Consider the following 230686-nt stretch of genomic DNA (forward strand, 5'->3'; position numbering starts at 1 on the left):
ACACCTTTGGCATCGATGTGAAGGCGCGGTATTTCACCCAGGCACATGATGACCAGGAGGTGCGCCTGGCGCTGGCCCAGGCGCAGCAAGGCGGCGTGCCGGTGCTGGTGATTGGCGGTGGCAGCAACTTGCTGCTCACCCGCGATATCGATGCGCTGGTGCTGCATATGGCCAGCCGTGGTCGGCGCGTGCTCGGCGACGATGGCGAACGTATCGTGGTCGAGGCCGAGGCCGGTGAGCCGTGGCACCCGTTCGTGCAGTGGACACTGGCGCAGGGCTATTGCGGGCTGGAGAACCTCAGCCTGATCCCCGGCACCGTGGGCGCCGCGCCGATGCAGAACGTGGGCGCCTATGGCGTGGAGATCAAGGACGTATTTGTCGGCTTGACCGCCCTGGACCGCGAGACCGGCGAGTTGCGTGACTTCGGCCTGGCTGAATGTGCCTTCGGGTATCGCGACAGCCTGTTCAAGCGCAACCCTGGGCGTTGGTTGATCCTGCGTGTGCGCTTTGCCTTGAGCCGTACGCTACAGGCTCACCTGGACTACGGCCCGGTGCGCCAGCGCCTGGCGGAGCAGGGCGTGACCGAACCGACCGCGCAGGCGATCAGCGAGGCGATCTGCAGCATTCGTCGCGAGAAGCTCCCAGACCCGGCAGAGCTGGGTAATGCCGGGAGCTTCTTCAAGAACCCGGTGGTCTCGGCGGAACTGGTCGAGCGTATTCGTGCGCAGTACCCGGGGGTAGTGGCTTATCCCCAAGCCGATGGCCAGGTGAAGCTGGCGGCAGGCTGGTTGATTGAGCAGGCAGGCTGGAAGGGCCACCGCGAGGGGGATGCCGGGGTGCATCGTTTGCAGTCGCTGGTGCTGGTCAACTACGGCCAGGCGAGCGGGGCGCAGATGCATGCACTGGCGCGCCGGATCCAGGCCGATATCCTCGAGCGGTTCGGGGTCGAGCTGGAGATGGAGCCTAACCTCTACTGATTCAGTGCCTGGGCTGGCCCTTTCGCGGCTGAAGCCGCTCCCACAGGGACGTCATAGGGCCTGAGGGTGGTGGGGGCCTGTGGGAGCGGGTTTACCCGCGAAGAGGCCGGTACAGGAAAAACGCCCAGCCAAGAAAAAGCCCCGCCAGTTCGCACTGGCGGGGCTTTTTCATTCAGCCTTGGCTATCAACCGTGATGAGGCTTTTGCTCATCGCTGGCTTCCAGGGCTGGCTCCTCGGCAGCAGCAGCTTCCTGCGCGGCCTTGGCTGCAGCCTCGGCCTCACGCTTGCGGCGACGCACTTCACGCGGGTCGTTCGGCGCACGGCCGTTGGCCAGCATGACAGTGGCAGGTTCCACCACCGCAGGGGCTTCGACCGGTGCAGGCTCGACGGCCACTGGTGCAGGCTCGGCCACCACTTCTGGCTGGGCTTCGACAACCGGGGCAGGTTGCTCGGCGACCGGAGCGGCTTCGACCACGGTCGGGGCCTGCTCGATTTCACCGGCTTCGACGGCAGGCGCTTCGACCGGTGCTTCGGCAACCACTACCGGTTCGGCAGCAGGTGCTTCGTCGACCACTGGCTGCGGAGCGACTTCGACCACTGGCTCGGCAGTTGCCTCGACCACGGCCACAGGCTCGCTGACCGGCTGCTCGACCACAGGAGCCACAGCCACTTGTTCAGCCTCGGCAGCAGCTTCTACCTGCTCGAACTTCTCAGCCTGCTCGACCGGCTGGGCGACTTCGGCGGTGGCAAGCTCGGCCTGCTGGTTGGCCTGGGCTTCGGCGTCGGCACTGATGTTGCTGCTGGCGACAGCGGCAGTCACGGCCAGGCCGGCGGCCAGTTCGGCACCCAGCTCGGTGGCCTGGTGCTGTTGTGGCTGCTCTTCGCTGCCTTCTTCCTCGCTGCCATCGATCAGCTCGCCGTTGGCGTTGCGCTGACGCTCACGACGGTTGCTGCGACGACGCTGGCCACGGGAACGGCGGCGCGGGCGCTCGCCATCGGTGCCTTCCTGTTCGTCCTGCAGCAGTTCTTCGTTCGGCAGTTGCTCTTCGGCCAGCTCGGCAGCCTGCTCGGCGGCTTCTTCGGCTACGCGTGGCTGACGCTCTTCGCGTGGTGGGCGAGGGGCACGTTCTTCGCGTGGAGCACGTTCTTCACGAGGTGCACGCTCTTCACGAGGAGCACGTTCTTCGCGAGGTGCGCGTTCTTCACGTGGAGCACGTTCTTCGCGAGGTGCGCGTTCTTCACGTGGAGCACGTTCTTCACGAGGTGCGCGTTCCTCGCGAGGTGCACGCTCTTCACGTGGGGCACGTTCTTCACGGGCTACACGTTCCTCGCGCGGCTGACGTTCTTCACGCTCGGCAGGGGTGGCGTCCAGTGGCTCACGCAGTTCGCGCACACGCTCTTCGCCACGATTGCCACGGCGGTCTTCGCGTGGCTGGCGTGGGGCACGTTCTTCACGCGGTGCACGTTCTTCACGCGGTGCACGCTCTTCGCGTGGGGCGCGTTCTTCACGTGGTGCACGCTCTTCGCGCGGGGCACGTTCTTCACGAGGTGCGCGCTCGGCACGCTCTTCACGCGGCTTGCGCTCTTCGTCGCGACGGCCGTTGCGGTTGCGGCTCTGCTGACGGCCGTTGCGGCGTTCTTCGTTGCGTGGGCTGCGCTCGGCGGCCGGCTTCTCGGCGGCAGTGACAACCGGCGCTGCGGCAGGCTCTTCCTTGCCGGCGAACAGGCTTACCAGCGACTTCACCAGGCCCTTGAACAGGCTTGGCTCCGGAGCGACCTGGGCAGGGGCGACCGTTGCGGCAGGCTGCGGTTCTTCGACAGTGGCCGGTACCGGCGCGTTGGCGCGGGCCGGGGCGGTCTTGACTGCGGCTTCCTGGCGAACCAGGGTGCGGGTGGCGGTCGGCTGCGGCGCTTCTTCGGCTTCGGCGGCGGCGATCTCGTAGCTGGACTGGTTGCTCAGCACTTCCGGATTGTCGTCGCGCAGGCGCTGGACTTCGAAGTGAGGGGTTTCCAGGTGATCGTTCGGCAGGATGATGATGCGCGCACGGGTGCGCAGTTCGATCTTGGTGATCGAGTTGCGCTTCTCGTTGAGCAGGAAGGCAGCCACCGGGATCGGCACCTGGGCGCGAACTTCGGCGGTGCGGTCCTTCAGGGCTTCTTCTTCGATCAGGCGCAGGATGGCCAGCGACAGCGATTCGACGTCACGGATGATGCCGGTGCCGGAGCAGCGTGGGCAGACGATGCCGCTGCTTTCGCCCAGCGAAGGGCGCAGGCGCTGACGGGACATTTCCAGCAGGCCGAAGCGCGAGATGCGGCCGACCTGGACGCGGGCGCGGTCGGCTTCCAGGCACTCGCGAACACGTTCTTCGACGGCGCGCTGGTTTTTCGCCGGGGTCATGTCGATGAAGTCGATGACGATCAGGCCACCGATGTCACGCAGGCGCAGCTGGCGGGCGATTTCCTCGGCCGCTTCCAGGTTGGTCTGCAGGGCGGTTTCTTCGATGTCGCTGCCTTTGGTGGCGCGCGCCGAGTTGATGTCGATCGACACCAGGGCTTCGGTCGGGTCGATCACGATCGAACCGCCGGACGGCAGGTCGACCACGCGCTGGAAGGCGGTCTCGATCTGGCTTTCGATCTGGAAGCGGTTGAACAGCGGCACGCTGTCTTCGTACAGCTTGACCTTGCTGGCGTACTGCGGCATGACCTGGCGGATGAAGGTCAGGGCTTCTTCCTGGGCATCGATGCTGTCGATCAGCACTTCGCCGATGTCCTGGCGCAGGTAGTCGCGGATGGCGCGGATGATGACGTTGCTTTCCTGGTAGATCAGGAATGGCGCGGCGCGGTCCTGGGACGCTTCCTTGATGGCGGTCCACAGTTGCAGCAGGTAGTCGAGGTCCCACTGCATTTCTTCGCTGCTGCGGCCAAGGCCGGCAGTGCGCACGATCAGGCCCATGTCGCCCGGCACGGTCAGGCCGTTCAGGGCTTCACGCAGTTCGTTGCGCTCTTCGCCTTCGATGCGGCGGGAAATGCCACCGGCACGCGGGTTGTTCGGCATCAGCACCAGGTAGCGGCCGGCCAGGCTGATGAAGGTGGTGAGGGCGGCGCCTTTGTTGCCACGCTCTTCCTTCTCGACCTGGACGATGACTTCCTGGCCTTCGCTCAGCACTTCCTTGATGTTGACCCGCCCTTCGGGGGCTTTCTTGAAGTATTCGCGGGAGATTTCTTTCAGCGGCAGGAAGCCGTGACGTTCGGAGCCGAAGTCGACGAAGGCGGCTTCGAGGCTGGGTTCGATGCGGGTGATCTTGCCTTTGTAGATGTTGGCCTTTTTCTGCTCGCGCGCGCCGGACTCGATGTCCAGGTCGTAGAGACGTTGGCCGTCCACCAGGGCTACACGCAACTCTTCGGGTTGAGTCGCGTTAATCAGCATTCTTTTCATGTTGTACCGTCGGTTTCCGGGCTGCCGGAAACGGCGTTCGGCACACACGACGTCTCATGGTCGGTGCCAAGGTGCGCAAAGGGTGGCCGGGCCACCCCCGTGTCGAGCGACGTTCGGCACCAGCCGGTTGCCCAGCCTGCCGTTGTCGCGACGACGCGTCCTGTTTGCTGCGGTGCCAACAAGGCCCCGGTGGCTTCGAATTGGAATCCGAATCAACCAAGCGGGCCTTGTGCACTCAGTCAGGAGGAGGAATCAACCGTCAGCCGTGGACGCCCGGGGGCATCTGTTCAGGACCTTATCCGCTCGCCAGCCGCTCAGTGGGCTGGTGGCCGGACGCGGTGCTACACGGTCCGAGGGCTGTGCATCTCCACCCTGCACGTATCCCTGATAATTCGGGTGCTGCCGCGCGCTGAATCCGCAACGGGTTGCATTTTTCGCCAGCGCAGGTACTGCGCTGGCGCCATTCATGTCCAAGGCAGGTATTTCCGAAGCATTCGCCGGGCGTTGCGTGGAAGCGACGGGGCGGGCAGAGGTGCAGCGAAAAGAATCGGGTAAGCAGGTGAAACACCGCACTTGTCGTTTTTTTTCGGTCTTCTCTACACAGCGCTGGTGGCGATTCCAGGCAATTCGGTAAACTGGCGAAAACCCCGTAGGACGGCCTCGCGTCCTGGAGAATTGCGTTGGTCAGGGACCGGCTCGGAGCCTGGTGCCGCTGGCCTGCCGCTTTTGGCGGCGTTCGCGACTATAGCAGCAATGATTAAGTGCTTCAATTCCATAAAAAATTGTTATGATCCCGCCATGACGACCAATACCCCTCCGACTTCCGGCGTTCAGCTGATCGAAGTCGCGCCGGAGCTTGCCGGCCAACGCATCGACAATTTCCTCATCACGGCCCTCAAGGGCGTGCCCAAGACCTTGGTGTACCGCATCCTGCGCAAGGGTGAGGTACGGGTCAACAAGGGGCGCGTCAAGCCGGAGTACAAGATCCAGGCCGGGGACATCGTGCGGGTACCGCCCGTCCGCCTGCCGGAACGTGACGAGCCCGCGCCGGTGGCCCAGGGCCTGTTGCAGCGCCTGGAAGCGGCCATTGTCTACGAAGACAAGGCGCTGATCGTGATGAACAAGCCGGCCGGCATCGCCGTGCATGGCGGTAGCGGCCTGAGCTTCGGCGTGATCGAGGCGCTGCGCCAGTTGCGCCCGGACGCCAAGGAGCTGGAGCTGGTGCACCGCCTGGACCGCGACACCTCCGGACTGTTGATGATCGCCAAGAAGCGCAGCATGCTGCGGCACCTGCACGCCGCATTGCGTGGCGACGGTGTCGACAAGCGCTACATGGCGCTGGTGCGCGGCCACTGGCCGACCTCGAAGAAGCAGGTCAGCGCGCCGTTGCTCAAGAGCAACCTGCGCTCCGGCGAGCGCATGGTCGAGGTGAACGACGAGGGCAAGGAGGCGCTGACCCTGTTCCGCGTGCTGCGCCGCTTCGGCGAGTTCGCCACCATTGTCGAGGCGCGCCCGATCACTGGCCGTACCCACCAGATCCGTGTGCACACCCTGCATGCCGGGCATATGATCGCTGGCGACAGCAAGTACGGTGACGAAGACTTCAGTCGTGAAATTCGCGACTTGGGCGGCAAGCGCCTGTTCCTGCATGCCTATGCGCTGACCGTGCCGCTGCCGGACGGTGGCGAGCTGAAGCTCGAGGCGCCGGTGGATGAAGTCTGGGCGAAAACCGTTGAACGTCTGAGTGCGTCCTGACCTATGAAAAAAGGCTATGAGCTACTGATCTTCGACTGGGATGGCACCCTGGCCGACTCGATCGGGCGTATCGTCGAGGCCATGAACGCCGCCGCCGAGCGTGCCGGTGAGGCGCAAAGCAGCGAGGACGCGGTCAAGGGCATCATCGGCCTGGCCCTGGGCGAGGCGATCCACACCCTGTACCCGCACCTGGCGCCTGCTCAGGTCGAAAGCTTTCGTCAGCACTATGCCGATATCTACATGGCCCTGGACCAGCAGCCCTCGCCGCTGTTCGAGGGTGTGGTCGAGTCGCTGGATGCCTTCCGTGCCGAGGGTTACCGCCTGGCGGTGGCCACCGGCAAGGCGCGTCGCGGGCTGGATCGGGTACTCAAGGCCAATGGCTGGGAGCAGTTCTTCGACATCACTCGCGCCGCCGACGAGACCCGCGGCAAGCCGCACCCGCTGATGCTCGAGGAAATTCTCCGGCATTGCGGTGTCGAAGCAGGGCGTGCGCTGATGGTTGGCGATTCGGCATTCGATCTGCAGATGGCCAGCAATGCCGGCATGCATTCGGTGGCCGTGGGCTATGGTGCCATGTCGCTGCAGGCACTGGCCGAGTTTGGTCCGCAGGTGTGCATCGATCATTTTTCCCAGTTGCGTGAGTGGCTGGGTGGTTCCGCAATTCCATTTCCAAGGTAGGTAAGCATGGCAGACGAATGGAAAGCCCCTGAGGCCGAACCCGACGAGGGGCGCGAAGAGCGCAAGAGCTGGAAGCTGCTGGAAAAGACCCTGCTGGCGGGCGTTCAGGAGCAGCGCCGGGCGCGACGCTGGGGGATCTTCTTCAAGTTGCTGACCTTCGTCTACCTGTTCGGCATCCTGATCCTGTTCACGCCGTTGATGGACATGGACAAGGCAGCGTCGCGCAGTGCCAGCCATACCGCGCTGGTCGAGGTGCGCGGGGTGATTGCCGACCAGGAGCCAGCCAGCGCCGACAATATCGTCAAGAGCCTGCGCGAGGCGTTCAAGGACAGCAAGACCAAGGCTGTGGTGATGCGCATCAACAGCCCGGGAGGCAGCCCGGTGCAGTCGGGTTACGTGTATGACGAAATTCGCCGTCTGCGGGCTGAATATCCGGCCATCAAGCTGTATGCGGTCATCGCCGACCTTGGCGCTTCCGGTGCCTACTACATCGCCAGTGCGGCGGACGAGATCTATGCCGACAAGGCCAGCCTGGTGGGCTCGATTGGTGTGACGGCGGCCGGTTACGGCTTTGTCGGCACCATGGAGAAGCTGGGTGTGGAGCGGCGTACCTACACTGCAGGCGAGCACAAGGCCTTCCTCGATCCGTTCTCGCCGCAGAAGCCGGAAGAGACCGAGTTCTGGCAGGGCGTACTGAATACCACGCACCAGCAGTTCATTGCCATGGTCAAGCAGGGGCGGGGTGAGCGCCTGAAGGACAAGGAGCATCCGGAGCTCTTCAGTGGCCTGGTCTGGTCGGGCGAGCAGGCCAAGGAGCTGGGCCTGGTGGATGGGTTGGGCAGTGCCAGCTATGTGGCGCGCGAGATCGTGGGTGAAAAGGAGTTGGTGGACTTCACCGTGCAGGAATCGGCGCTCGATCGCTTCTCCAAGCGCGTTGGCGCCAGCGTGGCTGAACGCTTGGCGATGTGGATGGGCTTCCAGGGGCCGCAGTTGCGCTGATCCGGGATTGTCGGGGGCGCTTTGCGCCCTTTCACGGGCGTGCCCGCGAAGGGGTGCGGCGCGGCCCCAAAACCTCAGGGAATCACCACCCCTTCCTTGGTCAACATATCCACCAGTCTAATCAACGGCAGTCCGATCAGGCTGGTCGCATCGCACCCGTGCGTGCTCTGGAACAGGCTCACTCCCAGGCCCTCGGCCTTGAAGCTGCCGGCGCAGTCCAGCGGCTGTTCCGCCGCCACATAGCGCTCCACTCGCTCCCGGTCCAGTTCGCGCAGGGTCACGGTAAACGGCACGCAGTCCACCTGGCAGTGCCCGGTGGCGCTGTTCAGCAGCGCCAGCCCGGTCAGGAAGCTCACCTGCTGCCCGCTGCACTCCAGCAGTTGCTCGCAAGCCCGCTCGAAGGTGTGCGGCTTGCCCAGTACCTGCTCGCCCAGCACCGCAACCTGGTCCGAACCAATGATCAGCTGCCCGGGGTGGCTGCCTGCCAGGGCCTCGGCTTTTTGCCTGGCCAGCCGCTGCACCAGCTCCACCGCCGGTTCGTCATCCAGGCGTCGCTCGTCTATATCGGGGCTTGCCCAGGTGAAGGGCAGGCGCAGGCGTGCAAGCAGTTCGCGGCGGTAGGCAGAGCTGGAAGCCAGTAACAGAGGAAGCATGGTAGACTCCTGAATCGGTTGAACAAATTCTATCACGCACGATGCCGCCGAATTTCCTTTGACAGGGGCGGGGGGCATCCCTAGAATGCTGCGCCTATGTTGAATGACCCGATTCCACCTCACGTTGACCCGCGCAAATTAGCCGATCGTGGCGTAACCCTTAACGGTTCGCTGCAGCTCGCTGATTTGGAAAGACTCTGCGACCCGCTTTCCGACAATGTCGGTACGGTGCAGGCGAAGTTCGATTTTGAACGAGATGAACAGCACGTGGTGGTTATCCACAGCGAGCTGGACGTCGAGGTCAAGATGGTTTGCCAGCGTTGTCTTGAGCTGGTCACCCTGCCGATCCACAGCGAATGTACATACGCCGTGGTGAAGGAGGGTGCGAATACCCAGTCGTTGCCGAAAGGCTATGACGTGCTGGAACTGGGCGAAGATCCTTTGGATCTGCAGGCATTGATCGAGGAGGAGCTTCTGCTCGCCTTGCCAATCGTGCCTGCTCATCATCCGGAAGAATGCCAGCAGCCGGCGGGCGCAGACGAGCCCGAATCGAGCAAGGACGAGGTATCGCGGTCCAACCCGTTCAGTGTTTTGGCGCAGTTAAAGCGTGACCCAAACGTTTAGGAGTTAATCAATTATGGCTGTTCAGCAGAACAAAAAATCCCGCTCTGCCCGTGACATGCGCCGTTCGCACGACGCCCTGTCGGAAAACGCGCTGTCGGTAGAGAAAACCACCGGTGAAGTACACCTGCGTCACCACGTTTCGCCAGAAGGCGTATACCGTGGTCGCAAAGTGGTCGACAAGGGCGCTGACGAGTAATCCTTGTCCGCTCAGATCATCGCGATCGACGCAATGGGCGGGGACTTCGGTCCCCGCAGCATTGTCCAGGCTAGCATTGCCTGCCTTTCGGCTACCCCCTCGCTGCACCTGACCCTCGTCGGTCAACCCTCCCTCCTCGAAGATCTTGTCAGCGGCCTTGCGGCTGCGGATCGCGCGCGCCTGCAAATCGTGGCCGCCAGCGAGGTGGTCGGCATGGACGAGCGGCCATCCCAGGCGCTGCGCGGCAAGCCGGACTCGTCGATGCGCATCGCCCTCGAACTGGTGCGCGACGGCAAGGCTCAGGCCTGCGTCAGCGCCGGCAATACCGGGGCGCTGATGGCGCTCTCGCGTTTCGTGCTCAAGACACTGCCAGGTATCGATCGGCCGGCCATGGTGGCGGCGATCCCGACCCAGACCGGTTACTGCCAGTTGCTCGACCTTGGCGCCAACGTCGACTGCAGCGCCGAGAACCTCTACCAGTTCGCCGTGATGGGCTCGGTGGCCGCCCAGGCGCTGGGTGTGCAGCGGCCGCGCGTGGCGCTGCTTAACATCGGTACCGAGGACATCAAGGGCAACCAGCAGGTCAAGCTGGCGGCCAGCCTGTTGCAGAACGCCCGCGGGCTCAACTACATAGGCTTCGTCGAGGGTGACGGGTTGTATCGCGGCGAAGCCGATGTGGTGGTGTGCGACGGGTTCGTCGGCAACATCCTGCTCAAGTCGAGCGAGGGGCTGGCGACGATGATCGGTGCGCGCATAGAGCAGTTGTTTAAGGGTGGCGTATTGTCGCGGGCAGCCGGGGCCGTGGCCATGCCGCTGCTCAAACGCCTGCAGGCCGACCTGGCACCGGCGCGGCACAATGGTGCGAGTTTCCTGGGGTTGCAGGGCATCGTCATCAAGAGCCATGGCTCGGCGGGGGTGCAGGGCTTCCAGAGTGCCATCCAGCGGGCGTTGATCGAGATTCAGGAAAACCTGCCGCAGCGCTTGCATGGGCGGCTGGAAGATTTGCTGTTGTAGCCTGTGCCGGCCTCTTCGCGGGTAAACCCGCTCCCACAGGTGCCCCATAACCTTTAGGTCTGTGGTAACCCTGTGGGAGCGGGTTTACCCGCGAAGAGGCCGGTGCTGAAGGAATAAAGACCTTAGGCATATCGCCGCTGAAGTGCTTAAATGTGACCGCTTGGTCCGCGTCTCCATCCAAGTTTTCAGATTCCGCGTCTGGCTAATGTCCGGCGCACCCTATCCGACGACAAGATCATAAGGGCTTGTTCAATGTCTGCATCTCTCGCATTCGTCTTTCCCGGTCAAGGTTCCCAGTCGCTGGGCATGCTCGCCGAGCTCGGCGCCGAGAAGCCAGTGATCATCGAAACCTTCAAGGAAGCGTCCGAGGCACTCGGTTACGACCTGTGGAAGCTGGTCCAGGAAGGCCCGGAAGAGCAACTCAACCAGACCGACAAGACCCAGCCGGCCATCCTCACCGCGTCCATCGCACTGTGGCGCCTGTGGCTGGAAGAGGGCGGTGCCAGGCCGGCCTTCGTCTCCGGTCACAGCCTGGGTGAATACAGCGCCCTGGTTGCCGCCGGCAGCCTGAGCCTGAAAGATGCCGTGCGCCTGGTCGAGCGCCGGGGCCAGCTGATGCAGGAAGCCGTGCCGGCCGGTCATGGCGCCATGGCCGCCATTCTTGGCCTGGACGACGCCGTGGTCGTGGAAGTCTGCGCCGAAGCGGCCGAAGACCAGGTGGTCAGCGCGGTCAACTTCAACTCGCCAGGCCAGGTGGTTATCGCTGGCAACAAGGCCGCCGTCGATCGCGCCATCGAGCTGTGCAAGGCCAAGGGTGCCAAGCGCGCCCTGCCGCTGGCGGTCAGCGTGCCGTCGCACTGCGCGCTGATGAAGCCGGCTGCCGAGCGCTTTGCCGAGTCGGTCAACGCCATCGAGTGGCACGCCCCGCAAATTCCCGTGGTGCAGAACGTCACCGCTGCCGTTGCCGCTGACCTTAATGCCCTCAAGCACGACCTGCTGGCGCAGCTGTACCAGCCAGTGCGCTGGGTCGAATGCGTGCAGACCCTGGCCGCTAACGGTGCGGTCAACCTGGTCGAGTGCGGCCCGGGCAAGGTCCTGGCCGGCCTGAACAAGCGTTGCGCCGATGGCGTGACCACCTACAACCTCAATACCCCTGACGCCGTCGCCGCCACCCGCGCGGCACTGGCCTGATTTGGAGAAGCTTGCATGAGCCTGCAAGGTAAAGTTGCACTGGTCACCGGCGCCAGCCGTGGCATTGGCCAGGCCATCGCCCTCGAGCTGGGCCGCCAGGGCGCGACCGTGATCGGCACCGCCACGTCGGCCTCCGGCGCCGAGCGCATTGCTGCCACGCTGAAAGAACACGGCATCACCGGTACCGGCATGGAACTGAACGTGACAAGCGCCGAATCGGTTGAAGCTGTGCTGGCCGCCATCGGCGAGCAATTCGGCGCACCGGCCATCCTCGTCAACAACGCCGGTATCACCCGTGACAACCTCATGCTGCGCATGAAGGACGACGAGTGGTTCGACGTGATCGATACCAACCTGAACAGCCTCTACCGTCTGTCCAAGGGCGTGCTGCGTGGCATGACCAAGGCACGTTGGGGCCGTATCATCAGCATCGGCTCGGTCGTCGGTGCCATGGGTAACGCCGGCCAGGCCAACTACGCGGCCGCCAAGGCCGGCCTGGAAGGCTTCAGCCGCGCCCTGGCGCGTGAAGTGGGCTCGCGTGGCATCACCGTCAACTCGGTGACCCCGGGCTTCATCGACACCGACATGACCCGCGAGCTGCCAGAAGCGCAGCGTGAAGCGCTGCAGACCCAGATCCCGCTGGGCCGCCTGGGCCAGGCCGACGAAATTGCCAAGGTTGTTTCGTTCCTGGCATCTGACGGCGCAGCCTACGTAACCGGCGCTACCGTGCCGGTCAACGGCGGGATGTACATGTAACACTGCAACTCAATGTGACGGATTTCGTAAAAAAAGAGTCATACTGCGAGCCTAAAATCCGTTATAAAGCTGCAACCAGATTCCAGGCAGCGGGTGTGGGGGTTGGTGTGAAGGCGTGTTTAGCTTGAAAAGCGAACGTCTTTCTATAAAATTAGCCACCGGCCAGCTGCCTGACATATGTCCATTAGGAGTGAAAACTAGGTATGAGCACCATCGAAGAACGCGTCAAGAAAATCGTCGCCGAGCAACTGGGCGTCAAGGAAGAGGAAGTGACTCTCGAGAAGTCCTTCGTCGATGACCTGGGTGCCGATTCGCTTGACACCGTTGAGCTGGTGATGGCTCTGGAAGAGGAATTCGAGACCGAAATCCCTGACGAAGAAGCCGAGAAGATCACTACCGTTCAAGCTGCCGTAGACTACGTCAAAGCCCACCAGGCCTAAGACGCTGTAGTCGACGCTTCTTGTCGGGAAAAACCGCACTGCCTTTGCCGGCGTGCGGTTTTTTCTTTGCGAGCACCCTGCGTTTTGCAAGTCGGTCTCGTTCACCGGGTATCAAGAGCTTGTTGCCATTTCATTCCATCGCTTGAATGCAATGGCAAGAAACTCTGTCATTAGAAAAGGAGAGTACTGTGTCGCGTAGACGCGTCGTGGTCACCGGTATGGGTATGCTGTCGCCACTGGGTACTGATGTACCGAGCACCTGGCAGGGCATTCTGGCTGGCCGCAGTGGCATCGGTCCGATCGAACACACGGATCTGTCTGCCTACTCCACCCGTTTTGGCGGCTCGGTGAAAGGCTTCGAGGTCGAGCAATACCTGTCGGCCAAAGAGGCCCGCAAGCTCGACCTGTTCATCCAGTACGGCTTGGCGGCCGGGTTCCAGGCAGTGCGTAATGCCGGTCTGGAAGTCACCGACGCCAACCGCCAGCGTATTGGCGTGGCCATGGGCTCGGGTATCGGCGGCCTGACCAATATCGAAGAAACCAGCCGCACCCTGCACGACTCGGGGCCGCGTCGTATTTCGCCTTTCTTCGTGCCAGGCTCGATCATCAACATGATCTCCGGCTTCCTGTCGATCCACCTGGGGCTGCAAGGGCCGAACTACGCCATCGCCACCGCGTGCACCACTGGTACCCACTGCATCGGTATGGCCGCGCGCAACATCGCCTACGGTGAAGCCGACGTGATGATCGCCGGCGGCGCCGAAATGGCTGCCTGCGGCCTGGGCATGGGCGGCTTCGGCGCCTCCCGCGCACTGTCCACTCGCAACGACGAGCCGACCCGGGCCAGCCGCCCGTGGGACAAGGGCCGTGACGGCTTCGTGCTGTCCGACGGTGCTGGTGCCCTGGTGCTCGAAGAACTGGAACATGCCAAGGCCCGCGGCGCGACCATCTATGCCGAACTGGTCGGGTTCGGCATGAGCGGTGACGCTTACCACATGACTTCGCCACCCGACACCGGTGAAGGCGCTGCCCGTTGCATGGCCAACGCCTTGCGCGATGCCGGCATCCAGCCGGAAGAGGTCAGCTACATCAACGCCCATGGCACCTCGACCCCTGCTGGCGACGTGGCCGAAGTGGCGGCGATCAAGCGCGTGTTCGGTGAGCATGCCTACAAGCTGGCGGTCAGCTCGACCAAGTCGATGACCGGCCACCTGCTGGGCGCCGCCGGTGCCGTAGAAGCGATCTTCAGCGTACTGGCAATCAACAGCCAGATGGCTCCGCCCACCATCAACCTGGACGAGCCGGACGAAGGCTGCGACCTCGACTTCGTGCCGCACCAGGCGCGCAGCATGCCGATCGATGTGGTGCTGTCCAACTCGTTCGGCTTTGGCGGTACCAACGGTTCGCTGGTATTCCGCCGGTTCGCCGGTTGATGCAAAGCTGGATCGATGGCCAGCCGGCGGCTGCAGTCAACCTGCAGAACCGCGGCCTGGCCTACGGCGATGGGCTATTCGAGACCATCGCCGTGCGCGACGGCCGGCCCAGCTTGCTGGACGGCCACCTCGCACGCCTGGCGCTGGGTTGCCAGCGCCTGGCGATCAGTACCGACCTGGCGCTGGTACGCGACGAACTCCTGCGCTATGCCAGCCAGCTCGGTGATGGCGTAGCCAAACTCATCCTTACTCGTGGTGACAGCCAGCGCGGTTACGCACCGGTTGCCGGTGCCGCGCCGCGGCGTATTCTGCAGGGCAGCCCGTTGCCCAGCTATCCTGTCGACAATGCCGAGCAGGGCGTGCAACTGTTTCCGTGCCAGACCCGGCTTGGGGAACAACCGCTGCTGGCCGGCCTCAAACACCTCAACCGCCTGGAGCAGGTGCTGGCCCGTGCCGAATGGCAGGACAGCGAACATGCCGAAGGCCTGATGCGTGATGGGCAGGGCAGGGTGATCGAAGGTGTGTACAGCAATCTGTTCCTGGTGCGCGATGGCGTGCTGTTCACGGCTGACCTCAGCCGCTGTGGCGTCGCTGGCGTGATGCGGGGCGCGTTGCTGGAACAGGCAGCGCTGCAGGGCATCCCGGTGCAGGTCTGCGACCTGCCGTTCGACGCTCTGGAGCAGGCAGATGAAGTATTTGTCTGCAACAGCGTCTACGGTGTCTGGCCCGTGCGAGGCGTTGCCGAGCTAAACTGGTCGCCGGGCCCGCTCACCCGTAAACTGCAGGCCGTTGCCCGTACGTTACTGGAAACCTGAATTCGTGAGACGTAAATTCCTGCTGCTGCTGGAAATGGGCTTGATCCTCGCCGGCCTTGCCGTGGGCTGGTCCGCCTGGAAAGTCAACTCGGTCCTGGAGCAGCCTCTGCACGTGACGCAGGAGCGCCTGCTGGACGTGCCCAATGGCACCACCCCCAACCGCATGTTCTATCGCATGCAGAACGAAGGGTTGCTCGACGACGCCGTCTGGTTGCGCCTGTACTGGCGTTTCAACATGGCCGGCACCCCTCTGCACACCGGTGAGTATCGCCTGACCCCCGGCATGACCGTGGAGCAGCTGTTCGATGCCTGGCGTCGAGCCGACGTGGTGCAGTACAACCTCACCCTGGTCGAAGGCTGGACCTTCCGCCAGGTGCGCGCGGCCGTGGCCAAGCATGAAAAGATCAAGCACACCCTGGACGGGCTGTCCGATTCGGAAGTGATGGACAAGCTCGGCCATACCGGGGTGTTCCCTGAAGGGCGCTTCTTCCCGGACACCTATCGCTTCGTGCGCGGCATGACCGACGTCGAGTTGCTGCAGCAGGCCTATATGCGCCTGGACGAAGTGTTGGCCAAGGAGTGGGCCGAGCGCACCACCGACCTGCCATACCGCGACCCGTACCAGGCGCTGATCATGGCTTCACTGGTGGAGAAGGAAACCGGCATTCCTCAGGAGCGCGGGCAGATCGCCGGCGTTTTCGTGCGGCGCCTGCGCCTGGGCATGATGCTGCAGACCGACCCTACGGTGATCTACGGCATGGGTGAGCGCTACAACGGCAAGATCACCCGCGCCGACCTGCGCGAGCCGACGCCCTACAACACCTACACCATCACCGGCCTGCCGCCGACCCCGATCGCCATGGTCGGTCGCGAAGCGATTCACGCGGCGCTCAACCCGTCCGATGGCACCAGCCTGTACTTCGTCGCCCGTGGCGATGGCAGCCATGTGTTTTCCGACGACCTCGACGACCACAACTCGGCGGTGCGCGAGTTCCAGCTCAAGCGCCGTGCGGACTACCGCTCCAGCCCCGCGCCGCAATCGCAGCCAGAGCAACAGACGCAACCAGGTGCCGACGAGGCCGAACAACCCGAAGCCCCTGCCGACGAGTCTACCGTGCAGCCAGCGCCCGACCAGCCGCCTGTGCAGGACGCCCCAGCCGGCGGCGCGCAAGCGGCCGAACGGCCGATGTCTGACGAACAACATTAAGGACTGCCTGTGAGCGGCTTGTTTATTACTTTGGAAGGCCCCGAAGGCGCGGGCAAGAGCACCAACCGCGACTACCTGGCTGCGCGCCTGTGCGAGCAGGGCCTGGACGTAGTGCTGACCCGTGAGCCCGGCGGCACGCCGCTGGCCGAAAAGGTGCGTGAGCTGCTGCTGGCGCCCAGCGATGAAAGCATGGCGGCCGACACCGAACTGTTGCTGGTGTTCGCTGCGCGTGCCCAGCACCTGGCGCAGGTGATCCGGCCGGCGCTGGCCCGCGGGGCCGTAGTCTTGTGTGACAGGTTTACCGATGCGACATACGCCTACCAGGGCGGCGGGCGTGGTTTGCCAGTCGAGCGTATCGCCATCCTGGAGCAATTCGTCCAGGGCGACCTGCGCCCGGATCTGACTCTGGTCTTCGATCTGCCAGTCGAAGTGGGCCTGGCCCGCGCCGCCGCCCGCGGCCGCCTGGACCGTTTCGAGCAGGAAGGCCAGGCGTTCTTCGAAGCAGTGCGCCAGGCCTACCTGCAGCGCGCCGGTCGCGAACCACAGCGCTATACCCTGCTTGATGCCGCCCAGTCTCTGGAGGCGGTGCAGCGCTCCATCGATGCGTTGCTACCAGGCATCGTGGAGCGTTGCCGTGGCTGAGGCCTATCCTTGGCAGCAGGCCCTCTGGCAGCAACTGGCCGGCCGCAGCCAGCACGCTCACGCCTACCTGCTGCATGGGCCGCAGGGTATCGGCAAGCGGGCCTTGGCCGAGCGCCTGATGGCCCGCCTGCTGTGCCAGCAGCCCCAGGGCCTGGAGGCCTGTGGCGCGTGCAAGTCCTGTCTGCTGCTCAAGGCCGGCAGCCACCCGGACAACTTCGTACTCGAGCCCGAAGAAGCTGACAAGCCTATCAAGGTAGATCAGGTACGCGAGCTGGTGGCCTTCGTGGTGCAGACCGCGCAGCTGGGTGGGCGCAAGGTGGTACTGATCGAGCCAGTGGAGGCGATGAACGTCAACGCCTCCAACGCCCTGCTCAAGAGCCTCGAAGAGCCCTCCGGTGATACCGTGTTGCTGCTGGTCACCCACCAGCCCAGCCGTCTGTTGCCGACCATCAAGAGCCGTTGCCAGCAGGTCGCCTGCCCGCAGCCCAGCCTGGCCCAGAGCCAAGCCTGGCTGGCCGGCGCGCTGCCCGACAGTGATGAGACCGAGCGCGACGAGTTGCTGACCCTGGCTGCCGGTTCGCCGCTGATGGCGGTCAGCTTGCAGGCGCAAGGCGTGCGAGAGCAGCGTGCGCTGGTCACCGACGGGGTGAAGAAGCTGCTCAAGCAGCAGCAATCGCCTAGCCAGCTGGCCGATGCCTGGAACGGTGTACCGCTGCTGCTGCTGTTCGACTGGTTCTGCGATTGGGCGCACCTGATCCTGCGCTACCAATTGACCCAGGACGAGGAAGGGCTAGGCTTGGCCGATATGCGCAAGGTGGTGCAGTACCTGGCGCAGAAGAGCCGCCAGGCCAAGGTGCTGGAGGTGCAGGCATGGATCCTGGAACAGCGCCAGAAGGTGCTGGGCAAGGCCAACCTCAACCGCGCCCTGCTGCTTGAATCGCTGCTGGCCCATTGGCTGCAGTTGCCGGGCGCCCGCTGATTTTCATTTTTTCATGTGTGTCGTTATCCCATGCTCGTAGATTCCCATTGCCACCTCGACCGTCTGGACCTGAGCGCCCACCAGGGCTCCCTCGATGCTGCCCTGCAGGCGGCGCGTGAGCGCGGGGTCGGGCATTTCCTGTGTATTGGCGTCAGTGCCGAGAATGCTGGTGCGGTGAAGGCGCTGAGCGAGCGTTACGCCGATGTCGATTGCTCGGTGGGCGTGCACCCGCTGGACCTGGCGCCGGGCGAAACGCCGGCGCTGGAATGGCTGCTGCGCGAACTGGCTCACCCACATGTGGTGGCGATTGGAGAAACCGGGCTGGATTACCACTACGAGCCGGAAGCAGCCGAGTTGCAGCAAGCCTCGTTCCGCCTGCACCTGGAGGCCTCGCGGCAGACCGGCAAACCGGTGATCGTGCATACCCGTGCGGCGCGTGCCGATACCCTGGCACTGCTGCGCGAGGCCAATCTGCCGCAGGCCGGCGTGCTGCACTGCTTCACCGAAGACTGGGACATGGCCAAGGCGGCGCTGGACCTGGGGTATTACATTTCGTTGTCTGGCATCGTTACCTTCCGCAATGCCGATGCCCTGCGTGAAGTGGCGCGGCAGGTGCCGGTCGATCGTTTGCTGGTGGAAACGGATTCGCCGTACCTGGCGCCGATTCCGTATCGCGGCAAGCCGAATTTGCCGCAGTATGTGCGTGAGGTGGCGGAGTACGTGGCTTCGTTGCGCGGGGCCAGTTATGAGCAGTTGGCCGAACAGACCACTGCCAACTTCAAGCGTTTGTTCCCGTTGGCGCGGGTGGCCTGACTCGAAGGGTTGCGGGTGAGGGCACCTAGCAGCCCACACGTAATCCCAAAAATGCCCCCAACGCCCCCCCTCGAAACACCCAAAAAAAACCCGGGTTCTGGGGGGGGAATCCGGGTTAAGACCATTAGGAGTAAAACAAAGGTACGCGGTCCCTGAGCACCTTTATCGGCGCGCCACTTGGGGGGGATGCGCCGCGCCAACACTTCAAGTATTAGTCAGCTTTGGCGCAGTGCCAGTGCATATTGATCGATTTTTAAACAAATTTGGAATACGCCCACGTTTCATTCCTCCCGCAGCGCATGGCCATAAGCATCGTGAAACACAGACATGCTTGGATGATCCGTGCAATTTCTTGCAAGTTAGGCATAATAAACCGCTTCGATTGTCATCCAGTCCTTCCTATGCAGAAAGAACCTCGTAAGGTCCGTGAGTTTCGCCGTCGCGAACAGGAAATCCTCGACACCGCGCTCAAGCTTTTTCTCGAACAGGGAGAAGACAGCGTCACCGTCGAGATGATCGCCGACGCCGTGGGCATCGGCAAAGGCACGATCTACAAGCACTTCAAGTCCAAGGCGGAGATCTACCTGCGCCTGATGCTCGACTACGAGCGCGACCTGAACGCGCTGTTGCATTCGGCCGACGTCGATCGCGACAAGGAAGCCCTGTCGCGAGCCTACTTCGAGTTCCGCATGCGCGATCCGCAGCGTTACCGGCTGTTCGACCGCCTGGAAGAAAAGGTGGTCAAGGGCAACCAGGTACCGGAAATGGTCGAACAGCTGCACAGCATCCGTGCCTCCAACTTCGACCGCCTGACCCAGCTGATCAAGGGCCGTATCAGCGAAGGCAAGCTCGAAGACGTGCCGCCGTATTTCCACTATTGCGCCGCCTGGGCGCTGGTGCACGGCGCCGTGGCGCTTTACCACTCGCCGTTCTGGAGCAATGTGCTGGAGGACCAGGAAGGCTTCTTCCAGTTCCTGATGGACATTGGCGTGCGCATGGGCAACAAGCGCAAGCGCGACCCGGAACCTTCGAACTGAAGCATCCGCGTTCAGGCAATACGCAGTACCTGTAGGAGCAGCCTTGTGCTGCGAAAGGGCCGGTACAGCCAGCACACATCTGCATGGCTGTACTGGCCCTTTCGCAGCACAAGGCTGCTCTTACCTATTTCGGCGATGTGCAGGGCTTGCAAAAACCTGATTTATGAGTCAGGTTTTGCCAGCCCCCATCATCCATGCCGGAGTCATTCATGATCGTCGATCGTCAAGGCAGGCGTTTTCGCAACCTGCGCGTCAGCCTGACGGCTGCCTGTAACTATGCCTGCACCTACTGCGTGCCAGACGGCAAGCGCCTGGTGGCAGCACAGGACGAACTGTCGGCGGAGGCCCTGGCTCGTGGCGTGGCCTACCTGATCGAAGCCGCCGGCATCGAACGCTTGCGCATCACCGGCGGTGAGCCATTGGTCAGTCCGCGCCTGGATGCTTTCCTGGCCGCCGTGGCCAAGCTCGACCTTGACGATATCTCGATGACTACCAATGGCCAGTTGCTGGCGCGCAAGTTGCCCCAGTTGCAGGCGGCAGGTATCCGCCGATTGAACGTTTCCCTCGACACCCTCGACCCTCAGGCGTTCCGCCGTATTGCCCGGGGCGGCGACTTGGCCAGCGTGCTGGCGGGCATGGAGCGGGCCAGCGCCATGGGCATGCAGATCAAGGTGAACATGGTGCCGATGCGCGGGCACAACCTCGATCAGGTGCTGCCGCTGCTGGATTATTGCCTTGAGCGCGGCTTCGAACTGCGCTTCATCGAGCTCATGCGCATGGGCCACCTGGCCCGTGACCAAAACGTCTTCCTGCAGCAGTTCGTCGGCCTCGACCAACTGCTCGCACTGATTGCTGGCAAGCATGCCTACGTTCAGGTCGATGCGCCGCTGGACGCCACTGCCTTGCGTTATCAGGTGCCCGGCAGAGGCCACTTCGGCATGATCGCCAACGAAAGCGTACCATTCTGCCGCACCTGCTCGCGGCTGCGCCTGTCCTCCACGGGCTGGCTGCATGGCTGCCTGTCGTCGGGCAATCGCCATTTCGTCGGCGACCTTCTGGAAAAACCGCGCCATCAGGCGCTGCCGGCGCTGCAGCGCTTGCTGGTAAAGGCCTTGGCAGACAAACAGGACCTGGCGTTTTCCGGCGATGTGATGGTGATGAAGGTGATTGGCGGCTGAAGCTGGCGCAAAAGCTGCATCCGCCAGCTATTCGCCGGTTTTTCGTCGCCGGCCACTGGAGGAAAGATGCGTAGCCTGGTTTTGCTGCTGGCGCTGATGGCGTTGGGCGGTTGCATGAATGTCAGCGATATGGGCGAGGGCGTCCGTTACCACATGAGCGATGCCGGTCTGCTGGACCACAGCGATACCCGTCGCACCCTGTCGATCCGCCTGCAGCCCGATTCGTTCATCTTCATCGGCCAGGGCGCGTTCGTGCCTCCGGGCAAGGGACCGGTGCCGCGGCAGAACGCGGTGGCCGAGCAGGCCTACAAGAGCTTCGTCGAATATTTCCCGCTGGTACGGCGTGCCCAAGGGCCATTGGGCCTGGAAGAGGCCATCGCCCAGGCCCGTTCGGTGGGTGCCGACTACGTGCTGTACACCCGCTTCGCGCGCACCGACGACCGCATCGGCAATGGCGACGAGTGGTATGACGAACAAGCGGTCGACCGCCTGGGCTGGGACACCGGCGTGGTGCAGATGATGCTCATCGAAACCAGTACCCGCTACCTGATCGACACTGCACGTATCAAGAGCCGTGGCGGTTTGTTGACGTTCCACGATAAAACCCCGGAGGATTTGCTTGGCGCGCCGATGCGCGAGTACGCTCGTAGCCTTCTGGGTGTGAGTAAATGAGGCAAGCGTGATGAGCGATTCCGGCAAGGCCAATGATCTTCTGGCGCAGATTCCCAAGGCCAAGGGCCTGCCGCCGGTACATCTGTGGAACCCGGACTTCTGCGGTGACATCGACATGCGCATCGCCCGTGATGGCACCTGGTATTACCTGGGTACGCCGATCGGTCGCAAGCCGATGGTGCGGCTGTTTTCCACCATCATCCGCCGCGATGGCGATGACTACTTCCTGATTACCCCGGTAGAGAAGGTGGGCATCCGCGTCGACGATGCGCCGTTCGTGGCCGTGGCGCTTGACGTGGAAGGTGAGGGTGAGCAGCAGGTGCTGCACTTCACCAGCAATGTCGAGGACCAGGTCGAAGCCGGGCCGGCCAACCCGCTGCGCGTGGTGATCGACGCTGTCACGCAGGAGCCATCGCCGTATGTGCTGATACGCAGCAACCTCGAGGCGCTGATTAATCGCAATGTGTTCTACCAGTTGGTAGAGCTGGCGGTGCCGCGCGAGATCGACGGGGAAGAGTGGCTTGGGGTCTGGAGCCACGGTGAGTTTTATCCGATCGGACGTAGCAGCTGAGATATCTGGTGCCTGCACCGGCTTCCTCGCGGGCTTGCCCGCGAAGAGGTCGGCACAGGCAATGATCGGCCTCTTGGTTTTTCCCCGAATTGGTCATTTGTCTCTCTGCCCCACAGGCCTAACCTGCAGGCAATTGCCATCCAGGAGAAGCCCCCATGAAACCGTTTAGCATCATCCTTTTCGCCCTGCTCGCCGCTCAAACCCCTGCCTGGGCGCACGGCGATGCTGCCGACCAGGTCAAGGTGCTGCAGCAGCAACAACCCTCGAACGCCCCCGGCAAGAGCGCCGTGATGCTCACCGTCAGCTACGCCCCCGGCCAGGCATCACCTGCGCATCAGCACCCGGGCGCAGTGATGGCCTACGTGCTGGAAGGGGCAGTGGTATCGAAGCTCGATAACGAGCCGGAGAAAACCTACAAGGCCGGTGAATACTGGTACGAAGCCCCGGGTACCGTGCACAGCGTGTCACGCAACGCCAGTCAGAAGCAGTCAGCCAGGTTGCTGGTCTGGAGCCTGGTGGATGAAGGCAGTGCGGTCACATTGCCCTATCCGGCAGCAGGCTCGGAGCGCTGAGCCTGCCCCAGCCGGGTTGTAACTTCCTGCATCAGGTTCGGGTCCAGTACCTGGCAAGGCGCAACCTGCACGTTGCTCGTGTAGAACGGCGGCAGATTTTGCGCCAGTCGAGCAACATCCTTGGCAGTGCAGCCTGTTGGCAGCAATACATATTGCAGGCTTGAGGGGAAGGACGGCGCGGTGTGCCGTTCCATGGTGGAGCCATACGCGCCAAGGGTCATGACCGCCTCGCTGTCGGCCGGGTCCGGAAAACGGAGCAGGACGAATGTGCAGAAACGGGGGTGGGTGAGATGCTGGTGTGCTTCGTGGCGGACCTGTGGGTCGTCATGGTTCATCAGGTTCCAGCGCAACGCGGCGTAGCTGCGAGTGGTCTCCATGAATGCAGTGCGAATGGGGGAGCGCGTTTCGTCACCGCTCAGGCAGGCCAGCAGATTGCCGAATGGGTCCAGCAAGGCTACGGCATTGCACGTATCTGCCGCGAGCGCTGTGTCGACCAATGGCTCGGCCAGTTCGATGCCGGGCAGCCGAGGGTCTGCACTTTTGCTGCGCAGGCTCCATGGGCTCAAGCCCGCCAGGGCCTGGCGTACCAGGCTCCGGCTGGGTAGGGTGATCGGGTCCTTCAGGGCAGATGGCGGGAGGCCGGCGTTGCTGCTTTCGTCGTGCACATGGTTCACGCTGGCCTCGAACAACGAACGGGTAAGGCACATCGTTGCGGCGTCGATGCGTTCGCCAGCGTAGACCGGCCCTTGCGGCGGCCCGACATAGTCGCGATCAAAAGGGCTGCCGACAGCATAGTAGCCCCACGTGGCTTGCGCGCGCAGACGAAGTGCGGCCGGCAGGCCGGGGAATTCGAAACGGCCGTCATGATTGACGCCGGCAAAGGTGTCGAGCGCACTTACGGCAACATTGAAGCCGGCAGTCAGCAAGGCGCCTGCGCACATGGCGCAGGGGTCGAGCGTGGTGATGACGGTCAGTTCATGCGTGGGGGGGAGGGCAAGGCGCTGCTGGTTGTCGAAATACCAGTCGACCAGCCGGCGCTCACCATGCCCCGTTGGGTCGCGGAGCCTGAATGCGGGTTGCGCCTGGCTGGCAGAGGGCTCCAGCACGCGGTTGTGCAGGGCGATCAGTACCTTTCCAGTGGCATTTTCGATGATGCAGCCACCCACGGCGAACGTTGCTTGTCGGCTTGCCAGGAGGGCCTGGTTGGCGGCGATTGCTACCGCTTGCTGAGCGTTCTGGGTGAAATCGTTGGCTTTCATGCTTGCCTGTGCTCGTCGAGGGATCTCGGACGATACAGCAGCCGTGCGCTGGCATGAGGGGATAAGTGCAACAAAAAACCTCCAGTGCTTGCGCATCTGGAGGTTTTCAATGTTTGGCTCCGCGACCTGGACTCGAACCAGGGACCCAATGATTAACAGTCATTTGCTCTACCGACTGAGCTATCGCGGATTCTGTGCGTATCTTACTGATTGCCCAGGGGAAGTCAAGCCACCCCTAGGCAAAACAATGAGTTACAGTACCTGCACGATAGCTTTGGTCACTACGTGGATGTTGCTCTTGTTCAGCGCGGCCACGGCGATGCGGCCGGTGTCCAGCGCATAGATGCCGAACTCGTTCTTCAGGCGGGCGACCTGTTCGACGGTCAGGCCCGAGTACGAGAACATGCCAACCTGGCGGCTAACGAAGCTGAAGTCGCGGTTGGCGCCATATTCGGCCAGCAGCGAAACCATCTGCTTGCGCATGCCGTGGATGCGCTCGCGCATTTCGGCCAGCTCGGTTTCCCACATCTGGCGCAGTTCGGCGCTGTTCAGCACGGTGGCAACGATGGTTGCACCGTGGGTCGGCGGGTTGGAGTAGGTGGTGCGGATCACGCGCTTGACCTGCGACAGCACGCGGGTGCTCTCGTCCTTGGAGGCGGTGACGATCGACAGCGCACCGACGCGCTCGCCGTACAGCGAGAACGACTTGGAGAACGAGCTGGACACGAAGAACTCCAGGCCCGACTCGGCGAACAGGCGCACGGCGAAGGCGTCTTCGGCGATGCCGTCACCGAAGCCCTGGTAGGCCATGTCGAGGAACGGCACGTGGCCCTTGGCCTTGACCACTTCCAGGACGTTCTTCCAGTCGTCCAGGCTCAGGTCGACGCCAGTCGGGTTGTGGCAGCAGGCGTGCAGCACCACGATCGAGCCGGACGGCAGGTTGTTCAGGTCTTCGAGCATGCCGGCGCGGTTGACGTCGTTGGTCGGCGCGTCGTAGTAGCGGTAGTTCTGCACCGGGAAGCCGGCCGATTCGAACAGCGCACGGTGGTTTTCCCAGCTCGGGTCGCTGATGGCAACCACGGCGTTCGGCGACACACGCTTGAGGAAGTCGGCGCCAATCTTCAGTGCGCCGGTACCGCCGACGGCCTGCACGGTAACCACGCGGCCGGCGGCCAGCAGTGGCGACTCGGCGCCGAACAGCAGCTTTTGTACAGCCTGGTCGTAGGTGGCGATACCGTCGATCGGCAGGTAGCCGCGCGAGGCGTGCTGGGCGGCACGCTGGGTCTCGGCTTCGATCACGGCGCGCAGCAGCGGAATGCGGCCTTCCTCATTGCAGTACACGCCCACGCCCAGGTTGACCTTGTCGGTACGTGGGTCGGCGTTGAATGCTTCGTTGAGGCCCAGAATAGGGTCGCGGGGTGCCAGCTCGACAGCGGAAAACAGGCTCATTGTTACCTTGGCTCTGATTGGAGTGTGATAGGACGTACACGCTCCAGCCCGAATGCACTGAAGCGGTGCACAAACGGGGAGTCAGTATAGTGATACCGACCGGTCACCGCGACAGTCCGGCATCGCTTTTCAGGTCATTTGCGCAAATATTTTTCGACCATTGGTCTAATTGCCGGGTCCACTGCAACAAGCGCTCACAGCTGTGCCTTGAAAGCGCCCCCCTGCGGGCGCATTTGGGTATAGACTACTGGCTAAATTTACAGTTGCTGCAACACCGCGAGGTCTGTCATGTCCGAGTTCCAGCTCGTCACCCGTTTCCAGCCGGCCGGCGACCAGCCCGAGGCCATCCGCCAGATGGTCGAAGGTATCGAGGCGGGGCTGTCGCACCAGACGCTGCTCGGGGTGACTGGCTCGGGCAAGACCTTCAGCATCGCCAACGTCATTCAGCAGGTGCAGCGGCCTACCCTGGTGCTTGCGCCGAACAAGACCCTGGCCGCGCAGCTTTATGGCGAATTCAAGGCATTCTTCCCCAACAATGCGGTGGAGTACTTCGTTTCCTACTACGACTACTACCAGCCTGAAGCCTACGTACCGTCGTCCGACACCTTCATCGAGAAGGACGCTTCGATCAACGACCACATCGAGCAGATGCGCCTGTCGGCGACCAAGGCGCTGCTGGAGCGGCGTGACGCGATCATCGTCACCACCGTGTCGTGCATCTACGGCCTGGGCAGCCCCGAGACCTACCTGAAAATGGTCCTGCACGTGGACCGTGGCGACAAGCTCGACCAGCGCGCGTTGCTGCGCCGCCTGGCCGACCTGCAATACACCCGCAACGAGATGGACTTCGCCCGCGCCACCTTCCGCGTGCGCGGCGATGTGATCGACATCTTCCCGGCCGAATCGGACCTCGAGGCCATCCGCATCGAACTGTTCGATGACGAGGTGGAGAACATCGCCGCCTTCGACCCGCTGACCGGCGAGGTCTTCCGCAAGCTGCCGCGTTTCACCTTCTACCCCAAGAGCCACTACGTCACCCCGCGGGAAACCCTGCTGGAGGCGGTGGAGGGCATCAAGGAAGAGCTCAAGGACCGCCTGGAATACCTGCAGAAGGCCAACAAGCTGGTCGAGGCCCAGCGCCTGGAGCAACGCACCCGCTTCGATCTGGAGATGATCCTGGAGCTGGGCTACTGCAACGGCATCGAGAACTACTCGCGCTACCTGTCCGGGCGCCCGGCCGGGGCGCCGCCGCCCACCCTGTACGACTACCTGCCGCCCGATGCGCTGCTGGTGATCGACGAATCCCACGTCAGCGTTCCGCAGGTCGGCGCCATGTACAAGGGCGACCGCTCGCGCAAGGAAACCCTGGTCGAGTACGGCTTCCGCCTGCCTTCGGCGCTGGACAACCGGCCGATGCGTTTCGACGAGTGGGAGGACGTCAGCCCGCAGACCATCTTCGTATCCGCCACCCCGGGCCCCTATGAGGCCGAGCACGCCGGGCGCGTGGTAGAGCAGGTGGTGCGCCCCACCGGCCTGGTCGACCCTCAGGTGGAAGTACGCCCGGCGCTTACCCAGGTGGATGACCTGCTGTCGGAAATCCGCAAGCGCGTGGCACAGGGCGAGCGGGTGCTGGCCACCACGCTGACCAAGCGCATGGCCGAAGACCTCACCGACTACCTGGCCGACCACGACGTGCGGGTGCGTTACCTGCACTCGGACATCGACACCGTCGAGCGGGTGGAGATCATCCGCGACCTGCGCCTGGGTACCTTCGACGTGCTGGTGGGCATCAACCTGCTGCGTGAGGGCCTGGACATGCCCGAGGTGTCGCTGGTGGCGATCCTCGATGCCGACAAGGAAGGTTTCCTGCGCTCCGAGCGCTCACTGATCCAGACCATCGGCCGTGCTGCGCGTAACCTCAATGGCCGGGCCATCCTGTATGCCGACAACATCACCGGTTCCATGCAGCGCGCCATCGACGAAACCGAGCGTCGTCGCGAGAAGCAGATCGCATTCAACCAGGCCAATGGCATCGTGCCCAAAGGCGTGGTCAAGGACATCACCGATATCATGGAAGGCGCGACCGTGCCCGGCGCGCGCAGCAAGAAGCGCAAGGGCATGGCCAAGGCTGCGGAGGAGAGCGCCCGTTACGAGGCCGAGCTGCGCACGCCGGGCGAGATCACCAAACGCATCAAGCAACTGGAAGAGAAGATGATGCAGTTCGCCCGCGATCTGGAGTTCGAGGCCGCGGCGCAATTGCGCGACGAGATTGCACAGCTGCGCGAGCGGTTGATTACCAGCTGAAGCCTGGCGCGGGCCTTGTGGGAGCGGGCGTGCCCGCGAAGAATTCAACGCGGTGGCTGGCACCGGCTGCGCCGGTGTTCGCGGGCACGCCCGCTCCCACAGGGACCGCATACAGTTTGAAATAGCCTCAATGTGCTTCTCCCGCTTTCAGCCCCTCCGGCAACTTGCGGGTCAACAACACCGCCACCATGCTCACCGCTAACCCAATCCCCACAAAGTGGAACGCATCGTTATAGGCCATGATCAACGCCTGCTGGTGAGTGATCTCGCTCAACTTGCCCAGCGCCGCATTGTCATTGCCCAGCCGCTCTGCCAGTTGCGCCAACCGTTCCGCCACCTGCGGGTTGCTCGGCACCACCGCCTCCCTCAGGTAATCGAAATACACCTTGGTCCGTGCATCCAGCAGGGTGGCCAGCAGCGCAATGCCGATCGCACCGCCCAGGTTACGCAGGATATTGAACAGGCTCGACGCCGAACCCGCATCCTGCGGCTGTATATACGCCGTGGCGATCAGCGAAATGGTCACCATGATCATTGGCTGGCCGATGGCACGGATGATCTGGATATGGTTGAACTGCGGCCCTGCAAAATCCGGATTGAGCACCCCCGAGCCGAAACTGGCGGCGCCGAACAGGCAGAACCCCAGGGCACACAACACCTTGGGCGACACCACTTTCATCAGTTGCGGCACCAACGGGATCAGGAACAGCTGCGGGATACCCATCCACATGATCACCTCGCCGATCTGCAAGGCGTTGTAGCCCTGCACCTGCGCCAGGTACAGCGGCAGCAGGTAGATCGACCCGTACAAGCCCACCCCCATGCCAAGGCTGGCGATGCTCGACAGGCCAAAGTTGCGGTTGCCGAGGATGCGCAGGTTGATCAGCGGGTGTGGCTTGGAAAACTGCAGGATGACGAAGGTGATCAGGCTGACCAGGGCGGTGCTGCCCAGGCCTACGATCAGCTGCGATTCCAGCCAGTCCTTGCGGTGGCCTTCCTCCAGGAACACCTGCAGGCAGCCAAGCCCCAGGCCCAGGGTGACGATGCCGGCGTAATCGGTGCTTTTCAGCAGCTCCCAGTGCGCGTCCTTCTTTTCCAGCCCGTACAGCAGGCCGGCGATCATCACCAGGCCCGGTGGGATATTGATGTAGAAAATGTACTCCCAGCCCCAGTTCTCGGTCAGCCAGCCGCCCAAGGTGGGGCCGATGGAGGGGGCGAAGGTGGCGGTCATGGCGAACATGGCCATGCCCTTGGCGCGGTGGTGTTCGGGCAGCTTGATCAGGGTCAGGGTGAAGGCCAGCGGGATCAGCGCACCGCCGGTAAAACCCTGCAGGGCGCGGAACAGGATCATGCTCTCCAGGTTCCAGGCCATCGAACATAACAGCGACGACAACAGGAAACCGCTGGACACCCACACGGCCAGGCGCCGCGCCGACAGCAGCTGCACCAGCCAGGCGGTGAGCGGGATCATGATGATTTCCGCGACCAGGTAAGAGGTGGAAATCCACGAGCCTTCCTCCAGCGTCGCCGACAGTGCGCCCTGGATGTCCTTGAGCGACGAGTTGGTGATCTGGATGTCCAGCACCGCCATGAAGGCGCCGAGCATCACGCTCATCACCGCGATCCAGTCCCGCCGTGTCGGCTCCGCGGTTGGCCTGAGCAGCTGGTCACCGGCCATTGTGGCCTTCGTCTTCGCTGCGCAGGTCGACGGTGGCGGTCACCGACATGCCAGGGCGGATGCGTCCGTGCAGCGGGTTGTCAGCGCGGAAGGTCAGCTTGACCGGAATACGCTGCACCACCTTGGTGAAGTTGCCGGTGGCGTTGTCGGGCGGTAGCAGGCTGAACTGCGCGCCGGAGGCGGCGAAAAGGCTGTCGACCCGGCCTTCTATCGGTGTGTCGGGGTAGCTGTCGAACAGCAGCTCGGCACGCTGGCCGGGCTGCATGCGGCCGATCTGGGTTTCCTTGAAGTTGGCCTGCACCCAGATGTCTTCGTCCGGCACGATCGACAGCAGGTAGGCACCGGCCTGTACCACCTGGCCATTGCGCGCGTTGCGCTGGCCGATGCTGCCGCTGATTGGTGCACGGATTTCACAGCGGGTCAGGTTCAGTTCGGCTTGTGCCAGGTCGGCGCGGGCGTTGGCGATCTGCGCGTCGAGGCGCTTGAGTTCGGCGGTCAGTGCGTTGACTTGCTGGCGCTGGCTTTGCAGGTCGGCACGGGCCTTGTCGACCTGCGAGCCGGCGACATGGCTGTCCGCGGACAGGGTGGTGACCCGTTCTTCCGATACGAAACCTGGTTTGCGCAGCTTCTCGGCACGGCTCAGGTCCAGGCGCGAGCGGTCGAAAGTGGCCTGGTTGGCCGCCACCTGGGCCTGGCCGGCGGCGATCAGGCTGGCTTGCTGGGTCAGGCGGCTTTGCGCCTGCACCTGCTCGGCTTCGCGGGTGGCCAGGGTGGCGCGGGCGCGTTGCACGGCCAGTTCGAAGTCGGCGGCCTCCAGGCGCACCAGCAGGTCGCCTTTCCTGACGTGCTGGTTGTCCTCGACCCGCACCTCGTCGATGCGTGCGCCCAACTGGCTGGAAATGCGGGTGATCTCGCCCTGTACGTAGGCGTTGTCGGTGCTTTCGTAGAAGCGGCCCTTGAAGTACCAGTGGCCCAGGAAGGTGAGGGCGATGACGGCCACCAAGGTGAAGAAGACCAGCAGGCGGCGTTTGAGTTGAGCAGGCATGAGGACTATCGTTCCAGAAATGTAAATAAATTTAACAGCGGCACATGGCCGGTCGACAAGTGACGTTCGCGCCATTGCTGGAGCCCGGTGCCTGCCTCCTGCTAACATCCCGCCTTTGTTTCATCTTTCGTTCGAGACTCTCCATGACCACCGTACGCACGCGTATCGCGCCATCGCCTACCGGCGACCCCCATGTCGGCACTGCCTACATCGCCCTGTTCAACTACTGCTTTGCCAAGCAGCACGGCGGTGAGTTCATCCTGCGCATCGAAGACACCGACCAGCTGCGCTCCACGCGCGAGTCGGAGCAGCAGATCTTCGATGCCCTGCGCTGGCTCGGCATCGAATGGAACGAAGGTCCGGACGTCGGCGGCCCGCACGGCCCTTACCGGCAGAGCGAGCGTGGCGAAATCTACGCCAGGTACGCCAAGGAGCTGGTTGACGCCGGCCATGCCTTCTACTGCTTCTGCACCGCCGAAGAGCTGGAGCAGATGCGCGCAGAGCAGCAAGCCCGTGGCGAAACCCCGCGCTACGACGGCCGCGCGCTGCTGCTGAGCGCCGAGGAAGTGCAGCGCCGCCTGGACGCTGGCGAGCCGCACGTGATCCGCATGAAAGTGCCGAGCGAAGGCGTGTGCGTGGTACCGGACATGCTGCGTGGCGATGTCGAGATCCCGTGGGACCGCATGGACATGCAGGTGCTGATGAAGAACGACGGCCTGCCGACGTACTTCCTGGCCAACGTGGTCGACGACCATCTGATGGGCATCACCCACGTGCTGCGCGGCGAAGAGTGGCTGCCATCGGCACCCAAGCTGATCAAACTGTACGAATACTTCGGCTGGGAGCAGCCCAAGCTGTGCTACATGCCGCTGCTGCGTAACCCGGACAAGTCCAAGCTGTCCAAGCGCAAGAACCCGACCTCGGTGACTTTCTACGAGCGAATGGGCTTCATGCCCGAGGCGATGCTCAACTACCTGGGCCGCATGGGCTGGTCGATGCCGGACGAGCGCGAGAAGTTCTCGCTGGCCGAGATGGTCGAGCACTTCGACCTGTCGCGTATCTCGCTGGGCGGCCCGATCTTCGACATCGAGAAGCTGTCCTGGCTGAACGGCCAGTGGCTGCGCGAACTGTCGGTCGAGGAGTTCGCCGCGCGCCTGCAGAAGTGGGCGTTCAACAGCGACTACATGATGAAGATCGCCCCGCACGTGCAAGGCCGGGTGGAAACCTTCAGCCAGGTTGCCCCGCTGGGCGGGTTCTTCTTCGAAGGCGCGCTGAAGCTGGACGCCAAGCTGTTCGAAAGCAAGAAGCTGTCGGCCGACCAGGTACGCCAGGTGATCCAGCTTATCCTGTGGAAGCTCGAAAGCCTGCGTCAGTGGGAAAAAGAGCGCATCACCGGTTGCATCCAGGCGGTGGTCGAGGCGCTGGAGCTGAAGCTGCGTGATGCCATGCCGCTGATGTTTGCCGCCATTACCGGCCAGGCCAGCTCGGTTTCGGTGCTGGACGCGATGGAAATCCTTGGCCCGGACCTGACCCGCTACCGCCTGCGCCAGGCCCTGGACCTGCTGGGTGGTGTGTCGAAGAAAGAAAACAAAGAGTGGGAAAAGCTGCTGGCCTCTATCGCCTGACAGTGGTCCCGAGGCCATAAGCCGAACTTGTGGGAGCGGGTAAACCCGCTCCCACGGGGCTCAGTGTTCAGTTTTGGCAAGGGGAGGGCGGTAAGTGATTGTTATCTGTGAAAAATTTTTTGAATATTTTGAAAAATTCGTTTGACAGTCCTGCAATCCGATCTTAATATGCGCCCCGTCCACAGCGATGAACGAAAACGAAACGCCAGGCACCCAGCCAGCGCTTCGGTTCAAAGCGACATTGTGGGGCTATAGCTCAGCTGGGAGAGCGCCTGCATGGCATGCAGGAGGTCAGCGGTTCGATCCCGCTTAGCTCCACCAAATTCCGTCTGGCAGCCAAGGCTGTCGGGCAAGACCGGGTCCAGCAACCGGGTCTTGAAGGTAAGAAGGTTCGTCCCCTTCGTCTAGTGGCCTAGGACACCGCCCTTTCACGGCGGTAACAGGGGTTCGAGTCCCCTAGGGGACGCCAGTTTTGCACAAGCGATGTTTCAGGATGTCGCTGGGCCGAGAGGCTAGAAATCCGGGGCTATAGCTCAGCTGGGAGAGCGCCTGCATGGCATGCAGGAGGTCAGCGGTTCGATCCCGCTTAGCTCCACCAATTTGCCGCGGTTCGCGAAAGCGGATCGGCACGAAGGTTACGTCCCCTTCGTCTAGTGGCCTAGGACACCGCCCTTTCACGGCGGTAACAGGGGTTCGAGTCCCCTAGGGGACGCCACTTTTCCTGCGTTTTGCAGGGCTTTAAAGGCTCGTCGATTACTGATGAGCCTTTTGTTTCGGGGCTATAGCTCAGCTGGGAGAGCGCCTGCATGGCATGCAGGAGGTCAGCGGTTCGATCCCGCTTAGCTCCACCATTTCTGCCGCGGTTCGCGTAAGCGGATCGGCACGAAGGTTACGTCCCCTTCGTCTAGTGGCCTAGGACACCGCCCTTTCACGGCGGTAACAGGGGTTCGAGTCCCCTAGGGGACGCCACGTTTACCCGCGTTTTGCGGGACTTTGAAGGCTCATTCGATTATTGAATGGGCCTTTTGTTTTTCTCCCCTAATCAAAATTTCGCGACCGACAGGCGGCTGCAGATTCTGCTTGCCAAAAAATATTATGCGAATAATATTTCGATCATCATATTTTTGTTGGCGAGTGGCCTGATGAGCGACAAGAAGAGCAGAACCCGCGAGCGCATTCTCGAGGCGGCGCGAAGTGCGCTGATCCAGCACGGCCCGGCCGAGCCCAGCGTCAGCCAGGTCATGGGTGCGGCAGGCCTGACCGTCGGTGGTTTCTACGCCCACTTCGACAGCAAGGACGAGTTGATGCTCGAAGCGTTCCGCCAGTTGCTGGGCGAGCGCCGCGCCTTGCTCGCGCAGATCGACCCCAGCCTCGATGGCGCCGGGCGGCGGGCGCTGGCCAGTGCGTTCTATCTGTCGCGCAAGCACCGTGATGCCGAAGTGCATGCCTGCCCGCTGCCCAATTCGCTGGGCGAGATGCAGCGCCTGCCAGAGGCCTTCCGCGAGGTTCTGGCCGAGCACATCGAGTTGATGGCTGCCGCCATGGTCGACCGCCCCGAGGACGCCGACAAGGCATTGGCCGACCTGGCCCTGATGGTTGGTGGCCTGGCGCTTGCCCGTGCCCTGGGCACCAGCGAACTGTCCGATCGTATTCTGCGCGCCGCCAAATCGGCGGTGCTTTGAGCCTGGAGCATGGCGATGACTACCCTGAGCTGGATTCGTGGTGTCAATGGCACCTTGGGCCGCCTGGCCCCCGAGCATGTCGCGGGCAAGATGCGCCGTGCCTTCATGACTCCTCGCAACCTGCCGCCACGGGATTGGGAGTTGCCCGTGCTGGCCAGCGCCGAGCGCATCACTTTGCGCTTCGGCTTGTCGGCCTTGCGCTGGGGCAAGGGGCCGACCGTGCTGATGATGCACGGCTGGGAGGGGCGCCCGACCCAGTTTGCCGCGTTGATCGAAACCTTGGTCCAGGCGGGGCACACGGTGGTGTCGCTGGAGGGGCCGGGGCATGGCCGTTCGCCTGGCGAACAGGCAAATGTGGTGTTGTTTGCCCGAGCGCTGCTGGAAGCTGCCGCCGAGCTGCCGCCGCTGCGCGCGGTTATTGGCCATTCCATGGGCGGCGCCAGTGTATTGCTGGCCTTGCAGATGGGGCTGCGTACCGAGGCAGCGGTAAGCATCGCTGCCCCGGCGCGGCTATTGGGCGTACTGCGTGGCTTTGCCCATCGTCTGGGTCTGCCGGCGCGGGCGCGGGCTGCATTCATTCGCCAGGTGGAGCGGGATGTGGGCATGCAGATTGCGCGGCTGGATGTGACGGGTTACCAGTTGGAGTTACCCGGGCTGGTGGTGCATGCCGCCGATGACGCCTTGGTCGCAGCCGATGAGGCCCGGGTTATCCACAAGGCCTGGTTCGATAGCCGCCTGATGCTGCTGGAGGCGGGTGGCCACCAGCGCGTGCTGTCCGATCCGCGCCTGAGTGAAGCGGTGCTGGAGCTGCTGGCCCGGGCTGGCGCGGTGCCTGTAGGAGCGGCCTTGTGTCGCGATGGGCTGCGCAGCAGCCCCGGCAATCTGTGTCGGGACTGAGATTTTGGGGCCGCTGCGCGCCCCATCGCGACACAAGGCCGCTCCTACAGGGACCGCGTAGCCCCGCAGGCAAGTGCAGAAGGGCTGGACTTTCCCTCGGCGGTCCCTGCTAAATCCACTTTTGCTCCAAGGAAGCGAACATGAGCTGGGACTTGGCAACACCCTTCGTCATCGACCTGCGCGTCGGTAGCGAGGATATCGACGGCCTCGGCCACGCCAACAACGCGGTCTACGTCACCTGGCTGGAGCGCTGCGCCTGGCGCCATTCCCAGCGCCTGGGCCTGGACCTGGCCGAATATCGCCGGCTGGACCGGGCCATGGCGGTGGTGCGCCACGAAATCGACTACCTGGCTGCTGCCTACGAGGATGACGAGTTGCAACTGGCCACCTGGATCATCGACTGGGACCAGCGCCTGCGCATGACCCGGCGCTTCCAGCTCAAGCGCCCGCGCGACGGCGTGACTTTGCTGCGCGCCCAGACCACCTTTGCCTGCATCGAGCTGTCCAGCGGCAAGCCCAAGCGCATGCCGGCGGAGTTCCTCGACGGTTACGGCCCGGCGCTGATCGGCGCCTGAAACACCGGCAATTTTTGTTAAACTGCCGGCTTTTTCCGCCGAGACCCCGACATGCAAATTGCCCTGGCCCCCATGGAGGGGCTGGTCGACAACATCCTGCGCGACGTGCTGACCCGCGTGGGCGGTATCGACTGGTGCGTCACCGAGTTCATTCGCGTGTGCGACCGCCTGCTGCCGCCTTCCTCGTTCGACAAGCTGGCGCCCGAGTTGCGCAATGGCGCACGGACCGCTGCAGGGGTACCAATGCGCGTGCAGTTGTTGGGGTCGGACCCTGTGTGCCTGGCGGAAAACGCCGCGCTGGCCTGCCAGTTGGGCGCGCCGGTGATAGACCTGAACTTCGGTTGCCCGGCCAAGACCGTGAACAAGTCGCGCGGTGGAGCGGTGCTGCTCAAGGAGCCGGAGCTGCTGCACGCCATTGTGCGTGAAGTGCGCCATGCCGTGCCGGCACATATCCCGGTCACCTCGAAGATGCGCCTGGGTTTCGACAGCCCCGATGGCGCGCTGGAGTGTGCCATGGCGCTGGCCGAAGGCGGTTCGGCGCACCTGGTGGTACATGCGCGGACGAAGGTCGAGGGCTACAAGCCCCCGGCCCACTGGGAGTGGGTGGCGCGGGTGCAGGATGTGGTCAAGGTGCCAGTGTTCGCCAACGGCGAGATCTGGACCGTGGATGACTGGCGGCGCTGTCGTGAGGTCAGTGGCGCCGAAGATATCATGCTGGGCCGTGGGCTGGTTTCGCGCCCCGATCTTGGGCTGCAGATTGCCGCGGCGCGTGACGGGCGGGAGTACCAGCCGATGAGCTGGGACGACCTGCTGCCGTTGCTTCGCGAGTTCTGGCGTCAGGCCCAGGCCAAGTTGTCGCCGCGCTATGCACCGGGGCGGATGAAGCAGTGGCTGGCGATGCTGACCCGCAGTTATCCCGAAGCGGTTGTGCTGTTTGCCGAATTGCGGCGGGAAGATGACTGTGCGCGGATCAGCCGGTTGCTGGGGGTTGAGGCGGTTACCTTGGAGGCTTGTGTTGCCTGATCCGGCCCTTTCGCGGGCGTGCCCGCGAAGAGGCCATCAAATCCAGTGCAGGAATCCAGATTTTTTCTGCTCCCCCCTTGAAAGCATTTCCCCCGGCCATATCTCTTGAGTACGCGATGCCGAAGTCGGGTCGCGTAATGACTTACTTGCTGAATCTCAGGAGTTCATGACCATGACTACCGCTTTCTCTCTCGCTCCACTGTTCCGCCATTCCGTTGGTTTCGACCGTTTCAACGACCTGTTCGAATCCGCGGCACGTAACGAGGCCGGTAGCAGCTACCCGCCCTACAATGTGGAAAAGCATGGCGATGACCACTACCGTATCGTGGTTGCTGCAGCCGGTTTCCAGGAAGAGGACCTCGACCTGCAGGTTGAAAAAGGTGTCCTGACCGTGACCGGTGGCAAGCGCGACAATGGCCCTGCTGAAGTGACCTACCTGCATCAGGGTATCGCGCAGCGCGCCTTCAAGCTGTCGTTCCGCCTGGCCGACCATATTGAAGTCAAGGCCGCCGGCCTGGCCAATGGCCTGCTCAGCATCGACCTGCTGCGCATCGTGCCTGAAGAGGCCAAGGCCAAGCGCATTCCGATCAACGGCGACAAGCCAGCGCTGAACTGATCGTGTAGATGTGAAAAAGGGCACCCCTAGGGGTGCCCTTTTTTGTGGCGGCTGTCTTGCACAACATCCAGAAGCTGGCGCGATCACTGTGGGAGCGGTTTCAGTAATCCGCCGGCGCCTCCAGCAACATCTGCCGGAACTCCGGCAACGGCAGCGGCCGGCTGTGCAAGTACCCCTGGTACAGGTGGCACCCCAGCCGTTCCAGAAACTCCAGTTGTTCGGTCAGTTCCACCCCTTCGGCAATCACCGTCAACTCCAGGCTGCGAGCCATGGCGACGATAGCGCGGACGATTTCGGCGTCGTTGGGGTCTTCCGGCGCATCGCGCACGAAGGTCTGGTCGATCTTCAGCGCGTCCACTGGCAGGCGTTTCAGGTAGGTCAGCGAGGAATAACCGGTGCCGAAGTCATCCATGGCAAAGCTCACCCCGTAGCGCTTCAGCTCGCGCATCTTACTGATGGTGTCCTCCAGGTTCTGGATGACGATGCCTTCGGTAATTTCCAGCGTCAGCATTTGCCGTGGCAGGCGGTAATCGTCCAGGCTGCGCAGCACCCGCCCGACAAAGTCGTTCTGGCGGAACTGCCGTGGGCTGATGTTCACGCACAAGCTGAAATCATCGGCGTCGATCAGCCCGTCGCCGAGCATGCGTGCGCAGGCATCGCACGCTTCGTCGAGTATCCAGCTGCCAACCTCCAGGATCAGGCCGCTTTCTTCCAGCACCTGAATGAATTGCGCCGGTGGCTGCTGACCCAGTTGCGGATGATGCCAGCGCAGCAGCACCTCGGCACCGACGATGCGGTTGTCGCGCGCATCCACCTGTGGCTGGAAGTGCAGCGCCAACTCGCCGCGGGCCAGGGCCAGGCGCAGGTCGTTTTCCATGCGCAGGCGCTCGCTGGCAGCCTTCTGCATGGTGGTATGGAACAGCTGGGTGGTGTTGCGCCCGGAATCCTTGGCACGGTACAGGGCGATATCGGCACGCTTGAGCAGGTCGGCCGGGGTGGCGCCGTGGTCAGGGATCAGCGCCACGCCTATGCTGGGTGTTACCTGCAGGCGCTGGCCATCCAGCGACATCGGCTCGGCCAGCAGTTCGCGCAGGGTATCGGCCAGCCCGCGGACTTTCTCTTCGACCAGCTCGCGGCTGCCTTCCAGGCCGCTGAGCAATACCACGAACTCATCGCCACCCAGGCGCGCCACGGTGTCTTCCAGGCGCACACTGGCTTCCAGCCGCGCTGTGATGATCTTCAGCACCGTGTCGCCCACCGGGTGGCCCAGCGAGTCGTTGATGTGCTTGAAGTGGTCGAGGTCGAGGAACAGCAGGGCGCCGCGAAGGTTGTGGCGCCTGAGCAGGGCGATCTGCTGGCTCAGGCGGTCCATCAGCAGGGCGCGGTTGGGCAGGTTGGTCAGCGGGTCGTGGTAGGCCAGGTGGCGAATCTGTGCCTGGGCGTTTTTCAGCTGGCTGACATCGCGGGCGGTTACCAGCAGGCAGTCCACCTCATTGAGGGTGATCGGCTCCACCGACACTTCCACGGTGAGGATGTCGCCGCGCTTGTTGCGCCCTAGCATCTCGCGATGATGCACCCGGCCACGCTCGCGCAACTCGGCCAGCAGGGCGCTGCGCTGCTTGTCGTCGGCCCAGATGCCGATCTCGTACACCGTGCGGCCGACCACGTCGGCGGCGTTGTAGCCGGTCAGGCGGCAGAAACCGTCGTTGATTTCCAGGTAGCGACCGCTGTAGCGTTCGGTGATGGTGATGGCGTCAGGGCTGGAGTGGAAGGCCTTGGCAAACTTCTCCTCGCTGGACTTCAGCGCCGCCTCGGCGCGCTGCTGCTGGGTGATGTCGCGCAGGGTGGTAACACTGCAAGGCTGGTCATCGACGGTGATCAGGCGGCTGGAAATCACGCAGGTCAGCGGTGCCCCATTGCGGTGGTTGACCACTACGGCGACGTTGCTCAGGGCCTGCTCGCGGATTACCCGCTCGATGCGTTGCGCGCGCTCGATGGACTCCGCCCACAGGCCGATTTCCTCGGCGGTGCGGCCGATCACCTGCTCGGTGCTCCAGCCGAAGGTCTGGGTGAACGCCGGATTGATCTCGATGAACTGCCCGGTGTCCTGGCGGGTGACACAGATTGGGTCGGGGCTTACCTGGAACAGGCTGGCGAACTTCTCTTCCGAAGCGCTCAGGCGCTGTTCGCGCTCCACCTGGTCGGTGATGTCGAGCAAAGTGCCAGCCATGCGCAGCGGGTTGCCCTGCTCGTCGCGGTACAGCCGGGCGCGGCTTTCGATGTAGCGCGAGATGCCGTTTTCCAGCTGTACCCGGTAGGTGATCTGGTAGTTGCCGGCAGGTCCTTCGCGCAGGCTGCGGTAGGCCTGGCGCATCGAATTGCGCTCTTGCTCCGGGACCCCTTCGAAAAACGCGTCGAACGATTCGTGAAACGGGATGGGCGGCAGGCCGTGCAGCTGCGCGGCGCGCGCCGAACCGTAGAGCATGCCGCTGGGAATATGCCAGTCCCAGGTGCCCAGCTGTGCCGAATCCAGGGCCAGGTCCAGGCGCTCCTGGCTGTCCTTCAAGGCCTGCTCGGCACGTTTGCGCTCGGTGGTGTCGATAAAGGTGCTGAGCAGGAAGGTTCCGCCCTCCAGTTCGATGCCCTGGGTACAGAGGATGCCGTCATGTACCTTGCCGCTGGTAGCGCGGAACTGGACTTCCATTATCAAAGGGCCAGTGTTGCCACGGGTCGACTCCAGCAACTGGTGGCGCTGTTCGGGGTTTGCCCACAGGCCAAGCTCCAGGCTGGTCTTGCCGATCACCTGGCTACCGGGCCAGCCGAACATGTCTTCGAAGTGCTGGTTGACCTCGAAGATCATGCCGTCGTGGCGTCGGGTGAGCAAAATGGCATTGGGGCTGAGGTGGAACAGGGTGGCGAAGCGTTTTTCCGAATTGATCAACGCCGTTTCCCGCTCGCGCTGGCGGGTGATTTCACGGATCACCCCGATCATCTGCGGCCGGCCGTTCGGGTCGTGGGTCAGGCTGCCGTTGATCTCCAGCCAGTGCAGGCTGCCGTCCGGCCAGCGGATGCGGTGGCGCATGGCCTGCTCCACCGGTTCGCCGTTGAACACTGCCTGGAACACCTGGCGTGTGCGCGCACGGTCTTCCTCCGGCAGCAGGTCGAGGTAGTCGATATCTGCGGGGAGCGGGCGCTGCGGGTCGAAGCCGAACAGAGCCTGGGTGCCCCGTGACCAGCTCACCCGGCCGCTGTCGATATCCCATAGCCAGGCTCCCAGCCGTGCGCCGTTGAGTGCGGCCAGCAACTGTGGGGCGTTCTGCCAGGCCTGTTCCGACTCCTGAGGGTCGGCCGCTGGTATGCGCGGCAGGCGCAAAAAGCGATTCGCTGATTTGGGCATCGGTACCAGACCTTTGGCGTATGACGCGTCCTTGGAGGTGGCAATACCGGGCTGACGACCGGTCAGGCGGGCCCTGCGTGGCTGTCGAGCAGGGCCATGAATGCCCTGGCCGCGTTCGAAAGCGTACGCTCCGTGTGCAAAATGTAGCCTAGCTGGCGAGACAGCTGTATGCCCGGCAAGGCGATGGGTGCAACCTGTTCGTCGAGCATGGTGCGCGGCAGCACGCTCCAGGCCAGGCCGATGGACACCATCATCTTGATGGTTTCCAGATAGTTGGTACTCATGGCGATGTTCGGCGTCAGGCCCTGGCTTTCGAACAGGCGCTGAACAATGTGGTGGGTAAAAGTGTTGCCGCCCGGGAACACGGCCGGGTGGCGGGCGACGTCGGCCAGGCTGACCGTGTTGTTGTTGGCCAGCGGGTGCTCGGGAGCGGCGACGAAGTCCAGGGCGTCGTCCCATACCGGCACGGCCTTGACCAGGTGGTGCGGCTCGGGTGCCAAGGTGATAACGGCAATCTCCGCGCGGCCATGGAGGATTTCGTCGTAGGCCGCTTCCGAATCCATGAACTGAATATCCAGCGCCACTGCAGGGTATTCCCGGGTGAAGGTCCGCAGCAGCGGGGGTAGGCGGTGCAAGCCGATATGGTGGCTGGTGGCAAGGGTCAGCCGACCACTCACTTCCCCGGTCAAATTGGTCAGCGCGCGCCGGGTATCATCGAGGACGTTGAGGATCTGGTAGGCGCGGGGAAGCAGGGCGCGGCCCGCCTCGGTCAGGGTCACCTCGCGGCCCAGCCGGTCGAACAGGCGCACATCCAGTTGCTGTTCCAGTCCGGCGATGCGTTTGCTGACGGCCGGTTGAGTCAGGAACAGGCGGTCGGCCGCCCCGGAAAAACTACCGGTTTCGGCAATTGCGATGAAGGCGCTAAGGTTGGCCAGATCCATGGGGTCGCATTCCTGTTGGTTATCCAAAGCATAAAAATTATGAATTTGAGTTATTCAATCTAACCCCCTAGCATCGACCGCACAAGCCAAGGGGTCTTTGGCATAGAAAGACGCTGATGAGGAACAGTCTGATGGCTGGCAAAACGCTCTACGACAAACTCTGGGAAGCCCATGAGGTCAAGCGCCGTGATGACGGCTCGTCCTTGATCTACATCGACCGTCACATCATCCACGAAGTGACGTCGCCCCAGGCCTTCGAAGGCCTGCGCCTGGCCAACCGCAAACCTTGGCGCATCGACGCCAACATCGCCACGCCTGACCACAACGTGCCGACCACGCCAGAGCGCAAGGGCGGTATCGAGGCCATCGTCGACCAGGTGTCGCGCCTGCAGGTGCAGACCCTCGACGAGAACTGTGACGAATATGGCATCGTCGAATTCAAGATGAATGACGAGCGTCAAGGCATCGTCCACGTCATCAGCCCGGAGCAGGGTGCCACCTTGCCTGGCATGACTGTGGTCTGCGGTGACTCGCACACCTCCACCCACGGCGCCTTCGGTGCCCTGGCCCACGGCATCGGCACCTCCGAAGTGGAGCACGTGCTTGCTACCCAGTGCCTGGTCGCCAAGAAAATGAAGAACATGCTGGTGCGCGTGGAAGGCCAGTTGCCTGCCGGCGTAACCGCCAAGGACATCGTCCTGGCCGTGATCGGCAAGATCGGTACCGCCGGTGGTAACGGCCACGCCATGGAATTTGCTGGCAGCGCCATCCGCGAATTGTCGATGGAAGGCCGCATGACCATCTGCAACATGTCCATCGAAGCCGGTGCCCGCGTAGGCCTGGTGGCGGTGGACGACACCACTGTTGCCTATGTCGAAGGCCGCCCGTACGCGCCGAAGGGCGAGCAGTGGAAGCAGGCGGTCGAAGCCTGGAAAGGCCTGGTCTCCGACGCTGACGCGGTGTTCGACACCCTGGTCGAGCTCGACGCTGCGCAAATCAAGCCGCAGGTCAGCTGGGGCACTTCGCCGGAGATGGTCCTCGCTGTCGACCAGCGCGTGCCGGACCCGGCTGCCGAGCCTGACCTGATCAAACGTGGTTCGATCGAGCGTGCCCTCAAGTACATGGGCCTCGCCGCCAACCAGGCGATCACCGATATCAAGCTCGACCGCGTGTTCATCGGTTCGTGCACCAACTCGCGTATCGAAGACCTGCGCGCTGCCGCCGAAATCGCCAAGGGCCGCAAGGTCGCTGCCAACGTCAAGCAGGCGCTGGTGGTGCCGGGCTCGGGCCTGGTCAAGGCCCAGGCCGAGCGCGAAGGCCTGGACAAGATCTTCCTCGAGGCCGGTTTCGAATGGCGTGAGCCAGGCTGCTCGATGTGCCTGGCGATGAACCCGGACCGCCTGGAGAGCGGCGAGCATTGCGCGTCTACCTCCAACCGCAACTTCGAAGGCCGTCAGGGGGCCGGTGGCCGCACCCACTTGGTCAGCCCGGCCATGGCCGCCGCCGCCGCGGTGACCGGCCACTTCATCGATGTCCGCGAGTTGATCCAAGGGAGCGCAGCATGAAAGCCTTTACCCAGCACACTGGCCTCGTCGCGCCGTTGGACCGTGCCAACGTCGACACCGACCAGATCATCCCCAAGCAGTTTTTGAAGTCGATCAAGCGCACCGGCTTCGGCCCCAACCTGTTCGACGAGTGGCGTTACCTGGACGTGGGCCAGCCTTACCAGGACAACAGCAAGCGCCCGCTGAACAAGGAGTTCGTGCTCAACCACGAACGCTACCAGGGTGCCAGCGTATTGCTGGCGCGGGAGAACTTCGGTTGCGGCTCCAGCCGTGAGCACGCCCCATGGGCGCTGGACGAGTACGGCTTCCGCAGCGTGATCGCGCCGAGCTTTGCCGACATCTTCTTCAACAACAGCTTCAAGAACGGCTTGCTGCCGATCATCCTCAGCGACGAGGAAGTCGACGAGCTGTTCAAGCAGGTCGAAGCCATCCCGGGCTATCAGCTGACCATCGACCTGCAGGCGCAGGCGGTGACCCGTCCGGATGGCAAGGTGCTGCACTTCGAGATCGATGCGTTTCGCAAGCACTGCCTGCTCAACGGCCTCGACGACATCGGCCTGACCCTGCAGGACAGCGATGCGATCAAGGCCTTCGAGGGCAAGCACCGCGCCGGGCAGCCTTGGCTGTTCCGTGATGCCTGAATGATGTAGTTGGGTTTGCTGGCCTCATCGCCGGCAAGCCAGCTCCCACAGGAACTCCACAGGTCTGAAGACTGTGGGTTCTCTGTGGGAGCTGGCTTGCCGGCGATAGGGTCAGTAGAGACAACCCAAAACCAAAAGGATCGAGACATGACCAGCACCCAGCACACCGATGTGGTGCAACGCCAGTTCGGCGAACAGGCCAGCGCCTACCTCAGCAGCGCCGTGCACGCCCAAGGCAGTGAATTCGGCCTGCTGCAAGACGCGCTGGCAGGGCGGGGCCATGCCCGCGTGCTCGACCTTGGCTGCGGTGCCGGTCATGTCAGTTTCCACGTCGCCCCTCTGGTTGCCGAAGTGGTCGCCTACGACCTCTCGCAAGCCATGCTCGACGTGGTCGCCAGTGCCGCCGCCGAGCGCGGCCTGGCCAATATCACCACCGAACGCGGTGCCGCCGAACGCCTGCCGTTCGCCGACGCCTCGTTCGACTTCGTCTTCAGCCGCTACTCGGCACACCACTGGAGCGACCTGGGGCTGGCCCTGCGCGAAGTGCGCCGAGTGCTCAAGCCGGGTGGCGTGGCGGCGTTCATCGACGTCATGTCGCCGGGCAGCCCGCTGCTCGACACCTACCTGCAAACGGTCGAAGTACTGCGCGACACCAGCCACGTGCGCGATTATTCCGCTGCCGAATGGCAACGCCAGGTCAGCGAGGCTGGCCTGCATGTACGCAGCCACACCCGCCAGCCGCTGCGCCTGGAGTTTTCCAGCTGGGTCGAGCGCATGCGCACCCCCGAGCCAATGCGCGTGGCAATTCGCCAATTGCAGCAAGCGATGGGCGAAGAAGTACGGCAGTATTACCAGATCGAGGCCGATGGTTCGTTCAGCACCGATGTGCTGGTGTTGTGGGCCGAGCGTTAAGAACTTTTCGGTGGGGCCCGCTTGGCCGCGCCGCGTGAATGGATAGAGGAAAGCATGAGCAAGCAGATTCTGATTCTCCCAGGTGACGGTATCGGCCCGGAAATCATGGCCGAGGCGGTCAAGGTGCTGGAGCTGGCCAACGACAAGTTCCAGCTCGGTTTCAACCTGGAGCACGACGTGATCGGTGGCGCCGCCATCGACAAGCACGGTGTGCCGCTGGCCGACGAGACCCTGGAACGTGCGCGCAAGGCCGATGCCGTGCTGTTGGGCGCCGTGGGCGGGCCGAAGTGGGACAAGATCGAACGGGACATCCGTCCCGAGCGCGGTCTGCTGAAAATCCGTTCGCAACTGGGCCTGTTCGCCAACCTGCGCCCGGCCATCCTCTACCCGCAACTGGCCGATGCCTCGTCGCTCAAGCCAGAGATCGTTTCCGGCCTGGACATCCTCATCGTCCGTGAGCTGACCGGCGGTATCTACTTCGGTGCCCCGCGTGGCCAGCGCGAGCTGGAAGGCGGCGAGCGCCAGGCCTACGACACGCTGCCGTACAGCGAAAGCGAAGTGCGCCGCATTGCCCGTGTCGGCTTCGACATGGCCCGCGTGCGTGGCAAGAAGCTGTGCTCGGTGGACAAGGCCAACGTCCTGGCTTCCAGCCAGCTGTGGCGTGAAGTGGTCGAGGACGTGGCCAAGGACTACCCGGATGTTGAACTGAGCCACATGTACGTCGACAACGCCGCCATGCAGCTGGTGCGTGCGCCCAAGCAGTTCGATGTGATGGTGACCGACAACATGTTCGGTGACATTCTGTCGGATGAAGCTTCCATGCTGACCGGTTCCATCGGCATGCTGCCTTCGGCGTCGCTGGATGCCGACAACAAGGGCATGTACGAGCCGTGCCACGGCTCGGCGCCGGACATCGCAGGCCTTGGCATCGCCAACCCGCTGGCGACCATCCTGTCGGTGTCGATGATGCTGCGTTACAGCTTCAATCAGTCGGCTGCCGCCGAGGCGATCGAGAAGGCCGTGAGCCTGGTCCTGGACCAGGGCCTGCGCACCGGCGACATCTTCTCGGAAGGCTGCCGCAAAGTTGGTACGCAGGAAATGGGCGACGCAGTAGTCGCAGCGCTGCGGAATCTGTAATCTCTCTGGCCCGCCACCCAAAATTCCCGGTGGCGGCCCACTTTTAGCAAAGGTGTAGTTGCGATGAAACGTGTAGGTCTGATCGGTTGGCGCGGTATGGTCGGTTCCGTGCTCATGCAGCGGATGCTGGAGGAGCAGGATTTCGACCTCATCGAGCCGGTGTTCTTCACCACCTCCAATGTTGGCGGCCAAGGCCCGAACGTGGGCAAGGATACAGCACCGCTCAAGGATGCTTATTCGATCGAAGAACTCAAGACCCTCGACGTTATCCTGACCTGCCAGGGCGGCGACTACACCAACGAGGTCTTCCCCAAGCTGCGTGAAGCCGGCTGGCAGGGTTACTGGATCGACGCCGCCTCGTCCCTGCGCATGCAGGATGACGCGGTGATCATCCTCGACCCGGTCAACCGCAAGGTCATCGACCAGCAGCTGGACGCGGGTACCAAGAACTACATCGGCGGCAATTGCACCGTCAGCCTGATGCTGATGGGCCTGGGTGGCCTGTTCGAAGCCGGCCTGGTCGAGTGGATGAGCGCCATGACCTACCAGGCGGCCTCGGGTGCCGGTGCGCAGAACATGCGCGAGCTGATCAAGCAGATGGGTGCTACCCATGCTGCCGTCGCCGATGACCTGGCCAACCCGGCCAGCGCCATCCTCGACATCGACCGCAAGGTTGCCGAGACCATGCGCAGCGAAGCGTTCCCGACCGAGAACTTCGGCGTGCCACTGGCTGGCAGCCTGATCCCGTGGATCGACAAGGAACTGCCGAACGGTCAGAGCCGTGAAGAGTGGAAGGCCCAGGCCGAGACCAACAAGATCCTCGGCCGCTTCAAGAGCCCGATCCCGGTCGACGGCATCTGCGTGCGCATCGGCGCCATGCGTTGCCACAGCCAGGCGCTGACCATCAAGCTGAACAAGGACGTGCCGCTGGCCGACATCGAAGGCATGATCAGCCAGCACAACCCTTGGGTGAAGCTGGTACCTAACCAGCGTGAAATCAGCATGCAGGAGCTGAGCCCGACCAAGGTTACCGGCACCCTGAACATCCCGGTTGGCCGCCTGCGCAAGCTGAACATGGGGTCCCAGTACCTGGGCGCGTTCACCGTAGGTGACCAGCTGCTGTGGGGCGCGGCCGAGCCGCTGCGCCGCATGCTGCGGATTCTGCTGGAGCGTTGATCGCTCCGGCCTGACCGAAAACCCGCGCTGGCGACAGCGCGGGTTTTTTTATTTCCGATCCATCCCGGCCGGCCCGGCTCTTCTCTGCTTTCGCTTTCGCTTTTGCTTTTGCTTCTAGGCGCGCGATAGTTCAGGCGCCGCCGATTGCGACTTCAGGAGGCCGAGCGAAGGGATTGCGGAGGGAGGTGACGGGCATCCATGCCCGTCACCTCCCTCCGCAATCCCTTCGCTCGGCCTCCTGAAGTCGCGAAGATCAAGATCAAGATCAAGATCAAGATCAAGATCAAGATCAAGATCAAGATCAAGATCAAGATCAAGAGCAAGAGCAAGAGCAAGAGCAAGAGCAAGAGCAAGAGCAAGAGCAAGAGCAGCGCAACTCTAGGTTTGGGCCAGCACAGACAAAACTCTACAATCCGAGTAAAGTGCCGCCCCCCGCCGTTTTCAGCAAAAGGATCCCTTCCATGACACACCCTTTGGACATCGCCGTCGTCGGCGCCACCGGCAGCGTCGGTGAAGCCCTGGTGCAGATCCTCGAAGAGCTGGATTTCCCGGTCGCCACCCTGCACCTGCTAGCCAGCATGGAATCGGCGGGCAGTAGCGTGATGTTCGCCGGCAAGAAGCTGAAGGTACGTGAGGTGGACAGCTTCGACTTTGCCCAGGTCAAGCTGGCCTTTTTCGCCGCAGGCGCCGCAGTCAGCCGAAGCTTTGCCAGCAAGGCGCTGCAGGCAGGCTGCACGGTCATCGACCTGTCCGCTGGTCTGGACGACGCCCTGGCTCTGGTGCCCGAAGCCAACGCCGAACGCCTGATTGACCTGGCATTGCCCGCGCGCATCGTCAGCCCGTGCTCGGCCGCGGTTGCCCTGGCCGTTGCTCTGGCACCGCTCAAGCGCCTGCTGGATATCGAGCGGGTGCAGGTGATGGCCGCGCTGGCGGTGTCCGCACAAGGTCGGGAAGCTGTCAACGAACTCGCCCGGCAAACTGCCGAGCTGCTCAATGCCCGGCCCCTGGAGCCGCGCTTCTTCGATCGCCAGGTGGCGTTCAACATGTTGGCCCAGGTCGGTGCCGCCGATGAGCAAGGCCACACCGCCCTGGAGCGCCGCCTGGTCGGTGAGCTGCGTGTGCTGCTGGGCCTGCCTGAACTGAAGATTTCCGTGAGCTGCGTTCAAGTCCCGGTATTTTTCGGCGATAGCTTCAGTGTGGCGGTACAGAGCCGTCGCCCGGTCGACCTGGAGGCGGTCAACCAGGCCCTCGAGGCGGCTGACAGCGTCGAACTGGTGGAGCGCGACGATTATCCGACTCCGGTAGGCGACGCAGTAGGCCAGGACGTGGTCTATGTTGGTCGTGTAAGGCATGGTGTTGATGAAGACCAGCAGCTCAACCTCTGGCTGACCACCGACAACGTGCGCAAAGGCGCCGCGCTCAATGCTGTGCAAGTGGCGCAATTGTTGATTAAACACATGCTGTAAAAGATACTGGCGAGCACTATTGTCCTGCTCTGCATGCAGGTTTCAGGACGCTTCATACAAGGGAAGAGGTCATGCTTCGAATTCGCAAACTGGTTCTGGCCATGGCTGCAGCATCGGCGCTGTCGTCGGGCATGGCGAATGCCCTGGGCCTGGGGGAACTGACCCTCAAATCGGCACAGAACCAGCCCCTGGACGCCGAGATCGAACTGCTCGACGTGCGCGACCTCACCGCTGCCGAAGTGGCACCGAGCCTGGCGCCGCCGGAAGATTTCAGCAAGGCCGGGGTGGCATTCCCAACCTACCTCGAAGACCTAACCTTCACGCCGGTGATCAACCCCAACGGCAAGAGCGTGCTGCGTGTTACCTCCAGCCAGCCGCTGCCGGAACCGGTGGTAAAGTTCCTGGTCCAGGTGATGTGGCCGCAGGGCCGCCTGCTGCGTGACTACAGCGTGCTGCTCGACCAGGCCAAGGCCCAGGGCGACAAGCCTGCGGCAGGCAATGTCGCGCCAGCGGTGACCGCTGCCGGCAGCTATACCACCCAGCGCCGGGACACCCTGTGGCAGATTGCCGCGCGCAATACCCAGGGCGGCTCGATCCAGCAGACCATGATCGCGATCCAGGCCCTGAACCCGGACGCTTTCATCGGCAACAACATCAACCAGCTGAAGGTTGGCCAGGTGTTGCGCCTGCCCGACCAGCAGCAGATCCAGAACATCCCGCAGAGCGAGGCGACCGCCGAGGTGGCCGAGCAGTATGCTGCCTGGCGTGAAGGTCGTCGCCTGGGCCCGCGTGCCCGCCAGCTGGACGCCACTCGCCGCGGTACCGCCGAGGCAGCTCCGGCGCGTATCGCCCAGGGCGACAACCTGCGCCTGGTCAGCCCGGGCAACCAGGCCGGTGCCGACCAGGCCAAGGCCCTCAATGACAAGCTGGCGGTGGCCCAGGAAAGCCTGGACACCAGTCGTCGCGACAACGAAGAGCTCAAGAGCCGCATGGCCGACCTGCAGAGCCAGCTGGACAAGCTGCAGCGTCTGATCGAGTTGAAGAACAACCAGCTGGCCCGCCTTGAAGCCCAGGGGGCGGCTGCACCGGCCGAACCGGTCGCCAAGCCTGCGCCTGCCGCCGTCGATACCGCACCCAAGCCGGTGCCCGCCGCCGAGGCCGCACCTGCCGGTCAGCCTGACAGCGTGATCGACGAAATCATGGGCAACCCGCTGCTGCTCGGGCTGATTTCCGGTAGCGCCTTCCTCGTACTGCTGCTTCTGCTGCTGTTGCTGGCGCGCAAGCGCAAGGCCCAGCAGGAGGCTGAAAAGCACCTGCGCATGGCGCGGGCGCTGGAAGAAGAGCAGGGCGCAGGCTTTGACAGCGATAGCGCAAGCTTCGATGGCGTAGAAGTCTCGGCGCCGAGCGTAACCCTGTCGCCGGCCGTGGTCGCCGCTTCGGCTGCCGCCGCCACCGCCGCGGAAAAAACGGCGGCACCCGCTGTCGAAGCGCAACCTGAACCGCAAGCCGACCCCCACGCCGCTTTGCTGGCGGAAGTCGAGCAGTGCGTGGCCGAAGGCCGCCTGAACCGCGCTACCGACCTGTTGGAACCTGCCGTGGCCGCCGCGCCGCAGCGTGACGACCTGCGCCTGAAACTGATGGATGTGTACGCCCGCCAGGGTGACCAGAGCGCGTTCGTCGAGCAGGAGCGCAAGTTGCCGGCCAGTGAGCAGAACAGTGCAGCGGTTGCCGGGTTGAAAGAGCGCTACCCGGCCATGCTCGGCCTGGCTGCTGCCGGCCTGGGCGCGGCGGCCCTGGCTGCCGAGATGGATGAGCAGTACGTGCAGGAGCTGTTGCAGGATCAGCCTGATACGCCAGTGGTTGCCGATGTAGCGCCGGAGGAAGTGCCGGCGGTCGAGCCAGAGGTGGCGATTGAACCAGAGGCCGTTGCTCTGGCGGAACCTGAAGCAGCGCTCGAACCCGAAGTTGACCTGGATGCTGAGCTGGATGCCTTCGATGAAGTGCCGACCCTCGATGCGCCGGGCCTGGACGAGCAGGACCTGGACAGTGCCTTCGACCTGAGCCTGGGTGACGACCTGCCCGAGCAAGACCCGCTGGCAGCGCCGCTGCTGGACGAATCTGTGGCCCAGCAACCTGTAGTCGAAGAGCCGGTACTGGATGAACCCGTGCTGGAATCGGCTCAGCCCGAAGACGAGCCGTTTGCGGTGGACGCCGAGCTACAGGCCGACGCTGACGCCGAATTCGAGGCCATGCTGGCGCAGGCCGAGCCACAGCCCGCTGTGGACCTGTCCGACTTCGACCTCGACATCAGCGAGCCGGTTGCCCCGGCAGCCCCGGCTGCGGTCGACGAAACCCCGGTGGATGTCGCCGCCGAGTTGGCTGCCTTCGACAGCGAGCCAGCGTTCGACCCGCTTTCCGAGTTCGATCTGCCATCCGACTTCGATCTTTCGCTGTCGCTGGAAGACGATTCGCCGGCAGCCAAGAGCTTTACCTCGGAGCTGGACGACGTCAACGCTGAGCTGGACAAGCTGTCGCAGAGCCTCGAGTCGCCGTCGCTGGAGCCGCATTTCACCAGCGAGGATGCGGCTGCCCAGCCCGAGCCCGAGCCACTGGACGACCTGGACTTCGACTTCTTCTCCGGAAGCGACGAAGTGGCCACAAAGCTTGACCTGGCCCGCGCCTATATCGACATGGGCGACAACCAGGGCGCACGCGACATTCTCGATGAAGTGGTCAAGGATGGCGACGACAGCCAGCGTCAGGAGGCCGAGGACATGCTCTCCCGGCTGGTCTGAGGTTGCCTGCTCCGGCCTCTTCGCGGGTAAACCCGCTCCCACAGGTTCATCACAGGTCCGAATTCTGTGCGGGCCCTGTGGGAGCGGGTTTACCCGCGAAGAGGCCCTGAAAGGCAGTGCATATTCAACGGCAGCCCTACACGGCTGCCGTTGTCGTTATAATCCCCGCCATTCCGTACACCCCCACAGGTTTCATGCTCTTGGACATCATCGACACCGCCGCCGCCGAGTCCGCGGCCGAAGGCTACTCCCGCATCGCCCTGGGCGTGGAATACAAAGGCGCGCGCTACCGTGGCTGGCAGCGCCAGGCCAGTGGCGTGCCCAGTGTCCAGCAGGCCCTGGAGCAGGCGCTGTCCAAGGTGGCCAACGAGCCCATCTCGGTAATCTGCGCCGGGCGCACCGACGCCGGTGTGCATGGCTGCGGGCAGATCGTGCACTTCGACACCCGCGCCGTGCGCGATGAGCGCGCCTGGACCATGGGCACCAACTTCAACCTGCCCCATGACATCAGCGTGGTCTGGTCGCGGCCGATGCCGGCCGACTTCCATGCCCGCTTCAAGGCCTGCGCCCGGCGTTACCGCTACGTCATCTACAACGACCCGATCCGCCCGGCCCATCTGGCCGAGGAAGTCACCTGGAACCACCGCCCGCTGGATGTCGAACGCATGGCCGAAGCCGCGCAGTACCTGCTTGGTACCCATGACTTCAGTGCCTTCCGCGCCAGCCAGTGCCAGGCCAAGTCGCCGATCAAGCACATCTACCATCTGCGCGTCACCCGCCATGGCCAGATGATCGTGCTGGACGTGCGCGCCACGGCTTTCCTGCACCACATGGTGCGTAACATTGCCGGTGTACTGATGACCATCGGTGCCGGAGAGCGCCCGGTCACCTGGGCGCGTGAGGTGCTGGAAGGGCGCAACCGCCGCGAAGGTGGGGTCACGGCGCACCCATACGGCCTCTACCTGGTGCAGGTGGAGTACCCCGAGGAGTACGCGCTGCCCAAGCGTTACATCGGTCCACACTTTTTGACCGGTTACGAAGCATTGGCAGACTGACGGGCGAAAAGTCATTTGCTAACATCCGGCCTTTCACCGTAACAAGCAGGGTTCGCTGTCCATGAGCAATGTTCGCAGCAAGATCTGCGGGATTACCCGCATCGAAGACGCACTGGCCGCTGCCGAAGCGGGGGCCGATGCCATCGGCTTCGTCTTCTATGCCAAGAGCCCGCGCGCCGTGGACGTGCGCCAGGCGCGGGCGATCATTGCCGAGCTGCCGCCGTTCGTGACCACGGTCGGTTTGTTCGTCAATGCTTCGCGCTGCGAGCTGAACGAGATCCTCGAAGTGGTTCCGCTGGACCTGCTACAGTTCCACGGCGACGAAACCCCACAGGACTGCGAAGGCTACCACCGCCCCTGGATCAAGGCCCTGCGCGTACGCCCGGGCGACGATCTGGAGGCGGCCTGCCGGCTTTACGCTGGTGCCCGCGGCATTCTGCTGGACACCTACGTGCCGGGCGTACCCGGAGGCACCGGTGAAGCATTCGACTGGTCGCTGGTACCTGCGCGCCTGAGCAAGCCGATCATTCTGGCGGGCGGGCTGTCTGCCGACAACGTCGGCCAGGCCATCGCCCAGGTGCGGCCGTACGCGGTGGATGTCAGTGGCGGCGTGGAGCAAGCCAAGGGCATCAAGGATGCGGCGAAGATCGAGGCCTTCATGCGTGCGGTGAAACAGGCGTGATGGCAGATGTGACGGCTGGCTGCGCGCCATCGTCCATAGCTTTCGCAGCCCTGTGGGGCAGCCGCCTGCGCCTGTGGCGGCAACACAACACATTAGCGGTGGGGTGGCGCGCTGGTAGTCCCGGCGGCCGGTCCATCATCGTTTCATAAAGATTTTGAGCTCAAGGGCAGGGTAGGGCCGGCGACACCGGACCACGCCTGCCAATACTGGAGAAAGAAAGCATGAGCAACTGGTTAGTCGACAAACTGATCCCTTCGATCATGCGTTCCGAGGTGAAGAAGAGCTCGGTGCCTGAAGGCCTGTGGCACAAATGCCCGGCCTGCGAGGCCGTGCTGTATCGTCCGGAGCTGGAAAAGACCCTGGATGTCTGCCCCAAGTGCAACCACCACATGCGCATCGGCGCACGTGCGCGCATCGACATCTTCCTCGACGCCGATGGCCGTGCCGAACTGGGCGCCGACCTGGAGCCGGTCGATCGCCTGAAGTTCCGTGATGGCAAGAAGTACAAGGACCGCCTGGCTGGCGCGCAGAAGCAAACCGGCGAGAAGGACGCCCTGATCTCCATGAGCGGCACCCTGATGGGCATGCCGATCGTGGTCAGCGCCTTCGAGTTCTCGTTCATGGGCGGCTCCATGGGTGCCATCGTCGGCGAGCGCTTCGTGCGCGCGGCCAACTATGCCCTGGAGCACCGCTGCCCGATGGTCTGCTTCTCCGCCTCGGGCGGTGCACGCATGCAGGAAGCGCTGATCTCGCTGATGCAGATGGCCAAGACCTCGGCCGTGCTGGCGCGCCTGCGCGAAGAAGGCATCCCGTTCATCTCGGTACTGACCGACCCTGTGTACGGTGGTGTCTCCGCCAGCCTGGCCATGCTCGGTGACGTGATCGTCGGCGAGCCGAAGGCACTGATCGGCTTCGCCGGCCCGCGCGTGATCGAGCAGACCGTGCGCGAGAAGCTGCCGGAAGGCTTCCAGCGCAGTGAGTTCCTGCTGGAGCACGGCGCCATCGACCTGATCATCTCTCGTGGCGAGCTGCGCCCGCGTCTGGCCCGCCTGCTGGCGCAGATGACTGGCCAGGAAACCCCGGAGCAAGCGCGTGAGGCGGCTGCCGTCGCGTGATGAAACAACGATCCCTGGGCGAATGGCTCGCCTACCTCGAGCAGTTGCACCCCTCGGCCATCGACATGGGCCTGGAGCGGTCGCAGAAGGTGCTTGCCCGGCTGGCGCTAGGCAAGCTGGCGCCACGTGTGGTGACGGTGACCGGCACCAACGGCAAGGGCTCGACCTGTGCCTTCGTGGCCTCGCTGCTGCGTGCCCAGGGGTTGAAGGTTGGCGTGTACAGCTCGCCGCACCTGTTGCGTTACAACGAGCGGGTGCTGATCGATGGCCAAGAGGCCAGCGATGAGCGCCTGTGCGAAGCCTTCGCCGCCGTCGAGGCGGCGCGGGGCGAAATTTCCCTGACCTACTTCGAGATGGGCACTCTGGCCGCGTTCTGGTTGTTCTACCAGTCGCAGCTGGATGCCGTGGTACTGGAGGTGGGGCTTGGTGGCCGCCTGGACACCGTGAACGTGGTGGATGCCGACCTGGCCCTGGTGACCAGCATCGGCGTCGATCATGTCGATTACCTGGGTGATACCCGCGAGCTGGTGGCCTTCGAGAAGGCAGGCATCTTCCGTCAGGGCAAGCCGGCACTGTGCGGTGACCTGGATCCGCCTCAGCCGCTGCTGGACAAGGCCGCCGAACTGGCTGCGCCGATGTTCCTGCGTGGTCGTGACTTCGACCTGGCCATTGCCGATGGCAGCTGGAACTGGCGGGGTACTGCGGCTGATGGAGCGCCGGTAGAGCTGCTTGGCCTGCCTTTGCTCGACCTGCCCATGGAAAACGCCACGCTGGCCCTGCAGGCCTACCTGCTGATGGGGCTGCCCTGGGACGCCGGCCAGATTCGCCAGGCGCTGCTGGATACCCGAATCACGGGTCGCCTCGACCGTCGCCAGCTGAGCTGGCAGGGCAAGCCGGTGGAACTGTTGCTGGATGTCGGGCACAACCCGCACGCCGCGGAGTACCTGGCCCGGCGCCTGGCGGCCCGGCCGCTGAAGGGGCGCCGCCTGGCGGTGTTCGGCCTGCTCGCCGACAAGGACCTGGACGGTGTTGTCGCGCCGCTGCAGGGGCTGGTCGACGACTGGGCAGTGGCGCCACTGGATACCCCGCGCAGCCGCCCGGCTGCGGAGCTGGCCACGGCCTTGACGAACGTCGGCGCCGCGGTGAAGTCTTATGCCAGCGTCGATGCTGCCCTTGAAGGGCAATGCGCGCAGGCAACGGCGGATGACCAGATCTTGCTGTTCGGTTCGTTTTTCTGTGTTGCCCAGGCACTGGAATGGCTGGAGCGGCACGCCCAGGAGGGTGGAGTAGATGGCAGTGCTGGATAAAGGGATGAAACAGCGCATGGTGGGTGCGTTGGTGCTGGTGGCGCTGGCGGTGATTTTCCTGCCGATGCTGTTCACCCGCGAGGACGAGATGCGTCAGGTGCGCGTCGATGCCCCGCAGGCGCCGGCCATGCCAAGCCTGCCGGAAGTGAAGGTGGAGCCGGTCGCCGTGCCGGAGCCGCAGGCCATTGCGCAAGAGCCGCAACAGCCACCGGTGGTGGTGGACGAGTCCACCGCGCCGGCGAGCACGCCCAGCCAGCCGATTGCACCGTCACCGCAGACCCAGCCTCAAGTGCAGGTGCAGCCCCAGCCTCAGCCTGCCAAGCCGCAGGCGCCTGTGGCCAAGGTCGAGCCTCAGCCGGCAGCCAAGCCGGCCGCGCCGACGGCGCCATCGAAGATCGACGTCAATGGCCTGCCGGTCAGCTGGTCGATCCAGTTGGCCAGCCTGTCCAACCGTGCCGGGGCCGAAAAGCTGCAGCAAACCTTGCGTAGCCAGGGTTACAACGCCTATATCCGCTCGGCGGGTGGCATGAACCGCGTGTACGTGGGGCCGCTGATCGAGCGGGCCGAGGCCGAGCGCGTGCGCGACGCCATCAACCGCCAGAACAGCCTCAAGGGCTTCGTGGTGCGCTTCCAGCCTGAGCGCAGCTGAGTCTGGCTGACTCGGACCCTTGTAGGAGCGGCCTTGTGTCGCGATCGGGCCGCATGGCGGCCCCGGCGATTTTGGCTGTGTCCGAGACCCTTGGGGCCGCTGTGCGGCCCGATCGCGACACAAGGCCGCTCCTACAGAAGTGCGCATGCTAATCCACCCGACATTCCGCTTACTCCCAGCCCGCCGCTCTGTTAAAATGCGCCGCCTCAAACGTCTGCAGGCAGCACCGTGGCATTTACCTTGGTTGATTGGGCGATCATCGCGATCATCGCCGTCTCCACACTGATCAGTCTCAAGCGCGGCTTCGTCAAGGAAGCCTTGTCCTTGCTCATCTGGATCATTGCCGGTGCGGTTGCCTGGATGTTCGGCGGTTCGCTCTCGGTGTATCTTGAAAGCTACATCCAGACGCCGTCGATGCGCGTCATCGCCGGCTGCGCCATTCTTTTCGTCGCCACCTTGCTGGTGGGGGCCATGATCAACTTCCTCATCGGCGAGCTGATTCGCGTGACCGGGCTGTCCGGCACCGATCGTTTCCTGGGCATGGCCTTCGGCGCCGCGCGCGGGGCCTTGCTGGTGGTGGTGGCCATCGGGCTGATCAGCCTGGGGCCGGTTCAACAAGACACCTGGTGGCAGGAATCACGCCTGATACCACAATTTCTCTTGGTTGCCGACTGGTCGAAAAACCTGATCCTGGGTTTTACCGGCCAGTGGACACCCAGTGGGCTGATCGGCACTCCAGCTGATCTTCCGTTCAAGGAACAGTTGCTCGGGCCGGCAAAGCCCTGAGCACTATTCACTCAAGTTTCGTCAAAGTAGGGGTTGCGTCGCATGTGTGGCATCGTCGGTATCGTCGGTAAGTCGAACGTCAATCAGGCGCTGTATGACGCGCTTACGGTCCTCCAGCACCGCGGCCAGGACGCTGCCGGTATCGTGACCAGCCATGACGGCCGGTTGTTCCTGCGCAAGGATAATGGCCTGGTGCGCGACGTGTTCCAGCAGCGCCACATGCAGCGCCTGGTCGGCAGCATCGGTATCGGCCACGTGCGCTACCCGACGGCGGGCAGCTCGACCTCTGCCGAGGCGCAGCCGTTCTACGTCAACTCGCCGTATGGCATCACCCTGGCACACAACGGCAACCTGACCAACGTCGAGCAGCTGGCCAAGGAGATCTACGAGTCCGACCTGCGCCACGTCAACACCAACTCCGACTCGGAAGTACTTCTGAACGTGTTCGCCCATGAGCTGGCGGTGCGTGGCAAGCTGCAGCCGACCGAAGAAGACGTGTTCGCCGCGGTTTCCCACGTGCACAGCCGCTGCGTTGGCGGTTACGCCGTGGTGGCGATGATCACCGGCTACGGCATCGTCGGCTTCCGCGACCCCAACGGCATCCGCCCGGTGGTGTTCGGCCAGCGTCACACCGACGAAGGCGTGGAATACATGATTGCTTCGGAAAGCGTGGCCCTGGACGTCCTCGGCTTCACCCTGATCCGCGACCTGGCGCCGGGCGAAGCGGTGTACATCACCGAAGAAGGCCAGTTGTACACCAAGCAGTGCGCCGAAGCACCAAAGCTGCAGCCGTGCATCTTCGAGCATGTCTACCTGGCCCGTCCGGACTCGATCATGGATGGTGTGTCGGTGTACAAGGCCCGTCTGCGCATGGGTGAAAAACTGGCCGACAAGATCATGCGCGAACGTCCCGAGCATGACATCGACGTGGTCATCCCGATCCCGGACACCAGCCGCACCGCGGCCCTGGAGCTGGCCAACCGTCTGGGCGTGAAGTTCCGCGAAGGTTTCGTCAAGAACCGCTACATCGGCCGTACCTTCATCATGCCAGGCCAGGCCGCGCGCAAGAAATCGGTACGCCAGAAGCTCAATGCCATCGAACTGGAGTTCCGCGGCAAGAACGTGATGCTGGTGGACGACTCGATCGTGCGCGGCACCACCTGCAAGCAGATCATCCAGATGGCCCGTGAAGCCGGCGCCAAGAACGTCTACTTCTGCTCCGCAGCTCCTGCCGTGCGCTACCCCAACGTCTACGGCATCGACATGCCGAGTGTTCACGAACTGATCGCCCACAACCGTACCACCGAACAGGTGGCCGAGTTGATTGGCGCCGACTGGCTGGTCTACCAGGACCTGCCGGACCTGATCGACTCGGTCGGTGGCGGCAAGATCAAGATCGATCAGTTCGATTGTGCCGTGTTCAACGGTGAGTATGTCACTGGCGATATCGACGAAGCCTACCTCGACCGCATCGAGCAGGCTCGTAACGACCTGGCCAAGGCCAAGAACCAGGCGGTCAGTGCGATCATCGACCTCTACAACAACTGATTTCGGGAGCGACGGCATGACGGATCAATGGGATGCCGGACGACTGGACAGTGACCTCGAGGGTGTCGGTTTCGACACCCTGGCGGTGCGCGCTGGTCAAAACCGTACACCGGAGGCCGAGCACAGCGAAGCGCTGTTCCTGACCTCCAGCTATGTGTTCCGCACGGCTGCCGATGCGGCCGCACGCTTTGCCGGCGAAACGCCGGGGAACGTCTATTCGCGCTACACCAATCCGTCGGTGCGTGCCTTCGAGGAGCGCCTGGCGGCCATGGAAGGCGCGGAGCAGGCTGTGGGCACCTCCACCGGCATGGCGGCGATCCTCGCCGTGGTGATGTCGCTGTGCAGTGCCGGTGACCATGTGCTGGTGTCGCAGAGTGTGTTCGGCTCGACCATCAGCCTGTTCGAGAAGTACTTCAAGCGCTTTGGCGTGCAGGTGGACTACGTGCCGCTGGTCGACCTCGCCGGCTGGGAAAAGGCCATCAAGGCCAATACCAAGCTGCTGATCGTCGAATCGCCGTCCAACCCGCTGGCAGAGCTGGTCGATATCACCGCGCTCAGCGAAATCGCCCATGCCCACGGCGCCATGCTGGTGGTGGACAACTGCTTCAGCACCCCGGCGCTGCAGCAGCCGCTGAAGCTGGGTGCCGACATCGTGTTCCACTCGGCCACCAAGTTCATCGACGGCCAGGGCCGCTGCATGGGTGGCGTGGTTGCCGGCCGTGCCGAGCAGATGAAAGAAGTGGTGGGCTTCCTGCGTACCGCAGGCCCCACCCTCAGCCCGTTCAACGCCTGGATCTTCACCAAGGGCCTGGAAACCCTGCGCCTGCGCATGCGTGCGCACTGCGAAAGCGCCCAACTGCTGGCCGAATGGCTGGAGCAGCAGGAGGGCGTGGAGAAGGTGCATTACGCCGGCCTGCCGAGCCACCCGCAGCACGAACTGGCCAAGCGCCAGATGAGTGGCTTCGGTGCGGTGGTCAGCTTCGAGGTGAAGGGTGGCAAAGAAGGCGCCTGGCGCTTCATCGACGCTACCCGGGTGATTTCCATCACCACCAACCTGGGTGACAGCAAGACCACCATCGCCCACCCGGCCACCACCTCCCACGGTCGCCTGACGCCGCAGGAGCGTGAAGCCGCGGGTATCCGCGACAGCCTGATCCGGGTTGCCGTGGGCCTGGAAGATGTGGCCGACCTGCAGGCCGACCTGGCGCGCGGGTTGGCGGCACTGTGATTGAAATCCGCGGCGGTACGCCCGGCCATAACGGCCGGGTAGCCCTGGTGACCGGTGCCGCACGCGGCATCGGCCTGGGTATTGCCGCCTGGTTGATCTGCGAAGGCTGGCAGGTGGTGCTCAGCGACCTTGACCGCCAGCGCGGCGCAAAGGCGGCCAAGGCGCTGGGTGACAATGCCTGGTTCATCACCATGGACGTTGCCGACGAGGCCCAGGTCAGCGCCGGGGTGTCGGAGGTGCTGGGGCAGTTTGGTCGCCTGGACGCGCTGGTGTGCAATGCGGCCATCGCCAACCCGCACAACCAGACCCTGGAAAGCCTGAGCCTGGCGCAGTGGAACCGGGTGCTGGCGGTCAACCTCAACGGCCCGATGCTGCTGGCCAAGCATTGTGCGCCGTACCTGCGTGCGCACAATGGGGCGATCGTCAATCTCACGTCCACCCGGGCGCGGCAATCCGAACCCGATACCGAGGCCTACGCAGCGAGCAAGGGCGGGCTGGTGGCCTTGACCCATGCCTTGGCCATGAGCCTGGGCCCGGAGATTCGCGTCAATGCGGTGAGCCCGGGCTGGATCGATGCCCGTGATCCGTCGCAGCGCCGTGCCGAGCCGTTGACCGAGGCGGACCATGCCCAGCACCCGACGGGCAGGGTAGGGACGGTGGAAGACGTGGCGGCCATGGTTGCCTGGCTGTTGTCTCGGCAAGCGGCGTTCGTCACCGGCCAGGAGTTCGTGGTCGATGGCGGCATGACCCGCAAGATGATCTACACCTGAGCATTCTGCATATCCTGTACCGGCCTCTTCGCGGGCACGCCCGCTCCCACAGGTATTTCTCACATGTCAGCATCTGTGGAGATCCTGTGGGAGCGGGCGTGCCCGCGAAGAGGCCAGTACAGGCTATCGACAGCCGCAGACAGGTAAACCGCTTTTTGCTCCTTTCTGAAAAAAATTCAATGGGGCTATTGACTTAGCTTCGCCACCTGCGTAAATTTCGCGGCCTCAGCGAAGCAAACGCAACAAGCAACATCGCGAGGGTGATTAGCTCAGCCGGGAGAGCATCTGCCTTACAAGCAGAGGGTCGGCGGTTCGATCCCGTCATCACCCACCACTTCCTGAGATGTTCCTGGTGCTTCAGGTTTCGCAAGAAACCGATAGCCAGAGAGGAACGCACTGCGCAGCGGTAGTTCAGTCGGTTAGAATACCGGCCTGTCACGCCGGGGGTCGCGGGTTCGAGTCCCGTCCGCTGCGCCATTTTTCAGTATCAGATGGGTGCCTGGCACCGGTCTGAAGCCACAAGGTAAACGCCTTAGGCTGATCCCAGTTTCAATCGGGCGAAAGCCTGAACGATACGCAGCGGTAGTTCAGTCGGTTAGAATACCGGCCTGTCACGCCGGGGGTCGCGGGTTCGAGTCCCGTCCGCTGCGCCATCTTCGTTTCAAGGTCCTTGAACACCTTGAAGCAAACACAAAAGAAGCGATCACGTCATCGCTTTTTTTGTGCCTGTCCTGAGGCCATCACGCCGGAAGGGTAGACCCAGGTTTCAATCGGGCGCAAGCCTGAATGATACGCAGCGGTAGTTCAGTCGGTTAGAATACCGGCCTGTCACGCCGGGGGTCGCGGGTTCGAGTCCCGTCCGCTGCGCCATCTTCGCTTCGAGGCCCCTTGAACGTCTCGAAGCAACGAGAAAGCGACCTTAGGGTCGCTTTTTTCGTTTCTGCGTCTGGCAATTGCCGCCCTTGACCCAGATTTACACGAACCTGACAGACTCTTCACCGATCAGCGGTTCCTGTGCCTGCCTGCTGTGTTGCACAATAGGCACCTTCTTGACTTACCCGGAATTCGCAATGACCAGATCTTCCGTCTTTGGTGCGCTCGGGCTGGCCCTGGTGCTGGCGGGCGTGACCGGTTGTTCCTCGAAAAAAGCCGCCGTCTACGAGCACGAGAACTTCGATGACTCGGGCACCTTCTCGCGCAGCTTCCCGGTGAGCGATGCCGGCTCCTGCGAGGCCGCCCGACGCGCCTTGCTCAGCCAGGGTTACATCATCACCAGCAGCGGCGCCAACCAGGTGGTGGGCAACAAGAGCTTCCAGCAGAACAGCGAGAACCACCTGCAGATCAGTTTCAACGTCACCTGTGCGCCGGATGTAAGCGACGAGCAGCGTTCGACCATGTTCGCCAACGCCTTGCAGGACCGCTACGCGCTGAAAAAGTCCAACACCTCCGCCAGCCTGGGGGTTGGTGTACTGGGGTCGGTATCGATGCCGATCGGCTCCAGCGACGACTCGATGGTCAAGGTGGCCAGCGAGACTGTGACAGCGGCGCAGTTCTATGATCGCTATTTCGCCTTGGTTGAGAGCTACTTGCCAAAGCCCAAGGCTAGGCAGGAGAGCAAGGCCAAGGTCGAGGAGCCCGCACCGCAGGTCGACGCGCCAGCGGCTGCCTTGGGGCTGCCGGAGCCGGCCGCCGCAGCGCCGGTGGCACCGGCCCCGGTTGCTGAGCCTTTGGTTGATGCGGCGCCAGCCCCGGCCCCTGTAGCCCCGGCCAGCGAGGCGGTAGCAGCGCCGGTGCTGGATGACAGCCAGGGCTCGCAGCCAGTGGCACCGCCGGCTGAGGCTGCGCCTATTGAAGTACAACAGCAAGCACAGCCTGCCGAGGCCGCTGAGCCCGCGTCCCCCGCCCTCTGATGGCTTGCCTGTAGGGGTAAACCCGCTCCCACAGGTACTACGCAGTTCTCAACATCTGCGCAGTACCGCCATGGGGCAAAATCCTCCGTGCCCATGAACTTGGCCCTGTGCTGTGCAACTGCCCCGGTGCGAACAGCTTACGGAGGTCCCCAAGGCGCGCTGCGGCTTGGCGAAGCCTTCCCAATGCGCTTTTTTCTGGATCGACATCTACAAGGCGTACTTCTTGGCCCCGGCAACACAGATGACAGCCCCCAGCGTCACCACAAGCATCATCCAGCTGACCTGTTCGTGCAGCAGCAACGCTGCCAGCCCAAGCCCCATGAACGGCTGAAAGAGTTGCAACTGGCCCACTGCTGCAATGCCACCCTGGACCAGCCCTCGGTACCAGAACACAAAACCGATCAGCATGCTGAACAGTGAAACGTAGCCGAGGCTGAACCACGCAGGGGCGCTTACTTTGGCGAAGGCATCTGGTGTCGGAAGATTAGTGATTGTCAGTAGTAGCATCAGCGGCAACGCCACCAGCAACGCCCAACTGATCACCTGCCAACCCCCCAACGTCCGCGACAGCCGCGCCCCTTCGGCATAACCCAACCCACAGACGATGACCGCCGCCATCATCAGCAAATCGCCCAGCGCCGATGCCTCCCCACCATTCATAAGCGCATAACCAACGACGATTCCGGCACCCGTCAACGAGAACAACCAGAACAGTGGCCGAGGTCGCTCACCGCCCCGCAGCACGGCAAACCCTGCGGTACAAAGCGGCAGCAGCCCGACAAAGACAATGGAATGCGCAGAGGTTACATGCTGCAGGGCCAGTGCCGTCAGCAGCGGGAAACCGATTACCACGCCCAACGCTGTTACCGCCAATGACCACAGGTCACCGCGTTCAGGGCGAGGCTGGCGCAGCACAAGCAAGAAAAGCGCCCCCAACAGAGCGGCAATCGTTGCCCTGGCACAGGTCAGGAACGTCGGTTCGAAGGCCGTCACTGCCACACGGGTGGCCGGCAGCGAGCCGGCGAAGATGGCGACGCCTATGAAGCCGTTGATCCATCCGCTTGTTGATTTTTCCATCGCCCAGTCCTCGATAAGTCTGGGTTCAGTACATCACTGACGCGTTCACCAAGGCCATGTACAATCCAATACAGTTTGACCGAACTGTTATGCACATTAATCCAGCACAGTTGAGGGTGCGATGAAACGCAGTGGAACGCTGATTCGGACCGTCATGGGTGAGGTGCAGGCGAGGATAGCCTCCCGGACCTACACACCCGGTACGCGGATCCCTTCGGTCCGGGCAATGGCGCAGGCCATGCAGGTATCGGTTTCTACCGTACTTGAGGCCTATGAACGGTTGATGGCAGAGGGGGTGCTCAGCGCCCGCCCTGGCTCTGGCTACTACGTGGCAGGGCCCGTGGCGCCCTTGGCACTGACCGAACTCGGCCCCAGGCTCGATCGTGAGGTCGACCCGCTGTGGATCTCGCGCCAGTCTCTTGAAACCTCCAGCGATGCGCTGAAACCAGGGTGCGGGTGGCTGCCTGCCTCCTGGATGTACGAAGCCGGCATGCGTAAAGCGCTGCGAGTCGCTGCCCGTTCCGACACGGTAAAACTGGCCGAGTACGCGTCGCCGCTCGGGCATCCGCCGCTCAGGCAGTTCCTGTCGCGACGGCTGGCTGGCATCGGCATCGAAGCCCCGCTGGAACAGATCATGCTCACCGAGTCGGGCACCCACGCCATCGACCTGATTTGCCGTTTTCTGCTGGAACCGGGGGACACGGTCCTGGTCGACGACCCCTGCTATTTCAATTTTCACGCACTGCTCAAAGCCCACAGGGTGAACATTGTCGGGGTACCCTACACGCACACGGGCCCGGACATCGAGGCGTTCGGCGCAGCCCTGCTCAGGCACGCACCCAGGTTGTACATCACCAATTCCGGCATCCACAACCCAACCGGGGCCAGCCTGTCCCCGGTCACCGCGCACAGGCTGCTGAAGCTGGCCGACACCTCTAGCCTGGTGATCGTGGAGGACGACATCTTCGCGGATTTCGAGAATACGCCCGCGCCACGGCTGTCTGCCTTCGACGGCCTCTCGCGTGTGATTCAGATAGGCAGCTTTTCCAAGACCATCTCTGCTTCAATCCGATGCGGCTACATCGCCGCCCGTGGTGAATGGATCGAGAGCCTGGTCGACCTGAAGATCGCGACCACCTTCGGCGGCGGACGCTTGGCCGCGGACATCATCTATCAAGCGATTACGGATAGCGGGTACCGAAAACACATGGAAGGTGTCCGCCACCGGTTAGGCGAGGCAATGGACAGAACGGTGCCGAGGCTTCAGGCCATTGGTATCAAGCCGTGGATAATTCCCCAGGCAGGCATGTACCTCTGGTGCCAGCTCCCTCAAGGCAAGGATGCAGCAACGCTGGCCAGGACCTGCCTGAATGAAGGTGTAGTGCTGGCGCCCGGTAATGCGTTCAGCCAATCCATGACGGCGGGGGATTTCCTGCGCTTCAACGTTGCTCAATCGGGTGACGGCAAACTCTACGAAGTGTTGAAAAGGGCGCTGAGTGCGCAGTCGCCAGAGCACTTAGTGCCAGGCTGAGCTTGTCATGGGGCACACCTGCGACAGAAATGGCTACGGCATGCTCGCGCACCGCACGGGGAGCGCAGCCAGCACTGCGCACGCGTAGTTCGGCTTGGGCCTGCCGTCTAAAGCCTGCATGACCTACAAACGGCTAATATCAAGTAGCACGGGGCTAACGATTGCTGGGCACCGGATCATAAGCTTGTCATGATCCCTTCATCCTTCCTGCCTAGGGTGAGGCGACAGTTACCAGGAAAAATGAATGAAGAGGGCTTAGGGCTATGGACGAATACCAAGAAGAACTTCTCGAATTCCAGGCTTATGAACTGGACACCCCGGAACCGGCTGACGACGCTACAGAGCTCTAGCCTGCCCGCCGCTGGCTGCGGCGAAACTCTCCCGGTGTAAGGCCCGTCCAGCGCTTGAACGCGCGCTGGAAGGCCTCGGCCGACGCAAACCCCAGCAGATAGGCAATCTCGCCGAAGGCCAACTCCGTATCGCGAATATAGGTCTCGGCCAGGTCGCGCCGTGTTTCACTGAGTAGGTCGCGAAAGCGCGTGCCTTCCTCGGCCAGTTTGCGGCGCAAGGTCCAGGTCGGCAGTTGCAGGTGCAGCGCCACTTCTTCCAGGTCCGGTTCACGGCCACCATTGAGCAACGGGCCCAGCAGGTGGGTAATGCGCTCACCCAGGCTGCGCACCCGCGTACGCTGCAGCATTTCCGCCTCGCACAGCTGTAGCAGGTGCTGCCAGGTGCTCGGGCAATGCCTGGGGTTGGCCAGCTGCAGCGTGGCCCGGCTCAGGCGCAGCTGGTTACCAGCGGCCGCGAACTGCACGGGCGTGCTGCACAGCGGCTGGTAGCGCGCGGCATAAGCGGGTGCGGCGAACTCGATGTCCATATGTTCGGCCTGCACCGCCGTACCGGCCAGGTCGGCAAGCTGGGCGAGCCAGCCGGCAAGTAGCGAATCGACCACGAAACGGTTGTAGGCGTTGTAGGGGCTGATGGAGTAGAAGCGCAGCCAGGCGCCCTGGGCATCTTCCTGAAAACTGGAGTGGCCTCGGTAGTTGGCCGCATACAGCGGCTCAAAGCGCAACAGGGTACGTGCCGCCTCGCCCAGGTTCGGTGCCTGGGCAGCGGTGACCCCGGCCAGGCCGGCATGCGCCAGGCGGCTCAGGCGCCCCATGTGCAGGCCCAGTGCGGCCTCGCCGCACAGCTCGATGGCAGCGTGCCCAAGGTGCATGTAGCGCGGGATCGACAAGCGCGCACCGGCTTCGCCCAGGCGTGCCGCGTCCAGGCCATAGCGGCGCAGCAGCGGCTCGGGGTCGTGGCCCAGTTCACGCAGGGCCTCGGTCAGCGGCTGGACAAAACCAACCGACAGGTCACCCAGGCGCACGCGGGGGCGGGCCATGGGCTTACAACCACAGGTTCAACAGGCGGGCTCCAGGGCTGGGGGGGCCTGCCAGCAATTCACCCGCCTGGCGGGCAAAGCCCTGGCCGTCGCTGCCCTGTTCCCAGAACTGCCCACGCATGAACACGCTCATGCTGCTGACGCTGGTTCCGGCCGATTGGGTCAGTCGCTGCCATGCAGCCTGTTCGCTGACTTCGCCGCGCCGCAAGGGCAGCCCGGCGCTGGCATCCTGATGGCGATTGCCGCGCCAGGGCGCTTGCCAGCTGCCCTTGCCGCTGAGGAACACCGGGTTGGCGATCAGTTGTACTGCCTGTTGGGCCAGTTGTTGGTGGTTTTCCGGGTACCAGCTGTCGCTGCCCACCAGCACGCCCAGGCGCCCGGCAGGGGTTTGCAATACCTGCAGCGGGTGCTGGCGGCCATCATGTACATAGCGGCGCATTTCGCTGTCGGGGAACTGCTGGCGTTGCGGTTGGCCCAGCAGCGAGCCGTCGCCGGCGAACACCACGCTGCTGTTGAACAGCGGGCCGCTGCCGGCATGCAGCACGCCCTGTTTCACGTAGGGGGCGGGCAGTACGATAGAGCCGGCCACCAGGGTGACATTGAATTCCTTGGCCAGGCCACCGAACAGTTGCTGGTAGTCCGCAGCCATCTGCTCGGCTTTCATGCGCAGGTGCGCGTCGGCGCGCCAGTCGTCCCCGTCGGCACGGAGCATGGCCAGGCCATAGCGCAGCGGGTTGCTCAGTTCCAGCCATTGCAGAGCTTCGCGGCTTTGCGTGACTTGATAAAGCTCGTTTTTTTCGCCACGCGCCCACAGCCAGGTGCCGATGTGCTCGGGTAGCACCACCACCGTGCGCGGGCCGACCAGCCCTTGGGTGCGGGCTTGCTCCAGGTAGGCCGCGAGCTTGCGGTGCAGGCGCTGCAGGTTCTGGTAGTCGCCCGGGAACAACAGCGGTTCGACGCCAAGCAGGTTGCCGTGCTCGCCCGGCACGCCATGGTTCAGCGCCAGTTCGATGCGCAGGTCGGACAGGTAATGGCCTTCCGGGCGCTGCTGGGTCCAGAAACCGTAGCCGCAGAGGGCGGCGATCATCACCAGCGCCAGGGCGCTTGCCAGGAGTTTTCGCATGAAGCAGGACAGCGCCTTGGAAACAAGAGTTTCCTAGGGTAGTCGCGCTGTGCGCGAGGATCAATAACTTGTCAGTTTCGATCATTGAGCCCGTTCAAACGTCTGTTTAATGTCGCAGGCAGACAAACGACGGGGTCCGCCAGCCGGTGAGGCACCCGCATTCCGTGAATACGCCACCTGGGGACCTTTCCATGGCCGCCGACCGCTACCCGCACCTGCTCGCACCGCTGGACCTGGGCTTCACTACCTTGCGCAACCGCACCCTGATGGGCTCGATGCACACCGGCCTCGAAGAGCGCCCGGGCGGCTTCGAGCGCATGGCGGCGTACTTTGCCGAGCGCGCCCGCGGTGGTGTCGGCCTGATGGTTACCGGCGGCATCGCGCCCAACGATGAGGGTGGGGTGTATTCCGGGGCGGCCAAGCTCAGCACCGAGGAAGAAGCCGACAAGCACCGCATCGTCACCGAGGCGGTACACGCTGCCGGCGGCAAGATTTGCCTGCAGATCCTGCATGCCGGGCGCTACGCCTACAGCCCGCGCCAGGTGGCGCCCAGCGCGATCCAGGCGCCAATCAACCCGTTCAAGCCCAAGGAACTGGACGAGGCGGGTATCGAGAAGCAGATCGCCGACTTCGTCAATTGCGCGGTGCTGGCCCAGCGCGCCGGTTACGACGGCGTCGAGATCATGGGTTCGGAAGGCTACTTCATCAACCAGTTCCTCGCCGCCCACACCAACCACCGCACCGACCGCTGGGGTGGCAGCTATGAAAACCGCATGCGCCTGGCGGTGGAGATCGTCAACCGGGTGCGCGGCGCGGTCGGGCCGAACTTCATCATCATCTTCCGCCTGTCGATGCTCGATCTCATCGAGGGCGGCAGCACCTGGGACGAAATCGAGCTGCTGGCCAAGGCCATCGAGCAGGCCGGCGCGACCTTGATCAATACCGGTATCGGCTGGCACGAAGCGCGTATCCCGACCATTGCCACCAAGGTGCCGCGTGCGGCCTTCAGCAAGGTCACCGCCAAGTTGCGCGGCGTGGTGAACATTCCGCTGATCACCACCAACCGCATCAATACTCCGGAGGTGGCCGAGGCGGTGCTGGCCGAAGGCGATGCCGACATGGTCTCGATGGCACGTCCGTTCCTGGCCGACCCGGACTTCGTCAACAAGGCCGCTGCTGGTCGCGGCGACGAGATCAACACCTGCATCGGCTGCAACCAGGCCTGCCTGGACCATACTTTCGGCGGCAAGCTGACCAGTTGCCTGGTCAACCCGCGTGCCTGCCACGAGACCGAGCTCAACTACCTGCCTGTGCGCACCGTGAAGCGCATTGCCGTGGTCGGCGCAGGCCCGGCCGGCCTGGCGGCGGCCACGGTGGCGGCCGAGCGCGGCCACGCGGTGACCCTGTTCGATGCCGCCAGCGAGATCGGCGGGCAGTTCAATGTGGCCAAGCGGGTACCGGGAAAGGAAGAGTTCCATGAAACCCTGCGTTACTTCCGCAACAAGGTCAAAAGCACGGGCGTGGACTTGCGCCTGAACACCCGGGTCAATGTGCAGTCCCTGGTGGACGGTGGCTACGACGAGATCATCCTGGCCACCGGCATCGCCCCGCGCACACCGGCCATCCCCGGTGTCGAGCATGCCAAGGTGCTCAGCTACCTCGACGTGCTGCTCGAGCGCAAGCCGGTGGGCAAGGCTGTCGCGGTGATTGGCGCGGGTGGCATCGGTTTCGACGTTTCCGAGTATCTGGTGCATCAGGGCGTTGCCACCAGCCAGGACCGTGAGGCGTTCTGGAAGGAGTGGGGTATCGACACCCATCTGCAGGCGCGTGGTGGCGTGGCCGGGATCAAGGCCGAGCCGCATGCCCCGGCGCGGCAGGTGTACCTGTTGCAGCGCAAGAAATCCAAGGTGGGTGACGGCCTGGGCAAGACCACTGGCTGGATTCACCGCACCGGGTTGAAGAACAAGCGGGTGCAGATGCTCAACAGCGTCGAGTACCTGGGCATCGACGATGCGGGCCTGCACATTCGCGTGGCCGATGGCGAGCCGCAGGTACTGGCGGTGGACAACGTAGTGATCTGTGCCGGGCAGGAACCGCTGCGCGAGCTGCAGGACGGGCTGGTGGCGGCGGGGCAGTCGGTGCACCTGATTGGTGGGGCCGATGTGGCGGCCGAGCTGGATGCCAAGCGGGCGATCAACCAGGGTTCGAGATTGGCGGCTGAGCTCTGAGATCGCCGGGGCCGCTTTGCGGCCCATCGCCGGCAAGCCGGGCTCCCACAGGTACAGCGTGATGCTTGAGGTTGGCGCTGTACCCGTGGGAGCCCGGCTTGCCGGCGATGGGCTGCAAAGCAGCCCCCAGGCCTTCACTGGTAAACTCGCGCGATGCAATTTGACCTCCCCCAACCCCCCTTGCAGCCCCTGATCCTGCCCTGGCTCCAACAAGCCCAGGTAGAAGCCGCCATCCTGCGCCTGGACCTGATCGATCCGCTGATCAGCGGCAACAAATGGTTCAAGCTACGCCATCACCTGCAACAGGCCAGCGCCAGCAACGCCTCGGGCCTGATCAGCCTCGGCGGCAACCATTCCAATCACCTGCACGCCCTGGCCGCTGCCGGCAAGCGCTTCGGCTTCGCCACCGCCGGCCTGCTGCGTGGTCACGCCCAGGACACGCCAACCGTGCGTGACCTGCAGGCGCTGGGTATGGAACTGCACTGGCTGGGCTATGGCGGCTACCGCGCACGAAACCAAGCGGGTTTCTGGGACCCTTGGCAGGCACGCTATCCGGGTTGGCACTGCATCCCCGAAGGGGGAGGCGGGCTTGCCGGTGCACAGGGCTGCGCGCTGATCATGCAGCAGGCACGGGCGCAGATCGCGGCACTGGGCTGGTCGGGCTACGACGCCTGGTGGCTGGCTGCCGGAACGGGGACTACCCTGGCCGGTCTGGTAATGGCCGAGGCGGGCGCACATGTGGTGCATGGTGCATTGGCGGTACCCAGGGACCATGGCGTGCCGGAGGCGGTAGCAGCACTGGCCGGCGCGCATGGCTACAAGCTGCACGACGCCTGCCGTGGCGGTTTCGGCAAATTCGACGCTGATCTGCTGGCGTTCATCGCTGATTGCGAGCGGCACACCGGCGTGCCGCTCGAAGCCCTCTACACAGGCAAGGCCCTGCTGGCCCTGCGTGAGCAGGTCGAGGCCGGGCTGTTCGCGCCCGGCACCCGCCTGATCGTGGTGCACACCGGCGGCCTGCAGGGCCGGCGCGGTTACTTGTAGGGCAGCATGCGCAGCAGCGTGTTGTCGCGCTGCACATAGTGGTGATAGAGCCCGGCCAGCGCGTGCAGGCCGATCAGCCAGTAGCCCCAGCTGCCGATGCGTTCATGCCAGCCTTTGATGAACTTGGCCTGATCCGGGTTCGGGCCGATCAGGTGCGGCAGCTCCAGGCCGAAGAACGGCACTGGTTTGTCGGCGGCGCTGAGGATCAGCCAGCCGGCCAGCGGCAGGATGATCATCAGCAGGTACAACGCCAGGTGCATCAGGTGCGCGAGGCCGGTCTGCCAGGCCGCAGGCTTGGGCACGATGGGTGGGGTCGGGCGGCTCAGGCGGATGGCCAGGCGCAACCAGACCAGCACGAACACGCTGAGCCCGAGCATGAAGTGCAGGTCCTTCATCAGGTTGCGTTCGACGCTGTCCTTGGGGAACAGGCCACGCAGTTCGATTAGGGCGTAGACAGCGGCCAGCAGCACCAGCATCAGCCAGTGCAGGGCAATGGACAGGCGCGCGTAATGGGTCGCGGGGGTGGATGAAACCATGATCGGTCCTCGTCATCAGGTCGGAATGGCGCTCTTGCCGGCGCTCAGGAAGTACTGTAATGGCTGCGGGGGAACAAATCTTTGCGCCAGGTCTGTGAAAATTGTGTTGTCTGCACCGGCCTCTTCGCGGGCAAGCCCGCGAAAGGGCCGGTACAGCTGGCATCATGCCTCGGGTGTAGATGGCCAACTGTCAGCCACCAGAAACACCCGCTCGGCCTCCTGCCACGCCCCGTCAGCCTCTTGCTCCAACCTCACCAGCAACTGCGCCGGAGCCTGCCGTTCCAGCACATGCAGCCACGCCGCAAACTGCTCCACTGCCCAGCACTCATGCGCCTCGACCCGCGCCGGCGCCAGCCAGGCATGCCGTTGCAGCGGCTGCCATTGCTCACCTTCGCCCATGACCCAGTCCCGCCGCCGCAGCCAGCGCCCGCGCAAGTGCTGCGGGTTGGCGCCCTGTGGTGGCTGCGCATGCCCGGGCCACGGGTAGAACAGATAGCCACCCAGCCACACATGCGCCTGCACCTGCTCCACCCCCAGCCGGGCCAGCACCTCGCGGCTGTGCGCCCCCGCCGACATGGGCAACTGGTGCCGTGCCAGGTGCGCCAGTTTGCTTCCCAGTCGGTCATGGCAGCCTGGCCCTAGCCAGGTGTCGGGGTCGTGCCCGGGGTGTTCCGGACCCAGGTACAGCTTGATGGCCAGTTCCAGGTGGTGCACACCATCGCGGTCGCGCAGCACCACATCCAGCTCGCCCAGGGTGCGCCCGCCTTCGCGAATCGCCAGGTTGGCTGCCAGCAGTTCGATGCCCGGGGCCTGGCCCAGGGCGAATTGCCACAGCCGTTCGTAGTAGTGCCCCAGGCGCCGGCTGCCTAGCTGCGCCAGCCAGTCGCGCAGTGGGCGATCATCGTCATCCAGCGCCCGCAGCCAGTCTGCCAGGCGCTGTGGCTGGTCCGCCCACAGGCTACCCGCCAGCGGGTGGCGCTGGGGGCAGGGCGGGGCGCTGAGCAACGGGGGCGACAGCAGGGCCCAGGCCAGGTCGCGCACGTTGGGGCGGCGTAGCTGCCGGGGCAGGTCGTGGAGCAGGGCGAATGGCATCATCCTGCGAGCATAGCCGGTTTGCCGCTACCCGGTGGTTTCGCCCATAATCGCGGCATAGTCACCCGCCGCAGAGCCTCGCAGGAGCCCCATGGAGCAATTTCGCAATATCGGTATCATTGGCCGCCTTGGCAGCTCCCAGGTGCTCGACACCATTCGCCGACTGAAAAAATTTCTTATCGAGCGCCACCTGCACGTGATCCTCGAGGACACCATCGCCGAAGTGTTGCCTGGCCATGGCCTGCAAACCTCCACCCGCAAGCTGCTGGGTGAGGTCTGTGACCTGGTCATCGTGGTCGGCGGCGACGGCAGCCTGCTGGGCGCCGCCCGCGCCCTGGCCCGGCACAACATTCCGGTGCTGGGCATCAACCGTGGCAACCTGGGCTTCCTCACCGACATCCGCCCCGACGAGCTGGAAGAGAAGGTCGCCGAAGTGCTCGACGGCCACTACCTGGTGGAAAACCGCTTCCTGCTGCAGGCCGAGGTACGCCGCCACAACGAAGCCATCGGCCAGGGTGATGCGCTGAACGATGTGGTGCTGCACCCGGGCAAGTCCACGCGCATGATCGAGTTCGAGATCTACATCGATGGCCAGTTCGTCTGCAGCCAGAAGGCCGACGGCCTGATCGTCGCCACCCCCACCGGCTCAACCGCCTACGCGCTGTCGGCCGGCGGCCCGATAATGCACCCCAAGCTCGACGCCATCGTCATCGTGCCGATGTACCCGCACACCCTGTCAGGCCGGCCGATCGTGGTCGACGGCAACAGCGAACTGAAGATCGTGGTGTCCAAGGACCTGCAGATCTACCCGCAGGTATCCTGTGACGGCCAGAACCACTTCACCTGTGCCCCCGGCGACACCATCACGGTGAGCAAGAAACCGCAGAAGCTGCGCCTGATCCACCCGCTGGACCACAATTACTACGAGGTCTGCCGCACCAAGCTCGGCTGGGGCAGCCGGCTGGGAAGCAGGGACGACTGATGCTCGATCCGGCGCGTAGTTTCGACATCATCGGTGACGTGCACGGTTGTGCGCTGACCCTTGAACGCCTGCTCGACGCCCTCGGTTACAAGCGTGTGGCAGGCGTGTGGCGCCACCCGCGGCGCCAGGCGCTGTTCCTTGGCGACATCGTCGACCGCGGGCCACGCATCCGCGAGGCGCTGCACATCGTCCACGACATGGTCGAGGCCGGCCAGGCGTTCTGCATCATGGGCAACCACGAGTACAACGCCCTGGGCTGGGTCACCCCGGCACTGCCTGGCAGCGGCAAGGCCTTTGTGCGCGAGCATACGCCACGCCACGCCCGGCTGATCGACGAAACCCTGACCCAGTTCGCCCATCACCCCGCTGACTGGCACGACTTCGTCAACTGGTTCTACGCATTGCCGCTGTTCGTCGACGCCGGGCGTTTCCGCCTGGTGCATGCCTGCTGGGACCCGCGGCTGATCGAGCCGCTGCGCCAGCAGTACCCCGACGGGCGTATCGACGAGCATTTCATCCAGGCCTCGGCGGTGAACGGCAGCTTTGCCGCCACCGTGTGCAACCGCCTGCTGCGCGGTACCGACATGCGCCTGCCGGACGGCCTGACCCTCACCGGTGGCGACGGCCTGACCCGTGCCTTCTTCCGTACCAAGTTCTGGGAAGAAGACCCGCAAACCTACGGTGACATCGTGTTCCAGCCAGACGCCCTGCCCGCGGAAGTGGCCAGCACCCCGCTCAGTCACAGCCAGAAGAACGCCTTGCTGCGCTATGCCGAAGACGAGCCCATGCTGTTCGTCGGCCATTACTGGCGCAGCGGCCGCCCGGCGCCGATCCGCGCCAACCTGGCCTGCCTGGACTACAGCGCCGTGCTCTACGGCAAGCTGGCAGCCTACCGGCTGGATGATGAAACCCGCATCGACCCGCACAAGTTCGTCTGGGTCGACGTCGACCGCCCACAGGCCAACCAATGAACATTATCGAAGTGATGCGCCTGCCGCTGTCGGTCGACCTCAGCGGCTTCGTTCACCTGCTGCAGCGCCTGCAGGTGCCGCACCGGGTCAGCGAGGAGGGCGATGCCCAGGTGCTGTGGGCCCCCGACACCCTGGCAGCGGACGTCCGCGAACTCTACCAGCGCTACCCCGACGGCAACGCCGACCTCGAACTTGCACAGGACCCTGTGGGAGCGGGTTTACCCGCGAATAGCCCCACACAACCCTCCCTGGCAGAACAGGCCAAAGCCTGCAAAGTCACCACTATCACCCTGCTGCTGTGCTTCATCGTCGCCGGCCTCACCGGCCTTGGCGACAATTTCACCACCATCAGCTGGTTCACCTTCCTCGATTTCCGCGTCCAGGGCGACTACCTGTACTTCAACCCGCTGGCGCAAAGCCTGGACCAAGGCCAGTGGTGGCGCCTGGTATCGCCCATGCTGCTGCATTTCGGCGTGCTGCACCTGGCCATGAACAGCCTGTGGTACTGGGAGCTGGGCAAACGCATCGAACTGCGCCAGGGCCCGTGGGCGCTGCTGGGCCTGACCCTGCTGTTCAGCCTGGTGTCCAACCTGGCCCAGCATTACAGCAGCGGGCCGAGCCTGTTCGGCGGCCTGTCCGGCGTGCTGTACGGCCTGCTCGGGCACATCTGGCTGTACCAGTGGCTGGCACCCGACCGTTACTTCAACCTGCCCAAGGGCGTGCTGGTGATGATGCTGATCTGGCTGGTGGTGTGCCTGAGCGGCGTGATCGACACCCTGGGCCTTGGCCAGATCGCCAACGCCGCCCACGTCGGCGGGCTGCTCATCGGATGCCTGACCGGGCTCTTGGGTGGGGCGCTTGCCCGGCGTAAACTGTCGGCTTGAATCAGGAGACACTATGTCCACTTTCGCGCAAATGATCGAAAACATCACCCCGGAAATCTACGAGAGCCTGAAACTGGCCGTGGAAATCGGCAAATGGTCGGATGGCCGCAAGCTCACTGCCGAGCAGAAAGAGCTGTCGCTGCAGGCGGTAATCGCCTGGGAGATGAAAAACCTGCCCGAAGACCAGCGTACCGGCTACATGGGCCCGCAGGAATGCGCCTCGAAGTCCGCGCCGATCGCCAACATTCTGTTCAAGTCGGACTCGGTACATTGATCGAACTCGCTCGTGGCTCGTTGAGCAAGATGGCGGTAAGCCTGCAGGCGCCAGTGGTGCAGTACAGCTTTCGCCTGGATGACACGCAGGTGCCGGTCAACCCGCTGATCGGCCAGCGCCTGCGCCTTGAGTACCTTGGCGCCATTCACTGCAGCCATTGTGGCAAGCGCACCAAGACCAGCTTCAGCCAGGGTTACTGCTACCCGTGCATGACCAAACTGGCCCAGTGCGACGTGTGCATCATGGCGCCGGAAAAGTGCCACTACGACGCCGGCACCTGCCGCGAACCGTCGTGGGGCGAACAGTTCTGCATGACCGACCATGTGGTCTACCTGGCCAACTCGTCGGGGATCAAGGTCGGTATCACCCGCGCCACCCAGCTGCCCACCCGCTGGCTCGACCAGGGCGCCAGCCAGGCCCTGCCGATCGTGCGCGTGGCCACCCGCCAGCAGTCCGGCCTGGTCGAAGACTTGCTGCGCAGCCAGGTGCCGGATCGCACCAACTGGCGCGCCCTGCTCAAGGGCGATGCCGAGGAGCTCGACCTGGTGGCCATTCGTGAACAGGTCTTCGACGCCTGTGCCGATGGCTTGCGCGAGCTGCAGGGGCGTTTCGGCCTGCAGGCGGTTCAGCCGCTGGCCGATGCCGAAGTGGTGCAGATGAAGTACCCGGTCGAGGCCTACCCATCGAAGATCGTCAGCTTCAACCTCGACAAGGACCCGGTAGTGGAAGGCACGCTGCTGGGCATCAAGGGCCAGTACCTGATCTTCGACACCGGTGTGATCAATATTCGCAAGTACACGGCCTACCAGTTGGCCGTACTCCAGTAAAAAGGACCTGCACATGCGTACCGAACAACCGCAAGTGATCTACCTCAAGGATTACCAGGCGCCCGAGTACCTGATCGACGAGACGCACCTGACCTTCGAGCTGTTCGAGGACCATACCCTGGTTCACGCGCAACTGGTCATGCGCCGCAACCCGGCACGCGGTGCCGGCCTGCCGCCACTGGTACTCGATGGCCAGCAGCTTGAGCTGCTGCGCGCCTCGCTGGATGACCAGGAACTCCAGCCGGGCGACTACCAGCTCGACGCCGACAGCCTGACCGTGCAGCCCAAGGCCGAGCGCTTCACCCTCGACACCAGCGTGAAGATCCACCCCGAGAGCAACACCGCGCTGGAAGGCTTGTACAAGTCGGGCAAGATGTTCTGCACCCAGTGCGAGGCCGAAGGCTTCCGCAAGATCACCTACTACCTCGATCGTCCGGATGTGATGAGCACCTTCACCACCACGGTGATCGCCGAGCAGCATCGCTACCCGGTATTGCTGTCGAACGGCAACCCGATCGGCAGCGGGCCGGCAGACGATGGTCGCCACTGGGCGACCTGGGAAGACCCGTTCATGAAGCCGGCCTACCTGTTCGCCCTGGTGGCCGGTGACCTGTGGTGCGTCGAGGACAGCTTCACCCGCCAGTCCGGCCGTGACGTGACCCTGCGCATCTATGTCGAGCCCGAGAACATCGACAAGTGCGACCACGCCATGGTCAGCCTGAAGAAGTCCATGCGCTGGGACGAAGAAGTCTATGGCCGCGAGTACGACCTGGACATCTTCATGATCGTCGCGGTCAACGACTTCAACATGGGCGCCATGGAAAACAAGGGCCTGAACATCTTCAACTCCAGCTGTGTGCTGGCCCGTGCCGAAACCGCCACCGATGCCGCCCACCAGCGCGTCGAAGGCGTGGTTGCCCACGAGTATTTCCACAACTGGTCGGGCAACCGCGTCACCTGCCGTGACTGGTTCCAGCTGTCGCTGAAGGAAGGCTTCACGGTGTTCCGCGATGCCGAGTTCAGCGCCGACATGAACTCGCGCACGGTCAAGCGCATCGAAGACGTGGCCTACCTGCGTACTCACCAGTTCGCCGAAGACGCTGGCCCCATGGCCCACCCGGTGCGCCCGGACAGCTTCATCGAGATCTCCAACTTCTACACCCTGACCGTGTACGAGAAGGGCGCCGAAGTGGTGCGCATGGTTCGTACCCTGCTGGGCGCCGACGGCTTCCGCAAGGGCAGCGACCTGTACTTCGAACGCCACGATGGCCAGGCGGTGACCACCGACGATTTCATCAAGGCCATGGAAGACGCCAACGGCGTCGACTTCACCCAGTTCAAGCGCTGGTACAACCAGGCCGGCACCCCGCGCCTGGAAGCCAGCGAGGCCTATGACGCGGCCGCGCAAACCTACAGCCTGACCTTCCGCCAAAGCTGCCCGCAGACCCCGGACAAGGCCGAAAAGCTGCCGTTTGTGATCCCGGTGGAGCTTGGCCTGCTGGATGCTGCAGGCAACGACCTGCCGCTGCAACTGGCCGGCGAAGATACGGCGCAGGGCACCAGCCGCGTGCTGTCGGTGACCGAGGCCGAGCAGACCTTCACCTTCCAGGGTATCCAGGCCAAGCCGCTGCCGTCGCTGCTGCGTGGTTTCAGTGCACCGGTCAAGCTGAGCTTCCCCTACGACCGCGACCAGCTGATGTTCCTGATGCAGCACGACAGCGACGGCTTCAACCGCTGGGAGGCGGGGCAGCAGTTGTCGGTGCAGGTGCTGCAGGAGCTGATCGGCCAGCATCAGCGCGGCGAAGCACTGAAGCTCGACCAGCGCCTGATCACCGCCCTGGGCACCGTGCTCGGCAACGAGTCGCTGGACCCGGCCATGGTTGCCGAAATGCTCTCGCTGCCGGGTGAGGCCTACCTCACCGAAATCAGCCAGGTGGCCGATGTGGACGCCATCCACGCCGCCCGCGAGTTCGCCCGCCAGCAGATCGCCGAGAAGCTGTTCGAAGCCCTGTGGGCGCGCTACCAGGCCAACCGCGAAGTGTCGCGCAGCACCGCCTACGTGGCCTCGGCCGAGCATTTCGCTCGCCGCAGCCTGCAGAACATCGCGCTGTCGTACTTGATGCAGAGCGGCAAGCCGCAGGTGCTGCAGGCGACTTTGGAGCAGTTCGAGCACTGTGACAACATGACCGAGCGCCTTACCGCCCTGGCCGTGCTGGTCAACTCGCCGTTCGAGGCCGAGCGGGCCAAGGCGCTGGAAGCCTTTGCCGAGCACTTCAAGGACAACCCGCTGGTCATGGACCAGTGGTTCAGCGTGCAGGCGGCCAGTACGCTGCCGGGCGGGCTGGCGCGGGTCAAGGCGCTGATGCAGCACCCGGCGTTCACCCTGAAGAACCCGAACAAGGTACGTGCGTTGATCGGCGCCTTTGCCGGGCAGAACCTGGTCAACTTCCATGCGGCGGATGGCTCGGGCTACCGCTTCCTGGCGGATCTGGTGATCGAGCTGAATGCGCTGAACCCGCAGATCGCTTCGCGGCAACTGGCACCACTGACCCGCTGGCGCAAGTATGACGCTGCGCGTCAGGCCCTGATGAAGGGCGAGCTGGAGCGGATTCTGGCTTCTGGTGAGTTGTCCAGTGATGTGTATGAAGTGGTGAGCAAGAGCCTGGCTTAAGGGCGAAGGGGGCTGCTTTGCAGCCCATCGCCGGCAAGCCAGCTCCCACAGGTACTCTACTGCCGTCAAGGCATGTGCTGTCCCTGTGGGAGCTGGCTTGCCGGCGATGGGCCGCACAGCGGCCCCCGGCTTTTTACAGCCGACAACAAAACATAACACCCCGCCCGTTGTGTTCCCGCAAATATCCCCGCTACGATCCCCTCAAGCTATTGCGGGCCTCTAGATCAGGCTTTTCGCAGTACCTGCAGTGCATTGACCCACCAGACAAGAACACAACAGGGGGACAGTCATGAGGGAACAGAACAGGCGCTTTGCCTGGCCATTGGCAGCCAGCGCGGTACTGGCGCTGGGGCTCGGCGTGTGGGCTGACAACGTGCAAGCCGCTGCCGCCGACGAATATTCCACCGAATCGGCCAAGGCCAGCCAAAGCCTGCTGATCGACGCCACCCATGCCGGCAAGCGCCTGGTGGTGGTGGGCGATCGCGGTCATATCCTGTTCTCCGACGACCAGGGCAGAACCTGGACCCAGGCGCGGGTGCCCACCCGGCAACTGCTGACCGCGGTGTTCTTCCTCGACGACAAGCGCGGCTGGGCCGTCGGCCACGATGCGCTGGTGCTCGCCAGCAGCGATGGTGGTGCCACCTGGAGCAAGCAGTTCGAAGACCTGCCCCGCGAAGCACCCTTGCTCGATGTCGCCTTCCTCGACGCCCGGCACGGCTTTGCCGTAGGTGCCTACGGCGCCTTGCTGGAAACCACCGACGGCGGCCAGCACTGGCAGGACGTGGCCGAGCGCCTGGACAACCCCGACCAGCTGCACCTGAACGGTATCGCCCAGGTGCGTGACGCGGGCCTGTTCATTGTCGGCGAGCAGGGCGGCATGTTCCGCTCAGCCGACAACGGCCAGACCTGGGCCAAGGTTCAAGGCCCCTACGAGGGCTCGCTGTTCGGCGTGATCGGCACTGCACAGCCGCGCACATTGCTGGCCTACGGCCTGCGCGGCAACCTGTTCCGCTCCACCGATTTCGGTGACAGCTGGCAACCGATCGAGCTCAAGGCCGCACGTGGCACCCTCGAATTCGGCCTGGCAGGCGCTACGCTTGTCGAGGACGGTAGCCTGGTGCTGGTCGGCAATGGCGGCAGCGTGCTGCGCAGTACCGATGACGGCCAGACCTTCAGTGTCTACAACCGCGCCGACCGCATTGCCCTGGCCGGCGTCAGCGGCCTGGCCGATGGCGGCCTGCTGCTGGTAGGGCAGGGTGGCGTGCACCTGGCTGACCCGCAGGGTGCTGACCAAGAGGTGCGTCCATGACCAGCAGGGAGAGCATCACCATGCATCCGCATCACCAGGACAAGGCCACGTTGCTCGAACGCCTGATCTTCAACAATCGCCCCGTGGTCATCGCCCTGTGCGTGCTGGTCAGCATCTTCCTGTTCTGGCAGGCCACGCAGATTCGCCCGTCCACCAGCTTCGAGAAGATGATCCCGCTGCAGCACCCGTTCATCGAGCAGATGATGGAGCACCGCAACGACCTGGCCAACCTCGGCAACACCGTGCGCATCTCGGTGGAAGCGGTGAATGGCGACATCTTCGACAAGGACTACATGGAGACCCTGCGGCAGATCCATGACGAGGTGTTCTACATCCCGGGCGTCGACCGTGCCGGGTTGAAGTCGCTGTGGAGCCCCAGCGTGCGCTGGAGCGAGGTCACCGAGGAAGGCTTCTCGGGTGGCGAGGTGATTCCCAACACCTACAACGGCTCGCAGGACAGCCTCGACACCCTGCGCGACAACGTGCTCAAGTCGGGCCAGGTGGGGCGCCTGGTGGGCAACAATTTCAAGTCCAGCATCGTCGATGTGCCACTGCTGGAGAGCTACCCCGACCCGCAGGACCCGGGCAAGCAGGTGAAGCTGGACTACCAGCAGTTCTCGCACCAGCTTGAAGAAAAGATCCGTGACAAGTTCCAGGCGCAGAACCCCAACGTGAAGGTGCACATCGTCGGCTTCGCCAAGAAGGTCGGCGACCTGATCGACGGCCTGGTGATGGTGGCGATGTTCTTCGGCGTCGCCCTGGCAATCACCTGGGTGCTGCTGTACTGGTTCACCTGGTGCATCCGCAGCACCATCGCCGTGCTCATCACCACCCTGGTGGCAGTGGTCTGGCAGCTGGGCCTGATGCATGCGGTGGGCTTTGGCCTGGACCCGTACTCGATGCTGGTGCCGTTCCTGATCTTCGCCATCGGCATTTCCCACGGGGTGCAGAAGATCAACGGTATCGCCCTGCAGTCGAGTGATGCCGACAACGCCCTGACCGCTGCCCGGCGCACCTTCCGCCAGCTGTTCCTGCCTGGGATGATCGCCATTCTCGCCGACGCCGTGGGCTTCATCACCTTGCTGATCATCGACATCGGCGTGATTCGTGAACTGGCCATCGGTGCTTCCATCGGTGTGGCGGTGATCGTGTTCACCAACCTCATCCTGCTGCCGGTAGCCATCTCCTACGTCGGCATCAGCAAGAAGGCCGTCGAGCGCAGCAAGCAGGACGCCACCCGCGAGCACCCGTTCTGGCGCCTGTTGTCGAACTTCGCCAGTGCCAAGGTGGCGCCTGTATCGGTGGCCCTGGCGCTGGTCGCCTTCGCCGGTGGCCTGTGGTACAGCCAGAACCTGAAGATCGGCGACCTCGACCAGGGCGCACCGGAGCTGCGCCCCGATTCGCGCTACAACCAGGACAACAACTTCATCATCAGTAACTACTCGACCAGTTCCGATGTGCTGGTGATCATGGTCAAGACCCCGCCGGAAAGCTGCTCGATCCACTCGACCATGGCGCCGATCGACGAGCTGATGTGGACCATGCAGAACACCCCGGGCGTGCAGTCGGCAATTTCCCTCGTGACCGTGTCCAAGCAGGTGATCAAGGGCATGAACGAGGGCAGCCTGAAATGGGAAACCCTGTCGCGCAACCCGGACATCCTCAACAACTCCATCGCCCGCGCCGATGGCCTGTACAACGGCGACTGCTCGCTGGCACCGGTGCTGGTGTTCCTCAACGACCACAAGGCCGAAACCCTGGAGCGGGTCACCGCCGTGGCCAAGGCGTTTGCCGACAGCCACAACAAGGAAGGCCTGCAGTTCCTGCTGGCGGCGGGCAACGCCGGGATCGAAGCGGCGACCAACGAGGTGATCAAGTCGGCCGAGCTGACCATCCTGATCCTGGTGTACATCTGCGTGGCGGTGATGTGCCTGATTACCTTCCGCTCGTTCGCCGCCACCCTGTGTATCGTCCTGCCGCTGGTGCTGACTTCGGTGCTGGGCAACGCGCTGATGGCCTACATGGGCATCGGGGTCAAGGTGGCGACCTTGCCGGTGGTGGCGCTGGGTGTGGGCATTGGCGTGGACTATGGCATCTACATCTACAGCCGGCTGGAGAGCTTCCTGCGCGCCGGGTTGCCGTTGCAGGAGGCGTATTACGAGACCCTGCGCTCGACCGGCAAGGCAGTGCTGTTCACCGGCTTGTGCCTGGCCATCGGCGTGTGCACCTGGATCTTCTCGGCGATCAAGTTCCAGGCGGACATGGGGTTGATGCTGACCTTCATGCTGCTGTGGAACATGTTCGGTGCGCTGTGGCTGCTGCCGGCGCTGGCAAGGTTCCTGATCAAGCCTGAGAAGATGGTGGGCAAGGAGGGGGGCTCCATTTTCGCTCATTGACCGCAGGGAGCCGCTCCTGCAGGGGAACGCGTATCGGCAGGCTGATGCGATCCCTGTAGGAGCGGCCTTGTGTCGCGATGGGCTGCAAAGCAGCCCCAGGGCTATAATGCCGACTCATTTCAGATTGGTACCCCCATGTCCCCCCTCGCCACCGCCCTGCAGTCCTGCGACATGCTCCTGATCGACGGCCTGCACGCCTTCGACTTCACCTCCGATGAATCCGGCCTCACCATCGAATGCATGGACGGCCGCCAGCTCCGCCGCTGGTCCTTCACCCCCGAGCAGATCACAGCTGCCATCGCCGTGGGTGACGAGTGGCAACTCGACGATGCCGACGGCGCGCATCGACTAGTCTGTATGAGTGCCTTTCGCGCCCCGGATGATGACGAAGATGAATCGGATCTGGACGAGCCTGCTGACCGCTAGCCTGATGAGCCTGACCATCCATGCCCACGCCGCCACCTTGCTGGTGGGCAGTTACACCGATGGCGGCAGCGAGGGCATCTACCGCTACGGGTTCGACGAAAAGACCGGTCATATCGACCCGTCGCCGCAGCAGGTGGTGGAGAGTGTCAGCCCTTCATGGCTGGTGCTGTCGGCCGATCAACGCCAACTGTTCGCGGTCAACGAAACCCCGAACGGCAATGTCAGCAGTTTCGTCGTCAGTGCAAAAGGCGAGATCAAGGCACTCAACCAGGTGACCAGCCAAGGTGACGAACCGACCCACGCCAGCCTCAGCCAGGACCAGCGTTATCTGTTCGTGGCCAACTACGCGGTCAAGCCCGATCCCGGCGGCAGCCTGGTGGTAGTTCCGGTGGCCAAGGACGGCAAGCTCAAGCCGGTGGTGCAACAGGCCCGGCACAAGGCGAGCGGGGTCAACCCCGAGCGCCAGGCCGGCGCCCATGTGCATTCGCTGGTGCTGTCACCGGACGGCCGCCACCTGTATGCCAGCGACCTGGGTGCCGACAAGGTGTTCATCTACCGTTACGACGGTGCCAGCGCAGACCACCCGTTGACGCCAGCGATCCCCGCGTCGGTGGACCTGCCGCCGGGCAGCGGGCCGCGCCACCTGTTGTTCGACGCCAAGGGCCGTCACGCCTACCTGACCCTGGAAATGAGTGCCGAAGTGGTGATGTTCGACGTGCAGGAGGGCAACCTGGTCGAACGCCAGCGCCTGCCCCTGACCGAGAGCAAGGAAGCTGCGGCGAAAGCGGCAGGTGGCTTGCACCTGTCGGCAGACGGGCGCTTTCTGTATGTGAGCAACCGCGGCACGGCCAACGAGATCGTGGCGTTCAGCGTGGGCAAGCAGGATGGCCAACTGACGTTCCTGCAGCGCCGTTCGGTGGAGGGGGATCATCCCCGCGAGTTCGCCCTCGATCCGAGTGACAACTTCCTGCTGGTGGCCAACCAGAAGAGCAACCAGATCGTGGTGATACGCCGCGATCCGCGCAGCGGCAAGTTGTTGGAGACGGTGCAGAAGCTGAAGCAGGAGGCACCGTCGGACCTGAAGTTCATCGAGTGATATCGATCGGCGTGATAATCGATACTGCCGCAATGAATTTTTGCCTGCGGCTTCGGCGGCGTAAGTTTGACCCAAGGCCCAAACGGGCCAACGTCAAACCACCGCCGTCGAGGTCAGCCCAGATGAACTTCAATCTCTTCCCGGTCATTGCCGCATCCGCCATTTCCGCTTCGGTCGTATTGCCGGCGCATGCCCATGCCGACAGCAGCGGCAAGGCGTCTGCTACCCATAGCTACACCGAACAGTACCTGCGCCAGAGTGCCAACTTCCATGCGGCATTGAGTGGCAAACACAACCACTGAATCCTGTACTGGCCCTATCGCCGGCAAGCCAGCTCCCACAGGGGTTGAGCAGGCCTCAGGTCCAGCGCCGTACCTGTGGGAGCTGGCTTGCCGGCGATAGGGCCAGTACAGGAAACAGCGTTCATTTGGCCATGACTGACCTGAACAGCTCCGAAGCCAACCACCCCTCCAGCCAGCTCCGCACCCGCGGATAAGCCGCCTCGGCGAACCACTGCGGTTCGACCCCGGCAAACTGGCGCATCAGGGGCAGCAACGCGGCATCGGCAATGCTCGGGTGCGTGGCCAGCAAGTAGGGCCTGCCCGCCAGCAGGCCTTCGAGCTCCGCCAGCCAGGCCTCGGCCTGCTGGCGGTAATGCTCGCGGGTATGCTCGGGGTAGCGCTCGGCATACTTGTACAGGTTCACCTGCGCCTTGAACGTGCTGTCGTTGCGCGCAATCAGTGTTTCAGCCTGCTGCGCCGCCGCAGGGTCGGCCTGCAGCCGCCAGTCCTGCGGGTCGTTTTGCGCCAGCGCCCAGCGCATGATGTCCAGGCTTTCTTCGAGCACGCCGGCGCCGGTATCCAGTACCGGCACCGTGCCCTTGGGTGACAGGGCCAGCAGTTCTGCCGGCTTGTTCTTCATCGCTACCTCGCGAATCTCCACCTCGCACCCCGCATAGCGCAGGGCCAGGCGCGCGCGCATGGCCCAGGGGCAGCGGCGGAACGAGTAGAGGATCACCCGCACACCTCCACGTCACTCAGGCCATTGCCTTGGCGGCGCACCTGGATCTGCACCGGGATGCGTTCGTGCATTTCCTGCACGTGGGAAATCACCGCCACCTTGCGGCCCTGGGCCTGCAAGCCGTCGAGGGCGTCCATGGCCAGTTGCAGCGACTCGGGGTCGAGGCTGCCGAAGCCTTCGTCGATGAACAGCGATTCGATGCGCAGCGTGCTGGAGGCCATCGAGGCCAGGCCCAGGGCCAGGGCCAGCGACACCAGGAAGGTTTCCCCGCCAGACAGCGAGTGCACCGAACGCAGTTCGTCACCCATCTCGGTGTCCAGCACCAGCAGGCCGAGGGCGCTGCCGCCGCGCTTGAGGCGGTAACGGCGGGCCAGCTGGCGCAGCTGGGCGTTGGCGTGGTGCAGCAGCAGGTCGAGGTTGTAGCCCTGGGCGATCTTGCGGAACACATCGCCCGAGGCCGAGCCGATCAGGGCGTTCAGGCGAGCCCAGCGTTGCCACTGCTGGTGGGCCTGTTCGATTTCCGCCGCCAGCGCCTGGTGCGCCTGTTGGCGACGCTGGTCATCGGCCTGCTGTGCACGCAGTTCGGCGCATTGCTGCTCATGGCCGGCCAGGCGTTCGCGCAGTTCGGTCAGGGCCTGTTCCAGGGCGTCGGCCGAGGTGTCCACAGTCATTTGCGCGGCATGTTGCTGCAGGCGTTGTTCACGTTCTTGCAGCAGCACGCGGCCCTGTTCGATGGCCTTTTCGGCGCCTTGCAGGCGCTGGCGCAGCTCATTTACCTGCGCGTCCTCCATGCCCAGCAGGCGATCCAGGCCGGCGTCGTCCAGTTCCGGGTGTTCTGCGCGCCACTGGGCGATCTGGCCCTGCAACTGCTGGCACTCGGCGTCCAGCGCCTGCTGCTGCTGGGTGTTGGCCTTGAGTTCGCTGGCCAGTTGCACGCCTTGGGTACGCAAGTCCTGCAGGCGCTGGGCAGTGTCGGCATCGAGGGCGCGGGCCTGCTCCAGCGCGGCGTCCATATGCTGTTGCCAGGCCTCGGCGCTTGCATGCCCGCCAAGCAGTTCGCCAAGCGAAGCCTGGGCCTGTTGGCGCTGCTCGTCGAGGGCGGCAAGTTTCTGCTGCAACTGCTGCTGGGTCTGCACGCGTGCCTGTTGCTGGTCGCGCAGCTTGTCCAGCTGGGCCTGGCGGGCTTGCTGTTCTTCCTGTTCGTCCTTGCGCTGCTCCAGTTGCTGCAGGCGCAGGGCGATCTGCTGGTCCAGGGCGAGGAAGGCATTGGCCGGGTCGTCGTTCAAGGCCTTGAGGGCTTCTTCGGGCAACACGCCGGCAAGGTCCTCAAGGCCTTGCTGCAACTGCTGCTCGTCGCTGACCAGGGCCTGGTGCTGTTGCTCCAGGTGGCGCTGGGCCTGCTGTTGCGCCTGCTGGGCGGCCTGCAATTGCTGGTTGAGACGGGCTGCATCTTTTTGCAGGGCGAGCAGGGCGCTCTGGCGTTTCTCGTCCTGGCCGATTTCTTCGTCCAGGCGTCGCAGCTGGCTGTCGAGCCAGGCACTGCGGGCATTGTCGTCCTGCGGTGCCAGGGCGGGCCACAGGCTGTGCGCCTGCACCTGGGCCACCAGCGGTTGTAGCTGTTCGCCCAGTTGCTGCTGTTGCTGCTGATAATCCTTGAGCTGGGCGTTGACCACGCCCAGCTGGGTGCGCAGCTCCACCAGCTTGCTGTTGAGGGTTTCGACCTGCTTCTGCGCGGCGTCTTCTTCGGCCTGGTCATGGCGACCCAGGCTTTGCAGCAGCGCTTCAGGCTGGTGGAACGGGTGCTCGGCGCTGCCGCACACCGGGCAGGGTTCGCCGTCGCGCAACTGGCCGCGCAACTCTTCGACGCTGGTGTTACGTGCCAGGCGCTGGCGTTCCAGCAACTGGCGGGTGAGGTTGAGCGCTTGCTCGGCGGACTCCAGCTCGGCCTTGGCGGCGGTGCCTTCGGTAATCAGCTGCTGGCGCTGCTGCATGGCCTGCTGCTGACGCAGGCGCACGGCCTCCAGCTGCTGGCGCAGTTCCAGTTCACGGCCATGCAGGCGTGACAGTTCCTCCACGGCGCGCTGCTGCTTGCGGTTGTCCTGCAGCATGCCACCCAGCAGGTCGATCTGTTCTGCCAGGGCCTGGGGTTCGGCCTTGGCTTCGCGGAACAGCAGCTCGAAGGCATCGCGCTCGGCCTGCAAGTGCGCATTGGCCTGGCTGGCCTGGGCCTGTAGGCCGGGCAGCTCTTCACGGCCTTTGGCCAGGCGGCCACCGATCAGCATCACTTGCTTCAGTTGCGGCAGGTAGGCGTGCCAGGCATTGGCCAGGCCCGCCAGGTGCTGGCTGTCGGCGAGCGCGGTGTCGATCTGCGCCAGTTGCTGCAGGCTGCGCTGCTGGTTGTCTTCCAGCTGCTGCAGGTGCTGCTGGCCTTCGGCGACCTGCTGCTCGGCCTGCTGGCCTGCGCTGCGCTGTGCTGCCAGCTCCTGCTCCAGGCGGGCCAGGTTGTCCTGGGCGGCAAAGGCCTGGCGCAGGCGAGGGGCGTTCTCGCTGTGTTGGGCCAGGCTATCGGCAAGTGCCTGACGCGCGGCGTCCAGCGCCTGTTCGAGCTCGCTGGTGCGCACTTGCAGCTCGGCTTGCTGCTGCTGTTGCTCGGCGATCTTCGCTGCCAGCGGTGCCAGTTGCGCGGTCAGTGCCTGCTGGCGGTGGAACTGGTGACGCTGCGGGGCCAGACGCTCCAGGCGCACGAGGTCCAGGCGCTGGTCAGCCAGTTGTTGCCAGTCCTGTTCGGCGGCCTGCAGCGCGGTACCGGCTTCGGCGTGCTGGGCCTGCAGCTGGCGCTGCTCGTTCAGCCAGTTGCGTTGCTGTTCCAGCTGGCGCTCGCCGGCCTGGTCGGCCTTGAATTGCTGCTGCGCCTGTTCCAGGCGCTGGTCGAGCTCGGCGCGGGCTTCGGTGGCCATCGGCAGCAGGTGGCTGGCACGGTCCTTCAGGGCATTGTGGGCCTCGCCGGCTTCGCGTGCCTTGCTGAAGGCCCGCTGGCCCAGGCGGGTGTAGATGGCGGTGTTGGTGAGCTTTTCCAGCAGCTCGCTGCGTTCTTTGTCGTCGGCCTTGAGGAAGGCGCCGAATTCGCTCTGGGCCAGCATCACCGCGCGGGTGAACTGTTCGAAGTTCAGGCCCAGGCGGGCTTCGACCAGTTGTTTGTACTCGTTCTTACCGCTGCCCAGTACCTGCTCGCTGTCCAGGTCGTAGAAGCTCTGGCGGCTGTGCTGCAGCTTGCCGTTGGCCTTGTCGCGGGCGCGGTTGGCTTCCCAGCGGGCGCGGTAGCGGCGGCCATCGATGCCGACGAAATCGACTTCGGCAAAGCCGCTGCCGGTGCCGCGGCGCAGCAGGTTGCGCGGGTCGGAGGTAGGGATTTCACCGTCTGCATCCGGCACCTTGGCCTCGCGGCCAATGTCGTTCAGCCGTGGCACGGTGCCGAACAACGCCAGGCACAGGGCGTCGAGCAGGGTACTTTTGCCCGCCCCGGTAGGCCCGGTGATGGCGAACAGGCCGGCGCTGGCCAGCGGTTCGGCGGTGAAATCGATATCGACCGGGCCGGCCAGGGATGCCAGGTTCTTCAGGCGGATGGCAAGAATCTTCATGGCTGTTCCTCTTCCTGCTGCACGTCCTGCAACAGCAGGGCGAAGTCGGCCAGCGCCTGTTCGTCGGCGGGGTTGCCATAGGCCTGCTCCCAGGCGCGGCTGAACAGGTCCTGCGGGGTCATCTGGGCCAGTTCGACAAAGGCCAGGTCATCGTCTTCGGCATTGTTGCGGCCGGCGTATTCGGCGCTGATGCGGATCAGGCGCACGGCCTTGCCTTGCAGTGCGGTTTCGATCTGCTGGCGCAGGTCGGGTTGCGGCTCATCCAGTATTACCCGTACCTCCAGCCAGGGCTGGCGGTTGGGGTCTTCGAGCAGGTCGATCACTGGCAGCTCGGCCAACTGCTCCAGCAGTTCGCCCAGTGGTGCCGGGCCGACCCGTTGCAGGGCCACGGCGCGCGGTACCGGGCGCGGTTCGACGCTCACCAGGCCAGTGCCGTCCAGCTCCACTTCCAGCACCTGGTGCGGGTAGTTGATTTCGGCGAACGACAGCGGGATCGGCGAGCCGCTGTAGCGGATGCGTTCTTCGCGGTTGACCTTCTGCGGCTTGTGCAGGTGGCCCAGGGCGACGTAGCTGATGGCCTTGTCGAACAGCTTGGCCGGTAGCGCCTCGGCGTTGCCGATGATCAGGCTGCGTTCGGAGTCCTCCGACACCGCGCCACCGGCCATGTGCGCGTGGCTGATGGCGATCAGCGCCTGGTCCTTCTTGCGCTTCTTTTGCGCGGCGGCGATCAGCTGCTGGTGCACCTGGGTAATGCCTTGCAGGTAGTCGTCACCCAGTTGCGGACCGGTCACTTCGGCCGGGCGCAGGAAGGGCAGGGCCAGGCACCAGGCGGCGACCTTGCCGCGGCCGTTGGTCAGCGGAATCAGCAGGCGCTCGGCGTCCAGCTGGCCCTCGTCCAGCCAGTGCACACGGCCCAGGGCATGGGTGCGCAGGCGGCGCATCAGCGCCGCGGGCAGCTCGATGCGCGAGCCGGAGTCGTGGTTGCCGGCGATCATCACGATGTCCAGCTTCGGCTGTTGCTCGTGGGCCTGGACGATGAAGTCGTAGAGACGTTCCTGGGCTTTGACCGGCGGGTTGACCGTGTCGAAGATATCGCCGGCGATCAGCAGCGCATCCGGCTGGCGCAGGCGCAGCTGGCCGAGCAACCAGTCGAGGAAGCAGGCGTGTTCGAAGTCGCGTTCCTGGCCGTGCAGGCTTTGGCCCAGGTGCCAGTCGGAGGTATGAAACAGACGCATGGATGACCTGTTGGTGTCGAGTCGAGCAAGCGGGGGCTTGGCTTGGGTGATGGGTGTTCCGCAAGGGCGGTATGGTAACCCAAGCCTATGCGGCAAGGCAGTCGCTCCTGGCGGGTAAGTGCTTTCCTACAAGCAGGTCCGCGCACTGAACGCCTTGTTCATTGACGGCCTAACGGCGTTTTCCTAGCGTCCTTGGGTTTCAAGCCTCAAGGACGCAACAATGATCAAGGATCTGACCGAGCGCTCGCTGCTTCAGTCTTGTCGTTCATTCACGTTGCACAACTTGGCCGAACAGGAGTAACCCCTCATGTTCGAAGCGGCCAGGTTTGGCGACGAGATTTCACACACCGGCGCATTGGGCGGCTTTCTGCTGGGCGCTGCCCTGGGTATCGCACTGGTGGCCACGGTGGCCATCGCCACCTTCACCTGCGGGTTAGGCGTGGCTTTGCTGGCCGGCCTCGCAGCAGGTCTCGGGGGCAGCTTGCTGACCGCTGCCGGCGAGGCACTGGGAAGTCTGTTCTCATCCCCCTCAGGGACGATAACGACTGCCTCACCCAACGTGTTCATCAACAGCCGCAAGGCCGCCCGCGTCGAAAAAAGCATCGGCACCTGCGACAAACATCCTGGCCCGGTGCAGATCGCCGAAGGCTCGACCAATGTCTTCATCAATGGCGTCGCGGCGGCGCGCAAGGGCGACAAGCTGACCTGCGGCGCGACCATTTCCGGGGGTTCGAACAACGTCTTCATCGGCGGTGGCACTTACCGCTACCTGCCCGTGGATGACGAAGTCCCGGAGTGGCTGCGCACCACCGTGGATGTGCTGATGGCGATTGCTGGCGCAGCCAGTGGCCTCGCGAATGTGCTCAAGATGGGTACCCAGGCCGGTATGAAGGCCGCCCTACCTTGTGCCCTGAAATTCACGGCCGGCTTCATTGCCGGCGAAGTGGCCGCCCGCTACATGGTCGAACCCGTGGCACGCAGGGTTTTGGGTGGACTGGTTGGCAACCCGGTCGACCTCACCACCGGTCGCAAGCTGATCCCCGACGAGATCGACTTCAGCCTGCCCGGGCTGATGCCGATCGAGTGGTCACGTTTCTACGCCAGCGACCTTACCGTCGACAGCGTGCTCGGGCGCGGCTGAGTGCTGCCCTGGGAGCAAAGTCTGCGTCGGCGGGGCTCATTCATTTACCTCACCGACAACCAAGGCCGCAAAGTTCCGTTCGTGACCCTGCAACCGGGCGAACGGATCTACAACCCGCACGAGCAGGTGTACCTGGTCTGCACCGAGGGCGGCCACTACATCCTGCAAACGCTGGACAACCTGTTCTTCTACTTCGGCGAAGTGCCAGACACCAACACCGAAGTGCCGCTGCAACGCATCGAGAACGTTCTCGGTCACTTCCTGCATTTCACCCGCACGCCCGATGGTACGCTGACCGACATCAGCGCCACCGGCGGTACCCGCGTGCACCTGCACTACGACCACCCGCTGGGCCGCCTGACCGACATCAAGCGCGTGGTGAACGACCAGGCCGTCGAAACGCTCACCCAGTACCGCTACGATGAACACGGCCAGCTGAGCGCGGTGATCAACCGCAACGGCCACACCGTGCGCAGTTTCAGCTACGCCGAAGGCCTGATGGTGACCCACAGCAATGCGCTGGGCCTGGGCTGCCATTACCGCTGGGAAACCCTCGGCGGCCAGCCGCGGGTGGTCGAGCACTGGACCACCGATGGCGAACACTACCACTTCCGCTACGACCTCGATGCCCGTACCAGCTGGGCCACCGACGTGCTCGGCCGCGAGCTGGAAGTGCAGTACAACCCCGACCACCGGGTGATCGCCAGCCGCGACTACGGCGGCGAACGCTACGCCGCCGAGCTAGACGACAATGGCAACATGGTCGACCTGACCTTGGCGGACGGTAGCTGCCTGCAATTCAAGTACGACGAATTCTCCCGTCTGCTCGAAGAGACCGACCCGCTGGGCCGCAAGACCACCTACGAATATCACCACCTGACCACGCTGGTGACCCAGGTCAGTTACCCGGATGGCAGCACCTGGCGGGCGCGCTACGACGCCAAGGGCAACCTGCTCGCCGAATTCGATGCCCTGGGTCAAATGACCGAATACCTGAACAGCGATGACGGCCTGCCGCACACCATCATCGACGCGACCTACAAGTCCAAGTACCTGTGGTGGAACACCTTGGCCCAGGTCGAGCGTTACCAGGATTGTTCGGGCAAGAACACCTGGTACCGCTACGACGAACGCCAGCACCTCGTCGCGGTAACCGATGCGCTGAACCAGACCACCACGCTGGAGCGCAAGCCTGACGGTGAGGTGCTGCGCATCAGTCACCCCGACGGCACGGCGGAAACTTTCACCTACAACGACCTTGGTCAGGTGCTCGACCACACCGATGGCAAAGGCCAGATCACCCGCCTGCTACGCACTTCCCGTGGTTTGCCGAGTAACCGCCGGGACCCGAAAGGAGGTGTGGTTCGTTACGAGTACGACAAGGCTTGGCGCCTGACCGGGTTGGTGAACGAGAACAACGCCACGTACCGCTTTGCCTATGACGCCTCGGACCGGCTGACTGAAGAAGTGCGGGTGGATAACCTGACCCGGCGTTTCAGCTACAACCTCGGCGGCCATCTGACCCGGCTGGATGAGATTGGTTATGGCGAAAATGCCGAGCGGCCGGAGCGGCATACGCTGTTCGAGCGTGACAGCATTGGCCGGTTGGTCGCCAAGATCAACCGCGATGCGAGCCAGACCTTCGCGTACGACGACGGAGACCGGTTGCTGAGCATCGAGCGGCAGCCGACCGGGATCGGCAAGCAGCTAGGGATCACGGAAGAGAAGCTGGAGTACGCCTACGATCTGCTGGGGCGGCTGACCAAAGAAATCACCCCCGACGGCACGCTCGGCTACGAGTACGATCCGCTCGGCAACCTGACTACGCTGACCCTGCCGGATGGCCGCAAGGTCAACCACCTGTACTACGGCAGCGGGCACCTGCACCAGCTGAACCTGGATGGCCAGGTGATCAGCGACATGGAGCGTGACGACCTGCACCGGGAGGTGTACCGGACCCAAGGCAAGCTCACCAGTTGTTTCGGTTATGACGCGATGGGGCGCAAGGCGTGGCAATACGCATCGATGCTGCCGGCCGACAAGCTGTCGCAAGTGCACAACACTGGCATCAATACCTCGCTGCTGGTGGAGCATGCCTACAACCCGATTCACCGCCGTTATCAGTACGACCCGGCAGGTGAACTGGTGCGTACGCTCGACAAGCTGTGTGGCGAGATCAAGTACGAGTACGAAGCGAAGGCCAGTTGCGCAGCCGCGATACGGGCTCGCTGGTTGGCAGCGAAGAGTTTCGTTACGACCCTGCGGGCAACCGCCTGGATTTCAATGCCCGGCAATTTGCCAAGTCCAGGGACAACCGCATCACACACTGGCGGGACCAGGAGTACCGTTACGACCCGTGGGGCAACCTGATCGAAAAATGCTCGGAATATGGCAACCGGTTGCAGCGCTTCGGTTATGACGGTGAAAACCGGCTGGTGCGGGCGGAGACATGGGGCAATGGCAAGCTGGAGAGTGCCGGGCACTACCGTTATGACAGCCTGGGGCGGCGGGTGGCCAAGCTGGCTGAGATCAATGGGCAGGTCGAGCAGAAGCGCTTCCTCTGGCAAGGGCTGAGGATGCTGCGCGAGGAAACGCCCGGGCAGAGCATCCTGTACCTGTATGAGCCGGGTAGCTATGCGCCGTTGGCGCGGGTTGATCAGGCGGAAGGAGAGGAGCAGAAGCTTTATTATTTCCATACTGACCAGATTGGTACGCCGCTGGAGGTCACGGACAGTGACGGTAAGATCGTCTGGCAGGCGACGTATCGCTCGTGGGGGGCAATAGAGGGTCTGCCGATCAATGAGATCGAGCAGAATTTGCGTTTCCAAGGTCAGTACTTTGATAGCGAAACGGGACTGCACTACAACACGTTCCGCTACTATGATTCGGAGGTCGGTAAATATATATCGCATGACCCAATAGGCTTGTTAGGCGGAATAAACTTATATCAATATGCGCCGAACCCTGTTAGCTGGCTGGATCCTTTGGGATGGATTACCTATAATACGATGCCTGCGATAGATGGTTTCCAGAAGCATCATATTATCCCGCAGCAGCTATCTAATCATGCGGCCATGCAGGCGGGCGAGGTGAATATTCATAAGCTGTCCAATATTATTTATCTGCCTAAGTATGAGGAGAACCATCCGGTGCGAACGGTGCATCGTGGCTCTCACGCGCAATATAATTCGGCTGTAGAGAAGAAACTGGATATTATTCACGAATACGGCAAGAAAAATGGCTGGACCAAAGCGGACTACCAGAAGGCTATTCACGGAGTCATGGTTGATGAGAGAAAAGGTCTGCGTGCAGGTAAAACGATGCTGAATAAAAACTCTGTTCGGGGAGCGACTTGTGGCTAAAAATTTTATACTTTCTATTTCAGATGACTATCCTGAAAGTTATTGGCTGAAGACAAAGATGTTGTCTGGTGAGGATTCTGGGATTTTCAAAGAGTGCGTGGTTGTAAGCAAGGATATAAAAGTCTGTTTCGAGGGGCCGAAAAGGGTCAGTACTTCCAAGCTCCTTAGCTATGATTTTTTTTTCAGTGATGGGCCCAATTTGATTTCGCCGCGGCTCTACGAACTAATGAGGAGAGAAAGTATTTCTGGTGTTCAGTTTGTGGATGCGGATCTACTGATAGGTGAGGCTTCCTATACTGGTTACAAGATATTCAATGTTATAGGTAAATCACCAGCCTTTAACTTGAAAGAATCGGTTAGTGAGCCGTTACTTAGCTATATGCCAGATGGTCCGAGGTGGTTCAGTAAGATAGTTTTGGATAATGAGGCGGTGCTTTCTAGTGATGTCGTTAGGGCTGAAGAGGACAGCCCTACGATTGTGGTGACTGCTCGCGTCAAGTCTGTTTTGGAGAATGGCTTGGTGCGCGGGGTGCAGTTTAAGGATTAGATGCCTGTGCCGTCGAGTTTTCCCGAGAGTTATTTTCTGTGTAAATTTTTTTTTGTACGACTTTGATGGCGTGATCTTTAACAGTTAAAATAGACTGGCTCTGCCAAATTGCTGGCGGAGCCAAATATTTTTAGGGCAAATACGGTCAGCGCAACCCGCACGAGCAGGTGTACCTGGTGTGCACCGAGGGCGGCCACTACATCCTGCAAACGCGGGACAACCTGTTCTTCTACTTCGGCGAAGTGCCAGACACCAACACCGAAGTGCCGCTGCAACGCATCGAGAACGTTCTCGGCCACTTCCTGCATTTCACCCGCACGCCTGACGGTACGCTGACCGACATCAGCGCCACCGGCGGCACCCGCGTACACCTGCACTACGACCACCCGCTGGGTCGCCTGACCGACATCAATTGGTGAACAACGAATTTCTGATCGCGCCGATCTGGAAGCCTTGAGTGTTTCGTGACTTGGCTCTCGCTTTGCGGGAGGTATCAAGCTTGCCCTCAAAGGCATGCTGATTTACCCTCCGAACCGGCCATGATCATGGCTATTCGACACTCACGGACGACGATCACAGGAGTCACCAATGGAAGGCATCCCACAAACCCAATCCACCCCAGATAACCTCAAGCCAAAATGGCGGGAGCGTTTCGCTTTCTTCGATCAGTACGGCGCACCCACCTCCGAGCCCTACAAAGCCGCTTTCCGCGCCTTGCCATTTGGCAAGAAGCTGCTGATCAACAACAACTTCATCGCCTTTTTCTTCGGCCCGATCTACTGGTTCGTGCTGGGGCTGTGGAAGAAGAACCTGGTCATGCTGGCCATCATGATCGCCATCGGCGTTCTCCTGAGCTACTACGAGATCGCGACGGGTAGCGAGATCCCGCGCCCGGTGGATAACGGCATCAGCATGGCGTTTGCGTTTCTGTACAGCTTCCTGACCAACCGTGCCTACTACCTGAAGCAGACCAAAGGGCAGCAGAGCTGGAACCCGTTCGAGGGGCAGCGGTTCATCTGAGCCGTCAGCCAGTTCAACCGGTGCTCGCAGGTTGATGAAGCCCTGATCACGGTCTCTGTAGGAGCGGCCTTGTGTCGCGAAAGGGCCGCAAGGCGGCCCCGGCGATTTTGCGGTGATGCGCAGATCCTGGGGGCGCTTCGCACCCCTTTCGCGACACAAGGCCGCTCCTGCAGGGGTCGCGCATGTCTTGGGGCTGTGTAGTCAGTGCCGGGTGATATCCCCGGTTTGCCGGTGCAACAGCAACTCGGCCAAGGCCTTGGTCATCTGTACGTGATGCACCGCGTTGACCAGCATGTTGATGCCGGGCTCGCCGGCATTGGCGCAGATGTATTCGTCCAGCGAGTCTTCGATGCCGGCCATCAGCTGGAGGGTGTGGATCAGGGCGTCAACCGAGGGTGTGTCCTGGTTGATGGTGTAGAAGGGACGGGCCGTTAGTTTTACGGGTGGATCGGGGACGATCCTTTTTTATGATTCAAACCCTTTGCTTGATCAGAGAATGCCACCACCGCAACCTTCTCACGGGTTTAGGTGGCAGCCGTGCGCGGGGTGAGAAACCGAGGAAGCAAAGGAAAACTCGGCCAGACCGAAGTCTGCCCGCGCGCGGCCGCCATGAAAGCTGACGGAATTTGCTTATCGTCGGGTTCTCACACCCGGTCACCGAAGCGCCCCGGAAGCTTTATCCGTGAGGTGTTTCCCCGACAACAGTGATAGTTCGGCAGCGCGCGTAGGATAATTCCTAAGCGGGTTGATCCTGAAGCATTGGGGGGCAGGTTCAGAAATATCTTACGGTGGCACCGGCTGCGCCGGTGTTCGCGGGCACGCCCGCTCCCACAGGGGGGGTGTAAGCAGCCAATGACTGTAGGAGCAGCCTTGTGCTGCGAAGAGGCCGGTATGACAGAAGACTGTCTGTGGCAGTCATGGCCTCTTCGCAGCACAAGGCTGCTCCTACAGGCCGGCGCGGTCACTGTGGGAGCGGGCATGCCCGCGAAGAGGCCTGCACAGGCAGCACATCACTTGGGATAGAGCGGCGGCAGGCTGCCGTTCTCGCCGGTCGGCAGCAATACCTGCTCAGCCGGGGGAATCGTACCGATCGCCCGCCACAAATCTTCACCCTGCCAATACTGCCCGCTCTCGCTATACAGCGCCCCATTCAACCCATCCAGTGCATCCGACAACGGCACGAACCGCGCCGCCATCTCGGCCAGGGTCTCCGGCTGCTGGCGGGCCCAGGCGTCCAGCGCCTGGCGGGTTGCCTGTGGGTCGTTGGCCTGGCACGCGCGCTTGAGATCATCCAGCAAGGTACGTGGGCTCGGCCCGGCCTGCGCGGCACGCAGCACCGCTGGCTGCGAGCGGGCGCGCCACCACAGGGCAAAGCCCAGCACGGTGGTGAGGGCGAACACCAGGGTGGCCAGCTGCCAGGGCCACAGCAAGCTGCTGGCACTGCTGTTGTCGCCGACCGGGGTGTCGGCGCTCAGCGCCGGGTTGTCCTGCACATTCAGCGTGCGCGCCGGCAGGCTGCTGTGCTCCAGGTGGTCTTCTCGGGTATTCCACCAGGCCACTTCCAGCGCCGGCAGGGCCAGCGCGCCGCTGTGGGTCGGCACCAAGGCTTCGCGCTCTTCGCGGTTGGCAATCATCCCTCGTTCGCTGATTTCGTTGCGCAGCAATGGCTGGTCGGGGTACCGGCGCAGGCCGGTGATTTCGGTGGCTGGCAGCGGTGGCAGCTGGGTGCTGGACAAGCCTTCGGCACGCAGGGTGATGTTGCGGGTCAGCGAGTCGCCAATCTGCACCTGCTGGTTGCCAGGGTCGGGGTTCCAGTGCTCTTCAAGTGTCAGGCTGCGGGCCGGTAGCCAGGGCACGCCAGCAGGCCAGGCCGCCGGAATCGGCCGCACGGCCAGGCGCAATGGCAACGAACTGACCTGCACCTGGTGGCCGGCCCGGGTCGTGCCGTTGGCTTGCGGGGCCTCGTCCTGGCTAGCGGCGGCGGTGGCGGTGAAAGTCAACGGTGGGATGTCGAGGGTGCCGCTTTGTTGGGCATACACGGCATAGCGGGTTTCGATCACGCCGTGGCGGACGCCGTTGATTTCCTTTTCATAGGTGCGCGATTCACCCAGCGGTTCGACTTTGGCGTTTTCCAGTTGCAGCGGGCTGAGGCTGCTGTCGTCGTACAGTGCCACCGAATGGTAGATGCGCAGGGTGAGCACGGCCTGGGCCTGTACGTAGACCTCGCTGCTGTCGAGCGTGGCTTCGATGAACACCTGCGAGGCACTGTCCTGGCGGCTGGCATCGGCCTGCAGCACTTGCAGTTCGATGGCCTGGCTGTGCGACTGGCCCAGTTGCAGTTCGGGGATGCGCAGGCTGCCGCTGCGTCGCGGCAGCAGGGTGATGATCCAGCGGGTACTGGCGCGGGTTTCGCCGTCGAGGCTGTGCAGGCTGTTCAGCTGGCGCGTGCCGCGCACTTCGAAGTCACCCTCCAGCGCGCGCAGGTCGGGCTTGCCGAACTGGGTGACGTCCTGGCTTTCCAGAGTCAGCTCCAGGCTTTCGCCGGCTTCCAGGCGGGTACGGTCGACGCTGGCGCGCAGCAACGGTTCGGCCTGGGCCAGCACGGCCCACAGCAGACAGAGGAGAAAGACGCCGAAGCGACTCATCGTGAGGTTTCCTGATGCAATTGCTGTTCATACCAGAATTTGCGCCGCAGCAGCTCCGCCGGGTTGTCGGGGATCTCCCGCAGCCATTGTTCCAAGGCCTGGCGCTGTTCGGTATCAAGGCTGGTCGATACCGGGCGCTGCGGCGGCTGGATGACGCTGTCGTCCGCGCCCGCTTGGTTGCCGGGCGTTACCTGGCTGTTGCTGCTGCCTTCGCCGGGCTGTTCGGCGCTGGCCTGTTCGTCGTTGCCGGGCGTGCCCTGGGCCGGGCTGCTGGCCGAGCTGCTGTTGCCTTCGGTTTCGCTGCCGGGCGTGCCTTGGGTATCGCTGCTGGCCGGTTGTTCCTCGGCAGTGGCCTCGCGCTGTTGCAGCAGTTGCTGCACCAGTGCCTGGTTGTCCAGCGCCGCTTGCAGGTCGGGTTGGCGTTCCAGGGCTTGTTCGTAGGCGTCCAGCGCGGCTTCCAGCTCACCGCTGCGGGCCAGGGCGTTGCCTCGATTGTAGTGTGCGGCGGCGGTGTCGCCTTGGGAAAAGGCTTCGGCAGCGCCGGCATAGTCGCCGGCCTGGTACAGGGCCATGCCGCGCCATTGCGGGTCCTGGAACTGGCGCGCGGCGCTGGCCGGGCGGTTCTGCTCCAGCAGGCGCTGGCCTTGCTGGTCGGGGCGCAGCCACAGGTCGTTGAACTCGAAGGCCTGGCTGGGCTGGGGCAGGGCCAGCAGCAGCGGCAGGCAGAACAGCCAGCCGCGTCGGCCGGCACAGGCGGCCAGCAGCAACAGCGGCAGCAGCAGCCAGTACCCCTGGTCGGCCCAGCTGTCCAATTGCAGGGTCTGGCCATCATTGCGCCCGGTGCGCGGGCTGTCGAACAGGCCCAGGCCTCGCAGGTCGAGGTCGTCGATGCGAGCATGCCGGTAGCGCCCGCCGGTGCCGTTGATGAAGCCCTTGAGGCTGGCGCTGTCCAGGCGTGGCAACAGGATGCCGCCCTGGTCGTCCTTCAGGTATTCGCCATTGGCCTGGCGCACCGGTGCGCCTTCGCTGCTGCCGATGCCCAGCATCAACAGGCTCGGGCCCTGCCGGCCGAGGGCCTGGGCGATGCCTTCGCGCTCCGGGGCGCTGAGCGACGAGCCGATCAGCAGCAGGCGGCCCTGGCCCAGGCCGCTCTGGGCAAGCAGGGCGAGGCCTTTTTGCACGGCCAGGTCGGCGCGCTGGCCGGGCTTGGGCATGATCGATGGGTCGACCGCCTCGAGCAGGTTGCGGCTGGTGGCCAAGTCATCGGACAGCGGCACCAGGGTGTGTGCGGAGCCAGCGTAGACCACCAGCGCGGTCTGGCTGTCGCGGCGGTGCTCCAGCAGGTCGAGGATTTTGCGCCGCGCCTGCTCCAGGCGGTTGGGCGGGCTGTCCTCGGCGAGCATCTGCGGGGTCAGTTCGAGCAGGATCACCAGTGGGTCGGCCGGGCGCTGGCGGCTTTCTTCCACGCGCTGCCAACTCGGCCCGAGCAGCGCCAGGATCACCAGCACCCAGGCCAGGCCCAGCGCCACCCACGGCAGCTTGCTGGTGCTGCCGCTGCCACCGCCGAGCAGGACGCCATGGAACGCCGGTGGCAGAATCATCTGCCAGCGCCCGGCGCGCTTGCGCCGGTGCCACAGTTTGTACAGCAGCCAGGCGAGCAGAGGTACGGCCAGCAGCCAGAGCGGGCGCAACCATTCGGGCCACAGTTCGATCATCGCCGCCTCCTCAGGCGCAGGCGCTTCAGGCGCTGGCGCCATTCCGGGTGCGGTTGCAGGAAGCGCGGCTTGCGCAGCAGGCGGTGCAGCAGGTTGTCGGGCCATTGCACGGCCAGCACCAGCAGCACGCTCAGCAGCAGGGCAAGGGCCAGGGGCCAGGCATACAGGGCCTTGGCCGTGCGCGCCTGGGTCGGTTGCTGGGCCACCGGTTCGAGCTGGTCGAGGGTGTCGCCGATGGCGTCCAGTTCGGCGCCGTCATGGGCGCGGAAGTAGGTGCCGTGGGTGATATCGGCAATTTCCTTGAGCGAGGCTTCGTCCAGGTCCAGGCTCGGGTTCAGGCCGAGCAGGCCGGGGGTGCCGCTGGCTTCGGGGTTGGCGCCGATGCCGATGGTGTAGATGCGCACGCCTTCCTGGGCTGCCAGGCGGGCGGCGGTCAGCGGGTGGATCTGCCCGCCGTTGTTGGCACCGTCGGTGATCAGCACCAGCACCCGGCTTTGTGCCGGCCGTTGACGCAGGCGCTTGACCGCCAGGCCAATGGCGTCGCCGATGGCGGTGTTCTTGCCGGCGATGCCGATCTGCGCCTCGTCGAGGAAGGTACGCACGGTACGTCGGTCGAAGGTGAGCGGGGCCTGCAGGTAGGCCTGGCTGCCGAACAGGATCAGGCCCACGCGGTCGCCTTCGCGGTCCTGCAGAAAGTCGCCGAGCAGCGCTTTGACCAGGTCGAGGCGGCTGATCTCTTCGTTCTGCCACTGCATGTCAGGGAAGTCCATCGACCCGGACACATCCACCGCCACCAGCAGGTCGCGGCCACTGGCAGCCACTGGCACCGGCTCGCCCAACCATTGCGGGCGGGCGGCGGCGCACAGCAGCAACAGCCAGATGACGACAAAGGGCGCCTGCTGGCGCCAGGTCGGCAGGTTGAGCCGCGCGCGGCGCCCGGCCAGGCCTTCGAGTTCGTCGAGGAAGCCCACCTTGAGCACCGGTTCGCCGCTGTCGGCGGCCGGCAGCACCAGGCGCGCCAGCCACGGCAGCGGCAACAGGGCGAAGACCCACGGCCAGGCCAGTTCAAACATGCTTGCGAATCCAGGTTTCGACGGCTTGGCTGAGCCCGGCGATGGCCTTGTCGTCGAGCTTGCACTCGGGTTTGTAGGCGCCTTCGACCAGTACCATCCAGCGCGTCAGGCCGGCGGCCGGGCAGCGGTTGTCGAGAAACGCCAGCCACTGGCGGCCGTTGAGGGTATGGCTGTTGGCACCCGGGTAGTGGCTGCGGCACAGGCGCTTGAGCAGGGCGTTGATCTGTTGCAGCCAGGCCCCGGCCGGGGCGCCGTCGTAGGGGCGCGGCAGGCGGGCCAGTTCGGCCAGCGCTTCCACGCGTACCGGGTCCAAGGGTTGTTCGGCACGCACGATACGGCGTTTGCCCGGGCGCCAGTGGCGCACCCGCCACAGGCCCCAGGCCAACAGCGGCAGCACGGCCAGCAGCAGCCACCAGCCGGGTGCCGGTGGCCAAAGGCCGATCGGCGCGGGGGCGATCAGCGGCTGCAGTTGATCAAGCGGGTTCATTGGCCGCTGCTCTTCATGACGCGCTCCGTGGCCGCTGGGCGTTCAGGTACTCGCGCAGTTGCTCGATCATGTCGCTTTGGGTGCTCAGTGGCATCAGCAGCACGCGCAGCTTTTGCGCCATCAGCTCCCAGCGCTCGATACGCGCTTCGGCCTGCTGGCGGTAGGCCTGGCGCAGGTTGGCGTCCAGGGTGTCGAGCTCCAGCTGCGCGCTGCGCTGGGCGAAGCGCAGCAGGCCGGCGGCGGGCAGGGCATGATCGAGCGGGTCGGACACCGGCATCAACAGCAGGTCGCAATGGCGCGAGAGCATGGCCAGGTGCTGCTCCACCTGGGCAGTGAGCGAGCGCTCATCGCAGATCACGATGGCCAGGCTGCCGGGGCGCAGCACTTCGCGGGCGCGGCGCAGGGCCAGGCCGAGGCTGTCGGCACCGGGCGTGGCCTCGGTGTGCAGCGCCTGGTTGACCTTGGCCAGGCGGTTGAGCAGTTGCAGCAGGCTCTGCTTGCTGCGCCGGGGCTTGATTTCGTGGTGCTCGTTGTCGCCGAACACCAACCCGCCAATGCGGTCGTTATGGCCCAGCGCGGCCCAGCCGAACAGCGCTGCAGCCTGGGCGGCCAGCACCGACTTGAACATCAGCCCCGAGCCGAAGAACAGCCGTTGGCTCTGCTCGACAAGAATGAAGATGGGCCGTTCGCGCTCTTCGTGGAACAGCTTGGTATGCGGCTCCTGGGTACGCGCGGTAACCCGCCAGTCGATGTTGCGCACATCGTCGCCAGCCTGGTAGACGCGCACCTGGTCGAAGTCCACGCCGCGCCCGCGCAGCTTGGAGTGGTGTAGGCCCACCAGCGGGCTGCGCTGGCCGGGCCGGGAAAACAGCTGGATTTCGCGCACGCGGTGGCGCATGTCGATCAGCTCGGCAAGGCCGATGCGGATGCCGGGTTCGGCCAGCGATGCAGTGGGCATGGGCTCAGGCAACGGCGACGACGTCGAGGATGCGCTGGACCACGCGGTCCTGATCGATCCCTGCCGCCTCGGCCTCGAACGAGAGGATGATGCGGTGGCGCAGCACGTCGAACAGCACCGCCTGGATGTCTTCGGGGCTGACGAAATCGCGCCCGGCCAGCCAGGCGTGGGCGCGCGCGCAGCGGTCCAGCGAAATGGAACCACGCGGGCTGGCGCCGTAGGCGATCCAGTCGGCCAGTTCGGCATCGAACTTGGCCGGGGTGCGGGTGGCCATCACCAGTTGCACCAGGTATTCCTCCACCGCGTCGGCCATGTACAGGCCAAGGATTTCCTTGCGGGCGGCGAAGATCGCCTGCTGGCTGACCCGGCGCTCGGGCTTGGTCTCGCCGCCCAGGGCTTCACCACGGGCCTGCAACAGGATGCGCCGCTCTACCGCAGCGTCGGGGAAGCCGATTTTCACGTGCATCAGGAAGCGGTCGAGCTGGGCTTCGGGCAGCGGGTAGGTGCCTTCCTGCTCGATCGGGTTCTGTGTGGCCATGACCAGGAACAGCGGCGACAGGTCGTAGGTGCTGCGGCCCACGCTGACCTGGCGTTCGGCCATGGCCTCGAGCAGTGCGGACTGCACCTTGGCCGGGGCGCGGTTGATTTCGTCGGCCAGCACCAGGTTGTGGAAGATCGGCCCCTGCTGGAACACGAAGCTGCCGGTTTCCGGGCGGTAGATTTCGGTGCCGGTGATGTCGGCCGGGAGCAGGTCGGGGGTGAACTGGATGCGATGGAACTGCGCCTCGATGCCTTCGGCGAGCTCTTTGATGGCCTTGGTCTTGGCCAGGCCCGGCGCGCCTTCGACCAGCATGTGGCCGTCTGCCAGGAGCACGATCAACAGCCGCTCGACCAGTTTCTCCTGGCCTAGGATCTGGGAAGAAAGAAAGGTGCGCAGCGCGATCAGCGCTTCACGGTGTTCCATCGGTGACGGTTCCTGGTATGGGGCCGCAGGCGGCTGGAAGCAGCTGCCCTGGCAAGGGGTGATACTTTAATCCATCCGGGGGGGTGGCGACCAATGGCGGTAGGGAAATTTATCCTTGCCGGGGGCCATGCAGGTCCGGAAATGTCCTGTGTATCGCTGGCCATTGGCTGATGTTCCGCAGCAGCGTGCTGGCGCCTGCTTGTGCTTTTGGTACAAGCAGGAAGCACGACGATGGACCTGAACAGCTGTAGCACTGCACGCATCACGCCGGTCACCCTGCGTTTTGGCGTGTTCTTCGATGGCACCGGTAACAACCTGAGCAATGTGATGCGGGTGGATGCACCGGGGAACAAGGGGGGCAGTTATGCCAATGCCTTGAGCAATGTGGCCCTGTTGCATGCACTGTACCCGACGCAGGGGGCCAATGCTGATGGGACCATGGCGTTTCTGAAGCGCTATGTCGAGGGCGTGGGCACCCTGGCGGGGGAGGCGGATCATGCCTATGCCTCGGCCACCGGGTGTGGGCGTAGAGGGGCCGAGGCGCGTGTCACCGAGGCCTTGGCGGGGATTGCCGGGCAACTGCGGGACTGGCGCCAGGCGCACCCAAAGGCAAGGCTCGAGCGGGTCGAGTTCGACTTGTTCGGTTTCAGCCGCGGCGCTGCGGCTGTGCGTCATCTGGCCAACCTGCTGCATGATGGCGGCAGCAGCCTGTTGGCTGTGCCCTGTGGCATCGTGATCAACTTCATCGGCCTGTTCGACACGGTTGCGGCAATTATCGCGCCGCTGCAGGGCGACTTCGATCCTGCCGACGACCGCCATGGTGGCTTGCGCCTTGGCCTGGGCGCGGGCATTGCCCGGCAAATGGTGCAGCTGGTGGCGGGGGACGAGCAGCGGCACAACTTCCCGCTGGTACGCAGCGGCCATGACATCGTGTTGCCAGGCGTGCACTCGAACATTGGCGGTGGTTACCCGGATACCACGCAGGAGCAGGTGCTGCTCTGCAAACCGCATTCTCAGCGGGTGCCGCTGAGAATGCGCGCCGAGCACACGCGTGTGCATGCCACAGTCAGTGCGTTGCTGGCGTCGTCGTTTGGCGAAATGGGCGCGCCCAGGCCGCGTGTGCTGGCCTGGGAGGTTCCGATTGCCGGTGGCCTGCCTAGCGAGGCGCAAAAACAGGTATATGCGGCGGTGTACCGCGAACGGGAAGTGGCGGGGCAGCTGTCGCGGGTGTACCTGAGCATCATGCGGGAGCTGGCGGTGCGCGCTGGTGTGCCGTTTGCGCAACTGGGCGGGCAGGTCGAGCACCGGCTGCCGGATGAACTGCTGGGCATCAGCCGCAAGTTGCATGCGTTTGCCCTGGGTGAATGCGAACAGCCTGGGTTGACCGAGGATGAGCAGCGATTGTTGCGAGACAGGTACGTGCATGCATCAGCGAACTGGAATGCGTTGAAGGGGTTGCACGGCAGTGTGCTGGATGTGTTGTTCGTCAATCGGCCGGGGGCAGGTGGGCGGGTGGTGCATGCCAATCCGGTCGCCTGAGTAGCCAGTGCGCAGATGAATCAATGGCCATGTGCTGTTCTGCTGGATCTGCCTTGCATTGCGAAAGGGCTGCAAAGCAGCCCAGGGGCTAGACAGGCTGTCGGTGCTTCCTGGCCAGGTAGGCCTCCTGTGCCAAGGTCAGCAGCACCGTCAGCAGCATGAACACGATCGATGCCACGAAGATGCCATGAGGCAGGCGTTGGTCGAGCATCCAGCCAAACGCCACCGGCCCGAGGGCACCGCCGATGCTGAAGCCGGTCGAGACCAGCCCGAACGCTTTGCCCTCGGCGCCGCTCGGTGCCGCCGCCTTCACCAGCATGTCCCTCGACGGGGCGATGATCCCGGTCAGCAAGCCAATGGCACCGAGAACCACCACCAACCCCCAGCCCCGAAGCAGCCCGAGGGCCACCAGCGTTGTCAACGCGGCAGCCAGGGCAAAGGCCGAGGCCGCCACCAGGCCGTGACGCCGGGTCCGGTCAGCCAGGGCCCCACCGCACAGTACACCTGCAGCGCTGCTGAGCAGAAAGGCCGTGAGTGCCGTGTTGGCCCAGGCCAGGGTCAGGTCTTGGCCCTGGACCAGGGCGGCCACGGAGAACTTCTCGATGGCACTGGTGCTCAGGTTGAGCAAGATGAACAGGACCGTCAGCAGCCCGAGCATGGGCGTGAACAGTCGCGCGCGACCTGCTGCAGTGGGGCCAGCGCCGCCTTTGCCAGGCTTGGCAACGTGGTGGATTCCATTGCCTGGAACCGATATCAACAGCAAGGCGGCAACCCCCGCAGCCGAGCCCGCCATCAGGGCAGCCTGCGTGCCGAATAGTGCAGCGATGCCGAGAAATATAGCTGGCGTTACCGCCGAGCCGAGGAAGCCGGCAAAGGTATGGATCGAGAACGCCCGCCCCAGGCGGCCTTGTTCGATGCCGTTGGCCAGCAGCGCGTAGTCGGCCGGGTGGTACACGCCATTGGCCAGGCCGGCCATGGCCATCGCCACCAACAGCAGGATGTAGCTGGGGCTGACAGCAACCAGCAGGAAACTGATGCTGCCCAGCAGCAAGCCCGCCTTGAGCACCTTGCGCGCACCGTAGTGGTCGACGGCATAGCCTAGCGGTGCCTGCACCAGGGCGGAGACGATATTGAACACGGCCAGGGCTGCGCCGAGTTCGACGAACCCTACCCCCAGCAAGTCGGGGAGCACGGGTAGCAGCGCCGGGATAAGCATGATGTGCACATGGCTGACGAAGTGTACGGCAGCAATTTGGGTAAGAAGCTTGGGGCCAGCTTTGGGCATGTCGATACCTGTTGTACGGCGTGCACACCTGGCGCACGGCAGGATGGTGGAAAGCCCGCTTACCGGGAGAAGTGGCAGAAACCGGGTAGGCGGCCGTTCAGTACGGCATAGGCCAGCAAGCCAATGACCAGCCCCCAGAATGCCCCGCCAATGCCAAACAGGTTGATGTTGGCTGCCGCGGCCAGGAATGTGATCAGTGCCGCTTCGCGTGAACGGGCATCTGCCATTGCGTTGGCCAGGCTGGCGCCGATGGTGCCCAGTAGTGCAAGGCCGGCCAGCGTGGTGATGAAGGTGGCCGGCAGGGCCATGAACACACTGGCCAGGGTGACCCCGAATACCCCTACGAGGATGTAGCAGACACCGGCAGCGATGCCCGCGACCCAGCGTTTGCCCGGGTCTTCGTGGGCTTCCTTGCCAGTGCAGATGGCGGCGGTGATGGCAGCGATGTTGAAGGCGTGCGACCCGAACGGTGCCATCAGCAACGACCCCAGGCCAGTGACTGCCACGATCGGATTGGCGCTGGTCTTGAAGCCATCGTTGCGCAGCACCAGCATGCCTGGCATGTACTGACCGGTAAGGGTGATCAGGAACAACGGCAGGGCCACGCTCAGGGCGGCGTTGAGGGAGAAGGTGGGCGCGGTGAACAACGGCGTGGCGAATTCCAGCCTGAGCGCTGTCAGGTCCACCTGGCCCTGCAGTAGCAGGTAGCCCAGGCCCAGCAGCAGAATGCCTACTACGGCATAGCGGGCGGTAAAGCGTTTGAATGTTACATAGGCTGCGATCAACAGCCCGGCCAGGGCGGGGTCGACCGACAGGCCGCCGAATGCACCAATGCCGAATTGCAACAGGATACCCGCCAGCAGGCCGGCGGCAATTCCGCCCGGGATGGCCCGCACCAGGCGCTCGAAGTAACCGGTCACTCCCAGCATCACGAAGCCGCCTGCCGACAGCAGGTAGGCACCGATGGCGTCGCTGTAGGGCACGCTGGCCAGCGCTGTGACCAGGAACGCAGCGGCCGGCGTGGACCAGGCGGTGATCACCGGCTCGCGGCTGTACCAGGACAGGACCAGGCCACTGAGCCCGACGCCGATCGACACTGACCAGACCCACGAGGAGGTCAGCGCCGGGCTCAGCCCGGCCAGCTTGGCGGCCTGGAACACCAGGATGAAGGTGCCGCCATAATTGACTATTACCGAAACGATCCCCGCCACCACGGGGTGAAGGATGTCTGTCAGCCGTAGCGGGGTGGGAACAGTGTGTGCGGGCGTGTTCATCGAGGTCTCGGTCGTTCTGGCGCATAGGGTTGGAAAGGCTGGTTTTTATAGCGCTAGAATGGCCGGTATAGCCCCACCACTTTTCCACACATGGCCATACCAATGTTCAAGCATGCACAACTGGAGTCGGTGAAAGCCTGGATCGGCGACCCAGAGCGCGCGTCACTGCCTTTGCACGTAAGAATCCAGCGTGCGATACGCCAGCTTGTTCTCGAAGGGGCGTTGCCCGTGGGCAAGGCGTTGCCCGCCTCCCGTGCGCTGGCGGCCTCGCTGGCTGTGTCACGGGATACGGTCGAGGCTGCATATGGCCAGCTGCACGCCGAAGGATTCATCGAGCGCCGGGTGGGCAGTGGCAGCTTCGTTTCACCCCGTGCGCAGCACCTGCCGGCCCAGCCCCGGGGCCGCAAGGTGAAAGCCCCGGACGAACCGTCGGCAATCAGCCGTCGTGGCCAGGCGCTGTGCCAGGAGGGCGGAGTGCACAATTTCTTCGTTTCTCGGCCGTTTGCGCCGGGGGTGGCGGAAACCCGCAACTTCCAGTTGCAGGCCTGGGAAAAGCTGCAACGGCAGGTGTTCAAGGAACATGGCTCCCAGGCATTGCAGCCCAGTAGCGCGCAAGGTACCGAGCCACTGCGGCGGGCTATTGCCGATTACGTCAATCTTGAACGTGGCGCACAGGCCACGGCTGACCGCGTGCTCATCCTTACCAGTTCACAGCAGGCGTTCAGCCTGTGTGCCCACGTATTGGCCGACGCGGGCGACCAAGTGGTTATCGAAGACCCGGCCTACCATGGGGTCAGGAAGGCGCTGGGTGCTGCTGGCCTGCATTGCATCGCCGTGGCCGTGGACACGGACGGCATGCAGGTCGAGCAGATAACACGGCTGGCTCCCCATGCCAGGGCTGTTTTCCTGACCCCTTCGCATCAGTTCCCTACTGGCGTTACCCTGTCCCTGGACCGGCGTCTGGCGGTGATCGAGTGGGCGCGGCAACAACGCGCCTGGATCATCGAGGACGATTACGACAGCGAGTTTCACTATGCCGGCAAACCCACCGCGTGCGTGCAAGGCCTGGATGCCCACGACCGTACGGTTTACATCGGCACGTTCACCAAGTCCCTGTTCGCCGGCTTGCGCATTGCCTACATGGTCTTGCCGCCGCAACTGGTCGAGCCGATGACCGCTGCGCGAACCTTGCAGGACGGGCATACGGCTTCGCTGGCGCAACTGACCTTGGCCAGGTTCATCGAAGGCGGGCACTTCGGCGCCCATGTGCGCTTGATGCGGGCGATCTATGCGGAGCGCCGCGATGCCCTGGCGGCATTGGTGCAGGCACAGCTGTCGGACTTTCTTGTCGCGCGTGTGCCCGCAGGCGGCATGCAGATGCCTTGTGTTTTCACCAGGCCGATGCCTGAAGAACAGGTCGTGAAGGCGGCGCAGGCCGCTGGTATCGACCTGCTGGGGCTAAGTGGCCTGTATGCGTCGACGAAAGGGGAGGCGGGATTGCTGATGGGGTTTGCGGCGCATACCCCTGGCGAGCTGGCGATGGCCGTGGCGAAACTGGCGAAGGTGTTGCGCCAGGTCGAGTCTGGCCAAGGGCGAGCAACGTCGCCAGGATGAAGCCCGGCAGCAAGACGCCGCCGGGCAGTTGTCACGGTCAGTCGGCCAGTTCTACCAGCATGCTCTTCAGGTAGTCGCTGCCTTGCGCATCCAGTGGTTGCAGGGGCAGGCGTGGAGCGCCGACATCCTGGCCGAGCAGTTTCAAACCGGCCTTGATGGTGGTGGGCAGGCCACGGCGGGTGATGTACTCCAGCAGTTCATACTGCCGGTAGAACAACGCGCGAGCTTCGGCCAGGTTGCCTTGCTGCACCGCGTCCCACAGCGCCAGGTTCAGCGCCGGGATCAGGTTGGGCGCGGCGGTGCACCAGCCGGTGGCACCGGCCACCAGGGCTTCCAGGGTGAGCGGGTTGCAACCGTTGTAGAAGGCCACCTGGCCATCGGTGGCCTTGAACAGGCGGTGCATGCGCTGGATGTCGCCGGTGCTTTCCTTGACCATGGTCACATTGGGCACTTCGCCGAGGATGCGCAGGATCAGCTCCACCGACAGGTCGGTACCGCTGGTGCCCGGGTTGTTGTAGAGCATGATCGGAATGTCGATGGCCGCGCCCACCGCCTTGTAGTGGGCGACCACTTCGGCTTCGGTGAGCTTCCAGTAGGAGATGGGCAGCACCATCACCGCCGTGGCGCCGCAGGCCTGTGCCAGGCGGGCGCGCTGCACGGTGCGTGCGGTGGTCAGGTCGGAGACGCTGACCACGCTGGGCACGCGGCCGGCGATGCGTGCCTGGCTGAAGCGCACCACCGTTTCCCATTCGCTGTCGGACAGGTAGGCGCCTTCGCCGGTGCTGCCCAGCGGTGCGATGGCGTGCACGCCGTCCTCTATCAGGCGGTCGATGGACAGGCCCAGGGCATCCAGGTCGAGCGCGCCGTCTGCCTTGAAGGGAGTGATGGTGTAGCCGATAACGCCGCGAATTACAGGTGTAGACATAACCAGGCACCTTTGCCGTTGTTGGGGAAAGAGTACAGCTTCAGTCAGCCCAGGCAGTCGCCATGGGCACGCAAGGCACGGCGCGCGTAATAGCTGAACGCGGCACCATGACGTTTGGGGGTGGAGATCCAGTCGTGGGCTTCCTTGCCCAGGGCATCCGGGATGGGGCGAATTTCACCGGCGCCCATGGCCAGCAGCTGCATCTTTGCCGCGCGCTCGAACAGCATGGCAAGGACGCAGGCTTCCTCGATCGAGCGGCCGGCGATCAGCAAACCGTGGTGGGAAAGCAGGATCGCGCGCTTGTCGCCGATCGCCCTGGAGATGATTTCACCTTCTTCGTTGCCCACTGGTACGCCGGGCCATTCCTTGAGGAACGCGCAGTCGTCGAACAGCGGGCACAGGTCCATGTGCGAGATCGCCAGTGGCACTTCCAGCATCGACAGGGCGGCACTGTGCAGTGGGTGGGTGTGGATGATGCAGTTGACGTCGGGGCGTGCGCGGTACAGCCAGCTATGGAAGCGGTTGGCCGGGTTGGCCATGCCGCGGCCTTGCAGCACGGTGAGGTCTTCGTCGACCACCAGCAGGTTGGAAGCGGCGATCTCGTCGAAGCCCAGGCCGAGTTGTTGCGTGTAGTAGGTGCCAGGCTGCTCGGCGCGGGCGGTGATCTGCCCGGCCAGGCCCGAGTCGTGGCCGCCGTCGAACAGGATGCGGCAGGTAAGGGCGAGTTTCTGGCGAGGAGTGTAGGTGTTGTCGGCCAGCGCCGTCAGCATCTGCTGCTGGGCGAGTTTGACGAGCTGATCCTTGGGGGTCTGCATGGTGGTCGTCATGGGCGGTACCTGCATGAAGGGCCTATAAAGGCTGATTGGCGCGAAGCGCTATCAGGACACAAAATTGATATTAATGACACAAGGTGTCATTTGCAAGCGATGTGTCATCACCACTGCCGCTCATGCGATGTGGTCCAGTGCAAACCGTTATGGCCTGCATACGTAACTGGTATTACTTGCTCCGACCGCACGCTGTTTAGCATCGACCGGGTCTTAACCGCGACGAGAACAACAACGTGAACCTCGCAACCCTAACCAGTCGAAGTGCAAGATACTGGCCTGAGCGCTTGGCGGTGATCGACCGCCACACCCGCCTCACCTTCGCGCAGCTTGAACAGCGGACCAATCAGTTGGCCTCGGCCTTGTTGGCCCACGGCATCACCAGCGGCGAACATGTCGCGATCCTGGCTCCCAACCGGGTCGAGCTGGTGGAGGCTGAGGTGGCTTTCTACAAGGCCGGCCTGGTCAAGGTCCCGGTCAATGCACGCCTGGCGCTGGATGAAGTGATCCAGGTACTGAATGACGCCTGCAGCGTCGCGCTGATCGCCGACCCGCAAGCTGCCGAGGCCTTGCTGGCGCGCAGGCAGGAGGTGCCTGCGCTACGCCTGATCGTTACCCTTGGCGAGCAGGGCGGCGATATCGGCTACGGCGCACTGCTGGCCCAAGGCAGCAGCCAGCCGGTCAGTTGCGATCTGCCTGACGATGCACTGGCCGTATTGCACTACACCTCGGGCAGTTCCGGTGTGCTCAAGGCAGCAATGCTCAGCGTCGGCAACCGCAAGGCGCTGATCCGCAAGAGCATCGCCAGCCCCACCCGGCGTGCCGGCCCAGGCGACATCATGGCCCATGTCGGCCCCATCACCCATGCCAGCGGCATGCAGCTGATGCCGCTGCTGGCGGTGGGTGCCTGCAGCCTGTTGCTGGAACGCTACGATGACCAGTTGCTGCTCGAGACCATCCAGCGCGAGGGCGTGACCCGGTTGTTCCTGGTGCCGGCCATGATCAACCGTCTGGTCAATTTTCCCGGGGTCGAGCGCTATGACCTGAGCAGCCTGCGCCTGGTGATGTATGGCGCAGCGCCAATGGCGCCAGCGCTGGTCAAGCGGGCTATCGAAGTGTTCGGGCCGATTCTTGCCCAGGGCTACGGCGCTGGCGAAACCTGCTCGCTGGTGACGGTGCTGACCGAGCAGGACCACCTGTGTGAAGGCGGCGACCACCGCCGGCTGGCCTCGTGCGGACGATGCTACTTCGAGACCGACCTGCGTGTGGTGAACGACGATTTCCGCGATGTCCAGCCAGGCGAGGTGGGCGAGATCGTGGTCAAGGGACCGGACATCATGCAGGGCTACTGGCGCGCACCGCATCTCACCGCCGAGGTTATGCGTGATGGCTACTACCTCACCGGCGACCTGGCCACGGTGGACCAGCAGGGCTACGTGTTCATCGTCGACCGCAAGAAGGAAATGATCATTTCCGGTGGCTTCAACATCTACCCCAGCGAAGTTGAGCAGGTGCTCTACAGCCTGCCGCAAGTGTTCGAGGCTGCCGTGGTGGGCGTGCCCGACGAACAGTGGGGCGAAGCGGTGCGGGCAGTGATCGTGCTCAAGCCTGGCATGCAGCTGCAGGAGCACGAGGTGATCGAGCATTGCGCCCAGGCTCTTGCCGGGTTCAAGAAACCGCGCGGTGTGGACTTCGTCAGCGAGCTGCCGAAGAACCCCAACGGCAAGGTGGTGCGCCGCCTGATTCGAGACGCCTACTGGCAAAACAGCGAACGCCGCATCTGACTTGAGGAATTGCCATGTACCAGCCAAGCGAAAAGGCCAAACAGATCATCGAGGCCATCGGCGGCTTCGTTCGCAACGAAATCCTGCCCCTGGAGCAACGCGCCGGCCTCAGCTGGGCCGAACCGCACCCGCGTGAGGTGCTGCAGCAGGTGTGGCAACGCTCGTGCGAGCAGGGCTTCTACAACATCATGCTGCCCGAAACGATTGGTGGTGCAGGATTGAGCGTGTCCGACCTGTGTGCGGTGAAGGAGGCCACAGTGCTGACGGGCTCTATGCTGGCGCCGCACATTCTCGGCGAGCTTTCCGGGCCGCCGCGTGTCGGCCACCTGTTCAAGGTGGCCAGCCCGGCCCAGGTCGAGGCTTTCCTGCAGCCGGTGTGCCGAGCCGAAAAGGCAGTGTGCTTCGCGCTGACCGAAAGTGAAGCCGGGTCCGATGCCACGGCGATCAGGACTACCGCTCGGCGCGACGGCGAGCATTACGTGCTGAGCGGGGCCAAGCGCTACATTTCCGGGGCGCCTTATGCCGATATCGCAATACTGCTCGCGGTCACCGGCCCCGGGCGTGGCGCACAGGGGATCTCGGCATTCTTTGTCGAGCTGGATGCGCCGGGCGTGCGGGTGGAAAGCGATTACTCGGTCATGTCCGGTGGCGGCGCCCATGGCGACATCCTTCTCGATGAGGTACGAGTGCCGGTGGCCAACCGCATTGGCGAGGAGGGGCAGGGCTTCAAGCTGGCAATGGGGCGCATCACGCTCAATCGTCTGCTGCATTGCCCAACCATGCTGGGCATGGCGGGCCTGGCGCTGAACCTGACGGTCGACTACGCCCGCACGCGCAAGCAGTTTGGCCAGCCGATCGCGATGTTCCAGTCGATCAATCACATGATCGCCGACATGGCCACCGAACTGCATGCGGCACGCAGCATGGTCTATGCCACTGCCGCGGTGAATGACGCCGGTGGCGATATCCGCACCCAGGCGCCGATGTGCAAGCTTTTCGTATCGGAAACGGCCTTCCGTATCGCCGACCGAGCGGTGCAGATTCATGGGGGGGCCGGGCTGTTGCGGGGCAACCCGGTGGAGTGGATCTTCCGTGCGACCCGTATGATGCGCATTCTTACCGGGACCAGCGAAATCCAGCGCAACACCATTGCCAAGGGCGTGCTCATGCCCGAGCAGTGAAACTGCACGCCCGGCCTCGAGTGGCCGGGCTCTCCCACAAGAACAACAAGAGAGATCGACATGACTCATACTGACTCCCGCGCGCGTGCAGGCACGGCCTGGATGATTGCGGTACTGCTGGCACTGCTTATGCTGGTGAACTTCCTGGACAAGGTGGTCATCGGCCTTGTAGCGGTACCCATGTCCAGGGAACTGGGTTTGTCCCCGGCCGAGTTCGGCCTGGTGGGTGGCGCGTTGCACTGGTTCTTCGCCATCTCTGCAGTGGTCGGTGGCTTCATGGCCAACCGCCGGCCGACCCGCACCCTGCTGTTGGGCATGGGCGCGTTCTGGGCGCTGATCCAGCTGCCCATGCTGTTCGTCACCTCCCTGTGGGCGATTGTCGCTTGCCGGGTGCTGCTGGGCATCGGCGAAGGGCCGGCGTCACCGGTGGCAACCCATGCCTTGTACAAGTGGTTCCCCAACGACCGGCGCAACCTGCCGGTGGCGCTGTTGCATACCGGTAGTGCACTTGGGCTGCTGGTGGCAGGCGCAATGATTCCATGGATCAGCGTGCACTATGGCTGGCGCATGAACTTCATCGTGCTGGCTTTGATCGGCGCGGCGTGGTGCGTGCTGTGGTGGGCATTGGGGCGCGAGGGTACTCTTGACCGCATCCGCCCCGGCCAGCCCAGGGAAGAACAGGCGCACATCGCCTACCGCCGTCTGCTCGGCGACCGCACCGTGCTGGGCAATTACCTGTGCCACTTCGCCGCCAATTGGTCGCTGGCCCTGACCTTGACGTGGGTGCCGAGTTATCTGGAAACCGGGTTGGGCATCGACCCGATCATGACCGGTCGGGTGTTCGTGCTTTTCGTGGTGGTGACCACGCCGCTGAGCCTGTTCATGGCCTGGCTGTCGCAGCGCATGATGCGCGCCGGGGTGGCGACACGCTGGTCGCGCGGAGCCTTCGTGTCCCTGTGCCTGATTGCCAGCGGGTTGTTGTCGGCGGCATTGTTCCTGCCGGGCCTGGGGAATGTCGAGCGAATCATGAGCCTGACTTTCAGTGGCGGGCTGGCGCTGGTCATGTACTCGGTGGGGCCAGCCATGCTGGCGGAGTTCACGCCCAGCGGGCAGCGTGGCGGCATCCTGGCTATCGGCAATGGTATCGCTTCGCTGGCCGGGCTGGCGGCACCCGTAGTCACGGGGTTTCTGGTGCAGGGCGCCGGAGCCGACCACCCGGCAGGGTATGGCCAGGGCTTCCTGGTATGCGGGGCGGTGCTGGTCATTGCCGGGTTGACAGGGTTGGTATGGATGGACCCTCAGAAAACCCGCCAACGGCTGCTTCAGGTGGGCACGGCCGCGCTGGCCCGGGCCTGACCTGCGCTGCGTCAGAGGCTCTGCTGGGGGAGGGGGGCACGCTCGATCAGGGTGCCTTTCCAGCGCTCGCTGCGCACCGCATCCACGAGCAGCCCGCGCACCAGGTCGCGCATGCAGGCGGCGGCGAACGACAATGGCTTGTGTTGCGAATGGGCCAGGGCAATCGTACGAGTGATGCGCGGCTCCACGATCAGCCGCGCGCTGGCCGGGGCGGCCAGGTCCAGCAATGGCGGCCAGTTGCTGATGGTCGCCGCCAGGCCGGCGCGTACCAGGCTGGCTATGCCGGGCGCAGACTGCTGTTCATAGCTTGAATCCAGGGCCACGCCGGTTTCCATGGCCGCCTGCTCGATGCGCCTGCGCAGGTGCAGGCTGCGCGGCGGCATTACCAGCCGGCTCGACGCGGCCTCGGCCAGGGTGATCGGTGAATCGTCCGGACCATGCGCAGGCAGGCCGACCCAGTACAGGTCTTCGGAGAACACGGGCTCGGCGACAATGTGCGCCAGCTCCTCGGCATTGGGCACCACACCGAAATCCACCTTGCCCAGCTCGATCGCCTGGCCGCCTTCGCGGCTAAGGCCGTCCCATACGGTGAGCTTGATACCAGGAAAGCGCGCCTGCGCCTGGGTGATGATGGCTGGCAACAACAGCGCCGAAGCCGTGGCCGGAATCGAGATGGCCACGTGGCCCTTGGGGTTGCCGCGGCTGGACTTGAGTTCGTCCTTCACCGAATCAAGCTTCTGTATCACCGAGCGTGCCACTTCGTACAGCTGGCGCCCTGCATCGGTCAGCTCGATGCCGTCATGCTGGCGCGCCAGCAACTGCATTTCCAGCTCGCTTTCCAGCAGTCCTATCTGACGGCTCAATGCTGGCTGGGCAATGAACGCGTGGCGCGCGGCGTTGGAGAAGCTGCCGGCTTCGACAATGGCAATCAGGTAACGCAGCTGTTTCAAAGTCATGGCAATTCTCAGGCTATGCCGAAGTGGTATGGCAACTATCGAGAGACGTTATTTGTTCAGCTCTAGTGGCCTACTTAGTATCGGGGAACACCGGATCGAGGATAACAGAAACTTTCACTTATTTACCCAGCCCCTTTTTACACAAGCCTTTGCGCCGTGTTTCGGCGCTAACTCGCAACTCACTCTCGAATAAACACAATAAGAGGTTAAGAGTGATGGCATTTCGTGCTTCTGGTCTTTCGGGACCGTTGTCGCTGCTTGCGTCGTCTGCACTTTTTTCTGTGCCTGCCCTGGCTGTTCAATTTAATCTGGGAGAGTTTGAAGGACAGTTTGATTCAGCGTTTTCGTTTGGCACCAGCATTTCCACTGCCAACCCGGACCCGGCTTTGCACAATAGTGCAAACAGTGATGACGGCCGCCTGAACTTTGCCTCGGGTGATGTATTTTCGGCAGTGTTCAAAGGTACCCATGATCTGGAGCTCAAACATGCCAACCTGGGTGTGTTCCTGCGTGGCACCTACTGGTACGACACGGCGCTGCGCGACCATGACCAGCGCTTCAAGCAGGTCGAGGACAACAACCGCAAGCGTTCGGCCAAGACCGCAGGTACCCAGCTGCTCGACGCCTTTGGCTACTACCTCTACGACATCGATGGCCAGCCAGGCTCGGCAAGGCTGGGCAAGCAGGTAGTGAACTGGGGCGAGAGCACCTTCATCCAGGGCGGGCTGAACGTCATCAATCCCTTCAACCTGGCGGCGCTGCGCCGCCCAGGTTCCGAGGTGAAGGACGCGCTGGTGCCGGTGAACCTGTTCTACTTCACGCAGAACCTGACCGAGGCGTTGTCGGTCGATGGCTTCTACCAGTTGGACTGGGACCAGACCCAGCTCGACAACTGTGGCACGTTCTTCTCCAACAACGACTTTCTGCCCGATGGTTGCGATGGCCTGGATGTGGGAGCCAGGTTGCTTGGCAACCCGGCTGCCGTGGCCGGCCTTGCACCGTTTGGCGTGAACCTGACCAGCGAAGGCGTGCGCATACCCCGGGGCAGTGACCAGGATGCCCGCGACGGCGGGCAGTGGGGTGTTTCGTTGCGCTGGTACGTGGCGGCGCTGGACACCGAGTTCGGTGCCTACGCAGCCAACTATCACAGCCGCACGCCTTATCTGGGGACGGTCAGCAGCCCTTATTTCGACAACAGCCGCTTCGCCCCCCAGTTGTGCGCCAACCTGGGTATCGGCCCGGCCGGCTGCGCCGGGTTCCTCGGCTCCGCTGCCGGTCAGTCGCTGGTCGGTGCATTGCGCCTGGGTACCTCCCAGTACCGTGTGCAGTACCCCGAGGACATCCGCATGTACGGGTTGTCGTTCGCCACCACCCTGCGCAGCGGTACGGCCCTGCAGGGTGAGCTGAGTTACCGGCCGAATATGCCCATGCAACTCAACGGTACCGACATCATCCAGTCGCTGCTCAACGTCGAGGGGCGTTCGCCTTTGCTGGGCGACGGGCTGCGGCCAGAAAGCGCCAGCACCCTGTTTGACGGCTACCGGCGCAAGGAGGTGACCCAGCTTCAGGTGACCGCCGTACATGCCTTCAGTCAGGTGCTGGGGGCCAACCAGATGCTACTGGTGGGCGAGGCCGGGGCCACCTACGTCGGCGGGCTGGAGGGCGGCGCAGGCCCGCGTTACGGCCGCTCGGGTACCTTCAACAGTGGCGAGCTGGCGGACAACAGCGTCTGCCGGGCGATTTCCAAGACGCCAGAGCACTGTAACGACCAAGGCTTCATGACCCCGTTCTCCTGGGGCTACCGGTTACGCGCGACCTTGACCTACCCCAACGTGATCGCCGGCTTCGACCTGCGGCCGAACCTGTCCTGGTCGCACGATGTGCACGGTACAGGCCCGGTGGAAGGCTCGGCTTTCAGCGAAGGCTCCAAGGCCATGAGCGTCGGGCTGGATGCGACGCTTGCCAGTACCTACAGCCTGAGCCTGTCGTACACCGACTTTATCGATGGCGACTATGGCACCCGTGGTGACCGGGACTTTGTCTCGCTGAGCCTGGGCGTCACCTTCTGAGGGCATGATGATGAATATGCGAATGGTGATGATCGGCCTGTTCTGGGCCAGCGGCGCGCTGGCTGCGACAGGCCTGCCAGACAACCTGACCCCTGTGGGCGCCGAACGCGCGGCCAGCCCGGACGGCCGTATCCCGGCCTGGCAAGGCGGGTTGAGCGTCGCCCAGCAGCGCCTGGGTGACAACGGCACGCCGCTGGATCCGTATGCCGCCGAGCAGCCGCTGTACCGGATCACGGCGGCCAACTATCGGCGTTACCAGGGCCAGCTTTCCGACGGCCAGGTAGCCTTGCTCAAGCGCTTCCCGCACACCTTCGAGCTGCCGGTCTACCCCACCCATCGCAGTGTCGCGGTGCCTGCCGGCGTCGCCGCCTCGGCCGCCCGCAATGCAGCGCAGGCGCAGCTTGATGACCAGGGCAACGGCCTGCGCGGGTTCAATGGAGTGATTGCGTTTCCCCGGCCGGACAACGGGCTGGAAGTGATCTGGAACCATCTGACCCGGCACCGCAATGCCAGTTACATTCAGATGTCCGACAGCGTCACACCGTTCAAGAACGGCCGCTTCGTGCTGATGAGCGCGCGCCAGGATGTAGCCCGCCCGGAAGGCCTGGGTGGGCTGGGTGCAAGCAATGTGTTGTATTACTTCACCTACCGCATGACGGCACCATCACGGCTTGCCGGTGATGCCATGGTGGTTCACGAAACCCTTGACCAGGTAGCCGAGCCCCGCTTGTCCTGGGTCTACAGTGCCAGTCAGCGGCGTGTGCGGCGCGCGCCGAACATCGCCTACGACACCACGGGGCCAGGCACCGCAGGCCTGCGTACTGCCGACAGCCGCGACATGTTCAATGGCGCCCCCGACCGTTACCAGTGGAAGCTGCTGGGCAAGCAGGCCCTGCACGTGCCGTACAACAGCTACCGCCTGGCATCGCCCGAGCTGCGCTATGCCGAGCTGATCAGGCCTGGTCATGTCAATCCGGCGCCCACACGCTACGAGCTGCACCGGGTGTGGGTGGTGGAGGCGACGCTGAAGCCCGGCGCACAGCACATCTATGCCAAGCGACGCTTCTATGTGGACGAAGACACCTGGGCCATTCTCGAAACCGACAGCTACGATGCTGGCGGCCATCTGTGGCGTACATCACAGGCCCACAGCTTCTACCACCCAGGCGGCGAGGTGGCGGTCAACGCAATGGAGGTCACCTATGACCTCAAGAGTGGCCGCTACCATGCGTCGGGGCTGATCAACGAGCAACGTCGCCCGTTCGACTTCAATGTTCGCACCAGCCTTTCGTATTTTTCTCCCGGCGCCCTGCGCAGCTTTGGCGTGCGCTGATGGACGCGTTTGAACCACGGCCGGACTGGGCTCGGCGTCTGCTGGGGCAGGGCGAGGCGCCCGACCCTCGCTTCACCTTGGCCAACGAGCGCACGTTCCTGGCCTGGATCCGTACCGCGCTGGCGTTGCTGGGAGGTGGCATTGCCATCGAGACCTTTGCCGGCCAGGCCCTGCAGGCGCCGCTTCGGCTCTGGCTTGTCGGCAGCCTGATGTTGCTGAGCATGTTGCTGAGCGCCGGCGCCTGCCTGCGTTGGCTGCGGGTGGAGCGTGCCTTGCGACAGCGCCGGCCATTGCCGCTGCCGGCGCTGGTGCCGCTGTTGGCACTGGGTTGCCTGATCGCGGCGTTGATGGCCGCTGTCGTGTTGTGGCCGCGCTGGCATGCCTGATCCGGGCTTGCAGGCCGAACGTACCGAACTGGCTTGGCGGCGTACCTGGTTGGCGCTGGTGGCGGTCGCGGGGTTGGCTTTGCGCCAGGGCGACCTGCCGCTGGCGGCAGTAGTCGGCTTCGCAACGCTGACGCTGTTGACCCGCCAGGGGCGGCGCTACAGCGAGGGCCTGGCGATGTTGCGGGTCGAGCGCGGTCAGCCTGCGATTCTGCCGGTAGTGGCACTGGGCATCGCAGTGTGCCTGATGGCGCTGGCAGGGTTGTACCGGTTGGCGAACGGGGGCTGAAACCCCTCCCACAGGTACGATGTGAATCCAGACGCCATTGCGGTACCTGTGAGAGCGAGCTTGCCGGCGAAGATGCCGGCGCTCAAGGGGTCACGATGTTGAAACGGGAATCGGCGTTCTCCAGGCCGCCCATGAAACGCAGGAACTTCACCCGCTCACCTTCGATGGAGATCTCGCCCAGCGTGGCCTCCTTGAGGAACCCGGTCTGCTTCAGGGCAATGCGGTCCAATGTCTGTTTGCTCATGCTCACCTGCACATCGGCCTGGGCGTGACGAGCCAGGTCGCGATGGGTGAGCACGCCGTTGCGCAGGGTCAGGGCGTAGTCTTCACCCAGGTCGGTGAAGCGCCAGTTGATGCTCAGGTCGCTCTCCGCCGCCTTGAAGGCATCCACCCGTACCCCAAGGTAATCGAAGAACAGGCTTGGGGTCAGTGCCCGCACCATGTCGTCGGCATTGCCGCCACTGCCGGTGGCGGCGGCTATTCCGCCGCGCAGCTCCTGGGCGCCGCTGAGGTAGGCGTTGCGCCAGGTAGCGTTCTCGCTCTGGTAACCCAGCTGTTCCAGCGCATCGGCCTGCAGTTCGCGCGCTGCGGTATTGCCCGGTTCGGCGAATACCAGATGGTTCACCAACTGCGCGACCCAGCGGTAGTCACCTTCGGCAAAGGCTTGGCGTGCCTGGGCCAGCACCTGATCGGCGCCACCCATTGCCGCCACGTAGCGCTTGCCGGCAGCTTGCGGCGGCAGTGGGTCGAGGTTGGCCGGGTTGCCATCGTAAAAGCCCATGTAGCGTTGGTAGACCGCACGTACGTTATGGCTTAGCGAGCCATAGTAGTCGCGGCTGTACCACTTGCTTGCCAGGCGCGGCGGGAGGTTGGCCAGGCTCTGGGCGATTTCCATTGGTGTCTGGCCCTGGTTGATCAGGCGCAAGGTCTGGCTATCGATGAAGGCATACATGTCGCGCTGGTCGGCCAGGTACTCGCGGATTGCCGGCCCGCCCCAGGTCGGCCAGTGATGCTGGGCGAACACTACCTCGGCCTGGTCGCCGTAACGCAACAGCGATTGGTCCAGGTAGTGCGCCCAGACTTTCGGGTCGCGTACCAGCGCACCGCGCAGGGTCAGCACATTGTGCTGCACGTGGGTGGCGTTCTCGGCCATGCACAGAGCCTTGAGCCCAGGGAAGTAGATGTTCATCTCCGCTGGCGCTTCGGTGCCAGGGGTCAACTGGAACTCTACCTCCACGCCGCTGAGGGTCATGCGTTGCAGCGGCTGGCTGATTTCCAGCGTCGGCGCTATCAGGCTGACGGTGGCGTTGGCCGGCACCCCTTTGCCCAGCCCGGCATCCACCTGGCCGCGTGGCCCGCGGGGCAGGGGGGCACCGTACATGTACTGGGCGCGGCGCTTCATGGCCGGGCCGGCCAGCACGTTTTCGCCGATGGCATGCTCGAAGAAGCCTTCGGGTGCAATGACCTGGACCTTGCCGGCCTTTACGTCCGCCTCGTCGATCACCCCGCGCGCGCCACCGAAATGGTCGATGTGCGGGTGGGTGTAGATCAGCGTGGTCACCGGCTTGCGCGGGCGGTGCCGAAAATACAGTTCAAGGCCGGCCCTGGCGGTTTCGACGGCCAGCAGCGGATCGAGCACGATCAGCCCGTCCTGGCCTTCAACGATGGTCATGTTGGCCAGGTCCAGACCGCGGACCTGGTAGATGCCTTCGGTGACCTTGAACAGGCCGGCGATGGTGTTCAGCTGGGCGATGCGCCACAGGCTCGGGTTTACCGTGGCCGGGGCCTGCGTCGGGTCGAGAAAACGATACTGGCCCAGGTCCCACACAGTCTTGCCATCGGCGGTCGCGACCGGCCCGTCGAAGCGTTCAAGCAGCCCGCGCCGGGCCGCTTCGAAATCCCCGTGGTCATCGAACGGCAGGCGTTGCAGCCATTGCTGGTTGCTGGCCTGGGTGGCCGGGGTGGCATCCTTTGCCGCCGTAGTGGCCAGGCTCGGGAGGGGCGCCAGCAGGGCGAGCGCCAGCATCGACAGTGGGAAGCGCATGGTGTGTCCTTGTTGTTATGGTGGCGGACCACTGTAGGGGACGGGTTCGGGCACCAGCCAATACCAGAGCGGCATGGTTGCCATCGCATTTGCTGATGGGCTCAGGCAGGCGGAAGCTCCATGATCTGCTCCACCAGCCAGGCCAGGGCGGGGTCGTGCCGACGATGGGTCAGGTGCACCAGTTCCAGCTCGAACGGCTCCAGGGCGAAGGGCAGTTCGTGCACCGCCAAGGGCAGCAACTTGGCGAACTGCTGCGCAAGTTGCCGCGGCAGCACCACGCACATCTCGGTGGCGGCTGCCAGATGCGCTGCTTGAAGGTAGTTGGGGGTGGTGTAGGCAATTTTCCGGGTCAGGCCTTGTTCGGCCAGCCATTGGTCGACCATGCCGCGGGTCTGGCCACCGTGTACCCAGATGTGCCGCAAACCAAGAAACGCCTGAAGATCCAGTGCCTGGTCCGGCGCCAGTTGCGGATGCTTCTGGCGCAGCGCGACTTGCAGGGTTTCACGCCTCCAGGGGCGGCGGCTGAAACGTGCCGGCACCTCATCGAAGCGCCCCAGCACCAGGTCGAGGTCGCCGCGGTCCAGCGCTTCGGCCGGCAGGTTTGGAGCCAGGTGCACCACATCGATGCGCAAGTGCGGGGCCAGTACCTGCAGGCGTGCCAGCAGCGGTGGCATGCACAACTGTTCGACGAAGTCGGTGAGGGCGATGCGCAGTTGACGGTGGCTGCGCCGTGGCTCGAAGGCATCGCCAGTGGCCAGGGTCTGCTCGATTTGTTGCAGCGCCGCTCGAATCGGCCCTTCCAGCGCCAACGCCCGTGGCGTAGGGCGCATGCGCCGGCCCACACGAACCAGCAGCGGGTCGCCCAGCTGGTCGCGCAACCGCGCCAGGGCGTTGCTGACAGTGGGCTGGGTCAGGGCCAGGCGTTCAGCCGCCCGTGAGACGTTCTGCTCGCGCAGCAACATGTCGAAGACCCGCAGCAGGTTCAGATCGAAGTTGGAAATATTCATGGGCAGAATATATGGCATACGAAATTGAAATTTCAAAAATACCTGCGGCCTGCTTAGGGTGATGCCTGTCCTCATACCTACAACAAGCAGGAGCGTTGCGCGTGAATACCCCCTTTCCGATCAATCAGGTGGCCGTGATAGGCGCAGGTACCATGGGCCGCGGCATTGTCATCAGCCTCGCCAGTGCCGGGCTGTCGGTGCTGTGGCTCGACAGCAACGCATCAGCCCTGGACGCTGGCCTGAGCATGGTCAGCCAGGCCTGGACCCAGCAGGTGGAGAAGCAGCGTGTCACCCAGGCCGAGGCTGAAGCCTGCCTGGCGCGAGTGCAGGCGGTGGATGGCTACGCCGCGCTGGCCCAGGCCGATCTGGTGATCGAGGCAGTGTATGAAAGCCTTGAACTCAAACAGGAAATCTTCCGGGCCCTGGACCAGCACCTCAAACCGGAGGCGATCCTGGCCAGCAATACCTCGGCGCTGGACATCGACGCGATCGCGGCGGTGACCCGGCGACCGTCGCACGTACTGGGCCTGCATTTCTTCAGCCCCGCGCATGTCATGAAGCTGCTCGAGATAGTGCGCGGCGCGCACACCGACCAGGCGGTGCTCCATACCGCCCAGGCGCTGGGCGAGCGCTTGGGCAAGGTGGCGGTAGTGGCCGGCAACTGCCCCGGTTTCATCGGCAACCGCATGCTGCGCAGTTATGTGGCCGAAGCGCGCAAGTTGCTGCTCGAAGGCGCGCTGCCGCACCAGGTGGATGCGGTGCTGCAACAGTTCGGTTTTGCCATGGGCCCGTTCCGCATGTACGACGTGGTCGGTATCGACCTGGAATGGCGTGCCCGCCAGCTGGCCAGGCAGGGCATGCACGATCCGCTGGTGCAAGTGGATAATGCGCTGTGTGATCTGGGCCGGCTGGGTCAGAAGACAGGGAAGGGCTATTACCGTTATGCACCTGGCAGCCGCCAGGCCGAGCATGACCCCGAGGTCGACGCCCTGGTGCTCAAGATTTCCAACGACCTGGGTTACCGACGCCGGGGCATCAGCGCCGAGGAAATCGTCGAGCGCTGCCTGCTGGCGCTGGTCAACGAGGGCGCGAAGATTCTGCAGGAAGGCATCGCTGCCAGCAGCGCCGACATCGACCGGGTGTGGCTCAACGGCTATGGCTTCCCTGCGGCCACAGGTGGCCCGATGCGCTGGGCCGATGACCAGGGTGCAGCATTCGTCCTGGCTCGGCTGGAATACCTGCAAAGCGTACTGGGCGAGCACTGGCGCCCGGCCGCTCTGCTCTGCACGCTGGTGGCCAACGGCAAGCGTTTCGAGCAGCAGGCGGAGGTTCAGGCATGAACTACCAGGCTCCCTTGCGCGACATGCGCTTCGTGCTGCATGAGCTGTTCGACGTTGCCGCCCATTGTCAGCAGCTGGGTATCGAACTGGACCGCGACACACTCGACGGCATACTGGAAGAGGCCGCGCGCTTTACCGGCGAGGTAGTCGCACCGCTCAACCGCAACAGTGACGAGCAGGGCTGCCAGTTGGCTGATGGGGAGGTCATCACGCCCGATGGTTTCCGCGACGCCTACCGGCAATACGTGGCCCATGGCTGGGCCAGCATGACCGGGCCGCAGGCTTACGGCGGTCAGGGCCTGCCGCAAATGGCCTCGGCCAGCTTCCACGAAATGCTGATGGCCGCGTCGTTGTCGTTCCGCATCTACTCCGGCCTCACCGAAGGTGCCGTGCTGGCTTTGCATCGCCATGGCAGCCCGGCGTTGCAGCAGTCCTATCTGGCGCGCATGGTCAGTGGCGAGTGGGCCGGCACCATGTGCCTCACCGAGCCGCAGGCCGGCACCGACCTGGCCTTGCTGCGCACCCGCGCCCAGCCGCAGGTCGATGGTTCCTATCGCATCACAGGCAGCAAGATCTTCATCAGTGGCGGCGAACAGGACCTGACCGACAATATCGTTCATCTGGTACTTGCACGCCTGCCCGATGCGCCGGCCGGGGTGCGGGGCATCAGCCTGTTCCTGGTGCCCAAGCTGCTGCCGGGCGGCGAACGCAACGCGTTGGGCTGTGGCGCGCTGGAGCACAAGATGGGCATCAAGGGCGCCTCGACTTGCGTGATGAATTTCGACGGTGCCCAGGGATGGCTGGTAGGCGAGGCCAACCAAGGCCTGGCGTGCATGTTTACCATGATGAACGACGCCCGTTTCCAAGTCGGCCTGCAAGGGCTGGGCATTGCCGAAGCGGCCTTCCAGGGGGGGCTGGCCTATGCACGCGAGCGCTTGCAATCGCGCGCGCTGACCGGCCCGGCGGCGGCGGACAGGCCGGCCGATCCGATCATCGTCCACCCGGATGTGCGACGCATGCTGCTGACCCAGAAAACCCTTACCGAGGGCTGCCGAATGCTGGCCATCTATACCGCCCGGCAGCTCGACCTGGAGCACGCAGCGCCTGGCGATCAGGCACGCAAGGGCGCAACCCGGCGGGCGGCACTGCTGATCCCGATCGTCAAGGCGTTTTTCACCGATGTCGGGCAGGAGGTCGCCAGCCTTGGCGTGCAGCTATATGGCGGACACGGCTATATCCGCGAGTGGGGCATGGAGCAGTTGATGCGCGACAGCCGCATCACCCAGCTCTATGAAGGCACCAACGGCATCCAGGCTCTCGACCTGGTGCGCCGCAAGCTGCTGGGCGACGGCGGGGCCGAGCTGAACTTGCTGGTCGATGAACTGGCCCTGCATGTCGAGGCGGCTGGTGTCGGTGGTGGTCTGCATGCCATGGCGACAGCGGTCGGGCAGCGCCTGGAGGAATGGCGTGTGCTGGCAGGCCATGTAGTCGAGGCTTGCCAGCGTGACCCCCAGGAAATGGGCGCGGTCTCGGTGGACTTCCTGGCCTACTCGGCTTATGTGCTGCTCGCAGCGTTTTGGCTGCAGGCGGCCGTGCGCGCCGAGACGGCGCTGGCTGGCGGCAGTGCCGAAACGGATTTCTACCGGGCCAAGCTGCACGCGGCGCAGTTCTACTGGCGACGCGTCCTGCCCCGCGCCACCGCGCACCGCGAAGCCCTGCTGGGCGGTGCAGATTGCCTCATGGCACTGCCAGCGAGCGACTTCGCCTTCTGACGCAGGGCCAACGACGACAAGGAGAGCCAGATGCAGCCTTTCAGCTTTGCCACTACCGGGCAGATCCTCTGCGAAGCAGGCGCGGTGCAGCGCCTTGCCACTCTGTGCCGCGAGCGCGGCGCACGGCGCGTGCTGATCGTCAGTGACCCCGGTATCGCCCGCCTGGGCATGCTCGATGATCTGCTACCGGGATTCACGACGGCCAAGGTCGGCGTGGCGATCTTCAGCGAGGTTACCGCCGACCCCAGCGAAGCTTGTGTACTGGCAGCCACCCAGCGGGCCCGGCATATCGGTGCCGACCTGGTGGTGGGCTTTGGCGGCGGCAGTTCGATGGATGTTGCCAAGCTGGTCGCGCTGCTGGCCCACCGCGACTGCAACCAGCCGCTTGCCGAACTCTATGGCATGGACAAGGCCAAGGGCCGACGCCTGCCGTTGATCCAGGTGCCGACCACGGCCGGCACCGGTTCGGAGGTGACGCCGATCGCCATCGTCACCACCGGCGCCACCAGCAAGATGGGCATCGTATCGCCGCTGCTGCTGCCGGACCTTGCGGTACTCGATGCCGTCTGCACGCTCGGCCTGCCCCCGGCGGTAACCGCCGCGACCGGTATCGATGCCATGGTGCATGCCATCGAAGCCTATACCAGCCGTCTCAAGCGCAACCCGCTGTCGAGCCTGCTGGCGCGCGAGGCGCTGCGGCTGCTGGCGGAAAACCTGGATCAGGCCGTGCACAATGGCGGCAATCTGGATGCGCGTCAGGCCATGCTGCTGGGCGCCTGCCTGGCCGGCCAGGCGTTTGCCAATGCCCCGGTGGCGGCGGTGCACGCGCTGGCTTACCCGTTGGGTGGGCACTTCCACATTCCCCATGGCCTGTCCAATGCATTGGTGTTGCCGCATGTGCTGCGTTTCAACCTGCCCGTGACGGTGACGGACTATGCCCAGCTGGCGGTGCCCCTGTTGGGCGCACGGTTGCAGCCTGGCGACCTGCACCGGCAGGCTGATCAGTTCGTCGAGGAACTGGCCGCGCTGGGCGCCCGCTGCGGTTTGCCTGGGCGGCTGCGTGATGCCGATGTTCCGCGCCATCGCCTGCCGCAACTGGCAGAAGATGCCATGCAACAGCAGCGCCTGCTGGTCAACAACCCGCGTGAAGTCACCCAGGCCGATGCACTGGCCATCTACGAGGCTGCCTACTGATGAGCGTGCATCGGCAACGTGACTACTACCGGCACTACACGCCAATCGCCACCCGCTGGCATGACAATGACGCCTACGGGCACGTGAACAACGTGGTCTATTACGGCTTTTTCGACAGCGCCGTGAACCGCCTGCTGATCGAGCAGGGCGGACTGGATATCCACCATGGCGCGGTGATTGCGCTGGTGGTCAGTTCGGCCTGCGACTACCAGTCGCCTGTAGCGTTTCCGCAGGGCATCGAGGTGGGCTTGGCGGTAAGCCGGCTGGGCAACACCTCGGTGCAGTACCAGTTGGCCGTATTCATCCAGGGCCAATCCCTGGCTTGCGCCACCGGACGCTTCGTCCATGTATTCGTCGACCGGCAGGGCCGACGCCCGGTCCCGGTGCCTGCCCGCTTGCGGCAGGTGTTGAGCGAACTGCAGCCTTTACTCCCCGAGGAATTTCGACCATGAAAGACGCCGTGATCGTAGCCACTGCCCGCACACCCATCGGCAAAGCCATGCGTGGCGCCTTCAACGACCTGAAAACCCCCAGCATGACTGCCGTCGCCATTCGGGCAGCCGTCGAGCGGGCTGGTATCGAGCCGGCGCAGGTGGAGGATCTGGTGCTGGGTACCGCCATGCAGAGTGGTACCGCCGCGATCAACCCTGGCCGACTGTCGGCGCTGGCTGCCGGCTTGCCGCAATCGGTCAGCGGGCAGACCCTCGACCGCCAGTGTGCGTCGGGCCTGATGGCCATCGCTACAGCGGCCAAGCAGATCATTGTCGATGGTATGCAGGTGACCATCGGCGCCGGCCAGGAGCAGATCAGCCTGGTCCAGCAGGTGCACAACCAGCTGGCCAGCGAGGCCTATGACCCTGCCGTGCTGCGAATGAGCGAACACGCCTACATGCCGATGCTGCAAACCGCCGAGTTTGTCGCCCGCCGCTATGGCATCAGCCGGGAAGCGCAGGACGCCTACGCCTTGCAGTCGCAGCAACGCACTGCAGCGGCGCAGGCGGCGGGGTTGTTTGCCGATGAAATCGTGCCCGTCTCGGCACGCAGGAAGGTTGTCGACAAGCTGTCCGGTGCGGTGAGCCATGAGGAAGTCTGCCTCAGCCAGGACGAAGGAAACCGGCCGGCGACCACCCTGGCAGACCTGCAAGGGCTGAAGCCAGTTGTCGAAGGCGGCTGCGTGACGGCCGGCAATGCCAGCCAGCTGTCTGATGGCGCCAGTGCCTGCGTGCTGATGGAAGGCGCACTGGCCGCAAGGTCGGGCAAGGCGCCGCTGGGGCTGTATCGTGGTATCGCCGTGGCCGGACTGGCTCCTGAGGAAATGGGTATCGGCCCGGTGCTGGCGGTGCCCAGGTTGCTGCACCAGCACGGCCTGAACGTGGACGACATCGGTCTGTGGGAGCTGAACGAAGCGTTCGCCTGCCAGGTACTGTACTGTGCCCAGCGTTTGCAGATAGACCCTGCGAAGCTGAACGTCAATGGCGGTGCCATTGCCATCGGCCATCCCTACGGCATGAGCGGTGCACGGATGGTCGGGCATGCGCTTCTGGAGGGCAGGCGGCGCGGGGTGAAGTACGTGGTGGTGACTATGTGTGTTGGCGGCGGGATGGGCGCGGCAGGGCTGTTCGAAGTGCTTTAGGGCATCCGTCAGGCCAGCCCCGGCGCCTGCGGCTGGCCGCGGGGTGGCCTGCAAGTCAGAACGGCGGCTCGTTCGGGGGCTGCAGCCTGAGTCAGTCAAGGCGCGCCGAACAGCATCGTCCAGTACACGCCGTTATCGCTACGCGAGTTTTCGGCAAAGGCCGCCCCCACCTGGGTAAACATCGGGTTCATCAGGTTGGCGCAATGCCCGGGGCTGGCCAGCCAGCCTGCCATCGCCTTGCTCGGTGACCCTTGGCCTGCGGCAATGTTCTCGCCGATCTGCCGCCCACGGTAGCCGGCATCCCATGCCCGATCCGCGGGCAGATCACCGTCGAGGTCACGGTGCGCGAAGAAATTATCGTTGGCCATCGCCCGGCTGTGTCGCTGCGCCGCCGTTCCCAGGGCGGTGTTCCAGGCTAGCGGGCGTGCAGCGGCAAAGCGCTTGCGACCACACAGGCGTGGTTTCGCCCGTGCAGCGTTCACCTGTGCCAGCAACGCTTTGCTTGCCGATCGCCCATCGCCGAGCTGGGCATCGAGCAGGGGCCGAGCCAGCAGCACCCGCCACTCGTTGCGTGAGCGACTGACGCCGATATCGGCATATTGGCTATCGAGCAGGGCCGTGCAGTAGTCGCTGCGCAGCATGTCGAAGGCCTCCTCGGCATCTTGTGCGCCGACCAGACGGATGGCCCGCACCTTCACCGCCTGATACCCCGCAGCCTTCAATCCTTCCCGCAATGCCCCGCCGTAGCCGACCGGCAACGCCAGTTTCGGCTTCAGCACCAGCGGCGTCGAGCCCCGGATAATGCGCCGCTCGCAGCGTTGTGGCTGGGTGCGATAGTCGTTGATGGCTGCCACCAGTTGCCTTTCCCCGCTGGCATGGGCGGGGTTGGCGAACAAGTGGAAAAAAGGAATGAGGCAGAGCGAGACAAAGGGGGAGCGACGGACTGCGTGGCGCATGGGGTGAATGGCTCTGGTGAATGGCGGCGGCAAGGCCGAATTAAGGGCTCGGCTAAGACTGTGCGCCTCAATCCAGGTTCACTGGTGGCGGGTACAAATTTGTAGTTGGAGTTTCGGTACTCCAACGAAGGCAATCCGGGCCAAGGGGGCGTCCAAACTCTATCAAGCCGGTAACCCCGCCAACCTCAACCCTTCGGCAAATCGGGCCAGATCCTCATCGCGGTAAATCGGCAGCCACTGGCGCAAGGTCGACACCCTTAACCCTGGGTCTTGTGCCCGCAAGCGCTCCATCGCCCGGTGCGCGCTGTCCATCCGCCCACTCAGTGCATGGCTGGCCGCCAGCAGGGCCACCGCTGCCAGCAGGCTGGGCAGATTCCCCAGCGACTTTTCCGCCCACTCCACAGCCTCATCCAGCCGCCCGGCAAAGAAATGCGCCAACGCCATGCCCACCTGCATGCGAAACATCTCCGGGTCCAGTGGGCTCAGCCGTGTGGCGTGCTTGAGATTGTCGATGGCGGTCTGTGTCTCGCCGCGTAACGCCCTGAGTATCCCGCCCAGGTACCAGGCCGGCGCCAGGTTGGAGTTGAGCAGGCGCGCCCGGTCAAGCAGCGCTATCGCGCCGTCCAGGTCACCCGTCAGATGCCCCAGGGCATGGCCGCCGCGGGTCAACGCCACGGCATCGTCACGCCCCAGTTCCACTGCCAGGCGCGCAAGCCGGGCACCCTCGGTGATTTCCTGGGCACGATCATCCATCCAGCCATTGAGCTTGCGCCAGAAGTAGCACCACGCCGCCATGCCATAGGCTGAAGCGAACTCAGGGTCCAGTTCGATGGCGTGGTAGTACAGCGGTAGAGCCTGGGCGATGGCGTCGCGCGTTCCGTTATGCAGCTTGGCCGTGCCGCGCAGGTAATAATCGTAGGCGCACAGGTTGCCGGTGGGCTTGCGCTTGGCACGTTCGATCTCCGCCCTTTCCAGCTGCGGGGCGATGGCGCCCACCACGCTTTCGGTCACCTGGTCCTGCAACTCGAACAGATCGTCGAGCCGCCCCTCGAAACGCTCGGCCCACAGATGCTCGCCGCTGGTGGCGTCGATCAGCTGGCCCGTAATGCGTAGCCGCTTGCCAGCCTTGCGCACGCTGCCTTCGAGTACATAGCGCACGCCCAGTGCCTGGCCAACCTGCTGCACATCGATGCGCTGGCCTTTGAAGGTGAAGCTCGAGTTGCGGGCGATGACGAACAGCCAGCGAATGCGGGACAGGGCGGCGATGATGTCCTCGACCATCCCGTCGGCGAAATAGTCCTGCTCAGGGTCACCGCTGAGGTTCTGGAAGGGCAGCACGGTGATCGACGGTTTATCGGGCAGGGCAGGGCCACAGGCGACGGGAACAGGTTCGGATGGGGCCTGTGCCGCGCTGCTGGAAGGCTCGCGGACCAGGCCGACGAAGCGGTAGCCCTTGCGCGCGATCGTGCGTACCAGGCGCTGCTCTTCACCGGAATCGCCGATGGCTTTGCGCACGGCATTGATATGGCTGGTGATGGTCGATTCCGAGACGATCTTGCCGTTCCACACGCGCGCCAACAACTCGTCACGCCCCAGCACCTGGTCGCGGTGACTGACCAGTTGCAAGAGCAGGTCGAACACCTGCGGGCCGATGGCCACGGCCTTTCCGCACAGGGTCAGCTCCCTGCGCTGTTCGTCGAGCACATAGTCGTCAAACTCGAATGGCACGATGTATCCCCTCGCGCGCCCTAGGCTAGGTGTCCGAGGCGACTGTTCAGTGGTATGGGCCGATGATACGGCAGCGCAAAGCTGGCTGCATACGCCAGGGCGTGGATTGAACAGTTTGGACGGAAATTCAAGCACGCCTGGAGGCAAAACCAGCCGGTACGCAAGGACTCTGCACAGGCCGGCGGCGCATGCTTGAACCACCACGACGGCAATGGTTGCGGTCGTGAACGTGGAGACAGCCCCAATGAAAATCGTGGTGATCGGAGGCACTGGCCTCATTGGTTCGAAGCTTGTCGATGGCCTGCGCGAGCGCGGCCACGATGCCGTCGCGGCAGCGCCGAGCACGGGGGTGAACAGCATCACCCGCGAGGGCTTGGCAGAGGCGATGAACGGTGCGGATGTGGTTGTGGATGTGGCGAATGCCCCGTCCTGGGAGGACCAGGCGGTGCTCGATTTTTTCGAGACGTCCACCCGCAACCTGCTGGCAGCCGAGAAAGCTGCAGGGGTCAAGCATCATGTCGCGTTGTCTATCGTGGGCAGCGAGCGGTTGCCGGAAAATGGCTACTTCCGGGCCAAGGTCGCCCAGGAGGCGCTGATCAGGGAGTCCGCGCTGCCGTACACCATTCTGCGCGCCACGCAGTTCTTCGAGTTCGTCGAAGGCATTGCCCAGGCAGGGACGGTGGGAGAGGAGATTCGCCTGTCGCCGGCGCTGTTCCAGCCTTTGGCCTCGGATGATGTGGTAGCGGCGCTGATCGATGTGGCGTTGGCGCCACCAGCGCTCGGCATGCTGGAGGTTGCCGGGCCAGAGGCCGCGCCACTGGATGAACTGGTGCGCCGCTTCCTGCGCCTGCGTGGAGATACACGCAAGGTGGTGGCGGATGTGCATGCCCGCTATTTCGGTGCCGAGCTCGATGACAAGTCGCTGACTCCCGGCAGCGGCGCGCGGCTTGGCAAGATCCGCTTCGAAGACTGGCTGGCTCGCCAGTGAGCGATTCAACCCCTATCCCGAACCGAAGGAGCATCACCATGTTCAGCCGCCCCCTCCTGGCCGCCGCGTTCACCGTGCTGGCCATAACCCCGGTAATCGCCGCCGAGCGGCCAGTCAGCAAAGTCACCGTGGTCTTCGACAGACCACTGCCCAACGTGCCAGGCAAAAGCATGCGCGGAGTGATCGTCGACTACGCCCCCGGGGCCGCGTCGCCCGCGCATCGGCACCCGAAATCCGCATTCATCTATGCCACGGTGCTGGAAGGCGAAGTGCGCAGCAGCGTCAATGGCGAGCCAGCCAAGGTCTACAAACCTGGCGAAAACTGGTACGAGGCACCGGGCGCTTTCCATGGCGTCAGTGCCAACGCCAGCGACAGCAAGCCGGCCAAGCTGATGGCCGTGTTCGTGCTCGACAGCAATGAGACGGTACTGGTCACGCCGAGCGAGAAGTAGGCCTTCGGCCCTGTTGGCAGTGCCATGCCACCAGGGCCGAATACAGGACAACGCATCATGAACACACATGAACCTGAGCAGGCCCGCGCGGCGGTGATGCCGCAGCCTGCACGGATGAAGATAGTGGGCGTCGTGCTGTGCGTGGCAGCCATACTGTTGCTGGCTGTGGGCTGGCTGACGTTGCGCTCTGCTGACGCCGCCTTTACCGACAACGCCTATGTGCGTGGAGATGTCACGTCGCTGGCGGCCAAGGTGTCGGGTTACGTGACGGCGGTGGAGGTCGGGGACAATCAGCAGGTCAGGGCCGGTGACGTGTTGTTCCGTATCGATGACCGCGACTACCGTGCGCACCTGGCCCAGGCGCAGGCCAACCTGAAGGCTGCCGAGGCGCGTCTTGGCGATGTCGACGCTCAGACACGCCTGCAGCAGGCGCAGGTCCGCCAGGCCGAGGCGCAGCGCCAGTCGGCCCAGGCCGAGCGGCAGCTGGCCAGCAAAACCCACGAGCGCAGCCGCAAGCTGATTCAGTACAGTGCAATCAGCCAGGCCTTGGTCGATCAGACCGACGCCGCCCGCAGCAGCGCCGAGGCCGCGCTGAAGGCTGCGGCGGCGACACTCGATGCTCAGCGTCAGCGTATCGCCGTGCTGGATGCCCAGCGCGAGGCGGCCGTGGCGGCTATCGCCCAGGCCAGGTCCGCGCGCGACCTGGCGCTGATCGAGCTTGAGCATACCGTGGTGCGAGCGCCGGTTGCCGGCGTGATTGGTAATCGCCAGGTGCTTCTACCCAGTGGCGTTGTGTTCATCGCCGTGCTGCTGGGGGTGGCGTACCTGATCCAGGTGCGTGGTATCGCGCCTTTTGCCACCGTGCCGTTTGGCATCCTGGCAATCATGGCGGCGATGTGGATGCTTTCGGGCTCGACCCGCGAGAGTGGCATGCACGACATGATGGCCGCGGTCATACTGCGCGGTGCCGGGCTGGGGTTGCTGTTTCTGTCGCTGACTCTGATTGCCTTTGGCAGGCTGGGCCGGCACAGCCTGGCCAGTGGTATCGGCCTTTTCAATACCGGGCGGCAGGTGGGTGGGCTTTTGGGGGTGGCAGGATTGCAGACGCTGCTCGACCAGTATGGCGTGCTCAATGCCCAGACGCTTGGTGCGCATGTGAGCACAGGCGCGACAGCGGTAAATGAACGGCTTGATTCGGTGACGTCGATGTTGCGGCTTGAGGGTATTGACCCGCCGGCAGCTGGACGAGTGGCCATGAGCCTGTTGTCGCAGGCAGTGACGGGGCAAGGGGCGGTGATCGCCTTCGACACGGCATTCATCGCTGTGGCGTTGCTGTTTGCCGTGGCAGCGCCGCTGCTGGTGTGCATCAAGTTGCTGTTGGCGCGCATGGCCGGGAAACAGGACGCCGGGCAATCTCATGAAGGTGAATTGCCGGTTTCACGTCGTGAGCTTTCGCTGTAAAACGGCGCTGTGCCTAATTTGAATGCAGCAGCAAGGTAAACCGCAATGACACAAGCTACCGATCAGGCTTTTTACGACCGCGCGGATGCGCATATCGAACTGGCGAACCAGCAGATCGAGAAAATCGAAGACCTGGGCAAGGTCAGTGCCTCACTGACCTTCGGCGCCTCGCGCTTCAATGCCTGGATGAGTGCCCGCAGTTTCAAGACCAGTGCCGAACTGGCTGCCGCGCGGGAGGAGCTGTTGAAGTATTTCTGCGAGCAGTACCGGATGATGCTCGAGGACAACCTGGACGAGCACATCGAGCATTTCGACCGGTATGTGCTGGGCAAAGGCGACTGAACTTTATGGGGCAGGCGGTCCCTTGTAGGAGCGGCCTTGTGTCGCGAACGGGCTGCGGAGCAGCCCCAGGACCTCAGCCGAAATGCATAAATTGCTGGGGCTGCTCTGCAGCCCTTTCGCGACACAAGGCCGCTCCTACAGGGTACGCGATGCGTGGATAAACCCGGTGACGGGCTATCGGGCCTTCTTCTCCAGAATCCGCGGCCCGGTACCTTCCTTGCCTAGCACATCCTCGGGGTTGCGCAGCGGGCAATCTTCCAGCGACAGGCAGCCGCAACCAATGCAGTTGTCCAGGCTGTCGCGCAACGCTTCCAGGGTGCGGATGCGGGCGTTCAGGTCTTCGCGCCAGGCGGTCGACATCTCGCCCCATTGCGCTGCCGTGAGCTTGCTGTTGGGCGCATAGCGGCTGAAGGCCTGCTTGATCTCGTCAAGCGGAATACCCGTGCGCTGCGCCACCTTGATGATAGCCAGCGTGCGCAGCACCAGTGAAGGATAGCGGCGCTGGTTACCCGCCGTACGGACGCTGGCGATCAGCCCCTTGGTCTCGTAGAAGTGCAGCGCAGAAACCGCCACGCCGCTGCGTTTGGCCACTTCCCCTACCGTTAGCATCCGTGTGTTGTCCGCTGCCATGCCTGTTGACCTCAAGTTAACTCGAGCTCTTATAGTCCTGCCCGATCTTCCCCGCAACCGCTTTCCCTGATGATCGGAGCACTGCATGAACAAAAGGACGTTACTGGCCTGGGCTGGCGCTGTTGCAGGTGTGCTGGCCGCTGCCTATGCATTGGTCGGCAGTGGCTCGGCGCCGCCGGCTGCGGCGGCATGGCCGGCGACCAAGGTGGCGCTGGCCACGGCCGAGCAAGTGCAACTGGCACGGCAGAACTTTGCTTCGGGGGAGCTGGAGGCGGTCAACCAGGTACAGGTGGCGGCCGAGACTGCGGGGCGCATCACCCGCATCGCTTTCGAGTCGGGGCAATTGGTGAGTGCAGGGCAGTTGCTGGTACAGCTGAACGATGCCCCGGAGCAGGCCCAGCGCGTGCAGTTGCGCGCCAGGCTGCGCAATGCCGAAGTGGTGCTGCAGCGCAGCCGCAAGCTGCGCGCGGTGAACGCCGTGTCACAGGAGCTGCTCGACAATGCGGCCACCGCCGTGGACGTGGCCAGCGGTGAGCTGCAGCATGTCGAGGCGCTGATCGCGCAGAAGGCAATTCGCGCGCCGTTTGCCGGCAAGCTCGGCATTCGCCGGGTGCATCAGGGCCAGTACCTGAGTGCCGGTGAGACCATCGCCAGCCTGGCCGACATCAGCCAGCTGTACGTCAATTTTTCCCTGGGCGAACAAGCCGCCCCCGAAGTGCACGTGGGGCAACTGCTGGCGCTGACGGTGGATGCGGTGCGCGGGCAGGACTTCCAGGCCCGGGTGGTCGCGGTGGACCCGGTGGTGAGCAAGGCGCGCCTGGTGCAGGTGCAGGCGGCCTTGCCGAACCCGGGCGGGCAGTTGCAGCCGGGTATGTACGCCGGCGTGCGCCTGGATGCCGCGCAGCCGTCAAGCGTGCTGGCCGTGCCGGAAACCGCGATCACCTACACCGCCTACGGGCAGACGGTGTTCGTCGCTACCCGGGACCCTGAACAGGGCACCCGGGTCAGCCGGGTGCGGGTGACTACCGGTGAGCGCTGGCAGGGGCGGGTGGAGATCACCTCAGGCCTGGCACCCGGTGACCAGGTGGTGGTTTCCGGCCAGTTGAAACTGAGCGACGGCATGCCGGTCGAGCCAGTGGCTCAGGACAGCCTGCAGGCCAGCCAGGGAGGGCGGCAATCGTGAAGTTCACCGACCTCTTTGTCCGCCGCCCGGTGCTGGCGCTGGTGGTCAGCAGCCTGATCATCCTGTTGGGGTTGTTTGCCATGGGCAAGCTGCCGATCCGCCAGTACCCGCTGCTGGAAACTTCCACCATCACCATCAGCACCGAGTACCCGGGCGCCTCTGCCGAGCTGATGCAAGGCTTCGTGACCCAGCCGATCACCCAGGCGGTGTCGTCGGTCGAAGGCATCGACTACCTGTCCTCGTCGTCGCAGCAGGGGCGCAGCCTGATCACCTTGCGCATGGTGCTCAACCGCGATTCGACCCAGGCGCTTGCCGAGACCATGGCCAAGGTCAACCAGGTGCGCTATCGCCTGCCGGAAAAGGCCTACGACCCGGTGGTGGAGCTGTCGGCAGGTGACTCCACGGCGGTGGCCTACGTGGGCTTTGCCAGCGAAACCTTGTCGATACCCGAACTGAGCGATTACCTGTCGCGGGTGGTGGAACCGCAGTTCTCCGGCATCGACGGTGTGGCCAAGGTGCAGTCGTTCGGCGGGCAGCGCCTGGCCATGCGCCTTTGGCTGGACAGCGAACAGATGGCCGGGCGCGGGGTGACGGCTGCCGACGTGGCACAGGCGGTGCGTGCCAACAACTACCAGGCGACGCCGGGGCAGGTGCGTGGGCAGTACGTGCTGGCCGATATCCAGGTGGACACCGACCTGACCCGGGTCGAGGACTTCCGCGAGCTGATCATCCGCAACGATGGCACCGACCTGGTGCGCCTGCGCGATGTCGGCACCGTCGAGCTGAGCGCGGCGGCCACCCAGACCAGCGCCACCATGGACGGCAAGCCCGCCGTGCACCTGGGGCTGTTCCCCACCCCGACCGGCAACCCGCTGGTGATCGTCGAGGGTATTCGCCAGCTGCTGCCGCAGATCCGCCAGACCCTGCCACCCGGGGTGGAGGTGGCGCTGGCCTACGAAACCGCACGCTTCATCGACGCCTCGATCGACGAGGTGCTGCGCACGCTGGTGGAGGCCATGGTGATCGTGGTGCTGGTCATCTGGCTGTGCCTGGGTTCGCTGCGCAGCGTGGTGATCGCGGTGGTGGCCATCCCGCTGTCGATGCTCGGTGCGGCGGGCCTGATGCTGCTGTTCGGCTTCAGCCTGAACCTGCTGACCTTGCTGGCGATGGTGCTGGCCATCGGCCTGGTGGTGGACGATGCCATCGTGGTGGTGGAGAACGTGCACCGTCATATCGAAGAGGGCAACTCGCCGATTGCCGCGGCGCTGGCCGGGGCGCGGGAAATCGCCGGGCCGGTGATCGCCATGACCCTGACCCTGGCCGCCGTATACGCGCCGATCGGCTTGATGGGCGGGCTGACCGGCACGCTGTTCCGTGAGTTTGCCCTGACCCTGGCGGGGGCGGTGATCGTGTCGGGCATCGTCGCGCTCACCCTGTCGCCGGTGATGAGTTCGCTGTTGTTGCAACCCGGCCAGCAGCATGGCGCCATGGCCAACATGGCCGACCGCCTGTTCGGCATGCTGACCGGGGTCTATGGGCGAGTACTCGCCTACACCCTGTCGCATCGCTGGATCAGTGGTGGTGTGGCGCTTGTGGTGTGCCTGAGCCTGCCTTGGCTGTACCTGCTGCCGCAGCGCGAACTGGCCCCGCCCGAGGACCAGGCGGCGGTGCTGACGGCCATCAAGTCGCCGCAGCATGCCAGCCTGGATTATGTGGAGCGCTTTGCCCTGAAGCTGGACCAGGTGATGAAGTCCCTCGCCGAAACCACCGACACCTGGATCATCAACGGCACCGACGGCCCGGCCGCCAGTTTCGGCGGCATCAACCTCAGCGCCTGGCAGGCCCGCGAGCGTTCCGCCGCGCAGGTGCAGGCGCAGTTGCAGCAGGCCGTGGCGGACATCGAGGGCAGCAGCATCTTCGCCTTCCAGGTGGCCTCGCTGCCGGGTTCCAGCGGTGGCTTGCCGGTGCAGATGGTGTTGCGCAGCGCACAGGACTACCCCGAGCTGTACCAGACCATGGAAATGATCAAGCAGCGCGCCCGCGACAGCGGCCTGTTCAGCGTGGTGGACAGCGACCTCGACTACAACAACCCGGTGGTCAAGGTGCGCATCGACCGCGCCAAGGCGGCCAGCCTGGGCATCAGCATGCAGGCCATCGGCGAGTCGCTGGGTGTGCTGGTGGGTGAACAGTACCTCAACCGCTTCGCCCTGTTCGGGCGCTCCTACGACGTGATCCCGCAAAGCATCCAGGACCAGCGCCTGACGCCGGCAGCGCTGAACCGCCAGTACGTGCGCGCCGAAAACGGCACCCTGGTGCCGCTGGCCACGGTGGTGCACCTGGACATCGAAGTGGCGCCCAACCGCTTGCTGCAGTTCGACCAGCAGAACGCCAGTACCCTGCAGGCGATCCCGGCGCCCGGTGTGTCGATGGGTAATGCCGTGGCATTTCTCGAACAGCTTGCCGCCGAACTGCCACCTGGCTTCAGCCATGACTGGCAATCGGAGTCGCGCCAGTACGTGCAGGAGGGCTTTGCCCTGATGTGGGCGTTTCTCGCCGCCCTGGTGGTGATCTACCTGGTGCTGGCCGCGCAGTACGAAAGCCTGGTGGACCCGCTGATCATCCTGGTGACCGTGCCGCTGTCGATCTGCGGTGCGCTGCTGCCGCTGGCGCTGGGCTGGGCCACGCTGAACATCTACACGCAGATCGGCCTGGTGACCCTGATCGGCCTGATCAGCAAGCACGGCATCCTGATGGTGGAGTTCGCCAACGAGATCCAGGTGCGTGACAACCTCGACCGTGCCACCGCCATCGTCCGCGCCGCGCAGATACGCCTGCGGCCGGTGCTGATGACCACGGCGGCGATGACCTTCGGCGTGCTGCCACTGCTGTTCGCCAGCGGTGCCGGGGCCAACAGCCGCTTTGGCCTGGGGGTGGTGATCGTGTGCGGGATGCTGGTGGGGACCTTGTTTACCCTGTTTGTGCTGCCGACGATCTATGCCTTGCTGGCGCGAGACCATCGGGTGACCACGGTGCGGGGGCAGCAGTTGGTGGAGGCTGAGCGGGTGCTGGACATGTGAGGTAAACCTGGCCACTGCTTACAGGCATGCGCGATCCCTGTAGGAGCGGCCTTGTGTCGCGAAAGGGCTGCGCAGCAGCCCCAGGATTTCCGCGCAGGTGCATAAATTGCCGGGGCTGCTGCGCAGCCCTTTCGCGACACAAGGCCGCTCCTACAGGGATCGCGCAAGTTTTGGGATATCGAGCATGGCGCTGGTTTGATCAGCCAGGCGACCGGTCGCGGCGCATCTGGCTAACCAGGGTAAAGCGGTCATCCGGGTGCACCGTCTCGGACACCGCCATCAGGTCGCCGTTTTCCTCGCGGTAATGGCGAATGATCTTCAGCCCCGGCGCGCCTGTCTCGGCCTTCAGCACTCGGGCCATTTCCGCGCTCAGCAACACTGCCCGCACCTGCTGGTCGACCACCGCGATCGCCCGGCCATAGTGCTGCTCGATCAGCCCCGCAATCAGTTGGTCGGGGTGCTCGCGGGCCAACTCGATGACCTCGGCATGGTCGCGCTGCGCGTACACATCGGTCCAGCACAGCGGCGCCGCGTTGTGCACGCGGTCGACACGGATGCTCGACACGCAGAAGTAGTGCTCGCCTGGTACCAGCCCCAGCCGCGCCGCCTCGCTCAGGTCGGCGACGAAGTGGCGCACGTCCTGGATTTCCCGTTGCTGCGTTTCCGCCAGGTGCGCCAGGTCCGCCACGCTGGCCAGTGACTGCGAGTAGCCACCGCGCGGGCTGCTGGCCTCCACCCGGGTGCCTACGCGCTTGCGCCGCGATACCAGCCCTTGGTTGAGCAATTGGTTGATCGCCGCGCGCACCGTGTGTCGGCTCACATCGTACAGGTCGCACAGCTCGAACTCGGTCGGCAGCAGGCTGCCCACCGGGTAGCGGCCGCTGGCGATGCCTTCCATCAAGTCCTTGGCCACGGTGCTATAGCGCGTCGGGTTCATACCTTTGGTCTGTCTCGCGAATTTGTAACAGCGGCGGGGCGCAATGCGGCCCCGGAAATCAAGCCTGTGCGGGCAGGCTCATATGCAGCAAGGGGAACGGCCGGCCTTCGCCATCCAGCGGTGAACGGCCGGTCTGGATGAAACCATAGTGCCGGTAGAACCCCACCGCCTGCGGGTTCTGCTCGTTGACATCGACGCTCATCACGCTGTGCTTCTGGCGGCCGAAGTCCAGCAGCGCGCGGCCTACGCCCTGGCCATGGCGTTCGGGGGCGACGAAGAGCATTTCCACGTGGTTGCCATTGAAACCGATGAAGCCCAGCGGGCGGTCTTCGGTGTCAACCGCGACCCAGAGCTCGACGGCCAGAAGGTAGACGTCGCGCAATTGCGGCAGCAGCGCGTCGATGTCGGACGCTTGTAGAAAGTGGTGCGTGGCGCGCACGGCGCGCAGCCAGATATCGAGCAGTTGCGGGTGGTCTGCAGCGATACTTTGGCGAATGATCATGGAGTCATGCCTGGGCGGTGTATGGCCGGGGAGGCCGGGAGGAAGAAAAAGGGTACCCGGATTGTGTGGGGCGGGGCAATGGACGGTGGGGCAGGGCATCAGCTGATGTGTTGCCCGGGCCGGCCCTTTCGCGGGTAAACCCGCTCCCACAGGGTACGCGTACCGCTTGCGAATTCAGTTCTCTACGTGGCAGCGCAGCCCAACGCGCTGGGCAATCTGCCTGAAAAACGGTATCTAGATGCCCGCCTCCAGGCCCAGCAAGTCCTGCACCGTCTGCCTGCGGCGAATCATCCGTAGCGCTCCATCCTCGATCAGGAACTCCGGCAGCAACGGCCGGCTGTTGTAGTTCGATGACATCGACGCGCCATAGGCCCCGGCGTCGTGGATCACCAGCAGGTCACCCACCTGCGCCTGGGGCAGGTCGTGCGGGGTCAGTTCCTGGTCATCCTGGGTGAACACATCACCCGACTCGCACAGCGGCCCGGCCACCACGGTCGGCTGCCGTGGGCGATCCACCGGTTGGCCGTTGGCGTCGAGCAGGGTCATGCGGTGGTAGGCCCCGTACATCGCTGGGCGCATCAGGTCGTTGAAACCGGCGTCGATCATGACGAAGGTGTTGCGGCCCACCTGCTTCACGGCGCGTACCTCGGCCACCAGGTAGCCCGATTCCGCCACCAGGAAGCGCCCTGGCTCGATCTCCATGCGCACGGGGTGGCCCAGCATCGCTTCGATTTCCTTGCGGGCCACGGCCCAGGTCCGGGCGTAGCGTTGCAGGTCGACCGGCTTGTCGCTGCTGCGGTACGGGGTGGAAAGGCCGCCGCCAATGGAGAACGCCTCGATGTCCACGCCCAGGCGGCCGATCAGCTCGATCATCGAGCGGGCCACTTGCTCCAGGTGCTGGTAATCCACCCCCGAGCCGATGTGCATGTGCACCCCTACCAGGTGCAGGCCATGGGTTTTCACGCAGGCCAGCGCTTCGCCCAGCTCTTCGTGCCAGATGCCGTGTTTGCTGTTCTCGCCGCCGGTGTTGGTCTTGCGGCTGTGGCCATGGCCGAAGCCGGGGTTGATGCGGATCCACACGCGGTGGCCGGGCGAGCGTTCACCCAGTTGGCGCAGCATGTCGATGGAACCGGCGTTGACTTCGATCTTCGAGGCCACCACCCGCTCCAGGGTCGGCCGGTCCAGCGCGTCGCAGGTCAGCACCACGCCGGCAGGGTCGCCATCCACGCTGGCGCCCGCGGCGAAGGCCCGCTCCATTTCGCCCAGCGACACTGCGTCCAGCACCAGGCCGTGGGCGCGCATCAGGCGCAGCACATGCAGGTTGGGGTTGGCCTTCTGGGCGAAGCGCACGGTGTCGAACACCTTCAGCTGTTCGACACGCTCGGCGATGGTGCCGGCGTCGTAGGCCCACAGCGGCGAGCCGTGCTGGCGGACAGCCTCGGCCAGAAGAGTGAAGGGTGCAGTCATGGTGGCGCTACTCATATAAGGAAGGCCACGAGGATGAGCCAAAGCAGGAATTCAGAAAAATAGCTATTTTTCTGTCAGCCATTCATATCTGATATGACCATTGCCGACTTGCCAGGTGTTGCCCGTGAAACTGTCCGTCCGCCATATCGAAGTGTTCCGCGCCATCATGGCCGCTGGCAGCGTCACCGGTGCGGCGCGCCTGCTGTTTACCTCGCAGCCCACCGTCAGCCGTGAGCTGGCGCGGCTGGAGCAGGTAACCGGGCTGAACCTGTTCGAGCGCGAAGGTGGCCGCCTGGTGGCGACGGCCCAGGCGCTGCTGTTGATCGAGGAGGTTGAGCGGGCCTACGTAGGGCTGGAGCGCATCGACCGCTTTGCCCAGGCCATCCGCAATTTCGAGCAGGGCCGGCTGGCCATTACCTGCCTGCCGCTGTTTTCCCAGACCTTGCTGCCCAAGGCTTGCCAGCGCTTTCACCAGCAGCACCGGGGCGTGAGCGTGAGTATCCTGGCGCAGGAGTCGCCGTTGCTGGAGGAGTCGCTGGTTGCCCAGCAGCATGACCTGGGCCTGACCGAGGTAGAGCAGATACCGCGTGGCGCCTACGGCGAATTGCTGTTCAGCGCCAACATGGTGTGCGTGCTGCCCGACGGGCACCCGTTGCAGGCCAGGGCCGAGCTGGAGCTGAGCGATTTCCACGAGGTCGACTTCATCAACCTGGCCAGCCTGGACACCTACCGGCAGCGCCTGGACCAGCACTTTCGCGCGGCAGGGGTGAACCGCCGCACGGTCATCGAGACCACCAGTGCTGCCTCGGTGTGCGCCATGGTGAGGCAGGGCCTGGGGGTGGCGATCATCAACCCGCTGAGCGGGCTGGAGGCGGCGCAGGGCGGGTTGCCGATCCGGCGGTTGCGGGTGTCGGTGCCGTACCAGGTGATGCTGATCAGGCCGGACCACCGGCCGGCGTCGGCGGCGGTGGAGCCGTTTTGCCAGGCGTTGCGGGTGCAGGCTCGGGAGATGCAGCAAGCGCTGGCATGATCGTTGTGGGGGAACTGCCTTGCACAAAACCTAAAAACTGGCGCGATCACTGTGGGAGCGGGCAAGCCCGCGAAGCAGGCGACGCGATGGATGGCACCGGCTGTGCCGGTGTTCGCGGGCATGCCCGCTCCCACAGGGGCAGCGCCGGTATTCAGTTTGTCACAGCTCGCAAACGAAGGTGCCGGTCCCGGCCAGGATGTTCTCCAGGGTTTCCTTCACTTCATCCATGTCACTCAACTCGCTGGTCAGGTTGATCTCCAGCACCTCATCCCCCTTCAGCGCATCCCGGTCGCCGGCCGCCACTTCGATCAGCAGGCGCTTGGCGCTCAGGGTTACTTTCAGGCCATCCAGCGTCGACGGCTCGTCATCCAGGGTCAGGTCGACGGTGTCTTCGTCCGGGTAGCGGGTCAGCAGGAACATCTGACCCTTGTCGCTGTGGCAGCACAGGGTCGCCATGTTGTCTTCCTCGTCATCGCAAGGGGTGGCGAACAGCAGGGCAGTATTGATTTGCATGGACAAGGCTCGGATCAAAGGAAACGGAAGGGAATTCTGACAGTCTTGCCGACAGGCATAAACGTAAAGTTACCCCCCCTTGACCGAAATTGTCGCAGCGCTGCAAGCCTTGATGACCGATCAGTCGTTAAGCTTCGGCGAGCCCTGGGCGTGCCTGCGCACGTTCAACGCCTGGTTTTACCGTCCGCCTTGCCACGGGTTGGCTATCGTTGATCCGTACACGGCGCACGCAGCGACGCTTCAATTATTACAAAGCCCAAGCGGAGTACCACAGATGGCGTTCTTCACCGCAGCCAGCAAAGCCGACTTCCAGCATCAACTGCAAGCGGCCCTGGCGCAGCACATCAGCGAACAGTCCCTGCCACAAGTCGCGCTGTTCGCCGAGCAGTTCTTCGGCATCATCTCTCTGGACGAACTCACCCAACGCAGGCTTTCCGACCTGGCCGGCTGCACCCTGTCAGCCTGGCGCATCATCGAGCGTTTCGACCCCGAATACCCGCAAGTACGGGTGTACAACCCCGATTACGAGCGTAATGGCTGGCAATCGACCCACAGCGTGGTCGAAGTGCTGCACCACGACCTGCCGTTCCTGGTCGACTCGGTACGCACCGAGCTCAACCGCCGCGGCTACAGCATCCACACCCTGCAGACCACCGTGCTCAGCGTGCGCCGCGGCGCCAAAGGCGAGCTGCTTGAACTGCTGCCCAAGGGCACCCAGGGCGAGGACGTACGCCATGAGTCGCTGATGTACATGGAGATCGACCGTTGCGCCAACGCTGCCGAGCTGACGGTGTTGGCCCGCGAGATCGAGCAGGTGCTGGCCGAGGTGCGGGTGGTGGTGGCCGACTTCGAACCGATGAAGGCCAAGCTGCGCGAAGTGGTGGCGGAGGTAGAGCAGACAGCCTTTGGCCCGGCGCAGAACGAAAAGGGCGAGGTCAAGGCTTTCCTCGAGTGGCTGCTGGACAACCACTTCACCTTCCTGGGCTATGAAGAATTCACCGTCAAGGGCGACGCCGATGGCGGCCAGATGGTCTACGACGAGCAGTCGTTCCTTGGCCTGCCGCGTCGCCTGCGCGTGGGCCTGACGAGCGACGAGCTGCGCATCGAAGACTACGCCGTGGCCTACCTCAACGAACCGCTGCTGCTGTCGTTCGCCAAGGCCGCGCTGCCAAGCCGCGTACACCGCCCGGCCTACCCGGACTACGTGTCGATCCGCCAGCTGGACGCCGACGGCAAGGTGATCAAGGAACACCGCTTCATGGGCCTGTACACCTCGTCGGTGTACGGCGAAAGCGTGCATGCCATCCCTTATATCCGGCAGAAGGTCACCGAAGTCGAGCGCCGCTCGGGCTTCGATCCCAAGGCCCACCTGGGCAAGGAACTGGCCCAGGTACTGGAAGTACTGCCGCGCGACGACCTGTTCCAGACCCCGGTCGACGAGCTGTTCAGCACCGTCATGTCGATCGTGCAGATCCAGGAACGCAACAAGATCCGCGTGTTCCTGCGCAAGGACCCATACGGCCGCTTCTGCTACTGCCTGGCCTATGTACCGCGGGAAATCTACTCCACTGAAGTGCGGCAGAAGATCCAGCAGGTGCTGATGGAGCGCCTGAAGGCCAGCGACTGCGAGTTCTGGACCTTCTTCTCCGAATCGGTGCTGGCACGTGTTCAGCTGATTCTGCGGGTAGACCCGAAAAACCGCATCGACATCGACCCGCAGCAGCTGGAACGCGAAGTGATCCAGGCCTGTCGTTCGTGGCATGACGACTACTCGGCACTGGTGATCGAGAACTTCGGCGAAGCCCAGGGCACCAACATCCTCGCCGACTTCCCCAAAGGTTTCCCGGCCGGCTACCGCGAGCGCTTCGCCGCGCACTCGGCGGTGGTCGACCTGCAGCACGTGCTGAACCTGTCGGAAAGCAAGCCGCTGGCGATGAGCTTCTACCAGCCATTGACCCAGGTCGGGGAACGCACCCTGCACTGCAAGCTGTACCACGCCGACACGCCGCTGGCGCTGTCCGACGTGCTGCCGATCCTGGAGAACCTTGGCCTGCGCGTACTCGGCGAGTTCCCGTACCGCCTGCGCCATGCCAGTGGCCGCGGCTACTGGATCCATGACTTCGCCTTCACCTACAGCGAAGGCCTGAGCCTGGACATCCAGCAGCTCAACGACACTCTGCAGGATGCCTTCATCCACATCGTCCGCGGCGATGCCGAGAACGACGCCTTCAACCGCCTGGTGCTGACCGCCGGCCTGCCATGGCGCGACGTGGCGCTGCTGCGCGCCTACGCCCGTTACCTGAAGCAGATTCGCCTGGGCTTCGACCTGGGCTACATCGCCAGTACCCTGAACAACCACACCGACATCGCCCGCGAGCTGACCCGGTTGTTCAAGACCCGCTTCTACCTGGCGCGCAAGCTCACCCAGGAAGACCTGGATGACAAGCAACTGCGCCTGGAGCAAGCCATCCTGACCGCGCTGGACGACGTGCAGGTGCTCAACGAAGACCGCATCCTGCGTCGCTACCTGGACCTGATCAAGGCCACCCTGCGCACCAACTTCTACCAGCCGGACGCCAACGGCCACAACAAGTCGTACTTCAGCTTCAAGTTCAACCCCAAGCTGATCCCCGAACTGCCTAAACCAGTGCCCAAGTTCGAGATCTTCGTCTACTCGCCACGGGTCGAAGGCGTGCACCTGCGCTTTGGCAACGTCGCCCGCGGTGGCCTGCGCTGGTCCGACCGCGAGGAAGACTTCCGCACCGAAGTGCTGGGCCTGGTGAAAGCCCAGCAGGTGAAGAACTCGGTGATCGTGCCGGTCGGCGCCAAGGGCGGCTTCCTGCCGCGCCGCCTGCCGCTGGGCGGCAGCCGTGACGAGATCGCCGCCGAAGGCGTGGCGTGCTACCGCATCTTCATTTCCGGCCTGCTCGACATCACCGACAACCTGAAGGACGGTGGCGTGGTGCCGCCGGCCAACGTGGTACGCCATGACGATGACGACCCGTACCTGGTGGTGGCGGCCGACAAGGGCACCGCGACCTTCTCGGACATCGCCAACGGCATCGCCATCGACTACGGCTTCTGGCTGGGCGACGCCTTCGCCTCGGGCGGCTCGGCCGGTTACGACCACAAGAAGATGGGCATTACCGCGCGCGGCGCCTGGGTGGGCGTGCAGCGCCACTTCCGCGAGCGCGGCATCAATGTGCAGGAAGACCCGATCACCGTCATTGGCGTCGGCGACATGGCCGGCGACGTGTTCGGCAACGGCCTGCTGATGTCCGACAAGCTGCAACTGGTGGCGGCGTTCAACCACCTGCACATCTTCATCGACCCGAACCCGGAGCCTGCGTCCAGCTTTGCCGAGCGCAAGCGCCTGTTCGACCTGCCGCGCTCGGCCTGGAGCGACTACGACACCAGCATCATGTCCGAAGGCGGCGGGATCTTCCCGCGCAGTGCCAAGAGCATCGCCATCAGCCCGCAGATGAAAGAGCGCTTCGCCATCGAAGCCGATCGCCTGACCCCGACCGAGCTGCTCAATGCGCTGCTCAAGGCACCGGTAGACCTGCTGTGGAACGGTGGCATCGGTACCTACGTCAAGGCCAGCACCGAGAGCCACGCCGACGTCGGCGACAAGGCCAACGACGCGCTGCGGGTCAATGGCAACGAGCTGCGCTGCAAGGTGGTGGGCGAGGGCGGCAACCTGGGCATGACCCAGCTTGGCCGGGTCGAGTTCGGCCTGCATGGCGGCGCCACCAACACCGACTTCATCGACAATGCCGGCGGCGTGGACTGCTCCGACCACGAGGTCAACATCAAGATCCTGCTCAACGAAGTGGTGCAGGGTGGCGACATGACCGAGAAGCAGCGCAACCAGCTGCTGGGCAGCATGACCGACGAAGTGGCCGGCCTGGTGCTGGGCAACAACTACAAGCAAACCCAGGCGCTGTCGCTGGCGGCCCGCCGCGCCCGCGAGCGGATTGCCGAGTACAAGCGCCTGATGGCCGACCTGGAGGCCCGAGGCAAGCTGGACCGCGCCATCGAGTTCCTGCCGTCCGAAGAGCAGTTGGCCGAGCGCCTGGCCGCCGGCCAGGGCCTGACCCGCGCCGAGCTTTCGGTGCTGATCTCGTACAGCAAGATCGACCTCAAGGAACAGCTGCTCAAGTCGCTGGTGCCGGACGACGACTACCTGACCCGCGACATGGAAACCGCCTTCCCGCCGTCGCTGGTCAGCAAATTCGCCGAATCCATGCGCCGCCACCGCCTGAAGCGCGAAATCGTCAGCACCCAGATCGCCAACGACCTGGTCAACAACATGGGCATCACTTTCGTCCAGCGCCTGAAGGAGTCGACCGGCATGAGCCCGGCCAACGTGGCCGGGGCCTACGTGATCGTGCGCGACATCTTCCACCTGCCGCACTGGTTCCGTCAGATCGAGGCTCTGGACTACCAGGTGCCGGCGGAAATCCAGCTGACCCTGATGGACGAGCTGATGCGCCTGGGCCGTCGTGCCACCCGCTGGTTCCTGCGCAGCCGCCGCAACGAGCAGGACGCCGGGCGCGACACCGCGCACTTCGGGCCGAAGATCGCGCAACTGGGGCTCAAGCTCGACGAGTTGCTCGAAGGCCCGACCCGCGAGCGCTGGATGGTGCGCTACCAAGGCTTCGTCGAGGCTGGTGTGCCGGAGTTGCTGGCGCGCATGGTGGCTGGTACTACCCACCTGTACACCCTGTTGCCGATCATCGAGGCTTCGGACGTTACCGGCCATGACCCGGCGCAGGTGGCCAAGGCGTTCTTCGCCGTGGGCAGCGCACTGGACCTGACCTGGTACCTGCAGGAAATCAGCAACCTGCCGGTGGAGAACAACTGGCAGGCGCTGGCCCGCGAGGCGTTCCGCGACGACATCGACCTGCAGCAGCGGGCGATCACCATCTCGGTACTGCAGATGGCCGATGCACCGGAAGACATGGACGCCCGCGTGGCGCTGTGGGCCGAGCAGCACCGGGTGATGGTGGAGCGCTGGCGCGCCATGCTGGATGACCTGCGCAATGCCACCGGTACCGACTATGCGATGTACGCGGTAGCCAACCGCGAGCTGGTCGACCTGGCCATGAGCGGGCAGGCGGCAGTGGTGCCGTCCTGAGCCATGAGCTGAAATGAAAAGCCCCGGCAGCGATGCCGGGGCTTTTTTATTCCTGTGCTGCTATCACAAGGCTTGAGCGTAGTGAGGCCCCTGTAGGAGCGGATTTACCCGCGAAGAGGCCGGTACAGGCTTACTTGAACCTGCGCTCCACCCCTTTCTCCACCAGGATCTTCGCCGAAATCTCTTCCACCGAAAAATGCGTGGAATTGATGTTGGGAATGTTCTCCCGGCGGAACAGGTTTTCCACCTCGCGCACTTCGAACTCGCACTGGGCAAAGCTGGAATAGCGGCTGTTGGGTTTGCGCTCGTGGCGGATGGCGGTGAGGCGGTCGGGGTCGATGGTCAGGCCGAACAGCTTGTTATGGTGCTTTTTCAGCACCGCCGGCAGCTGCAGGCGCTCCATGTCTTCCTCGGTCAGCGGGTAGTTGGCGGCGCGGATGCCGAACTGCATGGCCATGTACAGGCAGGTGGGGGTCTTGCCGCAGCGCGATACGCCTACCAGGATCAGGTCGGCCTTGTCGTAGTAGTGGGTGCGTGCGCCATCGTCGTTGTCCAGGGCGAAATTCACCGCCTCGATGCGTTCCATGTAGTTGGAATTGCCGCCAATGGAGTGCGACTTGCCGACGGAATACGACGAATGGGCAGTCAATTCTTGTTCAAGCGGGGACAAAAACGAAGAAAAGATGTCGATCATGAAGCCATTCGAGGTAGCCAGGATCTCACGGATGTCCTGATTGACGATGGTGTCGAAGATGATCGGGCGTACACCATCGCGCTCGGCCGCAGCGTTGATTTGCTGGACCATGGTCCGCGCCTTTTCCGGCGAATCGATGTAGGGACGGGTGAATTTATTGAACGGAATGCTCTCGAATTGAGCGAGCAGACTCTGGCCCAGGGTTTCGGCGGTGATGCCGGTGCCGTCGGAGATGAAGAACGCGGTTCGTTTCATTTGCGATCTGGGCCTTAAGCTGATGACGTTTCTTGGATATGATAAGTTCGGTTTGCCGAATGCGGCTGTCGGCATTCTCACTTATTTTCCAGGTACAGGCCACAAGCGTCCGGCCAAGTCAACGAAGGCAGGCGGGCGCCCTTGAGCTTTTCCAACACAGTTAGTGGAGAGATCACCTTGGTAGAGTACGTAGTTTCCCTCGATAAGCTCGGCGTCCATGATGTGGAGCATGTGGGGGGCAAGAACGCATCCCTGGGCGAGATGATCAGCAACCTCGCAGGTGCTGGTGTATCGGTGCCGGGCGGCTTTGCCACTACGGCGCAGGCGTACCGCGATTTTCTCGAACAGAGTGGTCTCAACGACCGTATCCATGCCGCGCTCGACGCACTCGATGTGGATGACATCAACGCCCTGACCAAGACCGGCGCGCAGATTCGCCAGTGGGTCATGGAAGCCGACTTCCCGGCACGTCTGGATTCGGAAATCCGTACGGCCTTCGCCGAAATGGCTGCCGGCAACGACAACATGGCCGTTGCCGTGCGTTCCTCTGCCACCGCCGAAGACCTGCCGGACGCCTCGTTCGCTGGCCAGCAGGAAACCTTCCTCAACATCCGCGGCGTCGACAACGTGATCCGCGCGGCCAAGGAAGTGTTCGCCTCGCTGTTCAACGACCGTGCCATCGCCTACCGCGTGCACCAGGGCTTCGACCACAAGCTGGTGGCCCTGTCTGCTGGTGTGCAGCGCATGGTGCGTTCGGAAACCGGCACCGCCGGCGTCATGTTCACCCTCGACACCGAGTCGGGCTTCCGCGACGTGGTGTTCATCACCGGCGCCTACGGCCTGGGCGAAACCGTGGTGCAGGGTGCGGTCAACCCTGACGAATTCTACGTGCACAAGAACACCCTGCAGGCAGGCCGCCCGGCCATCCTGCGCCGCAACCTGGGCAGCAAGGCGATCAAGATGGTCTATGGCGAAGAAGCCAAGGCCGGCCGTTCGGTCAAGACCGTCGAAGTGGACCGCGCCGAGCGCGCGCGCTTCTGCCTGACCGATGCCGAGGTCAGCGAGCTGGCCAAGCAGGCCATGATCATCGAGCAGCACTACCAGCGCCCGATGGACATCGAATGGGCCAAGGACGGTGACGACGGCAAGCTGTATATCGTCCAGGCGCGCCCCGAGACGGTGAAGAGCCGCTCCAGCGCCAACGTCATGGAACGCTACCTGCTGAAAGAAAAAGGCACCGTTCTGGTCGAAGGCCGCGCCATTGGCCAGCGCATCGGCGCCGGCAAGGTCCGCGTGATCAACGACGTATCGGAAATGGACAAGGTCCAGCCGGGCGACGTGCTGGTCTCCGACATGACCGACCCGGACTGGGAACCGGTGATGAAGCGCGCCAGCGCCATCGTCACCAACCGTGGCGGGCGTACCTGCCACGCGGCGATCATCGCCCGTGAGCTGGGCATTCCGGCCGTGGTCGGTTGCGGCAACGCCACCCAGGTGCTGAAAGACGGCCAGGGTGTGACTGTGTCCTGTGCCGAAGGCGATACCGGCTTCATCTTCGAGGGCGAGCTGGGCTTCGATGTGAAGCAGAACTCGGTCGACGCCATGCCCGACCTGCCATTCAAGATCATGATGAACGTCGGCAACCCGGACCGTGCCTTCGATTTCGCCCAGCTGCCCAACGCCGGTGTCGGCCTGGCGCGCCTGGAGTTCATCATCAACCGCATGATCGGCGTGCACCCCAAGGCGCTGCTGAACTACGCCGGCCTGCCAGCCGACCTGAAGGACAGCGTCGACAAGCGCATCGCCGGCTACAACGACCCGGTAGGCTTCTATGTCGAGAAGCTGGTCGAGGGCATCAGCACCCTGGCTGCGGCCTTCTACCCGAAAAAGGTCATCGTGCGCCTGTCGGACTTCAAGTCCAACGAGTACGCCAACCTGATCGGCGGCAAGCTGTACGAGCCGGAAGAAGAAAACCCGATGCTGGGCTTCCGTGGCGCTTCGCGCTACATCAGCGAATCGTTCCGTGACTGCTTCGAGCTCGAGTGCCGTGCGCTCAAGCGCGTGCGCAACGAGATGGGCCTGACCAACGTCGAGATCATGGTGCCGTTCGTGCGTACCCTGGGTGAAGCCAGCCAGGTTGTCGACCTGCTCGCCGAAAACGGCCTGGCCCGTGGCGACAACGGCCTGCGCGTGATCATGATGTGCGAACTGCCGTCCAACGCCATCCTCGCCGAAGAGTTCCTGGAGTACTTCGACGGCTTCTCGATCGGCTCCAACGACCTGACCCAGCTGACCCTGGGCCTGGACCGTGACTCGGGCATCATCGCCCACCTGTTCGACGAGCGTAACCCTGCGGTGAAGAAGCTGCTGGCCAACGCCATTGCCGCGTGCAACAAGGCTGGCAAGTACATCGGCATCTGCGGCCAGGGCCCGTCGGACCACCCGGACCTGGCCAAGTGGCTGATGGAGCAGGGTATCGACAGCGTGTCGCTGAACCCGGACTCGGTACTCGAAACCTGGTTCTACCTGGCTGAAGGCCAGGGCGCGGTCTGATGCAGTAAAACGCGGGGGTACGTCTGGCGTACCCCCGCCTGGTTTTTTCCAGGGCGAGCTCCAGCAATGGATCCCGCCCTTTTTTGTGCACCAAGCAACCTTATGCAAAGCAGCAGCACTCTATTCCCCGTGGCCCTGCTCAGTGCCGAACGCCGCGGCGACCTCAGCGAAGACGTGTACCGGATCAAGGCCGGCAACAGCCCTGACCCCAGCGTCGAGCTGGCTGTCACCCGCCTGGGGCTGGCCGATCAGGGCCAGGCCCAGGGCGTACCGGTCATTCTCCTGCACGGCAGCTTCTCCAACCGCCGCTTCTGGTATTCCCCCAAAGGGGTTGGCCTGGGCGCCTATCTCGCCCGCGCCGGCTTCGATGTGTGGATCCCGGAAATGCGCGGCCATGGCCTGTCGCCGCGCAACCATGACTGGAAGCACAACAGCGTTGCCGCCTATGCCCGCGATGACCTGCCGCTGATTGCCGCGTTCGTGCGCGAGCAGTCGGGCCAGACGCCGCACTGGGTCGGCCATTCCCTGGGTGGTACGACCCTGGCGGCAGCGCTGGGCGGTGGCTTTCTGCCTGCCGAGCAGGTGGCCAGCGTGGCGCTGTTCGGTACCCAGATCAGCCGCGTGTACTGGCCGTTGAAGGTGCCGCCCCTGGCCTGGGGGGCGAAGCTGCTGCTCAAGCGCTGGGGGCAGATTTCCGGGCCGCGTTTCAAGCGTGGGCCGGAGGATGAGCCGATCGGCCTGGCCCTGGAAAGCATGCGCTGGCATGGCCTGTTCGGGCGCTTTGGCGACAAACAGAGCGACTGGTGGGCGGGGCTGGCCAAGGTGGATGTGCCGCTGCTGGCCGTGGCTGGTGCGGGGGACTTCCAGGACCCGGTGTGGGCCTGCCGCAAGCTGTTCGAGCAATTTGGCGGTGAGCGCAAGCAGTTTCTGCGGCTGGGGCTCGAGGAAGGCTTCGACGCTTTCGGGCATGTCGACATGCTGGTGAGCAAGGCCGCGCAGGTGCAGGTATGGCCGCTGGTGGAGCGTTGGCTGCGGGATCCGCTGGTGCCGGTGCATGAATCCACGGTGGTGGCGGAGCCTGTGCCCGCCAGTTGATTCTGCTGTATCTGTACTGGCCCTATCGCCGGCAAGCCAGCTCCCACAGGAGTACCACTAGCCTGAAGCCAGCGGGGTCCTGTGGGAGCTGGCTTGCCGGCGATAGGGCCGGTACAGGCAAAACATGACCGTTCGGTCCTGGATGACTGCAACGGGCTCTACGGTGTAGCCTTGGCCGATACCCGCTTTCGTTGTGACTGACAGGAGCTTCCCATGCAGCATTACGTTACGCCCGACCTGTGTGATGCCTACCCGGACCTGGTGCAGGTGCTGGAACCGATGTTCAGCAATTTCGGCGGCCGCGATTCGTTCGGTGGCCAGATCGTCACCATCAAGTGCTTCGAAGACAACTCGCTGGTCAAGGAGCAGGTCGAGCTCGATGGCAAGGGCAAGGTCCTGGTCGTCGATGGTGGCGGCTCGCTGCGTCGCGCACTGCTCGGCGACATGCTTGCCGAAAAGGCTGCCAAGAACGGTTGGGAAGGCCTGGTGATCTACGGCTGTGTGCGTGACGTCGACGTGCTGATCCAGACCGACGTCGGCGTGCAGGCCCTGGCCAGCCACCCGATGAAGACCGACAAGCGCGGCATCGGCGACCTCAACGTGCCAGTGACCTTCGCCGGGGTGACCTTCCGCCCGGGCGAGTATGTGTATGCCGACAACAATGGCGTGCTGGTCTCGCCAAGCCCGTTGAAAATGCCTGAGTAAGGCGCCGCCCGCGCTGATGGAGCTTTGATGTTCGAGGAAGACAACGCGCAGTGGGGGCTGGTGCACGCCCTGGTGCTCGATGGCAAAGGTGGCGCGCGCTCGATTGCCCGTACCGAACTGGACGACCTGCAGCTGCAACCCGAGCAAAGCCTGTGGCTGCACTGGGATCGCAGCCATCCGCAAACCCGCACCTGGCTGCTGCACGACAGCGGCCTGAGCGCGTTCGCCTGCGAGCTGCTGCTGGAAGAAAACACCCGGCCGCGCCTGCTGCCCATGGCCGATGAACAGTTGTTGCTGTTCCTGCGTGGGGTCAACCTCAACCCGGGTGCAGAGCCTGAAGACATGGTCTCGGTGCGTATCTTTGCCGAGGCGCAGCGGGTTATCTCGCTGCGCCTGCGGCCGTTGCGCGCCAGTGACGAGATTCTCCAGCAGCTGGAAGAGGGCAGGGGCCCGAAATCGGCTTCCGAGCTGTTGCTGCTGATGGGCGAACTGCTCACCGAAAAGGTTCAGGGCCTGGTCAGCGACCTGTCCGAACTGGCCGACATTGAGGAAGAAAAGGTTGAATCCGACGAACGGTATACCCCGGAGAACGGCAGCCTGCAGCAGATCCGCCGGCGTGCCGCCGGTCTGCGGCGTTTTCTTGCCCCGCAGCGGGAAATCTACGCCCAGTTGTCGCGCAGCAAATGGAGCTGGTTCGCCGATGCCGATGCCGATTACTGGAACGAGCTGAACAACAGCCTCATCCGCTACCTCGAAGAGCTGGAACTGACCCGCGAACGTGCCGCGCTGGTGCTGGAAAGCCAGGATCGCCGGCGTAGCGAGCGCATGAACCGCACCATGTACCGCTTCGGCATCATCACCTGCATCTTCCTGCCCATGAGCTTCATCACCGGGCTGCTGGGCATCAATGTCGGCGGCATCCCCGGGGCGGAAAACCCCTATGGTTTCCTGTTCGCCTGCATCGTCGTGCTGGGGCTTGCGGTGGGGCAGTGGTGGCTGTTTCGGCGGTTGCGGTGGGTATAGATGCTCATTGACCTGCACCGGCCCTATCGCCGGCAAGCCAGCTCCCACAGGTACACCACAGGTTTCAAGGCTTGTGGTGCCCCTGTGGGAGCTGGCTTGCCGGCGATAGGGCCAGTGCAGGCAAGCGTCATTCATTTTGAAACACTCGTCCCAATGCGATGTGTGACCCATCGACCGGCCATCTCGTCTCTGACTGACACTGCGCGAGGTGCCCATGCACGATCCGTTTGAAGAATCCCTGCGCGACCTGCTCAAGGCGTCCCCCTCCGGCAATGACCGGGACGACCGGGACGACGCCGCTTGCCTGGGTCGCGTGCTGAAAACCGCCAACCGCCAGGTTGGCGCGGGCGATCTGTTCAGCCTGCTTGGCCGCTGGAGCCAGGCGCTGCTGATCGCCGTGAACAATGGCGCGGCGCATGTTGCGCCGGTGCGTCGACACTCTTCCCGCAACGCTGCCAACGGCAGCAAAGCAGATAAGGCCGATTGAATATGGAACTCGATCTCTGGACCCAGAGCCTGGTTACCGCCATGACTGCCCTTTGGACCAAGGTAGCGAACTTCATCCCCAACCTGTTTGGCGCGCTGGTCGTGGTGCTGCTCGGTTTCGTGGTGGCCAAGCTGCTCGACACGCTGCTGTCCAAACTGCTGGCCAAGTTCGGCCTGGACCGCCTGATGGCCGGCACCGGCCTGACCAAGATGCTCGGCCGGGTCGGCATCCAGGTACCCATCTCCACCCTGATCGGCAAGATCGTCTACTGGTTCGTGCTGCTCATCTTCCTGGTCTCGGCCGCCGAGTCGCTGGGCCTGGAGCGGGTTTCGGCAACCCTCGACATGCTTGCCCTTTACCTGCCGAAGGTGTTCGGCGCAGCTCTGGTGCTGCTGGCCGGCGTGCTGCTGGCCCAGGTGGCCAACGGCCTGGTACGCGGCGCTGCCGAAGGCATCGGCCTGGAGTACTCGGCAGGCCTGGGCCGTATCACCCAAGGCCTGGTGATCATCATCAGCATCTCGGTGGCCATCAGCCAGCTGGAGGTGAAAACCGACCTGCTGAACCATGTGATCGTGATCGGGCTGATTACCGTTGGTCTGGCCGTTGCGTTGGCAATGGGCCTCGGTAGCCGCGAAATCGCTGGGCAGATCCTGGCCGGCATCTACGTGCGCGAACTTTATCAGGTGGGCCAGCAGGTGCGAATTGGAGAGGTCGAAGGGCACATCGAGGAAATCGGTACGGTCAAGACGACGCTGCTGACCGATGATGGCGAACTGGTGTCGCTGTCCAATCGCGAGTTGCTTGAGCAGCGAGTCAATAGCCGCTAACCGCACAAAGCTGTTAATGTATGCCGCCGCGAAAATCGACCCACGGGGTCGCGCGGCGACATTGACCTGACTGTCGGCCAGATCCGTTTTGAATAAAGTTCATTCGCCGCCCATGCGTTATGACCCCCGCGAGCTCACCGACGAAGAGTTGGTGGCGCGTTCGCATGAAGAGCTGTACCACGTTACCCGCGCCTATGAGGAGCTCATGCGGCGCTACCAACGGACCCTGTTCAACGTCTGTGCACGTTATCTGGGGAACGACCGTGACGCGGACGATGTCTGTCAGGAAGTCATGTTGAAAGTGCTGTACGGGCTGAAGAACTTCGAGGGTAAGTCCAAGTTCAAGACCTGGCTCTACAGCATCACCTACAACGAATGCATTACCCAGTACCGCAAGGAGCGCCGTAAACGTCGGCTGATGGATGCCTTGAGTCTGGACCCTGTCGAAGAGGCGTCCGAAGACAAGGCTCCGAAGCCGGAAGAAAAAGGCGGGCTGGACAAATGGCTGGTGCATGTGAACCCGATTGACCGGGAAATCCTGGTGCTGCGTTTTGTCGCAGAGCTGGAATTTCAGGAAATTGCCGACATCATGCACATGGGCCTGAGCGCGACAAAAATGCGCTACAAGCGCGCGCTAGACAAGCTTCGGGAGAAATTTGCCGGCCTCGATGAAACTTAGTGGCGTGCAAATATCTCTAACGAACCGGCGAGTTCTGCTAGACTTGCCGTCGAGTTGTCCCCCTTGTTTGTGGTGGGACTGCTTAACTATCACCAGATGGGGATTTAACGGATGAAATTGAAAAACACCTTGGGCTTGGCCATTGGCTCGCTCGTCGCTGCTACTTCGTTCGGCGTTCTGGCTCAAGGCCAAGGCGCTGTGGAAATCGAAGGCAACGTTACCAAGCAGTACTACGACAGCGAACGTAACTTCAAGAACGACGGCACCAATCCTGGTGTTCGCCTGGGCTACTTCCTGACCGACGACGTTTCCCTGGACCTCGGCTACAACGAGACCCACAACGCTCGTGGTGAAGTCTTCAACAAAGACATCAAAGGTTCCAAGGCCAAGCTCGACGCTACCTACCACTTCGGTACCGTTGGCGACGCTCTGCGTCCGTACGTTTCCGCCGGTTTCGCTCACGAGAGCCTGGGCCAGGCCACTCGTAGCGGCCGCGACCACTCCACCTTCGCCAACGTTGGCGCTGGCGCCAAGTGGTACATCACCGACATGTTCTTCGCCCGTGCTGGCGTAGAAGCCATGTACAACATCGACAACGGCAACACCGAGTGGGGCCCGACCGTTGGTGTTGGTCTGAACTTCGGCGGTAGCCCGAAGCAAGCTGAAGTCGCTCCGGCCCCAGTTGCCGAAGTGTGCTCCGACTCCGACAACGACGGCGTTTGCGACAACGTCGACAAGTGCCCTGACACCCCGGCCAACGTTACCGTTGACGCTGATGGCTGCCCGGCTGTTGCCGAAGTCGTTCGCGTTGAGCTGGACGTCAAGTTCGACTTCGACAAGTCGGTCGTCAAGCCAAACAGCTACGGCGACATCAAGAACCTGGCTGACTTCATGAAGCAGTACCCACAGACCACCACCACCGTGGAAGGTCACACTGACTCCGTCGGCCCAGACGCTTACAACCAGAAGCTGTCCGAGCGTCGTGCCAACGCTGTCAAGCAGGTCCTGACCCAGCAGTACGGCGTAGAATCCAGCCGTGTTGATTCGGTTGGCTACGGCGAAACCCGTCCGGTTGCCGACAACGCCACCGAAGAAGGCCGCGCTGTCAACCGTCGCGTTGAAGCTCAGGTAGAAGCCCAGGCCAAGTAATTGGTTTGAAGCTTCATGAAAAACCCGGCTTCGGCCGGGTTTTTCTTTGCCTGGGATTTATCCGGTCTCAAAGCCTGCACAATGCCTGTAGGAGCAGCCTTGCGCTGCGAAGAGGCCATTACAGCAACAGAATACCATTGCCCTTACCGGCCTCTTCGCAGCGCAAGGCTGCTCCTACAGGGATGGCGTTCAGCCCGCGACTGCGATCAGCCCCAGGGCCTGCTGTTCTCCAACCACCTCCCCAATCACCAAAATCGCCGGGCTACGCAAGCCAAACCCCCGCGCATCCTCGACCATCCCCCGCACATCGCTCCTGCATTCCCGCTGCTGCGGCAACGAGGCATTCTCGATCATCGCCACCGGCGTCGCCGGTGCCATGCCCCCGTCCAGTAACCCTTGGCGCACCTGCTCCAGCCTGGCCACGCCCATGTACACCACCAGCGTCGTCCCGCCCTGGGCCAAGGCCGCCCAGTTCAGTTCGCTGTCGTCCTGGGTATGGGCCGTGACCAGCGTCACGCCACGGCTTACGCCACGTGAGGTCAGGGAAATACCGCATTGCGTGGCGCCGGCCAGGCCGGCGGTAATGCCATTGACCACTTCCACCTCGATACCATGCCCCTGCAACCATAGCGCCTCTTCACCGCCGCGGCCGAAGATGCACGGGTCGCCGCCCTTGAGCCGGACCACGCAGCGCCCTTGCCGCGCATGGCGCAGCATCAGGCGCTGGATGAATGCCTGCGGTGTGGAGCGGCAGCCGCCGCGCTTGCCCACGGCAATCACCCGGGCCTGTGGGCAGTGCTCCAGCACTGCCGGGTTGACCAGGTCGTCGATCATCACCACAGCGGCTTGCTGCAAGGCGCGTACAGCCTTGAGAGTGAGCAGCTCCGGATCACCAGGGCCAGCACCAACCAGCCAGACTTTCGCATTCATCAGGGTTTCCTCATCGGCAAGGTGCGTTCAGCCCTTGAGCAGGGTGAGCAGCAAAATCAGGTTGAACAGCAAGGACAGCAGGGCCAGGGTGCGCCAGACCTTCAACGGTTCGCGCTCCAGCAACGGCCGTGGCCGGGTGGGCAGCTCCTGGCGGTCGCCACGTTCGAGCAGCAGTAGCCAGTGTTCGGCGGTTTCGAAGCGCTGCGCCGGGTCGGCTGCCAGTGCCTGCTGCAGGTTGTGCTGCAGCCATTCCGGCAGGTCAGGGCGGTAGCGCGCGGCGTTGACCGGCTGGCCGAAGCGTGGGCGCTGGAAGGCCTCCACCTCGCCGTAGGGGTAATGCCCGGTCAGCAGGTGATACAACGTCACACCCACGGCATACAGGTCCTGGCGTGGGTTGGGCGGCTGGCCGTCGAACGCTTCCGGGGCAATGTATGACGGCGTACCCGGCAACTCGTGCAGCGGGTCTTCGGACAGGCCCGGGCAGTAGGCCAGGCCGAAGTCCAGCAGGCGCAGCTGGCCATCGCTGCCCAGGTGCAGGTTCTCTGGCTTGATGTCGCGGTGCAGCAGGTTGCGCCGGTGCAATACGCCGACCGCCTGCAACAGTTGCCGGGCCAGCTCCAGCCACTGCGGCATGGGCAGCGGGCCATGCTCGGCCAGCAGCGCCGCCAGGCTCTGGCCGGGGTATTCGCGCATCACGTAGTACAGGTGCTGGCGCTGGCTGGCGGTGTGCAGCTCGGGGAAGTGCCGGCCAGCGACCCGGCGCAGGAACCATTCTTCCAGCAACAGCCCTTGCGCCGCACCGGGCTCCTGCCCGCGCGCGGGTGGCAGTGTCTTCAGCAGCCAGGCTCGGCCCTGACCATCGCGCACCCGGTACAGCAGCGACTGGCGGCTTTGCGAAAGCAGCTTTTCGGCTTGCCAGCCATCGATTACCTGGCCTTCACGCAATGGGCCGGGCACCGGCCATTGCTGCAGTTGCGCCAGGGTGTCACCCAGGTTGGCAGTGCCCAATTGCTCGACCTGCACCAGCAAGGCACTGGCGTTGTCCTGGCTGCCGTTCAGGTGCGCGCTGGCGACCAGGGTATCGACGGCCAGTTGCAGGTCGGGTTGCTCGCGCAGCACCGCCTGGATGTGCTGGTCGCCCAGGCTGGCCCATACGCCATCGCTCAACAACAGGAAGCTCTCGCCTGGCTGCAGCTCGCCTTCCAGGTAATCCACCAGCAGGTGCTGGTCCAGGCCCAGCGCGCGCTTCAGTACATGCTGCATGCCAGGCTGGTCCCATACGTGATCTTCGCTCAGGCATTGCAGGCGCCCGGCGTGCCAGCGGTACACGCGGCAGTCTCCCACGTGGGCCAGGGTAAAGCGTCGGCCGCGCAGCACCAGCGCGCTGAGGGTGGTCAGCAGTGGCTGGCCACTGCCTTGGGCGCGCAGCCAGCGGTTTTGCGCCAGCAGCAGGCGGTCCAGTGCCTGGGCCACGCTCCAGGTCGCGGGGGTGGCGTAGTAGTCCAGGGCCAGCGCCTGCAGGCTGGCACGGGCTGCCAGGCCGCCATCGGCACATTGGCTGACGCCGTCGGCGAGGGCGAACAGGTAGCCTTTGCTGGCGGCCAGCTCCGGCGCCGGGGTAACCAGGCGCAGGGCGTCCTGGTTTTCCTCGCGCGGCCCGGTGGCGCTGGCCTGGGCAAAGTTCAGTTGCAGGCTCATGGCTGTGCCTCAGACCCGTGCCGCGGTAACCGCAGCCGAGCCCCAGGTGGTGCGCCAGCGCTGTTTCACGCCGTGCAGGCCGAACCAGGCCAGCAAGCCCAGGCTGGCGAACAGCCACAGCCCCAGTTGGTAGTCACCGGTGTGCTGCTTGATGGTGCCAAGCCCGGCGGCCAGCAGGAAGCCTCCGATGCCGCCGGCCATGCCGATCAGCCCGGTCATCACGCCGATCTCCTGGCGGAAGCGTTGCGGCACAAGCTGGAACACCGCGCCATTGCCGGCCCCCAGGCCGAGCATGGCGCTGACGAACAGGGCCAGTGCGGCGGCGGCGCTAGGCAGGTTGAAGCCGACTGCAGCGATGCAGATGGCCGCCACGCTGTACATGCCCAGCAGGGTGCGGATGCCGCCGAAGCGGTCGGCCAGGGCGCCGCCGAGCGGGCGCATCAGGCTGCCGGCGAACACGCAGGCAGCGGTGTAGTAGCCGGCGGTGACCGGGCTCAGGCCATACTGGTCGCTGAAATAGCCGGGCAGGGCGCTGGCTAGGCCGATGAAGCCGCCGAAGGTGACGCTGTAGAAGAACATGAACCACCAGCTGTCACGGTCGCCCAGGGCCTTGAGGTAGTCGGCCATGGCTTTTGGCTTGGGCCGCTGCGGAGCATTACGTGCCAGCAGGGCGAACACCAACAGGGCCAGCGACAGCGGGATCAGCGCGAAGCCGAACACGTTGTTCCAGCCAAAGCCCGCAGCCAGCGCCGGGGCCAGCAGGGCGGCGAACACTGTGCCGGAGTTGCCGGCACCTGCAATGCCCATGGCTTTGCCTTGGTGCTGTGGCGGGTACCATTGCGAGGCCAGCGGCAGTGACACAGCGAACGAAGCGCCGGCAAAGCCGAGGAACACGCCCAGCAGCAGCGCTTGTTCATAGCTGCGCACGCCCAGGTGCCAGGCAGCGGCGAGGGCGACGATGACCACCACCTGGCCGATCAGCCCGGCGGTCTTGGGCGACAGGCGGTCGACCAGCACGCCCATGGCGAAGCGCAGGATCGCCCCGGCCAGGATCGGCGTGGCCACCATCAGGCCCCGTTGTTGTGCACTCAGCTGCAGATCGGCGGCAATCTGCACCGCCAATGGGCCAAGCAGGTACCAGACCATGAAGCTGAGGTCGAAGTACAGGAACGCGGCGAACAGCGTGGGCACATGCCCGGATTTCCAGAAGCTGGTACTCATCGAACACCTCACTCGGCAATGCAACGGAACGAAAAAGACGCCGCTACCCGCTCCACGTGCGTGGAGGGGAGAGCGACGTCTTTGTCGGGGATTAAGTGGGGCAACCGCCGTTGGCTACCGGTGATATTTGTTCAGCAAGAGATGGGCCAACTCTGAGAAGTTGCAGTCCCCCTTGTAGGAGCGGCCTTGTGTCGCGATGGGCTGCGCAGCAGCCCCAGGATCTAAGCTTCGCGGCAGAGATTACCGGGGCTGCTGTGCAGCCCATCGCGACACAAGGCCGCTCCTACAGGGGACCGCTTGAAGCAGGTTGCTAGCCCAGCATCTCGTGCATGGCAATGATCTGCTCGGCCACCTGGATCAGCTTCTGCTGCCGGCTCATGGCCTGGCGGCGCATCAGGGTGTAGGCCTGTTCTTCGTTGCAGTCCTTCATCTTCATCAGCAAACCCTTGGCCTGCTCGATGCGCTTGCGCTCGGCCAGTTGTTGGTCGCGCGCAAGCAGCTGCGCCTTCAGCGCCTGGTCGCTTTCGAAGCGGGCCATGGCCACGTCCAGGATCGGTTGCAGCCGCGCGGCATGAATGCCTTCAACGATGTAGGCGCTGACCCCTGCCTGGATCGCCTGGCGCATCACCCCGGGGTCGTGCTCGTCGGTGAACAGCACGATTGGCCGTGGCTGGTCACGGCTGACCAGGACCACCTGTTCCATCACATCGCGGTCCGGTGAGTCGGTATCGATAAGCACCACGTCCGGGCGCACCGTTTCAACGCAGGCGGGCAGGTCGATGGTCAGGCCTGGGGCTTCGATGACCTCGAAGCCGGCCTCGCTCAAGGCCGCCTTGAGGCGGCCGAGTTTGCTCTGGGTGTCGTCGATCAGCAGGATGCGCAACATGAATGGTCCCCCTCACGCGCCGACACGGGCATCGGGCAGGTCGCCCAGCGCATGCAGGCTGAAGCTGCGGGCATAGCCGTAGGGGTCGCTGCCGTCCCAGCGGCTGCCATCTATCAGCAGGCTGCTGCGCATCGGCTGCTCGGGGCAGGCCACGCCGAGGCTTTGTGCCGCCTCGCCATACAGTGCCAGTTGCTGGACCTGGCGCGCCACGCCGAGGTAGTCGGGGTCATCGCGCAGCAAGCCCCAGCGGCGGAACTGGGTCATGAACCACATGCCGTCGGACAGGTACGGCAGGTTGGCCCGGCCGTGATCGTGCAGGCGCAGGGCGTGCGGATCTTGCCAGTGATTACCCAGGCCATCGTGGTAGCTGCCGAGCAGTCGCGGCTCGATACTTGCCAGCGGAGTGTCCACGTAGGCGCTGCTGCTGAGCAGTTGCGCAGTGCTGCGGCGGTTTTCCGGACTTTGCTCGATGAAGCGGCTGGCGGCGAGTACCGCCTTGATCAGCGCGCGGGCGCTGTTGGGGTATTGCTCAGCAAAGGCGCGGGCGCAGGCCAGGACTTTTTCCGGGTGGTCCGGCCAGATCGACTGGCTGGTGGCCAGGGTGAAGCCCTGGCCCGTGGCCACTGCGTCGGCAGCCCAGGGTTCGCCCACGCAGAAACCGTCGATGCGCCCGGCCTGAATATGCGCAGCCATTTGCGCCGGTGGTACCACCACGCTGTCGACGTCGCGCAATGGGTGGATGCCCTGGCTGGCCAGCCAGTAATACAGCCACATGGCGTGGGTACCGGTGGGGAAGGTCTGGGCGAAGGTGAGGCGTGCGCCATGCTGGTGCACCAGGCGCGCCAGTGCTTCAGGGTTGGTCACGCCTTTGCGCTGCAGGGCCGGGGACAGGTTTATGGCCTGGGCGTTCTGGTTCAGCCCCATGAGCACGGCCATGGCGCTGGCCGGTACACCGCCGATGCCCAGGTGCACGGCGTACACCAGGCCATACAGGCAGTGCGCCGCATCCAGTTCGCCGCTGACCAGCTTGTCGCGCAGCCCGGCCCAGGAGCCCTGGCGCTTGAGGTTGAGGGTAAGGCCGTGCTGCTGGGCGAAGCCTTGGGTGGCGGCGACTACCACCGAGGCGCAGTCGGTCAGGGCCATGTAGCCGATGTTCAGGCTGGGCTTTTCCGGCGCGTCGCTGCCGTTGACCCAGGCCAGGGGCGTTGCTCGGGGTGCAGTGTTCACAAGGTTCCTCGCCCGTACTGATAAGGCTGTGGGCTTTTCCGGTGCAACCGATGTGCCATCTGGCAGCATCCCTGTGGAGCAACTGCCCTGTGCCGCCTGCATTGGCCTCATCGCCGGCAAGCCAGCTCCCACAGATACAGCACAGGTTTCAGCCCTTGTGTTGTACCTGTGGGAGCTGGCTTGCCGGCGATGGGCTGCGCAGCAGCCCCACGATTTGCTGTCATGCCGGCCCCACGCTGGCTATAATCGCCCCCTCATTCACCCCGAGCCTTGCCCGCCCATGTATACCCTGGCCCGCCAGCTGCTGTTCAAGCTTTCCCCGGAAACCTCCCACGACCTGTCCCTGGACCTGATCGGCGCCGGTGGCCGTCTCGGCCTCAACGGCATGCTGTGCAAGCAGCCGGCGGCTTTGCCGGTTACGGTCATGGGCTTGAACTTCGCCAACCCGGTGGGCCTGGCGGCCGGCCTGGACAAGAACGGTGCGGCCATCGACGGTTTCGCCCAGCTGGGCTTCGGCTTCGTCGAAATCGGCACCGTCACCCCGCGACCGCAGCCGGGCAACCCCAAGCCGCGGCTGTTCCGCCTGCCAGAGGCAACGGCCATCATCAACCGCATGGGCTTCAACAACCTGGGCGTTGATCACCTGCTCGGCCGGGTACGGGCTGCGCGTTACAACGGTGTGTTGGGCATCAACATCGGCAAGAATTTCGACACCCCGGTGGAGCGTGCCGTCGATGACTACCTGATCTGCCTGGACAAGGTGTACACCGAGGCCAGTTACATCACGGTCAACGTCAGTTCGCCCAACACCCCGGGCCTGCGCAGCCTGCAGTTCGGCGATTCGCTCAAGCAACTGCTCGATGCCCTGGCCGTGCGCCGCGAGCAACTGGCCGGCACGCATGGCAAGCGCGTACCTCTGGCAATCAAGATTGCCCCGGACATGAGCGACGAAGAAACCGCCCTGGTGGCCGCGGCGCTGATCGAGTCGGGCATGGATGCGGTGATCGCCACCAATACCACGCTGGGCCGTGAAGGTGTCGAAGGCCTGCCGTACGGTGGCGAGGCGGGTGGCCTGTCGGGTGCGCCGGTGCTGGAAAAGAGCACCCATATCGTCAAGGTGCTGGCGGGTGAGCTGGGCGGCAAGCTGCCGATCATTGCCGCTGGCGGCATTACCGAAGGCCGCCATGCCGCCGAGAAGATCGCTGCCGGGGCGAGCCTGGTGCAGATCTACTCCGGCTTCATCTATAAAGGGCCGGCGCTGATTCGCGAGGCGGTGGACGCTATCGCGGCAATGCCACGGGTTTGATCGGCAATAAAAAAGGGCCCCATCAAGGGGCCCCTGGGCCTTCGCCCGCCGCCCGGATAGGGCGTGCATGGTGAATCGAATTCAGTGTCCTCGTTCAGCCAACGGCGTGATTTTCGTTGAGTCTATGGATGCCAGCGGTGCCAGTCATTCCGTCCCAGTTATCACCGCGACCTTCACGCCAGCCGTTGATCCAGGCTTGGCGAACAGAAGGAAGATTGAAGGGGCAAAGTTCGCGGGATTTGCCGGTGACCCCGTATTGGTAGCCACGTGAATATGCTCTTTCCAACGGATCACGCTTAAGTCTTCTCATAGGGTGTTGCCCTCACTTGTTGACTGTAATGTCCCGTCGGCCTCTCCGAGGCCGGGCAGAGTCTTTCTGCCGGTGTGCGCTCGCTGCCGGCGTGGCGAGCTGAAAGTGCCACCTCGTTGCGAAGTGGCCTGAGACCAGTTCTATCGAATGCGAGTCACGGTGTGAATGATCGATTTGTCATAAGCACGTAACCTTTCCAAGGGTGAGGGGATAAGTAAATAAATGCGACTCAACCTTGTTTAGCGTTGAGCCCGCTATGATCAGGGTTTGCCGATCATTGACGTCATTTCGCCAGCGTTGCTTGCGGATGACAGAAATAATTTGAAATGCGACGAAGGGTCACATCGGCCCTGGTATCGCCAGAATTTTTCATACTGCCTGATGATCTAAGCTGTCTTTGCCACTGGGCCAAGCACAGATCGGTCAGGCGGCCCGGCCTTTCATCGCACGCTCGCGTGTCGGGAAGGGCCACCCGCACGCCTGCTGGAAAGGTGTGCGGGCAAACATCGCGGGGCGATGCGTCGCCCCGTCAGTCAAATAGCCCAAGGCGCTGGATTACTCATGTCGGACCGTTTCGAACTTTACCTCACTTGCCCTAAAGGCCTGGAAGGCCTGCTTGCCGAAGAGGCGCGGGGCCTCGGCCTGGATGACGTGCGCGAGCACACCTCGGCCATTCGCGGCGCCGCCGACATGGAAACCGCCTACCGTCTGTGCCTTTGGTCACGCCTGGCCAACCGGGTGCTGCTGGTACTCAAGCGCTTCTCCATGAAGAACGCCGACGACCTCTACGACGGCGTGCACGCGGTCGACTGGGCCGATCACCTGACAGCCGACGGCACCCTGGCGGTTGAGTTCAGCGGCCATGGCTCGGGCATCGACAACACCCACTTCGGTGCGTTGAAGGTCAAGGACGCGATCGTCGACAAGCTGCGCAACCGTGAAGGCCTGCGCCCGTCGGTGGAAAAGATCGACCCTGATGTGCGCGTGCACCTGCGCCTGGACCGTGGCGAAGCCATTCTCTCGCTCGACCTTTCCGGGCACAGCCTGCACCAGCGTGGCTACCGCCTGCAGCAAGGCGCCGCGCCGCTGAAGGAAAACCTGGCGGCGGCGGTACTCATCCGCGCCGGCTGGCCGCGCATTGCCGCCGAAGGTGGCGCGCTGGCCGACCCGATGTGCGGTGTGGGTACCTTCCTGGTCGAAGCGGCGATGATCGCCGCCGATATCGCGCCCAACCTCAAGCGTGAGCGCTGGGGCTTCAGTGCCTGGCTCGGCCACGTACCGGCATTGTGGCGCAAGGTGCATGACGAGGCGCAGGCGCGGGCACAGGCCGGTCTGGCCAAGCCACCACTGTGGATCCGTGGCTACGAGGCCGACCCGCGGTTGATCCAGCCAGGCCGCAACAACGTCGAGCGTGCCGGCCTGGGCGACTGGGTGAAGATCTACCAGGGCGAGGTCAGTACCTTCGAGCCGCGCCCTGACCAGAACCAGAAAGGCCTTGTCATCAGCAACCCGCCCTATGGCGAGCGCCTGGGTGACGAAGCCAGCCTGCTGTACCTCTACCAGAACCTCGGCGAGCGTCTGCGCCAGGCCTGCATGGGCTGGGAGGCGGCGGTGTTCACCGGCGCGCCGCAGCTGGGCAAGCGCATGCGTATTCGTAGCCACAAGCAGTACGCGTTCTGGAACGGCGCCTTGCCGTGCAAGCTGCTGCTGTTCAAGGTGCAGCCCGACCAGTTCGTTACCGGCGAGCGCCGCGAGGCGCAGCCTGAAGGCGCGGAAACCCGCCAGCAGGCAGCACCGGCCAGCGAGCCGGCGCGCCTGTCGGAAGGGGCGCAGATGTTCGCCAACCGCCTGCAGAAAAACCTCAAGCAACTGGGCAAGTGGGCCCGCCGCGAGCAGGTCGATTGCTACCGCCTGTACGACGCCGACATGCCCGAATATGCCCTGGCGGTCGACCTGTACCAGGACTGGGTGCACGTGCAGGAATACGCCGCGCCACGTTCGGTCGACCCGGACAAGGCCCAGGCACGCCTGCTTGACGCGCTGGCAGCCATCCCGCAGGCCCTGGGCATTTCGCCGCAGCGTGTGGTGCTCAAGCGTCGCGAGCGGCAGAGCGGCACGCGCCAGTACGAGCGCCAGGCGACCGAAGGCCGCTTCCAGGAAGTTAACGAAGGTGGCGTAAAGCTGCTGGTCAACCTCACCGACTACCTCGACACGGGCCTGTTCCTGGACCATCGCCCGATGCGCATGCGCATCCAGCGCGAAGCAGCCGGCAAACGCTTCCTCAACCTGTTCTGCTACACCGCCACGGCCACCGTGCACGCGGCCAAGGGCGGCGCGCGCAGCACCACCAGCGTCGACCTGTCGAAAACCTACCTGGACTGGGCGCGACGCAACCTTGCGCTCAATGGCTTCTCCGAGCGCAACCGCCTGGAGCAGGGCGATGTGATGGCCTGGCTGGAAGGCAACCGCGACAGCTATGACCTGATCTTCATCGACCCGCCGACCTTCTCCAACTCCAAGCGCATGGAAGGCGTGTTCGATGTGCAGCGTGACCACGTGCAACTGCTGGACCTGGCCATGGCCCGCCTGGCGCCGGGTGGCGTGCTGTATTTCTCCAACAACTTCCGCAAGTTCCAGTTGGACGAGCACCTGATGGCGCGTTATGCGGTGGAAGAGATCACGGCCCAGACCCTGGACCCGGACTTCGCGCGCAATAACCGTATCCATCGTGCCTGGCGTCTGCAGCTTCGTTGAGGCGACGAGGTACATTGCGCGGCTAATGGCCAATAGCTATAACTGAGGGCAGGGCAAGATAATCCGCAGGACGCTGACGTGACGAGATGGGTGTATGTCAAAGGGTGGCGTGCGTGCGCGGTTGCTTGGCCTGTGCACAGAGGCAGTGTCCGCCTGGGCGGTGGCCGTGGTCGCCCTGATCGTGGGTGGCCTGTTGACGGCCGTCCTGGCGTTAGCCACGCAAACCTTCTACAAGCAGCAACTGCGCCAGCGCTTCGAGCTGCTGGCCAGCGAGCGTTTCAGCCGTATCGCCGAGCGGTTTGATGAACAGCAGCAGCGCCTGGACGGGCTGCGGCGGTTTTTCAGCTTTTCCAACGAAATCACCCCACACGAGTTCGACGGCTACGCCCGGCCATTGCTGCAGCGGACCCTGGCCTACGCCTGGGCGCCGCGTGTCGAGGCCGCGCAACGCGCCGAGTTCGAGCGCCAGGCCAGTGTGCATTTCGGCCCGGGCTATGTGATCCGCGACCAGGATGAACAAGGCCAGTGGCACCCATCCCCCCAGCGCGACCATTACTTCCCGGTACTCTATACCCAGTCGGGTGAATTGCCCGGGCTGCCCTATGGTCTGGACCTCGCCGGCCAGGAAGTGCCCTTGGCGGCACTGGCGCGGGCGCTGGGGCCCGGCAGCATGGCGGTGTCCGAGCCACTGCCCATGTTCGATACCAGCTCGGATGCGCGTGGCCTGCTGATGGTGGCGCCAGTGTTTTCCGATGCCAACCCCCGCGGCGCGGCAATGGGCTATGTGATGGCCCTGCTGAGCATGCGTGAACTGGTCAGTGACGGGCGCCCGGTTACGGCAGACGATAACCTGGTGGTGCGTATCGTCGACCCCACCGGGCTGCATGGCCCTGAGGTGATGTTCGATTCACAGAACCCGGTCGCACCTCTGCCGCTGGCCATCAACCAGTTGTTGCACCTGGCTGACCACCACTTCCAGCTGAGTATCCGGCCGAGCCTGGCCTTCGTGCGCGCCAACCGCTCCTCCGCGGTGCTGGCGGTAAGCCTGCTGGGCGGCTTGTTGAGCCTGCTGCTCAGTGTGTTGCTCTACAGCCTGTTCAGCCAGCGCCAGCGCGCCTTGGCCCTGGTAGAGCAGCGTACCGCCGAGCTACGGGTCAGCGAGCAGTCACTGCGTGGTACCCATAACCAACTGCGCAGCGTGCTGGATGCCGCAACCCAGGTGGCGATCATCGCCACCAACCTCAAGGGCTTGGTCAGCACCTTCAACGCCGGTGCCGAGCGCATGCTCGGTTACCCGGCCAGCGAGGCAATCGGCAAGCTGCGCCTGGAGGACCTGGTGTTGCCCGAGGAGTTGAGCCTGCGTGCCCATGCCTTGAGCCTGCGTTTCGGCCGGCCGATTGCAGGTGGCCAGGCCATGTTTGCCGAAACGGTGCAGGAGCATGGTGCCGAGCCGGGGGAGTGGACCTTGTTGCGCGCCGATGGCAGCCAACTGGTGGCCAACATGCTGGTCACCGCCATGCTCGATGAGCAGGGGTTATGGATCGGTTACCTGGCGATCTGCATCGATGTCACTGAACGGCGTCGGGTGCATGAGGCGCTGGCGGCGCGTGACCGCCTTCTGGAAAAACTCAGTGCCGAGGTGCCGGGCGGCATCTACCAGTACCGCCTGGATGGCAACGGCCATTCCTGTTTTCCGTACGCCAGCAAGGGCCTGTACGACATCTACGAAGTCGATCTGCAGCAATTGCGCGAGGATGCCACGGCGGTGTTCGAGCGCATCCACCCGGATGACCTCGAGCGCGTGCGCCGCTCGGTGCGTTACTCGGCCGAACACCTGTCGCCCTGGCGTGAAGAATATCGGGTCTGCCTGCCGCGTGCCGGGCTGCGTTGGGTGCGTGGCGAGGCGACACCGGAGGTGGGCGAGCAGGGCTGCACGTTGTGGCATGGCTACCTGACCGATATCTCCGACCTCAAGGGTGTGGAGGAAGAGTTGCGGGCGCTGTCGGTGACCGATTCGCTGACCGGCATCCATAATCGCCGTTACTTTCAGGAGCGGCTCAAGCTCGAGCTGGAACGGGCCCAGCGCGATGGCCAGGCACTGGCGGTCATCATGCTCGATATCGATCACTTCAAGCGCATCAACGACCATTTTGGCCATGCTGTCGGCGATCGCGTGCTGCGCAGCCTGTGCCTGCGCATCAGCCAGCGTTTGCGCCGTACCGATGTTTTCTGCCGGTTGGGCGGCGAGGAATTCATGGTGCTGTGCCCGGGGAGCGATGCCGAGCAAGCGCGGCTGCTGGCGCTGGAACTGTGGCATGGGGTGCGCAATGTGCCAGTGGAAGGCGTGGGCAGGGTGACCGCGAGTTTTGGTGTGGCGGGTTGGCGACCGGGGGAAGGGGCCGATGCCTTGCTGTTGCGGGCCGATGCAGGCGTGTATGCGGCCAAGCAGGCCGGGCGTGACCGGGTAGAGGGGGAGTTGGCCTGACAGCTTTCAGTTGCCAATGCCGGCCCGTTCGCGGCTAAAGCCGCTCCCACAGGGACATCACAGGTCTTGAACCCTGCACTGTACATGTAGGAGCGGCTTTAGCCGCGAAGAGGCCGGTACCGGCTAACGATCAGTTGGCCGCAGTGCTGCCGGCCAGTTTCGGCTGGCGGTACAGGTCCAGTAGCACCTGGTCGAGCACCTGCGAGGCGCCCCACGGTTTCGGATCGTTGAGGATCGCCGCCACCGCCCAGGTATGGCCGTTGCTGTCGCGGCTGAAGCCGGCAATTGCCCGCACGGTATTCAGCGTGCCAGTCTTGATGTGCCCTTCGCCGGTCATGGCGGTACGCTTCAGGCGCTTGCGCATGGTGCCATCCATACCCACCAGCGGCATCGAGCTCATGAACTCGGCAGCATAAGGGCTCTTCCAGGCAGCCTGCAGCATCGCGGCCATCTCCCGGGTGCTGACCCGTTCGGCACGCGACAGGCCGGAACCGTTTTCCATCACCAGGTGCGGCGCGGTAATGCCCTTCTTCGCCAGCCACTGGCGCACCACGCGCTGGGCGGCGCGGGCGTCGTCACCGTCGGCATCGGTGCGGAACTGCGCGCCAAGGCTCAGGAACAGCTGCTGGGCCATGGTGTTGTTGCTGTACTTGTTGATGTCGCGGATCACTTCCACCAGGTCTGGCGAGAAGGCACGGGCCAGCAGGCGAGCGCCCTTGGGCACGTTCTCGAAGCGGTCGCCACCCTGGATGCTGCCACCCAGCTCGTTCCAGATCGCGCGCACGGCACCGGCGGCGTACGTTTGGTGGTCGAGCAGCGACAGGTAGGTCTGCGAGTTGCAGCCGTCACCCAGCTGGCCGCTGACCGTTACGCTGATGCCATCGGCCTGCTGCACCGGGTTGTAACGCACATCACCCGAGCACTGTTTGGAGGCCACCGCCTTGACCTGGTTGTCGATACGGATGCTGGCAATCGGCGGTTCGACCGCGATGGTGACCTTGCCGCCATCGTTGCGGGCCACGAAGCGCAGGGCCTTGAGGTTGACCAGCAGCGAGTCGGGCTTGACCAGGAACGGCTTGTTCTCATCGCCACCGTCGTCGTTGAACTGCGGCAGGTTGGGCTGCACGAAGTGGCTGCGGTCCAGCACCAGGTCGCCGGTGATGGTGCGCACGCCATTGGCGCGCAGGTCACGCATCAGCAGCCACAGCTTTTCCATGTTCAGTTTCGGGTCGCCGCCACCTTTGAGGTACAGGTTACCGTTGAGTACACCGTTGCTCAGGGTGCCGTCGGTGTAGAACTCGGTTTTCCACTGGAAGGTCGGGCCGAGCAGTTCGAGGGCGGCGTAGGTGGTGACCAGCTTCATGGTCGAGGCCGGGTTGACCGAGACATCGGCATTGAACATGGTCGGTGTGCCGGGGCCGTCAAGCGGCAGCATCACCAGCGACAGGGCAGAATCCTGCAGCTTGTTGGCCTTGAGGGCCTGCTGCACCTTGGCAGGCAGCGTGGTGTTGACGGCGGCGGCCTGGCTGGGCAGGGCGAGTGGCAACAGCAGGCCGGCAAGAACGAGGGGACGAAGCGTTTTGATCATGATCGATAAATACCCTACGGCGAGGGAAAAGGGCATTGGGGCTGTAAGGAATGATGGCCCCAGGGTGAAAGAATACGCATTATGCCCCAAGCGCAGCGACGATGCGCCACGTTCGACGGAAAAGCACCCCCAATAAAAAAGGCCACCCCTGAGGGTGGCCTTTTCAGCGATCGAGCCGGGCCGGTATTACTCGGCCTTGTTGATCGGCTTTTCCGGGTACCAGGCGTCCAGCAGCGGGCTGACCTCGATCTTGGTCAGTTCGCTACGGCCTTTGAGCCAGGCTTCAACGGCTGCACGCTGTTCTTCGCTGACCGAGCCGCGTTTGACCGAGCACACCAGGCCGAAATCGTCACCGCCTACATAGTCCAGGCCATTGGCGTCCATGGCTTCTGCCAGGAACGCGTCGAGGAAAGCATCGATTGCCTGGTCATCCAGATCTTCCTTGAATTCCAGGTTCAGCTCGAAGCCCAATTCCTGAAACTCGTCGACACACAGCTTCTTGCGCAGACGACGGGAGCGGTTTGTGGCCATGAAACAATCCTCTTAGGTAATAACGCCGCGCAGTCTACCAGTTAACACGCCTGGCTGCCTGCCTGTGTGCAGGTACCTGTGGCCAGTTCCCTGGCCAGGGCACGTTCTACCCGGCACATATGCCGCGCCAGTGCCTGGCGCCGCAGGCGTAACTGGGGGGTAGGCAAGCCGCTTGCCTCGAGGGCTTCGCAAGCTTTCATCAGCTCGGGGGCTTCCAGCATCCGCGCGGCACTGAGCACCTTGTGCGCCTGTTCGGCAATGGCATTGCTGTCATGCTGCGGATGCAATGCCATCAAGGTGGCCAGGTCGGCCTGCAGGCTCTGCTGCAACGCCTGCAGGAAACGCTGGCGATCGTTCGGGTCATGCCCGACCACCGTCGCCAGGCCGTCCAGGTTATAGAGCTTGCGGCGCGGTTTCTGCTGGCGGCGTGGGCGGATACTGGCAAGACGCTGGCTGAGCGTGCCCAGGCTGATGGGCTTGAGCAGGCAGTCGTCCATGCCGGCGCTCAGGCACTTGCGGCGTACCTCCGGCTGTGCGTTGGCGGTGTAGCCGAGAATGGTGCAGCGCTGCCGCTTGCCATGGCGTTCCTCGGTACGTACGGCAGTGGCCAGCTGGTAACCGTTCATGTGCGGCATGTTGCAGTCGAGCACCAGCACATCGAAGTCGCCCGCCCGCCAGGTAGCCAGGCCTTCGCGACCGTCTTGGGCGCTGGTGTGCTCAAGCCCCAGGTAGCCAAGCTGCTGTGCCATCAGTTGCAGGTTGGCCGGGTGGTCGTCGATCACCAGCACGCTCAGCCGTGGGTCGGGCACGTCGAGGTTTTCGATCAGCGGGGCCGGCTGCGCTGCTGCGTCAACCCGCTGCAGCGGCATCTTCAGGCGCACCTGGGTGCCGACATCCTCCAGGCTCTTTATGGTCAGGCTGCCGCCCATCATCTCGCACAGGTTGCGACAGATGGCCAGGCCCAGCCCGGTACCTGCACGGGCGCTCTGGCTATGCGGGTTGGCCTGGATGAACGGGTTGAACAGGCGCTGCAGGTCGTCGGCGTGGATACCGATGCCACTGTCGCGCACTTCCAGGTCCAGCACTGCGGGGGTAGTGCTGCCGTCGTCCACCAGGCCGACGCATATGCGCACCTGGCCATGCTCGGTGAACTTGATGGCGTTGCTTACCAGGTTGGACAGGACTTGCTTGAAACGCAGGGGGTCGAGCAGGGCATGGCAGCGGGCGGCCGGTGCGATGATCACCTCCAGGGCCAGGCCTTTCTGCCGGGCCTGGCCCTCGAAAATGCGCCCCACCGACTCGACCAAGGCCGCCAGGTCAACGGCCTCCGGGGCGAGGGACAAATGCCCGGACTCGATGCGCACAATGTCGAGGATATCGCCGATCAGGCCCAGCAGGTCCTTGGCCGAATGGTGGGCCAGCTCCAGCGCACAGCGGTCTACACGGCCTTGGTCGGCGCGCTTGACTGCCAGCTCGAGCATGCCGATGACGGCATTCATCGGGGTGCGGATTTCGTGGCTGATGGTGGCCAGGAACGTGCTTTTGGCGCGGTTCGCATCATCGGCCTGCTGCTTGGCCTGGCGCAGCTCCATGACCAGATGGCGGCGCTCGCTGATGTCGATCCAGCCACCGATGATGCCCTGCACCTCACCCAGTGAGTCGCGGTACGGCAGAATCCAGTGGTAGATGGTCATCTCCCGGCCCTGGATCCGAAGTGGCCGGTCCATGATCAGCGGCGAGCCTTCGGCCATCACCTTCAGATAATCGGCGTGGATCTGCCGGGTCTGCTCGTAATCGGCGAACAGGCTCCCCTCCAGGTTTTTGCCGATGACCTCCTCGGAGCGGGCCTGCACGGCTTCCAGGTAGCTGTAGTTGCAGCTTTGCAGTCGGCCCTCGCGATCACGCACGTACATGGGGTGGGGCGTGCCGTTGAGGAGGGCGCGCATGAACGCCAACTGGTCGTTCAGCGCCCGTTCGGCGCGTTGCCGCTGGCGAATCTGCAGGCGCAGGCGGGCATTCCACAACAAGGCCAGCAGCAACAGCACGGCGGTGCCCAGTACCACCTGTATCGCCAGCCGGCGGTAGCCGTGGTCGTTGCCATCCTCGTGCAGGCTGAAGCCGCGCCAACGGTTGTTGATGACCCCCAGTTCTTCCGGCGAGATGCTCAGCAGCGCCTTGTCGAGGATCGACACCAGCGCTTGTGACGGGGCGCTGGTGGCCATGGCGAAGGTGGCGGGTTCGCTGCCGACGGTGGCCCGGATGACCAGTTCGGGATTGCCAGCCAGGGCGTGGTTGGCGTCGATCAAGGTGGTGATCACCGCATCGACGGCACCACTGTTGAGCAACGCCATGGAATAGAACGAGCTTTCGGTCTCGACCCAGCCGATTTGCGGATAGTGCCGCGACAGCATGGCGTCCATGGCACTGTAGCGGGTAATGGCGATGCGATGACCCTGCAGCTGTTCCAGCGAGGTGAAGGGTTGTTTGTCCTTGCGGCTGACCAGCACATAGGCGCTTTCCAGGTAGGGTTGGCTGATTTGCAGGTCGTCTTCGTTCATCCCGCCGCTGGCCAGTGCGGCAATGACATCGGCGCGGCCATCCTTGAGGCGGGCAATCATGTCGGCAAGGCCGCTGGCGCGCTGCACTTCGAAGCGCAAGCCGGTGCGCAGGCGAAGGAGCTCGAGCAGGTCGGCGGTGATGCCGCGAAAATGCCCCGAGCCGTCGAAATAGGAAACCGGTGCAGCGGTGTCATCGATTGCAACGCGCATCACCGGGTGTTCTTTCAGCCATTGTTCTTCGGTGTCGGTCAGTTGCAGCTTGCGGTCGGTCAGCAGCAGGTCGCTACCAGCACTCCAGCGCTTGAAGATGCTGGCGCGTATGGCCGAGGTCTGTCTGTCCAGGGTGGCGTTCACCAGATCCATCAGGACCCTGTCCTCGCGGCGCAGGGCAAAACCGAAGCCGATGGCCTCGTGCTTGCCGAAACTGGCCATGCGCAGGCGCGGCAGGTGGCCGCGATTGAGCTGGTAGTGGGTGGAAATGGTATCACCGATGAACACGTCGGCCTGGCCGAACGCCACGGCACTCAGGGCCTGGCTGGACGAGCCGAAGGCCAGAAGCTCGGCCTTGGGGTAGGCGCTGTTCACCTCCTGCCGGGGCAGGTAATGGTAGAGCATGCCCAGGCGCATGCCGCCCAGGCCCGTGTCCAGCGCCCGGCTTTCGTCCTCGCGCGTTACCAGCACCGGTTGGTCGATGGCATAGGGGGCCGACAGGGCCAGGCCATCGCTGGCCGCTTCGTAGCCGTTGGAGCTGCCAAGGAGGTCGATATCGCCCTGCCGGAGCGCCTCGACCGCCGCTTGCCGGCTGGAAAAGCGCAGCACCCGCACGGGCAACTGCAGGGCCTTGCCGATCAGGCTTGCGTACTCGGCGGTAAGGCCCTGGTAGTCGCGGCCCCCACTGGTGATGTCGAACGGCGGGTAGTCTGGTGCCGAGGTACCCAGCACCAGTTCCTGACGGCCTTCGAGCCATTGCCGTTGTTCGTCCGTGAGCGCTGGTAATGCCGGCCTGGCCGATGAGCGTGCCAGCAAGGTATAGGATGAAGCCTCGTGATGGGTAGCCTGTGCCACGCCGCTGAACAGGAGCAGGGTGAGCAGTAGGCGAGCGATACTGTGCGCCATGACTACCCTCAGACCAGCGCGTTGCGTTTGGCCATTTCAATCAGATCGACCAGCGTATTGACCTGAAGTTTGTGCATGAGGCGCTTCTTGTAGGTACTGACGGTCTTGCTGCTGAGGAACATGCCCTTGGCAATTTCCTTGTTGCTGCGGCCCTGGGCGAATAGTTGCAGCACCATCAGTTCGCGGTCATTAACCTGACGGAAAAGTTGCAGGTCGGCATCTACCGCCTGGTTATGCTTGATTGCCTGGCTGGGGAAATAGTTGTAACCAGCCAGCACGGCCTTTACTGCACTGAGCAGTTCGCTCAGGTCCTCCTGCTTGCACACATAGCCTGCGGCACCCGAGTGCATGCAGCGTACGGCAAACAATGCGGGAGATTGCGCGGTCAGTACCAGTACCTTCAGGGGCAAGGCCATGGCCTGGAACCGGGCAAGCACCTCCAGCCCGTCCAGTTTGGGGATGCTGATGTCGAGGATGACCAGGTCTGGGGCGGCTTCGCGAATCATCTGCATGGCGTCCACGCCGTTGTCCGACTCGCCGACAATCTTGTAATTCTGGTTTTCCAGCAACATACGAACGGCCAGGCGGATGACGGGATGGTCGTCGACGATAAATATGGAATGCATGTTCAACTTCCCTGCGGGCGATTGAGGGTGACAGGCGGCACCTTATCGCAGTTGAAAGTCATCGGGCATGCGAGGAAGGGCTATTAGCCCTATATGGGAAATGGCTTACAAGATAAAACAATTCGGGCTACGAAATAAGCGCGTTTAATTCATTGTCAAAGCGTGATTGGTAACTTTTCATTTACTTTTATTCGTGACGTTTAACTTGTCGCCAGTATATGTAGGAAGTTTCCCACAATGTGCGGTGCAGCTACGGGCGATGTCCGGGCTGCACCGGCAGGGCTCAGGTCGGGCTGGAGCGCCCGGTCATTTCCCGGGCCATTTCACTGGCATAGCTGTCGGTCATCCCCGCGATGAAGTCGATCATGCGCAGGAAGGCGCTGTGCAGCGAGCCGTGTGGGTCGGGGGCATTGTTGCCGATCAGGTCCAGTACCCGGCGGCTCTTGAACGAGGGCGTGCGTCCACCGTGCTGCTCGAGGGCGGCCCCGCAGAAGGTGTTCAGCAAGATTTCCAGCGTGGTGTAAGCGCCGATCTCGTGCAGGGTCTTGCGCTTGTCCTGGAAGATCTTGTTGCGTGCCATGTCCTTGGCCTGCAGCACGCAGCGCTTGGCCGGGCCGTGCATGTGTTCGACCAGGTCGCCCGCCAGCTGCCCGGCCAGCAAGGCCTGCTGCTGCTCGACGAAGGCACGGGCGGCAGCGTTGGTCAGGTGCTCGATGGCCTTACCGCGCAGGATCGCCAGCTTGCGCCGCCGGGAATCGCCAGGGCCGAGCTGGCGGTAGGTTTCCGGCAGGTCATCGCCGACCAGATCGAGCAGCAGGGCTTCGACTTCGGCGTATTGCAGCAGCTCCATTTCCAGGCCGTCTTCCAGGTCGATCAGCGCGTAGCAGATGTCATCTGCAGCCTCCATCAGGTAGACCAGCGGGTGGCGCGCCCAGCGCTGGTGTTCCAGTTGCGGCAGGCCGAGCTTGCGGGCGATCTGCTCGAGCAGCGGCAGTTCACTCTGGTAACTGCCGAACTTGTGCTTCTTGTAGCCCAGGGCGTCGGCGTGGCGTGCGCTCCACGGGTACTTCAGGTAAGTGCCGAGGGTGGCATAGGTCAGCCGGGTACCGCCGTCGAACTGGTGGTACTCCAGTTGGGTGAGTACGCGAAAGCCTTGGGCGTTACCTTCGAAGTTGAGGAAGTCGGCGCGCTCGTCGTCGCTCATGTCGTCCAGCCAGCCACGCCCGGCCGCCTGCTGGAACCAGTGCCGGATGGCGTCTTCGCCAGAGTGGCCGAACGGTGGGTTGCCGATGTCATGGGCCAGGCAGGCCGACTGCACGATCATCCCCAGGTCGCTGGGGGCGCACCAGTCCGGCAGGCTGTCACGCAGGGTTTCGCCGACGCGCATGCCCAGCGAGCGGCCGACGCAGCTGACTTCCAGCGAGTGGGTCAGGCGTGTATGGATATGGTCGTTGCTCGAAACCGGGTGCACCTGGGTCTTGCGCCCGAGGCGGCGAAAGGCACCGGAGAAGATGATGCGGTCGTGGTCTTTGTGGAAGGGGCTGCGCCCGAGTTCATCGGCGCTGTACAGGGCTTTGCCCAGGCGTTCGCGGGTGAGCAGGGTGTGCCAGTCCAAGGCGCGGTCTCCTGTAGGTCGAAGGCAGCAGCATATCCTGTAGGAGCAGCCTTGTGCTGCGAAGAGGTCCGTTTGATCGATACAAATTCCTTGCCGCTCCCGGCCTCTTCGCAGCACAAGGCTGCTCCTACAAGGATTGCGATGGTCAGGGGCGGCGGCTGCCTTGCAGGTACAGGCGCAGCAACGGCAGCAGGCTGGTGCCCAGGCGCAACAGCCGCGCCAGGTTGCCGCTGCGCACGCCCTTGCCGGTGAGGAAGCCCAGCGCCACCACGGCGCCAATCCCCCACAGCGGCGCATGCTTGATGCCCAGCCCGTCGTGCAGTGAGCTGCCCATGCCGCGCACGCGGCGCAGTGGCTCAAGCAACTGCGCGGACTCGTGGCGGATTTCCTGGCGGTGCATTTCCATGCGCAGGCGCAGCAGCGCCTTGCGCAGTTCCCGCGGGTTACGGGTGTTTGGCAGTTCTGGCAGGCTCATGGCAACAGGCGCTCCCGGTCCTTGGCAAGTTCCTCAAGGGTGGCGCCGAAGGGCGACGACTCGTCGAACACCGCGGCCTTCAGGCGCAAGCCGCAATACAGCGCGGCTATGCCGTAGAACACGCACAGGCCGATGATGCCGGCCAGGCGATAGCTATCCCACAGCAGCACCAGCAACAGCCCGGACAACGCCGTCAGCAGAAGCAGGGCGAACACCAGGGCGAGGCCGGCGAACAGCAGCAGGCTCAAGGTGCGGCCCTTCTGCTCCTGCAATTCGATGCCGAACAGTTCGATGTGGCTGTGCAGCAGCCCCAGGGCAGCCGCCCCCAGGCGTTTGCCCGAGGCGCTGGCGCCGTTGGCGTCGTTCTCCATGGAAACCCCTCAGCGCCGGTTGGCCAGCAGGCCGATCAACAGGCCGACACCAGCGGCAATGCCGATCGCCTGCCACGGTTTTTCCTGCACGTACTGTTCGGCACTGCTCAATGCTGCCTGGCCGCGTTCCCGCACCGAGTCCTGGGTCAGTTGCAGGGTTTCGCGGGCCTGGGTCAGGCGGTCGTGGATCTGTTCACGCAACTCGTCAGCCTGGTCGCCTGCCAGGTTGGCAGTGTCGGCCAGCAGCTTCTCGGTGTCGCGGACCAGTGCCTGGAAGTCAGCCATCAATATCTCTTGTGCAGTCTTTGCCGATTTGCTGGCCATGGGTATCTCCCTGTCGATGAGTGTTGGTAGTTCGAGTAATAGCACGCGCGGAAGGTTCAAGTACCGGCGCTGGTATGGGCCTTGCTAAGGCTTTGCCACGTTGCGGGGCGCCCTGGTCGGGTATTGCGCCGATTCAGGGCGTCAGCGCAGCGGATACCGATAAACCTTAACTCAATCCACGACAAACCCAAGAAAAAACCAAGCAGGCTCCGCCCGGTTCACCGAAACGGGGCAGGGAGCTGGCACCGATTCGGTGCAGGGATGCAGGTTCTTGAACTGTCCTGGTGCCTTTTTCAGCAGGTCTGCCTATTTCATGGAAAACATGCACAGCGCGATGGACTCTCTGGTCCACGGTTCAAACACCCTGTTCATTCTCATGGGCGCCATCCTGGTGCTGGCCATGCATGCCGGCTTCGCGTTTCTCGAAGTGGGCACTGTACGCCACAAGAACCAGGTCAACGCCTTGTCGAAGATTCTCAGCGACTTCGCTATTTCGGCATTGGTGTACTTCTTCATCGGCTACTGGATCGCCTACGGGGTCAGCTTCTTCCAGCCGGCGGCAGCGTTGGCGGCCGACCATGGCTATGCGCTGGTCAAGTGCTTCTTCCTGCTGACCTTCGCTGCGGCGATCCCGGCAATCATCTCCGGGGGCATCGCAGAGCGGGCGCGATTTGTGCCGCAGCTGTGTGCCACGGCATTGATCGTAGCGTTCATCTACCCGTTCTTCGAGGGCGTGGTGTGGAACGGCAACCTGGGCGTCCAGGCCTGGTTGCAGGCACGCTTCGGCGCGCCGTTCCATGATTTTGCCGGCTCGGTGGTGGTGCATGCCATGGGCGGCTGGCTGGCGCTGGCGGCGGTGTTGCTGCTGGGCGCGCGCCGTGGGCGCTACCGCGATGGCCGGTTGGTGGCGTTTGCCCCGTCGAGCATTCCCTTTTTGGCATTGGGGTCGTGGATCCTGATCATCGGCTGGTTCGGCTTCAACGTCATGAGTGCCCAGACCCTGCAAGGTGTCAGCGGCCTGGTGGCGATCAACTCGCTGATGGCCATGGTCGGTGGCACCCTGTCGGCCTTGCTGGCCGGGCGTAACGACCCGGGCTTCCTGCATAACGGGCCGCTGGCCGGGCTGGTGGCGGTTTGTGCCGGTTCCGACCTGATGCACCCGATTGGTGCGCTGGCCACCGGCCTGGTGGCGGGGGCGCTGTTCGTCTGGACCTTCACCGCGGCGCAGAACCGCTGGAAGATCGACGATGTGCTGGGTGTGTGGCCGTTGCATGGCCTGTGCGGCGTATGGGGTGGCATGGCCTGCGGCATCTTCGGCCAGGAGGTGCTGGGTGGCATGGGCGGTGTCAGCCTGGTCAGCCAATTGCTGGGCAGCCTGATGGGCGTGGTGGTGGCATTGGCCGGCGGTTTTGCCGTGTATGGTGCAATCCGCGCGCTGCATGGGCTGCGCTTGAGCCATGAGCAGGAGTTCCAGGGCGCGGACCTGTCGCTACACCGTATCGGCGCCACCAGCCAGGATTGAGCCAGGTCAGGTGCACTGTGGGCAGGACGGACCTAGAATAGGTTTCTCTCTGCCAAAGCGGACTTGCCCCCATGCTGCCTGAATGCCAACTGTTCGGCACCCTCGGCTGCCACCTGTGTGAAGTGGCCGAGGCCGTGCTGATGCCCTTCGTCGATCATGGCCTGCTGGTGGAACTGGTCGACATTGCCGAGAACGAAACTCTGTTCGAACGCTATGGCCTGATCATTCCGGTGCTGCGCCGTTGTGACAACGGCGCCGAGCTGCACTGGCCGTTCGATGCCGAACAGGTGGTGGCGTTTCTCGCGCAGTAATTGCGCAAGGGGAGGTCTGTCCCTGCTCCATGGGGTGTGCAGCGTTGTGATGATCCGCTGCCGGCACGTTGAGGCCGGCATCCTTCACCGGTCATCAGGAATCCAGCCATGCGCATTACCCCCCATTTCACCCTCGATGAAATGACTGTTTCGCAGCTCGCCGCCAGGGAAGGGCTCGACAACAATCCTCCAGCCGAGGCGCGTGCCAACCTGCAGTTGCTGTGCAATGCACTGGAGCAGGTGCGCGCGCTGTTCGGCGCACCGGTCATCGTCAGCAGTGGCTATCGCAGCCCCGCAGTCAACCAGCGTATTGGCGGGACGCTGACGAGCAAGCATCTGCAGGGGCTGGCGGCTGATTTCACGGTGATTGAAGTGACCCCGCGCGAGGTTGTGCGACGGATCAGCGAAAGCACCATCCCCTTCGACCAGCTGATCCTCGAATTCGATGACTGGGTGCACCTGGCCGTGTCGCGCGGCGTCCCTCGGCGCCAGGTGTTGACCATCCGTAAAGGCACCGGCTATCTGCCGGGCCTGCAATGAAGCGCATTGACGGCGGCAAGGGGATATTCGTATGCTGTATATAAATACAGTGTCGAGGTGAAGCCATGCTCAATGTCGAGCAACTCAAGTACAGCGTCAACCGCATGCCTGTCGAGCGGGTGGCCGACGCTGTTCTGGAACTGCGCCTCGAAGGCCTGGTGACCGACGACCGCACGCCGTTCGGCAAGGTCCACTTCAATACCTGCTTCGCCGAGATCGAGGCCCTGTTCCAGCGTGCCGGCTATCACCGCGGGCTGGATGTGGTGGGGTATCAGGGGTTGCTGTATGCCCTCTACGACCCTGGGCGCTGGGAGCCGGTGCAGGTGTTGCGCTGGCTGAGGGATCGCTGCGAGGCCATTGCCCAGGCTGGTTGAGGGCGCGGGCTTGGGGGATAATGCGCGGCCGTGAACGTTTCGAGCCCTGCCATGACCACGCCTTTCGACCCCGCCCGCCAGCAAGCCAGCACGGTGTGCCTGCCCCCCGGTAACTGGGCGACGGTGCTCGACTGCCTGTGTGACCATTTCAAGGCCATCGACCGCGCCCAGTGGCTCGATCGTTTTGCCCGTGGCCGGGTGCTTGATGCCGAAGGGCGGGCGGTTTCCGCCGAACTGCCTTACAAGCGCGGTATGCGATTGCACTACTTCCGTGAGGTGCCGAACGAGCGGCCGATCCCGGTGCAGGAGGCCATACTGCATGTGGATGAGCACCTGGTGGTAGCCGACAAGCCGCATTTCCTGCCTGTGACGCCGACTGGTGAATACGTCGAACAGACCTTGCTGCGCCGCCTGATCCGCCGCCTGGGCAACCCGCATCTGGTGCCGTTGCACCGTATCGACCGGCATACCGCCGGGCTTGTGCTGTTTTCCGCCAACCCGCAGAGCCGCAGTGCCTACCAGCGGCTGTTCCCCGAACGACGCATCGACAAGCGCTACCAGGCAATTGCGGCGGCCATGCCGCAGCACGATTTCCCGCTGGTGCACAAAAGTCGCCTGGTACATGGCGAGCCGTTTTTCCGCATGCACGAGGTAGAGGGGGAGGCCAACAGCGAAACCCTGGCCGAAGTGCTGGAGAAGAATGGCGAGCTCTGGCGTTATGGGCTGTCGCCGGTAACTGGCAAGACCCATCAGTTGCGCGTGCACATGGCGGCGCTGGGGGCGGGGATCTGCAATGACCCGTTCTATCCGCAGCTTCTCAACGACGAGGACGACTACCAGCGGCCGCTGAAGTTGCTGGCGCAGAGCCTGCGCTTTGCAGACCCGCTGAGCGGGGAAGAACGCTACTTCGAGAGCTGTTTGCAGCTGGATTGGTAGTCTGGACGGGGTCGTTGTAGGAGCGGCCTTGTGTCGCGATGGGCCGCGAAGCGGCCCCGGCATTTTTTGCATCACCGCTGAACTCCAGGGGCCGCTTCGCGGCCCATCGCGACACAAGGCCGCTCCTACAGGGCCCTAGCGGTTGAACCGCTCCACCAGCGAGTACTGGGTACCCGCCGTACTGGTCAGCTCTTCGCTGAGCAGCGCCGAGTGCTGGGCCTGTTCGGCAGTCTGGTCGGCCAGGTCGGCGATGGTGCTGATGTTGCGGCTGATCTCGTCAGCCACTGCAGTCTGCTCTTCGGTCGCTGCAGCAATCTGGGTGGCCATGTCGGTGATGTTGGCCACCGCTTCACTGATACCCACCAGCGCCTCGTCGGCCTGCATCACACGGTCGACGCCTTCCTGCGCCTGGCGATGGCCGGTTTCCATGGTCAGTACGGCATTGCTGGCGGTTTGTTGCAGCTTGGCGATCAGGCCGTGGATCTGCCCGGTGGATTCGGCAGTGCGCTGGGCCAGCTGGCGCACTTCGTCGGCCACCACGGCAAAGCCTCGGCCCATTTCACCGGCACGTGCCGCTTCGATCGCCGCGTTCAGCGCCAGCAGGTTAGTCTGGTCGGCGATGCCCTTGATCACATCGACCACGCCACCAATCTCGTCGCTGTCCTTGGCCAGTTGCGTCACCGTCTGGCCGGTTTCGCCCACCGCCGCCGACAGGCGCTCGATGGCCTCGCGGGTTTCACCGGCAATCTGACGGCCCTGGCTGGTCAGGCGGTTGGCTTCCTGGGTGGCATCGGCGGTGCGCTGCACGTGGTTGGCCACTTCCTGGGTGGTGGCGGCCATCTGGTTGACCGCAGCGGCAACCTGCTCGGTCTCCACTCGCTGGCGCTCCAGGCCCGAAGAGCTCTTGTGCGCAAGCGCGTCAGACTGGCGCGCCTGTTCGCTGAGGTGTTCGGCGCTGTCCTGCAGGCGGGTCAGGCAGGTTTTCATGCGCGCGTCCTGGCTGAGCATGGCCATTTCCAGGCGCGCCTGCACGCCCCGGCTGTCGGTGTACATCTGCGCGATCAGCGGGTCGGAGGTGGTTTGCTCGGCCAGGCGCAGCAGGCGCTTGAGGCCACGTTGCTGCCAGCTCAGGCCCAGCAGGCCCAGCGGTACGGAAAGCCCGGCAGCCAGGGCGAAGCCCCAGGAATGGCCCAGCCAGTTGCCGATCAGGAAGCCCACCTGGCTGATCAGGATGAACGGCAACCAGTCCTGCAGCACCGGCAGCCACTTGTCCCGGCGTGGTACCGGCGGCTTGCCCTGGTTGATGCGCTGGTACAGCGCCTCGGCGCGGCGGACCTGCTCGGCGGTAGGCTTGACCCGCACCGACTCGAAGCCGACTACCTGGTTGTTGTCGAAGATCGGCGTGACATAGGCGTTGACCCAGTAGTGGTCGCCGGACTTGCAGCGGTTCTTGACGATACCCATCCACGGCTGGCCCTGCTTGAGGGTTTGCCACATGTGGGCAAACACCGCTGGCGGTACGTCGGGGTGGCGCACCAGGTTGTGCGGCGCACCGGTCAGTTCTTCGCGGGTGAAACCACTGATCTCGATGAAGGCATCGTTGCAGTAAGTGATCACACCTTTGGCATTGGTGGTGGAGATCAACCGCTGCTGGGCAGGGAAAGTCCGTTCTCTCTGGGTAATCGGCTGGTTGTTACGCATGGGTTGATAGTCCGCAGGGCTTTCGACTGGTATCGGCAAGCCGCTGGTTTTATTGAATGAATAATTAATGTGCTTGACCTGTGGCAACTGGCCATCAGTCGATCTGGGTTAGCCAACGAGCACGTTCAAGCAATTTAGCGTCATTATTTCGTTTTTACTGCTGTTTCATGACGGATAAGTCGAATGATGACCGAATGGCTAGCCAAGAGCCAGCATCGGATAGCTGAACAGGGTGAAATGCACCAGGTTCAGGCCAAAATGGCAGAGCACCGCCGCCGCCACGCCGCCCCAGCGGTACGCCAGGCCGTAGCCGATACCGGCAAGGGTGGCCAGGTACATCCATTGCCAGCCGGCCCCCAGGTGTGCCAGGCCGAACAGCAAGGCGGCGGCGAACAATGCCAGCCCTTGGTGGCGCAGCAGCCGTTGCAGGCCGGCCTGGATGTAACCGCGGAACAACAGTTCTTCGGTCAGGCTTACCAGCAGCAGGTTGTTCAGCAGCCATAGCCAGGCCTGGTCGGGCCATTTCGGGGCCCAGCCCAGCATGCCCATTGCCCAGGCGCCTCCCAGGCAGGCAAGCAGGGTCAGGGGCAGGGCGTACAGCAGGCTGGTCGCCAGGCCCTGGCTACGCCACAGGAACAACCAAGGGCAGGCCAGCAGCAGCCAGGCGCCGATCAGCGGTTTGTCCAGGTTCAGGTACATCGTGAAGGGCAGGGCGCCAGGGCTGAGGACAACGCCGTCGATGACCTTGGCAGCGTTGAAGCCGGGCAGCCAGTGCAATGCCAGGGCGATGGCCAGTAGGATGAACAACGTGTGGCCGAGGGCTTGTTGCCAGCGCTGGGGGCGGCGAGCGAGCAGGGCGCTGGCAAGCAGGGCGAGAAAGGTGGGCAAGGTGGTGATGCCGAGGTTGCCGTGGCTCAGGGCGAGGGTGTAGCCGAGCGCCAGCAGAAGCAGGGTGAACAGGTTGGAACGGGGCACGAGTAGTCCTTCTCGGGTAAGCAGAAACGGGCCGCTACGCGTCGCTTGTAGGAGCGGCCTTGTGTCGCGATGGGCCGCATGGCGGCCCCAGATTTCAGCTCCGCCGCCGCTATCGAGCGGGGCCGCTGCGCGCCCCATCGCGACACAAGGCCGCTCCTACAGGCGATGGGCTGCACAGCAGCCCCAAGCATACGCGCCTCAACCAGCAATCAGCTGGCGCAACACATAATGCAATATCCCCCCTGCCTTGAAGTATTCCACTTCATTCACAGTATCGATCCGGCACAGCACCTCGATCTGCTCGTGCTGCCCATCCTCGCGGGTGATGCGCAAGGGCAAGCTCATGCCCGGGCGGATCTGTGTACCGTTCAAGCCCAGCACATCGATCTTCTCCTTGCCGGTCAGCCCTAGCTGCTTGCGGTTGTGCCCGGCCTTGAATTGCAGCGGCAGTACGCCCATGCCTACCAGGTTGGAGCGGTGAATGCGCTCGAAGCTTTCCGCCAGTACCGCTTTGACCCCCAGCAGGTTGGTACCTTTGGCGGCCCAGTCGCGGCTCGAGCCGGTGCCGTATTCCTGGCCGGCGATCACCACCAGCGGCGTGCCTTCCTGCTGGTAGCGCATCGCCGCGTCGTAGATCGACAGCTTCTCGCCACTGGGCACGTGCAGGGTGTTGCCACCTTCTTCGCCCGCCAGCATTTCGTTGCGGATGCGGATGTTGGCGAAGGTGCCGCGCATCATCACTTCATGGTTGCCACGCCGTGAGCCGTAGGAGTTGAAGTCGTGGGGCTCCACGCCCTGCTCACGCAGGTAGCGCCCGGCCGGGCTGTCGGCCTTGATGTTGCCAGCTGGGGAAATGTGGTCGGTGGTCACCGAGTCACCCAGTAGTGCCAGGATCCGCGCACCCTGGATGTCGGTGACCTGCGGGGGTGGCCCGCCGATGTCGTCGAAGAACGGCGGATGCTGGATATAGGTAGAATCGGCCTGCCAAACGTAGGTGGCCGCCTGCGGTACCTCGATGGCCTGCCACTGTGCATCGCCGGCGAACACTTCGGCGTATTCCTTGTGGAACATCGCCGTGTCTACCTTGGCCACGGCAGCGGCAATTTCCTGCTGGCTGGGCCAGATGTCACGCAGGTACACCGGTTGACCATCCTTGCCAGTGCCCAGAGGGTCGCGGGTCAGGTCCAGGCGTACGCTGCCGGCCAGGGCATAGGCCACCACCAGTGGCGGCGAGGCCAGCCAGTTGGTCTTGACCAGCGGATGCACACGGCCTTCGAAGTTGCGGTTACCCGACAACACAGAAGCCACCGTGAGGTCGGCGCTGCCGATGGCTTTTTCGATCGCTTCATCCAGCGGGCCGGAGTTGCCGATGCAGGTTGTGCAGCCATAGCCGACCAGGTCGAACCCCAATTGGTCCAGATAGGTGGTTAGCCCGGCGGCCTTGAAGTAGTCGGTGACCACCTTGGAGCCCGGCGCCAGCGAGCTCTTGACCCAGGGTTTGCGTTGCAGGCCTTTTTCCAGGGCCTTTTTCGCCACCAGCCCGGCGGCCATCATCACGCTGGGGTTGGAAGTGTTGGTACACGAGGTGATCGCGGCAATCACCACGGCGCCATCGCGCAGGGTGTGGGTCTGGCCTTGATGGCTGTAGTCGATCTCCCCGGCCTGGTCGGCGTTGCCCACCGCCACGCCGCCGCCACCTTCGCTTTCCAGGCGGCTGACCTCTTTGGCCAGCGGTTTGGGTTGCAGTTCGATGAAGTGGTCGAAGGCCTGGCTGACCTGGCCCAGGGCTACCCGGTCCTGCGGCCGCTTGGGCCCTGCCAGGCTGGCCTCGACCTCATGCATGTCCAGCGCCAGGCTGTCGCTGAACAGTGGCTCCTGGCCGGGCAGCCGCCACAGGCCCTGGGCTTTGCAGTACTGCTCGACCAGTTGCACGGTCGCCTCGGGGCGGCCGGACAGGCGCAGGTAGTCCAGGGTCACCTGGTCGACCGGGAAGAAGCCGCAGGTGGCGCCGTATTCCGGGGCCATGTTGGCGATGGTCGCACGGTCGGCCAAGGGCAGCTCGGCCAGGCCATCACCATAGAACTCGACGAACTTGCCCACCACGCCCTTCTTGCGCAGCATCTGGGTCACCGTCAGCACCAGGTCGGTGGCGGTGATGCCTTCGTCCAGCTTGCCGGTCAGCTTGAAGCCGATCACTTCGGGGATCAGCATCGACACCGGCTGGCCGAGCATCGCCGCCTCCGCTTCGATGCCGCCCACGCCCCAGCCGAGCACGCCCAGGCCATTGATCATGGTGGTATGCGAATCGGTACCGACCAGGGTGTCGGGGAAGGCGTAGGTGCGGCCATCGGCTTCACGGGTCCAGACGGTGCGGCCGAGGTATTCGAGGTTGACCTGGTGGCAGATGCCGGTGCCTGGCGGTACCACGCGGAAGTTGTCGAAGGCGCTCTGGCCCCAGCGCAGGAAGGCATAGCGCTCGCCGTTGCGCTGCATTTCGATGTCGACGTTCTCGCTGAAGGCCTGCGGCGTGCCGTAGCGGTCGACCATCACTGAATGGTCGATCACCAGGTCCACGGGAGACAGCGGGTTGATCCGCTGCGGGTCGCCGCCGGCCTTGGCCATGGCTGCGCGCATGGCGGCCAGGTCGACCACGGCCGGCACACCGGTGAAGTCCTGCATCAGCACCCGCGCCGGGCGGTACTGGATCTCGCGGTCGGAGCGTCGCTCACCCAGCCATTGGGCGAGGGCGCGCAGGTCGTCGCCGGTGACGGTCTTGCCGTCTTCCCAGCGCAGCAGGTTTTCCAGCAGCACCTTCAGCGACATGGGCAGGCGCTGCAGGTCGCCCAGTTGGCGGGCGGCTTCGGTGAGGCTGAAGTAGTGGTAGGTCTTGTCGCCGACCTGTAGGGATTTGAGGGTATTCAGGCTATCGAGCGAGGGCATTGCCAACTCCTTCTGCGCCGGTGCCTGGCAAGATCTGCCGGTGGCACCGCTCTGTATCGATCCGCACGGCACGGACCTGGCTGAAAGGTCAGGTTAGACCGCTTTGCGCTACCTGACCCTTTTCTGGACCGGCGGGGCGTGTCGCAGGTTCCGATCTTCCTTTATCATCGCCGCCCTGCCGGCGCCTGTGGCGCGCCAGCCGAAGTGGAGTGAGAGATGAATACCCTGTTCATGCATTGCCGGCCCGGTTTCGAGGGTGAGGTGTGCGCCGAAATCAGCGAACATGCCGCCCGCCTGGGTGTTGCCGGCTATGCCAAAGGCAAGCCGCAAAGCGCCAGTGCCGAGTTTGTCTGTAGCGAGGAGGGCGGTACCGAGCGGTTGATGGGGGAACTGCGCTTCAACCAGCTGATTTTCCCGCGGCAGTGGGCCTGTGGCGGTTATGTCGAGCTGCCGGAAAGCGACCGCATCAGTGTGCTGCTGGCGCACCTGGCCGGGTTCCCGGTATTCGGTAGCCTGTGGCTGGAGGTGCTGGACAGCAACGAAGGCAAGGAACTGTCTACCTTCTGCCGCAAGTTCGAGGTGCCGCTGCGCAAGGCTTTGGAAAAGGCCGGGCGCCTGGTCGACGACCCCAGCCGCCCACGCCTGCTGCTCACCTTCATCAGCGGCCGCCGGGTATTTGCCGGTGTTGCTCCGGCCAACAACAGTGCGCTGTGGCCCATGGGCATCCCGCGCCTGAAATTCCCCCGCGAGGCGCCCAGCCGCTCGACGCTCAAGCTGGAAGAGGCCTGGCACCAGTTCATCCCGCGCGAGCAGTGGGAGCAGCGCCTGGGCGATGACATGACCGGTGTCGACCTGGGGGCCTCGCCGGGTGGCTGGACCTACCAGTTGGTGCGCCGGGGCATGCTGGTGACCGCCATCGACAACGGGCCGATGGCCGAAAGCCTGATGGACACCGGCTTGGTCCAGCACCTGATGGCCGATGGTTTCACCTGGCAACCGAAGCAGCCGGTGGACTGGATGGTGTGCGACATTGTCGAGAAACCGGCGCGTACCACCTCGCTGATCGAGACCTGGCTGGGCGAGGGGTTGTGCCGTGAAGCTGTGGTCAACCTGAAGCTGCCGATGAAACAGCGCTATGCCGAAGTACGCCGGCTGCTCGACCGCATGGAGGCGACCTTCAAGGCGCGCAAGATCAAGGTGTCGATTGCTTGCAAGCAGCTGTATCACGACCGCGAGGAAGTGACCTGCCATCTGCGCCGGTTGGACTTGAAGCGCTAGCACAGCGAACCGCTTTGCTCTTGCTTCGGCTTTTGCTTCTAAGCGCGCGATAGTTCAGGCGCCGCCGATTGCGACTTCAGGAGGCCGAGCGAAGGGACTGCGGAGGGAGGTGACGGGCATGGATGCCCGTCAAGCGCTGAGGCCCCATGGATGGGGCCTGCAGCGCGTACTCCCGGGAGCAGGCCCGTAGCGAGGGAACCCCGGAGCGCAGCGTAGGGGCCGGATGATAGGAGCCAGCGTTTTTTGGTTACTTTTTGTCGCGTTTGACAAAAAGTGACCCGCCGTAAGGGCGGAAAGGTGAATAAGCGCCACCTTCGAAAATGAATGTTGACCTTGTTGTTGATGCCCACGCTTGAAAGCGAAGAGCGAAGAGCGAAGAGCGAAGAGCGGAAAAGTACTGGTCTTGATCTCGCGCATAGTCCATTTACGATGGCGACGCTTACTCACCTTTTCGCCCTTACGGCGAGTCACTTTTTGTCAAACGCGACAAAAAGTAACCAAAAAACGCTGCGCTCCCATCATCCGGCCCCTCCGCTACGCTACGGGGTTCCCTCGCGCCGGTCTTGCTCCCGGGAGTACGCGCTGCAGGCCCCATCCATGGGGCCTCAGCGCTTGACGGGCATCCATGCCCGTCACCTCCCTCCGCAAAACCTCTGCTCGGCCTCCTGAAGTCGCGAAGATCAAGATCAAGATCAAGATCAAGATCAAGATCAAGATCAAGATCAAGATCAAGATCAAGATCAAGATCAAGATCAAGAGCAAGAGCAAGAGCAAGAGCAAGAGCAAGAGCAAGAGCAAGAGCAAGAGCAAGATCAAGATCAAGATCAAGAGCAAGCTCAGGGCTTGTCTTCACAGGCGGTGCTTGGACCACGGCGCGCGATGCGCGACAATAGCGATCATTTGCGGAGTCCCCCATGACCGATTTCACCCCTGACGCCATCCTCGACGCCACCGGCCTGAACTGCCCGGAACCGGTAATGATGCTGCACCAGCACGTGCGCAACCTGGCCGCTGGCGGCCTGCTCAAGGTCATCGCCACCGACCCCTCGACCCGCCGCGACATCCCCAAGTTCTGCAACTTCCTCGGCCACGAACTGCTGCAGCAGCAGGAAGACGCCGGTACCTTCCTGTACTGGATCCGCAAGAAAGCCGACTGAACCGCTCTGGAACACGCCCGGCGTTGCGCCTACACTGCGTTCCCCAGACAGGAGAGCGCCATGCTGATAGTTGCCGACGAGAACATCCCGCTGCTCGATGCATTCTTCCAGGGTTTCGGCGAAATCCGCCGTTACCCCGGCCGAAGCCTCGATGCCGCCAGCGTAAGGGACGCCGACATCCTGCTGGTGCGCTCGGTGACCAAGGTCGACCGCCAGTTGCTCGAAGGCAGCCGCGTGCGCTTTGTCGGCACCTGCACCATCGGCACCGACCACCTCGACCTGAACTACTTTGCCGAGGCCGGCATCCACTGGAGCAGCGCACCGGGCTGCAATGCCCGCGGCGTGGTCGATTACGTGCTGGGCAGCCTGCTGACCCTGGCAGAACTGGATGGCGTGGCACTGCCCGAGCGCGTGTATGGCGTGGTAGGCGCGGGTGAGGTGGGTGGCCGCCTGGTGCGGGTGCTGCACGGCCTGGGCTGGAAGGTACTGGTATGCGACCCGCTGCGCCAGGCCGCCGAGGGCGGTGACTACGTCAGCCTCGAGACCATCCTGCAACAGTGCGATGTGATCAGCCTGCACACCCCCTTGCAGCGTGGCGGCGAGCACCCGACCTGGCACCTGCTGGGCCAGGCGCAGCTGGCGCAGTTGCGCCCCGGTGCCTGGCTGGTCAACGCCAGCCGTGGCCCTGTAGTGGACAACGCCGCCCTGCGCGAACTGCTGCTGGACCGCGAAGACCTGCATGCGGTGCTGGATGTGTGGGAGGGGGAGCCGCAGGTCGACCTGCAACTGGCCGACCTGTGCACATTGGCTTCGCCGCACATTGCCGGCTACAGCCTCGACGGCCGCCAGCGTGGTACGGCGCAGATCTACCAGGCGCTGTGCCGCTTCCTCGGTGTGGATGAACAGGTGCAACTGGCCGACCTGCTGCCCCGGCCCCCGCTGGCGCAGATCGAGCTGGATGCCAGCACCGACCCGGCCTGGGCCTTGGCCACCCTGTGCCGCGCGGTGTACGACCCACGCCGCGACGATGCCGATTTCCGCCGCAGCCTCAGCGACGACCCGCAGCAGCAGCGTGCAGCGTTCGACCAGTTGCGCAAGCAGTACCCGCCACGGCGCGAGATCGAGGGGCTGGCGGTGCGCTTGCGCGGGGAGTCGCCGCAGTTGGCGCAGCTGGTCAGTGCCTTGGGTGGGGTGTTGGTCTGACAGCCATTTGAAAGCTGTGCCGGCCTCTTCGCGGGTAAACCCGCTCCACAGGTAGCCCGCTGACCTCAAGGCTTGTGTTGTCCCTGTGGGAGCGGGTTTACCCGCGAAAGGGCCGGTACAGGATTCAAGCAAATAAAAACCCGGCGCAAGCGCCGGGTTGCAAGGAATTCGCCGATCAACCTTTGCGTACGCGCTCGACCCGGCTTTCTTCCAGGGCCTTGCAGGCCTGCTGGATCATCTGCTCGGTGATCGGTACTTCGCGCCCCTGGGCATCGATGATCGAACCGCACACCTGCGGCTGAGGGGTAGTCCGGGGCTTCTGGTTGTCGCTGCCATGCTGCAAGCTCATGTATTGTCTCCTCATCAGGTTCAAGCGCAGGTTAACCCTGTGCCGTGACTGGCCTGTGACAGTACCTGCAGGGTCACGGCAGGCACAGTCCAACAGAAACGGCAGTAAAGCTCCATAGCCTGGTTAGACCGATAGGCTATAGCAACCCTGCAAGGGTTCCTCTGGCCTGGATGAATGGTAGGCTGCGGTTTCCCCGCCAATGTGGTCAGCGCCATGCCCGAATCGGTTTCCCCGCGTCAACGCCGCGCCTTGCGCCTGGGTTGGCAGTTTGTCCGTCCGTACCGTCGCCAGGTGCTGCTGGCCTTGCTGGCCCTGGTAGTCACCGCCGCCATCACCCTGTCCATGGGCCAGGGCATCCGCCTGCTGGTGGACCAGGGCTTCATGACCCGCTCCGCGCATCAGCTCAACCAGACCATCGGCCTGTTCCTGCTGCTGGTGGTGGCACTGGCGGTGGGTACCTTCAGCCGCTTCTACCTGGTGTCGTGGATCGGCGAGCGCTGCGTGGCCGATATCCGTCGGGCCGTGTTCGACCACCTGATCGGCCTGCATCCCGGGTTTTTCGAAGACAACCGCAGTTCCGAGATCCAGTCGCGGCTGACCGCCGACACCACCTTGCTGCAATCGGTTATCGGCTCTTCGCTGTCGATGTTCCTGCGCAACGCGCTGATGGTCATCGGTGGCGTGGTGTTGCTGTTCATCACCAACCCCAAGCTCACCAGCATCGTGGTGGTGGCCCTGCCGCTGGTGCTGGCGCCGATCCTGCTGTTCGGCCGCCGGGTACGCAGCCTGTCGCGGCAGAGCCAGGACCGGGTGGCGGATGTGGGCAGCTATGTGGCCGAGACCCTCGGGCAGATCAAGACCGTGCAGGCCTACAACCACCAGGCGCATGACCGCCAGCTGTTCGCCGGCACGGTCGAAGCGGCGTTTGCCGTGGCCCGGCAGAGGATTGCCCAGCGCGCCTGGCTTATCACCCTGGTGATCGTGCTGGTTCTGGGAGCGGTGGGGGTGATGTTGTGGGTTGGCGGCATGGACGTGATCGCCGGACGTATTTCCGCGGGCGAACTGGCCGCCTTCGTGTTCTACAGCCTGATCGTAGGCAGCGCTTTCGGCACCCTCAGCGAGGTGATCGGCGAGTTGCAAAGGGCGGCGGGCGCCGCCGAGCGCATTGCCGAACTGTTGGCGGCGCGCAGTGCAATCCTGCCGCCCGCCGTGGCGCAGGTGCTGCCGCAGCAGCGGGCCAGTGGGCGTATCGAACTGCAGCAGTTGGTGTTCGCCTACCCGTCACGGCCCTCGGTGGCGGCTGTCGATGGCCTGAGCCTGACCATCGAGCCGGGGCAGACCGTGGCGCTGGTGGGCCCGTCGGGGGCGGGCAAGTCGACCTTGTTCGATTTGTTGCTGCGCTTCTACGACCCCCAGCAGGGGCGCATCCTGCTCGATGGCCGGGCGATCACCGAACTCGACCCCGATCACCTGCGCCAGCAGTTCGCCCTGGTGGCACAGAACCCCTCGCTGTTTCGCGGCACGGTCGAGGCCAACATCCGCTATGGCCGGCCCGAGGCGACCCTGGCCGAGGTCGAGGCAGCCGCCCGGGGTGCCCATGCCGACGCATTCATCCGGCAATTGCCGCAGGGCTACCAGACACCGCTGGGCGAGGGCGGCATCGGCCTGTCCGGCGGGCAGCGGCAGCGCCTGGCCATTGCCCGTGCGTTGCTGGTCGATGCGCCGATCCTGTTGCTGGACGAAGCCACCAGCGCACTCGACGCACAAAGCGAACACCTGATCCAGCAGGCGCTGCCCAGCCTGATGGCCGGGCGCACCACACTGGTGATCGCCCATCGTCTGGCTACGGTCCAGCATGCCGACCGTATCGCGGTCATCGACAAGGGCCGGCTGGTGGCGGTGGGGACGCATCGCCAGTTGATCGAAGAGAGCCCGCTGTATGCGCGGCTGGCGGCCTTGCAGTTCACCACGGGGTAGCTTGTAGTGGCGTTGTAACATTTCTGTAGTATTTGCCTGAGAGTATCTAGCTCAACTGTTGCGTAAGTGCTCGACCTGGCTGCCATTGCTTGATGGCAGCCTTTTTTTGGCCTGCCCGCAACCGGGCTGCGTTGCGCCTTGTTGCCAGCTTGCGCGGCCCTCCGGTCTTCCTCCTGCTTTCCGAGATCCAAGATGTTGCGTAAATCCCTCAGAGTGCAAATTCTCTCCCTGCTCGGCGGCAGTCTGGTGGCGATGTTGCTGATCGCCCTGGTGTGCTTCCAGTTCCTTTCGTCCAGCGTGCGCGGCTATGCCGAGTTGGTCGATGGGCCGCTGCGGGCCTCGCAATTGATCGACGAAGCCAACCTGCAGTTCAAGATCCAGGTGCAGGAGTGGAAGAACGTGTTGTTGCGCGGGCGTCAGCCGGCTGACATTGACAAGTACTGGCAGCAGTTCCAGGCTCGCGAGCAGCAGGTGCAGCAACTGCTCGGGCAATTGATCGACAGCAGCGACGCCAGGCTCAAGGCGCCGCTGCAGCAACTGCGTGACAGCCACCGGCAGTTGGGCCAGGCCTATGCGCAGGGTCGCCAGGCATTCCTGGCGGCGGGCGGCGACCCGGTGGCCGGCGATCTGGCGGTCAAGGGCGTGGACCGCGCCGTCAGCGAGCAGATGAGCGAACTGGTCGAGCAACTGCGTGCCGAAGCTCGTCAGCACGCCGCCAGGCTGAGTGCCGGTGCCGAGCGCACGGTATGGCTGGGCCTGCTGGTGATGCTGGCTTCGGCCGTGCTGGTGGGGCTGCTCAGCCTGTGGCTGGTCAACCGCAGCCTGATCGAGCCGATCCGCCAGTTGATCGAGTATGTCGCGCAGCTGAGCCAGGGCCGCTTTGCCGCCCGGGTAGACAGCCGCCGTGAGGACGAACTGGGCCGTCTGGCGCGGGCCGCCAACACCCTGCGCGATTTCCTCGCCGACACGGTCGGCCGGCTGCAGGACAACGCCCAGGAACTGGAAGGGGCCAGCGGCCAGCTGCGCAGCATCGCCGGCGACATGGCCCGTGGTACCCACGACCAGTTCCAGCGCACCGACCAGGTGGCCACGGCCATGCACGAGATGTCCGCCACCGCCCAGGAAGTCGCCCGCCACGCCGCCGAGGCTGCCCGCGCGGCGGACGATGCCGATCACAGTGCCCAGGCGGGCGAGCAGGTGATGCAGCAGACCATCGACATCATCGGCGTGGTCAACCGCGAAATCGCTGGCACGGCGGCGGTGATTCGCGACCTTGAGCATGACAGCGCGCGCATTGGCAAAGTCCTTGAAGTGATCCGCGGCATTGCCGAGCAGACCAACCTGCTGGCGCTCAATGCGGCCATCGAAGCAGCCCGTGCCGGCGAGGCCGGGCGTGGTTTTGCGGTAGTTGCCGACGAGGTGCGCAGCCTGGCCCAGCGCACGGCGGCGTCGATCGCCGAGATCCACCAGATCATCGAGGCGGTGCAGTCGGGGGCGGTGGAGGCGGTCAAGGCCATCGAAAGCGGCCGGCAGCGCAGCGAGGAGGGTGCCGAGCAGGTGCAGCAGGCCGGGCAGATGCTGCAGCGCATCACCCTGGCAGTGGAAGCGATCCGCGACATGAACCGGCAGATCGCCACGGCGGCCGAAGAGCAGACCAGCGTGGCCGAGGACATCTCCTGCAACCTGATCGAAATCACCCGCATCGCCACGGCCAACCAGCAGGCGGTGCAGCATACCGAACAGGCGGGGCAGCGCCTGCATGGGTTGTCGGGGCAGCTGGGTGAAGTCACCTCCCGCCTCAGCGCCTGACGCCCTGTCATGCCTGACGCGGTCCCTGTAGGAGCGGCCTTGTGTCGCGATGGGCCGCAAGGCGGCCCCAATGTCTCGGCAACAGTGCTGATATCGCAGGGGGCTGCTTTGCAGCCCATCGCGACACAAGGCCGCTCCTACAAGGGCAGCGCAAGGCGGGGAAATCCGCCATTTCATTGCAGTGCATCCGGCCCCCCTGGCGGATTGTCGCCATCTACCCCGTCGCCCGCCCCCTGTATTCACTGCTCCAGACCCAGTTGGCACGTTCCCTGCTCAAGGCGGCGCGCGTGTACACAACAACTGGATAACATCAATGAAGAAATTCCTGCTGACGTTCCTCTGCCTGGGCGTCATCGGCTGCTCCAAACCCGCGGAACCGGAAAAGACCGTCGACGTGCTGCTGATCGGCGGTGGCATCATGAGTGCCAGCCTGGGTACCTACCTCACCGAGCTGGAGCCCTCCTGGAAGATCGACGTCTACGAGCGCCTGGACCAGGTGGCCGAAGAAAGCTCCAATGCCTGGAACAACGCCGGCACCGGTCACTCCGCGTTCTGCGAGTTGAACTACACCAGTGTGGGCAAGGACGGCAATATCGATATCAGCAAGGCCGTGGGGGTCAACGAGCAGTTCGAGGTGTCCAAGCAGTTCTGGGCCTACCAGGTCGAGCAGGGCGTGCTGAGCAACCCGAAGTCGTTCATCAACAACGTGCCGCACATGAGCTTTGTCTGGGGTGACGACAACGTCGCCTTCCTGCACAAGCGCGTCGACGCCCTGCAGCACAGCTCGCTGTTCCGCGGCATGGAAATCTCCGAAGACCACGAGCAGATCCGCAAGTGGGCGCCGTTGGTGATGGAGGGCCGTGACCCGGGGCAGAAGGTCGCCGCCACGCGCATGGCCATCGGTACCGACGTGAACTTTGGCGAAATCACCCGCCAGTTGTTCGCCGCGATGACCCGCAACCCCAATGTGTCGCTGAACCTGCGCCATGAGGTGCGTGACATCGTGCGCAACGACGACGGCACCTGGCATGTGCGGGTGGCCGATCTGGCCAACGGCGGCGAGGAAAAGGCCGTCAATGCCCGCTTCGTGTTCATCGGTGCCGGTGGTGGCGCGCTGAAGCTGCTGCAGAAGTCGGGCATCCCTGAAGCCGAAGGCTATGCCGGCTTCCCGGTCGGTGGTCAGTTCCTGATGACCGACAACCCCGACCTGGTCGCCCGCCACCAGGCCAAGCTGTACGGCAAGGCCTCGGTTGGCGCGCCGCCGATGTCGGTACCGCACCTGGACACGCGGATGATCGATGGCAAGCAGGTGCTGCTGTTCGGCCCGTTCGCCACCTTCTCCACCAAGTACCTCAAGCACGGCTCGCTGCTGGACATGTTCGCCTCGCTGAACAGCCACAACGTGCTGCCGATGGTCAATGCCGGTATCGACAACATCGACCTCAGCACCTACCTGATGGGGCAGCTGATGCTCAGTTTCGATGACCGCATGAACGCGCTGCGCGAGTACTTCCCCAACGCCAAGAACGAAGACTGGAAGTTGCTGCAGGCCGGCCAGCGGGTGCAGGTGATCAAGAAGGACCCGGTCCTGGGCGGTGTGCTGCAGTTCGGTACTGAAGTGGTGGCGGCGCAGGACGGCAGCATCGCTGCGTTGCTGGGAGCTTCGCCGGGTGCCTCGACAGCGGCTCCGATCATGCTGACCGTGCTGGAAAAGACCTTCAAGGACCGTATCCAGTCGCCAGCCTGGCAGGCCAGGCTCAAGGAAATCGTACCGAGCTATGGGCAAAAGCTGAACAACAACCTGGCGCTGACCAACCAGACCCGGGCATGGAGCAGTGAACGCCTGCAGTTGCTGTATGTGCCGGTGGAGGCCGAGCAAGCGTTATGACCGGTTGACGCAGCCCTTTGTAGGAGCGGCCTTGTGTCGCGAGAGGGCTGCGAAGCAGCCCCGGCGATATGTGCAGCGGTGCCGGAATCTGGGGCCGCTTTGCGGCCCATCGCGACACAAGGCCGCTCCTACAGGGACTTTTCAAGGCACAACAAAAAGCCCGCACAAGGCGGGCTTTTTGACGAGGATTTGGTCGGAGAGACAGGATTCGAACCTGCGGCCTTCTCGTCCCGAACGAGACGCGCTACCTGGCTGCGCTACACTCCGATGAAGGAAATCCTACTGCATACTTTTTTTGCACGCAAGCCCTTGTTGTTAAAAGGGCCTTTGCAAAAAACAGGCTGCGATCAGAGCTCTTTGACGGTGCGGATCTGGTCCTTGTTCAGGCGCGTGCGCTTGCCGTCCAACTGCTCGAATTCGTAGAAGCCGGAGTCTTCATCATACTTCGGTGTGTCGGTGGCCTGGATTTCGCGACCGTCGTTCAGGGTAATGACGGTTGGCGATGCGCAGCCAGCGAGGGCGCCCAGGCCCAAGGCGAGCAGGAAGGCGGGTAGGGTCCGTTGAATCATCGTGTTTCTCCAGTGCGATGGTGCTAGATGACATTAAGACGCAGGGCGTCCACGCAAGTTCCGTCTACAGTGCAGCATAGCGGCAAACCTGTGGCATTGATCGAGGACAAGGGCCACGGGCGTCAAGCTGTGATGGGCGCGTGCTGTGTTATAACTGCGGCCATCCCATCTTCTTGTGACGGACCCCCATGAAAGCCAAGGCAGATACCCCCTTCGTGCCGCTGAACATCGCCGTGCTCACAGTCAGCGACACCCGCACCTTCGACACCGATACCTCCGGCCAGATGTTCATCGACCGCCTGAGCGCGGCTGGCCATCGCCTGGCCGAGCGCGTGCTGCTCAAAGACGACTTGTACAAGATTCGCGCCCAGGTCGCCACCTGGATTGCCGATGACAGCGTGCAGGTAGTGCTGATCACCGGCGGCACCGGCTTTACTGGCCGCGACAGCACGCCCGAGGCTGTGGCCTGCCTGCTGGACAAGCAGGTAGAAGGTTTTGGTGAGCTGTTCCGGCAGATTTCCGTGGCCGACATCGGCACCTCCACCGTTCAGTCGCGCGCCCTGGCCGGGCTGGCCAACGGTACCCTGGTGTGCTGCCTGCCAGGTTCGACCAACGCGGTGCGCACCGGTTGGGACGGTATCCTCGCCGAGCAGCTGGACGCCCGTCATCGCCCGTGCAACTTCGTGCCGCACCTGAAGCAGGCAGCGGCCTGCGACAGCCGTGGCTGAGGTTACCCAGGCCCGGCCGCTGATGCCGGTAGAGCAGGCCTTGGAGCAGTTGCTGGCATTGGCCGAAGCGGCACCGATCCGTGACACCGAGAACCTGCCACTGGCCGAGGCCGAAGGCCGTGTGCTGGCCACCCACCTGGTGGCCTCGCTCGACCTGCCGCCTTGGCCGAACAGCGCCATGGACGGTTACGCCCTGCGCCTGGCCGACTGGCAGGGCGAACCACTGCCGGTCAGCCAGCGGATTTTCGCCGGCCATCCACCGCAGCCGCTGCAGCCGGGTACCTGCGCACGCATCTTCACCGGGGCACCGCTGCCCGAAGGTGCCGACTGCGTCGAGATGCAGGAAAACACCGAAGTGGCGGAGGATGGGCGGGTACGCTTTCTCGAAGCGCTGAAGACCGGGCAGAACATTCGTCCCCAGGGCCAGGAAACCCGCAAGGGCGAACAGGTGATGAGCGCCGGCACCCGGCTTGGGCCGATCGAGCTGGGCCTGGCCGCGACCTTGGGCCACGGCCGGCTGGATGTGGTGCGCAAGGTGCGGGTGGCGGTGTTGTCCACCGGTGACGAACTGGTCGAACCTGGCCTGCCGCTGGGGCCGGGGCAGATCTACAACAGTAACCGCCGACTGCTGGTCAGCTGGTTGCAGCGGCTGGGCTGCGAGGTGGTTGATGTGGGCATCCTGCCGGATGACCTGGCACGTACCCGCACCTGCCTGGCTGAACTGGGCGATGTCGACCTGATCCTGTCCACCGGCGGTGTCTCGGTGGGTGAGGCCGACTACCTCGGTGCCGCCCTGCGCGAAGCCGGCGAGCTGGCCTTGTGGAAGCTGGCGATCAAGCCGGGCAAGCCGCTGACCTTCGGCCACTTCCAGGGCGTGCCGGTAATCGGCCTGCCGGGTAACCCGGCCTCGACCCTGGTCACCTTCGGCCTGCTCACCCGGCCCTACTTGTTGCGGCGTCAGGGCGTGACCGATGTTACGCCGTTGCGCTTTGACATGCCGGCCGGCTTTGACTGGCCCAAGGCTGGCACGCGCCGCGAGTACCTGCGCGCCCGCATCGAGCAAGGCCAAGTGCGCATCTACAAGAACCAGAGTTCGGGCGTACTGCGCAGTGCGGCCTGGGCCGAGGGGCTTGTAGAAGTGCGTGAAGGCAGCACACCGAAGCAGGGTGACAGCGTGCCCTTCATTCCCTTCAGCGAACTACTTGGCTGAGCGGCCCAGCCAGGCACTGGCCAGCGGCGCGGCCTCGACCGGTGCCGCCAGGGCCAGGCGCATGTGCACGTTCTCCAGTTGCTGGGCGGCCACGCTCCAGTCGTGGCGCTGGCGGGCAAACTGGCGCCCGGCGTCGCTCAACTGGCTCATGCGCCAGGGCTGGTTGAGCAACTGGGTGATCAGCAGCGCCAACTGATCGCCATCCTCACTGCCCAGGTAGTGCTCACCGTTGTTCGCGGCCAGGCCTGAAACGCCCTTGCCGGTGGTGATTACCGGCAAGCCGGCGGCCATCGCTTCGAGGATTTTCACCTTGGAGCCACCGGCATAGCGCAGTGGTGCGAAGAACAGTGCCGAGCGCCGCTGCAGTTCACGCAGGTCGGGGCGGTAGCCGAACCATTCGATGCGCGGGTCGTTCCAGTGCAGTTTCCAGCTGGCCGGCATGGCATGCCCGGCTATCGCCAGGCGCACCGCCGGGTTGCTCATCCAGACCTGCGGCATGATGTCTTCCAGCGCCCATTCGATGGCCTCCAGGTTGGCACCATACTCGAAGTTGCCAACGAACAGCAGGCGCTGGCTGTGCAGCGCGGGTTGCACATGCTGGTAGAAATCACAGTCCACGCCATTGACCACCACGTTCACCGGGCGCCCGCTGATCTGTGCGATCAATTCGGCATCGTGGGCGCTGACTGCCACCAGTTCGGTGGGTTGGTGCAATACCCGCTGTTCCCAGCGTCGATAACGCCAGCGGTCGAAGGCGTTGAGCGGGCGTAACCATAGCGGCAGGCGATCGTGGTTGGCGCCCCCCATCACTGATTCCAGGGTGTGCTCGCTAAGCATGTACGGCAGCCCGCGTGCCTGCAGGGCTTTTTCGAAGGGCTGGAAACTGTAGCTGTGCTCGATCTGGATCACGTCCCAGGGCTCGTCCAGCAATTGCTCGAAGCGGTGCCGCAGGCAAGGGGCCAGACCATTGATAATTGCGCGCATGGGGTAAGCGATAATCGGCGAGGCCAGCAGGTTGAGCGGGCTGTGCAGGGGCCGTCGGGGCAGCACGATCAGGCGCTCGAGCAGCGGTTCCAGGGCCTCGCGGGCGGCATCGTCGAGGGGGATCTTCGATTGCACCAGCAGGGTAATCCGGTGGCCCCGCTGTGCCAGTGCGCGTATCAGGTGGTATTGCCGGGTCTTGCTGCCGCTGGTGGTTGGCCAGGGCAGGTACGGCAGTGTCCAGAGAATGCGCATGACCCGGAATCCTCGCTAAAGGCTGCGGATAGCAAGACGCGCCCATGGGCAGCAGTGGTAGAACCACTGCCGGGGGCGCGTCCGTGGCAATAAAGTGTATCTGCTGAGCATAGCCGTGCATTGCCAGGCGTGTGGGAAAAGACAGGCCTACGCAATTAAATACTGGGAGCGGCCTAATGCCAGTCAGTTAAGGTTTCTACAGGCTTTACTGGGGCTGCAAAGCAGCCCCGAATTGCTTAACTGACAGGCACTGGGGAGCGGCCTGCTATTTTTTCGGGCGCATGCAACGATCCGCGACTGCAAAGGGTCGAGATCTGGGTTGATCACTTCACGGAGGCGCACAACATGCGAGCGGGCAAGGCAATGCTGATCCTGCATGGCAAGCAGGCGATGAACGAAGACTTGCGCAGCGCCGTGCATGACCTGCGCGACAGCGGCTGGGTCCTGGATGTGCGGGTTACCTGGGAGGCCGGTGACGCCCAGCGCCTGGTCACCGAGGCGCTGGCCGCCGGCTACGACCACATCGTCGCCGGAGGCGGGGATGGCACGCTGCGTGATGTCGCCGAGGCCATGGGGCTGGCAGGTACCAAGGCCAGCCTGGCGTTGTTGCCGCTGGGCACGGCCAACGATTTTGCCAAGGCCGCCGGCATACCCCTGGAGCCTGCCACGGCCCTGGCCTTGCTGAACATACCCGCACGGCCGATAGACCTGGGCCAGGCCGGCGACCAGCTGTTCCTCAACATGGCCACGGGCGGTTTTGGCAGCCAGGTCACGGCCAATACCTCCGAAGACCTGAAGAAAGTACTGGGCGCGGCCGCCTACCTGTTCACCGGGTTGTCGCGCTTTAGCGAACTGCAGGCCGCCTCGGTAGAGCTGCAAGGGCCAGGCTTCGACTGGCAGGGTGACCTGCTGGCGCTGGGGATCGGCAATGGCCGCCAGGCCGGGGGTGGGCAAGTGCTGTGCCCCGAGGCCCTGGTGAACGACGGCTTGCTCGATATCGCCATCCTGCCGGCACCTCAGGAGATGGTCGGGACGTTGCGTGAGCTGTTGGCCGGTAACGGTCTGTTCGTCAGGGCCAGGTTGCCCTGGGTGGAGATCAAGTGCTCGCAGGGGCTGGACATCAATCTTGATGGCGAGCCAGTGCAGGCCGAAAAGTTACGCTTCCAGGCCAAGCCCGCTGCACTGCGGCTACACCTGCCGGAGGGGTCTCCGTTGCTCAGTCGTCCAGGCTGATGATTTTCTCGCGCACGGCGAACAGCACCAGGCCGGCCACGTCATGGATTTGCAGGCGTTTCATGACTTGCGAGCGGTGGGTTTCCACTGTCTTGATCGACAGGCCCAGGCCGGTGGCGATTTCCCGGGTGGACTTGCCACGCACGATCAGGCGCAGGATCTCCAGCTGTCGCGCCGTGAGATTATGCCGCTCGCCAGCTGGTAGCTTGCCCTGCCTGGTGTGCTGCAGCGCCTGGTTGATGACCGTATGGGCGACGGCTGGGCTGAGGTAGCGCTCGCCGTTGCGCACCGCGGTCAGGGCCTGTTCCAGCTCGGTGGCGCTGGTGTCCTTGAGCAGGTAGCCGTGGGCGCCACTCTCCAGTGCCCGCATGATCAGGTCCGGGTCGGTGTGCATCGACAGGATCAACACCTTGCAGGTGCTGCCGCTGGCGCGCAGTTGGGTGAGGGCGTCCAGGCCGCTGGTCGAGCGCATGGAGATGTCCAGCAAGACGATGTCCGGCGCCAGCGTGCGCACCTGTTCGAGCAACTGGCTGCCGTCGTCGGCTTCACCGATCACGTCATAGCCGGGGATGTCGCACACCAGTGCGCGCACACCAGCGCGAATCAGCGAGTGGTCGTCTACCAGCAGCAGTCTACAGGTCATGGGTTGCAGTGCTCCTGGCGCGTTGCTGGGTGCGCGGTGGCCATGGGAACATCGCCTCGATGTGCGTGCCCAGGCCGAGCTGGCTGGTGATGTCCAGGCTGCCCTGCAACGCGGTTACCCGCTCCTGCATACCGGCCAAGCCCCGCTGGCCTGCTTCGGCCGGTTGCCTGGCGGGCACGAAGCCGCGGCCATCGTCTTGGATTGACAGCGCCAACCCCTCGGGGGTGCGCTGCAGGCGGATGACCAGATTGCGTGCCTGGGCGTGGCGCAGCATGTTGGTCACGGCTTCCTGGGTAATGCGGAACACCGCCATGGCCACGGCCTCGTCGATGCCCCCCAAGCGCTGGTTGCATGCCAGGCTCCAGTGAACGCCGCTGTTGCCCAGGGTGCGCACCAGGTGTGCGCGCAGGCTGGCTTCCAGGCCCAGGCTGGCCAACTGCCGCGGGTTGAGCAGGGCGGAGACATCGCGCACGTTGCCCAAGGTGTCATCCAGCGTGCTGCGCAGCGCGTCGCAGTGGCCTTGCAGCTCGTCGGGCATGCGCTTCTGCAGCCACTGCAGCTGCAGCTTGGCGGCGGTGAGCAACTGGCCGATGTCGTCGTGCAGTTCCCGGCTCAGGTGCTGGCGCTCGCCTTCCTGGACTTTGAGCATGCGCTCGGCCAGTTCCGCCGGGCGCAGGCTGATCGACTTGGCACCAAGGGCCAGGTGCACGGTAGCGCCCAGTGTGGCGGCCAGTTGCAGCACCAGCAGGCTGGCCGGAATCACCTGATCGGCCAGGTACAGCAACAGGTTGGCGACCAGCGAGGCAATGCACAGCCCGACAGTCGCCCAGCGCAGCAGGGTAGTACGGGAGCAGCACAGCAAAGAAGTCTTCAAGCGTGGAAGCATAGGTAGGGAAGCCACTGAAGTATTGCTGATGGAGGCCTTGCACAATCCATGTCAGAGGCTTTGGAGCAGTACTTGCCGTTTTCTTTCAAACACATGATCTTGCGACCTTGCTGCAGGCCGCAAGCGTTTGTGGGGGCGCATATTACCACTTCGCAGTGCATCGGTCGCGGTCGGCTAACGCCATGAAACGCCGACGGGGCGGGTGCGGGAGGGTGGCAAAGTGCCGCTTTGCTTGATCGCGCAATATGCACTTGCCATCGAACTTGTGCGCTGTTGATTCAACTTGGCACCCCGCAACCTGAAAAACCTCGAGAATGTTCCAGGTTCGGCCAGGATGGGCCTGAATAAACGTGCCCGGCTGCATTTTGCGCCAGTTCAATAGGTGGCAGATGAGCGGCCGGAGTGCGTGCTGCCTGCCGTCTCGGAATGCGGGTGAATGCACACGCTGCCTTGCTCGTCGCAGGGTGTGCAAGGTTGTGCAAACGTTTGCTGCAAGACCTTGGCCAGTTCACCCAGCAGCACCAACTGCTCGCCGATGTCCAGGTTAAGCCGTCCGGTGCAAGGGTCTACCAGTTCCAACTGCCAGGCCAGCAAGGTCAGGCAGGCCCCTACCGCGGGCAGGGCTTCGCGCTGCAGGCAACCGACCTGGCAGGCCGGTGCCAGCAATTGCTGCAGGGCGGTGGTGTAATGGGCGACTTCGCGCAGGCCCAGATGTGCGGCCTGTCGAGCGAGGTTGTCGAGGGCATTTTCCAGGCAGTGGCAAGCATCCGGGTCGTTGTCGATCAGTTCCAGATGCTGCAGGCATTCCTGGGCCTGGGTCAGCAGTACCTGCGCATCCAGCAGGAACCCCTGCAGGGCGTTATCGAACGACAAGGCGCTGTCCATCATGATGCCCCCGCGCGTGGGGCTGGCTCAGGGGACGGGCACGCCAAAACGATAGCTAGCAAAAGCCTGACTCCATTCATGCAATGAGAATGGCGTCACATTAATGGCTAAAGGATATCGCGAACATCAGGTCGCACCCGATTGTAGCTAAGGGTTTCCCTGATAAGGGCCTCAGGAGGGGAACTTTTGCTGTCCCGCTGAATCACCCGCGCTTCCCGCAGTAAAGCATGATGGTAAAGTGATATCAATTGCCTTCACGGCATTTTCCCGCAAGGGTCAAGGTGTGCGTGAAGCCGCCGATACAGGGTGGATGATTTCACTTTTTCCGACTCAAGCCTGGGGGCTTTCCAATGGCTGGCATTCTCGACACGGTAGACCAACGCACGCAACTGGTGGGTGAGAACCGCCTGGAAATCCTGATGTTTCGCCTGGCTGGCCGCCAGTTGTTCGCGATCAACGTGTTCAAGGTGCAGGAAGTGCTGCAGCTGCCCAAGTTGACCCTGATGCCCCAGCGCCACGCTTTCGTCTGCGGTGTGGTCAACCTGCGAGGCCAGACCCTGCCGGTGATCGACCTGTCCCAGGCGATCGGCATGCGCCCGCTGCAGCCGGGGCCGGACAGCACCATCATCGTCACCGAATACAACCGCTCGGTGCAGGCTTTCCTGGTGGGCGGTGTCGACCGTATCGTCAACATGAACTGGGAGGCGATCATGCCGCCGCCGTCCAGCGCCGGGCGCCAGCATTACCTGACGGCCATCACCAAGGTCGATGACAAGCTGGTGGAAGTGATCGACGTGGAGAAGGTGCTGGCCGAGATCGTGCCCTACAACGCCCGGGTTTCCGGCGACAAACTCGCCGATCCGGTGCTGGCCCGGGCCCGCGGCCGCGAAGTGCTGCTGGTGGACGACTCCAGCGTGGCACTGGCGCAATTGCGCGACACCCTGTCCCAGCTGGGTGTGAAGCTGCACGTGGCCAGTGATGGTCTGAAGGCGCTGCGCATGCTCAAGGGCTGGGCCGACGCTGGTGAGGATGTGTGCGAGAAGCTGCTGATGGTGTTCACCGACGCCGAGATGCCGGAAATGGACGGCTACCGGTTGACCACCGAGATCCGTGGCGATGCCCGTTTGCGCCAGCTGTACGTGGTTTTGCACACCTCGCTGTCGGGCAGTTTCAACGAATCCATGGTGAAGAAGGTAGGCTGCGACAACTTCCTGTCCAAGTTCCAGCCCGATCGCCTGGTCGACGTGGTCAAGCAACGCCTGTTGCTGGATGCCGCTACTGCGTGATCCCGGCCCCTGCGGAGTATAAGCTTGGCGTTTTGGCATGACGCGAGGCGGCAGGGATGTTTCTCAGTGAGCTGTATCGGTACCCGGTGAAGTCCGGGCAGGCGCAACGCCTGCAGGCTTCAGCGGTTGGGTTGCTGGGGTTGCAGGGTGACCGGCGCTGGATGGTGGTGGAGGAAGAAAATGGACGCTTCCTTACCCAGCGCGCCTGGCCTCATCTAGGCCAGATCAAGGCAAGCGACGATGACAGCGGCCAGTTGCTGCTGGAAGCACCTGGGCAAACTCCCTTGTGGGTACCTGTGCCACCTGCCGATGACGCCCTGCGCGGCGTGACCATCTGGCGCGATACCTTGCGTGTGCCGGATGCGGGCGACGCGGCGGCGGCCTGGCTCAGCCAGTTGCTGGGCAAGGCCGTGCGCCTGGTGTATTGCCCGGAGCAGCGCGCGCGTTACCTGCCCAATGGCTATGGCTTCAACAGTGACCGGGCGGCGTTCCCCGACGGTTTCCCGTTGTTGCTGATCAACCAGGGATCGCTGGAAGAACTCGATCGCCGTATCGGCCGGCCCATGGAGGTGCTTCGCTTTCGACCCAACCTGGTGGTGCAGGGGGCTGAACCGTTTGCCGAAGATGGCTGGAAGCGGATTCGTATCGGCAGCCTGGAGTTTCGCGTGCTCAAGCCCAGTGTGCGCTGCATCTTTACCACCATCGACCCGGTTACCGGCGAGCGCAGCGAGGACCGCGAGCCGATGGCCACGCTCAGGACCTTCCGTGAGAAGGAGGGGGATGTGCTGTTCGGGCAGAACCTGGCGGTGGATGGCAGCGGGTGGTTGGAGGTAGGGATGCAGGTCGAAATCCTGGAGTAGCTGTGTTGCCTGTGCCGGCCTCTTCGCGAGTAAACCCGCGAAGAGGCCGGCACAGGCTCAGTAGCAATCACATGTCATCGAAATACCGCTCATGCCAATCCACCAGCGGCTGCGGCGAGTTCAGCTTCTGCCCGTAGATCACCGAATACGACAGTACGTTCTGCACATACTGGCGCGTTTCGTCGAACGGGATCGACTCCACCCACACATCGAAGCTCAGGTGCTTGGCGCCTTTGAGCCACTGCCGCACACGCCCAGGCCCGGCGTTGTAGGCTGCCGACGCGAGCACCCGGTTGCCGTTGAACTGGCTGTGCACCTGGCTCAGGTAGGCCGCACCCAGCTGGATGTTCTTGTCCGGGTTGAGCACCTGCGCCGGTGATGCCAGCGGGATACTGAACTTGCGCGCGGTTTCCTTGGCCGTGGCCGGCATCAACTGCATCAGGCCGCTGGCACCGACCGGGGAACGGGCATCCTCCATGAACGCACTTTCCTGGCGGGTAATGGCGAAGACCCAGCTCGAATGCAGGCCGCGGACCTTGGCCTCGCGCACCAGGGTGTCGCGGTGGGCCATCGGGAAGCGGATGTCCAGGTCGTCCCAGTACTGCGCCTGGCTGATGGTGCGAATGGCCGGGAAGTACCAGCGCAGGTCGTAGCCCAGGCGCGCCTGGGCGACCATTTCGTCGCGGCTGAAGTGGCGGCTGACGTGGTACCACTCGCGGCGACCTTCGACGATCTGGCCACGGGCGTGGAACTCCAGGGCACGGCGGATGCCCGGGGTGTTGCGGACCTTGTTGACCAGCTGTGGGCTGAGCACCAGCGGCTTGTTGTTCAGCTGGTAAGGGGTTTGTGCCCGGTCGGCAGCGAGGAAACCGTAGAAGTCACGCTCGCGCGCCACGGTCTTGTACAGCAGCGGGATCTGTGGGTTGTTCGGCTGCGCCAGCTCCAGGCTGCGCGCCTGCCAGTACTTCCAGCGGCTGCTGTTGGCCAGGTCCTGGGGCAGGCGGCGGGTCAGCTCGTAGGCGTCTTCCCAGCGGCCCAGGCGCAGTAGCAGGCGCAGGCGCCATTCGCTGACGGTGTTGTCACGCAGCTCGGGGTCGTAACGGGTCATCAGGTCGAGCGCGCGCGGGTCGTAGCGGCGCGCCAGCGTCAGGCCGATTTCGCGGGCGATGGCCACCTTCTCGTCGCGTGAAAAGTGCATGCGCTGGGCGTAGTCGTCGAGCAGCGCCATGGCCCGCTCCGGGTCCTGTCGGGCAAGGCGGCGCAGGCCGAGGCTGACCACGTCGGACATGGCTTCGTTGGCCGGGGTGAAGCGCGACGGCTGGTTGAGCAGCTCGGGTTTCTGCGCCACCTCTACCAGCAGGCGCCCCTGCGGCGCGAGGGTGGTCAGGGTCTTGACCAGGTTGTTGGCCAGACCGTAATTGCGCGCCTGGGCCGCCAGCTTGGTGCGTTGCCAGCGCTTGGCCTCGGTCAGTTGGCCCTCGGCCGCCCACATGCCGAACAGTGTGTCGCAGGTAGCCGGCTGCGACTTGCCGACGTTCCACAGTTTGTCGGCCGTGGCAAAACCCTCGGCGCGCAGGCCGTGGCTGAGCTGGTACTGGCCGTTGAGGCAGTCCAGTTCGGTGAAGTTGAGCTTGGGGTCGTAGTACTTGACGAAAGTGTTCCATTCGCCGCGTTCGGCAAGCCAGCGCAACCAGCGTAGTTTCATCCAGTTGGCCTGGGGCAGGTCGCCATGCTTGGCAAGGAAACCTTCGATTTCCTGGTTGCTCGCGGTTTTCAGGCGGGCGGTGAGTTCGTCGTAGGCCAGGTAGGGCGTCAGCGGGTAGTCGCTGAGGGCCTGGGCATAGCGCAGATAGGGGCCTTTGTCGCCTTTGGCCAGCGCGCGCTTGGCCTCGTCATAGTACTGGCGTTGCAGGGTAAGATCGGCGGCCTGCGCCGCGCAGGTGGCGGCGGTGAGCAGCAGGCAGGATGCAATATGTAACAGGCGGCTGCGCATGATACGTCCGGGCAGTTGAACCATGGGGAAGTGACGGCGGAGCCAGCACTGTTGGAAGCTATTGCCTTAGCTTAGCTGTTTGCCAGCGGCGGGTGAAAGCACTGTGCTTGTATCGGGATATTAAGTTCGACCAGATGTCGCAAAGCCCTTGCCGGATGGCCAGGCGGATGCCGTCGGGGGCCAAGTCAGGTAGAATGCGCGCCCGATTTATGGAGACCAACATGACCCTGCTCAAATTCAGCGATGTGTCCCTCGCATTCGGCGCCATGCCGCTGCTGGACAAAGTGTCCTGGCAGATCGCTCGTGGCGAGCGGGTGTGCATCATCGGCCGCAACGGCACCGGCAAGTCGAGCATGCTGCGCCTGGTCAAGGGCGAGCAGAAGGGCGACGACGGCGAAATCTGGCGTGCCCCGGGCCTGAAGATCGGCGAGCTGCCGCAGGAGCTGCCGGTGGCCGACGAGCGCACGGTGTTCGACGTGGTGGCCGCAGGCCTGGATGGTGTGGGCGATCTGCTGGCGCAGTTCCATCACCTGAGCCTGAACATCCAGGGTGATGAAGACCTGGAAAAACTCATGCACGTCCAGCACGAGCTGGAAGCCCGTGACGGCTGGCGCCTGCAGCAGGTGGTGGAAAGCACTCTCAGCCGCCTGCAGCTGCCGGCCGACAAGACCCTGGCCGAACTGTCCGGTGGCTGGCGCCGCCGCGTGCTGCTGGCCCAGGCGCTGGTGTCGGAGCCCGACCTGCTGCTGCTCGACGAGCCGACCAACCACCTGGACATCGGTGCCATCGCCTGGCTCGAAGAGGCCCTGCGCGGCTTCAATGGCGCGGTACTGTTCATCACCCACGACCGTTCGTTCCTGCAGAACCTGGCCACCCGCATCCTCGAACTGGACCGCGGCGGCCTGATCGACTGGAACGGCGACTATGCCAGCTTCCTGGTGCACAAGGAGGCCGCGCTGGCCGCCGAGGAAACCGCCAACGCGTTGTTCGACAAGCGTCTGGCCCAGGAAGAGGTATGGATTCGCCAGGGCATCAAGGCCCGCCGTACCCGCAACGAAGGCCGCGTACGCGCGCTGAAGGCCCTGCGCGTGGAGCGCAGCGAACGCCGCGAGCGCCAGGGCAAGGCCAACATCCAGATCGAGGCGGCGGAAAAGTCCGGCAAGCAGGTAATGGTGCTGGAGAACGTCAGCTTCCATCACCCGGAAGGGCCTGTGCTGGTCAAGGACTTCTCCATGGTCCTGCAGCGTGAGGACCGCATTGGCCTGCTGGGCGCGAATGGTACCGGCAAGACCACGTTGCTAAAGCTGATGCTCGGTGACCTGGAGCCGACCGCAGGCAAGGTAGAGCGCGGCACCAAGCTGGAAGTGGCCTATTTCGACCAGATGCGCCACCAGCTCGACCTGGAAAAGACCGTTATCGACAACCTGGCCGAAGGCCGGGACTTCATCGAGATCGACGGCCAGAACCGCCATGTGCTGAGCTACCTGGGCGATTTCCTGTTCAGCCCTCAGCGTGCCCGTACGCCGGTCAAGGCGCTCTCGGGTGGCGAGCGTGCACGGCTGTTGCTGGCCAAGCTGTTCAGCAAGCCGGCCAACCTGCTGGTGCTTGACGAGCCGACCAACGACCTGGACGTGGAAACCCTCGAGCTGCTCGAGGAGGTGCTGTCCAACTACAAGGGCACCGTGCTGATGGTCAGCCACGACCGGGCCTTCCTCGACAACGTCGTCACCAGCACCCTGGTGTTCGAAGGCGAGGGCAAGGTGCGTGAATACGTCGGTGGTTACGAGGACTGGATTCGCCAAGGGGGCTCGCCGAAGCTGCTGGGCGTGACCGAGAGCAAGGGCGGCAAGTCCGAGCTCAACAGCGCGGTGGTGGAGAAGGTAGAGGCCAAGCCGGCGCCTGCGCCGGTTGCAGTGGTGGCAGATGGTTCGAAGAAGAAGCTCAGCTACAAGCTGCAACGTGAGCTGGAAATGCTGCCGGGGCAGATCGACGAGCTGGAGCAGCGCATGGCCGAGGCCCAGGAAGAAGTGAATGCGGCGGGCTTCTATCAGCGGCCGATTGCGGAAACCTCGGCAGTGCTGGCCAAGATCGAGAAGCTGCAGAGTGAGCTGGATGTGCTGGTGGAGCGCTGGGCCGAGCTGGAAGGCTGATCGGCGTTAGCCTGACCCGGCCTCTTCGCGGGTTAACCCGCTCCCACAAGGACCGCACCGCTGTTGAGCGCGGTGCAGTACCTGTGGGAGCGGGTTCACCCGCGAAAGGGCCGGCACAGGTTGAATCATTCCTTCTTCTGCAATCGCACCGCCAGTACATCGCACGGCGCGCCATGCAGCACGTCATTGGCCGTGGAGCCCAGCAGCAATGCCAGGCCATGCCGGCCATGGCTGCCAACCACGATCAGGTCGCACTTCTGGTCCTTGGCCAACTGGTGGATTTCCTGGCGCGGCTGGCCATAGGTCAGGTGCGAGTCGCCGCGGTGGATGTCCGGGTATTTGTTGAACAGGCGGTCCATGCGTTCCTTGGCCTGGTCGAACTGCTGCTGTTGCAGCTGCGACAGGTCCATCGGCACGTCGCCGCCGAACGCCATGGCCATCGGCTCGACGATGTGTACCAGCGAAACCTTGGCATTCGACGGCGCGGCCAGCGCCATGGCGCGCTTGATCACCGGGTCGCATTCTTCGGTCAGGTCGACGGCGACCAGAAGATGTTCGTAGGACATGAGCGGAACTCCTGACAATCGCGATAGAAGAAGTATGGTCGCTTTCGGGCGGGTCTTCCGTGAAAAATGGCTAACCAGCTCATTTGCAACGTTTTATGGGAACTACTGATATGACGGTATTGCTGGTGGTGTCAATCCTCGCGCTGATTCTCAGCCCGCTTTCCTGGCTGCGCACATCGCGCAAGCAGAGCGAGCAGATGAAGCTGCGCCTGGAGGCTCGGCACATGGGTTTGGCCATGCAGCTGGCGCCGCAGCAATGGCCGCACTGGCTGGAAAAGGAGCCGCCAAGCCCATGCCCGCAATACCACCGGGCGCGTCGCCGCGGGCATGAGGACAGCTTCTGCTTCTGGCAGATCACCCCGGGGGTTTGGTGGAACCAGTGGCGTGAACCCTGCGAGGACCCACGCTTCATGGAGGCCTTGGCACGCTTGCCGGCGAGTGTCTACAAGGTCGAGGGCGATGCCCGGATGATCGCGTTGTACTGGACCGAGCGGGGCGATACGGCTGTGTTGCAGGATATTGCCCACGTCCTCGAAGCCCTGGCTTGAGAGCTGTCTTGCACGGGCCCTGTAGGAGCGGCCTTGTGTCGCGATCGGGCTGCGCAGCAGCCCCGGCAATCTTTGCTTTTCTCTCAAATCCCCGGGGCTGCTGCGCAGCCCGATCGCGACACAAGGCCGCTCCTACAGGGGTATGCGGTGCTTTTTAAGCCTCTATAACGACAAAGCGGCGGCTTGGCCGAACCCTGAAGGGGTGGGGTGCCAAGTCGCCGCTTTGCGTTCTGCTGCGCAGAAAAGGCCAGGCAGGCCGGGTATGCATTCAAGCAAGTGCCAGTGTAGCCGTTGGAGGCCGCCGCGCAAGGCAAAAGCTGCAGCATTCTTCTGCGGTTCATGGTCAATCGCCGACATGAATGGTCAGCAATCACTGTCATCATGTTTTGTACCGGGACGCTACAAAATGACCGGAAAGTCGTGTTTTCACCTTGCTCGCGAGCATTTGACAACGCCGATCTTTTCGGAGAATGTGTGCACACCCAAATCAAACGGGCGTATGAATTGAGCGTTTGTATGTCATGACGCCAAGCCATACTTCCGACTAGCGCGCTGACGGGTGTGCCTGGGGCAGGGCAGCTAGGCCTGCTTTTGCCGCAGCGATCGGCGTGTACAGTTCAGCTTCCATATCGTGGAGATCAGTTGATGATTTACGAAGGTAAAGCCATCACGGTTAAGGCTCTTGAAAGTGGCATCGTCGAGCTCAAGTTCGACCTCAAGGGTGAGTCCGTCAACAAGTTCAACCGCCTGACCCTGAACGAACTGCGCCAGGCCGTCGATGCCATCCAGGCCGACGCCTCGGTCAAGGGCGTGATCGTCAGCAGTGGCAAGGACGTGTTCATAGTCGGCGCCGACATCACCGAGTTCGTCGACAACTTCAAGCTGCCCGAGGCCGAACTGGTCGCCGGCAACCTGGAAGCCAACCGCATTTTCAACGCCTTCGAAGACCTCGAAGTGCCGACCGTCGCCGCCATCAACGGCATCGCCCTGGGCGGCGGCCTGGAAATGTGCCTGGCCGCCGACTACCGGGTCATGTCCACCAGCGCCAAGATCGGCCTGCCGGAAGTCAAGCTGGGTATCTACCCGGGCTTTGGCGGCACCGTGCGCCTGCCGCGCCTGATCGGTTCGGACAACGCCATCGAATGGATCGCCGCCGGCAAGGAAAACCGTGCCGAGGACGCCCTGAAAGTGGGGGCTGTCGACGCCGTGGTCGCGCCTGAGCTGCTGATGGCCGGTGCCCTTGACCTGGTCAAGCGCGCCATCAGTGGCGAGCTGGACTACAAGGCCAAGCGCCAGCCCAAGCTGGAAAAGCTCAAGCTCAACGCCATCGAACAGATGATGGCCTTCGAGACTGCCAAGGGCTTCGTCGCCGGCCAGGCCGGCCCGAACTACCCAGCCCCGGTCGAAGCCATCAAGACTATCCAGAAGGCTGCCAACTTCGGCCGTGACAAGGCCCTGGAAGTCGAAGCCGCAGGCTTCGCCAAGCTGGCCAAGACCTCGGTTGCCGAGAGCCTCATCGGCCTGTTCCTCAACGACCAGGAACTCAAACGCAAGGCCAAGGCGCATGACGAAATCGCCCACGACGTGAAGCAGGCCGCCGTGCTCGGTGCCGGCATCATGGGTGGCGGCATCGCCTACCAATCGGCGGTCAAGGGCACCCCGATCCTGATGAAGGATATCCGCGAGGAAGCCATCCAGCTGGGCCTGAACGAGGCCTCCAAGCTGCTCGGCAACCGCGTCGAGAAGGGCCGCCTGACCCCGGCCAAGATGGCCGAGGCACTCAACGCCATTCGCCCGACCCTGTCCTATGGTGACTTCGCCAATGTCGACATCGTCGTCGAGGCCGTGGTCGAGAACCCGAAAGTCAAGCAGGCCGTGCTGGCTGAAGTGGAAGCCCAGGTGAAGGACGATGCGATCCTCGCTTCCAACACCTCGACCATTTCCATCAACCTGCTGGCCAAGGCGCTCAAGCGCCCGGAAAACTTCGTTGGCATGCACTTCTTCAACCCGGTGCACATGATGCCGCTGGTGGAAGTCATCCGTGGCGAGAAGTCCAGTGAAGTGGCGGTTGCCACCACCGTGGCCTACGCCAAGAAAATGGGCAAGAACCCGATCGTGGTCAACGACTGCCCGGGCTTCCTGGTCAACCGCGTGCTGTTCCCGTACTTCGGCGGCTTCGCCAAGCTGGTAAGCGCCGGTGTCGACTTCGTGCGTATCGACAAGGTCATGGAGAAGTTCGGCTGGCCAATGGGCCCGGCGTACCTGATGGACGTGGTCGGCATCGACACCGGCCACCACGGCCGCGACGTGATGGCCGAAGGGTTCCCGGACCGCATGAAGGACGAGCGCCGCTCGGCCGTTGACGCATTGTACGAGGCCAACCGCCTGGGGCAGAAGAACGGCAAGGGCTTCTACGCCTACGAAACCGACAAGCGCGGCAAGCCGAAGAAGGTCGCCGACGCCACCGTGCTCGACGTGCTCAAGCCGATCGTCTACGAGCAGCGTGAAGTCACCGACGAAGACATCATCAACTGGATGATGGTCCCGCTGTGCCTGGAGACCGTGCGCTGCCTGGAAGACGGCATCGTCGAAACCGCTGCCGAAGCCGACATGGGTCTGGTCTACGGCATTGGTTTCCCTCCCTTCCGCGGTGGTGCGCTGCGCTACATCGACTCGATCGGTGTGGCCGAATTCGTTGCCCTGGCCGATCAATACGCCGACCTGGGGCCGCTGTACCACCCGACCGCGAAGCTGCGTGAGATGGCCAAGAACGGCCAGCGCTTCTTCAACTGAGCGGTCAACGAGCTAGAGCGAGAGATTTGATATGAGCCTGAATCCAAGAGACGTGGTGATTGTCGACTTCGGTCGCACGCCGATGGGCCGCTCCAAGGGTGGCATGCACCGCAATACCCGCGCCGAAGACATGTCGGCGCACCTGATCAGCAAGCTGTTGGAACGCAACGACAAGGTCGACCCGAAAGAAGTCGAGGACGTGATCTGGGGCTGCGTCAACCAAACCCTCGAGCAGGGCTGGAACATCGCCCGGATGGCCTCGCTGATGACCCAGATCCCGCACACTTCCGCGGCGCAGACCGTCAGCCGCCTGTGCGGCTCGTCGATGAGCGCGCTGCACACCGCCGCCCAGGCGATCATGACCGGCAACGGTGATGTGTTCGTGGTCGGTGGCGTGGAGCACATGGGCCACGTCAGCATGATGCATGGCGTCGACCCCAACCCGCACCTGTCCTTGCATGCTGCCAAGGCTTCCGGGATGATGGGCCTGACCGCGGAAATGCTCGGCAAGATGCACGGCATCACCCGTGAGCAGCAGGACCTGTTCGGCCTGCGTTCGCACCAGCTGGCCCACAAGGCCACGGTCGAAGGCAAGTTCAAGGACGAAATCATCCCGATGCAGGGCTACGACGAGAACGGCTTCCTGAAGGTGTTCGATTTCGACGAAACCATTCGCCCGGAAACCACCCTCGAAGGCCTGGCATCGCTGAAGCCGGCGTTCAACCCGAAAGGCGGTACCGTCACTGCCGGTACCTCGTCGCAGATCACCGACGGTGCATCGTGCATGATCGTCATGTCCGGTCAGCGCGCCATGGACCTGGGCATCCAGCCATTGGCGGTCATCCGTTCCATGGCGGTAGCTGGTGTCGACCCGGCAATCATGGGCTACGGCCCGGTGCCGTCGACCCAGAAAGCCCTCAAGCGTGCTGGCCTGACCATGGCCGACATCGATTTCATCGAGCTCAATGAAGCCTTCGCTGCACAGGCCCTGCCAGTGCTGAAAGACTTGAAAGTACTCGACAAGATGGATGAGAAGGTTAACCTGCACGGCGGCGCCATTGCCTTGGGCCACCCGTTCGGTTGCTCCGGGGCGCGGATTTCCGGCACCCTGCTCAATGTCATGAAGCAGAATGGCGGTACCCTGGGGGTGGCGACCATGTGCGTCGGCCTCGGCCAAGGTATCACCACTGTCTTCGAGCGCGTCTGATCGCGTAGCGGGACAGCGACCGGGGCCTTGTGCCCCGGTTTTGTTTTTACAGGTTTTATTCAAGAGGGTGGAGCAACATGCAGATACAACCAGGCGTATACCGGCATTACAAAGGGCCTGAGTACCGTGTCTTCAGTGTTGCGCGGCACTCCGAGAGCGAAGAGTGGATGGTGTTCTACCAATGCCTGTATGGTGATTACAGCTTCTGGGTACGGCCACTTTCGATGTTCCGGGAGTCCGTCGAGGTTGACGGCGAGCAGGTGCCACGCTTTGCTTTGGTCAAGGCCGAAGAGGGGCTGCCCGGGGTGCTGGGCAAGTCGCACCAGTGATAGTCCGAACTTGACCTCACACTTTTGCCACTATATATAGCGGTGCCGCGTCTGGCACCTGACGCGTTTTTCATCTTCAGATTCAGGAATACTCCGATCCATGGGCAAATCGCTGGTCATTGTGGAATCCCCGGCCAAGGCCAAGACCATCAACAAGTACCTGGGCAACCAGTACGTGGTGAAGTCGAGTATCGGCCATATCCGAGACCTCCCCACCAGCGGTTCGGCCAGCGCCAGCAAAGAGCCAGCCGCCAAGCGTGGCAAGGCCGCGGGTGAGGCTCCGGCCCTGTCGCCGAAGGAAAAGGCCCGCCGCCAGCTGGTGGCACGCATGGGCGTCGACCCCGACCACGGCTGGAAGGCCAAGTACGAGATCCTGCCTGGCAAGGAAAAGGTGATCGAAGAGCTGCGCCGCCTGGCGAAGGACGCCGACACCATCTATCTCGCAACCGACTTGGACCGCGAAGGGGAAGCCATTGCCTGGCACCTGCGCGAGGCCATCGGCGGCGATGACACCCGCTACAAACGCGTGGTGTTCAACGAAATTACCAAGAAGGCCATCCAGGAGGCCTTCTCGCAGCCGGGCGAGCTGGATATCGACCGGGTCAACGCGCAGCAGGCGCGGCGTTTCCTCGACCGCGTGGTCGGCTACATGGTTTCGCCGCTGCTGTGGGCCAAGATCGCCCGGGGCTTGTCCGCCGGCCGTGTACAGTCGGTCGCGGTGAAGCTGGTGGTGGAGCGCGAGCGTGAAATCCGCGCGTTCATCCCGGAAGAGTACTGGGAAATCCATGCCGACCTCGGCACCGCCAAGAACGCCAAGGTGCGCTTCGAAGTGGCCCGCGAGAAGGGCGAGGCCTTCAAACCGCTGAACGAAGCCCAGGCCATGGCCGCGCTGGAGAAGCTCAAGGCTTCCAGCTACAGCGTGGTCAAGCGCGAAGACCGCCCGACCAGCAGCAAGCCTTCGGCACCGTTCATTACCTCCACCTTGCAGCAGGCCGCCAGCAACCGCCTGGGCTTCGGTGTGAAGAAAACCATGATGATGGCCCAGCGCTTGTACGAAGCCGGCTACATCACCTACATGCGTACCGACTCGACCAACCTGTCGGCCGACGCCCTGGATATGGCGCGCAGCTACATCGAGCGCGAGTTCGGCAAGCAGTACCTGCCCGAGGCACCGCTGGTGTACGGCAGCAAGGAAGGCGCCCAGGAGGCGCACGAAGCGATTCGTCCTTCCGACGTGAACACCCACCCGAGCAAGCTCAGTGGCATGGAGCGTGACGCCGAGCGCCTGTATGAGCTGATCTGGCGCCAGTTCCTGGCCTGCCAGATGCCGCCGGCGCAGTACCTGTCCACCAGCGTCACCGTGGCTGCAGGCGACTTCGAGTTGCGTGCCAAGGGCCGTATCCTCAAGTTCGACGGTTACACCCGTGTGCTGCCGCAACAGAGCAAGCCTGGCGAAGACGACGTGTTGCCGGAAATGGTCCAGGGCGAAGCGCTGAAGCTGATCCAGATCGACCCGAGCCAGCACTTCACCAAGCCACCGGCGCGCTTCACCGAAGCCAGCCTGGTCAAGGAAATGGAAAAGCGCGGCATCGGTCGCCCGTCGACCTATGCGGCGATCATTTCGACCATTCAGGACCGTGGCTATGTGACCCTGCACAACCGCCGCTTCTATTCCGAGAAGATGGGCGACATCGTCACCGAGCGCCTGTCCGAAAGCTTCTCCAACCTGATGGACTACGGCTTTACCGCCGACATGGAAGAGAACCTCGACGACGTGGCCCAGGGCGAGCGTGACTGGAAGAACGTGCTCGACGAGTTCTACGGCGACTTCAGCAAGAAGCTGCAGACTGCCGAGTCCAGCGAAGACGGCATGCGTGCCAACCAGCCGACCATGACCAACATTCCGTGCAAGGAATGTGGCCGGCCGATGATGATCCGCACCGCCTCCACCGGCGTGTTCCTCGGTTGCTCGGGCTACAGCCTGCCGCCGAAAGAGCGCTGCAAGGCCACCGTCAACCTGGTGCCGGGCGACGAGATTGCCGCCGACGACGAGGGCGAATCGGAATCCCGCGTGTTGCTGGGCAAGCACCGCTGCCCGATCTGCGCCACGGCGATGGATGCATACCTGCTGGACGAGAAGCACAAGCTGCACATCTGCGGTAACAACCCGGATTGCGCTGGCTACGAGATCGAGGAAGGCAACTACCGCATCAAGGGATACGAAGGGCCGAGCCTGGAGTGCGACAAGTGTGGCAGCGAGATGCAGTTGAAGACTGGCCGCTTCGGCAAGTTCTTCGGTTGCACCAACCCGGCGTGCAAGAACACTCGCAAACTGCTCAAGAGCGGCGAGGCGGCGCCACCGAAGATGGACAAGGTGGACATGCCGGAGCTCAAGTGCGAGAAGGTCGACGATACCTACGTGCTGCGTGATGGCGCTTCGGGGCTGTTCCTGGCAGCCAGCCAGTTCCCCAAGAATCGCGAAACCCGTGCACCGCTGGTGCTGGAAATCGTTCCACACAAACACGAGATTGATCCGAAGTACCACTTCCTGTGCGATGCGCCGCAGAAAGACCCGGAAGGCCGCCCTGCAGTTATCCGCTACAGCCGCAAGACCAAGGAGCAGTATGTGCAGTCCGAGGTTGATGGCAAGCCGACCGGCTGGAAGGCGTTCTACGACGGCAATGCGTGGAAGGTTGAAGACAAGCGCTGATTCTTCATCAGTCTCTGACCTGCGCGCGCCCTTGTAGGAGCGGCCTTGTGTCGCGAAAGGGCTGCAAAGCAGCCCCAGGATTTCAGCGCAGATGCACAAATTGCTGGGGCTGCTTTGCAGCCCTTTCGCGACACAAGGCCGCTCCTACAGCTGACCGCGTTAACCGGTCAGGCGGGGCAAGCCTGCGAAGGGGCGCAAAGCGGCCCCAATCATTTATGATGCAGCTATCCGCTTTGCAGCCTTAGGGAGGTCACTGAAATGGCCCAGGAACTCTACACCCGCACCAATCAGAAACTGTTCTTTGCCGGCCTCGCCCTGGAGTCCATGGCCAAGGCCGAACAAAGCCAGGCCATGAATGCCCAGGGCCTGGTCCAGGCCGAACGCGAGTCGGCGCTGTTCCATCTCTACGGCGCATTGTTGGGCCTGTGTCATGAAATTGGTGGCTTCTACCGCTTGCCAGTTGTTGCAACTGTCGAGCAAGCACTGGCTGACGACGCCCTGAACGGTATCGCCATCCCGGAAGTGGCCGAGCTGCTGGAGCTGGCCCGCCAGCGCGAAACCTGGCTGGCACAAATGCTTGGTGCTTATGCCGATTTGTTCCGACCACCGGTCGCGAAAAAAACGCCGAAAACCGACGTTACCCAGCCATTGATTCAGGCGGTCAATCTCGATGAGCCCGAGCATCCGGCGCTGTCGCATGCCGAACTGGAACGCTGGCGCAGCGACCTCAAAGGCCTGGTGAGACGTTTCCGTGACGCGTTGAGTGAGTGCTGATAGCAGCTACGGCTGGTACAATGCCGGCCTTTCGCGGAGAACTGCCATTTATGTCTACGTCGTTTCTGGAAATTGTCGAGTTGCCTGATGGCCGCATCGAACTGCGTCGCGCCGAGGATGAGGGCTCTCTGGTAACCCTGGATTTCTCGGAAGACGCCAAGGCGTTCCTGCAGGGTCAGCATGTGGAAGTGGCCAAGGCCATGCTCAGCGTGGGCGTACAGATGGCCGGTCGCCTGATGGATGGCGAGCTTGAGCGTGATGAAGGGCCGCGAGTGCTGCACTGAGGTGCAGCAAGGCATCAGGTTTCATGCAGTGACAGGCAAAGCCTGAACATCAGCCGAGGCGGATGTTCAGGCTTTGTGCGTTTCCGGCACTGGCAGCGCGCAGCAATTGCTGGCGCGCAGTGGCGTTGACATTGCCCAGCCAGCTGACGACGGTGTGGCTGCGGCCCAGACGCAAGGCTTCGCAGGCCAGTTGAAGCGGGCTTTGATTGCCGCGAGGTTGCAGCAGCAGGATGCGTTCACGGTTGAGCCCGGCATCGCGCAGCCAGGCCTGGGTCAGGCTCGACGGCGGGGCGATCAGGGTCAGCCAGCGGGTCTCGTCCTCTTCGCTCAGTTCGCGCAGCACGGGTGCCAGCAGGCTTTGGCAATGCCCGGGGGCTCCGCGCAGCGACAGTTCGCTGAACAGCTCGGGCTGGCTGTTCTTACGTGCCACTTCGCTGGCTTTCAGGCCAGGCAGTACGGGCTGGGCGAGGAATGCTTCGAACAATGGCAACTGAGCTTGCTCGGGTACGTGAATGAACTGCTGCATGATGCCTCCTGGATCAGCGGCGAATGACGCCGACGCTTAAGCCCTCGATCACCAGCTCCTGTTCTTTCAGGTCGACTTCGATGGGGGCGAATTCGGGGTTTTCGGCAAGCAGCCACACCTTGCTGCCTTCGCGCTTGAAGCGCTTGACGGTGACTTCGTCGCCGATGCGGGCCACGACGATCTGGCCATTGCGGGCTTCGCGGCAGGTGTGTACCGCCAGCAGGTCGCCATCGAAGATGCCGACGTCCTTCATACTCATGCCGTGTACGCGCAGCAGATAGTCGGCCTGGGGGTGGAAGAAGTCGGGGTTGATGTTGCAGGATTGCTCGATGTGCTGTTCGGCAAGGATCGGCGCACCGGCGGCAACCCGGCCGATGATCGGCAGGCCGCTTTCTTCGGCCTTGGCTTCCAGGCCGGGGATGCGAATACCACGGGAGGCGCCCGGGGTCATCTCGATCGCGCCTTTGCGGGCGAGGGCCTTGAGGTGCTCCTCGGCGGCGTTGGGCGACTTGAAGCCCAGCTCCTGAGCAATCTCGGCGCGCGTCGGCGGGAAGCCGTTGTCTTCCAGGCAACGCTTGATGAACGCGAGAATTTCGGCTTGGCGTGGCGTCAGTTTCAACATGGTGAGCGCTCTGTCTTTTTGTACAGTGACTGGGATTATATACAGTACTGGATGCGCTGCAAGCCAAAACCCGCAATAAACAGTAGCAATGGCGCTTGCAGCCACCCGCCTGGCGTTTTTAAATGGCGACCGACCGGTCACCGAGCCTTGACAGAAACAGGGCTGAAACGTATGTTTCAAACACCTGTTTGTCTGGCGGAGTAGTCGGAGTAGTCATGGCCCAATCGGAAACCGTTGAACGCATTCTCGATGCTGCCGAGCAGCTGTTCGCGGAAAGGGGGTTCGCAGAAACCTCGTTGCGGCTGATTACCAGCAAGGCCGGGGTCAACCTGGCGGCAGTCAACTATCACTTCGGCTCCAAGAAGGCCCTGATCCAGGCAGTGTTTTCGCGCTTCCTCGGGCCGTTCTGCGCCAGCCTCGAACGTGAGCTGGAGCGGCGCCAGGCCAAGCCTGAGCACAAGCCGAGCCTCGAGGAGCTGCTGGAAATGCTGGTCGAGCAGGCTTTGGCCGTGCAGCCGCGCAGCAACAACGACCTGTCGATCTTCATGCGCCTGCTGGGTCTGGCCTTCAGCCAGAGCCAGGGCCACCTGCGGCGTTACCTGGAAGACATGTACGGCAAGGTGTTCCGCCGGTACATGCTACTGGTCAACGAGGCCGCGCCGCGCATTCCGCCGCTGGAGCTGTTCTGGCGCGTGCACTTCATGCTTGGCGCCGCCGCCTTCAGCATGTCTGGTATCAAGGCCCTGCGGGCGATTGCCGAAACCGATTTCGGCATCAATACCTCGATCGAGCAGGTAATGCGCCTGATGGTGCCGTTCCTGGCTGCGGGCATGCGTGCCGATAGCGGTGTAACCGACGACGCCATGGCCGCCGCGCAGCTGCGCCCGCGCACCAAGACCAGCGCAGGCGCGACCACCGCCAAGGCCTGAAGGCTGGGCGGGGCAGGGCGCTTCGGCTAAGCTAGCGCCCATGCCTGACCTCGACTTCCTGCACATTTCCCTCGCCGATCAGCGCCTTTATGGTTTTGCCGATGGCCAGCTGCGCGTACGCCTGCCGGTTTCAACGGCGCGCAACGGCGCCGGCGAGCGCAACGGCTCGGGTTGCACGCCGTGTGGCTTGCACCAGGTGCGAGCGAAGATCGGCGCGGGCTTGCCGCTGAAAGCGGTATTGGTCGGGCGGCGCTGGACCGGCGAGGTGTGGTCGCCGGCCTTGCATGCGCAATACCCCGGCCGGGACTGGATCCTCACCCGCATCCTCTGGCTTAGTGGCTGCGAGCCGGGTGTCAACCGCCTGGGTGCGGTCGACACCTTCCGCCGTTATATCTACCTGCACGGCACCCCGGATACGGAACCCTTGGGCGTAGCGCTGTCCCATGGATGCATACGCCTGCGCAACATCGATTTGCTAAGCCTGTTCGAGCAGGTGCCGGCCCATTGCCCGGTGCGCATCGAGCAGGCCGCCTGCCCCCAGTGGGCTTCTCTCAGTCTTCAATGAAGGATTACCCATGACTGTCAGCCTGCAAGGCTCCCTGATGGTGGATATCGCCGGTAAATGGCTGACCGCCGAAGACCGTCACCTGCTACGCCAACCTGAAGTGGCTGGCCTGATCATTTTTGCCCGCAACATCGACAGCCCGCGCCAGGTGCGTGAACTGTGCGCGTCGATCCGTGCCATCCGGCCCGACCTGATCCTGGCGGTGGACCAGGAGGGCGGCCGGGTGCAGCGCCTGCGCCAGGGCTTTGTGCGCCTGCCGGCCATGCGAGCGCTGGCCGACAATGACAACGCCGAGTACCTGGCCGAGCAGTGCGGTTGGTTGATGGCGACCGAGGTGCTGGCGGTTGGCCTGGACCTCAGCTTTGCCCCGGTACTCGACCTGGACCACCAGCGCAGCGCCGTGGTGGGCAGCCGCGCCTTCGAGAGTGACCCGCTGCGTGCCACGCAACTGGCCGGGGCGTTCATCCGTGGCATGAATGCGGCGGGTATGGCGGCTTGTGGCAAGCACTTCCCGGGGCATGGCTGGGCCGAAGCGGACTCGCATGTGGCCATCCCGACCGATGAGCGCAGCCTCGAACAGCTGCGCCAGGCCGACCTGGTGCCGTTCACCCGCCTGAGCGGGCAATTGGCGGCAGTGATGCCGGCGCATGTCATCTACCCGCAGGTCGACAACCAGCCGGCTGGCTTCTCACGGCGCTGGTTGCAGGACATCCTGCGTGGCGAGCTGGGTTTCGACGGGGTGATTTTCAGTGACGATTTGTCGATGGCCGGCGCACATGTTGTCGGGGACGCGGCGAGCCGCATCGAAGCAGCACTGAGCGCCGGTTGTGATATGGGGCTGGTTTGCAATGATCGGGCGGCGGCGGAGCTGGCATTGAGCGCGGCACAACGCATGAAGGTAAAACCTTCGCCACGCATCGCAGGCATGCGCGGGCAAGGGTTTGCGCGGACTGACTATCGTCAGCAGCCTCGTTGGCAGCAGGCATTGTCCGCGTTGAAGGACGCTCAACTGGTCGACTGACGAGGCTCCACCCTGCTCGGTCCGAGACAGGATCCTGCGTTTTCGATGTGCGTATTGCGTGAGTACACCGGGAAATGTGCCCCGGTGTACCAGGCGGCACGCATTCCAGAGACTCGGGCAAAGCGGAGATTTCTCCGCTTCGCCCGTAATGGGTTTCTGATATTCGATTAGAGGATTTTGTAATGACAGTTTGTATGCAGGGGGCCTTGATGGTCGATATCGAAGGCACAGGGCTGACGCCTGAGGATCGTCGGTTATTGCTCCAGCCTGAAGTAGCTGGTTTGATCATCTTTGCTCGTAATATTGCCCACCCGCGTCAGGTGCGGGAGCTGTGCGCTTCGGTACGTGCTTTGCGCCCTGACCTGATCATTGCGGTCGATCAGGAAGGTGGGCGGGTGCAACGCTTGCGTGAAGGGTTCGTCAGGTTGCCATCCATGCGGCAGATCGCCCAGAGCGATGATGCCGAGCGATTGGCCGGGCATTGTGGCTGGTTGATGGCAACCGAGGTGCTGGCGATCGGGCTGGATTTGAGTTTTGCTCCAGTGCTCGATCTGGATCATGGGCGCAGTGCAGTCATTGGTGCACGTGCCTTCGATGGTGATCCAGAGCGTGTCACTCAGCTGGGTGGGGCGTTCATCCGGGGCATGACTGCAGCGGGCATGGCAGCATGCGGCAAGCATTTTCCTGGGCATGGCTGGGCTGAGGCCGATTCGCATGTGGCCATTCCCGTAGATGATCGCAGCCTGGATGAACTGCGCAAGACGGACCTGGTGCCATTTACCCGATTGGCACGCCAGCTGTCGGCAGTGATGCCTGCACATGTGATCTATCCCCAGGTCGATAGTAAGCCCGCCGGTTTTTCGAGGCGCTGGCTTCAGGACATTCTCAGGGGGGAGCTTGGCTTCGATGGCGTGATTTTCAGTGATGATCTGTCCATGGCCGGTGCCCATGTGGTCGGAGATGTTGCTGGTCGCGTCGAGGCTGCTTTCGGTGCGGGATGTGACGTGGGCCTGGTATGTAATGACCGGGCTTCGGCAGAGCTTGCTCTGCTTGCTGCGCAGCGCTTGAAAGTCAAGCCATCGCCGCGCCTTGCTCGGATGCGAGGCTTCAGTTTTGCACGCACTGACTATCGCCAGCAGCCGCGGTGGCTGGAGGCGTTGAGGGCGTTGCGAGAGGCGCAGTTGGTCGATTGACCGCGCCGGCCCCTTCGCGGGCACGCCCGCTCCCACAGGTACGGCACCGCCCTTGAGGGCACTGATCTCCCTGTGGGAGCGGGTTTACCCGCGAAGAGGCCGGTACAGGCAGCGAAGGATTCTGGGCTACCGCCCGCGCTTCCCGGGCAGCGGCGCAAACAGCGCTTCGATCTCTTCATCCCCCAGCCGCCATTGCCCGGCCTGCCCGCCATCCAGCAGGCTCGCCGCAAGCGCGGCCTTCTCCTGCTGCAACAGCTGGATCTTTTCTTCCACCGTTCCCCGGGTGATCAGCTTGAACACGAATACCGGCTTGTCCTGGCCAATGCGGTAGGCGCGGTCGGTAGCCTGGTTTTCGCTGGCCGGGTTCCACCAGGGGTCGAAGTGGATCACCGTGTCCGCGGCTGTCAGGTTCAAGCCCACGCCACCCGCCTTGAGGCTGATCAGGAACACTTCGCTGTCACCCTGCTGGAACTGCTGCACCGGCGTGCGCCGGTCGCGGGTGTCGCCGGTCAGCAGGCTGTAGCGAATCTTGCGCTTCTCCAGTTCCTGCTCGATCAACGCCAGCATCGAGGTGAACTGCGAGAACAACAGTACCCGGCGCCCTTCGCTCAGCAGCTCTTCGAGCATTTCCAGCAGCGCGCCCAGTTTGCCCTTGTCGGCCTGGTTGCCTTTGCTTTCCACCCCTTTGACCAGGCGCAGGTCGCAGCATACCTGGCGCAGCTTGAGCAGGGCGTCGAGGATGATGATCTGGCTGCGCGCGGCGCCATTGCGGGCGATTTCATCGCGGACTTTCTTGTCCATGGCCACCCGCACGGCTTCGTAGGTGTCGCGCTGGGCATCGCTAAGCTCGACCCAGTGCACCATCTCGGTCTTGGCCGGCAGCTCGGTGGCCACCTGCTCCTTGGTGCGGCGCAGCAGGAACGGGCGGATGCGGCTGGCCAGGTGGGCCATGCGCTCGCTGTCGCCGTGGCGCTCGATCGGTGTGCGGTAGTCCTGGTTGAAGCGCTTCAGGTCACCCAGCCAGCCAGGCATGAGGAAGTGGAAAATCGACCACAGCTCGCCCAGGTTGTTTTCCATTGGCGTGCCGGTCAGGCAGACGCGCTGATTGGCCCGCAGCTCGCAAACCGCGAGGGCGGCCTTGCTGGTGCTGCTCTTGATGTTCTGTGCCTCGTCCAGCACCAGCACATGCCAGGCCTGGGCGCGCAGGTGCTCGAGGTCGCGTGGCACCAGGGCATAGGTGGTCAGGACCAGGTCGTATTCGTGCAGTTTGGCGAAATGCTTGCTGCGCCCCGGGCCTTGCAGGGCCAGCACGCGCAGCCCGGGGGCGAAGCGCTGGGCTTCGTCCAGCCAGTTGGGCACCAGGCTGGTCGGCATCACCGCCAGGGCCGGTGCGCTCAGGCGCCCGGACTGTTTTTCCAGCAGCAGGTGTGCCAGGGCCTGCAGGGTCTTGCCCAGCCCCATGTCGTCGCCGAGGATGCCGCCGGTGCCCATCTCGCGCAGCGCCTGCAGCCAGTTCAGGCCTTGTTGCTGGTAAGGGCGCAGGCTGGCCTGCAACCCGGACGGCGGTTCTACCTGCAAGTCACGGGCATCGCGCAGGCGACGGCCCAGGTCGCGCACATGCTCGCCACCCTCCCAATGCAGGGGCAGGCCGTCGATGTCGTTCAGGCGTGAGGCATCGGCACGGTCCAGGCGCAGGGACGGGCCTGCGGCGTCTTCGTGCAGGTACAGTTCGCCCAAGGTGCCCATCACTGCCTTGATGCGGCCATAGGGCAAGGCAACGCGCAGGGCCGGGGCATCTAGGCGGCCACGGTTGAGGTCGATCAGCAGGTGCTCGTCGTCACTGCGCCGGGCCAGTTCGCTGGGGCGCAGCAGCTCCGGGTTGCTGCGCAGCAGTTGCAGCACGATCGGCAGCAGGCTGTGGCGCTGGCCATCGACCACGATGCCCAGCTCCAGGTCGAACCATTCATGGCCGGGCGCTTCGTCGATGGTGGCGTACCAGTCGTCCACTTCCTGCAGGTTGAAGGCGAAGTCGCGGTGGATGTCGATGTTCCAACCGGCTTCGCGCAGGCGCGGCAGGCCTTCGCGGGCAAAGCGCAGCCAGGCTTCGTCATCGGGCAACTGGAGCATCTCGCCGGCACTGTCAGGCAGGGCCTTGCTCTGCCGGGTGGCGGCCTTGAAACCGAGGTCGCGCAGCACCTTGCGCAGCGCCTGTTCGGCCTGGGGCTGGCGGCGGATGCGCTGGCAGGTGTTGTCTACCAGGCGGGTCAGCGGTTTTTCGTCGCTGCCGCTGGCGCGTAAACCGTCATAGTCGAACGCCAGTGCGGCCCGATGCTGCATCTGCCGCTGCATGCGGCCGGTCTTGGGCATGTAGGCGCTGAATTCAAGGCTGCCCAGCGTCAGGTGCGGCCTGGGTTGAATACTGTCGATCTCTTCACTGCGTACGCTTGTAGGCGTTGGAACCTGGCGATTCAGTGCGTTCAAGCGGTGGCTCAGGGGGATGATCAAGTGTTCGGGCACCGTAGGTGCGCTTGCCAGTTGGCTGGCAATGAACGGGTCAAGATCATGTACAAGCTTGCCAGTCATGCCCGTCTGGGTATCGATGTAATAGAGCGGGTCGAGCGGCAGTGCCATGTCATGCATCCGCTCATCATGGTGCCACGCACCACGATAGCTGCCGTTCTCAAGCCTCATCCAGCGAAACTCGGCCGGCAGTGTCGGCCCGGGGGCTAGTGGCAACAGTTGCTCGCCGT

General features: G+C 63.8%; 190 protein-coding genes, 12 tRNA genes and 3 pseudogenes (2 of these 205 only partly in view). 137 read left to right on the forward strand and 68 right to left on the reverse strand.

Going from position 1 to position 230686, the window contains the following annotated elements:
- A protein-coding gene (gene murB / locus GEV38_RS08465; RefSeq protein ID WP_054572820.1) for a UDP-N-acetylmuramate dehydrogenase crosses the window boundary here: on the forward strand, positions 1 to 977 show its 3' portion. It extends 43 nt beyond the left edge of the window; 977 of the gene's 1020 nt are visible here — the last part of the coding sequence; its start codon lies off the left edge, out of view; it ends in the stop codon at positions 975 to 977.
- A 185-nt stretch (positions 978 to 1162) separates the two neighbouring features.
- On the opposite strand, the gene rne is transcribed toward murB, so the two are convergent.
- Entirely contained in the window at positions 1163 to 4414 is a 3252-nt protein-coding gene (rne, locus tag GEV38_RS08470; protein ID WP_173895766.1) for a ribonuclease E, read from the reverse strand.
- A 798-nt stretch (positions 4415 to 5212) separates the two neighbouring features.
- Here rne and rluC point away from each other — a divergent pair.
- From rluC to sppA, 3 genes are read left to right on the forward strand one after another with little or no spacing between them, the layout of a single operon-like run.
- Positions 5213 to 6169, forward strand: a complete 957-nt coding sequence (gene rluC / locus GEV38_RS08475) for a 23S rRNA pseudouridine(955/2504/2580) synthase RluC (protein WP_013971570.1) — start codon at positions 5213 to 5215, stop codon at positions 6167 to 6169.
- A gap of 3 nt (positions 6170 to 6172) precedes the next feature.
- Positions 6173 to 6847 (forward strand): HAD family hydrolase, encoded by a 675-nt coding sequence (locus GEV38_RS08480; protein WP_015269406.1) that lies wholly within the window; start codon positions 6173 to 6175, stop codon positions 6845 to 6847.
- 6 nt (positions 6848 to 6853) lie between these two features.
- A complete protein-coding gene (sppA, locus tag GEV38_RS08485; protein WP_054572818.1) occupies positions 6854 to 7846 on the forward strand; it encodes a signal peptide peptidase SppA in 993 nt (330 codons plus the stop codon).
- Positions 7847 to 7920: 74 nt separating this feature from the next.
- Here sppA and GEV38_RS08490 read toward each other — a convergent pair whose 3' ends face one another.
- Positions 7921 to 8499: a nucleoside triphosphate pyrophosphatase gene (locus GEV38_RS08490; RefSeq protein ID WP_015269408.1), complete on the reverse strand. Its 579-nt coding sequence runs from the start codon at positions 8497 to 8499 to the stop codon at positions 7921 to 7923.
- A 96-nt stretch (positions 8500 to 8595) separates the two neighbouring features.
- Between GEV38_RS08490 and GEV38_RS08495 the strand changes: the two genes are divergently transcribed.
- From GEV38_RS08495 to GEV38_RS08575, 17 genes are all read left to right on the forward strand, one after another.
- Positions 8596 to 9123 carry a YceD family protein gene (locus GEV38_RS08495; RefSeq protein WP_012313431.1) on the forward strand — a complete coding sequence of 176 codons (528 nt, stop codon included), beginning with the start codon at positions 8596 to 8598 and terminating at the stop codon, positions 9121 to 9123.
- Between the two features lie 13 nt (positions 9124 to 9136).
- Positions 9137 to 9319 (forward strand): 50S ribosomal protein L32, encoded by a 183-nt coding sequence (gene rpmF / locus GEV38_RS08500; RefSeq protein WP_003247154.1) that lies wholly within the window; start codon positions 9137 to 9139, stop codon positions 9317 to 9319.
- Between the two features lie 3 nt (positions 9320 to 9322).
- The gene (gene plsX, locus GEV38_RS08505; protein ID WP_075044133.1) at positions 9323 to 10333 is read left to right on the forward strand and encodes a phosphate acyltransferase PlsX; all 1011 of its coding nucleotides are present in this window, start codon (positions 9323 to 9325) and stop codon (positions 10331 to 10333) included.
- Positions 10334 to 10585: 252 nt separating this feature from the next.
- Positions 10586 to 11524: an ACP S-malonyltransferase gene (gene fabD, locus GEV38_RS08510; protein WP_080604850.1), complete on the forward strand. Its 939-nt coding sequence runs from the start codon at positions 10586 to 10588 to the stop codon at positions 11522 to 11524.
- A 15-nt stretch (positions 11525 to 11539) separates the two neighbouring features.
- Complete coding sequence (fabG, locus tag GEV38_RS08515) at positions 11540 to 12280, forward strand: 3-oxoacyl-ACP reductase FabG (protein WP_003247160.1); 741 nt, start codon at positions 11540 to 11542, stop codon at positions 12278 to 12280.
- 203 nt (positions 12281 to 12483) lie between these two features.
- The gene (gene acpP, locus GEV38_RS08520) at positions 12484 to 12720 is read left to right on the forward strand and encodes an acyl carrier protein (protein ID WP_013971576.1); all 237 of its coding nucleotides are present in this window, start codon (positions 12484 to 12486) and stop codon (positions 12718 to 12720) included.
- A 188-nt stretch (positions 12721 to 12908) separates the two neighbouring features.
- The gene (gene fabF, locus GEV38_RS08525) at positions 12909 to 14153 is read left to right on the forward strand and encodes a beta-ketoacyl-ACP synthase II (protein WP_015269411.1); all 1245 of its coding nucleotides are present in this window, start codon (positions 12909 to 12911) and stop codon (positions 14151 to 14153) included.
- Positions 14153 to 14968 carry an aminodeoxychorismate lyase gene (gene pabC / locus GEV38_RS08530; protein WP_054572817.1) on the forward strand — a complete coding sequence of 272 codons (816 nt, stop codon included), beginning with the start codon at positions 14153 to 14155 and terminating at the stop codon, positions 14966 to 14968. The genes fabF and pabC overlap by 1 nt, the downstream gene beginning before the upstream one ends.
- Positions 14969 to 14972: 4 nt before the next feature.
- Positions 14973 to 16175 (forward strand): endolytic transglycosylase MltG, encoded by a 1203-nt coding sequence (gene mltG / locus GEV38_RS08535; protein ID WP_015269413.1) that lies wholly within the window; start codon positions 14973 to 14975, stop codon positions 16173 to 16175.
- A 9-nt stretch (positions 16176 to 16184) separates the two neighbouring features.
- Positions 16185 to 16817, forward strand: a complete 633-nt coding sequence (tmk, locus tag GEV38_RS08540) for a dTMP kinase (protein ID WP_054572816.1) — start codon at positions 16185 to 16187, stop codon at positions 16815 to 16817.
- Entirely contained in the window at positions 16810 to 17796 is a 987-nt protein-coding gene (locus GEV38_RS08545) for a DNA polymerase III subunit delta' (RefSeq protein WP_015269415.1), read from the forward strand. Before tmk ends, GEV38_RS08545 begins: the two co-directional genes overlap by 8 nt.
- A gap of 30 nt (positions 17797 to 17826) precedes the next feature.
- Positions 17827 to 18609, forward strand: coding sequence for a TatD family hydrolase (locus tag GEV38_RS08550; RefSeq protein WP_013971582.1), 783 nt, complete (start codon positions 17827 to 17829; stop codon positions 18607 to 18609).
- Between the two features lie 401 nt (positions 18610 to 19010).
- Positions 19011 to 19646, forward strand: a complete 636-nt coding sequence (locus GEV38_RS08555; protein ID WP_003260720.1) for a TetR/AcrR family transcriptional regulator — start codon at positions 19011 to 19013, stop codon at positions 19644 to 19646.
- 209 nt (positions 19647 to 19855) lie between these two features.
- Positions 19856 to 20824 (forward strand): GTP 3',8-cyclase MoaA, encoded by a 969-nt coding sequence (locus GEV38_RS08560; protein WP_054572815.1) that lies wholly within the window; start codon positions 19856 to 19858, stop codon positions 20822 to 20824.
- 66 nt (positions 20825 to 20890) lie between these two features.
- Positions 20891 to 21496 carry a DUF4823 domain-containing protein gene (locus GEV38_RS08565; protein ID WP_015269417.1) on the forward strand — a complete coding sequence of 202 codons (606 nt, stop codon included), beginning with the start codon at positions 20891 to 20893 and terminating at the stop codon, positions 21494 to 21496.
- A gap of 10 nt (positions 21497 to 21506) precedes the next feature.
- Complete coding sequence (locus tag GEV38_RS08570) at positions 21507 to 22067, forward strand: DUF1285 domain-containing protein (RefSeq protein ID WP_015269418.1); 561 nt, start codon at positions 21507 to 21509, stop codon at positions 22065 to 22067.
- Between the two features lie 155 nt (positions 22068 to 22222).
- Complete coding sequence (locus GEV38_RS08575; RefSeq protein WP_015269419.1) at positions 22223 to 22639, forward strand: cupin domain-containing protein; 417 nt, start codon at positions 22223 to 22225, stop codon at positions 22637 to 22639.
- Here GEV38_RS08575 and GEV38_RS08580 read toward each other — a convergent pair.
- The 3 genes from GEV38_RS08580 to GEV38_RS08590 form a co-directional block, all read right to left on the reverse strand.
- Positions 22612 to 23898, reverse strand: a complete 1287-nt coding sequence (locus GEV38_RS08580; protein WP_054572814.1) for a cytosine deaminase — start codon at positions 23896 to 23898, stop codon at positions 22612 to 22614. The genes GEV38_RS08575 and GEV38_RS08580 overlap by 28 nt on opposite strands.
- A 114-nt stretch (positions 23899 to 24012) precedes the next feature.
- A tRNA-Asn gene (locus GEV38_RS08585) sits at positions 24013 to 24088 on the reverse strand.
- 62 nt (positions 24089 to 24150) lie between these two features.
- Positions 24151 to 25347, reverse strand: a complete 1197-nt coding sequence (locus GEV38_RS08590) for an amino acid aminotransferase (RefSeq protein WP_054572813.1) — start codon at positions 25345 to 25347, stop codon at positions 24151 to 24153.
- A gap of 288 nt (positions 25348 to 25635) precedes the next feature.
- On the opposite strand from GEV38_RS08590, the gene uvrB reads away from it, so the two are divergent.
- The gene (uvrB, locus tag GEV38_RS08595; protein ID WP_015269422.1) at positions 25636 to 27651 is read left to right on the forward strand and encodes an excinuclease ABC subunit UvrB; all 2016 of its coding nucleotides are present in this window, start codon (positions 25636 to 25638) and stop codon (positions 27649 to 27651) included.
- Positions 27652 to 27778: 127 nt separating this feature from the next.
- Here uvrB and GEV38_RS08600 read toward each other — a convergent pair whose 3' ends face one another.
- Entirely contained in the window at positions 27779 to 29269 is a 1491-nt protein-coding gene (locus GEV38_RS08600; protein WP_170976291.1) for an MDR family MFS transporter, read from the reverse strand.
- Positions 29270 to 29318: 49 nt separating this feature from the next.
- Positions 29319 to 30374 carry an HlyD family secretion protein gene (locus GEV38_RS08605; RefSeq protein ID WP_054572812.1) on the reverse strand — a complete coding sequence of 352 codons (1056 nt, stop codon included), beginning with the start codon at positions 30372 to 30374 and terminating at the stop codon, positions 29319 to 29321.
- Positions 30375 to 30517: 143 nt separating this feature from the next.
- Here GEV38_RS08605 and gltX point away from each other — a divergent pair, with 143 nt between their 5' ends.
- From gltX to GEV38_RS08665, 12 genes are all read left to right on the forward strand, one after another.
- Entirely contained in the window at positions 30518 to 31999 is a 1482-nt protein-coding gene (gene gltX, locus GEV38_RS08610) for a glutamate--tRNA ligase (RefSeq protein ID WP_015269425.1), read from the forward strand.
- A gap of 245 nt (positions 32000 to 32244) precedes the next feature.
- A tRNA-Ala gene (locus GEV38_RS08615) sits at positions 32245 to 32320 on the forward strand.
- A gap of 72 nt (positions 32321 to 32392) precedes the next feature.
- Positions 32393 to 32468: transfer RNA gene (locus GEV38_RS08620), tRNA-Glu, on the forward strand.
- Between the two features lie 53 nt (positions 32469 to 32521).
- Positions 32522 to 32597, forward strand: a tRNA-Ala gene (locus GEV38_RS08625).
- A 41-nt stretch (positions 32598 to 32638) separates the two neighbouring features.
- Positions 32639 to 32714 (forward strand) — tRNA-Glu (locus GEV38_RS08630).
- A 60-nt stretch (positions 32715 to 32774) separates the two neighbouring features.
- A tRNA-Ala gene (locus tag GEV38_RS08635) sits at positions 32775 to 32850 on the forward strand.
- A 42-nt stretch (positions 32851 to 32892) separates the two neighbouring features.
- Positions 32893 to 32968, forward strand: a tRNA-Glu gene (locus GEV38_RS08640).
- Between the two features lie 173 nt (positions 32969 to 33141).
- Complete coding sequence (locus GEV38_RS08645; RefSeq protein WP_013971594.1) at positions 33142 to 33681, forward strand: TetR/AcrR family transcriptional regulator; 540 nt, start codon at positions 33142 to 33144, stop codon at positions 33679 to 33681.
- Between the two features lie 15 nt (positions 33682 to 33696).
- A complete protein-coding gene (locus GEV38_RS08650; protein ID WP_015269426.1) occupies positions 33697 to 34578 on the forward strand; it encodes an alpha/beta fold hydrolase in 882 nt (293 codons plus the stop codon).
- Positions 34579 to 34718: 140 nt separating this feature from the next.
- A complete protein-coding gene (locus GEV38_RS08655; RefSeq protein ID WP_015269427.1) occupies positions 34719 to 35153 on the forward strand; it encodes a thioesterase family protein in 435 nt (144 codons plus the stop codon).
- 51 nt (positions 35154 to 35204) lie between these two features.
- On the forward strand, positions 35205 to 36176 hold the full coding sequence (locus tag GEV38_RS08660; protein WP_015269428.1) for a tRNA-dihydrouridine synthase: 972 nt from the start codon (positions 35205 to 35207) through the stop codon (positions 36174 to 36176).
- Between the two features lie 172 nt (positions 36177 to 36348).
- Positions 36349 to 36792, forward strand: coding sequence for an Hsp20 family protein (locus GEV38_RS08665; RefSeq protein WP_003260273.1), 444 nt, complete (start codon positions 36349 to 36351; stop codon positions 36790 to 36792).
- 100 nt (positions 36793 to 36892) lie between these two features.
- Here the strand turns inward: GEV38_RS08665 and GEV38_RS08670 are convergent, their stop codons facing one another.
- Entirely contained in the window at positions 36893 to 40189 is a 3297-nt protein-coding gene (locus GEV38_RS08670; RefSeq protein ID WP_015269429.1) for a PAS domain S-box protein, read from the reverse strand.
- A gap of 62 nt (positions 40190 to 40251) precedes the next feature.
- Positions 40252 to 41130, reverse strand: coding sequence for a LysR family transcriptional regulator (locus GEV38_RS08675; protein WP_173895768.1), 879 nt, complete (start codon positions 41128 to 41130; stop codon positions 40252 to 40254).
- A gap of 131 nt (positions 41131 to 41261) precedes the next feature.
- Here GEV38_RS08675 and leuC point away from each other — a divergent pair, with 131 nt between their 5' ends.
- The 22 genes from leuC (at position 41262) to GEV38_RS08785 (ending at position 61872) form a co-directional block, all read left to right on the forward strand.
- Positions 41262 to 42695 carry a 3-isopropylmalate dehydratase large subunit gene (gene leuC, locus GEV38_RS08680; RefSeq protein ID WP_054573330.1) on the forward strand — a complete coding sequence of 478 codons (1434 nt, stop codon included), beginning with the start codon at positions 41262 to 41264 and terminating at the stop codon, positions 42693 to 42695.
- Positions 42692 to 43336: a 3-isopropylmalate dehydratase small subunit gene (leuD, locus tag GEV38_RS08685; RefSeq protein ID WP_015269431.1), complete on the forward strand. Its 645-nt coding sequence runs from the start codon at positions 42692 to 42694 to the stop codon at positions 43334 to 43336. The genes leuC and leuD overlap by 4 nt, the downstream gene beginning before the upstream one ends.
- 147 nt (positions 43337 to 43483) lie before the next feature.
- Complete coding sequence (locus tag GEV38_RS08690) at positions 43484 to 44248, forward strand: class I SAM-dependent methyltransferase (protein ID WP_015269432.1); 765 nt, start codon at positions 43484 to 43486, stop codon at positions 44246 to 44248.
- A 54-nt stretch (positions 44249 to 44302) separates the two neighbouring features.
- Positions 44303 to 45385: a 3-isopropylmalate dehydrogenase gene (gene leuB, locus GEV38_RS08695; protein WP_015269433.1), complete on the forward strand. Its 1083-nt coding sequence runs from the start codon at positions 44303 to 44305 to the stop codon at positions 45383 to 45385.
- A gap of 63 nt (positions 45386 to 45448) precedes the next feature.
- Complete coding sequence (asd, locus tag GEV38_RS08700; RefSeq protein WP_003260268.1) at positions 45449 to 46561, forward strand: aspartate-semialdehyde dehydrogenase; 1113 nt, start codon at positions 45449 to 45451, stop codon at positions 46559 to 46561.
- A 198-nt stretch (positions 46562 to 46759) separates the two neighbouring features.
- The gene (locus GEV38_RS08705; RefSeq protein ID WP_173895769.1) at positions 46760 to 47026 is read left to right on the forward strand and encodes a hypothetical protein; all 267 of its coding nucleotides are present in this window, start codon (positions 46760 to 46762) and stop codon (positions 47024 to 47026) included.
- Complete coding sequence (locus tag GEV38_RS08710) at positions 47023 to 48027, forward strand: aspartate-semialdehyde dehydrogenase (protein WP_054573328.1); 1005 nt, start codon at positions 47023 to 47025, stop codon at positions 48025 to 48027. Before GEV38_RS08705 ends, GEV38_RS08710 begins: the two co-directional genes overlap by 4 nt.
- Positions 48028 to 48098: 71 nt before the next feature.
- Complete coding sequence (locus GEV38_RS08715) at positions 48099 to 50822, forward strand: FimV/HubP family polar landmark protein (RefSeq protein ID WP_015269435.1); 2724 nt, start codon at positions 48099 to 48101, stop codon at positions 50820 to 50822.
- A 194-nt stretch (positions 50823 to 51016) separates the two neighbouring features.
- A complete protein-coding gene (truA, locus tag GEV38_RS08720; RefSeq protein ID WP_025338241.1) occupies positions 51017 to 51877 on the forward strand; it encodes a tRNA pseudouridine(38-40) synthase TruA in 861 nt (286 codons plus the stop codon).
- A gap of 61 nt (positions 51878 to 51938) precedes the next feature.
- Positions 51939 to 52559 (forward strand): phosphoribosylanthranilate isomerase, encoded by a 621-nt coding sequence (locus tag GEV38_RS08725; protein WP_013971608.1) that lies wholly within the window; start codon positions 51939 to 51941, stop codon positions 52557 to 52559.
- 221 nt (positions 52560 to 52780) lie between these two features.
- Positions 52781 to 53674: an acetyl-CoA carboxylase, carboxyltransferase subunit beta gene (accD, locus tag GEV38_RS08730; protein ID WP_013971609.1), complete on the forward strand. Its 894-nt coding sequence runs from the start codon at positions 52781 to 52783 to the stop codon at positions 53672 to 53674.
- Complete coding sequence (folC, locus tag GEV38_RS08735) at positions 53674 to 54981, forward strand: bifunctional tetrahydrofolate synthase/dihydrofolate synthase (protein ID WP_054573327.1); 1308 nt, start codon at positions 53674 to 53676, stop codon at positions 54979 to 54981. Before accD ends, folC begins: the two co-directional genes overlap by 1 nt.
- Positions 54965 to 55630 carry an SPOR domain-containing protein gene (locus GEV38_RS08740; RefSeq protein WP_015269438.1) on the forward strand — a complete coding sequence of 222 codons (666 nt, stop codon included), beginning with the start codon at positions 54965 to 54967 and terminating at the stop codon, positions 55628 to 55630. Before folC ends, GEV38_RS08740 begins: the two co-directional genes overlap by 17 nt.
- A 228-nt stretch (positions 55631 to 55858) precedes the next feature.
- A complete protein-coding gene (locus GEV38_RS08745; protein ID WP_013971612.1) occupies positions 55859 to 56416 on the forward strand; it encodes a CvpA family protein in 558 nt (185 codons plus the stop codon).
- Between the two features lie 42 nt (positions 56417 to 56458).
- Positions 56459 to 57964 (forward strand): amidophosphoribosyltransferase, encoded by a 1506-nt coding sequence (gene purF / locus GEV38_RS08750; RefSeq protein ID WP_013971613.1) that lies wholly within the window; start codon positions 56459 to 56461, stop codon positions 57962 to 57964.
- A gap of 16 nt (positions 57965 to 57980) precedes the next feature.
- Entirely contained in the window at positions 57981 to 59192 is a 1212-nt protein-coding gene (locus tag GEV38_RS08755; protein WP_003258500.1) for an O-succinylhomoserine sulfhydrylase, read from the forward strand.
- Positions 59189 to 59962, forward strand: a complete 774-nt coding sequence (locus GEV38_RS08760; RefSeq protein ID WP_013971614.1) for an SDR family oxidoreductase — start codon at positions 59189 to 59191, stop codon at positions 59960 to 59962. Before GEV38_RS08755 ends, GEV38_RS08760 begins: the two co-directional genes overlap by 4 nt.
- A 258-nt stretch (positions 59963 to 60220) precedes the next feature.
- Positions 60221 to 60296 (forward strand) — tRNA-Val (locus tag GEV38_RS08765).
- Positions 60297 to 60362: 66 nt separating this feature from the next.
- A tRNA-Asp gene (locus GEV38_RS08770) sits at positions 60363 to 60439 on the forward strand.
- 99 nt (positions 60440 to 60538) lie between these two features.
- Positions 60539 to 60615: transfer RNA gene (locus GEV38_RS08775), tRNA-Asp, on the forward strand.
- Between the two features lie 140 nt (positions 60616 to 60755).
- Positions 60756 to 60832: transfer RNA gene (locus GEV38_RS08780), tRNA-Asp, on the forward strand.
- A 200-nt stretch (positions 60833 to 61032) separates the two neighbouring features.
- Complete coding sequence (locus GEV38_RS08785; RefSeq protein WP_015269439.1) at positions 61033 to 61872, forward strand: DUF2242 domain-containing protein; 840 nt, start codon at positions 61033 to 61035, stop codon at positions 61870 to 61872.
- Positions 61873 to 62079: 207 nt separating this feature from the next.
- On the opposite strand, the gene GEV38_RS08790 is transcribed toward GEV38_RS08785, so the two are convergent.
- Positions 62080 to 62949 (reverse strand): DMT family transporter, encoded by an 870-nt coding sequence (locus tag GEV38_RS08790; RefSeq protein WP_013971616.1) that lies wholly within the window; start codon positions 62947 to 62949, stop codon positions 62080 to 62082.
- A gap of 121 nt (positions 62950 to 63070) precedes the next feature.
- Between GEV38_RS08790 and GEV38_RS08795 the strand changes: the two genes are divergently transcribed.
- A complete protein-coding gene (locus GEV38_RS08795; RefSeq protein WP_054573326.1) occupies positions 63071 to 64480 on the forward strand; it encodes a PLP-dependent aminotransferase family protein in 1410 nt (469 codons plus the stop codon).
- 346 nt (positions 64481 to 64826) lie between these two features.
- Here GEV38_RS08795 and GEV38_RS08800 read toward each other — a convergent pair whose 3' ends face one another.
- Positions 64827 to 65867, reverse strand: a complete 1041-nt coding sequence (locus GEV38_RS08800) for an AraC family transcriptional regulator (protein ID WP_015269441.1) — start codon at positions 65865 to 65867, stop codon at positions 64827 to 64829.
- Positions 65868 to 65871: 4 nt separating this feature from the next.
- A complete protein-coding gene (locus GEV38_RS08805; RefSeq protein ID WP_015269442.1) occupies positions 65872 to 66990 on the reverse strand; it encodes a nitrilase-related carbon-nitrogen hydrolase in 1119 nt (372 codons plus the stop codon).
- Positions 66991 to 67181: 191 nt separating this feature from the next.
- On the opposite strand from GEV38_RS08805, the gene GEV38_RS08810 reads away from it, so the two are divergent.
- Together GEV38_RS08810 and GEV38_RS08815 are read left to right on the forward strand one after the other, a co-directional pair.
- Positions 67182 to 69218: an NADPH-dependent 2,4-dienoyl-CoA reductase gene (locus GEV38_RS08810; RefSeq protein WP_061302903.1), complete on the forward strand. Its 2037-nt coding sequence runs from the start codon at positions 67182 to 67184 to the stop codon at positions 69216 to 69218.
- Positions 69219 to 69371: 153 nt separating this feature from the next.
- Positions 69372 to 70262 carry a 1-aminocyclopropane-1-carboxylate deaminase/D-cysteine desulfhydrase gene (locus GEV38_RS08815; RefSeq protein ID WP_015269444.1) on the forward strand — a complete coding sequence of 297 codons (891 nt, stop codon included), beginning with the start codon at positions 69372 to 69374 and terminating at the stop codon, positions 70260 to 70262.
- Here the strand turns inward: GEV38_RS08815 and GEV38_RS08820 are convergent.
- Both GEV38_RS08820 and GEV38_RS08825 read right to left on the reverse strand, forming a co-directional pair.
- On the reverse strand, positions 70253 to 70798 hold the full coding sequence (locus GEV38_RS08820; protein WP_003260150.1) for a cytochrome b: 546 nt from the start codon (positions 70796 to 70798) through the stop codon (positions 70253 to 70255). The two genes, GEV38_RS08815 and GEV38_RS08820, sit on opposite strands and share 10 nt — an antisense overlap.
- 162 nt (positions 70799 to 70960) lie before the next feature.
- On the reverse strand, positions 70961 to 71893 hold the full coding sequence (locus GEV38_RS08825; protein WP_043935444.1) for a DUF1853 family protein: 933 nt from the start codon (positions 71891 to 71893) through the stop codon (positions 70961 to 70963).
- Positions 71894 to 71981: 88 nt separating this feature from the next.
- Between GEV38_RS08825 and GEV38_RS08830 the strand changes: the two genes are divergently transcribed.
- The 11 genes from GEV38_RS08830 to GEV38_RS08880 all read left to right on the forward strand — a co-directional run bounded on the left by GEV38_RS08830 (position 71982) and on the right by GEV38_RS08880 (position 84028).
- Positions 71982 to 72872, forward strand: a complete 891-nt coding sequence (locus tag GEV38_RS08830) for an NAD(+) kinase (protein WP_013971624.1) — start codon at positions 71982 to 71984, stop codon at positions 72870 to 72872.
- Entirely contained in the window at positions 72872 to 73843 is a 972-nt protein-coding gene (locus tag GEV38_RS08835; protein WP_054573324.1) for a metallophosphoesterase, read from the forward strand. Before GEV38_RS08830 ends, GEV38_RS08835 begins: the two co-directional genes overlap by 1 nt.
- The gene (locus GEV38_RS08840) at positions 73840 to 74727 is read left to right on the forward strand and encodes a rhomboid family intramembrane serine protease (RefSeq protein ID WP_015269446.1); all 888 of its coding nucleotides are present in this window, start codon (positions 73840 to 73842) and stop codon (positions 74725 to 74727) included. Before GEV38_RS08835 ends, GEV38_RS08840 begins: the two co-directional genes overlap by 4 nt.
- Before the next feature lie 13 nt (positions 74728 to 74740).
- A complete protein-coding gene (locus GEV38_RS08845) occupies positions 74741 to 75001 on the forward strand; it encodes a YeaC family protein (protein WP_003260154.1) in 261 nt (86 codons plus the stop codon).
- Entirely contained in the window at positions 74998 to 75828 is an 831-nt protein-coding gene (locus tag GEV38_RS08850; RefSeq protein WP_015269447.1) for a DUF2797 domain-containing protein, read from the forward strand. Before GEV38_RS08845 ends, GEV38_RS08850 begins: the two co-directional genes overlap by 4 nt.
- Positions 75829 to 75841: 13 nt before the next feature.
- Positions 75842 to 78499, forward strand: a complete 2658-nt coding sequence (gene pepN, locus GEV38_RS08855) for an aminopeptidase N (protein ID WP_054573323.1) — start codon at positions 75842 to 75844, stop codon at positions 78497 to 78499.
- Positions 78500 to 78788: 289 nt separating this feature from the next.
- Positions 78789 to 79808, forward strand: coding sequence for a YCF48-related protein (locus GEV38_RS08860; protein ID WP_015269449.1), 1020 nt, complete (start codon positions 78789 to 78791; stop codon positions 79806 to 79808).
- A 20-nt stretch (positions 79809 to 79828) separates the two neighbouring features.
- Entirely contained in the window at positions 79829 to 82204 is a 2376-nt protein-coding gene (locus tag GEV38_RS08865; protein ID WP_024086538.1) for an RND family transporter, read from the forward strand.
- A 135-nt stretch (positions 82205 to 82339) separates the two neighbouring features.
- Positions 82340 to 82630: a DUF5629 family protein gene (locus GEV38_RS08870; protein ID WP_015269450.1), complete on the forward strand. Its 291-nt coding sequence runs from the start codon at positions 82340 to 82342 to the stop codon at positions 82628 to 82630.
- Positions 82596 to 83726, forward strand: coding sequence for a lactonase family protein (locus GEV38_RS08875; protein ID WP_235891297.1), 1131 nt, complete (start codon positions 82596 to 82598; stop codon positions 83724 to 83726). Before GEV38_RS08870 ends, GEV38_RS08875 begins: the two co-directional genes overlap by 35 nt.
- A gap of 122 nt (positions 83727 to 83848) precedes the next feature.
- Entirely contained in the window at positions 83849 to 84028 is a 180-nt protein-coding gene (locus GEV38_RS08880; protein WP_012271225.1) for a hypothetical protein, read from the forward strand.
- 121 nt (positions 84029 to 84149) lie between these two features.
- Here GEV38_RS08880 and GEV38_RS08885 read toward each other — a convergent pair whose 3' ends face one another.
- Genes GEV38_RS08885 through GEV38_RS08895 form a run of 3 tightly spaced genes read right to left on the reverse strand, consistent with a single transcriptional unit; the run spans position 84150 to position 89619 of the window.
- Complete coding sequence (locus tag GEV38_RS08885; RefSeq protein WP_047932973.1) at positions 84150 to 84743, reverse strand: glutathione S-transferase; 594 nt, start codon at positions 84741 to 84743, stop codon at positions 84150 to 84152.
- Entirely contained in the window at positions 84740 to 88384 is a 3645-nt protein-coding gene (locus GEV38_RS08890; protein ID WP_054573350.1) for an AAA family ATPase, read from the reverse strand. The genes GEV38_RS08885 and GEV38_RS08890 overlap by 4 nt, the downstream gene beginning before the upstream one ends.
- Complete coding sequence (locus tag GEV38_RS08895; protein ID WP_013971635.1) at positions 88381 to 89619, reverse strand: exonuclease SbcCD subunit D C-terminal domain-containing protein; 1239 nt, start codon at positions 89617 to 89619, stop codon at positions 88381 to 88383. Before GEV38_RS08895 ends, GEV38_RS08890 begins: the two co-directional genes overlap by 4 nt.
- Before the next feature lie 307 nt (positions 89620 to 89926).
- Between GEV38_RS08895 and GEV38_RS27615 the strand changes: the two are divergent.
- From GEV38_RS27615 to GEV38_RS08925, 4 genes and pseudogenes are all read left to right on the forward strand, one after another.
- A pseudogene (locus GEV38_RS27615) lies at positions 89927 to 94122 on the forward strand (RHS repeat-associated core domain-containing protein).
- Positions 94115 to 94669, forward strand: coding sequence for a hypothetical protein (locus tag GEV38_RS08915; RefSeq protein WP_043935448.1), 555 nt, complete (start codon positions 94115 to 94117; stop codon positions 94667 to 94669). The pseudogene GEV38_RS27615 and the gene GEV38_RS08915 overlap by 8 nt, the downstream one beginning before the upstream one ends.
- Before the next feature lie 143 nt (positions 94670 to 94812).
- Positions 94813 to 95079, forward strand: a pseudogene (locus tag GEV38_RS08920) (hypothetical protein); the annotation flags it as partial.
- A 178-nt stretch (positions 95080 to 95257) separates the two neighbouring features.
- Positions 95258 to 95689 carry a DUF2628 domain-containing protein gene (locus GEV38_RS08925; protein WP_015269456.1) on the forward strand — a complete coding sequence of 144 codons (432 nt, stop codon included), beginning with the start codon at positions 95258 to 95260 and terminating at the stop codon, positions 95687 to 95689.
- 201 nt (positions 95690 to 95890) lie between these two features.
- Here the strand turns inward: GEV38_RS08925 and GEV38_RS08930 are convergent, their stop codons facing one another.
- The 7 genes from GEV38_RS08930 to GEV38_RS08960 form a co-directional block, all read right to left on the reverse strand.
- Positions 95891 to 96049 carry a hypothetical protein gene (locus tag GEV38_RS08930; RefSeq protein WP_015269457.1) on the reverse strand — a complete coding sequence of 53 codons (159 nt, stop codon included), beginning with the start codon at positions 96047 to 96049 and terminating at the stop codon, positions 95891 to 95893.
- A 650-nt stretch (positions 96050 to 96699) separates the two neighbouring features.
- The gene (locus tag GEV38_RS08935; RefSeq protein WP_054573349.1) at positions 96700 to 98334 is read right to left on the reverse strand and encodes a BatD family protein; all 1635 of its coding nucleotides are present in this window, start codon (positions 98332 to 98334) and stop codon (positions 96700 to 96702) included.
- Positions 98331 to 100049, reverse strand: a complete 1719-nt coding sequence (locus GEV38_RS08940) for a tetratricopeptide repeat protein (RefSeq protein ID WP_054573348.1) — start codon at positions 100047 to 100049, stop codon at positions 98331 to 98333. The genes GEV38_RS08935 and GEV38_RS08940 overlap by 4 nt, the downstream gene beginning before the upstream one ends.
- Positions 100046 to 101122, reverse strand: coding sequence for a VWA domain-containing protein (locus GEV38_RS08945; RefSeq protein WP_015269460.1), 1077 nt, complete (start codon positions 101120 to 101122; stop codon positions 100046 to 100048). The genes GEV38_RS08940 and GEV38_RS08945 overlap by 4 nt, the downstream gene beginning before the upstream one ends.
- Entirely contained in the window at positions 101115 to 101609 is a 495-nt protein-coding gene (locus GEV38_RS08950) for a DUF4381 domain-containing protein (protein ID WP_015269461.1), read from the reverse strand. The genes GEV38_RS08945 and GEV38_RS08950 overlap by 8 nt, the downstream gene beginning before the upstream one ends.
- A 13-nt stretch (positions 101610 to 101622) precedes the next feature.
- Positions 101623 to 102567 (reverse strand): DUF58 domain-containing protein, encoded by a 945-nt coding sequence (locus tag GEV38_RS08955; RefSeq protein WP_013971643.1) that lies wholly within the window; start codon positions 102565 to 102567, stop codon positions 101623 to 101625.
- A gap of 4 nt (positions 102568 to 102571) precedes the next feature.
- Complete coding sequence (locus GEV38_RS08960; protein ID WP_013971644.1) at positions 102572 to 103531, reverse strand: MoxR family ATPase; 960 nt, start codon at positions 103529 to 103531, stop codon at positions 102572 to 102574.
- Between the two features lie 231 nt (positions 103532 to 103762).
- Here GEV38_RS08960 and GEV38_RS08965 point away from each other — a divergent pair, with 231 nt between their 5' ends.
- Positions 103763 to 105070 carry a DUF2235 domain-containing protein gene (locus GEV38_RS08965; RefSeq protein ID WP_173895775.1) on the forward strand — a complete coding sequence of 436 codons (1308 nt, stop codon included), beginning with the start codon at positions 103763 to 103765 and terminating at the stop codon, positions 105068 to 105070.
- Between the two features lie 88 nt (positions 105071 to 105158).
- Here GEV38_RS08965 and GEV38_RS08970 read toward each other — a convergent pair whose 3' ends face one another.
- Together GEV38_RS08970 and GEV38_RS08975 are read right to left on the reverse strand one after the other, a co-directional pair.
- Positions 105159 to 106355 (reverse strand): MFS transporter, encoded by a 1197-nt coding sequence (locus GEV38_RS08970; protein WP_054573347.1) that lies wholly within the window; start codon positions 106353 to 106355, stop codon positions 105159 to 105161.
- Positions 106356 to 106414: 59 nt separating this feature from the next.
- Positions 106415 to 107629 carry a benzoate/H(+) symporter BenE family transporter gene (locus GEV38_RS08975; protein WP_043935451.1) on the reverse strand — a complete coding sequence of 405 codons (1215 nt, stop codon included), beginning with the start codon at positions 107627 to 107629 and terminating at the stop codon, positions 106415 to 106417.
- A gap of 102 nt (positions 107630 to 107731) precedes the next feature.
- Here GEV38_RS08975 and GEV38_RS08980 point away from each other — a divergent pair, with 102 nt between their 5' ends.
- Positions 107732 to 109243 carry a PLP-dependent aminotransferase family protein gene (locus GEV38_RS08980; protein WP_054573346.1) on the forward strand — a complete coding sequence of 504 codons (1512 nt, stop codon included), beginning with the start codon at positions 107732 to 107734 and terminating at the stop codon, positions 109241 to 109243.
- A gap of 37 nt (positions 109244 to 109280) precedes the next feature.
- Here GEV38_RS08980 and GEV38_RS08985 read toward each other — a convergent pair whose 3' ends face one another.
- Positions 109281 to 110168, reverse strand: coding sequence for a dihydrodipicolinate synthase family protein (locus GEV38_RS08985; RefSeq protein ID WP_054573345.1), 888 nt, complete (start codon positions 110166 to 110168; stop codon positions 109281 to 109283).
- A 44-nt stretch (positions 110169 to 110212) separates the two neighbouring features.
- A complete protein-coding gene (locus tag GEV38_RS08990; RefSeq protein ID WP_015269467.1) occupies positions 110213 to 110995 on the reverse strand; it encodes an aldolase in 783 nt (260 codons plus the stop codon).
- 236 nt (positions 110996 to 111231) lie between these two features.
- On the opposite strand from GEV38_RS08990, the gene GEV38_RS08995 reads away from it, so the two are divergent.
- The 3 genes from GEV38_RS08995 to GEV38_RS09005 all read left to right on the forward strand — a co-directional run bounded on the left by GEV38_RS08995 (position 111232) and on the right by GEV38_RS09005 (position 115316).
- Positions 111232 to 112779 (forward strand): AMP-binding protein, encoded by a 1548-nt coding sequence (locus GEV38_RS08995; RefSeq protein ID WP_054573344.1) that lies wholly within the window; start codon positions 111232 to 111234, stop codon positions 112777 to 112779.
- 14 nt (positions 112780 to 112793) lie between these two features.
- Positions 112794 to 113960 carry an acyl-CoA dehydrogenase family protein gene (locus tag GEV38_RS09000; protein WP_054573343.1) on the forward strand — a complete coding sequence of 389 codons (1167 nt, stop codon included), beginning with the start codon at positions 112794 to 112796 and terminating at the stop codon, positions 113958 to 113960.
- Between the two features lie 102 nt (positions 113961 to 114062).
- On the forward strand, positions 114063 to 115316 hold the full coding sequence (locus GEV38_RS09005; protein ID WP_054573342.1) for an MFS transporter: 1254 nt from the start codon (positions 114063 to 114065) through the stop codon (positions 115314 to 115316).
- 11 nt (positions 115317 to 115327) lie between these two features.
- On the opposite strand, the gene GEV38_RS09010 is transcribed toward GEV38_RS09005, so the two are convergent.
- Complete coding sequence (locus GEV38_RS09010) at positions 115328 to 116272, reverse strand: LysR family transcriptional regulator (RefSeq protein WP_023663061.1); 945 nt, start codon at positions 116270 to 116272, stop codon at positions 115328 to 115330.
- Positions 116273 to 116487: 215 nt separating this feature from the next.
- Between GEV38_RS09010 and GEV38_RS09015 the strand changes: the two genes are divergently transcribed.
- From GEV38_RS09015 to GEV38_RS09030, 4 genes are read left to right on the forward strand one after another with little or no spacing between them, the layout of a single operon-like run.
- Positions 116488 to 118341 (forward strand): DUF1302 domain-containing protein, encoded by a 1854-nt coding sequence (locus GEV38_RS09015; RefSeq protein WP_043935454.1) that lies wholly within the window; start codon positions 116488 to 116490, stop codon positions 118339 to 118341.
- Positions 118342 to 118363: 22 nt separating this feature from the next.
- Complete coding sequence (locus GEV38_RS09020; RefSeq protein WP_081014001.1) at positions 118364 to 119674, forward strand: DUF1329 domain-containing protein; 1311 nt, start codon at positions 118364 to 118366, stop codon at positions 119672 to 119674.
- Complete coding sequence (locus GEV38_RS09025; protein WP_015269474.1) at positions 119674 to 120060, forward strand: YidH family protein; 387 nt, start codon at positions 119674 to 119676, stop codon at positions 120058 to 120060. The genes GEV38_RS09020 and GEV38_RS09025 overlap by 1 nt, the downstream gene beginning before the upstream one ends.
- On the forward strand, positions 120053 to 120346 hold the full coding sequence (locus tag GEV38_RS09030) for a DUF202 domain-containing protein (RefSeq protein ID WP_054573341.1): 294 nt from the start codon (positions 120053 to 120055) through the stop codon (positions 120344 to 120346). The genes GEV38_RS09025 and GEV38_RS09030 overlap by 8 nt, the downstream gene beginning before the upstream one ends.
- 82 nt (positions 120347 to 120428) lie before the next feature.
- Here the strand turns inward: GEV38_RS09030 and GEV38_RS09035 are convergent, their stop codons facing one another.
- Together GEV38_RS09035 and GEV38_RS09040 are read right to left on the reverse strand one after the other, a co-directional pair.
- Positions 120429 to 122390 carry an alkyl/aryl-sulfatase gene (locus GEV38_RS09035; RefSeq protein ID WP_023663035.1) on the reverse strand — a complete coding sequence of 654 codons (1962 nt, stop codon included), beginning with the start codon at positions 122388 to 122390 and terminating at the stop codon, positions 120429 to 120431.
- A gap of 101 nt (positions 122391 to 122491) precedes the next feature.
- Positions 122492 to 123415 (reverse strand): LysR family transcriptional regulator, encoded by a 924-nt coding sequence (locus tag GEV38_RS09040; protein ID WP_054573340.1) that lies wholly within the window; start codon positions 123413 to 123415, stop codon positions 122492 to 122494.
- An 83-nt stretch (positions 123416 to 123498) separates the two neighbouring features.
- Between GEV38_RS09040 and GEV38_RS09045 the strand changes: the two genes are divergently transcribed.
- The 5 genes from GEV38_RS09045 to GEV38_RS09065 are packed head-to-tail and all read left to right on the forward strand — an operon-like array spanning position 123499 to position 129336.
- Positions 123499 to 124737, forward strand: coding sequence for a 3-hydroxyacyl-CoA dehydrogenase (locus GEV38_RS09045; protein ID WP_054573339.1), 1239 nt, complete (start codon positions 123499 to 123501; stop codon positions 124735 to 124737).
- Entirely contained in the window at positions 124734 to 126509 is a 1776-nt protein-coding gene (locus GEV38_RS09050; protein ID WP_054573338.1) for an acyl-CoA dehydrogenase C-terminal domain-containing protein, read from the forward strand. The genes GEV38_RS09045 and GEV38_RS09050 overlap by 4 nt, the downstream gene beginning before the upstream one ends.
- Before the next feature lie 30 nt (positions 126510 to 126539).
- Complete coding sequence (locus GEV38_RS09055; RefSeq protein ID WP_054573337.1) at positions 126540 to 127703, forward strand: iron-containing alcohol dehydrogenase; 1164 nt, start codon at positions 126540 to 126542, stop codon at positions 127701 to 127703.
- A complete protein-coding gene (locus GEV38_RS09060) occupies positions 127703 to 128155 on the forward strand; it encodes a thioesterase family protein (protein WP_003260181.1) in 453 nt (150 codons plus the stop codon). The genes GEV38_RS09055 and GEV38_RS09060 overlap by 1 nt, the downstream gene beginning before the upstream one ends.
- Positions 128152 to 129336 (forward strand): acetyl-CoA C-acyltransferase, encoded by a 1185-nt coding sequence (locus GEV38_RS09065; protein ID WP_023663031.1) that lies wholly within the window; start codon positions 128152 to 128154, stop codon positions 129334 to 129336. Before GEV38_RS09060 ends, GEV38_RS09065 begins: the two co-directional genes overlap by 4 nt.
- Positions 129337 to 129431: 95 nt before the next feature.
- Here the strand turns inward: GEV38_RS09065 and GEV38_RS09070 are convergent, their stop codons facing one another.
- Both GEV38_RS09070 and GEV38_RS09075 read right to left on the reverse strand, forming a co-directional pair.
- Positions 129432 to 130292: a CAP domain-containing protein gene (locus GEV38_RS09070; RefSeq protein ID WP_054573336.1), complete on the reverse strand. Its 861-nt coding sequence runs from the start codon at positions 130290 to 130292 to the stop codon at positions 129432 to 129434.
- 162 nt (positions 130293 to 130454) lie between these two features.
- The gene (locus GEV38_RS09075) at positions 130455 to 132020 is read right to left on the reverse strand and encodes a winged helix-turn-helix domain-containing tetratricopeptide repeat protein (RefSeq protein WP_054573335.1); all 1566 of its coding nucleotides are present in this window, start codon (positions 132018 to 132020) and stop codon (positions 130455 to 130457) included.
- A 244-nt stretch (positions 132021 to 132264) separates the two neighbouring features.
- Here GEV38_RS09075 and GEV38_RS09080 point away from each other — a divergent pair, with 244 nt between their 5' ends.
- From GEV38_RS09080 to GEV38_RS09100, 4 genes are read left to right on the forward strand one after another with little or no spacing between them, the layout of a single operon-like run.
- Positions 132265 to 133008 carry an SDR family oxidoreductase gene (locus GEV38_RS09080; protein ID WP_139657580.1) on the forward strand — a complete coding sequence of 248 codons (744 nt, stop codon included), beginning with the start codon at positions 132265 to 132267 and terminating at the stop codon, positions 133006 to 133008.
- Between the two features lie 38 nt (positions 133009 to 133046).
- On the forward strand, positions 133047 to 133460 hold the full coding sequence (locus GEV38_RS09085; RefSeq protein ID WP_003260184.1) for a cupin domain-containing protein: 414 nt from the start codon (positions 133047 to 133049) through the stop codon (positions 133458 to 133460).
- Between the two features lie 57 nt (positions 133461 to 133517).
- Positions 133518 to 134921 carry a biotin/lipoyl-binding protein gene (locus GEV38_RS27625; protein WP_054573333.1) on the forward strand — a complete coding sequence of 468 codons (1404 nt, stop codon included), beginning with the start codon at positions 133518 to 133520 and terminating at the stop codon, positions 134919 to 134921.
- Positions 134922 to 134966: 45 nt separating this feature from the next.
- Positions 134967 to 135263, forward strand: coding sequence for a DUF3144 domain-containing protein (locus GEV38_RS09100; protein WP_015269483.1), 297 nt, complete (start codon positions 134967 to 134969; stop codon positions 135261 to 135263).
- A gap of 174 nt (positions 135264 to 135437) precedes the next feature.
- Here GEV38_RS09100 and soxR read toward each other — a convergent pair whose 3' ends face one another.
- A complete protein-coding gene (soxR, locus tag GEV38_RS09105) occupies positions 135438 to 135893 on the reverse strand; it encodes a redox-sensitive transcriptional activator SoxR (RefSeq protein ID WP_039614512.1) in 456 nt (151 codons plus the stop codon).
- Between the two features lie 85 nt (positions 135894 to 135978).
- Here soxR and GEV38_RS09110 point away from each other — a divergent pair, with 85 nt between their 5' ends.
- Both GEV38_RS09110 and GEV38_RS09115 read left to right on the forward strand, forming a co-directional pair.
- Positions 135979 to 137076: an efflux RND transporter periplasmic adaptor subunit gene (locus tag GEV38_RS09110; protein ID WP_054573332.1), complete on the forward strand. Its 1098-nt coding sequence runs from the start codon at positions 135979 to 135981 to the stop codon at positions 137074 to 137076.
- Complete coding sequence (locus tag GEV38_RS09115; protein ID WP_054573331.1) at positions 137073 to 140153, forward strand: MexW/MexI family multidrug efflux RND transporter permease subunit; 3081 nt, start codon at positions 137073 to 137075, stop codon at positions 140151 to 140153. Before GEV38_RS09110 ends, GEV38_RS09115 begins: the two co-directional genes overlap by 4 nt.
- Before the next feature lie 199 nt (positions 140154 to 140352).
- Here the strand turns inward: GEV38_RS09115 and GEV38_RS09120 are convergent, their stop codons facing one another.
- From GEV38_RS09120 to lysA, 3 genes are all read right to left on the reverse strand, one after another.
- Positions 140353 to 141090 (reverse strand): GntR family transcriptional regulator, encoded by a 738-nt coding sequence (locus tag GEV38_RS09120; RefSeq protein WP_015269487.1) that lies wholly within the window; start codon positions 141088 to 141090, stop codon positions 140353 to 140355.
- A gap of 58 nt (positions 141091 to 141148) precedes the next feature.
- Entirely contained in the window at positions 141149 to 141592 is a 444-nt protein-coding gene (locus GEV38_RS09125) for an acetyltransferase (RefSeq protein ID WP_015269488.1), read from the reverse strand.
- 234 nt (positions 141593 to 141826) lie between these two features.
- Positions 141827 to 143059 (reverse strand): diaminopimelate decarboxylase, encoded by a 1233-nt coding sequence (gene lysA, locus GEV38_RS09130; RefSeq protein ID WP_054571881.1) that lies wholly within the window; start codon positions 143057 to 143059, stop codon positions 141827 to 141829.
- 124 nt (positions 143060 to 143183) lie between these two features.
- Here lysA and GEV38_RS09135 point away from each other — a divergent pair, with 124 nt between their 5' ends.
- Positions 143184 to 144089 (forward strand): LysR family transcriptional regulator, encoded by a 906-nt coding sequence (locus GEV38_RS09135; RefSeq protein WP_015269490.1) that lies wholly within the window; start codon positions 143184 to 143186, stop codon positions 144087 to 144089.
- A gap of 159 nt (positions 144090 to 144248) precedes the next feature.
- Here GEV38_RS09135 and GEV38_RS09140 read toward each other — a convergent pair whose 3' ends face one another.
- Positions 144249 to 144602, reverse strand: a complete 354-nt coding sequence (locus tag GEV38_RS09140) for a hypothetical protein (protein WP_013971664.1) — start codon at positions 144600 to 144602, stop codon at positions 144249 to 144251.
- A gap of 274 nt (positions 144603 to 144876) precedes the next feature.
- Here GEV38_RS09140 and GEV38_RS09145 point away from each other — a divergent pair, with 274 nt between their 5' ends.
- Positions 144877 to 149742 carry an NAD-glutamate dehydrogenase gene (locus GEV38_RS09145; RefSeq protein ID WP_015269491.1) on the forward strand — a complete coding sequence of 1622 codons (4866 nt, stop codon included), beginning with the start codon at positions 144877 to 144879 and terminating at the stop codon, positions 149740 to 149742.
- 130 nt (positions 149743 to 149872) lie between these two features.
- On the opposite strand, the gene GEV38_RS09150 is transcribed toward GEV38_RS09145, so the two are convergent.
- Complete coding sequence (locus tag GEV38_RS09150; protein WP_015269492.1) at positions 149873 to 150691, reverse strand: pyruvate, water dikinase regulatory protein; 819 nt, start codon at positions 150689 to 150691, stop codon at positions 149873 to 149875.
- A 177-nt stretch (positions 150692 to 150868) separates the two neighbouring features.
- Between GEV38_RS09150 and ppsA the strand changes: the two genes are divergently transcribed.
- The 8 genes from ppsA to GEV38_RS09190 all read left to right on the forward strand — a co-directional run bounded on the left by ppsA (position 150869) and on the right by GEV38_RS09190 (position 159209).
- Positions 150869 to 153244 carry a phosphoenolpyruvate synthase gene (ppsA, locus tag GEV38_RS09155; RefSeq protein WP_015269493.1) on the forward strand — a complete coding sequence of 792 codons (2376 nt, stop codon included), beginning with the start codon at positions 150869 to 150871 and terminating at the stop codon, positions 153242 to 153244.
- A gap of 102 nt (positions 153245 to 153346) precedes the next feature.
- Positions 153347 to 154339, forward strand: coding sequence for an alpha/beta fold hydrolase (locus GEV38_RS09160; RefSeq protein WP_015269494.1), 993 nt, complete (start codon positions 153347 to 153349; stop codon positions 154337 to 154339).
- Positions 154340 to 154552: 213 nt separating this feature from the next.
- Entirely contained in the window at positions 154553 to 155044 is a 492-nt protein-coding gene (gene rraA / locus GEV38_RS09165) for a ribonuclease E activity regulator RraA (protein ID WP_015269495.1), read from the forward strand.
- 27 nt (positions 155045 to 155071) lie between these two features.
- Positions 155072 to 156067, forward strand: a complete 996-nt coding sequence (locus tag GEV38_RS09170) for a zinc transporter ZntB (protein ID WP_013971669.1) — start codon at positions 155072 to 155074, stop codon at positions 156065 to 156067.
- 214 nt (positions 156068 to 156281) lie between these two features.
- Positions 156282 to 156554 (forward strand): hypothetical protein, encoded by a 273-nt coding sequence (locus GEV38_RS09175; protein WP_004376140.1) that lies wholly within the window; start codon positions 156282 to 156284, stop codon positions 156552 to 156554.
- Positions 156555 to 156556: 2 nt separating this feature from the next.
- The gene (locus tag GEV38_RS09180) at positions 156557 to 157381 is read left to right on the forward strand and encodes a mechanosensitive ion channel domain-containing protein (RefSeq protein WP_004376138.1); all 825 of its coding nucleotides are present in this window, start codon (positions 156557 to 156559) and stop codon (positions 157379 to 157381) included.
- Positions 157382 to 157493: 112 nt separating this feature from the next.
- Positions 157494 to 158060 carry an RNA polymerase sigma factor SigX gene (gene sigX / locus GEV38_RS09185; RefSeq protein WP_003248665.1) on the forward strand — a complete coding sequence of 189 codons (567 nt, stop codon included), beginning with the start codon at positions 157494 to 157496 and terminating at the stop codon, positions 158058 to 158060.
- A 111-nt stretch (positions 158061 to 158171) separates the two neighbouring features.
- A complete protein-coding gene (locus tag GEV38_RS09190; protein ID WP_004376136.1) occupies positions 158172 to 159209 on the forward strand; it encodes an OmpA family protein in 1038 nt (345 codons plus the stop codon).
- 189 nt (positions 159210 to 159398) lie between these two features.
- Here GEV38_RS09190 and cobA read toward each other — a convergent pair whose 3' ends face one another.
- The 5 genes from cobA to GEV38_RS09215 all read right to left on the reverse strand — a co-directional run bounded on the left by cobA (position 159399) and on the right by GEV38_RS09215 (position 165171).
- The gene (gene cobA, locus GEV38_RS09195; protein WP_054573504.1) at positions 159399 to 160139 is read right to left on the reverse strand and encodes a uroporphyrinogen-III C-methyltransferase; all 741 of its coding nucleotides are present in this window, start codon (positions 160137 to 160139) and stop codon (positions 159399 to 159401) included.
- A gap of 27 nt (positions 160140 to 160166) precedes the next feature.
- A complete protein-coding gene (locus tag GEV38_RS09200) occupies positions 160167 to 161837 on the reverse strand; it encodes a bifunctional protein-serine/threonine kinase/phosphatase (protein WP_015269497.1) in 1671 nt (556 codons plus the stop codon).
- Positions 161838 to 161846: 9 nt separating this feature from the next.
- Positions 161847 to 163058, reverse strand: coding sequence for a NarK/NasA family nitrate transporter (locus tag GEV38_RS09205; protein ID WP_054573503.1), 1212 nt, complete (start codon positions 163056 to 163058; stop codon positions 161847 to 161849).
- Between the two features lie 310 nt (positions 163059 to 163368).
- Positions 163369 to 163944 carry an ANTAR domain-containing response regulator gene (locus GEV38_RS09210; protein ID WP_013971673.1) on the reverse strand — a complete coding sequence of 192 codons (576 nt, stop codon included), beginning with the start codon at positions 163942 to 163944 and terminating at the stop codon, positions 163369 to 163371.
- Positions 163945 to 163956: 12 nt separating this feature from the next.
- Positions 163957 to 165171: a CmpA/NrtA family ABC transporter substrate-binding protein gene (locus tag GEV38_RS09215; protein WP_015269499.1), complete on the reverse strand. Its 1215-nt coding sequence runs from the start codon at positions 165169 to 165171 to the stop codon at positions 163957 to 163959.
- A gap of 280 nt (positions 165172 to 165451) precedes the next feature.
- On the opposite strand from GEV38_RS09215, the gene GEV38_RS09220 reads away from it, so the two are divergent.
- Entirely contained in the window at positions 165452 to 166477 is a 1026-nt protein-coding gene (locus tag GEV38_RS09220) for a quinone-dependent dihydroorotate dehydrogenase (RefSeq protein WP_015269500.1), read from the forward strand.
- 94 nt (positions 166478 to 166571) lie between these two features.
- On the opposite strand, the gene rmf is transcribed toward GEV38_RS09220, so the two are convergent.
- Positions 166572 to 166787, reverse strand: coding sequence for a ribosome modulation factor (rmf, locus tag GEV38_RS09225; RefSeq protein WP_003248687.1), 216 nt, complete (start codon positions 166785 to 166787; stop codon positions 166572 to 166574).
- A gap of 561 nt (positions 166788 to 167348) precedes the next feature.
- Here rmf and rlmKL point away from each other — a divergent pair.
- Positions 167349 to 169541 carry a bifunctional 23S rRNA (guanine(2069)-N(7))-methyltransferase RlmK/23S rRNA (guanine(2445)-N(2))-methyltransferase RlmL gene (gene rlmKL, locus GEV38_RS09230; protein ID WP_054573502.1) on the forward strand — a complete coding sequence of 731 codons (2193 nt, stop codon included), beginning with the start codon at positions 167349 to 167351 and terminating at the stop codon, positions 169539 to 169541.
- 94 nt (positions 169542 to 169635) lie between these two features.
- Positions 169636 to 172026, forward strand: a complete 2391-nt coding sequence (locus tag GEV38_RS09235) for a diguanylate cyclase (protein WP_054573501.1) — start codon at positions 169636 to 169638, stop codon at positions 172024 to 172026.
- Between the two features lie 130 nt (positions 172027 to 172156).
- Here the strand turns inward: GEV38_RS09235 and dacB are convergent, their stop codons facing one another.
- From dacB to GEV38_RS09275, 8 genes are all read right to left on the reverse strand, one after another.
- The gene (dacB, locus tag GEV38_RS09240; protein ID WP_015269503.1) at positions 172157 to 173614 is read right to left on the reverse strand and encodes a D-alanyl-D-alanine carboxypeptidase/D-alanyl-D-alanine-endopeptidase; all 1458 of its coding nucleotides are present in this window, start codon (positions 173612 to 173614) and stop codon (positions 172157 to 172159) included.
- 186 nt (positions 173615 to 173800) lie between these two features.
- A complete protein-coding gene (locus tag GEV38_RS09245; RefSeq protein WP_004376110.1) occupies positions 173801 to 174145 on the reverse strand; it encodes a YggL family protein in 345 nt (114 codons plus the stop codon).
- A 41-nt stretch (positions 174146 to 174186) separates the two neighbouring features.
- Positions 174187 to 177819, reverse strand: coding sequence for an ATP-binding protein (locus tag GEV38_RS09250; protein ID WP_054573500.1), 3633 nt, complete (start codon positions 177817 to 177819; stop codon positions 174187 to 174189).
- An 8-nt stretch (positions 177820 to 177827) separates the two neighbouring features.
- Positions 177828 to 178445, reverse strand: coding sequence for a response regulator transcription factor (locus tag GEV38_RS09255; RefSeq protein ID WP_015269505.1), 618 nt, complete (start codon positions 178443 to 178445; stop codon positions 177828 to 177830).
- Positions 178446 to 178728: 283 nt separating this feature from the next.
- Entirely contained in the window at positions 178729 to 180060 is a 1332-nt protein-coding gene (locus GEV38_RS09260) for a deoxyguanosinetriphosphate triphosphohydrolase (protein WP_013971681.1), read from the reverse strand.
- Positions 180061 to 180205: 145 nt separating this feature from the next.
- Positions 180206 to 180535 carry a hypothetical protein gene (locus tag GEV38_RS09265; protein WP_013971682.1) on the reverse strand — a complete coding sequence of 110 codons (330 nt, stop codon included), beginning with the start codon at positions 180533 to 180535 and terminating at the stop codon, positions 180206 to 180208.
- On the reverse strand, positions 180532 to 180906 hold the full coding sequence (locus GEV38_RS09270; RefSeq protein WP_013971683.1) for a phage holin family protein: 375 nt from the start codon (positions 180904 to 180906) through the stop codon (positions 180532 to 180534). Before GEV38_RS09270 ends, GEV38_RS09265 begins: the two co-directional genes overlap by 4 nt.
- A 9-nt stretch (positions 180907 to 180915) precedes the next feature.
- Positions 180916 to 181230 (reverse strand): YqjD family protein, encoded by a 315-nt coding sequence (locus tag GEV38_RS09275; RefSeq protein ID WP_013971684.1) that lies wholly within the window; start codon positions 181228 to 181230, stop codon positions 180916 to 180918.
- A gap of 313 nt (positions 181231 to 181543) precedes the next feature.
- Between GEV38_RS09275 and GEV38_RS09280 the strand changes: the two genes are divergently transcribed.
- The 5 genes from GEV38_RS09280 (at position 181544) to GEV38_RS09300 (ending at position 184913) form a co-directional block, all read left to right on the forward strand.
- Positions 181544 to 182752, forward strand: coding sequence for an ammonium transporter (locus tag GEV38_RS09280; protein WP_015269506.1), 1209 nt, complete (start codon positions 181544 to 181546; stop codon positions 182750 to 182752).
- Between the two features lie 71 nt (positions 182753 to 182823).
- Positions 182824 to 183063 (forward strand): glutaredoxin family protein, encoded by a 240-nt coding sequence (locus GEV38_RS09285; RefSeq protein ID WP_004376101.1) that lies wholly within the window; start codon positions 182824 to 182826, stop codon positions 183061 to 183063.
- Between the two features lie 108 nt (positions 183064 to 183171).
- Complete coding sequence (locus tag GEV38_RS09290; protein ID WP_015269507.1) at positions 183172 to 183603, forward strand: D-Ala-D-Ala carboxypeptidase family metallohydrolase; 432 nt, start codon at positions 183172 to 183174, stop codon at positions 183601 to 183603.
- A gap of 65 nt (positions 183604 to 183668) precedes the next feature.
- Complete coding sequence (locus tag GEV38_RS09295) at positions 183669 to 183977, forward strand: hypothetical protein (RefSeq protein ID WP_015269508.1); 309 nt, start codon at positions 183669 to 183671, stop codon at positions 183975 to 183977.
- Between the two features lie 51 nt (positions 183978 to 184028).
- A complete protein-coding gene (locus GEV38_RS09300) occupies positions 184029 to 184913 on the forward strand; it encodes a pseudouridine synthase (RefSeq protein ID WP_015269509.1) in 885 nt (294 codons plus the stop codon).
- Between the two features lie 135 nt (positions 184914 to 185048).
- On the opposite strand, the gene GEV38_RS09305 is transcribed toward GEV38_RS09300, so the two are convergent.
- The 3 genes from GEV38_RS09305 to acnA form a co-directional block, all read right to left on the reverse strand.
- Entirely contained in the window at positions 185049 to 186614 is a 1566-nt protein-coding gene (locus tag GEV38_RS09305) for a PAS domain-containing methyl-accepting chemotaxis protein (protein WP_015269510.1), read from the reverse strand.
- A 198-nt stretch (positions 186615 to 186812) separates the two neighbouring features.
- The gene (locus GEV38_RS09310; protein ID WP_054573499.1) at positions 186813 to 187589 is read right to left on the reverse strand and encodes a CPBP family intramembrane glutamic endopeptidase; all 777 of its coding nucleotides are present in this window, start codon (positions 187587 to 187589) and stop codon (positions 186813 to 186815) included.
- A gap of 198 nt (positions 187590 to 187787) precedes the next feature.
- Positions 187788 to 190529, reverse strand: a complete 2742-nt coding sequence (gene acnA, locus GEV38_RS09315) for an aconitate hydratase AcnA (protein ID WP_054573498.1) — start codon at positions 190527 to 190529, stop codon at positions 187788 to 187790.
- A gap of 216 nt (positions 190530 to 190745) precedes the next feature.
- Between acnA and rlmM the strand changes: the two genes are divergently transcribed.
- The 4 genes from rlmM to pdxB all read left to right on the forward strand — a co-directional run bounded on the left by rlmM (position 190746) and on the right by pdxB (position 194167).
- The gene (rlmM, locus tag GEV38_RS09320; protein WP_061302857.1) at positions 190746 to 191807 is read left to right on the forward strand and encodes a 23S rRNA (cytidine(2498)-2'-O)-methyltransferase RlmM; all 1062 of its coding nucleotides are present in this window, start codon (positions 190746 to 190748) and stop codon (positions 191805 to 191807) included.
- A gap of 625 nt (positions 191808 to 192432) precedes the next feature.
- Complete coding sequence (locus GEV38_RS09325; protein WP_173895777.1) at positions 192433 to 192741, forward strand: hypothetical protein; 309 nt, start codon at positions 192433 to 192435, stop codon at positions 192739 to 192741.
- Positions 192722 to 192964 carry a sulfurtransferase TusA gene (gene tusA, locus GEV38_RS09330; protein WP_003248727.1) on the forward strand — a complete coding sequence of 81 codons (243 nt, stop codon included), beginning with the start codon at positions 192722 to 192724 and terminating at the stop codon, positions 192962 to 192964. Before GEV38_RS09325 ends, tusA begins: the two co-directional genes overlap by 20 nt.
- A 60-nt stretch (positions 192965 to 193024) precedes the next feature.
- Positions 193025 to 194167 (forward strand): 4-phosphoerythronate dehydrogenase PdxB, encoded by a 1143-nt coding sequence (gene pdxB, locus GEV38_RS09335; RefSeq protein ID WP_054572737.1) that lies wholly within the window; start codon positions 193025 to 193027, stop codon positions 194165 to 194167.
- A 175-nt stretch (positions 194168 to 194342) separates the two neighbouring features.
- On the opposite strand, the gene GEV38_RS09340 is transcribed toward pdxB, so the two are convergent.
- Positions 194343 to 194516 (reverse strand): PA1571 family protein, encoded by a 174-nt coding sequence (locus GEV38_RS09340; protein ID WP_170929323.1) that lies wholly within the window; start codon positions 194514 to 194516, stop codon positions 194343 to 194345.
- Between the two features lie 213 nt (positions 194517 to 194729).
- Between GEV38_RS09340 and GEV38_RS09345 the strand changes: the two genes are divergently transcribed.
- The 4 genes and pseudogenes from GEV38_RS09345 (at position 194730) to mqo (ending at position 200190) form a co-directional block, all read left to right on the forward strand.
- Entirely contained in the window at positions 194730 to 196493 is a 1764-nt protein-coding gene (locus GEV38_RS09345; RefSeq protein ID WP_054572740.1) for an ABC transporter transmembrane domain-containing protein, read from the forward strand.
- A gap of 765 nt (positions 196494 to 197258) precedes the next feature.
- Positions 197259 to 197369: pseudogene (locus GEV38_RS28005) on the forward strand (hypothetical protein); the annotation flags it as partial.
- A 228-nt stretch (positions 197370 to 197597) separates the two neighbouring features.
- The gene (locus GEV38_RS28010) at positions 197598 to 198302 is read left to right on the forward strand and encodes a methyl-accepting chemotaxis protein (protein ID WP_371929300.1); all 705 of its coding nucleotides are present in this window, start codon (positions 197598 to 197600) and stop codon (positions 198300 to 198302) included.
- 313 nt (positions 198303 to 198615) lie between these two features.
- A complete protein-coding gene (mqo, locus tag GEV38_RS09355; protein ID WP_054572735.1) occupies positions 198616 to 200190 on the forward strand; it encodes a malate dehydrogenase (quinone) in 1575 nt (524 codons plus the stop codon).
- 190 nt (positions 200191 to 200380) lie between these two features.
- Here the strand turns inward: mqo and GEV38_RS09360 are convergent.
- Positions 200381 to 200457: transfer RNA gene (locus GEV38_RS09360), tRNA-Pro, on the reverse strand.
- 80 nt (positions 200458 to 200537) lie between these two features.
- Positions 200538 to 200759: a YgdI/YgdR family lipoprotein gene (locus GEV38_RS09365; RefSeq protein ID WP_013971697.1), complete on the reverse strand. Its 222-nt coding sequence runs from the start codon at positions 200757 to 200759 to the stop codon at positions 200538 to 200540.
- Between the two features lie 188 nt (positions 200760 to 200947).
- Between GEV38_RS09365 and moaB the strand changes: the two genes are divergently transcribed.
- On the forward strand, positions 200948 to 201487 hold the full coding sequence (gene moaB / locus GEV38_RS09370; RefSeq protein WP_054572734.1) for a molybdenum cofactor biosynthesis protein B: 540 nt from the start codon (positions 200948 to 200950) through the stop codon (positions 201485 to 201487).
- Positions 201488 to 201509: 22 nt separating this feature from the next.
- A complete protein-coding gene (glp, locus tag GEV38_RS09375) occupies positions 201510 to 202697 on the forward strand; it encodes a gephyrin-like molybdotransferase Glp (RefSeq protein WP_054572739.1) in 1188 nt (395 codons plus the stop codon).
- Here glp and GEV38_RS09380 read toward each other — a convergent pair.
- Positions 202686 to 203933, reverse strand: coding sequence for a glycosyltransferase family 4 protein (locus GEV38_RS09380; RefSeq protein ID WP_015269519.1), 1248 nt, complete (start codon positions 203931 to 203933; stop codon positions 202686 to 202688). The genes glp and GEV38_RS09380 overlap by 12 nt on opposite strands.
- Positions 203934 to 204278: 345 nt before the next feature.
- Here GEV38_RS09380 and yegS point away from each other — a divergent pair, with 345 nt between their 5' ends.
- Positions 204279 to 205166: a lipid kinase YegS gene (gene yegS / locus GEV38_RS09385; RefSeq protein ID WP_015269520.1), complete on the forward strand. Its 888-nt coding sequence runs from the start codon at positions 204279 to 204281 to the stop codon at positions 205164 to 205166.
- Here the strand turns inward: yegS and GEV38_RS09390 are convergent.
- The 3 genes from GEV38_RS09390 to GEV38_RS09400 all read right to left on the reverse strand — a co-directional run bounded on the left by GEV38_RS09390 (position 205150) and on the right by GEV38_RS09400 (position 207580).
- Positions 205150 to 205809 (reverse strand): response regulator transcription factor, encoded by a 660-nt coding sequence (locus GEV38_RS09390; protein WP_015269521.1) that lies wholly within the window; start codon positions 205807 to 205809, stop codon positions 205150 to 205152. The two genes, yegS and GEV38_RS09390, sit on opposite strands and share 17 nt — an antisense overlap.
- Positions 205799 to 206695: a sensor histidine kinase gene (locus tag GEV38_RS09395; RefSeq protein ID WP_043935470.1), complete on the reverse strand. Its 897-nt coding sequence runs from the start codon at positions 206693 to 206695 to the stop codon at positions 205799 to 205801. The genes GEV38_RS09390 and GEV38_RS09395 overlap by 11 nt, the downstream gene beginning before the upstream one ends.
- 375 nt (positions 206696 to 207070) lie before the next feature.
- Positions 207071 to 207580: a hypothetical protein gene (locus GEV38_RS09400; protein ID WP_054572733.1), complete on the reverse strand. Its 510-nt coding sequence runs from the start codon at positions 207578 to 207580 to the stop codon at positions 207071 to 207073.
- A 350-nt stretch (positions 207581 to 207930) separates the two neighbouring features.
- Here GEV38_RS09400 and GEV38_RS09405 point away from each other — a divergent pair, with 350 nt between their 5' ends.
- Together GEV38_RS09405 and GEV38_RS09410 are read left to right on the forward strand one after the other, a co-directional pair.
- A complete protein-coding gene (locus GEV38_RS09405) occupies positions 207931 to 208866 on the forward strand; it encodes a chemotaxis protein CheV (protein ID WP_015269524.1) in 936 nt (311 codons plus the stop codon).
- A gap of 56 nt (positions 208867 to 208922) precedes the next feature.
- Complete coding sequence (locus GEV38_RS09410) at positions 208923 to 209726, forward strand: MOSC domain-containing protein (protein ID WP_054572732.1); 804 nt, start codon at positions 208923 to 208925, stop codon at positions 209724 to 209726.
- 67 nt (positions 209727 to 209793) lie between these two features.
- Here GEV38_RS09410 and GEV38_RS09415 read toward each other — a convergent pair whose 3' ends face one another.
- Positions 209794 to 211719: a transglycosylase SLT domain-containing protein gene (locus tag GEV38_RS09415; RefSeq protein WP_061302839.1), complete on the reverse strand. Its 1926-nt coding sequence runs from the start codon at positions 211717 to 211719 to the stop codon at positions 209794 to 209796.
- Positions 211720 to 211940: 221 nt separating this feature from the next.
- Between GEV38_RS09415 and GEV38_RS09420 the strand changes: the two genes are divergently transcribed.
- The gene (locus tag GEV38_RS09420) at positions 211941 to 213869 is read left to right on the forward strand and encodes an ATP-binding cassette domain-containing protein (protein ID WP_096010220.1); all 1929 of its coding nucleotides are present in this window, start codon (positions 211941 to 211943) and stop codon (positions 213867 to 213869) included.
- Positions 213870 to 213994: 125 nt separating this feature from the next.
- On the opposite strand, the gene GEV38_RS09425 is transcribed toward GEV38_RS09420, so the two are convergent.
- Positions 213995 to 214435, reverse strand: a complete 441-nt coding sequence (locus tag GEV38_RS09425; RefSeq protein WP_013971709.1) for a universal stress protein — start codon at positions 214433 to 214435, stop codon at positions 213995 to 213997.
- A gap of 110 nt (positions 214436 to 214545) precedes the next feature.
- On the opposite strand from GEV38_RS09425, the gene GEV38_RS09430 reads away from it, so the two are divergent.
- The 7 genes from GEV38_RS09430 (at position 214546) to GEV38_RS09460 (ending at position 223080) form a co-directional block, all read left to right on the forward strand.
- Positions 214546 to 214983 carry a hypothetical protein gene (locus tag GEV38_RS09430; protein WP_054572729.1) on the forward strand — a complete coding sequence of 146 codons (438 nt, stop codon included), beginning with the start codon at positions 214546 to 214548 and terminating at the stop codon, positions 214981 to 214983.
- A gap of 645 nt (positions 214984 to 215628) precedes the next feature.
- Positions 215629 to 217776: a fatty acid oxidation complex subunit alpha FadB gene (gene fadB / locus GEV38_RS09435; RefSeq protein ID WP_015269529.1), complete on the forward strand. Its 2148-nt coding sequence runs from the start codon at positions 215629 to 215631 to the stop codon at positions 217774 to 217776.
- A 31-nt stretch (positions 217777 to 217807) separates the two neighbouring features.
- Positions 217808 to 218983, forward strand: coding sequence for an acetyl-CoA C-acyltransferase FadA (fadA, locus tag GEV38_RS09440; RefSeq protein ID WP_013971712.1), 1176 nt, complete (start codon positions 217808 to 217810; stop codon positions 218981 to 218983).
- 77 nt (positions 218984 to 219060) lie between these two features.
- A complete protein-coding gene (locus GEV38_RS09445; protein WP_015269530.1) occupies positions 219061 to 219312 on the forward strand; it encodes a DUF1653 domain-containing protein in 252 nt (83 codons plus the stop codon).
- 100 nt (positions 219313 to 219412) lie between these two features.
- Positions 219413 to 222022, forward strand: coding sequence for a type I DNA topoisomerase (gene topA, locus GEV38_RS09450; RefSeq protein WP_015269531.1), 2610 nt, complete (start codon positions 219413 to 219415; stop codon positions 222020 to 222022).
- A gap of 258 nt (positions 222023 to 222280) precedes the next feature.
- On the forward strand, positions 222281 to 222796 hold the full coding sequence (locus GEV38_RS09455; protein ID WP_043935471.1) for a DUF6586 family protein: 516 nt from the start codon (positions 222281 to 222283) through the stop codon (positions 222794 to 222796).
- Between the two features lie 50 nt (positions 222797 to 222846).
- The gene (locus tag GEV38_RS09460) at positions 222847 to 223080 is read left to right on the forward strand and encodes a hypothetical protein (RefSeq protein ID WP_004376430.1); all 234 of its coding nucleotides are present in this window, start codon (positions 222847 to 222849) and stop codon (positions 223078 to 223080) included.
- Positions 223081 to 223129: 49 nt separating this feature from the next.
- Here the strand turns inward: GEV38_RS09460 and sulA are convergent, their stop codons facing one another.
- Both sulA and lexA read right to left on the reverse strand, forming a co-directional pair.
- Entirely contained in the window at positions 223130 to 223606 is a 477-nt protein-coding gene (sulA, locus tag GEV38_RS09465) for an SOS-induced cell division inhibitor SulA (protein WP_015269532.1), read from the reverse strand.
- Between the two features lie 13 nt (positions 223607 to 223619).
- The gene (gene lexA, locus GEV38_RS09470; RefSeq protein WP_004376420.1) at positions 223620 to 224228 is read right to left on the reverse strand and encodes a transcriptional repressor LexA; all 609 of its coding nucleotides are present in this window, start codon (positions 224226 to 224228) and stop codon (positions 223620 to 223622) included.
- Between the two features lie 215 nt (positions 224229 to 224443).
- Here lexA and GEV38_RS09475 point away from each other — a divergent pair, with 215 nt between their 5' ends.
- From GEV38_RS09475 to nagZ (GEV38_RS09490), 4 genes are all read left to right on the forward strand, one after another.
- A complete protein-coding gene (locus GEV38_RS09475) occupies positions 224444 to 225157 on the forward strand; it encodes a TetR/AcrR family transcriptional regulator (protein WP_013971718.1) in 714 nt (237 codons plus the stop codon).
- Between the two features lie 40 nt (positions 225158 to 225197).
- A complete protein-coding gene (locus tag GEV38_RS09480; protein WP_015269533.1) occupies positions 225198 to 225722 on the forward strand; it encodes a L,D-transpeptidase in 525 nt (174 codons plus the stop codon).
- Positions 225723 to 225744: 22 nt separating this feature from the next.
- Positions 225745 to 226743 (forward strand): beta-N-acetylhexosaminidase, encoded by a 999-nt coding sequence (gene nagZ, locus GEV38_RS09485; protein WP_170976293.1) that lies wholly within the window; start codon positions 225745 to 225747, stop codon positions 226741 to 226743.
- Positions 226744 to 226937: 194 nt separating this feature from the next.
- Positions 226938 to 227936: a beta-N-acetylhexosaminidase gene (gene nagZ / locus GEV38_RS09490; protein WP_161551239.1), complete on the forward strand. Its 999-nt coding sequence runs from the start codon at positions 226938 to 226940 to the stop codon at positions 227934 to 227936.
- Positions 227937 to 228062: 126 nt separating this feature from the next.
- Here nagZ (GEV38_RS09490) and GEV38_RS09495 read toward each other — a convergent pair whose 3' ends face one another.
- Positions 228063 to 230686: the 3' portion of a DEAD/DEAH box helicase gene (locus GEV38_RS09495; RefSeq protein WP_081013962.1), read on the reverse strand. Its footprint extends 721 nt past the window's final position; 2624 of the gene's 3345 nt are visible here — the last part of the coding sequence; its start codon lies beyond the right edge, outside the window; it ends in the stop codon at positions 228063 to 228065.

The sequence above is a fragment of the Pseudomonas sp. 13159349 genome, assembly GCF_013305685.1.
Classification (GTDB): domain Bacteria; phylum Pseudomonadota; class Gammaproteobacteria; order Pseudomonadales; family Pseudomonadaceae; genus Aquipseudomonas; species Aquipseudomonas asiatica.

Excerpts from the sequence above, each read along its gene's own strand:
- rne (WP_173895766.1), bottom strand. The coding sequence starts at position 4,414 with ATGAAAAGAATGCTGATTAACGCGACTCAACCCGAAGAGTTGCGTGTA.
- rluC (WP_013971570.1), top strand. The coding sequence starts at position 5,213 with ATGACGACCAATACCCCTCCGACTTCCGGCGTTCAGCTGATCGAAGTC.
- GEV38_RS08480 (WP_015269406.1), top strand. The coding sequence starts at position 6,173 with ATGAAAAAAGGCTATGAGCTACTGATCTTCGACTGGGATGGCACCCTG.
- sppA (WP_054572818.1), top strand. The coding sequence starts at position 6,854 with ATGGCAGACGAATGGAAAGCCCCTGAGGCCGAACCCGACGAGGGGCGC.
- GEV38_RS08490 (WP_015269408.1), bottom strand. The coding sequence starts at position 8,499 with ATGCTTCCTCTGTTACTGGCTTCCAGCTCTGCCTACCGCCGCGAACTG.
- GEV38_RS08495 (WP_012313431.1), top strand. The coding sequence starts at position 8,596 with ATGTTGAATGACCCGATTCCACCTCACGTTGACCCGCGCAAATTAGCC.
- rpmF (WP_003247154.1), top strand. The coding sequence starts at position 9,137 with ATGGCTGTTCAGCAGAACAAAAAATCCCGCTCTGCCCGTGACATGCGC.
- fabD (WP_080604850.1), top strand. The coding sequence starts at position 10,586 with ATGTCTGCATCTCTCGCATTCGTCTTTCCCGGTCAAGGTTCCCAGTCG.
- fabG (WP_003247160.1), top strand. The coding sequence starts at position 11,540 with ATGAGCCTGCAAGGTAAAGTTGCACTGGTCACCGGCGCCAGCCGTGGC.
- acpP (WP_013971576.1), top strand. The coding sequence starts at position 12,484 with ATGAGCACCATCGAAGAACGCGTCAAGAAAATCGTCGCCGAGCAACTG.
- pabC (WP_054572817.1), top strand. The coding sequence starts at position 14,153 with ATGCAAAGCTGGATCGATGGCCAGCCGGCGGCTGCAGTCAACCTGCAG.
- GEV38_RS08550 (WP_013971582.1), top strand. The coding sequence starts at position 17,827 with ATGCTCGTAGATTCCCATTGCCACCTCGACCGTCTGGACCTGAGCGCC.
- GEV38_RS08555 (WP_003260720.1), top strand. The coding sequence starts at position 19,011 with ATGCAGAAAGAACCTCGTAAGGTCCGTGAGTTTCGCCGTCGCGAACAG.
- GEV38_RS08560 (WP_054572815.1), top strand. The coding sequence starts at position 19,856 with ATGATCGTCGATCGTCAAGGCAGGCGTTTTCGCAACCTGCGCGTCAGC.
- GEV38_RS08565 (WP_015269417.1), top strand. The coding sequence starts at position 20,891 with ATGCGTAGCCTGGTTTTGCTGCTGGCGCTGATGGCGTTGGGCGGTTGC.
- GEV38_RS08570 (WP_015269418.1), top strand. The coding sequence starts at position 21,507 with ATGAGCGATTCCGGCAAGGCCAATGATCTTCTGGCGCAGATTCCCAAG.
- GEV38_RS08575 (WP_015269419.1), top strand. The coding sequence starts at position 22,223 with ATGAAACCGTTTAGCATCATCCTTTTCGCCCTGCTCGCCGCTCAAACC.
- GEV38_RS08580 (WP_054572814.1), bottom strand. The coding sequence starts at position 23,898 with ATGAAAGCCAACGATTTCACCCAGAACGCTCAGCAAGCGGTAGCAATC.
- GEV38_RS08590 (WP_054572813.1), bottom strand. The coding sequence starts at position 25,347 with ATGAGCCTGTTTTCCGCTGTCGAGCTGGCACCCCGCGACCCTATTCTG.
- uvrB (WP_015269422.1), top strand. The coding sequence starts at position 25,636 with ATGTCCGAGTTCCAGCTCGTCACCCGTTTCCAGCCGGCCGGCGACCAG.
- GEV38_RS08605 (WP_054572812.1), bottom strand. The coding sequence starts at position 30,374 with ATGCCTGCTCAACTCAAACGCCGCCTGCTGGTCTTCTTCACCTTGGTG.
- gltX (WP_015269425.1), top strand. The coding sequence starts at position 30,518 with ATGACCACCGTACGCACGCGTATCGCGCCATCGCCTACCGGCGACCCC.
- GEV38_RS08645 (WP_013971594.1), top strand. The coding sequence starts at position 33,142 with ATGAGCGACAAGAAGAGCAGAACCCGCGAGCGCATTCTCGAGGCGGCG.
- GEV38_RS08650 (WP_015269426.1), top strand. The coding sequence starts at position 33,697 with ATGACTACCCTGAGCTGGATTCGTGGTGTCAATGGCACCTTGGGCCGC.
- GEV38_RS08655 (WP_015269427.1), top strand. The coding sequence starts at position 34,719 with ATGAGCTGGGACTTGGCAACACCCTTCGTCATCGACCTGCGCGTCGGT.
- GEV38_RS08660 (WP_015269428.1), top strand. The coding sequence starts at position 35,205 with ATGCAAATTGCCCTGGCCCCCATGGAGGGGCTGGTCGACAACATCCTG.
- GEV38_RS08665 (WP_003260273.1), top strand. The coding sequence starts at position 36,349 with ATGACTACCGCTTTCTCTCTCGCTCCACTGTTCCGCCATTCCGTTGGT.
- GEV38_RS08670 (WP_015269429.1), bottom strand. The coding sequence starts at position 40,189 with ATGCCCAAATCAGCGAATCGCTTTTTGCGCCTGCCGCGCATACCAGCG.
- GEV38_RS08675 (WP_173895768.1), bottom strand. The coding sequence starts at position 41,130 with ATGGATCTGGCCAACCTTAGCGCCTTCATCGCAATTGCCGAAACCGGT.
- leuC (WP_054573330.1), top strand. The coding sequence starts at position 41,262 with ATGGCTGGCAAAACGCTCTACGACAAACTCTGGGAAGCCCATGAGGTC.
- leuD (WP_015269431.1), top strand. The coding sequence starts at position 42,692 with ATGAAAGCCTTTACCCAGCACACTGGCCTCGTCGCGCCGTTGGACCGT.
- GEV38_RS08690 (WP_015269432.1), top strand. The coding sequence starts at position 43,484 with ATGACCAGCACCCAGCACACCGATGTGGTGCAACGCCAGTTCGGCGAA.
- leuB (WP_015269433.1), top strand. The coding sequence starts at position 44,303 with ATGAGCAAGCAGATTCTGATTCTCCCAGGTGACGGTATCGGCCCGGAA.
- asd (WP_003260268.1), top strand. The coding sequence starts at position 45,449 with ATGAAACGTGTAGGTCTGATCGGTTGGCGCGGTATGGTCGGTTCCGTG.
- GEV38_RS08705 (WP_173895769.1), top strand. The coding sequence starts at position 46,760 with ATGCCCGTCACCTCCCTCCGCAATCCCTTCGCTCGGCCTCCTGAAGTC.
- GEV38_RS08710 (WP_054573328.1), top strand. The coding sequence starts at position 47,023 with ATGACACACCCTTTGGACATCGCCGTCGTCGGCGCCACCGGCAGCGTC.
- GEV38_RS08715 (WP_015269435.1), top strand. The coding sequence starts at position 48,099 with ATGCTTCGAATTCGCAAACTGGTTCTGGCCATGGCTGCAGCATCGGCG.
- truA (WP_025338241.1), top strand. The coding sequence starts at position 51,017 with ATGCTCTTGGACATCATCGACACCGCCGCCGCCGAGTCCGCGGCCGAA.
- GEV38_RS08725 (WP_013971608.1), top strand. The coding sequence starts at position 51,939 with ATGAGCAATGTTCGCAGCAAGATCTGCGGGATTACCCGCATCGAAGAC.
- accD (WP_013971609.1), top strand. The coding sequence starts at position 52,781 with ATGAGCAACTGGTTAGTCGACAAACTGATCCCTTCGATCATGCGTTCC.
- folC (WP_054573327.1), top strand. The coding sequence starts at position 53,674 with ATGAAACAACGATCCCTGGGCGAATGGCTCGCCTACCTCGAGCAGTTG.
- GEV38_RS08740 (WP_015269438.1), top strand. The coding sequence starts at position 54,965 with ATGGCAGTGCTGGATAAAGGGATGAAACAGCGCATGGTGGGTGCGTTG.
- purF (WP_013971613.1), top strand. The coding sequence starts at position 56,459 with ATGTGTGGCATCGTCGGTATCGTCGGTAAGTCGAACGTCAATCAGGCG.
- GEV38_RS08755 (WP_003258500.1), top strand. The coding sequence starts at position 57,981 with ATGACGGATCAATGGGATGCCGGACGACTGGACAGTGACCTCGAGGGT.
- GEV38_RS08785 (WP_015269439.1), top strand. The coding sequence starts at position 61,033 with ATGACCAGATCTTCCGTCTTTGGTGCGCTCGGGCTGGCCCTGGTGCTG.
- GEV38_RS08790 (WP_013971616.1), bottom strand. The coding sequence starts at position 62,949 with ATGGAAAAATCAACAAGCGGATGGATCAACGGCTTCATAGGCGTCGCC.
- GEV38_RS08795 (WP_054573326.1), top strand. The coding sequence starts at position 63,071 with ATGAAACGCAGTGGAACGCTGATTCGGACCGTCATGGGTGAGGTGCAG.
- GEV38_RS08800 (WP_015269441.1), bottom strand. The coding sequence starts at position 65,867 with ATGGCCCGCCCCCGCGTGCGCCTGGGTGACCTGTCGGTTGGTTTTGTC.
- GEV38_RS08805 (WP_015269442.1), bottom strand. The coding sequence starts at position 66,990 with ATGCGAAAACTCCTGGCAAGCGCCCTGGCGCTGGTGATGATCGCCGCC.
- GEV38_RS08810 (WP_061302903.1), top strand. The coding sequence starts at position 67,182 with ATGGCCGCCGACCGCTACCCGCACCTGCTCGCACCGCTGGACCTGGGC.
- GEV38_RS08815 (WP_015269444.1), top strand. The coding sequence starts at position 69,372 with ATGCAATTTGACCTCCCCCAACCCCCCTTGCAGCCCCTGATCCTGCCC.
- GEV38_RS08820 (WP_003260150.1), bottom strand. The coding sequence starts at position 70,798 with ATGGTTTCATCCACCCCCGCGACCCATTACGCGCGCCTGTCCATTGCC.
- GEV38_RS08825 (WP_043935444.1), bottom strand. The coding sequence starts at position 71,893 with ATGATGCCATTCGCCCTGCTCCACGACCTGCCCCGGCAGCTACGCCGC.
- GEV38_RS08830 (WP_013971624.1), top strand. The coding sequence starts at position 71,982 with ATGGAGCAATTTCGCAATATCGGTATCATTGGCCGCCTTGGCAGCTCC.
- GEV38_RS08835 (WP_054573324.1), top strand. The coding sequence starts at position 72,872 with ATGCTCGATCCGGCGCGTAGTTTCGACATCATCGGTGACGTGCACGGT.
- GEV38_RS08840 (WP_015269446.1), top strand. The coding sequence starts at position 73,840 with ATGAACATTATCGAAGTGATGCGCCTGCCGCTGTCGGTCGACCTCAGC.
- GEV38_RS08845 (WP_003260154.1), top strand. The coding sequence starts at position 74,741 with ATGTCCACTTTCGCGCAAATGATCGAAAACATCACCCCGGAAATCTAC.
- pepN (WP_054573323.1), top strand. The coding sequence starts at position 75,842 with ATGCGTACCGAACAACCGCAAGTGATCTACCTCAAGGATTACCAGGCG.
- GEV38_RS08860 (WP_015269449.1), top strand. The coding sequence starts at position 78,789 with ATGAGGGAACAGAACAGGCGCTTTGCCTGGCCATTGGCAGCCAGCGCG.
- GEV38_RS08865 (WP_024086538.1), top strand. The coding sequence starts at position 79,829 with ATGCATCCGCATCACCAGGACAAGGCCACGTTGCTCGAACGCCTGATC.
- GEV38_RS08870 (WP_015269450.1), top strand. The coding sequence starts at position 82,340 with ATGTCCCCCCTCGCCACCGCCCTGCAGTCCTGCGACATGCTCCTGATC.
- GEV38_RS08875 (WP_235891297.1), top strand. The coding sequence starts at position 82,596 with ATGAATCGGATCTGGACGAGCCTGCTGACCGCTAGCCTGATGAGCCTG.
- GEV38_RS08880 (WP_012271225.1), top strand. The coding sequence starts at position 83,849 with ATGAACTTCAATCTCTTCCCGGTCATTGCCGCATCCGCCATTTCCGCT.
- GEV38_RS08890 (WP_054573350.1), bottom strand. The coding sequence starts at position 88,384 with ATGAAGATTCTTGCCATCCGCCTGAAGAACCTGGCATCCCTGGCCGGC.
- GEV38_RS08895 (WP_013971635.1), bottom strand. The coding sequence starts at position 89,619 with ATGCGTCTGTTTCATACCTCCGACTGGCACCTGGGCCAAAGCCTGCAC.
- GEV38_RS08925 (WP_015269456.1), top strand. The coding sequence starts at position 95,258 with ATGGAAGGCATCCCACAAACCCAATCCACCCCAGATAACCTCAAGCCA.
- GEV38_RS08930 (WP_015269457.1), bottom strand. The coding sequence starts at position 96,049 with ATGGCCGGCATCGAAGACTCGCTGGACGAATACATCTGCGCCAATGCC.
- GEV38_RS08935 (WP_054573349.1), bottom strand. The coding sequence starts at position 98,334 with ATGAGTCGCTTCGGCGTCTTTCTCCTCTGTCTGCTGTGGGCCGTGCTG.
- GEV38_RS08940 (WP_054573348.1), bottom strand. The coding sequence starts at position 100,049 with ATGATCGAACTGTGGCCCGAATGGTTGCGCCCGCTCTGGCTGCTGGCC.
- GEV38_RS08945 (WP_015269460.1), bottom strand. The coding sequence starts at position 101,122 with ATGTTTGAACTGGCCTGGCCGTGGGTCTTCGCCCTGTTGCCGCTGCCG.
- GEV38_RS08950 (WP_015269461.1), bottom strand. The coding sequence starts at position 101,609 with ATGAACCCGCTTGATCAACTGCAGCCGCTGATCGCCCCCGCGCCGATC.
- GEV38_RS08955 (WP_013971643.1), bottom strand. The coding sequence starts at position 102,567 with ATGCCCACTGCATCGCTGGCCGAACCCGGCATCCGCATCGGCCTTGCC.
- GEV38_RS08960 (WP_013971644.1), bottom strand. The coding sequence starts at position 103,531 with ATGGAACACCGTGAAGCGCTGATCGCGCTGCGCACCTTTCTTTCTTCC.
- GEV38_RS08965 (WP_173895775.1), top strand. The coding sequence starts at position 103,763 with ATGGACCTGAACAGCTGTAGCACTGCACGCATCACGCCGGTCACCCTG.
- GEV38_RS08970 (WP_054573347.1), bottom strand. The coding sequence starts at position 106,355 with ATGCCCAAAGCTGGCCCCAAGCTTCTTACCCAAATTGCTGCCGTACAC.
- GEV38_RS08975 (WP_043935451.1), bottom strand. The coding sequence starts at position 107,629 with ATGAACACGCCCGCACACACTGTTCCCACCCCGCTACGGCTGACAGAC.
- GEV38_RS08980 (WP_054573346.1), top strand. The coding sequence starts at position 107,732 with ATGTTCAAGCATGCACAACTGGAGTCGGTGAAAGCCTGGATCGGCGAC.
- GEV38_RS08985 (WP_054573345.1), bottom strand. The coding sequence starts at position 110,168 with ATGTCTACACCTGTAATTCGCGGCGTTATCGGCTACACCATCACTCCC.
- GEV38_RS08990 (WP_015269467.1), bottom strand. The coding sequence starts at position 110,995 with ATGACGACCACCATGCAGACCCCCAAGGATCAGCTCGTCAAACTCGCC.
- GEV38_RS09000 (WP_054573343.1), top strand. The coding sequence starts at position 112,794 with ATGTACCAGCCAAGCGAAAAGGCCAAACAGATCATCGAGGCCATCGGC.
- GEV38_RS09005 (WP_054573342.1), top strand. The coding sequence starts at position 114,063 with ATGATTGCGGTACTGCTGGCACTGCTTATGCTGGTGAACTTCCTGGAC.
- GEV38_RS09010 (WP_023663061.1), bottom strand. The coding sequence starts at position 116,272 with ATGACTTTGAAACAGCTGCGTTACCTGATTGCCATTGTCGAAGCCGGC.
- GEV38_RS09015 (WP_043935454.1), top strand. The coding sequence starts at position 116,488 with ATGGCATTTCGTGCTTCTGGTCTTTCGGGACCGTTGTCGCTGCTTGCG.
- GEV38_RS09020 (WP_081014001.1), top strand. The coding sequence starts at position 118,364 with ATGGTGATGATCGGCCTGTTCTGGGCCAGCGGCGCGCTGGCTGCGACA.
- GEV38_RS09025 (WP_015269474.1), top strand. The coding sequence starts at position 119,674 with ATGGACGCGTTTGAACCACGGCCGGACTGGGCTCGGCGTCTGCTGGGG.
- GEV38_RS09030 (WP_054573341.1), top strand. The coding sequence starts at position 120,053 with ATGCCTGATCCGGGCTTGCAGGCCGAACGTACCGAACTGGCTTGGCGG.
- GEV38_RS09035 (WP_023663035.1), bottom strand. The coding sequence starts at position 122,390 with ATGCGCTTCCCACTGTCGATGCTGGCGCTCGCCCTGCTGGCGCCCCTC.
- GEV38_RS09040 (WP_054573340.1), bottom strand. The coding sequence starts at position 123,415 with ATGCCATATATTCTGCCCATGAATATTTCCAACTTCGATCTGAACCTG.
- GEV38_RS09050 (WP_054573338.1), top strand. The coding sequence starts at position 124,734 with ATGAACTACCAGGCTCCCTTGCGCGACATGCGCTTCGTGCTGCATGAG.
- GEV38_RS09055 (WP_054573337.1), top strand. The coding sequence starts at position 126,540 with ATGCAGCCTTTCAGCTTTGCCACTACCGGGCAGATCCTCTGCGAAGCA.
- GEV38_RS09060 (WP_003260181.1), top strand. The coding sequence starts at position 127,703 with ATGAGCGTGCATCGGCAACGTGACTACTACCGGCACTACACGCCAATC.
- GEV38_RS09065 (WP_023663031.1), top strand. The coding sequence starts at position 128,152 with ATGAAAGACGCCGTGATCGTAGCCACTGCCCGCACACCCATCGGCAAA.
- GEV38_RS09070 (WP_054573336.1), bottom strand. The coding sequence starts at position 130,292 with ATGCGCCACGCAGTCCGTCGCTCCCCCTTTGTCTCGCTCTGCCTCATT.
- GEV38_RS09080 (WP_139657580.1), top strand. The coding sequence starts at position 132,265 with ATGAAAATCGTGGTGATCGGAGGCACTGGCCTCATTGGTTCGAAGCTT.
- GEV38_RS09085 (WP_003260184.1), top strand. The coding sequence starts at position 133,047 with ATGTTCAGCCGCCCCCTCCTGGCCGCCGCGTTCACCGTGCTGGCCATA.
- GEV38_RS27625 (WP_054573333.1), top strand. The coding sequence starts at position 133,518 with ATGAACACACATGAACCTGAGCAGGCCCGCGCGGCGGTGATGCCGCAG.
- GEV38_RS09100 (WP_015269483.1), top strand. The coding sequence starts at position 134,967 with ATGACACAAGCTACCGATCAGGCTTTTTACGACCGCGCGGATGCGCAT.
- soxR (WP_039614512.1), bottom strand. The coding sequence starts at position 135,893 with ATGGCAGCGGACAACACACGGATGCTAACGGTAGGGGAAGTGGCCAAA.
- GEV38_RS09110 (WP_054573332.1), top strand. The coding sequence starts at position 135,979 with ATGAACAAAAGGACGTTACTGGCCTGGGCTGGCGCTGTTGCAGGTGTG.
- GEV38_RS09120 (WP_015269487.1), bottom strand. The coding sequence starts at position 141,090 with ATGAACCCGACGCGCTATAGCACCGTGGCCAAGGACTTGATGGAAGGC.
- GEV38_RS09125 (WP_015269488.1), bottom strand. The coding sequence starts at position 141,592 with ATGATCATTCGCCAAAGTATCGCTGCAGACCACCCGCAACTGCTCGAT.
- lysA (WP_054571881.1), bottom strand. The coding sequence starts at position 143,059 with ATGACTGCACCCTTCACTCTTCTGGCCGAGGCTGTCCGCCAGCACGGC.
- GEV38_RS09140 (WP_013971664.1), bottom strand. The coding sequence starts at position 144,602 with ATGCAAATCAATACTGCCCTGCTGTTCGCCACCCCTTGCGATGACGAG.
- GEV38_RS09145 (WP_015269491.1), top strand. The coding sequence starts at position 144,877 with ATGGCGTTCTTCACCGCAGCCAGCAAAGCCGACTTCCAGCATCAACTG.
- GEV38_RS09150 (WP_015269492.1), bottom strand. The coding sequence starts at position 150,691 with ATGAAACGAACCGCGTTCTTCATCTCCGACGGCACCGGCATCACCGCC.
- GEV38_RS09160 (WP_015269494.1), top strand. The coding sequence starts at position 153,347 with ATGCAAAGCAGCAGCACTCTATTCCCCGTGGCCCTGCTCAGTGCCGAA.
- rraA (WP_015269495.1), top strand. The coding sequence starts at position 154,553 with ATGCAGCATTACGTTACGCCCGACCTGTGTGATGCCTACCCGGACCTG.
- GEV38_RS09170 (WP_013971669.1), top strand. The coding sequence starts at position 155,072 with ATGTTCGAGGAAGACAACGCGCAGTGGGGGCTGGTGCACGCCCTGGTG.
- GEV38_RS09175 (WP_004376140.1), top strand. The coding sequence starts at position 156,282 with ATGCACGATCCGTTTGAAGAATCCCTGCGCGACCTGCTCAAGGCGTCC.
- GEV38_RS09180 (WP_004376138.1), top strand. The coding sequence starts at position 156,557 with ATGGAACTCGATCTCTGGACCCAGAGCCTGGTTACCGCCATGACTGCC.
- sigX (WP_003248665.1), top strand. The coding sequence starts at position 157,494 with ATGCGTTATGACCCCCGCGAGCTCACCGACGAAGAGTTGGTGGCGCGT.
- GEV38_RS09190 (WP_004376136.1), top strand. The coding sequence starts at position 158,172 with ATGAAATTGAAAAACACCTTGGGCTTGGCCATTGGCTCGCTCGTCGCT.
- cobA (WP_054573504.1), bottom strand. The coding sequence starts at position 160,139 with ATGAATGCGAAAGTCTGGCTGGTTGGTGCTGGCCCTGGTGATCCGGAG.
- GEV38_RS09200 (WP_015269497.1), bottom strand. The coding sequence starts at position 161,837 with ATGAGCCTGCAACTGAACTTTGCCCAGGCCAGCGCCACCGGGCCGCGC.
- GEV38_RS09205 (WP_054573503.1), bottom strand. The coding sequence starts at position 163,058 with ATGAGTACCAGCTTCTGGAAATCCGGGCATGTGCCCACGCTGTTCGCC.
- GEV38_RS09210 (WP_013971673.1), bottom strand. The coding sequence starts at position 163,944 with ATGTTGCGCATCCTGCTGATCGACGACACCCAGAGCAAACTCGGCCGC.
- GEV38_RS09220 (WP_015269500.1), top strand. The coding sequence starts at position 165,452 with ATGTATACCCTGGCCCGCCAGCTGCTGTTCAAGCTTTCCCCGGAAACC.
- rmf (WP_003248687.1), bottom strand. The coding sequence starts at position 166,787 with ATGAGAAGACTTAAGCGTGATCCGTTGGAAAGAGCATATTCACGTGGC.
- rlmKL (WP_054573502.1), top strand. The coding sequence starts at position 167,349 with ATGTCGGACCGTTTCGAACTTTACCTCACTTGCCCTAAAGGCCTGGAA.
- GEV38_RS09235 (WP_054573501.1), top strand. The coding sequence starts at position 169,636 with ATGTCAAAGGGTGGCGTGCGTGCGCGGTTGCTTGGCCTGTGCACAGAG.
- dacB (WP_015269503.1), bottom strand. The coding sequence starts at position 173,614 with ATGATCAAAACGCTTCGTCCCCTCGTTCTTGCCGGCCTGCTGTTGCCA.
- GEV38_RS09245 (WP_004376110.1), bottom strand. The coding sequence starts at position 174,145 with ATGGCCACAAACCGCTCCCGTCGTCTGCGCAAGAAGCTGTGTGTCGAC.
- GEV38_RS09250 (WP_054573500.1), bottom strand. The coding sequence starts at position 177,819 with ATGGCGCACAGTATCGCTCGCCTACTGCTCACCCTGCTCCTGTTCAGC.
- GEV38_RS09255 (WP_015269505.1), bottom strand. The coding sequence starts at position 178,445 with ATGCATTCCATATTTATCGTCGACGACCATCCCGTCATCCGCCTGGCC.
- GEV38_RS09265 (WP_013971682.1), bottom strand. The coding sequence starts at position 180,535 with ATGAGCCTGCCAGAACTGCCAAACACCCGTAACCCGCGGGAACTGCGC.
- GEV38_RS09270 (WP_013971683.1), bottom strand. The coding sequence starts at position 180,906 with ATGGAGAACGACGCCAACGGCGCCAGCGCCTCGGGCAAACGCCTGGGG.
- GEV38_RS09275 (WP_013971684.1), bottom strand. The coding sequence starts at position 181,230 with ATGGCCAGCAAATCGGCAAAGACTGCACAAGAGATATTGATGGCTGAC.
- GEV38_RS09280 (WP_015269506.1), top strand. The coding sequence starts at position 181,544 with ATGGAAAACATGCACAGCGCGATGGACTCTCTGGTCCACGGTTCAAAC.
- GEV38_RS09285 (WP_004376101.1), top strand. The coding sequence starts at position 182,824 with ATGCTGCCTGAATGCCAACTGTTCGGCACCCTCGGCTGCCACCTGTGT.
- GEV38_RS09290 (WP_015269507.1), top strand. The coding sequence starts at position 183,172 with ATGCGCATTACCCCCCATTTCACCCTCGATGAAATGACTGTTTCGCAG.
- GEV38_RS09295 (WP_015269508.1), top strand. The coding sequence starts at position 183,669 with ATGCTCAATGTCGAGCAACTCAAGTACAGCGTCAACCGCATGCCTGTC.
- GEV38_RS09300 (WP_015269509.1), top strand. The coding sequence starts at position 184,029 with ATGACCACGCCTTTCGACCCCGCCCGCCAGCAAGCCAGCACGGTGTGC.
- GEV38_RS09305 (WP_015269510.1), bottom strand. The coding sequence starts at position 186,614 with ATGCGTAACAACCAGCCGATTACCCAGAGAGAACGGACTTTCCCTGCC.
- acnA (WP_054573498.1), bottom strand. The coding sequence starts at position 190,529 with ATGCCCTCGCTCGATAGCCTGAATACCCTCAAATCCCTACAGGTCGGC.
- rlmM (WP_061302857.1), top strand. The coding sequence starts at position 190,746 with ATGAATACCCTGTTCATGCATTGCCGGCCCGGTTTCGAGGGTGAGGTG.
- GEV38_RS09325 (WP_173895777.1), top strand. The coding sequence starts at position 192,433 with ATGCCCGTCACCTCCCTCCGCAAAACCTCTGCTCGGCCTCCTGAAGTC.
- tusA (WP_003248727.1), top strand. The coding sequence starts at position 192,722 with ATGACCGATTTCACCCCTGACGCCATCCTCGACGCCACCGGCCTGAAC.
- pdxB (WP_054572737.1), top strand. The coding sequence starts at position 193,025 with ATGCTGATAGTTGCCGACGAGAACATCCCGCTGCTCGATGCATTCTTC.
- GEV38_RS09340 (WP_170929323.1), bottom strand. The coding sequence starts at position 194,516 with ATGAGCTTGCAGCATGGCAGCGACAACCAGAAGCCCCGGACTACCCCT.
- GEV38_RS09345 (WP_054572740.1), top strand. The coding sequence starts at position 194,730 with ATGCCCGAATCGGTTTCCCCGCGTCAACGCCGCGCCTTGCGCCTGGGT.
- GEV38_RS28010 (WP_371929300.1), top strand. The coding sequence starts at position 197,598 with ATGTCCGCCACCGCCCAGGAAGTCGCCCGCCACGCCGCCGAGGCTGCC.
- mqo (WP_054572735.1), top strand. The coding sequence starts at position 198,616 with ATGAAGAAATTCCTGCTGACGTTCCTCTGCCTGGGCGTCATCGGCTGC.
- GEV38_RS09365 (WP_013971697.1), bottom strand. The coding sequence starts at position 200,759 with ATGATTCAACGGACCCTACCCGCCTTCCTGCTCGCCTTGGGCCTGGGC.
- moaB (WP_054572734.1), top strand. The coding sequence starts at position 200,948 with ATGAAAGCCAAGGCAGATACCCCCTTCGTGCCGCTGAACATCGCCGTG.
- glp (WP_054572739.1), top strand. The coding sequence starts at position 201,510 with ATGCCGGTAGAGCAGGCCTTGGAGCAGTTGCTGGCATTGGCCGAAGCG.
- GEV38_RS09380 (WP_015269519.1), bottom strand. The coding sequence starts at position 203,933 with ATGCGCATTCTCTGGACACTGCCGTACCTGCCCTGGCCAACCACCAGC.
- yegS (WP_015269520.1), top strand. The coding sequence starts at position 204,279 with ATGCGAGCGGGCAAGGCAATGCTGATCCTGCATGGCAAGCAGGCGATG.
- GEV38_RS09390 (WP_015269521.1), bottom strand. The coding sequence starts at position 205,809 with ATGACCTGTAGACTGCTGCTGGTAGACGACCACTCGCTGATTCGCGCT.
- GEV38_RS09395 (WP_043935470.1), bottom strand. The coding sequence starts at position 206,695 with ATGCTTCCACGCTTGAAGACTTCTTTGCTGTGCTGCTCCCGTACTACC.
- GEV38_RS09400 (WP_054572733.1), bottom strand. The coding sequence starts at position 207,580 with ATGGACAGCGCCTTGTCGTTCGATAACGCCCTGCAGGGGTTCCTGCTG.
- GEV38_RS09405 (WP_015269524.1), top strand. The coding sequence starts at position 207,931 with ATGGCTGGCATTCTCGACACGGTAGACCAACGCACGCAACTGGTGGGT.
- GEV38_RS09410 (WP_054572732.1), top strand. The coding sequence starts at position 208,923 with ATGTTTCTCAGTGAGCTGTATCGGTACCCGGTGAAGTCCGGGCAGGCG.
- GEV38_RS09415 (WP_061302839.1), bottom strand. The coding sequence starts at position 211,719 with ATGCGCAGCCGCCTGTTACATATTGCATCCTGCCTGCTGCTCACCGCC.
- GEV38_RS09420 (WP_096010220.1), top strand. The coding sequence starts at position 211,941 with ATGACCCTGCTCAAATTCAGCGATGTGTCCCTCGCATTCGGCGCCATG.
- GEV38_RS09425 (WP_013971709.1), bottom strand. The coding sequence starts at position 214,435 with ATGTCCTACGAACATCTTCTGGTCGCCGTCGACCTGACCGAAGAATGC.
- GEV38_RS09430 (WP_054572729.1), top strand. The coding sequence starts at position 214,546 with ATGACGGTATTGCTGGTGGTGTCAATCCTCGCGCTGATTCTCAGCCCG.
- fadB (WP_015269529.1), top strand. The coding sequence starts at position 215,629 with ATGATTTACGAAGGTAAAGCCATCACGGTTAAGGCTCTTGAAAGTGGC.
- fadA (WP_013971712.1), top strand. The coding sequence starts at position 217,808 with ATGAGCCTGAATCCAAGAGACGTGGTGATTGTCGACTTCGGTCGCACG.
- GEV38_RS09445 (WP_015269530.1), top strand. The coding sequence starts at position 219,061 with ATGCAGATACAACCAGGCGTATACCGGCATTACAAAGGGCCTGAGTAC.
- topA (WP_015269531.1), top strand. The coding sequence starts at position 219,413 with ATGGGCAAATCGCTGGTCATTGTGGAATCCCCGGCCAAGGCCAAGACC.
- GEV38_RS09455 (WP_043935471.1), top strand. The coding sequence starts at position 222,281 with ATGGCCCAGGAACTCTACACCCGCACCAATCAGAAACTGTTCTTTGCC.
- GEV38_RS09460 (WP_004376430.1), top strand. The coding sequence starts at position 222,847 with ATGTCTACGTCGTTTCTGGAAATTGTCGAGTTGCCTGATGGCCGCATC.
- sulA (WP_015269532.1), bottom strand. The coding sequence starts at position 223,606 with ATGCAGCAGTTCATTCACGTACCCGAGCAAGCTCAGTTGCCATTGTTC.
- lexA (WP_004376420.1), bottom strand. The coding sequence starts at position 224,228 with ATGTTGAAACTGACGCCACGCCAAGCCGAAATTCTCGCGTTCATCAAG.
- GEV38_RS09475 (WP_013971718.1), top strand. The coding sequence starts at position 224,444 with ATGGCCCAATCGGAAACCGTTGAACGCATTCTCGATGCTGCCGAGCAG.
- GEV38_RS09480 (WP_015269533.1), top strand. The coding sequence starts at position 225,198 with ATGCCTGACCTCGACTTCCTGCACATTTCCCTCGCCGATCAGCGCCTT.
- nagZ (WP_161551239.1), top strand. The coding sequence starts at position 226,938 with ATGCAGGGGGCCTTGATGGTCGATATCGAAGGCACAGGGCTGACGCCT.